We start from the raw sequence: 230686 nt of genomic DNA on the forward strand, positions 1-230686 counted from the left end.
CCAAGGTGCCTTACGACATCGTGCTGGGCATGGAAGAGATCAATGATGATTTCTCTGACACGGACACCGTCCTGGTCATCGGGGCCAACGACACCGTGAACCCGGCAGCGGCGGAAAACCCCGGCAGTCCCCTGGCCGGCATGCCGGTTCTGGAAGTCTGGAAAGCCCGCAACGTAGTGGTGTTCAAGCGCGGTATGGCCACCGGTTACGCTGGCGTTCAAAACCCGCTGTTCTTCAAGGAGAACACCAGCATGCTGTTTGGTGATGCCAAGGCCAGTGTGGATGCCATCCTGAAGGCCATGTAACAAAAACAAACGATGCCGGATGGATTTCCGGCATCGTTTCTTTGGACTTTTCCCCCATTTTCAATAGACTGTCTGCCTTGGCCCACGAGGCCTGCAAATTCGAAAATGGAGTTGTTATCAATGTCAGTTACAACTAAAGGACTGAAATACCTTTCTCTTGTTGCCCTCCTCGCGTCAAAAACGACCCTGGCAGCCGAATGTTTCGCCCCTTCTCCCAACCTGCAAAAGGAAGGAGATGACTATTACGAACTGAAAAAAACCTATCAATGGGATTCTGACGAGAGCAAATTGCTCGAAGATATTTATCGCGCTCTCGAAGGTGACTGGACCGGTCATGTCACTGAGTTTGAATGCTTCGGATCCGACAAAAACCCACGAAAGAAATTGGCAGAAGCGTCCGTTGAAGCCCGGATCACAGAAAGCACAAATCTACTTTTTCGGATGAGCACTGAAAAGGAATACCTTTCCAGTAAAATTGTCAGAAATGAAGTCTATCACGCGTATAACTCCCGCATACTCTATTCCGGAACCGTTAAGCCAAACTATGTGGAAGGCTCCGACAGAATGCATATCGCCAATGCTCGCGGCGGTGCCAGATTGCAGGAAGCCGTGCAAAGCATCAGTCTCTCCGGCGAACAGGTATCGATTACCCGTCTCATTTATATCAACGGCTATCTGGCCAGAGAAGAGATTTACGAATTAACCAAGGACGACTGATTACCCGACGTCAGACTCTTCATCCGTCTTTATTTTAAGACGTTCGAAAATCCGAAGGATCACTTTGTCACTTGATCCCCGCATTGGATCAAGTGACATTCCCCAAGGAAGACCATCCTAGGCCGATAGAGCCTAAATTTATTCCTGCCAAGCTTCCCACGACCGTCGCAGGTCAGAAAAGAATAAAAGACCTTTCAGCCCTGCCTCTTCTATTGCCTCTTTGACTATGGGCTGGCAATAGGAAACTCCATGATTGTCGTATCGGGTTCTGAACACAGCGAAGTCTCTCAAGCGGTCTTCGAAAAATGCCACTTTTTCAATATCCCCATATTCATCTCGCTTACAGGAATTCAGATCTACTCCGTCAACATCTTCCGCGATACAAAGAGTGTTGAACATGTACCCTGTGCCATAATCATGCTTTACGGGCAGGAACTCTCCACAATTGCCGATTATGTCTTTCAACACCTCATAACTTTTCTCATTCATGTACAAGCGCCCAAGATGTTCAGAAACATCAGGAATCAAAAGACCTTTCTTATCACTTCCGAAATGGATGTTTATAGGGGAAGTCCAAACGCCTTTATAGGATACCGGTGAGCGATTAGCGTCAAACCGGGTTTCGCGGTTCTCACCAAAGCACTGCATAATTTGCTTTACATCAAAGCCAATGTATTGATAGTTCTTCACATCAGCATACGTTGAAAATAGTGTCATTCCCCATCCTCTATGTCCTTACAATACCTTTTCTGAGATGACCTTTTTCAAGCCTCAGCCTGACCATTTTCAGCGCGTGGATCAGTTCATCAATGCTTTGAATTTGGTCCATGTTTATAATTTCAGTGAGCCAGCCATAATAGGCATTAGTATGCACACGACTGTGTGGAATTGCATTTCTAAGATGCTCTGGCATTAAACTCCGATATTTTGTGCACCTGGGCAGCCAAACACCATTATATGGGTCATCGATTCTCACTTTAAACCACGCCAGAACGGCTCTGTGGGGGGCGGCAAGAGGATGTCCTCCGGAAACAATCGCGTGAGCATCACACCACTGTGACGGTCTTTTATCACCAGCAGCAGACATTAGGTCTCCAAGACGTTTTGAGTTGTGCGTTTCTCCCACAAAATCATCGTAAGACATATTTAGAGCTGCAGCCCGATAACGGTCTATCTGACTTTGAACCTGGGAAGCGACAACGACCTTGTTTAGATCCTTACGGGTGGGGCTTTCAACTTGGATAAACTGATCAATCGCTAGATCTATGCGATCTTTTTCGTAATATCTGAGTTTTTTTTCTGGTTCGGGCATTGTGACATCCGTTGTATCTGCCTTATACGAGTGCAACATCCTATCAATGGCAGCAGAGCAAAAAAATCGGTCATTAGGACGAATTGAATTTAGGAGGGGCTACCCAGCAGGGCACTATCACATGCTAGCCCCCTCCACTCCCATTTAGACCTGCTAATAGAAATCTCTTACACTTAGGAATACACGCTACGTATAGTGTCTCTCGTCGTCACGACTAAATAAGCCATCTCAATATTTAAATGAATAGAATCACCAACAAACATAAGAGAAATGCCACTGGTGAATGGGCTCAGCATCCAAGGCCTTTTATAAAAAACTTGGCAATGCAAAATTGCGAAAAGAACCTGTTGAAATCGAAGAGAAGAGTTGCCGATGGAGTCGCAAAAAGAATAAAAGATTTCGTCAGCCTCGCTTGTGTCCTTTTTGTTTGGCAAATATTCACAGCCAGTATATCGGCGCAAAAATTAAGCACTACGGTTCATGCAAAGCTTGTGGCGCAGTTAAACAGGGGGCCAATTGCAGTCACTGCAAATCCAAGAATATTTGGCGTATGGACAACAAGTTCAAATGTAAGAACTGTGGTATGCAAGCGGAGATTAACATTTTTTAAACTAGCAGTATCCTGAACTTCTTAGGCAACATCTGATAAGCAGAGCCACTACACAGGGCGTTTCGCCAGTAATGCCCATACTCCTGCTGTCGACAACAACGACCCACCGACAATATTGAAACGGCTATGGGCCCGTGGAGAAGCAAGCAATTGTCTCGCTGAATGCGCAAACAGCGTATACAAGGTTGCATTAATTACTGCCAAAGTGACGAAGGTTGTGGCAAGGATCCAAAGCTGCTGATTTACATTCTCCCCCGGGTTCACAAACTGGGGTAAGAAGGCGGCAAAGAAGATAATCCCTTTCGGGTTTAATGCTGTCACCAGATAGGTATTACTGAAGGCTTTCCAGCGGGACCCTGCAGCTATCGGCGCTTTGGATTCCAAAGAGACAGTGCCTGACCGAAACAGCTTTATCCCCATATAAAGCAGATATAAACCGCCAATCCATTTCACGACCGTAAACCAAAAAGCTGAAGCCGCCAAAATGGCACCGAGACCCAGTAATGAAAACACTAATGCCGTGGAATCGCCCAAAGCCACAGCGGCGATGAGCGGAACATTTGCGCTGCGGCCGTGTGAAACAGAATAGCTGATCAGGGTTAAAATGGTCGGCCCCGGGATTATCAGCAAGGCCATGGATGCAATCGTAAAGGCTAACCATACTTCGATAGACATTATTACTCCTTATTTCTCGTCATTACTCATCACAGTGGCGCTACATTTCATCCCTCGGTAGTGAGTCATAAAGCACGTCTCCATACAAGTACAATTCTCCCGGCTTGATCACTTGGGGAAATTTCTCCTTCCCGCTATACCAATCCTTGTATATTTCTATGGCAAGCTCACTGCAGTAGTACTTCTGCGGATAATTGAATCCGATCGTTCCCAGAAAATCATAACTGTTGCCGACCAGCTTCTCCGCATTCCGCCAGGCTGTGTCTGCATTGGCTTCAGTGCGCCACCGTGGGCGGATGATCAGCAACCTGAAAGACTTGTCGATAAATTCATCCACACTGGATAAATGAATCCCCTGCCCCTCGGCTTCGACAACGGTTAATGCCCGCATGTTTACAACCCCCACATGGCTGATGGGAATGCCCGTCGCGTTTGATACAAGATTGTCTGCCAGGTGGTACCCCCTGACGACAAGCCAATCGCCCGTTTTTGCAATATGCAGCACTTGGTTTTTAATAGCCTCATTCTGCGCCAGGTGGTTTGGATCATCGTTCCTGGTGACAACAGTACGTGCCATACACCCGGAAAGCATGGCGAGAACGCCTATTATCAGGAAAATTCGTTTCATACTGACCACATCTACTCAACATTAAATCGGCCACCGGAGTGGCTGCCATAAAACACCAGCAGGCCGCTGAATCTCTATACTGCCTGACTTTCCGCAAAATTTTGATATTTAACTGATATTTGCTTGTCATTTTCTTGTCGATTACCTGATTAGCATATTCCTGTAGTAACCGGCATGTGATTTTAAAGGTGAATGACTCAGTAATCAGGAGCGCGTTTCATCTTCTGACAAGAAGAACCAAACCAAAAACTCGTTACCCTGACCTGAGTTCATATTTGTGTTGTCTTACGCTTTTATACAGTTTTTCCGGCTTTGCCCAGCTTCCGCAAATCACTGAGGGTGGTGACAAGTGCCAGGCGATATTCCAGGAATCAGAAACCTCGCTGTTCGATTTTACCGGAATGAGCGAAAAGTATTCCCTGGAAGAGTATGAAGGTATGCCAATAGGAAAAGTGTTTATCGAATCATTGCCCGTTTTCAATGAGGATGATCCTGACGAAGATTACTTCATATACCGATTGCTCAATAAGATTCATGTCCTGACCCGAACCGATGTTATTTCCAATCAGCTGCTGTTTAACAGTGGGGACACACTGCAGGTAGATAAACTGGAAGAGTCTGAACGCATTTTGCGCAATAACCCTTATCTGATCGATGCCCGAATCATCCCGTTTCGCAAGTGCGACGAAAAAATAGACCTTCTGGTCATCACCCGGGATATTTGGACCCTGGAGCCTGGTGTTAAATTCAGTCATACAGACGGAAACAGTAGGATGGGCATTGAACTCAGCGACAACAATATTCTGGGTACCGGCAATCGATTTTCCGTCTCCTACAACAAGGATGATGATCGAAGCAGTATCGACTATTTGGTTGGCGCCCACCAAATGTTCGGAAGTCATGTGGATGCCACCGTTCGCTATGGCGATACCAGTGACGGTGAAAGAAAATCGTTTTCGCTGGAAAGACCCTTCTATGCTCTGGATACCCGTTGGGCGGCAGGTGGAGATTTATTTGAATCATCACGGGAAGATTCAATCAAGAGCGGTTCAGAGGAAACCAATAGCTATCGCCATGAGGTTAACACCTATAACCTATATTTCGGGTTATCCGATGGCCTGCAGGGCGATGACGTCAAACGCTGGTACTACGGATTAACCAAAGAAGAGGACCTGTTCTCCCCCATAAGTGCGACTGAGGACGAGATTCCCGAAGATCGTATGCTGCTCTACCCCTGGGTGGCCTATGAGAGGATCGAAAACCTGTTTGCCACCTATCGCAATCTTCACTACATCGAAACCACAGAAGACGTATCGCTGGGCAAACATATATACCTCAAACTGGGGTACGGGGGACAGCTCCTGGACAACGATAGATCACAGGGCCGGTATGAAGGCAACTATTCAGATGCCTATAGCTTTGGGGAACACCATCTGTTTTTTGTGGGTGCCCATATGGACGGTTACTGGGATGAACAATCCGGTGCGCCGGAAAATTCAATCTTTGGGACTAACCTGTCCTATATCCATCTTACAGATGAACGTCATCGCTGGTTCTTCGGCTTTAAAGCCGATATTGGCAGTCACCTTGATGAAGATAAAGAGCTAACCCTGAACAATGGTTTCGGCATGCGTGGTTTTCCCGGCGGCTATGAGAGAGGTAACCGGCGTTTTGTCGCTACTGTCGAACGACGATTCTATTCGGGTACCCACATTTTCAATCTCTTTCGCGTAGGGAACGTCTTTTTCCTGGATGTAGGAAGGGCCTGGCAAACCGGTGAGACCGGTGATTCCCCGATACTGTTCGACGTTGGTGTCGGGATGAGGCTTATCTCAAGTAAAGCCCGAACGGGTAACGTGGTGCATTTAGATTTGGCCGTGCCGCTTAATGAGCGCGCTAATGTGGATTCATTTCAATGGACGCTCAAGGCGTATAACACTTTCTAAAGCAACGGATTCTGGCACAACGAACAGTACCTGACAGGATATCCTAAGGATCAACAACATTCCCATGGCATTGGATAACAGGATTCGAAAGGCATACATACTCATCAAAACATTCCTGAGGTTGGGGAACAAACCTGATCGTCATAAGACGGTGCAGGAAGTTTCAATTTCAATTCTTCTTGAAGAGGTGTTAGAAGAGTTAAGTGAGGACTACCCTGTTTATGAACGCATCGATCTTGAAATTCCACATAGGGTTTGCGTTTTCGCAGACCTGGAACTGACCAAAACATTGATGACCAATCTGGTTCAGAATGCACTGCAGCATTTCAGTGCCAACATCATGATCCGTCTGACGGATCATGAACTGGAACTACTGGAGGAATTACCCGATCACACTAAAGACCATGCCAGAGTGGGTGCCGACGACATCAAAGGACTGCACCACAGCTCGGGCATAGACGGCTGGGATTTCCATACGGCGTCGCTGATTTGCAAGCGATCCGGCTGGAGGTTATCTGCCACCGATGATGCCGAATCGGGCAAAAGTATCAGGCTCAATTTCAACAATTCCTGAAGACGAATCTCGCTAGCCGATGAGAAACTGATCCTCTTCCATCGCCATTAAGCTGTCAGCCCCCGCTTCCATCGAGGTGACCAGCGACCGGGTACGACTGAGTAATTTGTCGAAATAAAATCTGGCCGTATACAGCTTTGATACATAAAAATCTTTTTCCGTTGTTCCCGCATCCAGCTTTTGCTGGGCTTCGACGGCCATTCTCAACCAGAAATAACCGACTGTGATATAACCGGAATACATCAGATAATCCACAGAAGCGGCACCAATTTCATCCGGGTTATTCGCCGCCCTTTGGGCGATATCATCCGAGAGCTGCAACCATTGATCCAAAAGCTGTTCCAGGGTATTTGACCATTCACTGAACTGGGTGGTGTGACGCGTCTGGTGACAGAAATCACGAACGTCCTGGGTAAAGAGTTTGAGCAGTTCACCCTGTGAACCAATGACTTTTCGCGCCAGCAGGTCCAGCGCCTGGATGCCGGTGGTTCCTTCATACATGGTGCAGATCCGCGTATCCCGTGCCAGTTGCTCCATACCCCATTCTTTGATGTAGCCATGACCACCATAAACCTGCATTCCATAACTGGTGGCTTCCTGGGCGGTTTCTGTCAGGAAGGCTTTAACGATTGGGGTGAGTAATGCAAGCTTGGATTCGGCCAATTTCCGGGTGTCTGCATCCTGGCTGTACAAGGTTTTGTCTACCAGTTGCATGCAGTAGATCGCCAGTGCCCGGTTACCTTCCCGGAAAGCCTTTTGTGTCAGCAGCATCCGCCGGACATCCGGATGTACGATGATCGGGTCTGCCGGACCTTGGAGGTTTTGGGGACCACGGGCAGATCTGAACTGCAAACGATCCCTGGCATAACTCAGCGCACCTTGGAAGGTTGCCTCAGTAGCCGCCAATCCTTCCAGCCCGGTGCCGATACGCGCCATGTTCATGAACGTGAACATGCAGTGAAGCCCCTTATTGGGAGTCCCTATCAGATAGCCCTTGGCACCGTCAAAGTTGATAACGCAGGTGGCACTGCCCTTGATTCCCATCTTATGCTCAATCGAACCACAGCTGACCGCGTTACGGTCAAGCAATTCGCCGTCGGTTCCCACATTGAATTTAGGAACGATAAAAAGTGAGATTCCCTTTGTCCCCTGGGGAGCATCAGGAAGCCGGGCCAGTACGATATGCACGATATTTTCAGACATATCGTGTTCGCCTGCGGAAATAAAAATCTTGGTTCCGGTGATGCTGTACATTCCGTTTGCATCAGGTTCCGCCTTAGTCTTGAGCATTCCGAGGTCAGAACCGCAATGGGGTTCGGTCAGGCACATGGTTCCTGTCCAACGCCCCTCAACCAATTGAGGCAAAAACTGTTTTTTCTGCTGCTCAGTCCCATGGGCCTTAAGAGTCTCCATACATCCCTGGCTCAACCCAGGATACATGGCCCAGGAGTGGTTCGCACCGGACACCCATTCCGCCAACACAGAAGCCAGGGAATATGGCAGCCCCTGACCACCAAACTCCTCAGGATGAGCAAGAGACGGCCAGCCGCCTTCCACATACTGCTGGTACGCTTCTTTGAAACCGTCCGGCGTCGTCACTTCTCCTTCCTGCCATTCGCAGCCCTGGTCATCGCCCACCTGGTTCAAAGGCGCCAGTACGTTCTCGGCAAATTTGGCACCTTCAGCAAAGATGGCGCTGATCATATCCGGTGAGGCATCTTGGAACCCCAGCTCGGCATAATGTTCGTCAAAGTTCAGTATTTCCCGCATCAGGAACAGAGCATCACGTTGGGGAGCTTTATAATTCTGCATATTTACGACCTATCTATATTCAAACGTCTGGCAATAGTACCGGTGCCGTTGATCCGCTGTCGGTTTCGGAAACTCTTGGCTTCTGGAACTCTTGGCTTCTGAAACTGTCAGTCTCTGAAACGGTAGCTCTCAGAAATTGGAGCTATCAGAAATTGATAGCTACCGGTAAAAAAACGATCAGAAGACTTCAAACAGTCCCGCAGCGCCCATACCACCACCGATACACATGGTGCACACCACGTATTTCGCTCCACGGCGCTTGCCTTCGATCAAGGCGTGTCCGACCATTCTGGCCCCACTCATACCGTAAGGATGTCCAATGGAAATGGCACCACCGTTGACGTTAAGGAGTTCATTGGGGATACCCAGCTTGTCCCGACAGTAGAGCACCTGCACGGCAAAGGCTTCATTCAACTCCCACAGCCCGATATCGTCCATGGAGAGGCCATGCCGTTTGAGCAGCCTGGGAATGGCAAATACCGGTCCAATGCCCATTTCATCCGGTTCACAGCCAGCCACCGCAATACCCCGATAAGCGCCTAAAGGCGTCAGATTCATCTGTTCCGCCAACTTGCTGTCCATCAGCACCGCAGCTGAAGCACCATCGGAGAGCTGGCTGGCATTGCCGGCAGTAATACAACCACCATCGATCACCGGCTTGAGAGAACTGAGCCCATCGAGGGTTGTGTCAGGTCTGTTACCCTCATCTTTGGATAAAGTGACTTCCTCAGTCGTCTGTTCTTTGGTTTCCTTGTTGGTGACCACTTTGGTGGCGGTAACAGGGATGATTTCATCATCGAATTTACCACTCCACTGAGCATCCGCTGTACGCATCTGGCTTTCATAAGAATAGGCGTCCTGCGCCTCGCGGCTGATGTTATAGCGCTTGGCGACGATTTCTGCGGTCTGCAGCATCGGCATGTAGATATCCTTATGTCGGGCGACCAGCGCCGGATCTATCATCCGATAAGTGTTCATTTTCTCGTTCTGGACAAGGCTGATGGAATCCACACCTCCTGCCACCATAATGGGGACACCATCACTGATAATCTGTTTTGCAGCGGTGGCAATCGCATACATTCCGGAACTGCATTGACGGTCCAGTGTCATACCGGCAGTGGTGACCGGCAGACCTCCTGCCAACGCTGCGAGCCTGCCGATATTCGGACTGGCACTTCCCTGGGTCAGGGCACACCCCATCACCACATCTTCAACGGACTCCGGATCAATATCGGCCCTTGAAACGGCAGCGCGAATAGCATGTCCCGCCAGTGTCGGCGCTTCCAGATTATTGAAAGCCCCACGATATGCCCGGCCGATAGGGGTTCTTGCTGTGGATACAATCACTGCCTCTTTCATAACGCTAAGTCCTCAGTTTCTTTTCATCAGGAGTTAAATGTTTTGCCCTGCTCGGCCAGTTGTTTCAGCACTGGGGCGGGCTTAAACCAAGCTTCACCGTACGCTCCCAATTGGTCGCGGTATCGACAGAGCGTGTCATATATGTGCTTAAGGCCAGTTTCATCGGCGTACTTCATTGGGCCTCCCCGATACGCGGGAAAACCGTATCCATAAACATAAATGACGTCGATATCGCCAGCCTTGGCAGCGATTCCCTCTTCCAGGATCAGCGCGCCCTCATTGATCAATGGATAGATGCAGCGCTCAAGAATTTCCTGATCGGAGATCTCACGTTGCTGAATGCCCAAGCGGCAAGCTTCTGATCTTGCGATCTCCATGACTTCAGGATCCGATATTGGTTTTCGCTGGCCGGCCTCGTATAGATAGGCCCCTCTGCCTGCCTTCAGTCCCACTCTGCCCTGCTCCACCAGACGATCGGCCACAACACAGTAGCTAGGATCGTGTTCGATAAACGGCTTGCGTGACTGGCGGACAAAATAGCCGATATCCAGCCCGGCCATGTCGCCCATCGTGAATGGCCCCATGGGAAGACCAAATTCATAGATCACTTTGTCTATCTGCTCGGGCGAAGCTCCTTCCAGCAATAACCGGTTGGCTTCACGAGAATAGGTTTCGATCATGCGATTGCCGACAAAGCCAAAACAGACACCCACCAGGACAGCGACCTTATTGATGGTTTTCGCCAGTTGCATACTGGTTTTAATCACCTCTGCCGAGGTGTTCTCCGCCTTCACCACTTCCAGCAACTTCATCACGTTGGCCGGACTGAAAAAGTGCAGTCCAATGACATCCTCAGGACGGCTAACCACCGAAGCGATCTCATTGATATCAAGAGTCGAAGTATTGGTGGCCAGTATGGTGCCCGGCTTGCAAACCTTATCGAGACGGGAAAACACTTCCTTTTTGATATCCATCTTTTCGAAGACAGCTTCGATGACCAGGTCCACATCACCCAGATCCTGATAGCTTGTGGTCCCGCTCAACAGCGACATGCGTTTTTCCACATCTTCCTGGCTGAGCTTTCCTTTTGCTGCGCTGGCTTCATAGTTTTTACGAATGATGCCCAAGCCTTTATCAAGCGCTTCCTGTTTCAATTCGAGGATCATTACTGGAATTCCGGCGTTGGCGAAATTCATGGCGATGCCACCGCCCATGGTACCAGCACCAATCACACCGACTTTTGCAATGTTTCTAACCGGCGTGTCGCGATCATAATCCTCCACATGAAAAGCGGCTCTCTCAGCGAAAAAGATATGCTGCTGACCTCTTGCCTGAGGTGTCTGCAGACATTCAAGAAATAGTTCATTCTCCCGCTCCAGGCCTTGCTCAAATGGCAGCTCAACGGCAGCTTCCACTGCCTGAATACACCGTTCCGGAGCATAAAATCCCCGAGTCTGTCGGGCGATTCCGGATCGGTACCGAGCAAACAAATCAGGCGAAAATGCGGAAGCATCTAGAGGAATGTCGGAAGTACGACGGATCGTTTCCCGCTGATTGAGAATCTTGTCTGCCAGTGAGGATACGGCATCATCCAGTAACTCACGGGTATTGGCTAAATGATCAAACAAGCCGGGAAGCTTTTCCGCCTTGACCGGCTTTCCGGTCACGATCATATCCAGCGCCGGAGCAACACCGACGAGCCTGGGCAATCTTTGCGTACCTCCTGCCCCGGGCAGAATACCGAGATGAACCTCCGGCAATCCCACCTTATTGCCTATGAACGTCACTCTGTAGTGGCAGGCCAATGCCAGCTCCAGGCCCCCACCGAAAGCCGGACCATTCAGCGCAGCAATCACCGGTTTTTCCGCGTTCTCAATTAAGGCAAGCACCTTTGGCAAAGGAGGCTCAACGTCTCCAGAGGCGAACTCGCTGATATCCGCCCCTGCAGAGAATAGCCCTTCATCACTGCTAATCACCACTACCTGTACCGAAGGGTCCTGCAAGGCTGTTTGAATACCGTCAATAAGCCCCAGCCTGACACGCTTGGAGAGCGCATTCACGGGTGGATTCTTTATAAGGAGCCGTGCCAGCCCACCCTGCTTTTGGAGAACGACACAATGGTTATCAGCCTGATTCATGATTTCGACACTCATTTCTGGATATGCCTAGATCCTATGAAAAGACATTCAATCATCCAAATTTATTGATTTTATATAAATCTATAAAAATGAATGATTCACCGAAGTCTCAATCCTGAAAAGGGTGGCATGGGTCAGATTTGATGCGAAGACGGCCAGTTCAGTCTTTTTAGACGCGACCACAGCTTCCAGGACTCAGCCGCACTCATTTGAACCGGTCTTTGTTTCCAAGATCTCACTTCTATCCAAGATCTCACTTCTATCCAAGATCTCACTTCATTCCAAGATCACACTTTCCAGATCAGGCCACGCTCTCTAGACCAGCAACATCAGGAATATTGCCACCATCGCTGGTTTTTCCCTGCCATGGATTTCCACTTCACAGCCAAAACTGAACAAAGTACCAGAAGCCTTTTGCTGCCGGTCTTCCACCTTGATTTTATAGCGTATTTCATCCCCGGACCGGACTGGCTCGAGAAAGCGGATTTTGTCTGTGCCGTAATTCAACAGGGTCATGGTTTCTGAATCGATGTCGATCATGTCATAAAACATGGACGGCATTAGCGTAGTGGTGAGAAACCCGTGGGCGATAGTGGTACCGAAGGGGCTTTCCTGACTGGCCCGAATCCGGTCCACATGAATCCACTGATGATCTCCCGTAACATCGGCGAAAGCGTCTATCCGTTCCTGATCCACCCTGAACCAGGGACTGATACCAAGCTCATCACCGACACTCAGCTCCGTGATATTTTTCTTCATTGTTATTCTCCTTTTGATTGGCCTGCGCCATGGCAAACGATTGTCGACACCCGTCACGCTATTATTACGGCGAGTCTCCATTATTACAGTGAATTAAATTGATGAAATTCCATAAGGGAGACTTATAGAGTAGTCTACCGGGGCTGCTGCCATTAATAACAATTTTGATAGCAACCTTCACTACATGGTGGGACTCATGAATCTTAATCGCATTGATCTGAATCTATTCGCCGTCTTCGATGCCATTTATACGGCTGGCAGTCTGACAAAAGCCGCAGAAGTCTTGTGTATTACACAGCCCGCCGTCAGTAACTCCCTCGCCCGCTTGAGAGATCTGCTGAATGACCCATTGTTTGTCCGCACCGGTCATTGCATGACTCCCACTCCCGTCGCACAGAATATTATTGTGCCGGCACGTGAAGCATTGGCACTGTTGAGAAAGAGTATTCAGCAGAGCCAGGAGTTTGATCCTCAAACTGCAGAAAAGACCTTTCATTTTGCGACCAAAGATCTGTTTGAAGCAGGGATATTATCCAGACTTGCCGCTCACCTTGAACAGAAGGCCCCTAATATCTGTTTGAGTAATTTCGAAATGGATAACACTGACGTGGTCGCCGCCATGGCCAGTGGCGGGTTGGACTTCTATGCCGATAGTTCCTCGTTTACTCATCCGCAGCTATGTAAACAGAAAATCGCCCAGGACAGGTTTGTGGTCATTGCCCGACGCAACCATCCTGCCCTGTCACAAGGGATGACCATGGACGCCTTTTGTGAGCTGGGTCATGTATGCATCAGCAGTCGACGGACGGGACCGAGCACTATAGATTCCTATCTCGCAAAATATGGGCGACAGCGCAGGATCGTCATGCGCAGCCGTAATTACCTGATTTCTCCCAGTGTTGTCCTGAAGAGCAATCTTATTTCCTGTGTTCCCTACCATATGGCCAAACACTACGATGTCGCGATTTTTGAAATGCCGTTCGACCTGCCATGTACAGAATACTTTTTGTATTGGCACGTGAGTGCTGATTTGGATCATGCCCATCTGTGGATGCGTGAGCAGATAGCAGAAGTGGTGAAAGTGTTTAAAGCGGACTAAGAAAACGGACAAAGAAAAAGAACAAAGAAAGTAAGCTAAGTACACGGATTGAGGAAGGATAAATCTATATAGAAATGTCTTGAAATAAAAAAGGGTACGCCGAAACTGGCGAACCCTTCTTTTATATAGGTTACGTTGCTTATTTTGGCCCCAAAAGGCGCGTTCTAAAGCTTGAAGCGTCACCCAGCTGTATATCCTTAACCAAGACAGTCCCTTCGGCAGTACCGTCTGTCTTCCACAATTCCGCACCTGTGGTAGGCTCCACTCCAATAAACAACATACTTGGATTGGCTGTAGTGCCAACTACCGGTAAATGATAAGGGTTATATCCAAGCCCATTTATCCGAAAACCTGCATCTTGCGCTTTAGCATCCACATCATTGATGTCTTTAACTTTCCTGGTGCCCTCTTGAGTGCCATTGGTCGTCCATAGCTGCACACCTTCTTCCGTCGCCCAATCCAGATACATATTGGAATTAAATGCAATTCCATCATAGATATCCTGAGTCAGTTCCAGACTGTTAAAGTCTGTTCCGTTTTCTGTGCTCCAGAGATACTCAACACGGCTTGGGTTATCTGTCTCATTATAGGATGCAACAATAAATACGCGGCTATCAGCATCAAATGCAATTTCTATCGATGGATCGTCTAATTCCGGACCAGGCAGTGGCAGATTATGTGCACTCAAATCACCGTTTTTCTCTAGCTTAACGACCTTGATCGTTTCACCATGATCAACTGTCCCAACCACCAGAATGGAGTCCTTGAATTTGACGATCTCTGCGCCACCATTAAAGAGAAAGGAGTCCTCAGCCAGACTGGTTCCATCAGCCGTACCGTCGCTCTTCCATATTAAATAGCCTGGTGCATCACCGCTAATGGCCACGAAATAAACCTTATTGTTAAAGGCCGTTAAACTCTGAACTTGTGATGAACTGCCTCCGGGAAAAATATCCTTTACCAAGTAGGCTTTTTCTCCGTTAAAGGCGTACAATTCACTGCCTGTTTCAGAAGTATAATCGGTATAAAACAATCGATCATTTGTCGCCACAAAATTACTGGGCGACCTTCCTGTGGCAACAATCTTCGTTCCCGCCTCAGTTCCGTCTGTCTTCCAGATATTCCTTCCGGGAGTGCCTTCAATATCAGCAGTAAAATAGAGCTCATTCTTAAATTCAGTAAACTCGGAAAGATCTGCAGACTCAGTCCAGGGGAAAGCATCTGCAACCATTTCAGTTCCTTCCTCGGTCCCATCGGTTTTCCAGATTTCATACCCGTGAATGCCATCATTGGCAACAAAGTAGGTTATGTCGCCTTTTTTGAAGATATTCTGCGGATTCGACCCTTCCGCCTCGTTTAGATCTTTCACCAACCTGGTATTTTCTTCAGTGCCATCGGTTATCCACAATTCAGTACCGTGAACACCGTCGTCTGCAGGAAATATGACGTTTCCTAGCGACTCTGCGGAAGAGCCTGAATTACCGTTATTTGAACCACCACTACATCCAACGATCCCTAACATCATTACTGCCGCTATAGGGGCGAGGCGAAAAGCACTCATGGGTATCTCCATTCTGATTTATACAACTCTGGTAAGCACACTGGCCGCGAATTCTAGAAAAAGGAGAAACTCTCACACAACTACTCAACCGAGTGGTTTTTTGCCTTGCTTAATAAGGTGACTCGGTGTTTACTTACCAGCGTTCAACCGAACCACCGGCCAAACCTGGCTTGGGAAGGACAATTCATATCTGAGTGAACGACACTGGCGGCTTCTGGTTTGCACTCGAACCAGTTCGATTTGTTGTTTATCGGTATGGATGTATTAGGAAGTAATCAATCTAATTTCAGGAATTTATGTCTACACCAAGTTTCCATTCCAGCTCGCTGATCAATCTCTTATTAGAAACCAGTTATTGCAACAGCCGATGGAAGTATTTTGCTGAAGAGCTGGTCAGGCAATTCTCACTGCATATCTGCCATATTTTTATCGTCAACAGAAGGACCATGGGCATAAGATTTCATGTAGATGGTGGCGTACGGATGGACCCTGCTTTGGCAAAGCACTATCTGCAAGAGCATATCGATGATGACCCCATGCTTCTGGCGGCCATGAACAAACCCCGGGGGCTTTTTTATTCTGTGGGTACATTACCCGAGCGCGAAGAAATCCTTCAGAGTAAACAATTCAGGGAGTGGTTTGCTCCGCAAGGTCTGGTTGATTCATCCTCTGCCTGCATCCTGTCTGATGAGGACTGGTTTGGCGTGATTTTCTGCAATCGTCACCAGGACATCGGAGAGTTCACTGTACAGGAGCTGAATCATCTCAATAGCCTGCTCCCCTTTATTGAAAAGGCCGCCAATCTGTCCTTTTCCAATGCTTACCTATCCAAAGATGAGATTCGACTGGCTTCAGTGGTCAACACTTTTAGGATTCCTGTCGCAATACTGACGGAAACCGGCGCAGTTTGTGCGATGAATCAGGGCATGAAAGATCTCATTGAAGATTACAATGAGCTGAGAATTGAACACAATTGCCTGCGTTTGGAAGACAATAGACTGGAGAAAATGCTTTACATCGGCCTGATGCAAACGGCTAAACGCGTGGAAGGCTTCGATATGATGGTGGAGGAAGCCGAGCATATTAAAATCGGTTCCAGAATATTCCTGGGATTCCAGCCCCTTCTGAACAGCTACATCACGAATGAGGAAACATTCAGCGGAGCCATGATCTACGCGATTTCCGCAGATCTGATCCAACAGATCCCCGCACAAAAGCTTGTTGAGTTATTTGACCTGTCTGAAAGAGAAGCCAGCATCAGCCAGAGACTGGCCTCCGGCAAAGCTTTAAAAACCATCGCGGATGAAGAGTGCATCAGCCTTCACACGGTTAAATGGCATCTGAAGAGTATTTTCGCCAAGACGGGCTGTTCAAGCCAGATTGCTCTTGTGAATCTGTTGAACAGCATTCCTTATAATCCCTGATCTTTAGTGATCAGGCTGGTAAAAATGACTGCAGCACCCGCTGCTAGTCATTAAACACCACTGTCCGGTTTCCGTTCAGGAATACTCTCTTTTCGGTGTGGTAACGAACCGCCCGGGCCAGGGTCTGGCTTTCGATATCCTGCCCTTTTGCCACCAGGTCATCCGGGTAGTGATTATGATCCACCGCCTGCACCCCCTGAGTGATAATCGGCCCCTCATCCAGGTTGTCATTAACGTAATGGGCCGTGGCACCCACCAGCTTAACGCCTTTGGCCCAGGCTTGGTGATAAGGCTTGGCGCCTTTGAATCCAGGCAACAGCGAATGGTGAATATTAATGGCGCGGCCATCCAGTTTCTTGGACATGTCCGGCGATAACACCTGCATATAGCGGGCTAACACCACCAGTTCGCAATCGTATTGGTTGACCAGTTTCCAGACTTCCGCTTCCTGCTCTGCCTTGGTTTCAGGAGTGATAGGAAGATGGTAATAAGGAATTCCGTGCCAATCCGCCAGATGCTTCAGATCAGGATGGTTTGAAATGATCACCGGAATATCGATGGCCAGTTCCCCTGTCCGATACCGGTATAAAAGATCGTTCAGACAATGATCGTATTTGGACACCATTACCGCCACACGGGTCTTATGGTCGGGTTCAGTCAGTTCCCAGGACATATCAAAGTTGGGTGTCCGCTCTTCAAACAATTCACGGAACTTCTGTAGAGAGGAGTCACCCGACAATGGCCTGAATTCCACCCTGATGCAGAAACTCTCCGTCGCCTTATCGTCAAAGGAGTTCATGGCAACGATATAGTTTTCCGTTTCCGCCAGGGTGCGGGTAACCACATCAACGGTTCCCAGGCGACTGGGACATTGCGCGGTGAGGATCCAAAGTTTTTCTCTGTTGGGATTTGGCATAACTGCTCTCTACTTTTCTGCAATGCATGAGGGCCGGCAATGGCCAGCCCTTAGCAGGTTGAACACGAAACAGGACTACTCAACAGTAACCTGAAGACCGTATTCCGATGCGGCATCTTCCAACCAGCGCCACGCATAGTCGGCAAAGCTGCGGCGGATCACCAGATCCCAGGTGTCCGCAGATTTGCGACAAATGACCGCCTGAGTCTTGGCAAATGCCGTTGTGACCACTTTACCCACAGGGAAGTGGCTATCGTGGAAATCATACGGAGAGCTCTTTTTCAGCACATTAACGGCATTGCTTCCGGACAACCTGACAACGGTCTGGCCACCACTGACATTGACCACAGAATAGTGCCCATTCAGGTTTTCCCGAAGCGTCTCCTCCACGGCAAACGCTTTAGCAAGAGGACATAGCACCAGCCATTCGTCAGGCGCAATCCAGCTCATGGAAACGTCGTCCCCCTCGACACTTTTCAGTGTCTCAGGCAACTGTACGCCCAACGCCGCCTCAATGCCGCTGCAGAATGCTGCCTCCTCGGCATTGCCACGAATGACCAGGTGCCCGAGCAGATTCAACTCTCCGGCGCTCACCGTTGCGGCACCGGTACCAGCACCTCGGGTTCCGAGTTTCCGATGATACAAAGGGCTTTCCGTGGGTACCGCTTCAGCCGGGCATTGATCCATGACCGCAATCAGTGCGTCCTTGTTTTTGGTAGGTTCCAGCACTTCAGACATTTTGACGCTCTCCTTTAGGATCCAGGAAAATTGGGCTGCAGATTTCTGCTTCGATCACGGAGCCATCCGCTTGGGGATAATAGACGGTCTCACCCATCCGGTTGAGGCCGTTTCTGACCAGGCCCATGGCGATACTATGCCCCAGACAGGCACTGTAATAACTGGAGGTAACGTGTCCCAGCATGGTCATTGGAATGGGCTGGTTGGGATTATCCACCGCCTGTGAACCTTCAGGGATGACCTTGCGAGGATCCTTGGTCTTCAATCCTACCATTTGTTTCCGGTCGACACGGACACAGTCTTCCCGTTTCATCCCCCGCTTACCAACGAAGCTGTAGGGTTTGGTTTCAGCCACACACCAGCTCATGCCCAGATCGTATGGATGCACAGAGCCGTCGGTATCCTGGCCAACGATAATGAAGCCCTTCTCTGCCCGCAACACGTGCATGGTTTCAGTACCGTATGGTGTCAGGTTATATTTCGCACCATGTTCAAACAGCTTCTTCCAGACATGCATGCCGAAATGCGCCGGCACGTTGATCTCGTAGGACAGCTCCCCTGTGAACGAAATCCGGAATACCCGCGCAGGAACACCGGCGACGGTGCCTTGACGCCAATCCATGAACTTGAATGCTTCCTTGTCCAGATCAATATCATCAGTGAGCTCTGCCAGCAGCTTGCGGCTGTTCGGTCCAGCGATACTCATGGTCGCCCAATGGTCGGTCACCGAGGTCATATAGACTTCCAGTTCCGGCCATTCAGTCTGGTGATAAAGCTCCAGCCATTCCAGAACCCGGGCAGCACCACCTGATGTAGTGGTCATCAGGAAGTGGTTCTCTCCCAAACAGGAGGTGACCCCGTCATCGAACACCATACCGTCTTCGCCACACATCAGGCCATAACGACATTTGCCTACCGCCAGCTTGGCCCAGGCGTTGGTATATATGCGGCTGATGAACTCTCTCGCATCTTTACCCTGGATATCGATTTTACCGAGGGTGGAAGCGTCCAGAACGCCCACGCTGTCCCGGGTTGCTTTACATTCCCGGTTCAAGGCATCCTGCATGGTTTCGCCGGGTTTTGGATAATACCAGGGGCGTTTCCATTGCCCGACATCCTCAAACTTGGCACCATTTTCCACATGCCACTCATGCATCGCGGTATAACGCTTTGGATCAAACAGATCCCGGCAGTGCCGTCCTGCGATCGCCCCGAAGGTCACCGGCGTATAGTTGGGCCGGAATACCGTAGTGCCGGTCTGTGGAATAGTTTTATTCAAAGACTTGGCAGTGATCGCCATGCCGTTGATGTTACCCAGTTTGCCCTGATCAGTACCGAAGCCCATTGCGGTATAACGCTTGACGTGCTCGATCGATTCAAAGCCTTCACGGGTAGCCAGTTCGATGCCCGCTGCCGTGACGTCGTTCTGATAGTCCACGAACTGCTTCGGCGCACGGCTGTTAGGCTTGCTGTGAGGAATCGAGTACAAGGCCATAGCCTCACCTTCAGCCAGCTCATCCACCTTCAGCTTGGCGACTGCCAGGCCGTCCGTTGAATGCCCCGCATTGGCAGCAGCTAACAGACCTATGTCTGCACCATCTTTAAGGCAGCCGGACAAGCTGTAGTTACCGCTGATAGCACCCGCGATCAATTGCTTCTGTACGGTTTCACCAGGTACGAAGCCATGGATATCACTACGCCAGACCGGACGACTTCCGGTATGACAGGACAAGTGCACCACCGGACTCCAACCACCAGAAGTGGCAATGGTGTCGCAGGTCAACACCGTCCCCTCACCGGTGACTTTATCCCCGTCTGCACTGATTGGCGCAATCATGGCGCCGTCAACGCGCTTGCCACCTTCGGCCTGAATCACCGCAGAGCCGGTAATAACCTGAATGCCGCGATTCTTAGCTTCGTCAATATAGGGACCGGTTGGATTTTGTCGGGTATCCACAATCGCAATCACCTTACGACCGGTGTCCTGCCAATCGAAAGCAGTGCGATAGGCATGGTCGTTAGTGGTCATCAGCACCAGATTACGCCCTGGAATAACTCCATACTGGCGGATATAGGTCGATACCGAGGAAGCCAGCATGCAGCCTGGAATGTCGTTATTTCCGAACACCAGCGGACGTTCATGGGCTCCAGTGGCCAGCACGACCCATTTGGCGCGTACGCGATGCATCCGCTGCCGGGCCTTGCCTTCCGGTGCCTTGTCTGCGATGTGGTCTGCCAAACGTTGGTGAATGGTCAGGAAGTTATGGTCGTGATAGCCATTTACCGTCGACTTTGGCAGCAGCAGAACATTTTCGTTTTGCTCAAGCTCTTCCACGGCTTGCTTGACCCACTGATGGGCAGGTTCCCCATTAACGGTCTCGCGACAGGACAACAAAGAACCACCGAATTCAGCATTCTCATCCGCCAGAATAACCCGGGCACCTGCACGGGCTGCGGACAAGGCGGCTGACAGACCTGCGGGGCCGGCACCAACCACCAGCACATCAGTATGCTGGTTCATGTGATCATAAATGTCCGGATCTCTCTCTCTCGGAGAGCGGCCAAATCCGGCGGCTTTACGAATGAATTTCTCGTACAGTTCCCAGAAAGATTCGGGAAACATAAAGGTTTTATAGTAAAAACCCGGAGGCAGCATTCGCCCAAAGAACTGACCGATCAATCCCATGACATCGAAGTCGACACTCGGCCACCCGCTGGTCGGCCGACAATGCAAACCAGCGTATAGCTCCTGCTGGGTCGCACGGACGTTGGGAATCTGGGTGGCTTCGGTAGCTCCCAGCTGCATGATCGCATTCGGCTCGTCAGCCCCGGCTGTCATAATGCCCCGGGGACGCCCGTATTTAAAACTGCGCCCGATCACATCCACGCCATTGGCAATAAGCGCTGAGGCCAGAGTATCACCCTCATACCCCTGATATGGCTGATCGTTAAAAAAGAAGGTCAAAGGTTTGTTCCGGTCGATACGCCCACCGGACTTGAGACGGTTTTTCTGTGTTGCCATGTTCGCCTCGCTTAAGCCTGTTTAGCAGCAGTTGGATTCTGATCTTGAGCGACTATCGACGGACGCTCGCCCATTTTGTAGACCTCTTTGATTTCGTAGGTCTGGGTGTCCCGGGTGACATTGAAAAACTTCCGGCAGCCGGTGGCATGTACCCACATTTCGTGATGCAGTCCTCTGGGGTTTTTACGGAAGTACAGATACTCCCCCCACTCCTCATCGGTACAGGCATCCGGGTCAGCCGGTCGCGCAATATGGGCCTGCCCCTTGGCGTGAAATTCCTCTTCTTCCCGATGCTCTTTGCAATACGGACAATAGATGTAAAACATGCTGCTTTCCCCTTAAACGCCAGCGGCTTTATTCTTGGTGCTTGTCATTTGGATTGCCGGGGTCATCAGTGCGCAACACCTGCAGCACCGTGTTCGTCAATCAATGCGCCGTTGTGGAAACGGAACATGGAAAATGGTTTGGCCAATTCATTTGCCGTACCCTTGGCCAGGGTAGCCGCAAATACGTGACCCGATCCCGGTGTTGCCTTGAATCCACCGGTTCCCCATCCGCAGTTGAAAAACAGGTTCTCCACCGGCGTGTCGGAAATGATCGGGCAGGCATCCGGACAGGTATCCACAATACCGCCCCACTGCCGGTTCATGCGTACACGGCTGAAGATTGGGAAGAGTTCAACAATGGCCTGCAAAGTATGTTCGATGGTCGGATATGAGCCCCGCTGGCCGTACCCGTTATAGCCGTCGATACCGGCACCGATGACCAAGTCACCTTTATCAGACTGGGAAATGTAGCCGTGTACGTGGTTTGACATGACCACAGTATCCAGGATCGGCTTGATTGGCTCAGACACCAGAGCTTGCAATGGATGGGACTCGATCGGGAGATCAAAACCTGCCATGTTGGCGAGAACACCGGAGTTACCAGCCACCACACAACCGATACGGTCTGCCATGATCGGGCCATGCTGCTTGGTATTCACACCAACAGCTGCGCCGTCTTCTTTCAGGATATCCACCACTTCACATTGCTGGATCAGGTCCACGCCCATGCTGTCTGCAGCGCGCGCGAATCCCCAGGCTACCGCATCGTGACGGGCCACACCTGCTCTGGGCTGCCAGGAAGCACCCAGGACGGGATAGCGGGTATTGGCTGAACAATCCATGATCGGCACCAGCTCCTGAACCTGCCGGGCATCCAGAACTTCCCCATCGATTCCGTTAAGACGGTTGGCATTCACACGTCTCTGAATATCCCGCATATCCTGCAGAGTGTGCCCAAGGTTCAATACCCCGCGCTGGGAAAACATCACGTTGTAGTTCAGATCCTGGGACAGGCCTTCCCACAACTTCATGGCATGCTCATAAAGATGCGCCGCTTCGTCCCACAAATAGTTGGAACGAACAATCGTGGTATTACGGGCCGTATTACCGCCACCGAGATAGCCTTTCTCGACAACGGCAACATTGGTGATATTGTGAACCTTGGCGAGATAGTAGGCTGTCGCCAGACCATGGCCACCGCCACCTACAATAATGACGTCATACTTCTTCTTCGGTTTGGGATTACGCCAGACCCGCTGCCAGTTTTCATGATAAGTCAGGGCGTGTTTCAGCAGCCCGAAACCTGAATATTTTTGCATTATTTGACCCTCTTATTGGAATCTGACGTCCCCAGATACACTTGAACCATCTTCCTCAGCCAGGTAGGCAAAGCGATAGCCACCATGTCCGAATAACTTGTTGCCCGTTGTGTGCAGATCAACATTCAATAACATTGACTGCCAGCCCCCCGCGGGAGGTTTCCTTATATTTGTCCAGCATGTCCAGACCGGTATCCCGCATGGTTTTGATGACCTTATCCAGGGATACAAAGTGCTCACCATTGCCCCGCATTGCCATGACGGCGGCATTAATTGCCTTTACTGCCGCCATCGCATTGCGCTCGATACAAGGCACCTGTACCAGTCCGCCAATAGGATCGCAAGTCAGCCCGAGATGGTGCTCCATGCCGATTTCCGCAGCATTTTCCACCTGTTCAGGAGAGCCCCCGGTTGCTTCCGCCAGACCGGCAGCCGCCATCGCGCAGGCCGAGCCGACTTCTCCCTGACAGCCTACTTCGGCACCGGATATAGAGGCATTTTCCTTGAATAGAATACCGATCGCAGCCGACGTTAACAGGAAGCGGATAACGCCTTCCTCATCAGAGTTTGGACAAAAATGGGAATAATAGTGCAGCACGGCGGGAATGATACCGGCGGCCCCATTGGTAGGTGCGGTCACCATGCGGCCACCGGCAGCATTTTCTTCATTCACGGCCAGCGCGTATAGATTGACCCAGTCCATGGCTCCCAAAGAAGGCGAGATCATGTCCATACGGGTTTTGTTTTTCAAATCCCGGTGAAGAGCCGCAGCCCGTCTCTTAACCTTGAGTCCACCCGGCAATATACCTTCGTTGCGGATACCGTTCTGGACACATTCTTTCATCACGCCCCAGATCTGCAGTATCCCGGCCCGGATTTCCTCTTCACTACGCCAGACCTTTTCGTTCTCCAGCATAATGTCGGAAATCGACATGTCATTATCACGGCAGAGCTTCAACAGCTCGGCACCGGACTTGAACGGATACGGCAAACGAGTGGTGTCTTCGACGATCCGATCAGCGCCGGCCGCCTTGTCATCCACCACGAATCCACCACCCACTGAATAATAGGTTTTCTCGCTTACCATGCGATCTTCAGCATCATAAGCGCTGAAAATCATGCCGTTCGGATGATAAGGGAGAGTTTCCTTACGATGGTAGATAAGGTCGTCCGACTCGTTGAAACTGATTTCATGGCTCCCCAGCAGATTCATCCTGCAGGAGGTCACAATTTCCTCCATACGAGGGTTCACGATTGTCGGGTCAATCAAGTCCGGGACATGCCCTTCAAGACCCAACACAACCGCAGGCCCGGTACCGTGCCCTTTTCCGGTCGCGCCCAATGAACCAAATAATTGAGAACGAACCCGGCAAACCTGGGGAAGAACACCATTGTCTTGCAAGGCACTCACAAACATTTGAGCCGCTTTCATCGGCCCAACCGTATGGGAGCTGGAAGGGCCGATACCGATCTTCAGCATGTCAAACAGGCTTATCGCCATGGCTCTTCCCTCATTTTACTTCATGAAGTACCGGCCGCTGGAGCGACCGGTAACAATATAGATCAAACTGCTCAACCGTCACTGATGGCTTTCCTAACGGTAAGCCGGGTAGTCAAGGCAGTACCCACGTACTTTCTCTTTAACGGAGGCAATTGTCTCTTCAACATTCCCCGCCTGCATGGCGTCGAGAATGTCGGCAATCCAACCCGCCAGCGCTGAACACTGCGCCTCTTTCATTCCCCGGGTAGTGATGACAGGCGAACCAATTCGCAGACCGGAAGTGACAAAAGGTGTCTGTGGGTCATTGGGAACCGCATTCTTGTTCACAGTGATGCTGGCTCTGCCAAGGGCAGCGTCGGCATCTTTACCGGTCAGCCCCTGTTTCACCAGGCTCAGGAGGAACAAGTGATTTTCGGTGCCACCGGAGACCACATCGTATCCACGCTCGATAAAGACATTGGCCATGGCCTGGGCGTTCTTGACGACCTGCTCCTGATATTCTTTGAATTCAGGCTCCAGCGCCTCTTTGAAGCTCACCGCTTTGGCGGCGATTACATGCATCAAAGGACCACCCTGCCCGCCGGGGAATACCGCCGAGTTCAATTTCTTTTCCAGATCCGGATCGGCTTTCGCCAGAATCAGACCACCACGAGGGCCCCTCAGGGTTTTATGGGTGGTTGTGGTCACAACATGAGCATGAGGGACCGGGTTGGGATAAACCCCCGCCGCAACCAGACCCGCTACGTGAGCCATATCAACGAACAGATAAGCGCCCACGGAATCAGCAATCTCCCGGAACTTTGCCCAATCCACGATTCGTGAATAAGCAGAGAAGCCTGCGACGATCATTTTAGGCTGATGCTCTTTCGCAAGGGCTTCCACCTGCGCGTAATCAATTTCACCGGTGTTTTCATCCAATCCATATTGAACCGCGTTGTAGATCTTGCCGGAGAAATTCACGTGAGAACCGTGAGTGAGGTGGCCGCCATGAGCCAAGCTCATACCCAACACAGTCTCCCCTGGCTTTACCAACGCCATGTACACCGCGGCATTTGCCTGAGATCCGGAATGTGGCTGTACGTTCGCGTAATCCGCTCCAAACAGCTCTTTAGCCCGATCAATGGCCAGCTGCTCGACTTTATCCACATATTCGCAGCCACCGTAGTAGCGCTTTTCTGGATATCCTTCCGCATATTTGTTGGTCAGGCAGGATCCCTGGGCTTCCATCACTCTTGGACTGGTATAGTTTTCCGAGGCAATAAGCTCAATATGATCTTCCTGGCGCGTTTCCTCTTCCTTCATCGCAGCCCACAGGGCTTCGTCGTAGCTGGCTATTTTGTCTTGTTTTGAAAACATATCGGCGATTCCTCAACCACGTGCTGGCCCGGTTCTGTGTGCTGACACCGTATATCCGGTGAAACCCAGGCAATCATTGATTTTCGGAGATAGTAATCTGTGCCCCCCTGCCCTGTGTGCTTACCCACGACACGCATATGATAATTTGCGACAGTCAAAATGACGTTATCGGACTATTCCGCAATCTGCCGGAGCCCTGTCAATTCCGCCGCTGGCGGACTGTGAATTACTGTCCATTTGGCAACCCCTGAACTATTCTTCATTTAGAAATTTTCGATATATACAAGCCTATTCAGACAACTGATGAATCCACCGCCCATTGCCCGTCAAACCTGTTACAGAGCCGTTATCGCTCTGACATTCCTGCTTTTCCTGCTTGAAGCCAGCGCAGAAGACAGAAAGAGGATCAATTATCTTGTCGTGGAAGACCTTGCCACGCCTTTCCAGATAGCTTCGACGGGAGTGCATAAGGGGGGAATCATTAGCGACATTGTGGATGAAGTCTTTAGCGATTCAGACTACGAAATCAAGGCTGTCACTTATCCTGTCAAACGCCTGCACCTTTTTGTACGAGAGAGCAACCCCGGTCTGTGGATCACTTATGACGCGAAAGTGTGGAATTCCATGGCTGACGTGGGACATATGATTGACGCCCCCCTTTTCACGGTCAAACACAGCTTTCTTACCTGCAGCCCTCCGGTAGTACCTTTCACAGATGATGCCGCACTTTATGGAGCTCAAATCGCCATACTGGATAACTTTGACTATCCGGAACTGGAGCAGCTTGCTTCGAATGGGAGACTGACACTGGTGCCGGTGGAGAACTACCAACGAGGGTTTAACCTGGTGACCGCCCATCGGGTATCGGGATTCGTCGAGATGGAAATTCGTCTTAAATATAATCTAAAGAAGTATGACACTCGAGCTGACTGCCTGACATTTCTGGACTTCAGCCCCATTATCGCCCCCTATGATATTTATCTGGTGGTCAGCAATACTGCCTCACCAGACACTATTCAATTTATCAGAGAACGAATTCTTCATATGCGGGAGTCAGGGGAAATTAAAGCGATTCTAGGTCGCTATCAAACAAGTACTGATTAGGCCGGATATTCGATTCTAGCCAAAACTTTCCATCATACTTTCAACCAATTTCTCCCTTTCCCTGGAAAAGAATTCGTCGGACTTTCCTCTTAACGAAGACCATCGTGGATGCTGTCTGGCCGTCTGAATCCAGGTCTTCCACTGGTTTGGCAGTTGGGTGTTAAAGGCATTACCGATACTGATGCCGCTTTGTGAAGCATGCCCGCGATGCTGCAGTGCCTGATACAGTACGGCCTGTCTGAACCACAGAATCTTCAACGTGTTTTCGTCAATGCAAATAAACTGACTGCCGGTGATTTTTGATGCAATCTCATCTTTATAACGCCGCCCTGCGGTCCACATAAAACCCGCTGCGGCTCCCAAAGCTGCTGCGGCACCGAGGGTGAGTCCACCGGTCATGGCGTCAATTCCAACACCGACGGCAGCTCCTTTGGCAGCATTACTACCAGCATCCAGGCCAAATTCCCTTAAATTACCCGGATCAAACAGATCCAACTCCCATCTTCCGTTGGTGATCGGGAGTTCCTCGTTTTTAACATCCCGGTCATCAAAATGAAAAATCCGCAGCAATTCATGTATCCCCCTTTCCTCGGCCTTGCGAACCAGACGGTGAAAAGGTCGTCTTAAAATGCCACTGTCTCCGGGCTCAGATTCATCCACAGACTGCTCCTGTCGGTAGGACGCCACATCCACCATCAATTCAGCAATAATGCGTCGGGCAGCCTTTAACTGCGCCTGCCACTGCTGCTGCCTTGCGTCGATCAGCTGCTGAATCTGATCATGCCGCGAGGCCATCAAAGCCTGCATCTTCTGATACAGCCTCTTTTCATCCTCAAAATTGAAAATCACCGTGTCGAATTCCACCACCGCATGCAATCCCAGATCAGCCAGACTGTGTTGCCAGGAAGCGACCAGGGAGTGTTCATCTTTAATGAAATTTAAAACCGGAATCACCGGTTTTGCGGACATGGCGATCACCTTGAGTTCATCCCTGTACTTACCCAGTACCGGCTCCCGGCTGTCGATCACGTAAAAAATAAGGTCATCCTCAAGAAGCTGGCGAATCACCTTGGCCTCTTGATCAAACTCCGTATCCGGAGGCAGTCCGTCCAGAAAACGCTTAAGCTTCTCCCTTCCTTCGCCACCACTGAGATTGTCAATCGCCGCCAACAGGCCAATGGAGTCTTCCAGTCCGGGAGTATCATAAAGATTGATCACCTTCTTGCCGTTGATCAGCAGACTCCCTCCTTCCACATGGCGGGTGGTTCCCGGACTGATTGCGACTTCTCCAAACCCCTGATCCCTTAGAAGGGTCCGCATCATTGAGGTCTTACCGGCATTGGTATGACCCACAATAGCCACCGATATGATGCCTTTATCCATTTCTTACCGCCCGGGATGTTGCGCTGGATTGCTCTGTGGTTCCGGAATATTCCATCTTGACGATCGCATCAGCTTCAATACCCACTCTCATGGCCAACCGGTACCAATCACTTTGCCGCGAGAGGTTGGGTTGCTGATGGTTCGAGGACACCATGGGTTTGGGCTTCTCCGACGCCTCACTTAATGCGATAAACAGTCGTCCCCTGGTGTGCTTCTTTATTTCAGCAAAGAGTCTTTCCAGACCCCGGTCGGGAGATCTTCGCACAGGAACCACCGCGACCAGATCTTTCGCCCCTGAGGCAGCCAAACGCCGCAACAGCCGCTCCTGGCTCTCGCGATCTTCAATACGCCCCAGGTCGTCTTCCGCCAAAATTCCCGCCGGGGGCCAGGGTTGATCCTGGTTTAACTCAATACCTGCGTACAATGCGCCTTCAGGCAAGCGAATGTCAGTGCGAACTGATTCTGAGTTTGCTGTGGAACCTTTCTTTTTTAGATCCGGGTCTACGATTCCGAACTGGCTCGCAGCCGGCATCAACCTTTCTCTCAGTCCAATATAATAGGGCCTCGTGAGATCCAATCGGAATCGGTTCTGCTGCCAGGAAATCATCAGGTGGCTGACAACAAGCAGCAGTAATCGCGGCAGTATGCCATACACAATCATGGCGCCAATCAGCAAGCTGGCCCAGACCTGCCTGAGAGAATCCCCCCGACCCACATCAAACAGACTTAGCTGACTCGCACTGATCTGTTCTGCAGAAGGAACGCTAAAACCTATCCACGAGGGAATCACGGACAGCCCTTCTGTGACGGAAATAAAGGTCTGGTTCGTCAAAATGGTGGTTTCCCAGACGAAATCAAACTGCCGTGTGGACAGCATGAACAGAATGGTTAACAGACCACCACAAAGATACGCTAACCAGAAGCTATGGGAAGCCCGGCTTAACCACCAACGCCCGATGGCGCCGGAAAATACCACTGAAAATACGGCCTGAGCGGCACTGATTTCCCCCGCCTTACCCGCTTCCCCCGCTTTACCCGGAAAGTATCTGATAACGAGCCGTTGCACCCAAAGTCCCGGTCCACGCATTGAGGTTCCGGATATCGCCGCAACGGTCATTGATACTCCCCAGATAAATAAGGCCAGGAAATCAAAGCCCAATAAAACCGTTACTAACCAATAGAAATTGACCACGCCGGTCTGAGACTGCTGAAACGCCTGCATGGAGGCGAGTCCGCCCAGCAGAAAAAACAGCACCGTCATTCCTACTGTGACAAACTGAATTCTCGACAGTGTTCGCTGGATGACAGATTCCAGCTTATATTCCCGCACCAGTGTGACGCCACGCTGGAGAATTTTTTCCAACAGCGACAGGTCCTGACCAGAGTATCTCTGCTCTATCAACTGACTGCCTTTCAGCGGTTCATCCGTTTCAATGTTTCTGAGAACTTCCGAATATAGTTTTTGCTTAAACGTTGGGTTCATGTATTACGCTACAGCCTGACCTCAGCTAATGAGTGATTGTTTGATCTGTCACGGTACCGACTTGCCATGACCGGGCAGATATTCTCATGATCCTGTCCCCATTGGAAAGTATACCAGTCTCACCTGACGTTAACTTTTACTCAGCTTCTTTCCGTATAGTATTCCGCCCGGAAAACACCGGAAATTGTCTATTTATTTTATACGACTTCTCCTGTCCTACCGACTTCGAGTCAACTTATCCTCTTCTCTGAGCCAGGCTGTCCCCTTTTTGAGCCACGCTGTCCCCATAGCGGTTATGCTGCTAATATTCCGCACTTCTTATTGTCATGGTCTTTCGATATTTCGTCTGATGCTTGGTTGAGCGACAAAATATCGGTACGGCCTGCATTTCTCCCCAAATTTCTATTCCCGGTGAAGAATGAAATTTAAAGGCAGCACAGCATTTAGACACGACCAGGCGGACAAGCTTGGCGTCCTGATCACAAACCTGGGGACTCCCGATGCCCCCACTCCGGCAGCCCTGCGAAAATACCTGGGCGAATTTCTCGCGGATCCAAGAGTAGTCGAAATACCCCGGGTACTTTGGTGGCTGATACTTCATGGAATTATTCTGCGGGTGCGTCCTGCCAAGTCTGCAGAGGCGTACAAGTCGGTCTGGTCTGATTTAGGCTCCCCCCTGCTTGTGCACACCAGAGACCAGGCGGAGGCGCTGCAAAAGCATTTGACTGAAAAAGGTTATGAAGACCTGGTCGTTGATTTTGCGATGAGATACGGCAATCCTTCGGTCTCAACGGTTATCGATTCAATGATTTCCCAGGGCGTCCGTAAGCTTTTGGTACTCCCGCTCTACCCCCAGTATTCTGCCACCACCTCCGCCTCGACTTTTGATGCAATTGCACAGGACTTTGGTAAAAGACGCTGGTTTCCGGATTTCAGGTTCATCACCCATTATCATGATCATGACGCCTTTATCACCGCCGCCAGCAAGAGAATCCAGGAATACTGGGACGCCCACGGGAAAGCGGACAGACTGGTACTGTCATACCATGGCATCCCCAAGAGGAATTTACTTGAGGGCGACCCCTACTTTTGTGAATGCCACAAAACCACTCGATTACTAGTGGAAAAACTGGGGGTCAAACCCGATTTGGTGCTGACGACGTTCCAATCACGCTTCGGCAAGCAGGAATGGTTGAAGCCCTACACGGATGCCACCCTGAAGTCTCTCCCCGGACAAGGTGTAAAATCTGTACAGGTCTTTTGTCCGGGTTTTTCAGCCGACTGCCTGGAAACCATTGAAGAAATCGGGGTGGAAAACAGAGACTATTTTCTGGAAGCCGGCGGGGAACGCTATGAATATATCAGCGCACTAAACTCAAGGGCGGACCATATTGCGGCCTTGGGTGAGATCATTCAGGAAAATCTTCAAGGATGGTCAGTGCAGCCGAACCGGGAAAGAGCGAGGAAAGCGGCAGCTCTGGGGGCCAAAAACTAAAGAGCCGCTCTGGTCCCGGAGTTGGCAAATTCCACTGCCAGTTCTTCAAAATGGGTGAATACTCTGTCTGCATCACTGGCATATGTCGGAGGGTTTTCAGGCGCATAGAACCAGGACCGCATACCGGCATTTCTGGCGGCTTGTATATCAAACAGGAAGTCCCCGACATATACACACTGGGAGGGAGCCAGTCGCCAATTCTTTGCGATATGAAGTAACGCTTCGGGATCAGGTTTGGGAGGAAAGTCTTCGCGGGTCAGGACAATATCGACGTTTATCTCCAACTTGTCCATTGTCAGCTCAACAGCCTCCCGCATGTTCCGGGTGAGAATACCGGTAGGGATCTGCAGCTCATTCAGAAGTTGTAGCAGTTCTCTTGCACCAGGAATCCAAGTTGCTAGCCGGGCCCCTTCAAGTTCAAACCGGTGGACAATATCCAGGCACTGCCGGCGTCGTTCGTGGTCCGGGATGCCGGAGATGTGCTCAAGTACCGGAACCTTCTCCGGAAACCCGAGGTCTTTTCTCAACTGGTCAAAATTGAGCTTTGAGTCAACCAGGGTCCCATCAAGATCAAAAATCACTCCATGTACGGAATCCGTCATAATGGCAGGTTCCAGGCTGACTCAATTTGACAGCATTAAAAGATGTCTAGAAATCTGAACGATTCCATCCGCTGAGGTCGCTTTTACGCCGACCAGAGGACTGCCTTCGATCAGGATTGTCGGGTTCGAACCGGATACTGTTCCGGCGATCTGCTTTCTGTCGACGGTGATAACCCCGTCTTTCCGGACCTGCATAGGACAGATCCTGGGCTTCAAATATTGCGGCCATACCGATACCACCTCTAAATGTTGGCTGAACTGACCGTTTTTCCGGTCAGGATATCGCTGTCCAAGCATTTATTTTCTTGCCGTCCAGTTGGCCAGATTTTTTCTTTCCAATAATGAAAGATTAGCTTTGCTGAAACTGAAAAGCCAGATCTATCTTGAGTGCCGATCAAGATACCATCTGGCGTTGATTCGCTCATTTTTTGACTGAGTTCGACGCTAAATTTGTTCTGTACCCGTCAGTTAACGATTTTTACTGTTGAAATACCTGATTTTCGAGTTCTTTCCAAAGTTCGGAAAGTTGTTCCTGAAGATCTTTGATCTGCTGGTCATCCGACTGGGACTGCTCCAGCATTATTTGTATTGCCGTTGACTGCTCGTAGATTTGATCGATGAGAATAGATGTATCGGTTCGCATGTGTAACCTCGCCCATCAGAAAATTTGAGTGCACAGGGTAATCGCCAATAGCCTTTGACTCAATACCGTTTCGTAAAACATGACTGTCTGATCGCGCACATCCATGCAAACTACGACCAAGGTCTAACCCTGAGGTCAGACCAATACAAATCAAGTCGAGGACATTCTAACCCGACCCGGTGACGATTTGATGAAGTTCAGATGAACCCAGGGCCAGGCTTGATCTGAATCAGGTTTGATCTGAATCCGTTTTGATGTGAACAATATTTTCACTGGCCAGTATCCCCAATACTGTTTCCGCGAGAAATCTGGCCCGCAATAGATTCAATTCCTTTATCAAAGGCTTTTGGTATTGGTCGGGGATACCGGTAACTTCATTGGTAGCGGTATGGATATACACATCCGCCAGGCTTCTTAAAGCTGGCAGATGTGGCTTTATCCTTGGATCGCTCAGGGACAGGTCAAGCTGATGTTTCTCGTTGATTTCGTGAAAGAAATACCGAATAACATCGTCGGCGGAAAGTTCGTCTTTTCGAAAGCTGATGACGACTCCCATGTAAAACTACCTCGCTATATTCCTATTCACTGAACGACTTATCACCTCACTGAACGTCTTGCCACCTAACTGAACGACTTACAGCTCACTGGAAAATCGTATTAAGCAGGTTGGCGAGCCGGATACCGGCCTGCTGGAGCCTGATCTCCGCCTGCAGGTGATGGCTTTTGACATAACCTTTGGAAATTGCCGACAAACGAGGCAATTCCTCATACAGATTCCGGGTAATAGACAAAGACTCGTTGGCCCATTCTATCGGTGTTGCCTGAGACCACAGCGCCTTTTCATCCGGATTGATCTGTTTGGACAATGCCTCACCGGCATTCCGCCAATTCTTGGGCATCCCCACTTCAGGAACCATCACATCCCACACATAATGCAGAGAATATTCCTTACCACCAAAGCTTACCATTGTCTGCGTACCGCCACGATCATCTTCATAGGCAACGTGGAGAGGTTGATGAATATCGCCAACGAAATGTCCCAGAAACATCAGTGCTTTGGGGCGGTTGTTGTGATATCCGTCCACCGCAATTCCCTGAAGAATTTTACTGTAGGCTTCGATTGCCGAGAGCACGCATCCTTCCTTGCGGCATGCTTCAGTATCTGTCACCTCAACAGCGGATCGATCCACATTGATATAGTGATGAGGCAGTGCAAAGTCATATCGAGACTGATCCCTGATTTCATCAGGCCAGGCACAAGCGTCAGCAAACGTTTTTTGTTTGGCTTTCCGCAGTAGAAGCCTGACTTCCTGCTTGGCATGGGAGTCCAGATTTCGCCACGCAATATCACACACAATACGATGGGATTGCTCGCCCCAGGCAAAACTCTGCGAGGCGGACAACAACAGAATGAACGTTAAAATAACCCTTTTCATTACAGCCTTGTTTTTTAATAACTTCCAAAAGATTTGAGTAGATTATCAGACACTTATGCAGAATGGCCACACAAGGCTGATTCGCTTTCCAACACTCGGCAACCATCCGGCACGGCTGCGATTTAGAACCATGGCCGTCACTGATGTCCGGCATTGAAAAGTTGGCAGATAGTAACAAAGTTTTCGATCAAGCTGGAAACGAATTCCCCGGATACGCTTATCGTTCCGACGTACGCGGCAGATGTAAACCTGCCCTCTCATCAACTTCATGCGACTTATTTAAATGAGAGCAATCAACACTTGTAGAACAAGACCGAATGAAGGCATTATCTGAACAGAATAAGAAGAAAATAAAAACCACAAGGATATACTCAATTTATCAATGCCTTATAGAATATTGTTAAAGTTTTTTCTCATTTCGCTACTGGCTTCAGGTCATACGAAAGCAGAGGATGCAGACAAACTATCGGATTGGCTGGATGTCGTCAGAAACTCACCTTATGCGGCAACCAAGGGGTTCTACGAAAATATATCGGATATACGTCGCTGGGTCCTGCTTGGCGAGGGATTCTGTAATCGGATCGATCGGCATATTCTGTTTAATACAAGAGGGCATTTCCTCGGCTACCTCAATAACCGCTCTACATCAGAACAGACACAGCAGGCTTTAAACCAGTTAAGAAAAAAGCTGGTTAATGAAAAGAAAGCCAAGTATTGGGTGGAAGGCACTGATGACAAGGTCGGCTATCCCTTTGCCCTCGCCTGCGAACAGCCTCATGTTGATATGAAAGCAGCCCTGGGCAGAATGCTTGGAGACACTCCGGATCATCTGGTTTGGGGAACCTGGGATGGCATGACGATAGGCTCCCGGGATGCCCCCTTGCCTTTGGTTAAAGTGGTTCAACAGGTCTACGACCAGCGCGATCTGCAAACCGGGCTTGGCTGGTCCGACATCCTCATTTCCCATTTGCTGGGACAGATATTGATTGAGAGTGGAGCAAGAAAGAGAAGCTTTTCTTCTGCCGATGCCGTGGGATTGCTCCAGCTTCGCCCCGAAGTCCTCCAGGATTGCCGAATTCCAGACAAGTTCCAGTTACACCGAATGGCGCAAATTGACTGTGCTCTAAAGCTGTACCGGCAAAACCACCGCAACTTACTCCCGGTTTTTGAGAAACAGTTCAGCCATTTACCCACTGATAAGAAAGATAAGCTCTATGCGATGCTACTGGTTCAAGCTTATCATGGAGGAATCGGCCGTTTAATTTCAGTGTTATCGGATCCTGAATTAGGGGCCGCTGCCAGGTATTATGCCAGTCATCAGGAGCGCTTTCCGGCAGAGGACATCGCCCTGGGCATTATTTTTCACAATTTGGGAAGACATGAATTGGGATTAGCGTCTCTGTATTATCTGATTGATGTGGAGATCGCAACCGAATCCCTCTGCGAAAGCAAGGAATCACGCGACATAGGCATTTGTTGAGCACTCTTGATCAGGTGAATGATTAGGCGAACCGGATATTTGATAAACCGGATACTTTTTTAAATTGTTATCTTCTAATTCAAATATGTCCTAAATCAGATAGATCTGGAAGCTCGCATATGCTGAAACAGCTATTTTCTGACATAGCCATATTCTGAGATCGCTATGGGCTGAATTAGATATTTGCCGACGAAGGAGGTTCCGTGCGTTACGAGAAGTTTGTCAGACCTGGTGTTATCGGCCTCTTGGTGCTGGTATCCGGGAATCTGTACGCTGACGAAACGGCGAACCTTTTGGCATTTGAGCAGGACGCTTTCGGCTATTCCGGAACAATAGAGTCCGAAGACATTCCCGTCGTACTGACACCTGCCCGTCTTAAACAGCCCCGCTCGGAAGTACCGGCCACCGTCACTATCATTACCGACACCATGTTGAAAGACTATGGCATACGAAACCTGCATGACGCCTTTCGTCTGGTTCCCGGTATGACAGTCGGCTCAGTGTCTTCCAGTGTCCCCACCGTAAGTTACCATGGCACTAACGCCAGTGAACAAAGACGGCTGCAGGTGCTGGTGGACGGGCGCTCGGTATATCATCCCAATCTGGCTAACGTGGATTGGCTGAATATTCCTGTCGCACTGGAGGATATCGCCCGGATTGAAATCAGCCGTGGCCCCAATGCCGCGGCTTACGGCGCCAATTCCTTTTTAGCCATTATCAACATTATTACCAAACACCCTTACGACACCCATGGCTCCACTGTTTCCTACTGGGACGGCAGCAACGGCTACAACCGCTACTATGGCGCCTATGGCAACGGGAACGAGAAATTTAACTACCGTCTATCAGTAAACGGGAAAAAGGGTAACGGCTTCGATAAGCGGGCTGACGGCTCACCGTTTCTGGACAGTCACGATCTCGACGGATTTAATTTTTTTGGCAATGTCATGCTTTCTCCATCAGACCACCTCAACTTTCAATTGGGTCTGCTCAATGGGGATCATCAATATCACCCCAACGAAGGCGACGGCCAGGTCACGGTTCCGACCAGCGATGAGCGCGACCGCTATGCCTCAATCAAATGGCAGCGTGAAGTCAGCCAGGACCATTTTTTCCATGTACAGGGTTATATCCAGAAGAATATACGGCGCCAGGACTGGATCAACTGCAACCACCCGATACTTTTCAGCAATAACCTGACTCAGCTCGCCAGCCGGAATCCTCGCTATAACAGCATCATGATAGGAGCCCTGGTCGATGGAGATTCAGACTTCTTCAATACAATACTGACAGCTGTCATGAAAGGTGAAAGTACGGGTCTTGGATCGCTGGAAGATGACATGCTGGCCGCTGCCGCAATACAGGAGGCCATTGATTATGGCGGCGACGCGGAGGTCTGCGGACGAATCAATCTGGATATTGAGGAGACCCGGACCGACCTGGAATTCCAGGATACCTATCGTTTCAACGATGAATTCCGTCTGGTTTCGGGTCTCAGCCTGAGAAAAGACCAGTATACCTCTCAAACCTACTTTGGAGGAAGCGGGGAAAACTATCTTAAACGCCTCTTCTTCAACCTTGAGTACCAACAACCGCTTTCATGGGGGCTAAATATCGGCGCCATGGCAGAAGACGATAACGCCAATGGCGCTTATCTCTCCCCAAGAGCTGCAGCCTATTATCATATTGACGAACACCAGACCCTGAGGGCCGTGATTTCCCATGCCATACGTACCCCTGACACCTATGAACAATACGTTAGCTGGAGTTTCACTGCGACAGAGCTTGATCCTCCACTGAATGGACAAACAACCGCCACCACCTTTACCACACAGTCCCCCGGAGGTTTGGATAACGAAAAAATTGTCTCCCGGGAAATCGGCTACTACGTAAACTATCCACGGCTGGGATGGGAAGCAGACATCAAGATCTATGACGATGACATGTGGGATCTGATCAGTGCTCCCCTGCAATATTTCTCCTTTGAGCCGGAAAACAATCTGCATATCGAGCAGAGAGGCGTCGAGTTGGAAACCAGCATCACCCCAATTCCAAGCGATACGGTTCGACTGACCTACGCATATATGGACCAGGATGCAGAGTACACCGGCACGGCCGACTTTCTGTCGGACTATACATCCTTCACCGTGTCGAGACTCTATGACATTGAATCCCGCCTCTCGGCACAGAATTCAGGCAGCCTCGCCTGGGTACATCGGTTTACCACGAATTTCCGTACCACTCTGTTGTATTATGTGGCGGATCAACTGGCCGAATATGACTATCAGCGTTATGATGCAGTCTTGTCATACGAGCGCACCTTTCGCGGCGTGGAAATGGATCTGACGGTAAAACTTGAACACTATCCCAACTCAGATCCGTTTATGTACAGCAATAATAATCTTGATGACCGCAATCACTTATATGTGGGTGTGGGGATGAAGTTCTGATCCGGCAGGAATCAAGGATGACACTGTTGTTGCCATATCAATCAACCAGATTACTCAGTCAGAGACTGACCCGCCTGCATTTTTGGTGGGTTATTCTTCTCAATATTGCTTTCGCCGGTAACGCACATTCCGCTGTCCACATCTATGTGGTAAGCCCTACGGAAAACCAGGTGGCAGAAGCTTTTGTTAAGCGATTTGATACCTTGCGCCCCGAAGCATGGCAGTTATCCAGGGTGTCCACCCCTCCCCCGGCCGCCGACGACCGGGACAAAAGTATCGCCATATGCCTGGGTGAAAAAATGCTGGCCCAGAATTGCACTAGCGCCCCTGAAAGCCTGGTACTTGCACTTTTTGTATCAAAAGATCGTCTGGACGATTACCAGGCAAAGCTTAAGGCATTCAAGCTAAGCGGCATTTACCTCGACGCGCCACTGCAACGCCAGGCAGAGCTGACCCGGCTCTTGCTTCCAGGAGTCACCCAGGCCGCCATTCTGAGTTCGCAACCCATAACACTGCCCATACAAGAAGCCGCCGGACAAACGTTCACCGTTTATCAGCTAGACACCGATGAAGGTCTTCCGCGCCTCTTAAACCGGGCGCTGGAAAAGAGTGACTATATCCTCGGCATTCCCGATTTCAGTATTTACAACGGCAGGCAGATTCGACAGATTCTTTTGACTGCCTATCGCCACAATAAAGTGTTGATCGGGCCTTCACTGGCTTTTGTCAATGCTGGAGGGCTGGCGACCACCTACTCAACAGCTGAGGATTATGCTCATCAGACTGTAGAGATGATCAACTCGTTTCTGAATGATGGCAAAGTACCGGAGCCGGTCTTTGCCAAATATTTTGCAGTGGCTGTAAACCGGCAGGTTGCCAGGTCTCTGAATTTAATTGTTCCCGACGCAGAAGCGTTGCAAACCAAGTTAGAGTTACTCGAGGCTCAACCATGAGTAAGCGTCCCCGGCAATGGAGTATATACAGGAAATCCCTGTTCCTTGGCCTGATCCCAAGCGGATTGATGTTTGTATGCCTGCTGTTCTTCTTTACCTCAGCCCGTTTGACAGAAACCAAATCGGACCTGATACAGCGCGGCCAACTGATTGCTGACCAACTTGCCATCAGCTCGGAATACAATGTCATTTCTGGAAACTTACGTGCCCTCCGGGACTTAATCGGAAAAGTGGCTGACTCCGAAATTGTTCATCAAATTCGTGTTTTGGATATGCTCGGCGATACCCTCGCCACCGCCAAAGGTTCCGGATTTGACGCCGACCGCGATTCCTTAATCGTCCTTTCCGCAGATATTGTCCAAGCCAAAATTGAATTGCCTGAAGACACGTTTTCCAGCTTCATCGATGACAGCCGTCGGCGCTCGCGCCCCATTACAGTAGGACGAATTGAAGTCAGTCTGAACGAGCAATCGATTATCGACGGCCAGAACAGAATTCTCTTCAGTTCCGCAGCGGTGGCCTCGCTGTTATTTCTTCTGACTTTCCTGGTTGTTAGAAATATGGCCCGCAGCATTGCCGACCCCATCGAAGTCCTCACGCAACAGGTGGAACAGATCAAGGACGGCGACTATGAGACCCGGGTGCCGGAAATCAAAGGACAGGAACTTTCCCAGCTAAGGGACAGCATCAATCGTCTGGCCCTGGAGCTGGACAATGCCCGTACAGAACATCAAAAGCATATCGTGGAGACCGAAAAGGCCCGTATAGAAGCAGAGTCCGCCAGTCGGGCAAAAAGTGAGTTTCTGGCGATCATGAGTCACGAACTCCGAACCCCCATCAATGGTGTTCTGGGTATGCTTCAGCTCCTGAAGGAAACCAGTTTAAGTAATGAGCAAAGCGAATTCGCCAATATTGCTGAGAGGTCCACAGAACAGCTAACGACGGTGATCGACGACATTCTCGATTACTCCAAAATGGAACGGGGACGCCTTTCAATCGACCTGATTGAATTCAACCTTAAAAACCTGATTCATGATACCGTTAACTCACTGCGGCCCAAGCTCGAAGAAAAAGGGCTGCACTACGAAGAAGTCTTTATCGGCCCTCTTCAAGATGCTCTGGTGACCTCAGATCCAGGCAGACTACGTCAGGTGCTTGCCAATATTTTCAACAACGCCATTAAGTTCACCGAACAGGGGCATATACGTCTTCAAGCCACCTGGTCGGAACTGGGGCCCAATAAGCTGATGTTTACCTGCAGCATTGAGGACAGTGGCATCGGCATTGCCCGGGAACAACAAAAGCACATGTTTAATTCGTTCTCCCAGGTCGATCAGAGCCCTTCACGTCGCTATGGGGGAACCGGTCTGGGCCTATCCATTGCCAAGCGCATTCTGGAACTCCTGCAGGGACGAATTGAAGTGGAAAGTGAGCTGGAAAAAGGCAGCCTTTTCACCTTCAGCCTGGAGCTGCATTACCGTCATAGCAGCTTTTCCCCAAATTCCCACGCTTCCGTGAGTCAGCGCAAAATTCGCGGACGGGCACTGGTTGTGGAAGATAATCTGGTCAATCAGAAAGTGGCTGCTGCGATGTTGGAGAAGTTGGGGCTGGAGACAGAGCTGGCCCAGAATGGGGAGGAAGCGCTCAAGCGTTTCAAGTCCAACCGTTACGATCTGATATTCATGGATTGTCAGATGCCCGTGATGGACGGTTTTCAAGCCACCAGAGCAATTCGCAGCTATGAAAGGAGTTCAAGCTTTGTCAGCGCCACCCCGATCATCGCCATAACGGCCAATGCCATGGACGGGGTCACCGAGCAGTGTATGGACGCCGGCATGAATGACTACCTGGCCAAACCGATTAAGAAGGATCAATTGGAAGAATGCATCAAGAACTGGCTGGACAAGCCGAAACCGGAAAACACCCCTGCGTCCTGAGAAACAGTGGCTTTCCGGCCTGAACGCTCATTCTCTGCCCAAGAGCTTCGCTTGCTCTAAAGGGAGACTCTGTCGTTCTGCCTATCTCCCCTTGTCGCTCTTTCTATCCTCTTCAATCGATCCACATGGCAGGCCTTAATCCTTCACTTTAAAGGCTTAATCGCCAACCGGCTCCCGCATAGTGACATATTCTTCGGCACTGGAAGGATGAATCCCGATTGTAGTATCGAAAATCTTCTTGGTTGCCCCTGCCCTGATCGCAATGGCGATTCCCTGAATAATTTCCGCTGCGTCCGGGCCCACCATATGGGCAGCGATAACTTTATCGGTGGCACCATCCACCAATAGTTTCATCATCGTCCTTTCCTGATTGCCACTGACAGTATTCTTCAGAGCCCGAAAAGCAGAACGGTATACTTTTAACTGCGGGAATTGCTGTCTGGCCTCTTCCTCCGTCGGCCCGACAGTGGCAACGCTGGGTTGTGAGAATACGGCGGTGGGAATTCTGACGTAATCAACCCCTACCGGATCGCCTCCAAAGAGCTTGTTGGCAACGTACATACCTTCTGCCAGCGCCACAGGCGTTAACTGCATCCGATTGATAACGTCGCCGACGGCATAGATACCCGGGACGTTAGTCTGGTAATCCTCGTTTACCAATATCTCGCCATCAGCCCCCAAGGCAACACCAGCCAAATCGAGACCCAGATCCTGGGTAAGTGGCTTTCTTCCGGTGGCATACAATACCAGCCCGGTGGACAGCTCTTCTCCGGAATTCAATTTGAGCCGATATTCTTTTTCCGAGAGTTTCTCCATTGATTCAATACTGGTGGACAGATGGACCTTAATCCCTTTGCGATCGAGCTCTTCTGCCAGATGATGGCGTACATCTCCATCAAATCGCTTCAGCAGACTGGACCCACGATAGATCAAGTGGGTAGACACCCCAAGCCCGGCAAGAATGCCGGCGAACTCTACCGCGATATATCCTCCGCCAACCACAACTGCGTGGGTAGGCAGAGAATCCAGGTAAAACATATGATCAGAAATCAGAGCATGCTCACTGCCGGGAAAATCAGGCTTGAATGGATAGCTGCCTGTGGCGATCAGGATATTCTTTGCCCTTAACGTCTCACCATTGACTTCCACCGTATTCGGTGAACTTATCCGCCCACGACCGTTATAGATAGTCACCCCGGCATTCTTCAGCAGATTTTCATAAATACCGTTGAGGCGGGCAATTTCGGCGTTCTTATTCTCCACCAGGGTTGGCCAGTCAAACTGGGTTGACTGCGTGCTCCAACCAAAACGGTGTGCATCATGAAAATCCTCCCCATAGTGAGAGGCGTAGACAAACAGCTTTTTAGGAACGCATCCGACATTCACACAAGTACCGCCGTAAAAGCGCTCTTCAATAATGGCAACCTTGGCGCCTTTCTGTGCTGACATTCGGGCGCAACGAACCCCACCGGATCCTGCTCCGATGACAATTAGATCATACATTCTCAGACTCTCTCTGGTGCCTTGAACAGTCCTGCCAAACAGATTACAGACAGGACTTGAATAGCACTGCTTCGGTGATATTGCCCAGGCGAACCTCACCCACTTTTTTGAATCCCAAAGTCTGGTAGAAACGGATATAACGGGCATTTCCCGTGTCCAACCCGATTCCTGAGGACTTTGGACTTTGTTTGCAGATACCTTCTACAACTTTCATCAGTGATCGTCCGTAACCTCTTCCCTGGTACTTCGGATGTACACCGATAAACGGCAAATGATGGTGTGTATCTTCAGGCAGACAGGCATGGACTTGTTCGTGGTAGTCCATAAACCTTTTGGTGGATGACAATCCGGCGGTCAGCATCATCCGGATTCGCCAGTTGAATTGATCAGCCAGACTGAATCTGGCCTCCGGACTACCAATAAACGCGACGGCGGACAGTGTCTCTCCGTCAACCAGTCCTATTGCTTCCTGGTCGTGGGCAAAGTGTAACTCCAAACCCTCCCTGATCGTCGCACGGACCCGTTGGTCATAACCCGGTCGTGATGCATCAAACAGGTACTGGAAAGTCGGCTCATGGCGGTACGCGTGAAACAAAATGGACTTGGCTTCAGACAACGCGCTACGGTCGAGTTTTACCAGTTGGGTCTCATCTACGATTTCCCCAATCATATTTTGTCTCCTGAATGCTAATATTATTTTTATAATTAAACGGCTTACAATCCCTCTAAGCTCAATGCAGTTTTCTATTGGCTGCTCCAATACTGTCCTTTCAGATGACAATTCCCCCTCACTTGAGAACGGCATCCCAACAGGATTATTTATAGCAGACTCAGAAGCATACGACCTAAGTCTAACTAACGCTGATCTTCTCGATATTAAAACCTTTAGATGGTTAAAGAAAGCCTTGCACTGACTTCACCAGGCTGATCACTCTTATCAATATTCACCTGCTCAGCCTTAACCCCGTACTTGGCCTCAAGATCACTTACCCACAACATCATCTGGTTAAATGACACTTTATCCAGCCAAACGTTCACTTTGTCGTCACCGCGAGGTTCAAATCTCTGCAATTCAATTTTGAACTTCTGGGCCGTCGAGCTGATGGTCGATAACAAAGACTGGCCGCTTAGGTTACCCTTGGACTGAGAGTTCTGGTTTTTGGCAATCGCCCGGGCTCTGGCTTCATTTTCCTTCATCCAGACCAGATCCTTGTAACCCTGCTCTGCGGATGTTTTGGCGTTATTCAGATTCGATTGCACCGGCACCCAGATCATCATATACACCATGAATATCGCCACTGCGACTGAGAGCCATTTCAGAGATGCCTGATCCCTTGACGGCAGGGCGTAATACCAGGTCGATGCTTTTGCCAGGGCTGGAAACTTCCTTAACAACTGCCCCATATCAAGATCCTCCCTTGATCGTTAACTTGCCACGTACATAGCCTTGCTCTCTGATGGCTGAGCCGATACCCACTTCATACCCCTGCTGCACCAAAGCCTGCTTATAACGATCCAGATCATCAAGACTGGGAGCCCTGACTTCAATAGCAAGCTCACCTCTCTGATCACTATATTGGAGGTTGTTGAAAGCCATATTTGCCTTCTGTGGCTGCAGAGACACCTGATAACCAGCCTCGCCCAATAAACTCAGGAATCCGGCACCGGATTGACTGTTGGCCGCATTGGTCAGCTTCCCTTCCAACTGGCGCTTCGGATTGGCTACCGTTCTTTCACCGGGGAACATTCTTTTATATAGCGCCAGGGACTGCTCCCGATATTCACCGGCCTGATTCTTATAGATATATGCCTGGGTTAAATCGAATCCGATCTGGATCACGAACCATGCACAAGCCACCGCAGCCACGGGCCACCAGCGCTTGATCCCCGAAGAAGAGCGTGTGGTATTGGGAGCAAAGTCACCTTGACAGACATTGTCCAGATCCTGATTGACAAAATATGAGGCACATAGCAGCTCAAAGGTGCTCAACTCGTGGGTTTCAATGGTTGGCAGAATATTGTCGATATGCTCCAGCTGAGCCAGTATGACCTGGTAGGTTTCTCTCTCTTTTTGCTCGATCAGAACTTTGAGCGTCAGCTCCTCTTCTGTCGTCTGCCCTCTCAGCTCCAGAAACGGCGGTAAGTTCTGGTGATGCATTCTAAGAACGGTCTGACCTTTTTCGTATACCAGTACATCTGCACCGTCAAACACCACCGTGATGGCCGCCCCCTCAGTGGCGGCCAACTGCGCATCGACATAAATACCGTACAGCGGAAAGCCAATGCCTTTGGCCAGGTCATACCATTCTTGCATTCTGGCGTCACTGATCAGCATCACGGGATATTCTTCCCGGGATAACTTGGTTCCCAAAACCAGGTGCATCGACTCAATGTCTTCAGCGACATTTTCTTCGATAGCGTACGGCAGAGCCTGACGGACATAGCGGCTCTGCTTGGCGGGGATATTCGCCACGCAATAACTGAAGTCGCTCGCGGGCACAATAAAGTGCACCCAGACGTCCTCCAGAGCATGCTGTGAAACGATGTCCTTCAGCTCGTCAGCAGTGGCAGTGCCGGCACCGATTCTCTCGCCGCCGTATGAATACAAAGCCCAATCAAGCCTTTCCGGCTGTTCGTCTACCGGGGGTATCGGGCGAATAAATAGTTTTATTGTCATATGTGTTTTAAGTACTTATAAACCAAACCGCTGAGTTCCATGACAGGCGGCGCTGAAAACAAACTCTGTTTTCTACTCCGGCACGTATACCTGTTTGGTGACCTCTTCCTTTTTTCCAAAATCCCGCCGGAGTACGCTGGTCTTTCCCTCGGAGTCCCGATATATCATGGATACCAGCCGTGTTATCCGGTCATTAAATACTGATTTAACGTGAACTTCAAAGTATTCAGAATTGACCTTAAAGTCCTCTGTAGAAAGCTTTTTCCCCGCCAGGGCTTCCATCGTCAGGAAATCCTCCACTGACTTGAATCCCTTATCCTCTTCTCTCTGACTGATGATGCTTTCAGCCTCATCCTGCGTCAGATCCGGGATATAGGCCCTTAACACCTTTGCCTTGGCAGTGTTGATATTGATTGAAGCGGTGGAATTCGGCAGCACTACCACAAGATCCTTGAGTTCATCAAAAGTCTCCTTGGTCATTCCGTCAATCAGCCACAATTCCGACAAATCGTTAAAGTAGGTATTCGCTGTTCTATAAGGCGGATCCTTTAGCAGGTATGTCTCGTCCTCCGCCCCTTTCAACTGGTATATCTGATCGTCGGTATCGATCCAGTCCACAAACTTCTCAACCGTCAGATCCGGATTAATCTCATCCAGACTTTCCAGAAGCCGCTGAAAGCGTTCAACGGCAGCTTTGCTGACCAGGCTCGTATCATCTTTATTGGTCACAAGACTGTTGATATTGAATCTGCCGGTAAGGTCATCAATCTGCCCCTGTATCCCCACATTCGTGTCTACAGGAATTTGAATGGCATACTGGCCCCAGGGTTCGTCTTCCATATCATATTCATGATCAACCAGAGCCTTGTCCTTCTGATCATTATCCCAGTCCTGCTTCAGAATCACCCGTGCATAGGTCTCAGCGGCGATACTATACTGCCGGCCCTGGTCCTGGCCGAGGATATTGGAGGTTCGGCGTATATCGATGTAATGTTCCGAGAACATCCCTGCCACCAGCAAAGAGACCAGTGCCACCACAAATATCACGATCAACGCTGCCATTCCGGACTGGCGATAAAAACCTGCAATACTGGCTGCTTTTGAAAAAAAGGCGCTATCGTCGGTAATCGACTTGCCTTTCTTTCGCATCTTCAGAGGGCCAGACAACAAAATCACTTGATCTTATCTCCGGGGTCTTTAGAGTCACCGCCGCCAGGATCATCTCTTCCTGAGCCTGAATCATTTCCCTTATCCGAATCCACGACAACAGGCATTGAAGCTCCAGCGATGTAGTATAACCGGCGAATATGACCGAACATTTTATGTGTAAATTCAAATTCAACCGCTTTGGGCAGAGCATGGTAAGGATCTGATTCTGAGTTCACCAACTGGGCCTGCGGTGGCCACTGCTCGCTCCACTCATTGTCGTTATCCAGGAAGCGGAACTTAACGTCTTCCACACTTTCCATCAGTTTCTGGCGCAACGGTTTACTATCCTGAGCCCGGTCAAGTACATCCCAGTAAACCCGGTAGAGATCATCTTCTTCCATCTCGTAACTGACGCGCTGCAGCTGACTCCTGGGTAATACCTCAGTATCCTCGTCCATCAGGGCCAACAGGGACTTGGGATCACGCCAGCCCGTTCTGGTGAACTCCACCAGAGATAGGGCATTCAAATTGCTGAGTGCGTAAAACTCATCGCCATATTCTCCCCGCACACTCCTGGCCACCACCTGACTGATATCGTATTCAATAATTCGCTGACTTTTCTGCAACTGCTCCAGGATCTCGCCCCGGTCCTCGGTGGAGTTTTTGGTCCTTACCCCCTGATTCAAGAGATAGAAGGCACCTGTCCCCAACATGGCGGTAATGGTTATGGCGATGAGGATTTCCAGCAGTGTAAAGCCCCTCATGGAGTGGGCTGGTCCTGAGCCGTATTCTGCTGAAGAAGAACACCCTTTAGTTATCTCTGTACAGTTAGCAATCTCTGTGCAATTAGCCATCTCGGTACAGTTAGCCATCTCTGTGCAATTAGTCATCTCTGTACAATCCTGGCGACTCATGGCGCACCGATAAAGCTGGTCACTGTCGTGACGGGTTTGACATTGATATTGTCAGACATATATACGTTGACACTGACCTCTACCCGACGCATTAACGGGTTGGGCGTATTGATGATGGCTTCCTTGATCTGCCAGTGACGACCGGCATAGTCCAGATCTTCCTTCTTCTCACCGGCCTTGGGAAACTCATTCATGATGAGGATTTCATTGACCCTGTTTTCCGCAATCCAGTTTCCGAAGGTCTTTTCCTCAAGTCGCTCCTGTTGATGAAGCACTTGAGACATGCCGCTCATCAAAGCCGTGGCGCTGATGGCAAAGATAAGCAAAGCCACCAGGACTTCCAGCAGAGTGAATCCACTTTGATCCGCCAGGAGAGCAAATCTCCTTTGGCCAGACAATCGCCTGAATCCTCTTTGATCAGGCATCATCCTGAGGCTCCACTAGAGAAATTCCATTCAGACCGTCCGAGGAGAGCGTGTACTTCAGGTCTTCGCCTTGCTTGATTTTCAGGGTCAAGGTGAAAGGTGTGCTCTCACCACTGGACAAAAACATAATCTGGGGCAGGAATTGTGGTTTGGTTGACTGGCCAGTCTGCTTCAGTTTGAATTCCTTGTTCAACTCACTGAAATCCAGCTCCATCCAGTCAGGAAAGGTTCGAGCCTTGAGGAAGTCCTGTGGCAGCTCTTCCCACTTCAACTCCTCTTCATTCAACGCCTTGAATTCGTAACCTTCTTCATCAATCCGAACACCAATCTCCACATTCTGGAAGACGGCTTCCTCCTGTGTGAGCTGCAGAATAGCGAGAAGTTTTCTGGATTCATTCTCCAACATCCGGTGTTCTTTATTGCCGCCGACGACCAGCGTCGCCATGCTGACCACCATTCCGATAATCAGCATGACCACCAGGATCTCAATGAGGGTAAACCCTCTTTGTGAGAATGAGCTGTTCCTTTTACCTATGGTGGTCATATCTGAATCGGCGGTCATATCTGCATCAAATCTTATTCGACGTTCCAGTTGCCGACATCGGCATCATAGCCTTCGCCGCCATCCTGACCGTCAGCACCTTGGGAATAGACATCAAAAGGTCCATTCACCCCCGGGCTGATATAAACGTAGTCACGATCCCATGGGTCTTTGGGCAGACGCTGGATGTAACCGTCCGAATTCCAGTTCTTCGCTTCAGGAAAACCTGAAGGCTTGGTGACCAGAGCCTGCAGTCCCTGTTCAGTGCTTGGGTAGCTGAAGTTGTCCAGCTTATATAGATCCAGGGCGTTTGACAGCGTGCGGACATCCTGCTTGGCCACCGTCACTTTGGCCTGATCGGTACGGCCCAGTATCTGTGGCGCAATGGCTGCAACCAGCATCCCCAGGATAACCAGAACCACCATGATTTCGATCAAGGTAAAACCTGATGATTTTTCCTTAGTGGATGCCAGGCTTTTCATAAATGACGGGCTTTTTATAGATGACGGGCTCTTCATGAATGGCAAGCTCCCAGACTTCTTCCGCTGTAAATTGTTCATGCATTTCCTCTCGATTCAAATCAGATTATCGTTATATCCTTGCCCCGGCCGCTCGCCTTGATTCAGGCTTTATCCGACCAGGTTGCTCATGCTGAGAATCGGCAACATGATTGCCATCACAATGATCAGCACCACGCCCCCCATCAGCAGGAGCATTAGCGGTTCAAACAGACCGATCAACGTTGCCACTTTACTTTGTAAATCGCTTTCCTGGCTGGCGGCAGTACGTTCCAGCATGTCGGCCAGCTCGCCACTGGCTTCCCCGGAAGCGATCATGTGAATCATCATGGGTGGGAAATAGCCTGTGTGTTCCAAAGACTTGTATAGACTCCCACCTTCTTTTACCTTCTGCGCCGCCTCAGCCACTCTGGCTTTCAAATATTGATTCCCCAATACTTCACCGGCAATTCTCATCGCGTCCACCAGGGGAACGCCACTGTTGTTGAGAATACTCAATGTACTGGCGAATCTTGCGGTATTGATACCTCGGGACATTTTTGCCACAAATGGCAAGTGCAATAACTTGTGGTGCACCTGCATCCGAAACTTATCCTTGGTCATGGCGTAACGGAACCCGATACCTGCCACGACAATCAGTCCCACCATGATCAATCCGTAGCTTGCCACCCAGTCGCTCATCGCCAGAATAACCTGGGTCAGAAATGGCAGTTCCTGACCGTTATTCACAAACACTTTGATGATGTCCGGAACCACGTACCCCAACAGGAAGCCCACAATCGATATGGCCACCACACTGAGGATAATTGGATAAATAGCAGCCAGCTGAATCTTTTGCCGACTTTGCTGTCTTTGTTCGGTGTAATCTGCCAGCCGGGTCAGTACCAGATCCAGATGTCCGGCGTGTTCACCTGCCGCGACAGTGGAGCGATAAAGTTCGGGGAACGCACTGGGGAACTCGCCAAAACTGTCGGCCAGGGTAAAACCCTCAAGAACCTTGGCCCTGACGGCCAGCATCATACTGCGAACCTTGGCCTTTTCGCTTTGAGAGGCCACTGCCCCCAGCGCTTCTTCGATCGGAATACCGGATTGGATCAGCGTGGACAACTGTCGGGTAACCAACGCCAGCTCACTGGCACTAAGGCGCCCTTTCCTGGTGGTACGACCCGCTGACCGGGCTTGTTTTTCTGAGGCAATTTCGACTTCCAGGGGAGTCCAGCCCTTCTCCCGCAACTGCTGTCGCACCTGCCGTGGACTGTCCGCTTCCCATACGCCCTTTACTGCCTTGCCCTTAACATCTAGGGCCTTGTAATCAAATGCTGCCATGGATGAGTTCTGTTAAACCGTATTTGTGTACATCCCTGCGGGTAATACGTTATTCCTTGTGGGTCACACGTACCACTTCCTCCACGGAGGTTACCCCGCTGAGGATCTTCCTCACACCATCGGCATGAATGCTCGGGCCTCGATTGCGTGCATTGGCTTCGAGTTCCATTTCCCCCGCCTGTTTGTGAATAAGGTGGCGGAAGCCTTCATCGACCTCGATAGCCTCATAAATACCGATGCGCCCCCGGTATCCAGTGTGGTTACACTCCTTACACCCGTCCGCATGATAGATCTTCGGAGGGTTAGCCGGGTCCACATCCAGGAAATCACACACTTCCTGATCCGGCTCATAAGCTTCTTTACAGTGCTCACATAGAACCCTGACCAGTCGCTGTGCCACCACACCAATCATACTGGAGGATATCAGGAATGGCTCCACGCCCATATCGATCAAACGGGTTACGGCCCCTACCGCACTGTTGGTGTGCAGAGTCGACAGCACCAAGTGACCGGTCAAACTGGCCTGTACGGCAATTTCGGCCGTTTCCAGGTCCCGGATCTCACCAATCATCACAACATCAGGGTCTTGACGCAGAATGGCCCGCAGTCCTCGGGCGAAGGTCATGTCCACTTTGGTGTTGACCTGGGTCTGGCCGATACCCGGGAGGTTATATTCGATAGGATCCTCAACCGTCAGAATATTACGGCTGCGGTCGTTAATGTCAGACAGTCCGGCATAGAGGCTCGTGGTCTTACCGGACCCGGTCGGGCCGGTGACCAGAATAATGCCGTGAGGTTTATGGATAAGCTTCTTGATCAGCTTCAGGTCTCTGGGGTTCATCCCCAGTTTTTCCAATTTCAGACGCCCAGCCTGCTTATCCAGCAAACGTAATACAATTCGCTCTCCATTGGCTGACGGCATGGTGGACACACGAATATCCACTTCCTTACCCCCAACTCTCAGGGAAATACGCCCGTCCTGAGGAATACGCTTCTCTGCGATATCGAGCCGCGCCATAACCTTGATCCGGGATACCAGGAGCGGAGCGAGAGCACGTTTCGGTTTGACCACTTCTCTCAGTACACCGTCGACCCTGAAACGCACCACCAGGTCACGCTCAAAGGTCTCTATATGTATATCCGAAGCGTTCATTTTTACCGCTTCGGTAAGAATCGCGTTAATCAGACGGATAATCGGGGCATCGTCTTCCTGTTCCAGAAGGTCCTCTGTTTCAGGTACCGAATCAGCCAGGGACGCCAGATCCATATCATCACCCAGACCTTCCACCATCTGCATCGCTTCAGCAGAATCATTCTGGTAGGCCTTGGTTATTTCTTCATCGAACTGACCATCGTCTATCTGCCGGAACTCACATTGTCCTCTGACAAAACGATTAACCTCGGCAAATATCTGAGGCTTCAACGCCCTCTTGTAGTAAACCACCTGATGCTGCTCAGCATCCGGCTGGCTTACAAATACCCCGTGGCGCTTGGCAAAAGAGAAAGGAATCCGATACGCCGCGTGGTCACGCGATCCTTGCATAGGAGGACTTTCTTCCTCTTCCAGGGTTGGGATGCTCTCTTCCGTGTCTATGACCTGAGTACTGTTCATGTTCGGATTTCTTTCAGTCTTGCGTGTTTGAAATTCAATGTTTTAAAACGTTTAAAACTTGAGGCCAAGTCAGGCTATGCAATCTACTTTAAGTTTTCAGAGGATTCCAGCATGTTTGCCACAATACAGATGACCTTAACTTACTGTAATAAACAGTAGTTTACCTGCCTGATCAGGAATATTCCCGCCACCTCTGCTTTTGGCCATATATCCCTATTGTCGCGCAAACCGGCCGATCATGGGTAATCACAGCCCATGAATATCCTGTAATCATCAGCGCTCTCCACCACCGTGAGGCCTGGGACAAGCGTTTGAGAGAGCAAAGATTTTGGCCTTTTATGCACATTCTCTCAAAGGATCTCTTTATTTTTAACAGGAATCGGGCAAAATGAGTCCGCGCCGCTTTAACGCTGTTTACCCAGATTGTTTACCCGAAATATGGAATTATCGTGAACCAGGAAGCATTACAACAGTCACTGCCTCGAATTGCCACCATTCTGATTGTCGTTCTGGCTGCGACATTTATAGGGCTGCGCGCATACGGTTTCTGGCAGGACTACCAATCCATGGATCGGGAAGTGAATGTAAAGCCCTCACAGGTCTCAGCGGCACAGCAAGATCGCCCCATATCTTCTCTGGTGGCATTGAATCTGTTCGGATTCAAGAGTGAAAAACCGGAAGCCAAAGTAGAAGCCACGGAAAACCTTCCGGAAACCAATCTTAAACTGACACTTCGTGGAGTTTCCGCCACAGAAAAAGACTCGATTGGGGGAGCCCTGGTCGAAGGTCCAGATCGGCAGACGGAATTCTTTAAGATTGGGGACAGCATGCCGGGCAATGCGGTACTCCATTCTGTATACGCTAACCGGGTGGTGCTGGACAGAAAGGGCAAACTTGAAAATCTGTTTTTTCCTGAAGAATATGATGCCTCCGCATTTCAGGCCTTTAACTCTTCCTCATCCGAACCCGATGATGGTTACGTTGAACCACCCTTTGAGGAGCCGGAATATCCAGAGCCGCAATATGTGGAACCGGAATACCCCGAACCCCAATACGTTGAACCGGATTATAGCGGCGCACCCCAGGAAGCATTTGACCCCGGCGCAGTACCCGATGACGCAGCGCCCGAGCTGAACGGACTCGACGAGCAACGACGCGAGGAGATCCGCAATCGCCTTCAGCAGCTAAGAGAGCAAATTCGCCAACAAAACAACGGCTAACTTATTGTTATTCATAGGGAACAAGCCCTCTTCACAACGTTTGCTTACATTGCTTAACAAATCTCTGTCCACTCCCCTCAACTAAGCATCCTATACTCCATAAAAAGAACCCTTTTCTTTATCATGGAGAGTTCAGGGGGCCCCGTCGCGAATGCTGTCGTTAAAAAGTTTGCGAGCCAAAACCATTATTGTCATGTTTGCCTGCTGGACCGTCCTAGCCTCTGCGGCATTCGAAATTTCGCTTCAGGTTTTGTCTCGCGTCGAAAAAGAGTTTGGTAGTCCAGCCCGTGACCGCCTTGAACGCTGGCAGCACCTCCTCAACTCACCCAAAACCCTTCCTGAAGATAAGAAGTTGATTCTGGTGAATTCCTTCTTCAATCAGACAGACTTCATATCCGACATGGAGCACTGGGGACGAGAGGACTACTGGGCAACTCCCATGGAATTTCTCATCACCAATGGCGGGGATTGCGAAGATTATTCAATCGCCAAATATTTTGCCCTGAGGGAACTGGGGGTATCTGACGAAAAACTCAGAATCACCTACGTAAAGGCCTTGAGGCTAAACCAGGCTCACATGGTTCTCGCCTATTACCCGGAACCCGATGCGGAACCTCTCATCCTCGACAATCTCATCAAAGACATAAAACCCGGCTCACAACGCGACGACCTCTACCCCATCTACAGCTTTAACGGCGACGGCCTCTGGCTTTCCAAACAACGGGGCCTGGGCAAGAAAGTCGGGCAATCTTCCAAGCTCAGCCAGTGGAATGAGCTGAATGAAAGGCTGTTGAAGCAGTTGCAGGCGAGTCTCTAGAATTCCATTGGGCAGATTTAGCAATGAACCTAAGCCCAAATTGATAAAGAGCCCAGATATGAACTCTGCCCTTAACCTTAACAACTTATTCTATTGAGCCCCTATACTTTCAGCCTACTATTTAGTTGGCTGACCTAATTCATCCAATATAAGTTCAATATCAAGATCGCCCTCAAAAATATTCAATATACTTTTTAGCTCAGCGATTTCCGATATATCCGACTTTTTATCAACATACACCTTCAATTCGCCCTCCACAGCCTGACGCAACTCCTCTAGAGCATTGATTCTAGCTGCTTTGAAGTATGCCAACGCCCTGTCAGGATCATCATTTATATTAAGCTCAAAGAATCCGGCTTCTATATTTGCATACTTATTCTTTGGACTTAGAATCACCGATGTACAAAGGGACTGATATGCATCATCTAATGTTCGAGCAGTGGAATCTTGTGGAAAATCCAGCTTTAATATCAACAATCCTCGGATATACCATAAGTCACAAGACGACACATATCTTTTAACCAGACTCTCGCAAAGAGAGAATGCCTTCTCATAATCCTTCAAACTTAAAAGACGATCTAATTCATCTCTTAGATTTATGTACTCATCCAGTTCCTTCATAGCTACCCATCGAATTCAGATTTACACCTTAACCAATTATGAGACAGCGATTCTCTTTCTGCCTCCCAACCTTCAGGCAAATCATAAAGATCATCAATGGATGGATCACGATTAACTAAATGCCCCATCCCGACCAAATGACCATCATCAAGGTGATCCCCCTGGCCGCATAAGCACTGCCATTCACCATCCTCGTGAACTACCAACAAAACTGGCCTCGTATCCTTAAAGACATGAGGACATACAAAAACACCAAGGTTTGGCTTGAATTTCATTGAATGACTCCGCATCGTGGCTGAGTTAGGGGGTTAACTGGATAGCGTACATTAGGCCTGTAAAGAGCAAAAAGCGTTCATTCAATCAAACATGCTGCCTGGTAAAAGGTGTGGATATTTGGTGCTTATTCAGAGCTCCTTGAATAGTTCTGGATTTTCGGGATACGGCCAATCAGCCCCCCCTAATGAAACTGCCTCCAATTCCAATTCAGTATCGCTAACTATTGTGCACATATATGAGCCCCCATGAGGAAAATCAGGGTGGCTAAAATTAAACTCCCACATATGAATACTGGGCAACTCAGTGAGAGGTGATTTCAGCTTTATAGTGGAGAAGAAACCAACCCTGGTCTCTTCCCAGTCGATACTCACTGCCTCATTAATACGCTCTCGAATAGCTGTACTTATCTCACTCTCGTTACGAAAGACGAGTTTAATTGCCAAAATCTCTTGTTGTCTCAACACGATCAAAACTCCTTTTTAGCAACACCTATGTCAAGCGAACAAGTTTGACTTCGTCGTTGTGAATCAATGCAGCGCAAAATGTTAAACCTTCGTCAAACACACAAACGTCATAGTCCTGCCAGGGCTCTCGATTATTTTAAAAATTTACAAAGCCTTTTGGTTTTGAAAATATCATCACTTCGTAATTTTCCATATCTAGAAAGCACGAAGTACTTTCGGAAAAACATTCCTCACGAAAACTATCGTATTTTTCTTGAGCCTTAATCCGGCAAGAAATTGGCATGGAATCATTTCGATCCAGAAAAAAGTTGCGTAAGATGTACAACCAGCTTTCTTCGTAGCTCAATCCTACGATTATCTGAGAGCAATTCCCCAAGTTTTTGAAAGTCCATGCTTTAGAACTCTAAAAGAATATATCCCTAGTATAGGGAAGGTTTACAATACGTCACCGACAAACAGGAGTTTTATCAATTGTTGACCTACGAAGGAATACGACTCCAGGATAATTCCTATCTTCTAATTTGCACACAGCGAAATTGTGCGGTGGTGTAAGTAATCTTATAGCCATATCACGCCTAGGTTTCTCCTTTAAATGTTTTAGATACTTGTGCGTCAACACCACCACAAAGACCACAACTCTTAATAAATTGCTCAGCTTTATCGAATGCTTTTTGCCTTACCTTTAATTGAGACTTTGTCAATGCAGCGACAGGCTGCGGCTAAGGGGAATAAATAACGTATAAAGAAAAAGCCCGCATGTGCGGGCTTAAATTATCAAAATTTCAAAAACTCTACATCTATTCTGTCCACTTTCATTCGAATGAATTTACCATCCAAATAGCCATAATCAGACATTAAGATTTCATCTTCAAATTGAATCACAGAGTGAATGACTGAACCGTCCAGCCTCCCAGCGACCCAATAGGAGAAGTCATTACCAATCCTTTCTAAAGCTACTTTTTCTTCGTTCAACTCTTCCACGCAATAGTCATCGAAAATTTCCAGCTCAAAGGATACAGGATATTCCTTTCCTTCTTGTATTTGATAAGGACAAACACCGGCAAAACAAGTTAGCTCAACACCATTCAGCTCTAAGGTAACTTCTTCTTCGATGTTGTCATCGATCTTTTTTACTAATGCATACAGTTTAGTCATCATGGCGCCGGATAAATAGTCTTGTCGCTAGCATTGCCGTTAAGCGTTTTCCAGAAATCCTTTCCGCTCTTAGTGTGAAGAGTAGTGATTTGACCCTGGTTGTTAGTCCCCACAAAAGCAAATTTGGACTGTCCTTTCTTATTTGTTCCCATTAGCTGCACGAACCCAGTTCTGGTTTCACCCTTGTAGGCATACTGAACTTTTGTACCGTTCTTCATCACATCTTGAGCGATAGATAAATACTCATCAGCATTCTTAGCACCAAATTCCGCTCCGTGCTTTTCAAAATGTCCGGCCAACTTTGCTTCATCTGCAAACCTTCCTGCGCCCTTTGCAACATCAACAACTTCATCCCCATATCGACCAGCCTTTATCGCAGACGACGCTCCTCCTGGAATAAATGGCGCTGCAGTTGCCAAGCCATCAATGATAATTCCTCCGGCATCAACTGCGGCTGCCCCATAATTTCCGTCTTTTACATTCGAGACAAAGGAAGCTACTCCTATCGCGATATTCAATGCATCCCAAGCTGTTTCGAGAACTCTTCCGTCAGGATCCACATACTTATATGGATTGTTGTTCACATAAGCATACCGATTAAAGCTCATCGGATTGCTTTCCATAAAACCGACCGGGTCCGTTGAGATAAACCGCCTTAACTCAGGGTCATAATACCTCGCCCCGAAATACGTCAGCCCCGTGCTTTCATCATGAGGCTTCCCGGTGTAGGACAGCGGTTCGCTGGTATCCCCCGTCTGCGCCCCGTATGGCATATAGCTCTTGCGCCACAATAGTTTGCCATTTTTATCCGACGCTGCCACCACAGAGCCCAGTCCATCAGTGTGGAAAAAAGTAGTGGTGCGCTGCGCATAGACCTCCCCTGCACTTATCAGAGAGATCAGCAGGACGGCCAGGCATTGAACCACTAGGCTATACACCCCTCCATTCTTAGTTTTTAAGGAAGTTGGATTCATCTTAATGTGTCCCTGGTTTTCCAAATTCTGGTTGGCATGGTGTGATTGTTTCATAACGGACTCCCTTCCCTTAGTGACCTAACAGGTTACGGATTTCACCACTGCTTTGAGTGATGTAGTTCAGGTACACCGGCTGGGTACTGATCAGGGTCGCACCAGCGCTGATGCCTTCTCCCGGGATCAATGCCTGGAGAACCGCCTTGCCGGGGGCATTGCCGCTGGCGTTACAGGCGACAGTACGAGGATTGAGCACACCGTCATACAGCGTCACCTCGGTTCCGGCATTCGGGCAGACGATCTCAATCCGGCGGGAGTCTTCCGGCAAACTGAAATTGTAGGCTAGGAAGACACTGTCGAAGAACATGGTCGCATCGTCCACTGCGGCGCCAGGAACGCTCACTAATGGCTGATAATCATAGGAAGATCCCGCCACCACACTGGTCTGAGCTGCGGAGGTAATCGCCATATCTTCACTTGCTGATTCAACCAGTTGCAACTTGAAGGATTGCTCCACGGTGTCTGCACCAGCAGTTGCCTGCAGAGTGACATAGGTCGTCTGATCCCCAGAAGTGGGTGTCCAATTCACGACGCCTGAGTTTGGATCAACCGACATTGCCACCGGACCGTTGGATAGCGCATAGCTAATAACGTCGCCGTCAGCATCTGTGGCAGAGATCGTATAGCTGTATGGTTGATCCACCACCGCCAGCGTGGGTGCATGAGACGTAATGACAGGCGGCACATTGGCAGGACCAGTAGAAGCCCACTCCACCTGAATAGCATCTGCAATGATGTAATTGTTACCTTCTCCGGATAGCGTCACTGAAGCATTGCTATCCAGGCTGTACGTCCCCAGTAGATTCCAGGATCCGCCACCGGTTTTCTGGCTGACCACTTTGGTTTCTGTACCACCGGTCGTCACGATACTGTAGGTTGCATCTGTCGCACGAGCATTGGTTGAGGTCCACCGAGCATATACATTGTACGTGCCCGATTGTGTCACTCCCAGCCCCCACGTATAGGATGTACCAGCACCGGAGGTGCCCTGAATATAGACGTAATCATCGCCATAAAAGCCGCTGGCATATGAGGAGGTTAACCAACTACCGACTACACTGGTCAGCGCGTCCCCGTTATCGACGATATAGGTATCCGGGCCGGACGACGAGGCTACGACGCTACTAACAACTTCCAGAGTGAAGCTTTGCTGGGTCGTTGTGTCGCCATCACTCACTTCTACTGTGACAGTGTACTGGTTAACATCAGATTCAGTGGGCGCCCACTGAATCAAGCCTGTATCAGGATCAATAGCCATACCTAGCGGAGCATCAATCAACTTATAGGTCAATGCTGCCGGTTCGGCCAGACGTACGGCTGCGATTGGCTTATCTGAGACCAAATGCAACGCCTCACCCTGATGGGTGGCCACTAAGGCATCGTAAAGTTGTCCCGCCTGCAAAGTCACAGGGACCGAGCTACCATCGGACGTGTACAGATTTACCTGTGTATCATCTTCCAGACTACTAATCACAGTACTATCGTGAATCCCCCACAGCTCAAAAGCCACTGGGGTCAGTGCAGTCACATCTTGAGGCTCACTACCCGACGAGTATCCGCCATGAAGAATAAAGACAGGGTTATCTGAACTGAACTTCACGGTTCCTGAGGACTGCGCCAAATCGATGGGGCTCACCGTGTCAGCGGCAACAGTGATGTTTTGAACACCTCCGTCGTAAGTCAGCGTCACATTGGCCGCATTTTCCTGAGCCAGAATGTAATAAATATGGCTTCCCCGGCTTTGCGGATAAAGGAACGTGGTTCCCCGATATGCCTCAGGCAATGGCGCTTCTGTCCAGTTCTGAGCATTACCCAAGGAGAAATACCCGTTGCCTTGGATCTTCAACCCTTGACTGACACCACTACCGGCAATTACCGCCATTTCACCGAGATTTAGTGTCATCGCGGAGGAGCCAGCCTGAATATCATTACCATCGGCCCCGCTATAGACGTTCAGAGGCAGTCCGGATTGCGCTGGATCCACAACATGGAAAGTAAATAATGGTGTAGAACTGGTTAACTTTGGATCAGATCCACCGATATATTCCAAATAATTATTAACCAAGTCATTATCCGGATCACCAGTTCTGTCTCCCGCAAACTCAGGATTCAAGCCATGCGCGGTTTCCCAAGCATCCGGCATTCCGTCAAAGTCACTGTCGAGGTTAGCACTGATTGCATTGACGACAACCGTCACCGAACCTTCTGCATGGCCACCCTGGGAGTCAGTCACACTCGCGGTAATAACATGAGTTCCTGCAGACAGTGTTACAGGTAAAGAAGCGGAGGAACCCAAATTTCCATCAATGCTGGAACTCCAACTGACGAGATCACTCAAACCACCGTCTTCTTGATCGGAAGCCGTGGTTGCCAGGGTAATGCTCTGACCTTCTGTAAAGCTTGCTCCATCTGTGGGCGCATCAATAACAATTTGGGGAACCGCATTTACCGTTACATTGACTTTATCCGACGTTTGGCTGCCATAACTGTCTGACACCTCTGCCGTAAGTTCATGTGCACCCGGCAACAAATTGACCAGCAGATCGTTACCTGAAGGCAGAGCCCCCTGAATACTGGACGTCCACGATATAGCATCAGAAAGCTCTTCTCCTTCAGTATCACTCACTACGGCAGTTAAAGTGACACTTTCACCTTCTTGTATCAATGCTCCACCCGACGGTGACGCAATACTCAAAGTAGGCGGATCGTTAACTGTCACAGTTACGCTTGCCGTCGCCGTGTTACCGTCTGAGTCTGTTACAGAAGCCGTTATGAGATGTATTCCCTGTGACAACGAAACAGAGAGACTATCATCTGCACCAATCGGCCCCGAGAGACTTGAACTCCATTGAATAGCGGAGCTGAGGTCTCCATCAGCCGCATCATTGGCCGTTCCGGAAAGGACAATACTGCTACCAGACTCTATAACTACATTGGAGCCTGGATTGAGCAGTGTAATGGTCGGATTCTCGTTGGGGGCGGCAGTGTAGTCATAGTAATAGCCAAAGTTATTACGAACCTCACCATTGAGTGTCCTGTAATTGACATAGACATTTTTACTACTGCTAATAATAGCGCCGACACCTATACCCTGCCCCGGCACTGGTTCTCTGAACGAAACTGTTCCGGGGAATTGACCATCCCCGTTACATTGTTTCACCTGAGGTGCCCGAGCACCGTCGTATAACGTGACATCTGTGCTGGATTCGGGACATACCACCTCAATTCTCTGTACTGCCTCAGCAAACTGGAAATAGCGGGCTCGGAACACACTATCCAGGAATTGAACTGTATCGAATACAGTACTTTCCGGTCCCGAAAGTATCGGGGTGTATTCATAACTCTCACCAGCCACGACGCTAGTTGTGGCGGGAGAACTAATTGCCCAGAAGTCTCCCCCTGAAGCAAGCACTTTTAGCATGAAGGCCTGGGTGGCATTGTTGGATCCATCGGTCGCCTGAAGCACAACACTGTGATCGCCCTCATCACCCGCGGCAGGAGTCCAGATCACCTCTCCGGTGTTTGGATCTACCGTCATGCTTGAGGGGCCATCAACCTTGGAATAAGAAATGCTATCCCCATCAAGATCCAAAGCGCTTAATGTGTAACGGTAATCTTCGTTCACGACAGCATTAGTCAAAGCTTTCGAGGTAATGCCTAGGGGCACACTATTGCCTTGTGACGGCGAATCCCATTCAATTCTGATCGCATCCGCTATGACATAGTTATTGCCATAACCGGAAAGCGTAACAGCCGCATTGGCATCCAATGAATAGGTACCCAGCAGGTTCCAGCTACCACCATCAGTCTTCTGGCTGACTACTGCAGTTTCAGCACCACTTGTCGTTGCAACACTATAGGTGGCATCAGAGGCACGGGCATTTGTTGATGTCCATCGTGCATATACCTTGTAGTTACCTGGCAATGTTACGGGCAACCCCCATGTATAAGAGGTTCCACTTCCAGAAGGCCCGGACATAAACTGATAATTACTTCCATAGTATCCAGCGGTATAGGTCGACGTTGACCAACTACCAACAGAACTGGTGGTGGCGTCCCCATTATCAACAACAATTGGATCCGGCGTGATTGGTGAAGATGATGCACTAACCACTTCAAGCGTATAGCTCTGAGTGGCTGTCTTCACTCCATCAGTTGCTTCTACTTCTACAGTGTACGAGTTGACATCAGATTCTGAAGGTGCCCAGGTGATCGTCCCGGTTGTCGGATCTATGTTCATACCCGGCGCACCGTCAAGCAGGCTATAAGTCACATCAACCGGCTTGGACTGCCTCAACGCAGAAACCCGCTTGTCAGATATGATATGGAGCGCCTCACCGTCAGCCACCTGTAGGGTTGGTTCATAGATCTGACCGGGCTGAAGAAGTATCGAGTCTGACTGCCCCCCAGAGGTGTACAGGTCCACCTGAGTGTCTTCTTCCAGAACACTAAGCACCGTATTCTCGTGAATACCCCACAACTCAAATCCAGCCGGAGTTAAGGATGTCACATCCTGCGGCTTACCATTTTCGTCTTTACCGGCATGCAACAAATAGAAAGGTTCATCTGCACTAAATTCTACCGCCCGCAGTTGATCCTCTAAGTTGAATTCAACAACCGTATCCAATGGTAGATGCAGGCTTTGAATTTCGAATCCGGCGATTGTAACGGTTACATCAACACCCGAGTCTCCTCCAGCTCCATAAAGGTAGTAGGTGTGAGCTCCACGGGTTTGTGGGTAAATAAATTGAGTTCCCCTTTGCACAAGAGCTACAGGCGCATCTGTCCATGGCATAGTGCTGGAAATTGAAAATCCGCCATCAGATGAGCTTAACCCCATTCCCTGAATAATATTAGCGGAATCTATACTAATTATTTCTCCCTGACCCAAAGGACCAAGCCCAATATTTCCTCCAATATAGACATCGTCATCTCCACCTATAAGCACCATATCTCCTGAAGTTTGCAAAGGGTGAAGAACCGTATAACCGTATCGCGTAGAAATCTCGCTACTACCATAGTTTCCAACCAGGAATTCGAGATAGTTGTTAACACCGTCATTATCAGCATCCAATAGTCGATCCAACGGATCCTTGGGATTCAGCCCATACTGGATTTCTCTGAATGTTGGTATGCCATCGCCATCATCATCTTTGTATGAATCTGAAGAATAAACTTGTACAGATATTGAGCGCTCACTTTCACCTCCCAAGCTATCAGTGACTTTAGCCGTTAACACATGGGTAGTGGGATCCACCTGATCATAGGCGGTCAAATAGACTTTTGGCGAGCTTCCCTGTCCAAGATAGCCATCAATGTCAGAGTACCACTTAACCTGTTCTGCGAGATTATCCCCCTCGGGGTCCGAAACACTCGCAGAGGGATAAAGGCTTCCAGACATTAGCCATTCACCTTCAGTCGGGGAAGCAATCGTGATAGATGGCAAGTCATTCATGATGAGCGTTATTACAGACTGACCAACAATTCCTTCTGAATCACTTACAGATGCGGTAATTCTATGAACCCCATCGCTTAAAGCCGTAGTAATATTAGTACCCGACCCCAGTAAACCATCTATATCCGAACGCCATTCGATAGAAGTAGCCAGATCTCCGTCCTCTTCATCGACCGCAGATCCTGACAACACGATCGTAGACCCTCTTGGCAACATCGAATCGGACTCGGGGGCGTTGATAGACACAATGGGCGAATAGTTTCCACTAAATGGTAATGAGTATGTATGAGAAGCATTACCGCCTTTAAGCGGCCAACCGGTTTTGGCCAAGCCATCACTGCCATCCTGGAAATAGTAAATATGGTCTCCGTTAAAATTACTGTCATTGGAGTAATAAATCATGCCGTCGTTGCCCAATATATATTGGGTCAGACCTGAAATGGATTTAGTCCACAGAACCACACCGTCAGCAGTAAGTGCGTATAGAGAGTGAGATCCTGAACTACCATATTTCTTTAAATAGATCGTTCCATCTTCTGCTAGAGATACGTCACCAAACCCACTGGAGGTACTCCAGATTGGTCCCGGAGTCAAAGCTTCACCGTCTTTGGAAAAACCAAATAAATATGTCGTTACTTCGTCATCTGACGTAGCTTTAACAAAGACATTTCCGTTTGAATCAACAAGAGGATAACTGACGTAGTTAATGTCGGCTTGATTTTCCTTAGTCCACAAGAGTTGCCCTGTTGTTCTATCAATACAATAAAGCGCATCACTTAGTACGTATTCCCTATTGTCACTCCCCAAAGCAATATAACCGGTTAAGTTTGCTTGCCCTGTATCGTACAAGGTAGTGACATGTAAGCCATCAGGGCTGACCTTATTGAACTTGCCGCCGGCAGTGAAGTATAGGTATCCGTATTCATCAATCGCTGTTGAAACACCTATAACGGAATCTGGCTCGCTATATGTCCAAATAGGCTCTTCCTGTTTAGAATCCAAAGCGACAATATTATGACTATCCTTCAGATAAACGGTCCCATTACTGCCAATTCCTACAAGGGTAAACGGATAAATTGGGTTCTCCCACTGTCGAATTGTTTCGCCGGTATTTGGATCCAAAACGTAGACATGCTTTTTCCCGTTAACCGTCTGGCCAATGACTACGAGCCCCCCGTTCAATCCTGGACTAACCGCGATCTCCTCTGCCACATCATCGAAGGGAACGCTCCACTTTTCGTTATTGAAAAGATCCCACGCAGCTATAGATCCGGTGCTTGAAGACCACCTTTTGAAGGAGGTATAAAAGGTGCCGTCACCTCCTACAGCAAATCTATAAAAGTCAATTTGATTGAGGAGAACATTTCCAGCTCTTGTTGGGTAGCTGTCTAAATCAAAGTTGTCAGTGTGAGCAACAATTTCTTGGCGCACGCTGAAACCATCCCCATCAACATCAACCCACAACTCTTCATTACTTTTTGGGTCGTATCCGTTATCGACCTCAAAGCCATCGCCCAAGGTATCTCCATCAGTATCAGCATCTAGAGGATTGGTAGCGAGGTCTGCTTCCTGCTTATCAGAAAGCCCATCGTTATCTGTATCCGTAATGTAAAGCATGGTGCCCTGTTGATATTCAACAGCATTCGACAAACCATCACCATCTTCATCTCCTTCACCATCAAGATCTGCTAAAAGGCTTCGACGAAAGTCCAGACAATCAGGAATTCCATCTAAGTCACTATCGCTACCAGTACTATATGATCCAGCTCGGTGCCTACACTCAAATGCGGACCTGAAGGAGTCATGCCCTGAGGTCTGCCAGCCTTCATCTGCCATCCCTTTGGAAACGGCAGCATAAGCTGATACTTGGCCTAACTTGTCACTAACGATAATTGTGCCGTCTTGTGTAGACAATAATGGGCTATAACTTCCAATTACGGACTGCGTCCAAAGAGTTTGAAGATCTTTATCAAGCGCAACAAGGTGATCATCTATAACGATATAAATCGTATCGTTCTTCGACAAACTCAATGAGGAGGCACCTCTATATGGGAGCCTTATAATATTGCCAACTGCATTACCTTCTACGTCATACTTATAAACGCGACCACTGTCTGAAGCGATATATATATGCCCTTCACTATCTATCACAGGGCCATATACTGCATCTCCGACATAAACATACCAAGTTACATTTTTCCCGATAGGATTTAGCCCATACAGATATCCGTCCTCCGTCGTAACGACGATTGTTCCCTGGTACGTCACAGCCATGCCCGTAATATCTCCACTACCAGGCCTGAACCACACAAACTCGTCAGTAGGTAGTAATGTACGAACTATATTTCCATAGGCTTGAAAAACTTTGCCATCTGCAGCGATGGCTATGGGAATATCTGCATCATTACCAAAATCAACTTCCCTTATAGGCGCATCACTACCGTTATCACTATTAAAAACAAATAATTTTCCATTGCTTAGCATATAGATAGAGTCACCGCTCCCTATTCCAAGCATGGCAGATGTATACTGGCTGTTCCCCATATCCCTTTTCCAATTGAGGGAACTATCAGGTGCATAGGAATATAAATAGTAACCGTCGTATACGATTATCGCACCGCCTTCGGTTATCATTGGCGAGGATTTAATAGCCCCTTCCAATTCGACTTCCCACTTTTTCTTGCCAGAGGGAGAAAGCGCATAAACTCTATTATTATCTGAACCCACATAAATAGTGCCATCTAAGCCATAGGCTGGCCCTGTAATGTTTCCATCCAATGAAACTAGCCACATTTGGCTTCCTTCTTCAGGCATTACATTGACATTAAATGGCTCAGACCTGGTTAATCCTTCCTGGACATTCGAATACCCATCACCATCATCGTCCAGAAAAGCTTCTGCTGCGTTATTAGGGTCATAACCTCGATCAAGTTCTTCCTTATCACTTAGCCCATCAAAATCAGTATCCCAATTGGTTGGGCTGGTTGAACCATTTAATTCGATATTGTCGTCAATGCCATCCATGTCCGAGTCACGACTAAAATAGTCCGTTCCCAACAAATACTCTTGATAATTTGTCAGCGTGTCTTCGTCCAGATCAATATCCGAATCATTATTATTAGGATCTAATCCGTGAGCAAATTCTTCGCAATCGGGAATTTTATCACCGTCTCTATCGCTATTGTTGGTGTAGTATCCGCCCTCAAATCTGCATACGTTATTTGAATTGAATCGATCATGGTTGCTCTGCGGCCAAGGCGTTTCAGCGGCCTTCTTGTTATCAACTATGGCAAACACTCTTCCGGCGTAATTACTAAAGAATACAGTGCCATCCTTGTCGATAACCGGTGCCGACCCACCGGTAAACTCAGAATAATAGTCAAACTTGGTGTTCAGACTCGGGTCCATTGATAGATCAAAGCTTCGTAACGCTCCCCCTTTGTTGGAACCATAAACCACCGAGTCGTTGGCTATGGCAGGAGTGTTTACATAGGTATCAAACATTGAAAGCTTATCGATAAGCTCTCCACTTTCCTTGTTAATGACAGCAAACCCACTACTGTCCGTGGTATCTTCATATGGAGCAAGAACATAGTCAGATCCAATTACAGGATTGATTTTTAATAACGTACTGCTAGGTATACTCGGTACGCCAGCTAAAGCATCCGACACCCATTTTGATTGTCCCTGAGACGAGATCGCAAAGAGTCGATTTTCAGAAATAAAATATAAGGTACCGTCATAATCAACCGATAATCCTGATGCCACTGAATCAGTATTATATGCCCAGTCATGCGATCCATCTTTGCTCAACGCCATTACTACAGAGAAATTCGAGTTATAGGGCTTTTTAGATATATATAGTTGTCCGTCTGCTCCTACGATCGGAGCTGTAAAGTAATCGTACAGCTCACCGATTTGTTTCTTCCATAAGAGATCGCCGGTTGGAGTATTTGCATAGAGAAACCCGTCTCGAGAGGCTGAATACACGGTTCCGTCTGACGCCAGACTCAGCGATAGAATTTTACTTCCTGCCTTATAAGGCCATCCATTAATTAATGAGCCATTTGAATCAAGAGCGTAGATGTACCCGTCATAATCACCAACATAAATTATGCCTTCTGGAGAAACAACTGGGTCGCTTTCAGTGCCAGATGTAGAATTAAATTCGAACTCCCATTTCTCCGTTCCGTCAGGATAAAGTGCATATAATCTATCATCTGAAACAAATATCGTTCCATCGGGACCGATAGTGACCCGCCCTAAATCAAATAGTCCGATTTCACTCGTCCATGCGATTGTCCCGGGCTCAGGCATACTGGCATTATCTGTAGGATCTGTCCCAGACAAACTTTCCTGCCGGTTAGTAAATCCATCATTATCCCAGTCTAATAAAGCGTCATCTGGATTGCTGGGATCAGTCTGCAAGACTATTTCCCATTTATCAGTGACTCCGTCATGATCGGAGTCCACCAGCATTGGATTCAACCTTGGATCAGCTAGCTCATCAGCATCCAATATTCCGTCCCGGTCTGAATCTATACTGGTAGGGTCAGATCCAGCGTCAATTTCTTCCTGGTCAGAGAATCCGTCACCATCGGTATCTCCACTGCCAAATATGGCTGTCCCTAGTGCCAATTCCTCTTTATTCAATATACCGTCGTTATCACTATCGGCATTTCCATCCTGAGGATCCTCGGGAGACAGTCCTACTTGAACTTCAACACAGTCTCGAATTCCATCATTATCGGCGTCCAGCAACGGCTCATCCGCGACATCGTCAGATTTGGCGATTAATGAACTACCTAGCAGTATGTAGTTTGTTGTCTGGCAATCATCAATGGATTGTTCGTACAAAAGATGGCCAGACTTAGTGTAGATATTATACTTGAGCTTATAGGTCCCATGTATTTGATCAACTGCCAGCTGACCATTTCCATCATAGGAGTAATCTTTGACCGTGGAATCTGTTACGACTCGAACAAGTCTTGAGGCATCATCAAAGTCGAAATGCTTCTTATCGTAATCCGCTAAAGGATAGGTGTTTTTATTGACAATCTTATCTGTAATATTCGCTAACGAATCATATTTCAACGTATAGTTCTGCTGAAGCGCACTTCCGTCTGATTTTTGGAGCCTGTCAGATATTAATCGGTTATTTTTGTCATAAATATATAATGTCTTTTGAGGTGCATTCTCAGCATCACGAGTGCTGGAAATATTCCCAATATGGTCATACTCAAAATATATATCACCCCAAGAACCACGAGCATTACGGAGCCTGTTAACCCCGTCATAGCTATCGTTTCTCGCCATCGAGATGCTTTGACCAGGATCTACAGAATTTTCAATAGAGGTTATGTTGCCAGCATCGTCATAGGTATAAGAAAGACCAACAAGATTCCCTGCACTGATGGTTTGTGGGAAAAGCCGCTGGTTCAAAGTCAGCGACCCTGTAACACCATTTGATAATGTGTAGCTTTGAATTTGACCGCTTGGATGAAAGCTAAGATTTGATGCAAATCCACCGACTTTCGTCGGCCTTCCAAATGCATCGGGAGCATAATCAACCGAGAAACTGTCTGGATAGGTTATTTTTTCCAGTGAATCCAGATTGTCAAAATCATAATGAAGGTTAAATGCCTTGGTTAGCAGGCCAGTAACAGTAAGCGTTTCATCTATTAAGTTATCATTGTCATCATAGACATACTCCCAGTCGGTATGCCCTGACGTCATTCTCTCAATGTTACCGTTTTTATTGTAGTGATTTTCAATATCAGCCGTGTAACCAGGGTAGTCAATATAGGTAACCCGGTTAAGACCATCATATGTAAGCCGAGTTGCTTCGTGATCACCTACCCGAATCGACGTATTGTTACCAAGTTCGTCATGCTCATAATAGGTAGTTCCGGTTTCCGGATGAGTCTGCTCGATCAGGAAAAGATGCTCATCGTAGGTATAAGTTCGATTAGGACCAACAACATGAGTTCCAATGTTTTCGCCCTGAAAAACTTTAGTAATCTGTCCAAGAATATTACGCTTCAAACCAGTTGACACAGACTCAGGCTGGTTAATGCTCATCAGCACTTGGTCCATTCCTCCGCCAAGCACTCTAAAAATAGTCTCAGTCTGGTTGTCACGTTCATCTGTCTGGACCACTTTCCCGTCGTAATAGTCAAACTTCACCGCTGTTCCGTCAGCGTTTTGCTGCTTAACTATTCTTCCCAAGGCGTCGTAGACATAATGGGTTCCATCAGATGAGTTTGGATATGATTGAAAGGTTTTGCGGCCTAAAGCATCATATTCGTATGTGGTAACAATAGAGTTACTACTAAGTGTATCGGTCCTAGTCGTACTTTTAAGACGCCCAAAACCATCATAACTGTCTTTCTGACTGTAGTTGCCTCTAGTTAAAGTACGAGTTTTGTTACCAGCTGAGCTATAAGAGACCGCTACACTGCTATTGATAGGATAGCTAATGCTTTTTAAACGATTTAACTCGTCGTACCCATAATTAGTGGTAAATCCCCGGCCATTCGTCTCAGACTTGAGCCGTCCGATATCGTCTACATCCCTTCTGATTTCAATACTCTCAGGATGTACTTCGAGTTTTGAAATACCCCTCTGATAGTCAGAATATTGAGTTAAAAAGTGCCGCGCGTCTTCCGTTGATTTCAAGTCCCCTGAGGCGTGGTACTCAAACTTAGAAACTACGCCGTTTTGATTTTCTTCCCGCAACTGGCCAATACCGTCAAACACCCTATCAACTTGGCTGACAATTGTTTCATCCTGAATCGACCAATTCTCGGGTTCAGCCGCTTCTATTGCATTTGCCTGAGAAACCGTTTCCTGTACGGCTTTATTGAGTATCCACGTATCCGTATCGTGTTCATATGTCGCTCTGGATACCCGATCAAAGTCGTTTAATAGATTCGAGGTCTCTATGATCGTTTGTGGATTACCAAACCTGTCCTGATCAATATAGAGAGTAGCGTGAGCATAGCCCTCTGAACCGACAGCTTTATCATCGCGACTTGAATATTCAGCCTCAACATAAGGCGCGTAGGTCTCAAAAGTCGCATCCCAATTATGGTTTACGCCATGAACATAATTCTCTTCAGATATTTTTCTGTAGCCCCAGGATTTCTTTCTTTTTTCCAATAAAACATTGTCGAGACTATATACAAGCGCTTCTACCTGCAGACCAAAAGAGGCTGGATCCCAGTGCCATACAGACAAGTCGTAAAACACTGTATCCTGACCGTAATGGCGATAAACGTATTTCGCGTCTGGAGCCGTTACCACAGTTTCATCAAGCTTAAGTGGCCTTTGACCACCTACAACACTACCATAGGAATAAGAGGAAGGCTTAAACTCGTAAGTCCACACCCCTTCTTCAGTCCCTTCATTTACAACGGTTTTAGAGCTAATAGATGTCGTTCTGTGGTCACTATCGACATAGAATTGTACATATTGATATGTGTAATGAATCTCTCCGCCGTCCGGATAGGTCACCTGTTTTAAAGAATAACTCCCAAGCCCATCTTCATCTATCTCATCATCTGGGTTTGGATCATCTTGCTTTTCGAAATAATCATAAGCCCAAACCCTTCCATCCGGCCTAACAACCTGCTTTAAATGACGGGAAGCATAATAATTGGGGATATCTTCAAACACATACTCCCAACGCTGGCCCTTAGCGACAATGGCTTTTAGTGTAGGTGCATCAGACTGGACATTGTCATATTCATAGGTAACGATCGGCGAACTATCACCTTCTTCACTACGATATATTTCAGATATATATACTATCCCTAGTGAATTACTTTCATACTTAATGTCAATCCAGTTTCCATGCACATCCTCTATACGAGTGGTAAACCAGCTGGGCTCGTCCTGGAAGAAAGAATATTCTTCCATGTAGTATTTTGTGCCGTTTGGTGCAGTTACCAGCATTCCCTCCATGCCATCGACACACTCTGCCTTCCAGTTACTCCGTGTAACCAGCGTCCCGTCTTTCAACTCACTACTTAATACGAGAAGTTCACGACTTCCGTCCGGATGCTCCAGGGAGGGGTTTTCTATGGTGGAGCCACTGTATAGAGAGCCCTGATTACAGAGATGGTCGCGATTTCGCCATGCAGTAACAATTCGACCGAAGTGCATTGTCCATCCAAGTCCATAGAAATTCCAGGACGGATAGGCATTTGTCTGAAGGCTGTTATAAAAGCGGTTTATTCTGACATCCATTCCTCCGTTACCGGGAAGATAAATGTCAGTATATGAAAGCTGAAGACCTCCAGAAAATGGATCGATGCTTTCATTAAAGCTCTGATTGAGAGTTTCCTTAAACGGATTTAAGCCTGGTTCAGAATAGTAATCACGGATTTCCTCTGATCGCGACCCTAGAGAAATACATAGCAATATTAGAAAGAAGAAAAGGCGATGTTGAACCGGCATGTCCTTGTTTCCCTGTTTCAGTAGAATGACAAGAATCCTTCTTATATCCATCTGCTTAGCGAAAATAGATACAGAAAAATTGACTGGTAATTAAATTTATTTGCGTACTTTGTTTGTACGGTATGGCTCAGAGCTTGCTGCTGGAATAAAAAGCCTTTCTGATAACTGAGGAAGCTCGTTGTACGTCGACAAAGAAGCATCCTTACCGTCGACCACATCCCCGGAAAGCTCTCTATTATTTTTCTGCTGCTGGTTAAAAGAGGCTGTATCTGTAGCTTCTATTACCTCTACACCATTAGCGGAGGTTGCAAGCTCAGGTGAACTTATAACCGGCATTTCATTTGAACTAGCAGAGTTCGATGGCAAGGCATTGCCAGAATCAGCCTCTTGCGGCATGCGTATGAAGTAGATAGTAAGAATAGAAAATCCAATTAAGAAGGTAGCCATACCTAAGCGCTTTACCCTAAAGGCCATCTCATTTCCCTTTATTCCTTTGCCCCTATTGCGGACGGAGTAGCAAAAACGTGACTGATTACACATCAGAATCGCGCGACAAGTTAACACATTTTAATCGTGACTGTGAATCACTTTTTAAACATAAAGTTACCTCTTGTTACACAGACGCCTTCTTTAGCGATCTTCCCATTCGGTAACACAAAAGCTCCAAATTAGGGTCATCAAGGCACACCGATGATTTCATTCTGAATAATCTTTCGGCTATTTCATGTCATAGGATCACATTCGGGTATTACAACCTTGTTGTTGACGTTTACGTCAACGTAATACACACTTAGCCCATTCAATCGAACAATACCCACTAAAAGAAGTTGCCTATGAGCAAGACTTACAGCATTAGCGATCTGGCCAAAGAATTTGATATCACCACCAGGACGATCAGGTTCTATGAGTCTGAGGGACTGATCTCCCCTGAACGCCAGGGACAGACGAGGATCTACTCAGAAAAAGACCGGGTAATGCTCAAGCTCATTTTGCGGGGTAAACGGCTTGGTTTCAGTCTTGCCGAGTCCAGAGCCATTCTGGACCTTTACGACCCCCAGACAGGTAACAAAGACCAGTTGCAGCTCCTACTGAGCAAGATTTATGAGCGCCGCGAAGCTTTGCAGCGGCAGCTTAAGGATATCGAAGTCATGCAGAGGGATTTGAATGAGGCTGAAGCCCGCTGTCTTGAAGCTATGTCAGGCCTAACAGATTAAACCGGTTGACGCCTGACTCCCACGACGGTGATTCAGACGACAGCCCGACCAAATAACCAGGAACAACAATAACGCAGGTGAACTATGAGCTCTCATTATCACTCACTGAACTTTGGATTCGATGAAACAATCTGCATGCTGAGAGACCAGGTGTCTTCTTTCGCTCAAAGCGAAATTGCACCTCTGGCAGCTGAGGTCGACCGGGAAAATGCTTTCCCTAACACTTTATGGAAGCGATTGGGAGAGCTTGGCCTGCTGGGAATTACCGTCTCGGAAGAATATGGCGGCTCTGATATGGGGTATCTGGCTCATGTTCTGGCAATGGAAGAAATCAGTCGCGCTTCAGCCTCGATAGGCCTAAGTTACGGCGCTCACTCCAATCTCTGCGTTAATCAGATTCACCGCAACGGAACCCCGGAACAAAAAGCAAAATATCTACCCAAGCTGGTATCCGGGGAGCATATTGGCGCACTTGCGATGAGCGAACCCAATGCGGGCAGCGATGTTGTCAGCATGAAACTGCGCGCGGAACGTAAAGGTGATCACTATGTGCTTAACGGCGCCAAGATGTGGATTACCAACGGACCGGATGCCAACACTTATGTGATCTATGCAAAGACCGACATTGAAAAAGGACCTCACGGCATCACCGCTTTTATTGTTGAACGGGATTACCCGGGGTTCAGTCGCTCTCCCAAGCTGGACAAACTGGGCATGCGCGGCTCCAACACCTGCGAGCTGGTATTCGACAATTGTGAAGTACCGGTCGAAAACATTCTTGGTGGAGAGAACCAGGGCGTCAAAGTTTTGATGAGCGGACTGGATTATGAACGGGTGGTCCTGTCCGGTGGCCCTACCGGCATCATGCAAGCCTGCATGGATCAAATCGTGCCGTATATCCATGAGCGCGAGCAGTTCGGACAATCCATTGGCCAGTTCCAATTGATTCAAGGCAAAGTGGCGGATATGTACACCACCCTCAACGCCTGCCGCTCTTATTTATACGCGGTTGCCCAGGCGTGTGACCGAGGCGAAACCACCCGTAAAGATGCCGCCGGCGTCATTCTTTATTGTGCAGAAAAAGCGACTCAAATGGCGCTGGATGCGATTCAGATTCTGGGGGGTAACGGCTATATCAACGAGTACCCCACCGGTCGCTTGTTGAGAGACGCGAAGCTATATGAAATCGGGGCCGGCACGTCGGAAATCCGTCGCATGCTGATCGGCCGGGAACTGTTTAACGAGTCACGTTGATAAGGAGGTTCCATGGCGATCATCGAATCCAAGATAGACACTGCAGGCGAAGAATTCCAGAAGCGCCAGGAACACATGGCCGGACTGGTAGACAACCTGCAGACATTGGTTGCAACGATCGAGCTTGGTGGCGGAGAGAAAGCCCGGGAGCGCCATCTTGCCAAAGGCAAGCTTCTTCCCCGGGAAAGAATCGCCAGGTTACTGGATCCCGGCTCTCCTTTCCTGGAGATAGGACAATTGGCCGCCCACGATGTCTATCATGAAGCTGTACCGGCGGCAGGGGCGATTGCCGGCATTGGTCGAATCGAAGGCATTGAATGCATGATCGTCGCAAACGATTCCACCGTTAAGGGCGGCACCTATTACCCGTTAACGGTAAAGAAACATATCCGCGCCCAAACCATCGCAGAGGAAAACCGCCTACCTTGCATCTACCTGGTCGACTCCGGCGGCGCTAACCTGTCTCAGCAGGATGAAGTATTCCCCGGCAAGGAAGATTTCGGCCATATTTTCTACCGTCAGGCGAGAATGTCTGCCCAAGGGATTCCCCAAATTGCCGTGGTTCTCGGCCTTTGCACGGCGGGAGGCGCGTATGTTCCCGCCATGGCAGATGAAAGCATCATGGTAAAGGGGCAAAGCACCATATTTCTGGCAGGGCCGCCACTAGTTAAGGCGGCCACCGGAGAAGTGGTGTCCGCCGAAGAATTGGGCGGCGCCGACGTGCATTGCCGCACTTCCGGTGTTGCAGATCATTATGCCGAAGATGAAGTACATGCCCTGATGCTGGCACGCCAGGCCATCCGACGGGTAAACCACAAGAAACTGGGGAGCCTGGATACCACCCCATCGATCCCACCAAGATATGACGTAAACGAACTGGACGGAGTCGTTCCCTCTGATCTCAAGACCCCATATGACGTTCATGAGGTCATCGCCCGAATTGTGGATGACTCAGACTTTGACGAGTTCAAAGCCCTGTTTGGCTCGACACTCGTGTGTGGATTCGCCCGCATTCACGGCTATCCGGTGGGCATCGTCGCCAATAACGGCATTCTATTCAGCGAGTCCGCCCAGAAAGGCGCTCACTTTATTGAGCTGTGCTGCCAGCGCAAGATTCCATTGGTCTTCCTGCAGAACATCACTGGATTTATGGTTGGGAAGCAGTATGAAGAAGGCGGCATCGCCAAGCATGGCGCGAAGATGGTGACGGCTGTCGCCTGCGCAGAAGTTCCTAAATTTACTGTCGTGATCGGCGGAAGTTTCGGAGCCGGGAACTATGGCATGTGTGGCCGAGCCTATAATCCACGATTTATGTGGATGTGGCCCAACGCCCGCATCGCCGTTATGGGAGGAGAGCAAGCCGCCGGCGTTTTGGCACAGGTCAAAGAAGACGCCATGAAGCGCCAGGGACAGAGCTGGACAGACGCTGAGAAAGAAGCGTTTAAAGCCCCGACGATAGAACAGTTCGAACGCCAGTCACACCCTTATTATGCGAGCGCCAGACTCTGGGACGACGGCATTATCGCGCCGGCTGACACCAGACGGGTTCTCGGACTGGCGATTTCCGCCTCCCTTAACGCTCCAATTAGTGACACCAAATTCGGTGTCTTCAGAATGTAAGCTCTGGACGCAATCACTAAGGATTTTCGATATGAGTAACACCAATTTCGATACTGATGACAGCCTCGTTACCCTTCAGATTGAGCATGGAGTTGCCACACTGGCACTGAACCGTCCTGAGAAATCCAATGCGTTTAACGCCGAGGTGATCGAGCAACTGATACGCTCTTTAGAGGAACTTAAATCCAACAATACCGTGCGGGTTCTTGTGATCGCCGGGCACGGTAAGCACTTCTCGGCAGGCGCTGACCTCCACTGGATGAAAAGCATGGGGGAAGCCAGTTATGAAGAAAACCTGGCCGATGCCAATCGACTCGCTTTCTTGATGGATACCCTTTACAAGTTCCCCAAACCGACCATCGCCCGCGTTCAGGGAGGTGCATTTGGTGGCGCACTTGGATTGATCTGCTGTTGCGATATCGCCATAGGCACCCAGTCCTCAAAATTTTGCCTGAGTGAAGTCAAACTGGGTCTGGTCCCCTCAGTGATCAGCCCTTATGTAAACCGGGTAATCGGTGCCCGCAATATGCGTCGCTATACGCTAACCGCCGAGTTGATAAATGCCGAAGCGGCCAAACAGCTCGGCATTCTCCACGAAGTTGTTTCCGATGACCAACTTCAGGAAACCACCTCCAATCTATGCAAACAGATTCTGAATAACGCCCCTAATGCCCTGACCAGCGCCAAACAGCTGCTCAACATGATCCAGAACCATCCTATCGGGGAGCAAACTCTCGTCTATACCAGTGAACTGATCGCCGAGCTCAGAGTTAGCGAGGAAGGACAGGAAGGACTGAAAGCCTTTCTGGAAAAACGGTCGCCCCAATGGGCCCACGCAGGAGACCAGCCATGAAACGACTATTGGTGGCTAACCGGGGCGAAATTGCTCTGCGGGTAATGAAGACAGCCCGGAAAATGGGAATTACCACCATCGCGGTCTATTCAGATATTGACCGCAATGCCCCTTTTGTACAGTTTGCAGATGAAGCGTACGCACTGCCGGGAACCAGCCCTAAAGACACCTATCTTAATCAGGACCGTCTCTTTGAAATCTGCAAAACCCACTCAATTGACGCAGTTCACCCCGGCTACGGATTTCTCTCCGAAAACGCGGATTTTGCTCAACGCTGCATCGATAACGACATTACGTTCATAGGCCCCCTCGCCTCATCTATTTCTGCGATGGGCGATAAAGCCGCTGCAAAGAAACTGATGGACGAAGCCGGTGTTCCCCTGGTGCCGGGATACCACGGCGAAAACCAGGACAGCGCCTTTCTGCTGGAAGAAGCACAAAAGATCGATTTTCCGCTACTCATCAAAGCAAGCGCCGGTGGCGGCGGCAAAGGTATGCGTGCGGTAGAAGCTGCCTCCGAGTTCGAGGATGCACTACAGGCGGCCAAAAGAGAGGCACTAAATGCCTTTGGGGATGACAAGGTACTCCTGGAAAAACTCATCATCCAGCCTCGCCATGTCGAAGTTCAGGTCTTCTTTGATAGTCAGGGTAACGGCGTCTATCTGTTTGACAGAGACTGCTCAATACAGCGCCGCCATCAGAAAGTGATTGAAGAAGCCCCCGCTCCCAACCTCAGTGCAAACACCCGAAGACTTATGGGAGAAGCTGCGCTGGATTGTGGCCGCAAGATTCAATACCGGGGCGCTGGCACAGTTGAGTTTCTGGTCGATTACCAGGAAAACTTCTATTTCATGGAAATGAATACCCGGCTGCAAGTGGAACACCCTGTCACCGAACTGATTACCGGTCAGGATCTGGTGGAATGGCAGATCCGTATCGCCCGGGGAGAATCACTGCCTCTGGACCAGGAAAGCCTCAGCATCAAAGGGCATGCAGTAGAAGTCAGGCTCTATGCGGAAAGTCCGGAAAACAATTTTCTGCCGAGCATCGGCCACCTTAAACAGGTGACTTTTCCCGAACCGCACTACTTTTTTGAACAACCACACCAATCCTTTGAACAGCCTGCAGAGTCCCGCGCTAGATTTCTCAGGGTGGACAGCGGCATTGAAGCCGGCAACAGTATTACCCAACACTATGACCCCATGATCGCCAAAGTGGTTGCGTGGGGGCCATCACGAGAGGAATCTGTCGCCTATTTAGCTGAAAAGCTTCGGCATACCCTGATCAGCGGAGTGGAAACCAACAATGGTTTTCTGGTTAAAACGCTTGAGCACCCTGACTTTGTAGCCGCCAGATTTTCAACGAATTTTATTGCCGAAAACGAGCCGGACCTCATTCCGGCAATCGAGCCTGACTCCGATCTGATGGGGGTCGTCACCGCACTGCATTGGAATCTCAAATCACAACAGCTTGGTTCCAGTCGCTATGAGACTTTTGATTCGAGCCCCTGGAATACCGCCGACTTGTGGAGCATGAACGGACAGCGAACAGCCACGTTTGAGTTCTGGCTGAATAATGAAAATTTAACGACGAGCATCCACTCCCCCCGTTCCTTCGGACAAAGAAAGGGATCATTTAGCCTTTCCTTCGATCACCAGACAACAGAAATTGACTTCGATATCGTGTCTGAGAATACCCTGACGATCAGAGCGGATGGCAAGCTCCGGGAATACCACTATTTTATCGATACCAATCAAATAGTAGTGTTCGTCGACGGGTACGGTGTCACTCTGGAAACTCCGGATGACAGCACCCTCGTTCAGCACCATGGTGATCACCAGGGAAATGCGCTTTCCGCCCCCATGGGAGGCACCATCGTTAAGGTTCTGTGTGACGAGGGAGCAACCGTCGAGAAAGGCCAGGCCCTTGTGGTCATGGAGGCCATGAAGATGGAACATACGATCAAAGCGCCAGACCAGGGTGTGGTGAACCGATTGTTATGCCGCGAGAAAGAAACAGTTTCCGCTCAGCAACTGCTGATCGAGTTTCTATCGTCACAAGACCTGGATTTACCCCAAAACAACGCACAAACTGGTACAACAGGATGAGTGCTCCACAGGTTAAAATTGTTGAAGTCGGCCCTCGGGACGGTCTACAGAACGAGTCAACACCTCTGACACCTCAGCAGAAAGCCGAGCTTATCAATGACCTAGCCAAATCAGGCATTACGCATATTGAAGCCGGTAGCTTTGTGTCTCCCAAATGGGTGCCGCAAATGGCTGACTCAGAGCAGGTATTTGATCTGATAGAGAGGGTTACCGGGGTGACCTACTCCGCCCTAACTCCAAATCTCAGGGGCTTTGAAGCAGCACTCAAATGCCATGTCGACGAAGTGGCCATATTCACTTCCGCCTCCGAGTCTTTTACCCAAAAGAACATCAATTGCAGTATCGCAGAAAGCATTGAACGCTTTATTCCCGTATTAGAGGCAGCCCGGCAGCATAATATTCCGGTGAGAGGCTATGTGAGCTGTGTACTGGGTTGCCCTTATGAGGGAAATATTTCTCATCAGGCAGTCCTTGAAGTGTCTCAAAAGCTCAGGGAACTCGGTTGTCACGAGATATCGCTGGGAGACACGATTGGTGTCGGTACGTCCCGGCAGACAAAATCACTACTTCAAGCCCTGATACCGGAACTTGGCGCAGAAACCCTGGCCGTACACTTTCACGATACCTACGGACAGGCAATTGCCAACATTGACCAGTCCCTGGATCTCGGCATCCGCATTATTGATGCCTCCGTTGCAGGCTTAGGGGGCTGCCCCTATGCCAAAGGTGCCTCGGGCAACGTCGCCACAGAGGATGTCATCTACATGCTGGAAGGAAATGGCATCCATACCGGTGTAGATATAAATAAGCTGGTGGAAGCAGGCAGCAAAATATCGCGCGTACTCAATCGCCCCAATGGATCAAAGGCCGGTACAGCCTTGTCTCATAAATAGGCTCCATTACGTTAGTACCCAGATCAGCACTATATATGAAGAAGAACACGATTCCTTTGAGATCCATTGACAGGAAAAAGACTTAACTTTACTTTCCAGAATCAGCAAACTAAACGACCCTTTCAGCAACAAACAGAACAACCTCAACAAGGGGCTATCATGTCACAGCCAGAATCGTTCACACCACTCTGGACACCCTCCAAGGAAAGAATCAGTAAAACTCGTCTGACGGACTTTGTCCGCTTTGCCAAAGCCCATTACCCTGACGTACCGGAAGCCTACCAGCCGTTACATCAATGGTCTGTCCAGAACAAAGAGCAATTCTGGTCCCTGATCTGGGACTACTTCGGCGTAAAGGGAAAGAAAGGAAGCTCACCTTACCTCGAAAACGCTGACGCCATGCCCGGCGCCAAATGGTTCCCTTCCGCCTCCTTAAACTTTGCGGAAAACCTGCTGTCCAGAAGCAACGATGAGCCCGCCATTATTTCGTATAAGGAAACTGGAGAGCGCATTGAGATTTCCTGGTCAGAACTCAACCGTAAAGTTGCTCAATTAGCCGCCACATTGAAACGCCTGGGCGTTGAAAAAGGTGACCGAGTGGCCGCCTTCCTCCCCAACTGCGCGGAAAGCGTGATAGGTATGTTGGCAGCCTCCAGTATCGGAGCAATCTGGTCCTCTTGTTCACCGGATTTTGGCCTGCAAGGGGTTCTTGATCGCTTTGGACAGATCAAACCCAAAGTTTTGCTGGCGTGCAATGGCTACTATTACAATGGCAAAGTCATTGATACCCGTTCCCGGGTATCTGAAATCACTCAATCCCTGGAGAACCTTTCCGGCCTGATCTGGTTGAGCTTTGCCAAAAACCTTCAGGTTGCCGGCTCGAGCAATGTATCAGAATTGACCTATCAGGTTATGAATATTGAAGCCGACATCTATTCTGATACGTCTGTACCCGAGCTAAGCTTTACACCCTGCTCTTTTGATGACCCGCTTTACATCATGTATTCATCAGGCACAACCGGCGTTCCAAAATGCATTGTGCACAGCATTGGGGGAACACTCCTGCAGCATTTGAAAGAGCTAGGCCTGCATACGGATCTTCATCAAAGTAATCGCATTTTTTACTTCACCACCTGTGGATGGATGATGTGGAACTGGCTGGTATCAAGTCTGGCTTTTGGCGCCACACTGGTACTCTACGACGGCTCTCCGTTCTTTCCGAAACCAGATCGTTTATGGGATATTGCGGAAGCTGAAAAAATCCGAATTTTCGGTGCCGGAGCAAAGTTCTACAGTGCTTGCGAAAAAGAACACCTGTCTCCAGGGAAGTCCCACGACCTTTCTTCCTTAGACGCCCTTCTCTCGACCGGCTCCCCATTGCCTCACGAGACGTTTGATTATCTATACCGGGAGGTGAAGTCCGATATCTGCCTCAGCAGTATTTCCGGTGGCACAGACATCATTTCCTGTTTTGCCCTGGGCAATCCAGTTCTGCCGGTTTATCGGGGAGAGCTCCAGTGTCTTGGACTCGGCATGGACGTTGCATTTACAGATGAAGAAGGACAACCTCTTATCGGAGAAAGAGGCGAGCTGACCTGTCAATCTCCGTTCCCCTCCATGCCGATAGGTTTCTGGAATGACACGGATGGCAAAAAGTATCACGAGGCCTATTTTGATCGTTTTGCCAATATCTGGGCGCATGGTGATTTTGGAGAGGTTGTAGAGCACCAGGCAACCTCGCAAACGCCACTCCAACACGGCGTGATAATACACGGCCGCTCTGATGCAGTGTTGAACCCTGGCGGCGTCAGAATAGGCACGGCAGAGATTTATCGTCAGGTGGAGAAGCTGGACGAAATACTTGAGTCCATTGTCGTTGGCCAACAATGGCAAGACGACGAAAGAGTTATTTTATTCGTTAAGACAAGACAGGACGTTGAGCTGAACGATGATTTGATCAGCAAGATCAAACAGACTATCAGAGCTAACACCACTCCACGACACGTCCCGGCCAAGATCATTGCCGTGCCGGATATCCCACGCACCATCAGCGGAAAAATTGTCGAGCTGGCCGTCAAGAAAATCATTCATGGAGAAGAAGTAAAGAACAAGGATGCTCTGGCAAATCCAGAGGCACTTCATCACTTTGAAAATATAGCGGAGCTGAAGAGCTGATCTGATACAAAGCAAGCCAATCACCACCTCCACAAGAGGTGGTTTAGGTATGCCAGCAGAGTGCACCAACAAAAAAGGAGAGCAATAGCTCTCCTTTTTCATATGTTATGAAGACAGATTAGATAGCTTTCTCAAGCTCTGGAACTGCTTCGAACAAATCTGCCACCAAACCGTAGTCAGCTACCTGGAAGATAGGCGCTTCCTCGTCTTTGTTGATGGCAACAATGACTTTACTGTCAGACATACCTGCCAAGTGCTGGATTGCACCGGAGATACCAACAGCGATATACAGCTGAGGAGCAACGATTTTACCGGTTTGACCAACCTGCATATCGTTAGGAACGAAACCGGCGTCAACTGCCGCGCGAGAAGCACCAACAGCAGCACCCAACTTATCAGCCACTTTGTACAGCATTTCAAAGTTGTCACCGTTTTGCATACCACGGCCACCAGAAATAACGATACTGGCACTGGTCAACTCTGGACGATCAGATTTGGCCAACTCTTCCTTAACAAAGGAAGATACGCCCGCATCGTGTGCTGCACCTACAGCTTCAACTGAAGCTGAACCGCCTTCTGCTGCAACCGGGTCAAATCCGGTAGGACGAACAGTAATCACTTTGATGCTGTCGCTGGACTTAACAGTAGCAATCGCGTTACCCGCATAGATTGGGCGAACAAATGTATCAGGACCTTCAACTTTGATGATGTCAGATACCTGAGCAACGTCCAACAAAGCGGCAACACGAGGCAAGAAGTCTTTACCAGTAGTGCCTGCGGAGGTCAGGATATGGCTATAGCCTTTACCCAGCTCAGCCACCAGAAGAGAAAGGTTTTCGGCCAGGTGATGTCCGTAGGCAGCGTTATCAGCAACCAATACCTTGCTGACACCGGCAACTTTCGCAGCAGCTTCACCTACTGCCCCGCAACCTTCACCTGCAACCAGAATTTCAATATCGCCACCAATCTGTTGGGCGGCAGCAACAACGTTCAGAGTGGCAGGCTTCAGTACGCTGTTATCGTGATCTGCAATTACCAAAACGCTCATAATTAAATCACCTTCGCTTCGTTTTTCAGCTTTTCAACCAACTCAGCCACGCTACCGACCTTAATACCGGCCTGACGTTGCGCTGGAGCCTCAACCTTGACGGTAGACAGACGTGGTGCAATATCAACACCCAGATCTGCTGGAGTCGTGGTCTCCAAAGGCTTTTTCTTGGCTTTCATGATGTTTGGCAGAGATGCGTAGCGCGGCTCATTCAAACGAAGATCCGTTGTTACAACGGCAGGAAGGTTTAGAGCAACTGTTAACAGACCACCGTCAATTTCACGAGTGACATTGACCTTATCGCCTTCAACAACCACTTCTGAAGCAAAGGTACCCTGTCCGTAACCACACAACGCCGCCAGCATCTGACCGGTCTGATTGTTATCGGTATCGATGGACTGCTTACCAAGAATGATCAGTTGGGGCTGCTCTTTCTCAACCACTGCTTTCAGCAGTTTGGCTGCCGCCAGAGACTGAACCTGCTCTTCAGTTTCGATGTGGATACCACGATCAGCGCCCAGTGCCAGAGCTGTTCTGATCTGCTCCTGGGAAGCCTTGGGTCCGATGGAAACGACTACGACTTCAGTAGCAACACCCTTTTCTTTAAGGCGAACCGCTTCTTCGACAGCGATTTCACAGAATGGGTTCATTGCCATTTTGATGTTGGTTAGATCAACGTCAGTATTGTCTGACTTAACTCGTACCTTAACGTTGTAATCAATTACTCGTTTTACAGCGACCAGAACCTTCATAGATTCCTCGTTTGTGTTGTGATGTGTTCAATTGGAACCAATGCGGCGCAATCCGTAACTGTTTTAAATTCAGATTTAAATTCAGAAATTTAAACACAGTACGCGCCAGCAGGCGTTTTCAAAGCAGCCCAATACTGAACGCTTCTCTCGTGCAGGTCAACCACACAGGTCAGAGAATCGGCAGTAATTGGCGGGAAATTTTTACTCCCCTGATAACTGCATCCGACCTATTAAAGGCGATTTTGGAGAAAAATTCAAACAAACGTTTGTTTGAGGTTGAAAATACGTTATGCTACGTATGTTTTAATCCTCTATACTTCTGAGATTTTAACGACTTGCAGCACAGCGTGGTCGGACCGTATCGAGGGGTGACACAATAAAACCCCAGAGCTCCCGACAACAATAACACCGAAGTATATCAAGGATGTATCACGATAAACCGTATTAGTTTTATCGTTCAGGCGCTCACAATAAGAATGAGAGTGTACAGGGCCGTGCTGCCAGAAACTTTTTAGAATACCCAAAAGCTTTTTAAAGCTGTGAAGCTAAAAGGAGATCAATGGTGGAACGCGAATCGATGGAATTTGACGTTTTGATCGTGGGCGCTGGTCCGGCTGGTTTGTCTGCTGCCTGCAGAATTCTTCAGCTGGCTCAGGAAAACGAGCAAGAACTGACCGTCTGTGTTGTAGAAAAAGGTTCTGAAGTCGGCGCGCACATCCTCGCCGGTACCGTATTCGAACCAACAGCTCTGAATGAACTGTTTCCCAAGTGGAAAGAAGAAGGCGCTCCCCTTAACACTCCTGTTGCCGGCGATGACATCTTTGTTCTTCGCGGCCCTGAATCTGCGATCAAGGTCCCCAACGCCTTTGTCCCCCGCAACATGCATAACGAAGGCAATTACATTATCAGCCTTGGTAACCTTTGCCGCTGGCTTGCTGAAAAAGCCGAGGGCATGGGGGCAGAAATCTACCCCGGCTTTCCTGCCGCTGAAATTCTTTATCACGAAGACGGCAGCGTAAAAGGTATTCTGACTGGCGACATGGGTATTGGACACAACGGCGAACAGAAAGACAGCTATGTGCCCGGCATGGAACTACACGCCAAGTACACTTTGTTCAGCGAAGGCTGCCGTGGGCATCTCGGCAAACAGCTGATCGAAAAGTTTGACCTCAGCGAAGGCAAAGATCCCCAGCATTACGGCATCGGCATCAAAGAACTCTGGGATGTTGATCCGGCCAAACACCAACCAGGCCTCGTTATTCACACCACCGGCTGGCCGCTCACCGAGAGCAAATCGACCGGCGGTTCTTTCCTGTATCACCTGGAGAATAACCAGGTATATGTGGGCCTGATTACAGACCTGGGTTATACCAACCCTCACATGTCTCCTTTCGAGGAATTCCAGAGACTCAAACTGCATCCTGAGATCAAGAAGTATCTCGAAGGCGGCAAAAGAGTCGCGTATGGCGCAAGAGCGATTGCCAAAGGCGGATTCAATTCACTACCCAAAATGACCTTCCCCGGGGGCCTTCTCCTGGGTTGTGATGCAGGCACCCTGAACTCTTCAAAGATCAAGGGTTCACACACGGCAATGAAGTCTGGCATGCTGGGCGCCGAAGCAGTTTTTGAAGCCCTGAAAGCCGGCTCAGAAGGTAAAGAAGACCTCACGGCATTTACCAATAAATTCAAAGCCTCCTGGCTGTATAAAGAGCTCTATGATGAGCGCAATTTTGGCCCCGCCATGCACAAGTTCGGCAACATTATGGGCGGTGCCGTCGCATACTTTGAACAAAACATTCTTCGCGGCAGCCTGCCTATCACATTCCGTGACACCAAAAAGGATCACGAAGTGCTGAAACCTGCCAGCGAATGTCCGAAAATCAGCTACCCCAAACCGGATAATAAGCTGACTTTCGACAGATTAACCTCCGTGTTTCTGTCCAATACCAACCACGAGGAAGATCAGCCCTGCCACCTGAAGCTTAAGGACGCAGACGTGCCGATCAACTACAATCTGCCGAAATACGACGAACCAGCGCAGCGCTATTGCCCTGCGGGAGTTTATGAGGTCGTTGAAGGCGAGGATGGCAACAAACGCTTCCAGATCAACGCTCAAAACTGCGTTCACTGTAAGACCTGCGATATTAAAGACCCTACCCAGAACATCGTGTGGGTAACGCCTGAAGGCGGCGGCGGTCCAAACTACCCCAATATGTAACCGGGGCACATAAATGGAAAAGGCAGCGTTACGCTGCCTTTTTTATTTCTGCTTAAGAGATCGGGGCCGGAACAGAACCCTCTATAGCCAGGAAGGTTTTCTAAAACCAAACAAGCCTTCCGGAATCACCCGGCCAGCGAAAACTATTCAGACCCGTAAAGCTTTCCAAACCCACTAAAATTTTCCAAGAAAGAAAGAGTCATCCTGGCTCACCAGTGTCAGAGTAGTTACGCCGTTACTCTCCTGCTGAGTGGCCAGCTCGACCAACTCATAAAATATGTTACGTCCCACCCGAGCTTCGAGCCCCCTGTCCAGCTGGAGATAGGGAATCGTTTCTCCAGTCTCATCATCAAAACTGACTCTTAAACCATGCTCCCTGGAAAGAACAACGTTTTCGCCAATATTCGTTGTAAAGACGATCGCGTCCCGCCCCTTATCATCCAGATACTCTTCCATGCCGGTCACAACAAATGGAGAATCCTCCACTGTCAGGCGCGCTTTCTCCACAGGCGTTTTCAGGTAGTAATTTCCATCAGGCTCTCGCACGAGGATTGATGCAAACAATTTAACCATCGCCTCTCTGGCAATCGGTCGCCCTTCATAGAACCATTCGCCCTGCCGATTAATGGACATCTCGATATCCACTTCTATTTCCGGATGCCAGTTCTCGACGGGAGGCTTTCTCGTACTGCTGATTTGATCCAACAGACTGGCTAATTCTTCAGGCGTTCTTTTTTGCAACTAACTATCCTCCTACAGACCTCTCTGCCATTCCTGCCGTAACTGCACCAGTTCTGGATGCTCTATAGCCAGATCCAGTTTCTCCAGCATAGACGCTTTGTCTTTACCCAACACGCCTTTCAGCACCAGATAATTTGAAGCATGATCACTGCGAAAAATGGTTTTGGAGAGTTCCGTTTTACTCAGAAACAACCTCACTTCTTTGAAGAGCTCTTTCTGCGTCGGCATATCGAAATCCTCAAAGTCTGACCTTAGCCGCTGCTCGCCAAGCGGAAAGCTCACTACCAGCGTGGAAAGATAATCTGGTTGAGCCTGATTCACCATTTCAGCACTATTTACAGCATGCTGCTGCCAGTATCGACGCCCTCCAAGTCCATTCAGGATCATGACGGAACTTCTCAAGCCTGCCTGCTTGATTTTCAGCAATGCCTCCACCGTGGACTTCTGGGTTTCACCCTTCTGCACTTTATCCAGAACCAGGTCATCTCCTGATTCTGCTCCCACATAGAGAATATCCAGACCAAGTGAGCGTAACTCAGCAAGCTCGGCCACAGATTTTTTACGAATATTCCGCGGAAGACAGTATGAAGAGACCCGCTGCAGATTTGGAAAAAACTCATTCAGCCACTCAAGAATCTGCCGCAGTCGCCGGAATGAAAGAACCATCGCATCACCATCGGCCAGGAACACTCTGCGTACTCCGGGATCCATTGCTGCAGCAGCCTTAATTTCAGCCAGCACAACATCTTCCTGTTTTGGCTTAAACTTCTTTTGCGGTGCGGTATACATTTCGCAGAACGTACAATTGTTCCAGGAGCAACCATTAGTCACCTGAAGGATAAAAGAGCCAGCTTCACTGGGTGGTCGAAACACAGGTTCTATGTAGCTAAATGGTATGGCAGACATTCGATTGAGGTCTTTCGTCTTTTCAGTTAGTTTGATACGGCATTATAGCGGCTCCAAAAGGATTTATAACGTCTGACAGGCTGACTGGAGCCACATTGTGAATGACTTCTCTTATGTCACAGCCGTGTCGACTTGCCAGGAACTACCATGACGACAAATTCCCTCGACACCCTATTCCGCACAGAATTCCCGCTCGAGCAACACCTGATTCACCTAAATCATGCAGCCGTTGGCCCCTGGCCTATGCGTTCGGTATACGCGATCAAGCGCTTTTCTGATGAGAACATGTATCTGGGCTCTCAGAATTACCTGAATTGGCTGAAAACCGAGAATCAGTTACGGCTTAGACTGTCAAAGTTGATCAATGCAGCCTCTGTCTCGGAAATTGCACTAAGCAAGAACACCTCTGAAGCACTATCAATCGTCGCCTACGGTTTGGATTGGTCCCCTGGCGATGAGGTTGTGATCACCAACCAGGAATTCCCTTCCAACAGAATCGTGTGGGAATCACTGCAGGATCGTTTTGGGGTTGTCGTTAAAGTGACAGACTTGAACACCGCGGAAGATCCTGAATCGGCCATATTGAAATGCCTCAGCCAGCGCACGCGCCTAGTCTCTGTGAGCTCCATACAATACGGCACCGGCCTGAAACTTGACCTGACGCTACTCGGGAACGAAATCAAAAGCAGGAATATTTTATTCTGCGTTGACGCGATCCAATCGGTAGGGGCCTGCAAAGTTGACGTCCAAAGGGACAAGATTGATTTTCTCATGGCTGACGGCCACAAGTGGATGCTGGGCCCAGAAGGCTTAGCGCTGTTCTTCGTCAAGAAAGACGCGCTCAACAGCTTGAAACTGAATCAGTTCGGTTGGCACATGGTTAAGGATCGAGGCAATTTTGACCGCCACGATTGGGAACCCGCAGACACCGCGATCAGGTTTGAATGCGGGAGTCCGAATATGCTCGCGACCCACGCCTTGAATGAAAGTGTCGGACTGCTACTCGAAGTAGGAATAGAGGTCGTTGAAGACCTGGTAAAAAACAAGGTTAAAACGCTCGCAGACCACCTTCAGGCAATTCCCGGCATCAGTCTTGTCACTGATCTTGCCAACAGCAGGTATGCCGGCATCCTGACTTTCCGCCACTCCTCACGGGACAGCCGACATCTTTTCGATACCTTAAATAGTCTGGATGTCTTATGTGCAGCCCGAGGTGGAGGCATCAGATTTTCCCCTCACTTCTATACCCCGGACGAAAAGCTTGCTGCAGCCTGTGAAAGACTGGAAACAGCCTTAAGATAAATGTCGAAACAGAGGGTTAAGACTAATAAAGTCGACCAACCATCTGACCGCAACCTTTGCCCCAGATATCAGCAGAATAGGCACGTATCTCGCTGGTATGGAAACCCTGGCCATGGTAAAGGTTGCCATGTTCAAGCAGAGAACCCAACGACGACACTAATGGCATGTGACTGACTAGCACAAAACTTTCGTCCGTATAGGTGTCGAGCTTACCGAAACAGTCATTCGGGTCATCGTCCGGAGTGGCGAATTCCAGGCATATGGAACTCTTTATGCCAGGCAAAGATGTTTCCAGAGCCTTGGCAGTTTGTCTGGCACGCGTGAATGGACTATGCAGCACAACCAGAGAGCCTATCTCCAGTCTCTCCAGTAAATCAGCAAGTTGCTCTGCCACCTGCTTCGTATAGGCCAAACCGTAAGGTGTCAGCTCCCTTTCTGAATCGGAAGCTGCATGCATTTCGGCTTCACCATGCCGCATAATAAAAAAATAACTCATAAACCTTCCTTAATAACCAATACATTCCTTCCTTGAGGCATCCTCAAGCCTCCAGCAGCGTCATGAATAAGAGGTTTGATGGCATCAGGTACGAGGCAAGACAAACTCTACATCACTGTTTTGCTCGCGCAACATTAACTGGGTGATGACCTTATCGACAGCAACATTTTCGTAAATAATTTTATACAAACCTTTCACCAGTGGCATTTCCACCTGCATTTCTGTGGCCTTCATATGCGTAATACGGGTGGTATTCACACCTTCTGCCACTTCACCAAGGTTCTCGACCGTCTCCTCCAGAGATTCTCCTTTCCCTAAAGCATATCCGACCCGGTAATTCCTACTGAGAGGAGAAGTACAGGTCACGATCAGGTCTCCGACACCGGCCAATCCTAAAAATGTCATGGGATTGGCTCCCATCTCCACGGCAAACCGACTCATCTCCGCCAAACTACGGGTAATCAGCATCGCCTTGGTGTTTTCCCCGAGATCCATCGCTGCCGCCATACCTGAGATAATGGCATAGATATTCTTCAGCGCACCTCCCAGCTCGACACCATACATGTCAGTATTGGCATAGACGCGGAAACTGGAGCTGCTGAGCGCCGCCTGCACTTTTGTTCTTAAATCCTCACTGATGCTCGCAATCACGGTTGCCGTCAGACACCCCCTGGCAACCTCTTTGGCCAGATTAGGCCCACTGAGCACACCAACCTCATTACCTGCCAGCTCACCGGTCAAAATTTCACTCATTAGTGAAAAGCTTGATTCTTCAATCCCCTTTGTCGTACTGATCCAGTACTGACCTTCTTTTCTATACTCCTTGGCCTCCTGCACCACCTTGCGGAAGGACTTACTGGGAACAGAAACAAAAACCAGATCCGCATTCCGGACAGCGGCAGAAATATCTACTGTCGCAACCAGGGAGTCATCAAGCGTTGAATCAGGGAGGTACTTGGTGTTGACATGCTGCTGATTAATTTCATCAGCCCTTACCTGGTCCCTCAACCAAAGGGTAGTCTCAAAACCGTTTGCCGCAGAGATATTGGCAATGGCAGTACCAAAACTACCACCGCCCAATATTGAAATTTTCATAGAAATTCGTCTCTTGGATTAAGTTCCCTATTTTTGTCCTACAGCCATGAAACGCTCTACCACCCGGATAAAACGCCTCATACTCATGCTTGTACTCTGTAGAGATGACAAAAAGATAAAAGAAAGGATGGCATGGATTAAGAAGAAGTGTGAGCCTGCTCTTCTTCCAGAGCTTTTACAAGATCTTTAAATGCCTCTCTGTTGTTGGCATTGAGATCCATCAGGACTTTGTGTGCCGCCAGCACTTTTTCACGAACTTCCTGCTCGGAAGCATGCAGTATCGGGATTTCATCCAGATGCTCAATTTCCGTAGCAGCCTTCTCCACGATGATGAACAACTCATCAAACCCCATTGAGTATATCAATCGGGTGATATCAGGATTAGTTGAGATAATCGTTGGCAGCAGCTTGTTGTTTTTACGCGCAAAAATGCCAATCTTGGCCAACAGACCAAGCGTTGTACTGTCAACCACTGACGTTTCCGTCAGATCTATGACAACTGTCAGAAAGTTGGCATCGTCTTTCATCAGATCGATTAAACGATCCAGGGTAGAACAAAGATACAACCGGATTTCTCCGATGAACTTAAGAACGTAGATACCCTGCTGCTCTGCCTGGAGTATTTTATACCCGGACATCAATTACACCGCTGATTCCAGTATGGACACTATGGCTATATCATCAGGCAGCTCGGTCACCCAATCCAACCTGAATGCTTTTTCTAAACTTGCTATAGTGTGACTCGCAGACTGTACGGTTTCAAGAAGACACTCTTCTTTTTCTGCTAGGGATTTGGCATTTATCACTTCCAACAACCCATCTGAGCACACCACCAGCGAAAATCCGGGGGCAAGATGCTCCTTATATAGTGGAAACTTCGGATCATCAAATAGTCCCACAGGTGGCCCCTTACCTTCCAAATAACGGCTATGCCCGTTCACAGACAGTATTGGCATCGGAAAATGAGCACCGACTGAATATGTCAGGGTGCGGGATTCCGTATCAATAATGCCGGCAAACATAGTCAGGTGCTTGCCCATGTCCGTCTCAAGGATCTCTGTATTCACCCGGGCCAGGAACCGGTCCGGATAAAGCACATCATCACTGGAATGACGGCGCAGGTTTCTTTGCAGTCGGTTTGTCAGATTTTTTAACAGCACGGTAACGAAAGCAGATGAGGCCCCATGACCAGAGACATCTGCAAAATAAAACGCTACCTGGGTATCACTGACTGGAAAATAGTCAAAGAAATCGCCGCTTAGATAGAGGGAAGGCTTGATACAGTGATCAAATGTGATGTTGGAAAATTCCAGATTATGCTCCGGCAACATCTTCATCTGAATCTGCCGACCAGCCCGGTGATCCGCCTGCAATTCCTCCAAGCCCGCTTTCAGGCTTTTATTTGCCTGCTCAAGCTCCAGCCTGTACTGCTGATTTTCCCGTGATAGCCTCACCCGCTCCATAAGCCTGGAAATGGAATGATCGATATCAATGGTATCTATCATGGGTTTCGCCACAAACCCGGCAGCGCCTGCTCGTAACGCAGACAAAATATGTCCGGAGCTGACATCCTGACTCATGACGATCAAGGGGGGACGGGGCCTCATGGGGGCAACAAGTCTGGCAACAGTGGAAAGCTCACCCGTAGGAAGATCCCCTATGACGAGATCCGGAGAGAGATCCTCGAGCTTAGGAGTAAATTCAGCCAAGGTGCTAAAAATTTCTACATAGAACCCCTGGGAGTCCAGATGCTCTTTGAGATGTCGAGCTGATTCAGCATCAGCATCAATGATAATGAGAGTTTCCTCAAGGTCGGCCATAGCTATTTTGCCGATATTTCCTGATTGTTATTGTGTCTCAGCCACTATTTTTGTCACTATTACGCTCAAATATAGTCAGGTCGTTTCTTGATCCGAAGGTGTAAAACACCTTACTGATATACCCTGAATTGATGTCTTTGTGGCTTAGACAACCAAATGTTCAAAAACAAAGGATTATATACTTGTTTTTAGCGGACTATCAGTCGACCTGCAACTTACAAATGCAACATAATGACAAAAATTAGAATTATCATACTAACTGGGTAATTCTTATTTTATACGCACTTCTACTATTCAAACGTTAATCATATGGATAACACGATTTACGACTTATTAGGTGTCCGGGACAGATTAATCATGGACCCGGTTCATGGAGGCATCTCCCTTTTCAAACAGGAAGTTGCTGTCCTTGACCACCCTCTTTTTCAGCGCCTTCGATATATTTGCCAAAATGACATCCTCTCTTATGTCTTCCCAGGAGCGACACACTCCCGCTTTCTTCACAGCATCGGTACCATGCACGTTGGGCATCGCATGTATAGAGGGCTCATCGAGTCCTGCCTGAGAAGATTCAGAAAAGAAGAAGGCTCTCTGACGAATGCCCAACTCGCCAGCATCAACTACTTCAATAAATTGATTCGCCTGGCCTGCCTGCTTCACGATTGCGGTCATAGCAGCTTTTCTCACCAGTTTTCACAGGTGCCCACCATCAGGCAGCTGATGGATAAGCCAGGCAGATTCAAAGAGTTATGGAGCGGCATTGATCCTCGTCCACTTTACTCGGAGATCCCGACCGAACTTGAACATGAGCACTTCTCTGTACGCTGTGCCCACGAAATTCTGGGGCCGGATCTGACTAAAACCGCAGATATTGAAGCCAGAGATGTACTGGCACTGATGGAAACCACCTCCGTGGTGCTTAGCGAACGATTTACGGAACATACGATACAACTTTGGGAACTGATTACCGGCTCCTCCTCTGTTCCGGACAATGCCCCCTTCCACTTAAGGAATGTGCTGTCCCTGATCGTATCCGGAGAAATTGATGCAGATCGGGCAGACTACATGCTGCGTGACGGATTCCACTCGTCTGTCACCATCGGCGGGTTTAACCTCGATCACCTGCTGAAGAATCTGCACATCGGATGGGATCCTGAAGCCGACTGGATGGGACTGGCCATTACCTCAAAGGGCTTGGGCTCGCTGGAAGACTTTGTCTATTCCCGCCATCAGATGTACCGAAAGGTCTACGGTCACAAGACATCTATCGGCTTTGACTGGATTCTCCGTCAAGCCATCGAAGAAGTTCTCACTCAGCCGGAAGTATATGAATACATCGACCTCTGTCTGAGCGATATCAATGCTTTTCGCTACCTCACGGATAACTATTTCTGGGAACAGTTCAGGGTACGCGCACAAAGAGACCCTGACAGTTTTTCAGCCATGATGATGGACCGCAGGAGGCTTGAACACCTCCACAGCATGGAAAATGTGGACTCCGAAAAGCTGGCTGAAAAAATCAGCAAAGTGGCCGATTTCAACAATATCTATCCGGATGACATCGTTTGCTGCACATTACGTGCACGTTTTTCCAAAATTCGTAAAGACTTTGACAAAATCAAAGTCCTGAATAAAAGACCGCTCAGCGAACAGTCCCCTCAGATTTACTATTCATTGATCAGCGATGAAAGCGGCTTCTTTCAGAAATTCTCAGATGCCAATATCGTGCATTTCTATCGTAGCCCCCAGGCGAAGCATTTGAACTGACGAGCAGTACCTCACTTAAACGCCTTAAATCTGATTACGCAGCCCCAGCTCATGAGGATGGGGCTTCAGATATGTCTGCCCGGTGGCGTAACCCCGATTCTGCGCCAGCAGATAATGGTTCAAGAGTGTCAACGGTACAATCAATGGCACAGTCCCCTGCCGATACTGATAGAGAAGGCTTTCCCACTCTCTCAGCTGAGCGTCACTCATTGAACTGACAGAGGTTCGAACAAGATCCTGCAGCACATGTGCATGATTCTTTCTCTCAGCTTTTTTCGCCAGCGCCGACATGAACAGCTCTTTGTATCGTTGCATGTCTTCGTGCAGAGTGTTTTGCCGGGTATTTGCCACGATATTTCCGAGCAACGGCAAACTTGAAGGAGAACAAGCTTTCAACAGGCTTTTGTGCCTTGCGTGAAAGGACATTAGAGCGGATATCGACGAGCTATTCTGTACATTGGTTCGCCAGTCATTATGGCAAAACACCCGGGTAACAAAGTTTTCAAGAAGCACCGGGTCGCTCAGTCTCCCGGCCTCCTCGATCGGCAGTGTCGGCAACGCTGCCTGAATATACCCGGCATAAATTCCAGGCCTGGATGCCACAATTTGATTACCTTCTTCGTTGTAGACTTTGACCCTGAACGCTCCACAACTGGGAGACTTCTGCATAAAAATGTAGCCATCTACCTGGGTTAAATCAGGAATCCGCTCCTCGGCAAACTGCCTTAAACGATTGGTCACATCAATTTTCGAATCCCGACTCCCAACGGCAGCTACTCCGCTGTCGGTAGCCACCAGACGAAGCGCCTGCCTGGGAACTCCCAACCCAATACCAACTTCAGGACAGATTGCTTTAAAGTCCATAAACCGCCCCAATTGCTCACGAATATAGAGGGAATTTTTGTGTCCACCATCGAAGCGAACGTTTTCCCCTCTGAGACAGGCGCTTATAGCCACCAAAGGGCGATGATTACGGCAATTTTCGTTCATAATTGATGATCTCCGGGCACGACTAATTTGTTTTTACGTGTTGAGTCGGTCTTCGGTTTATGCTTTTCTTGGCCCTGAAAACATCTCGTTATAGATAAAGCTGAGTCATCCATCCCTATAAAAGGACCAATATGAAGGTTGTATCATTTAACGTAAATGGTATTCGTGCCCGTCTGCATCAGCTCGATGCTCTGATATCACAGCATCAACCGGACATCATCGGGCTTCAGGAAACCAAGGTTGAAGATGCCCTGTTCCCCGAGGACGCCATCAAAGAAATGGGGTACCAGGCCCACTACCACGGCCAGAAAGGTCACTACGGTGTTGCATTATTAAGCAAAATACCCGCAGAAAATGTTGAGAAAGGATTTTCTACCGACACCAAAAAGTCTCAAAAAAGATGGATTACCGGTGACTTTCGCATTGGTGATCGTACGGTAACGGTCTGCAACGGTTACTTTCCTCAAGGCGAAAACCGGAGCCATCCCGAAAAGTTCCCCAATAAACAGAAATTCTACGCGGACACCCTGGAATACCTCCTGGGCAAATCTCCTGAGCAATCTCTCATCATTATGGGGGACGTAAATATATCCCATCAGGATATCGATATTGGTATCGGCGAAGAGAACAGAAAGCGCTGGCTCCGCACCGGAAAGTGCAGCTTTTTGCCTGAAGAGCGAGAATGGCTGGAAAAATTGCTTGAATGGGGTCTGGAAGACACTTACCGCAAGCATTTTCCTGAGGACACCTCCAAGTACAGTTGGTTTGATTATCGCAGCCGTGGATTTGAAGCCGATCCCAAACGCGGATTGCGAATTGATTTAATATTGGCAACCAGGCCACTTAACCAGGCCTGTACAGGTGCCGGAATCCATTATGACATCAGAGGAATGGAAAAGCCTTCTGATCACGCTCCTATATGGGCGGATTTCGCACTATAAATTGAATCTTTCACAGTAGACAGATATGTTAACGGTAGTCGCCTTCCCCGACCCGGAACATATCTGTCTCAAGCTCATCCACTATGGCGGCATTCAGCACAGCATGGCAACTTGCGGAAACCATCAGGCATGAAAACAAAGGAAAGGATTGTTCACGTCAGTCTGGAGCTGTTTAACCGCTATGGCGAACCGAATGTCACCACTCTGCAAATTGCCGATGAACTCGATATAAGCCCCGGCAACCTTTACTACCACTACAAGAACAAAACAGAAATTCTGACTGAGTTATTCAGCCGTTATGAAAGCCAGATCATGGATCTGCTGGATGTGCCGGACATTGAAATCAGCCTGGAGGATCACTGGCTGTTCTTGCACCTGATCTTCGAATGTATTGCCCAATACCAGTTTCTCTACAAAGACCTGGTAAATATCCTTCAGCGCTACGAAAAAATCAGAGGGAAATTCAAAAAAATTCTGCAAAAGAAAATAGAGGCATCGAATCGGATATGCAGCAGCCTGAGACAGCAGGGAATACTATCGGCCACCGATGAAGAGCTGGACTCCCTGTGCCAGAATATCGTGCTTACCACCACCTATTGGTCAAGCTTCGATATCATCCGGAACGGCACCGGAGAGCACGAAATTGACCTTGCGAGAGGGATTTACCAGGTAATGTCTCTGGTTGCTCCCTTCCTGCGAGAAGAAGAGAGGCAGGACCTACTGACCATGAGCAGGGAGTATCTTCATTAGCTGCCTGTCAGCTGCCTGCCGAAGCTATTCTGGCTTCTTGCGTGAGCGTTTCGGTTTTTCCTTTTCAGCCAATGCAGCTTTCAGCTCTTCCACTTCCTTCCGAAGCTGCTGAAACTCACTATAGGTCGGCACCCCCAAACGATGCAGTGCACGCGATACTCGTTGGTCAAACACCGTCTCCAGTTTATCCCAGGTAGTGTTAGCCCTGTCCTTCACTTCTTCTACCCGACCTTCAACAGCCTTGACCTGCTTTTCGAACACACCTCTGGTTTTCTTTTCAAGCTCCTCCCCTTCCTGTACCAGCTTCTCAAAGACTTTTCCGGCATCTTCTTCTGCCTTATTGTATGCACCAAGTCCGGCCAACCAGATTTGGCGGGCGGATTCCTTGATTTTCTGCGATACCTGTTTGGAGTTCTGCTTCTCTTCAGTCATTGAGTTTTCTCAGGTTTTGGAGTTCTCGGGTTATTTTGGCCGCCAATGCTATAAAGCTCAACAGATATTGGTCGAACCGGTCTTTTTGAACCAGAATAATAGTAGATACACAAAAGAATTTCTTTGAACAGGCTGTCTATTCCCCCATATGATTGATGGACCCAAAGAACGTCTCATTGAGCTCCTTACTAAGTGGTTGACCAGGGAAAAATCAACCACGGAAGTTCCTTTAAGTAATTTTGACCGCCTGCGTCATGAGATCCGTACTTGCGATGTGATTCTCGTAGAAGGCAAATCCAGGGTGAGCAATGTCATCAAGCTGGTTACCCAGAGCCGCTGGTCTCACGCTGCGTTATATCTCGGACGCATACATGAAATCGAAAATCCCTTTACCCGCAAGCGGATACAGGCATTCTATGATGGTCAGCCGGACACCCAACTGATCGTTGAGAGTGAGCTGGGCGTTGGTACGATTGTTCGACCTCTTTCCACATACGACCGGGATCACGTACGCATCTGCCGCCCTCGGGAACTGACCTATCAGGACTCCCAGAATGTCATCAGTTTTGCCGTCAGACAGCTTGGTTCAAACTACAACGTTCGACAGATACTCGATCTTTTCAGGTTCCTTCTACCCTGGACTCTCCTACCCAGGCGATGGCGTTCTTCCCTGTTTAAAACCCATCCGGGAAAGCAAACCGAAACCGTTTGTTCCACCATGATTGCCGAAGCGTTTGGTTCCATCCAATACCCGATTCTACCGCTGGTTAAAAAAACCTCGGAAGATGGCATAAAACTGTTCAGGAGAAATCCGAAGCTCTGTACACCCAGTGACTTTGATTACTCTCCTTATTTCGACATTATCAAATACCCATTTGTGGATTTTTCACACAGCAATACGCGCTATCGCCTTCTCCCCTGGAAAGGCAATGCCAAGCTGACATCAGAAGAACACGGTTACTACCTCGACGACGCCCCTTTCCCCCATGATCGCTTTGAATGACATTCATATCGGCCGATTAAATCGAGACACACTTAAATTGAATATGTAAACAGTCTCTTATAAACCATAGATCTTAACGATCCTCTATTAGAATAAAATATGATTAAAAAGTGATCATTTTCATTTGTAATTATGTGTAAAGGGTCAATACTTAAACATGACTGTTTCAGCGCAAGCGGAGCAGTCATGTAGGAAGTCTTTCATGGATACTACTCACACCTCTAACCCGGCACCTCCCCTAGGTCCCGGGTTTTTTTATGCATTCTTTTTATGCTTCTTTAGTCGAATACCGACCCCAATTCACAGGAATGACAACTTTCTGGAGCAACTTGTCCGCTGAGATCTTCCAATTGATTCAACGTCATAAGTATAATCAATGACTGCTGGTCAATTATAACGCTCAATTAAACCGTCGCTATTCCCATATGAAGCGGTAAGGATCGATTCACATGAAAGTGCGCTCCCTTCTGAAGCGAACTCTGGTGCCTAAAGCCCTTGATGAGCAACTCAACGCTATCGAAAAGCCAGTGGGCACCCTGGGCTATGATCCCTGGGGTTTCAATGTCGATACAAACAAGATTGCGGTTGCCCTGTTCAAACCGATTTTTGAAAAATACTTCAGGGTAGAGGTCAATGGCATTGAAAATGTTCCGGCAGAAGGGCCCGTCCTTCTGATAGGAAACCACTCCGGACAGCTCCCTATCGACGGCACACTGATTGCCTACGCACTGGCAACACGCAAACAAAATCCCCGCCTGCCACGCGCGATGATCGAACGTTTTTTCCCGACGGTTCCCTATCTTGGCAACATTCTTAATCAAATGGGGGGAGTGTTGGGAGATCCGGTAAATTGCTCCAAGATGCTCGCACGCAATGAAGCAGTCATTGTGTTTCCAGAAGGCATTCGCGGCTCAGGAAAACTCTATCGGGATCGCTACCAGCTGAAACGCTTTGGCAACGGATTCATGCATCTGTCGATGCAGCATAATGCTCCTGTAGTGCCGGTCGGGGTCGTCGGGTGTGAAGAGACCATCCCAGCAATCGCCAACATAGCCCCGTTGGCTAAAATGCTCGGCATCCCCTATGTCCCTGTCGCGCTGCCTTTGATACTGCCGGCAAAAGTCATCCTCAACTTCGGCGAGCCAATGTCGTTTCCCTCCGAAGAGTGTCAAGAGGAAGAGGTCACCCGCCGCGTCGACAAGGTTAAAGAGCAAATCAGCATATTGATAGACAAGGGTCTGCAGCAGAGAGAAGGTCTTTTTTAATGGCAACTCCCAAGAATAAAAGCAAACCGGAAATCATGATCACTGGAGCTGCCGGAGCTCTTGCACAGCAGGCTATCAAGCGACTTCGCGAGCAATACAAAATTATCGCGGTGGATTTTCGCGAGCAGGTCTACCTCAGCGACGATATTGCCAGCTACCGAATTGATGTTAATAAACGGGGATTTGAAGATATCTTCCGTAAACATGACATTAAAGCCGTGGTTCATCTCGGGCGCATGATCGCCAGTGAAGAAAACCGCATGCGCCGATACAACTCTAATGTGATCGGCACTCACCGGCTCCTGGATCTCTGCCATAAATATCACATCGGCAAGGTTGTCATCCTCTCCACCTACCATGTCTATGGTGCGAATGCTTACAACCCTGCCCTGATAGATGAAAGCGCGCCACTTAAGGCTGCCGAGCTGACCATGGACCTCATAGATTCAGTGGAACTGGAAAACCTGGCCAACATCTATTTATGGCGCTATCCGGATCTCAACATTACGGTTTTACGTCCATGTAACATCGTCGGCCCCGGTGTAAAAAATACCATTTCCACCTTGCTTTCCAGTCAATATACCCCCGTCCTTGCCGGTTTCTCGCCGATGATGCAGTTTATCCACATTGACGATATGGCAGACGCAATTGCTCTGACGGTGGTAAAAACCAAGGGTGGGATCTATAACGTTGCCACTGATGACTGGGTCGCTTACCAGGAAGCCCTGGCAGCCTCCGCCTGCCGGAAGATCCCTATTGTTTCAGTGCCTCCAGTGCTGCCCAAAATGATCAGCAGTGTCCTTCGGCTCCGGAGCTTCCCCTCCTATCTGATTAACTATTTCAAATATCCGGTGATTCTCGACGGAACCCTGTTTAACACGACCTTTGGATTTAACCCCCAGTATTCGCTGAATGAAATATTCCGATACTACCGGTCGATGAAAACCTGACAATTCCTGAAAAACCTGGCCTGCTGATCTGAACGGTTATTTACTCTCGTAATGGCTGTACTAGTCTACCAGCTGTACTAGACTACCAGCTGTACTAGACTAAAAGATAAACAACGGCTACCAACCAGCAAGGGGTGGTTTTGGATGGACTCGTATGATGTATTGGATCGGCTTCTTTGCCACGCCTATATGGCTAAAAAAGAAATCGTACCCGACAAAAACCATCCTATCGGCCGACGTTATACACGCCCCTATAAAATAAAAAAGAAGACCGTCAAAAACATCTGGCTGGTTTCTGGCACCTTTATGCTGCTTAACCCTTCCATTCCGCTGATTATCGGTACAACTTTATTTACAGCGTTTATATCCTTCAGCATACTTGACGAATCACTTTAGTCTAAACTAACAAACGCTTATTTTTTAAAAAGTTGACCTGAGTTACAGCAGTAGTATGGACATCACTTTTGGTGGCATCAGCCACGCGACCGGCGCCCTGGTATATTTACTGATCATGGGGTTGCTGGCCCAAGGGTATTTGCGCCGGTTAACTGACCGGGCTCTTCTGGCCGCCTGTCTTTTGACGTCTGTCTGGCTGGGAGTCATTGCCAGTCAGCAAGCCTTTAACGCTCCCTCTTTTTTCATTCGTTATACCTTTGAAATACTTCGCAATGCAGCGTGGATAGGAGTTCTATTTGTACTTCTCGGCGTTAGATTAAGCCGCAAGTCCAGCTCCGGGAACACTCAGTACTGGCTAGGCCTGATCATCACAGGCATTCTCATCTTCATGCTGATAGCGGGCATGGCCAGAGGAATGTTTGGAGCCATCGTCTTCAGCGGCCAGACGCTGTTGACAGGGCAAATCGTGGTGTCTCTGGGAGGCTTGGTCCTTCTGGAGCAGGTCTGGAGAAACGTCACCGGCTATAAACGCCAGAATACGCGATATCTCTGCCTGGGCATCGGAACCTTATTCGTCTACGACTTTTTCATGTATTCCGACGCCCTGCTCTTCAACCAGATATCCCAGCCATTCTGGGACGCCAGAGGAGCGATCAACACTGTCTGTGCTCCGTTGATTGCGTTGACCATGGTCAACACCCGAAAGCAGCCACTCGATGTCCAGATTTCGCGTCAGTTTGTCTTCCACACCAGCGCCCTTGTATTTGCCGGTCTCTACCTCCTGATCATGGCTGCCGGGGGTTATTACATCAATACTGCCGGCGGGGAATGGTCCGAGGCCCTGCTGATTATATTCTTCTTCTCAGCAACCGTTTTCCTCATCCTGCTTGCCGGATCCGCACGCCTCAGAGCCAGACTGATGGTCTTTATCAGTCAGCATTTCTTCAACTACAAATATGACTACCGTGAGGAGTGGCTGAATGCCACCGGACTGGTCACATCTCTGGAGAGTAATGACGACCTGGAAAAGAAAGTCATACAGCTCCTTGCGGAGCCCGTTGAAAGTCAGGCAGGTGCGCTTTGGCTCAAAAACGAAGATAACAATTTTTCAGCCTCGACGTTCTGGAACATGCCGGAAATCAAGTTTGACCGGATTGATAATAATTCAGAACTGGTTGATTTTATGCGGCAGAGCGACTGGATTATCAATCTTAAGGAATACCAGCTCGACCCTACCCGCTATCACTTGATGGAGATACCCGACTGCCTTTGGACCACCCATAAACCATGGCTACTGGTTCCATTATTTATCGGGGATGCTCTCATAGGTTTTGTGCTTATTTCAGAGCCACTGGCCAAAATTGAACTGAACTGGGAAAACTACGACCTTCTAAAGATCGTCGCACGTCAATGTGCCAGCTATATTGCCCTGCTGCATGCCCAGAACCGGCTATCCGAATCCAAGCAGTTTGAGGCGGTTAACCGCACCTCGGCCTTTATGGTACATGACCTTAAAACCATCATCGCCCAGCTTTCCCTGTTGGTAAATAACGCGGGCAAGCATAAATCCAACCCCGTGTTCGTGGATGATATGATCACCACCACTGAGCACGCTCTCAAGAAAATGAACCACCTGTTGCTGCAGATTCGCAATCCTGTCACCCAGGACGATGTCACCCAGGTAGATGTGATCGATCTGCTGAAAGATATCATTCAACAGGAATCCCGCCGGGAACCGATACCCAGTTTTACCGGCGATGACAGCCAGGTCATTATTTCTGCGGATAGGGAAAAGCTCAGAAGTGTGTTTGTCCACATGATCCAGAATGCTCAGGATGCTACAGACAAATCCGGTGATGTTACCGTTTCGGTCAAAAAGAGTACTGGATGGATTGTTGTCTTTGTTCAGGACACAGGCATCGGCATGAGCGACGAATTCATCAAAGCCGAGCTATTCAAGCCCTTTACAAGTACCAAAGGGCTGACCGGGATGGGCATCGGCGTTTATCAAAGCCGCGAGTACATCCGCAAACTTGGTGGTTCCATTGACGTCACCAGCGAACCCGGAGTTGGCACCTGCTTCACAATCAAGATCCCATTGGTCAACACCAGTTCGGGCTATGGGAATTACAAAGGGGCAGCATATGGAAGTTGAGGTAAGCCCGCAGAAACTGACTCAGAACAGTTAACGATCAGTTTCCAGAATCTACCAATCAAATTTTTGAATTGATTGTAGGCCCTGTTAATATCCGGGTTTACAAAATTTAATGACCATAACAAGGCTAAAGTCATTGTGAATAAACGATTGCTAATCATTGAAGATGATCCTGGTCTGCAAAGCCAGATGCGGTGGTGTTTTGAGGACACAGAAGTATTTGTTGCAGATGACAGGGAATCCGCCATCTCCCAATTAAGAAGAGTGGAACCCCAGGTTGTCACGCTTGACCTCGGACTTCCTCCTGACCCGGGCGGTTCCAGCGAAGGCTTTGCCATCCTTCAGGAAATCCTCACATTGTCACCAATGACAAAAATTATTGTCGTGACGGGCCGTGAAGAGCGCGAAAATGCGGTCAAAGCGATTGGCCTGGGCGCTTGTGACTTTTACCAGAAGCCGTTGGATGCAGACATTCTGTCGTTTGTTGTTAACCGGGCATTCCGGCTATATGAGCTGGAACAGGAAAACCGCGAACTCTCCGAAAGCAAGTCCACCTCCCGGTTAAAAGGGGTTATTGCTTCAAGCCCTCCCATGCTGGAGGTGTGCAGAACCGTTGAGAAAATAGCGCCGGCGGATGTAACCACCTTGATTCTGGGGGAAACCGGAACCGGGAAAGAGGTTCTGGCCCGGGCTGTTCATGATCTCAGCCCTCGCCGTGATCACAACTTTGCCGCCATCAACTGTGCAGCAATCCCCGAGAACCTGCTGGAGAGTGAACTGTTCGGCTACGAAAAAGGCGCTTTTACCGGCGCTACCCAAATGAAAAAGGGCAAAATCGAGTTGGCCAACGGTGGCACGCTGTTCCTGGATGAAATCGGGGACATGCCCATGCCGCTGCAGGCAAAAATGCTCCGCTTCCTGCAGGAACGGGTAATCGAACGGGTGGGCGGTACCAAGGAAATTCCAGTGGATGTGCGGGTGGTCTGTGCAACCCATAGAGATGTCAGGCAGCTGATCACTGAAGGCAGTTTCCGGGAAGACTTATACTATCGCGTCAGCGAAATCACCATAGAGGTCCCACCTTTACGCTCCAGGCAGGGAGATGCTTTAGTCATTGGCCAGGCCCTGCTTAAATCGTTTTCCAAGCAACATGACAAAGGCTCCCTGTCATTTAGCGAGGATGCCGCACAGGCCATCCAGAACTACGAATGGCCCGGCAACGTCAGGGAGATGATCAACAAGGTCAAGCGGGCTACGATCATGTGTGAAGGCAAACGTGTAGTGGCTTCAGATCTTGAGCTTGGTCATGTTGAGGGCGGCGCCAAGGAAGTGTTTAATCTTCGCCAGGTACGCGAGGATGCGGAAAAAGCCGCCATCAAACAGGCTCTGGAATCGTGCGAGTACAATATGTCCAAAGCAGCTCGTCTGCTTGGCGTCACCCGCCCCACCCTATACAGCCTTACTGACAAGTACAATCTTACCACTACTCAATAAGCTGGCCCGGCAGTGATACCAGAGATGCCTTGTCAAAGGTATCACTGCTTTAATTGACTAGTGAATTTAGTACTATTCATCTAGTTGGCTATAGTTAGATATGATGTAACCCGTCTGAAGCCCATATGAACATAGAAGATCTTATCGCCAACGCCGACAACCTGTTCGCCCTACCGGACGTTGTCACCAGACTTCAGGAAGTATTGGAAGACAAGGCGTCCACGTTTGAAGATGTGGCAGACGTTGTCTCACTGGATCCCGTGCTGACCTCCAAACTGCTCAAATTGGCCAACAGTGCCTTTTATGCGTTTGCAGCACAAATCGATACCATTCCCAGGGCGATCAACATCATTGGTGCAGATGCGGTATTCAATCTGGCATTAGCCAACAGCGCCCTAGACGCATTCAATCGACTCCCCAAGGACATCATTGACCTTGATCGCTTTTGGCGTATCAGTGTCGACTGCGCCTTGATAGCGAAGCAGTTGGGCAAATCCGTGTCCAACCAAAGTGTCGAGCGACTTTTTGTCACCGGGCTATTACACAATATCGGCGAACTCATCTGCGTGATTCAACTGCCTGATCAAGCCAGAGAAATTGCCAGCCAGACCGATCCGGATCTTTCCCTGGAATCGCAGAAATCAATGCTGGGCTTCAGTTATCTGGAGCTTTCGAAGGAGTTCATGAAAGGCTGGCAGCTTCCTCCTGAAATATATGAGGTTGTAGGAGGCATCGCGGCCCCTGTCAGCAGCAAATTCCCGATTGAATCAACAATACTATGCCTGGCGAGAAAGATCGCCTACGCTCTGGAAAACCAGCCCCCCACCGATATCGAGTCGCTTATCGAGCCCGACCAACTTGAGTTGCTGGATATAGACATGGACGATATTGCCAATGCCACAGAGTATGCCAATCTGGAGGCAATTAACGTTCTTTCCATCCTAAGCCCACAGACTATGGCGATTTTCTAGATCCTCAAGCCCTTTCGATGAACCATTTTATGAGGCCAACCGCCGGGCACCGAAGACCGGTCTATTGCATCATCTGCTTGATGCTCTAGTCCATCATCTGTTTTAGATAAAGAGCAGGTATCGCATAAGTAATGCCGCTTGGTTTTTCCAAAACGGCCTCCTTACTTTCTTTGACAAACACTTTGTTTATCACGCCCAGTATTTCTCCCGTCTCAGGGTTAAACATCGGACTACCACTGTTTCCCGGATAGGCCGTTGCATCCAATTGATAGACATCAAACGGCGTTCTCAGTCTTTTCAGGAGCTTCGCGTTTAGCCCTCTTGCCGTACTTGCAGGAATCGCGATTGGTGTAATAGAGCTGATGATTCCTCTATGAGTCACCGGATAGAGACCCAGTACTATACCAATCGGAAAACCGATAAAAGCAACATCCTCACCTTCTCTGACTTTGGTCTCTGATACGGTTAATGCTGGAAGAGGTTTCCCCGGCAGCTTCAATATCGCCAGATCATAGATAGGATCACTGTTCAATACGGCAACCTTGCGTACCTCGGGGGTATTACCTGTCCCGATAAACACCACCAGATCAAATTCTGTCTCATTTTCAATTGCTCGGACAACATGATGGTTGGTCACCACCAGGGTACCGTCTCCCACCACAAAGCCGGTGCCCGCAACCTGAGCCCGCGGGCTGGCCAACTCGTTATAACGCCCCACTCCAACAATAGATGGCTTGATTTTCTCTATGGTTGCAGGAAGATCTGCATAGGTTGGGCCGGCCATAAATGTGACAAAAAGCCAGATAAACAGGCGACGGATATTTCCCAGCAAAAAATTCACGTTGTTTTTCGTATTCTTCATTTTAAAATCACATCCCTTGGAACATCGCCAGTATCCCTTTAGTCTGGTATGTTTACCAACTTGTTAAACCTTAACTGTTATGAATTCCCGTTTAGCGATAATGAATTTATCTCCGTAAACCTAAACAGTTTAACAGCATGAACCTTCGCCCCGTTGCCGTAGCTAAGGACCAGCAGACAACATCGGTGATGGAGAGATATCGGCGGTCAGTCTATTGATACATCCGGCTTCTACCGGATGACCCCGAAAAAATCCTAATGCATTGGATTACAGCAGTTAATTTCTTTATAAAACATAGTTACAATCTCAAATACTAGTAACTACAACAACTACAACGATATGCAGAGAGTCATTTAAGGGAGTATTAGATGAAAGCGCCCAGGTTTTTGCTTGTTGGCAAGACTAAATCGTCCAGCAAGTATGCAAAACCATTAAGTACCCTACTTGTCATTTTTGCCCTTGGCTTAAATGGTTGCACCCAAGATAAAACCGACGTCGAATACCTCGAGTCCGCCAAGAAATACGCGGCGGAGGGGGATTACAAGTCATACTCCATAGAGCTCAAAAACGCTCTGCAGCAGAACCCGGAAAATGCCGAAGCCCGTTTTCTTCTTGGCCAGTTCTATGTTGCCAATCAGTTGGGTGCCCCAGCCGAGAAGGAGCTGTCCAGAGCCATAGAGTATGGAGCCCGCAAGGCAGCCGTCAGCAAATATCTGGTTCAGGCATACTTTTTCCAGTATCAATACCAGGAATTGCTGGATGCCACAGCCACGCTGCCAGAAGGTGTTTCCGACGAGGACAAGGCTGAGATCCATTTCTACAGGGCTGCAGCCAACATCAACCTCAATAATGTCGACGAGGCACAGAAGGAATTTGATGTTGCCACCAATGCAGCTCCGGACTCCCTCTATGGCAAACTTGCCCAAGGGTACCTCTATCTGGTCTTTGATAAGCCATCAACCGCAGAAGAAATTGCGACGGAACTGACAAAGTCAACTCCCGACAACGCAGAAGCATTTCTGTTGCTGAGTCGGGCTAAGCTGGCATTGAAGAAACAGAAAGAAGCAGCTGATGCAATGGGTTCCGCGCTTGCATTACAGCCAAACAGATTGCAGCTATATGTGGATGCCGCCAGATTACAAATTGTTGCCAACGAGTACGAGAAAGCCGAGAAAAACATCGATTATGTTTTGAAAAAGGCGCCCAATCACCTGCCCTCCAACATTATCAAGGCAACTCTCAGGCTGCATGCAAGAGATTGGGAATCTGCCCGGATTCATGCAGATAACGCGATCACCATCAGTGAAGTCAACAAACAGGCCAAGCTGCTTTCCGGTATGGCCAACTTCTATCTGAAAAACTGGGAAATGGCCAGGGACCGACTTACTGCGGTTCATGAGTTCGTGCGCCCCGGTCACATAGCCCAGCGCATGTTGAGCTATGCGGAATTTAAGCTTGGTTACTCGCAATCTGCTGAAGAGGTTTTACAAAACCTTGGAGATTTGAAAGAAACTGACACCAAGTTACTGGCAAGCTTCGGTAATGAATTCCTTAAAAAAGGTCAGGTTGATCAGGCGTATTCATTATTTGAAACCGCAGCCGGCCTCAACCCTGAGGACTCAGAATCCTTGACCAGACTGGGCATCCTTAAGCTCCAGCTTAGTGACATGTCTGGTGTATCCGACCTTGAAAAAGCTCTGGAACAGGATAGCAACTCTACCTGGACCCGAGCCGCACTGGCCAAGCACTACATCAAAATGAAGGAGTTCGACAAGGCAATAGAGACCATTGAAGCCCTCGTCGCAGCTAACCCAAATCAGGTTGAACCTTTATTGCTGGCCGCAGAAGTGTACGGGGCTGCTGACCGTATCCAGGATTCCAAGAAGACGCTGGACAAGGCCTACGCACTCAACAAAAAACATATTCCTACACTCATCGGCTATTTCAAGCTGGCATTGGCACAGAACGACCTCAAGGAAGCCAATTCAAGACTTGAGGAGATACTGAAGGTCGATGCTGCAAACGAGTATGCATTGATCAACACCTATCGCCTTGCCAAAAAGGAAGGCGCTGTCGATCGCGCTATGAATGCTATTGATAACGCACTGAAGCAGGAGCCTGATCAGGGCAGTGTGAAAATTATTAAGTCGATGACCCAGGTTGACCAAGACAACCTTGAGGGAGCACTTAAGACACTGGAGTCTATTAAGGAGAACTCTCCACAATACATCCGTGCCCTATCCACAACCGGGAATATCTACCTGCAACTTGGCAAGCCAGAAAAAGCAATTGAAAGGTATCAGACCTGGACCCTGAACAACCCTAAAGACGTCAGGTCCTATCTCGCCACGGCAAAGGCCTACATGTCGAAAGAAAAATACCGGGATGCCATGGCTGCAATTCAGAAAGGTCTGACTGAAGTTCCGGGCCACAAAGATCTTCAACTGGCGGAGATCCAATTGTTGATGCTGCAGGATCAGGCCGAGCAGGCGAACAGCAAAATTGCAAAATTCACAGCAATTTATGGTCAGAACGCCACTTTGGAATCCTATCGCGGAACTTACTTCCTCAAGAAAGGAAATTACAAAGAAGCCATCAAGCATTTCGTCAATCTTCACCAACTGCAGCCATCCAGCCAGACCCTGATCACTCTGGCCGAGCTGTATAAGAGGGATAATCAACTCGATAAAGTTAATGCCCTGCTAACCCAATGGCTCAAGGACAATCCGAAAGACCAGGCCGCCAAGCTGTATCAGGCGAACCTGAGTATCGCCAAGGACAGCCAGGACAATTCTGCTGCAATAGCCCAGTTTGAGTCCATCGTGAAGCAAAACAGCAACAACTATGTTGCCTTGAATAATCTTGCCTGGACACTGGGTCAGGAAGGCCGCCTGAGTGAAGCAGTGGAGTACGCCCAGAAAGCCTACAACCTTCAGCAGGATAATCCTGCTATTGCTGATACCTATGGCTACCTGCTGCTGCAGTCAGGTGATATTGATACAGCAGAACAAGTTCTGTCCAAAGCCCACAGTCAGGCGAAAGAAGAACCCAGCATCGCCTTTCATTACGCCATGGTATTAAGCCAGATCGGCAAAACAGATGAAGCAAAAACTTTGCTTTCAAAACTGGAATCCAAGGATTTTCCAGAGAAGGACGAAGCCACCAAGCTTCTGAAAACTTTATAAAGCAGAGTTAGCACTCTACCTTTATCTTAGTAAGAATCATGTCGATGCTCCTTGAAAAAGGGGCATCGACATTTGGTTTTAGTACGCACGACTGGTTAGGCAATCTTACAGCACACCTGTGTAATAGAGGGAATTATGAGAAGTGATCGAATTGCTGAATTCCTGGTGTCAAAGAAAACCCGACTTGCCATAATCAGCTTCATCTTAATTGCCCTCTCCCTTTGCGGACTCCCTTACCTGTATGTTGAAAGCGACTACAGCGTATTCTTCGACTCAAACAACCCACAACTGGTACAACATCACCTTATCGAGGATGAGTTTACCAACTCAGACACCATCTCCTTCATCATTTCATCCTCACACGAGGATCTATTTAATCAGGAAGACTTGGAAGGAATCATCTACCTCACAGACGAAGCATGGAAGTTACCTTATTCCGGCAGAGTGGATTCAATCACCAATCATCAACATACCGTGGCCGAAGAAGATGATCTGTTTGTCGGAGATTTAGTTGATGAGAACCAACTAGACAATGATCACCTTAAGAAGTACAGGGAAATTGCATTAAAGGAACCTGAACTAACTAACTTCATTATCTCATCTGACGCCAAGGTTAGTGCGGCTAACGTCTCGCTGATTTTACCGGACGACCCGATCGCAAAAGATCAGGCCTCCATTAAAGCCGTAGCAGCCGCCCGGGTTTTGGCGGCCTCTGTCATGAGCAAATACCCGAGCCTGAATATCCAGCTCGCTGGCCAGACAACCGTTGTTGCCACTTTTAACACCCTGTCTGAGCAAGATACCAAATTGCTCTTTCCAGTCATGATTATTCTCATGGGCGCTTTGCTTATTATCCTGCTGAGATCCTTAACCGGCATGCTGGCAACACTTGTCATCATATTAACAAGCGTTGCCTGTACTCTCGGATTAATGGGATGGGTTTCCACGCCTCTAAACCAGGTCACTGCCGCCCTCCCCGTCATCATCATGACAATTGCAATTTGCGACTCAGTCCACCTCATATACAGCTATCAATTTCATTTAGCCATAGGCCAGGACAAACTCACTGCATTAAGCAACACCTACAAATCGAATCTTCAGCCAGTATTTTTAACCAGCGCAACAACGGCTGTCGGCTTTCTCGCCATGAATTTCAGTGAAGCGCCGCCATTCAGGGAACTAGGCAACTGGGGAGCCATTGGAATTATGCTCGCTTTTACCTGGAGCCTGACGCTTCTTCCTGCCCTGCTCTATTGGCTCCCGATCAAAAGCCCCAAACAGGCCAAACAGAATTTTGCAGACCGTTTCAGCTCTTTTCTGATAAGCCATAGAAACCCGATTATCTTAATTGGTCCCATTCTTATAGCCACCCTGATTGCTCAGGTTCCCAATAATGAACTAAACGATAATACCCTGGGATATTTCAAGCAAAGCGTTCCTTTCAGGCAGGCAGCCGATTTTATGCAGGAACACCTGACAGGATTTGATGCCTTCAACTATGCCCTCAGATGCCAGGAATCCAATTGCATTAATGAGCCTGAATTTCTACTCAAAGTGGACCGGTTTAAAGAATGGCTACTTCAGCAGCCAGAAATTGTTCATGTCATCAGCTACACCAATGTCATCAAACGACTGAATAAAAACATGAATGCCGGCAATGAGGAGTTTTATAGGATTCCTGAAAACAGGGAGTTGTCGGCCCAATACCAGCTACTTTATGAGCTGTCACTTCCCTTTGGGCTGGACTTGAACAACATCATTAATTTCGACAAATCGGCACTTAAAGTTACCGCCATTGTTAAAGGCCAAAAAGCCAAACAGCTACTGGAAATAGAATCCCGTATTGATCAGTGGCTCGCCAATAACCTGCCGGAACTAAGAACACCTGGTGGAGGCATATCCATCATGTTTTCCCATCTTGGGCAGAACAATATCAACTCCATGGTATCCGGATCTCTGCTAGGCCTTCTGTTCATTACCATCACACTTATTCTGGCACTTGGCTCTATAAAGTATGGATTAATCAGCATCATTCCGAATGCTTTACCGGCAGCCATGGCCTTTGGAGTATGGGGAATGACTATTGCGGAGGTGAATGTTGCCGTGGCGATTGTATTTTCGTTTACCTTGGGGATTATCGTCGACGACACCGTTCACTTTTTATCCAAGTACATCCGGGCTCGGAGAGAACTGGGACTCGATCCAGAGCAAGCGGTGACATATTCCTTTCATCATGTGGGGAAAGCCATCATTGTTACCACAGTCGTCCTTTCAGTGGGCTTTCTCACACTAGCCTTTTCGGAATTCAATGTTAATTCTTATATGGGCTCGATGGTCGCTATGACAATCGTTTTTGCATTGGTCCTGGACTTCTTCCTTCTGCCGGTCATCTTGCTCACCGTCGACCGCAAGACCTTACCGGCTGGGTAACCTCCATATAGCCAGAGATGTTCCCAGTCTATTCCACTTCCGGTTCAGGCCGGATCTTTTTCTTTGTCAGAATGCGCTTGGCAATAATGAAGGCAATTTTCTGAAGGATGTTCGCATTACCTCCCGGCCTCCAGGTTTTCACCATCTTATTTCGATAGGCGTCAAAGTGTAGCCCATAGGGTGCGGCGATCACCTTGCCACGCCCCAGCAATATCTTAACGGCGTTAGTTGCCGCAATGCCTGCACACAGGTCAACCGCCATCGGAGTCGAGGGGCCTTTCCTTTCATGAAAGTCCGCCCTTGAAGGATCGACAAGATAGTTCTTTTGAAGCACAGCAGGTGACAAGCCAATGAGAAACCGGATGAGCTGATCTTCCTCTGAGAGACCTTCCATTTTGAAATACTCATCAAACGTCATTCCTCCTGGCAAAAAAGCGAGAAAAGCACACCCCATCCCCATGGGGGCAGCCGTAATTGCCGGGATCCCTTTTTCGGCGCACTTTCTGAAAACCAGTTTGCGCGCCTCCAACGCAAAAAAGTCCAGACTGTCTACATACAAGTCCACACCTTCAAGAAATTCATCAACATTAGTGTCGTCGATTCCTTTATCGTAGTGATGGACCTCTAGCTGCGGGTTAATGTCCAGTGCACGTCTCATCATAACTTCTAACTTCGGCTGCCCAATTGTGCTCATTGAAGCTCCAGCCTGACGGTTAAAATTATGCACTTCAAAAACATCAAAATCAGAGAGCTGAAACTTGGTAATACCCAATCGGGTTAAGGTTTCAAGGTGAGCCCCACCCACTCCTCCCATACCCGCTATAGCAATTCTCTTCTCTTTAAGTACATATTGCTCCGTTTCAGACAGCCATCCGATGTTTCTGGATATTGCAGCATCGTAGTTATACATTTTGGTTCAGAGTCCAATCCTGTTTACAATTTTTCGCACTATACTTTTTAATATATAACCCTATTCTAAGGGCTTGAAAATCATATAGTTATGAGTATTGTAGCTCAGCTGGCAAATGGATAGCGGAAAATCACATTATTTTTGAATAACTATTTCGAATATCTAGTCTTTTAACCTATACCTGGAGCTTTCTCCTTTCTAACACTCCTTTACTTATAGCGCTATACTGATGATATGTCATATAGCCGGGGTTGATCTGGAAATTCGTATCGCCTGGGATAAAAGAGCAATAAATATGAGCGTTATTAAGAAACTTGGACAGACCAGAATTGGCGGTAAGCTATTGGGCGGCATGGTAGCCAATCGCGTTAACAAGGAAGCAACCACTATCGCCGAGCATTTCGATAAGTTTCTTTCTCCAGTTATCGCAAAAACAGAAAGCGACAGACAGCGCGTCTTTGAAATTCGCCACCAAGTCTACTGCGAAGAACTAAAGTTTGAACCTCCAAGACCTGACCGGCTCGAACTGGATGATTTCGATTTATATTCCGCTCACTGCCTGATAAGACACAACCCCACAGACAGATTTGCCGGCTGCGTCAGAGTCGTTTGTCCCAGCAACGAAGGCGAGCTTCTCCCGATCCAGAAGTACTGCGCCCATGCTTATCAGGAAAATCCACTAAAACCAGAATCCTTTGCGCGGGGAAAAATTTGTGAGATATCAAGACTCGCGGTTTTAGCAGAATTCAGGCGTCGGAAAAGTGATAAGTATCGTGGTGCTGAAACCGGGGTCATAAACGAGATCACCTATTCAGAACAAGAGCTACGCTGTTTTCCTTTCATCTCCATAGGACTTTATCTGGCTGCTGCAGGTCTGGCTTTGGAAAAGGGAATAGAACACGCTTTTGTGATGATGGAACCACGTCTTGCGAGGAGCATGGCGTTAATCGGCATACAGTTTGAACAGATCGGTCCAGCCATTGAGTATCATGGGCAGCGAGCACCCTACTATATCAACCAGGAAATTTTTCTTACAAGCCTGAAACCCGGCTTCAAAGCCCTCGAAGTCGGTATTCAGCGATCCATTCTTGAACAGCTAAAAGAGCCTGACTAACTCAGGAAGGCTCCCTCAACCATTAACGCCCTTTTTCACAGCACAAAAAAAAGCAGCCTTTCGGCTGCCTTTTTTGTTTTAGGAGCATTCCTAAGATTATGCGCGCTTACGACGTGCACTGAATCCTAAACCTGCTGCTGCAACACCCAGAATAGCCAGTGAAGCAGGCTCTGGTACGAATACCGCGCTCACGTCACCAGTAACTACTTGAGTACCAGTCAATTCGAATGTATCGAAATCACCGTCTACGTTAACTTTGATGTAGAAAGGATCTGGAGCAACGAAGTAGTCAGAACCGTCTGCAGTCAGAGCGAAGTTATCAAACAGCAGATCGAAGAAACCGCCAACACCAGTCAACAGACCAGTACCGTAAACCAAGTCATTAGAAGTGGCCAACAGCAAGTCATCACCGTTGTCTGCCAATGAAATTGGATCCAGAGCAGTAGCGCCCAGAGTACCGTCAGTATCGTTGTTTGGATCCAACCAAATGCTTACGAAACCGTTACCACCAGTGAACTGGTTAATTCCACCGCCGATATCAGCTACAGTACCGTCAGAAGTGAACATAGCGTAGATTTTGTAAGTATCGCCGATTTGAGAATCTGCACCCAGATCCTGAGTACCGTCGCTACCAAACAGCTGACCAAAAGTAGCGAATGCAGAAGTTACGAAATTTCCGCCGCCAGTGAAGGTCAGGTTTTCCTGGTAACCGCCATTCAGTTTGTCGGCAGTCAGAACGGTTCCACCATATGGAGTCTCGTCAACCTGGAAATCCAGAAACCCAGCATTTGCTTGGAAAGAGAATGCCGCGCATAAGGTCGCTACTCCAGCAGCGTTTAACGCACTTTTCTTGAACATCGAATTGCTCCTTAACAATGTGTAGTTATACGCCATTGACAAAGCAGTCTGCGTGCCAATTTTTATTTTTTCTTTATTATCATACACTTAAAAATATTTACCCTTACCAAACTTTAGGTCAATGTAAGATTTACTGACACCCTGTTCCGCTTATGCAGCAGCTCCCCGATAACGATTAGAGCTGTTGTGCGGCAGCTATCTTTGCCTATACTTTTAGCTGCTAGTTAACCTCAATATAAGCAATAAATGGATTATTAACGTGGAAAACACAGGCAAAACCAGAGACGAAATAGCCGAAGCCTACTCTTCTCCACCATGGTGGTATGACATCAGGGGCTTCTTCATACTTACGTTTGCCTATAACAGTACAATCTGGGCACAGCTCCGCTTTTTTGCCCCTAACTTTGGGAACAACCATCTGGAAGTGGCCTGCGGTACGGGCACTTTGCTGGAAATGATTTTGCGTTGGAGAAAATATAAGAAGATGCCAACTTCCAATATAGTCGGCATCGATTACGCCGAGTCAATGCTTGCCGGAGCTATCAAAAGATTCAAGGATAACCCCGACGTCACGCTGAAACACGCAGACGCCGCGGAACTTCCCTATCCTGATAATTTCTTTGACACCGCAAATATTGCCAACTCAATACACTGTTTTCCCAGCATAGAGGGTTCACTGAAGGATATCCTTCGGGTATTGAAGCCAGGAGGGACTCTGGCCTGTAACGTTCTTCTATATCCACGAACTCCCTGGCCTTTCAATAGAATCGCCCAAAGGATTAACGACTGGGGAATCAAAAAAGGCATTTTGTATACGCCATATCATAAAGATGAGCTAAAGGATAAGCTGCTTGAAGCGGGTTACGAGGTAACCTATGAAAATATTTCAGGGAATTGCTACGACGTAGTATGCAGAAAGCCACAGTGACTCACATCCTAAGCCTGTCCGAGCAATTTCTCGTTCAGGCTTAAGCTCATCAATAGCAATTTATTCTATTCGGCAGCCAGCACCCTACAATTTAAACTAAACACTTCCCTCTTCTTAACTTTCATTCATTCGCGGACCAATTGTTTAACAGTGAACCAGAGGTTTCCCAGAAATTCGTATATGACCGTTTCACTTAAAGCCAATGCTGTGGCATCAGGGGTAAATACATGATATGAAAGAGTTTTACCCCGACTGGTTAGATGCCCGACAGGCACAGGGATGACTTGAATTCCTACACTGTCAAAAATATTAACAGCCCTTTTCATATGATCTGCCGAGGTAATCAGCAAATTTGATTTGCCCACACTTACCGGCTTTACGAGATCCGCTTCAGATTCGGTATCCTTACTTCCGGCCAGCACTTCTATACGCTTTCGATCCAGGCCGAGTGACACCAGGAAATCGGCGGAATAATCAGGATGTGAAGCTTCGAATCCCGGCACCTTATGTCCGGAAAGTATGACCTTTGCATCGGGATAAACCCTGGATAATCGGAATGCTTCAACCACCCTGTACAATGAGCATGGCGCAATTCTAGATACTTCCGGAAGCTTTTCATCTTCATTGTTCCAGCATCCCAGCACCATAATATTATCCACGTGGATAGGTGGGTCATTAAATGCCGGGTATTCCAATTCCAGTGGACGGAGCAATGAGCCTGGTATAATTGGAATGGAAAATAACAGCAGAAGAAAAAGTGCACTTCCAAAAAACCTGCCTGACAGCAAGTACCTCTGTTTTACAAAATGAAAGTACAGACCACAAAACAGCAGGAAGACAACAATGGGCACCGGCGAAACAAATGACCCGATCAGCTTTTTAAAAAAGAAGAGAGTATCCATACATTCCATCATGTCAGAATAATTTACAAATATTTTTTATGGTACAATTTACTTCTTCAAAAACATAGGCTTACATTTTGGCTTATTTTTTGCTTTAATAGTTTTATAACTTTTTACCAATAACACACAGTTTTAGTCGTACAATAGCCGCTAAACGTCATTCTAGGGTAAACCGATGGAATCGAATAAGCAGGATAACATTGCTGAGTCTGCGCTAGGCAAATCCTCCAGACGCCAGTTTTTACAACGCGCCTCAGCCGGTGCAGTACTTGCAACCATTCCCACCAAGTCAGTCTGGGCAGGTGGTGGTGGAATTACCCAGTCAATTGTTGCCTCAGGCCATGGCTCTGACTGGGCTGATGGAATAACAATCCAGTTACGTTCTCCAGGCTACTGGAAAAATCACTTTCCTTCGAACGAAAAAAATCTGTCTTTCAAGTCGGTTTTTGGCTGTGAGCCATTGAGCGAAAATAATTTTTCAGGTTTTTGTAAGATCAAGTCGAATGACAATTACTACTTCGACCTGACTTTGTTTGATATCGCCAAAGATGCTGAAGGGGATTCAGGTGCCGTTGTTGATAACTCAAGCACAGATCTCGACGGAAGTCAGAATCCTGACTTTTTGAAAACCAAAGATGGGGATAACTACTTCGATCTGTCCGGCCCTCATAACGTCAACAGGTACATGGTCTGCATGTATATGAATGCGCTTTACCATGGCACCAGAGGGATCTATTACCCAATCACAAATGTTTTTGGGACGGTTGATGCATTTGCCCAGTATTTGTGTGAAAAGGCGTTAATCAGTTCTTATGAACTCGCTTCTTCTTTGGAATATATCATCCAAAACTGCGACGTGGGCACCAATACCTGCAACGTATCCTGATCAATGGAACTAGCACATTGCAAATTGACAAAAGGGGTGGACATCCACCCCTTTTCTGATGGATCAGGTTGTGTGTTTTTTAATACAAATACTGGTGAAACCATCGGCATAGAGCTAAGGTTAGAGCAGATAGAAGAAGCCTTGACTGTATATTTCAGTCAAAATACCTCTGAGAAATTCCATAACCCACTGAAAGGCTTGATTGAAAAGGGCTTCATTAGTACCGAAAACCAGCAGCCCTGTTGATTCCGCCCGGTCGACGATATTTGAAAGATTGACCATGCGGCAGCAAGGAAGTAGCAACCAAGACCATCAGAGAACAAAAGCATTTTTTTCATGGCCCTTCAGAATTTTTGCCTGAACCTTTACCCTTTCTCGTTCAATATTCAAACCAACTTAAAGCTCGTTAGAGACAACCTATACCGTTTATATCCTGGCCAGGTTTCACTAAATAGCACCCAGGTTACGGACTATTCACTCTCACTGAGCAAAGGATCTGGTTTCAGACGGCTGATAAAACCTCAAGCACGCTTTTTCTGCGATCAAAAGGAACCGTTCAAGCCTCTAAGACAAGAACAAGGTTATGCACTTCTTGAGTGGGGTATGAACTGGACCATTGCAGCCAATGAGATGCAATATGTCATTGCCCATTCGGCAGTTCTGGCCAAGGACGACAAGGCTATACTATTTCCGGCTCCACCGGGATCAGGTAAAAGTACACTGACCGCCTACCTCGCATTTAAAGGTTGGCGCCTGCTATCAGATGAAATGGCACTCATTAACCCTGACACCAATATAGTGACGCCATTCGTCCGTCCCATCTGCCTGAAGAACCGCTCTATCGATCTGGCTAAGTCCTGGTTTCCTGAAGGACACTTTTCGTCTGTCGCGCACAATACCCACAAAGGCGATGTCGTTCATTTATCTCCACCAGAGCAAAGTTGGAAAAACAACAAATCTAATGCCCGGATCGTTGCGGTGGTTTTCCCAAACTACAGAGCGGGAAAAGAGCTGGAAATCTACCAGTTGAATAAAACCCAGGGGTTTATGCAGTTTGCAGAAAACGCCTTTAACTTTGGAGTCAACGGCGCAACAGGATTCAGAACCCTGACCAAAGTTATAGAAAATGCAGAGTCTTTTGAGATTTTTTATAGTAATCTCGAGGAAGTCATTGAGTTTCTGGAACAAGATATCATCGATCATGCCTGATATAACGGCGTCTGACATTATCCGTCTATACCTTAAGCCAGAGTTTGCCACCACACTGAGTGCTGACCAGTGGCAGAAAGCTATTCTGATTTTGCGCTACCAACAATTGCTGGCCCGTTATGCCAAACATTTCAGAAAAAAAGGTATATTTGATCAACTACACGAGTATGCCAGGCATCATCTGACAAATGCAGAAATTATCGCCGATAAGCAATATCAGCAGGTTCACTATGAGGCAGCCCTGCTCAAACAACAGATTGGCAATATTGGTTCGCATTTGGTTTTCCTGAAAGGAGCTGGATATTCTCTATCAGGCCTGCCGGTAGGTGTCGGAAGAACTTACAGTGATATCGATATATTGGTGGACAAACAATATATCAGGGAAATTGAGAAAACCATGACACTTCATGGCTGGCTCCCTGAAGAGATGGACGAGTACGACCAGAAATACTATAGGCAATGGGCGCATGAAATCCCGCCCATGAAGCATGCTACCCGGGGAACACTGATTGATATTCACCACAATATCATCCCCATCGTTTCCATGCGTGCACCTGATATCAATATCCTTTTTGACCACACCGTGATGACTTCAGATGGTTATCAGGTGTTGGACAAAGCGGCGATGACGTTACACAGCCTTATCCATCTTTTTTACAACGAAGAGTTTAAATATGGATACCGTGACCTGATGGACATCCATATTCTGATGTCAGGCAACTCAGAAGACTATTGGCAACAACTACTCGACCTGGCGAAAACCTGTGGCTTTGAAAAAGAACTCTACTTTGCATGCCGGTATGCTGAAGGGTTAATGCAAACAGGAGTGCCGGATTTTGTTACAACGCAGCTAGCTCATCATAAGAGCCGCATGCAGTCTGTTCTCGATTTTATGTTCACAAACCTGCTTTCACCCAGTCACCCGTTTGTACGCCGCCCCATTTATCCGCTTGCAGTGTTTATGGGCTTTATTAGAGGACATCGCCTGAAAATGCCTCTCTCGATACTGGTCTATCACAGTATGAATAAGGCTTGGCGTTTAACCGTTGAGTATCTGCTTGGTAACACCTTCTTCGACAAACAGAAAACCCAATAAAAGCGGCAAAGATATAGAGCTTAAGTAAGAGGCTGATTAGATTTAAATGGAAGCACTCTCCAACTTCTTCGAGGACATTAAAAGCAACAGGTCTCTCGTGTTACTGATATCGGCTGTTTCTGTTCTCTGGTACGCAGGGTTTCACGAGGGTGTCGACACTGCTATAACGATCTGGCTGAACAATGATATTTTTAATCACTGCGCATTTGTTCTGCCCTTTGCTGCCTATCTGATATATCGGAAAAAAGAAGAGCTGACGCTCACCAAACCGACTCCTGCTTACCTTATTCTGCTCCCTTTATTGCTGATATCATTTATCTATCTTTTCGGAAAAGCCGGCGATATTAATGTGTTGATGCATCTGGCGGCTTTTTCTTTTATTCCTACCGCCATCATCCTCTGTATAGGGTTTCGGTCGTCCATTACGATCCTCTACCCCCTGATATTCTTCTTTTTTGCGATCCCTATCGGCGAGCAGCTGATTCCGAACCTGCAGGATATTGCAGCCAAGTGGTCGGTAGTTCTTTTAAATCTGTCTTCCGTCCCTGTCTTCAGGAACGGTTTATATATTGATATTCCCCAGGGGCGCTTCCTTGTTGCAGAAGCTTGTTCTGGTATCAGTTTCACCATTGTTTCAGTTGTCATCGGAAGCCTGCTGGCTCATCTGAACTACACAAAGCCCTGGAAAAAAGGCCTCTTCATTCTGATCTCTTTCCTGGTTCCTATTGCAGCGAATGTTTTACGAGTATATGGAATTATCATCATCGCCTATTCCTCGGATATGGAGTATGCCGTCGGTGCAGACCATCTGATCTATGGATGGCTGTTCTTCAGCATCGTTATCTTTCTATTGATACTGATGGGGGAAATTGGGCGGGAACCCCAGTCAGCCTTTACACTTCCTGTTCAGCAAAAGAGAGAGAGCGGCGTAGACTATTCCGCCGCCTGGAATGCCGACACATTTAAAAAGCCGGGGTTACTGATTTCAGGGGTTTTACTGGCCCAGTTAGCATTTGGCTATCTATGGATTGATGCCAAAAGGTCCAGCGACTATAGCCATGTAGAAATTTCAATTCCTGATGCATCTCCAGTAGTTTCGCCAAAATGGCAGCCGGTGTTTGAGGGCGCTACTCAGAAACTTCATACGTCTTTCCCCTATCAGTCTGAGCAGATAGAGTTATATCTGGCCTGGTTCGGTACCGGGAGCGACGGAGAACTTGCCTCATACCTTAACAGAGACTTTGACATAGAGCGCTGGAGCCTTATTCAGCAGCGTACAGTTAACTTTGGTAGTCCCGTTCACGATGCCAGTCTCTTGACGATTACCTCTCCCGATGGAGAGAAAAGAATTGTGCTCAGCTGGTACCTGCTAAGCAATTTCCAGTCATCATCCAAAACCATGACCAAGCTTAGCCAAACAGCCCAGTTTCTGTTAACTGGCCATCAGGAAGGCGCTTATGTGGCGTTTTCAATTAAAGCAAGTGATAACAATCAGACTGAGGCAGAGCAAACGCTCATCAATGCGGCGCAAGAGGTTTTTCCAGCGATCGCCGAAGACCTCCCTTTTACAAGGTAGTAACTGTCAGGTTGAGTAAAGTGATATCTCTCTATGAGTAAGCAGAGTTTTTTCCCGCCAATAGTTAATTGGCTGATAACGGTAATCCAACGTACAGATCCCCCGGGAAAATACTTTCTGTACGAACGCCTAAAAGATCGCCTTGGTCGCCATTTGATCAGGCATAAGATTGGTGGCAGCCCCTTTTTTATCCCCTGGGATCAGTGGTGTTTCTGGCTGAATAGAGGCCCACAAAATTACTATCTCGACGAGATAGAGCCTTTTCTGAAAACAGTCAAGAATGAAAAGGGATCTGTTGCTTTCATTGATCTTGGGGCTGACATCGGAATAGTGTCCGCATTAGTGGCTGAAAGCTGTCCAAACATCAGCCTGATTGTTGCTATTGAACCCAATCCTGCGTCATACCAAATCCTCGAGCTCAATGCTTCTAAACTCAAAGTCGAGACCGTCACGAGCCGGATAGCTATTTCAAACTTTACCGGGGATGCCTTCTTCAACTTTGATGAGAGTGTCGCTTCCGATCACGAAGGACATCTATTGCTCACCGAGGGTGAATTGAACGCATCGACACATAAGACAGAAGTGACGACCTTCGACGAGCTTTTCGATCAAAACTCTTTATCGGGCTATGACTGTGTGGTTGTGAAGCTGGATGTGGAAGGACAAGAACAGGCATTCTTTGAAGGAGCTGAACGCGCTCTTCAATCTGCCACGAAACTAATAGTCCTTGTTGAGCTTCACCCGGATGTTCTCAGAAGAGAAAACATGACGCCAGAGGACATATTTCAAACCGCAGAAAAGGGACGCCAGTTTACCTGGTACGTCCCTCTTGAAGGCAACCGTAGGATTGATCGCAACCGTCCATTCTATGAACAGTTTGCCCTCCATCAATACGATGTCATTGGAATATCCGCATAATTACCAACCTTCTGGTTTTATGGCAAAGGACCTTTCCATTTTCGTGACATTCCCTTGATTGTCTCTGACAGATACAAAGAGTGTACCCTGACTAAGTGAGTAAATTGAGTTCTGTAATGTCATTTCATATACGCCGTCTGATACCTGACGGAATCCCTCAGCCAGCTCAGTCCCCGGAGCTTTGCCATCGACTTCAAAGTCCGCCGTAATGTGCAAAGAGGATACATTCACCCCAGTGTATGCATCCGCCACACCGACGAGAATGCGCGTTAACGGGTAAAAGGAGTTTCCTGGCGCAGGATAAGTAACAGCAAGCGTGGGCCTTGTTTCGTCAAGGAACCAGCCATACCCTTCCCGCTCAGTGCCTTTTGCGGTATCAATGGGACATCCCAGATCAATCCAACGGGCAAAAGTCATTTTTTCATCAATAGTCAATGGTGCGACACCGGAATCTACTGGAGGCATAATTGTTCCTGTATAGTCCAGATCAGCCTGATTGGCGATAACCCCTTCAGGTAAGGTGTCAGGATCTCCTGCCACACTCTCGGTTGGGTGGTCGCTATTGCTCCAGCCATCCATTCGTTCGCCAAATATTTTCCACATCAGCAAACTGCGACGACTTTGGAACTCTCTTACATACCGACTCGCATTGGTTTGCCTCCACAACGGCTGATTACTGACCCTCAGCACTGGTGGAATCCCCCAATTCGCGCTTTGGTCGTCGCACAACCTTGCATAATCCACGGGAACAAAGCTCTCTTCAATGATACTGGTATCATCAAAGGCCAGCTCAGCAGGAGCGCCCCCATAAGCATTCGAATTGTGGCAACCTACACACTTCTCTTGAAGTACAGGGCGGATATTCTGATAAAACTCCACATTCACAAGAGACTCAGGTTCAAATTTAACGGTTGGCTGATCATCACTGTTCTTCGTGATTAGCGGTGTATTTTTAGTCAGATCCCAAACCTGATAGTCCGGCCGACCAGCGTAGGTATTTCTGAAGTCTACCGCAGGCTTACTATGTGCGTGACAGCCGCCACAGTCATTGCGAACTTCGCCGGGACGAACCTGATGCCAAGTTTGAGCCATATTCAGCACGACGCCATTTTTATCTATCGTCTGGAATGTAAATGGTGTGTCTGCCGGAATTTTGGCAAGAAAGCTGGTGTCAGTCGTTCCATTGGAATCCACAACCAGGCTGCCATCGGAATTAAACTTCCTTAGCGGTATTTCACCCAGGATTCTCAATCGCTCGCCGGCATGATTTCGGAAAAAAGCCGCTCTGTTGAAATGGGATTCTGGCCCGTACCCTTTATGGGTGAATGGTTCCATGGCAATAATTCTGACAGCCCAGATATCGTCCTCGGTATATCTGCCGGCATCTGCACCCTGCAGATTCCAGTTGGTGTTCTGATTGTTCTTGCTGGTATTAAAAGCATCCAATCCTCCGAACTGGTAGTCATCCCTCACCTCTCCCCCAGGCATGGTTTCCCGGTTCAGAAAACTGGAGGTCCCAATCAGACCGTAAGGGGTGCCTTCTGGTAGTTCCGGATGAACACTTCCGGTATTTGGCAGCCAGTCGATTTGGGCAGGTTCATCAACGCCATATATATCCCGGTATTTTACAACAGCACGCGGCCAGGCTTCGTTGTATTCCGGATCATTCTTTATCAATACCAATTGTTGCGAATCATATACGGTATCCATGCCCGCGATCATGTAGATCCCTGAATCCACCGCGGGAAAGGGCGACGGTCTGTTCAGTTTATTGACGGGCCCATCAGACCAGACCACGAGAAGGTTATTTCCCGGAGCAGCAGAAGGATGTGTATATTTGCCCTGTCCCGGAGTTGCCGATGTATCAAACGCAGTAGCTGACGGTGTCAGGGCATACATGCCTTTAGGGGTAAAGGGCATGCGAAAGTTGGTCAGATTCCCATTAACCGTGTGCTCAATTTTGGGATTTTCCTCTCTGATGGCACTAAAGAATTTGGGTTCGCCGTATAGATTTTCATCGGAGAACGTCAATAGTGAGCCAAATCCAAAGTTATTCTTGTTGTAGTAGTCTTCTACTACGATTCTTCCGTCACTGACCTGAGTGGTGAAATGGAATACCAAAGCATGACCAAACGCACTCACCACCGGGTCCCAGTGGCGTCCATCCGGATAGATTGACCACAATCCCCACAGCCTCACATCTCTTAGCCCCTGAGACTCATAACTACTAAATACAATCCGGCCATCCTTTAAGGGAGTTGGATGAAGCGCAGACCCCAAGGTCATAGGCGCTATGGCCGTTACATTGCTACCATCCTCATCCATCACATAGAGCTGCATGGTTGGACTGGTGTAGCTCTTGGTAGGCTTAAACCCATTCCTGTTGCTGGTAAATACAATCTTGTTTCCTGCTATAGGAGCCGGGCCGGTATTTAATATCCCATATCCCAGAGAGTTATATATGCTTGCTGGATTAACGGGATTATCTTCATTCCAATTACCAGAGCCGGTATTCGGGGTAAATTCCTGAAAGGTCAGTCTTATGATTTCTCTGGTTTCGAGATTGATCTTGTATATATCAGCCCCTTCCAAAGGAAGATTGTCGCGCTGGGAGTTTAAGCTGGAAGTCCGAACATCCGGAAAGAAGCTGTAGAAAACCCACTTTCCGTCAAAGGAAACATAGGGATCGGTAACAGCACCATTTTCCGTATCCACAAGAATTTCCTCTGAACCATCAGGGTGAAGCAGAACCAGGTCTGAGCCCTGCTCAACTCTCGCAGGGAAGCCCGCTTCAGGCCAGTTGATATGTTCAGAGTCACCATGCCTGGGCTGCTTGACATAAACGATGTCGTAATCGACGGGGGCTGCCAGCGTTTCCAGACTCCAAAAAAATACTGCCAGGGATATTAAGACATTTAACCTAATCATATATAAACACCTCTGGGTGCACGTCCACTGTAACTGCAGCCCCAATCATATGTAGGTCACTTTTTGATCTAAATAAGCCTTTTACACCTTTATAGTAATCAATTGGTGGTGGAATATTTCAGTTCGTTCAAAAAGCTACGCCGCGGTCTCGCAATGTTTCAGGACGAATAATTTTATTGATCTCAACTTCAAGTTTGTTACCCTCAAGGGTTCCCTGTGCGTCGTCTCTATTCTGAATTTTTTTGTTTGTAATATTGTTACGAATGATAACTCCGACTGTCTCAACGAATCGGAATTCTATGGCGTTGGGATAAGAATGAGCCTGGAATATGCGATTGCCTTCAATCAAGGTATTCGGGCTTTCTTCGATAATGATGGATGCATCTGCATAGGGATCATCATTATCGTGATGCAGAAATACGTTGTTTCTGATTATCCCTCCTTCGTTAGGCCGATTGGTCAGCCCGAATCCAACTCCCCGGTCACAATCGATGATGACATTGTTTTCAACCAAAGTGTCTTTCGTACGATTCCAAAAGTGAATCGCGTGCTCTGCTACATGTTTTGACGGACTGGCGATATCACGAAACGTGCTGTTACGAACAATCCAGCCCTGCCCCCCATGAACGTCGATTCCACCAATGTAGAATTGGGGGCCTATGCCGTCTGAATATTCAAACACGCAGTTGTCAACAATACCGTAATCACTGGCAATCCTGGTGTCCCGGTTGTAACTCACCTTTAACAGCTGCTCAAACCCATCACGCAAAACACAATTACGGATACTTGGGAAATCCGCATCCTGTTCTCCTGCGATCTGTATCAGATGATTACCAGCTTGTTCTAACGTGATGCCATCAAGCGAGAAGTATTTTCCGGACACCCTGATGAGGTTATCCACTCGCTTGGTTTTTCGCATTCCATTGCCTCGTATGATGACTTTTGACCTATCGCCGTTAAAGGAGGCGATGGAAATATGACTTCCTGTGATCACCAGGGTTTTACTTATTTTATAGACACCATCCATTAATAACACTGTGGTAAACCCTAGCTTATTCGCTAATTTAATAGTGTTTTGCAGTTCTACGGCGTCTTTAACAATAATGGTGCTGGAAGGTTTTTCTGCAGCCCCCTCTTTAGGAGAGCTGCTGGCGAGGGCTAAAGCTGGTAGATAGAGGGCCAGCGACACTGCCACAATAATGAAGAATTGGACGATCAGTGCCGCTGAATTATGCTGGGTTGCAGCTCCCATATCGAAGACCCCACTTCACTGAATTCTAGTTTCTCATCTTGATGATCTTGGCAGGGTTGCCTGCAACGATGGCATAGTCCGGGATGTCACTAATTACCACGGATCCGGCACCGATGATGCATTTCTTCCCGACATTAGCCATGATCAGGGCTCCGTTGCCAATCCAGCTGTCTTCTCCAATGGTAACTTTGCTGAACTCCCCTCCCTGTTCACGTAGCGGAGTGTCGAGATCAGAAAAGTTATGCTGGCCTTTCCCGCTCATAATATGGACTCCACTGCCCAAAAGGCAATTGGCCTCAATTCGGCTTTTCCCAATATTGCACTGAGGACCGATATAGGTGCCTTCCAATATCTCAGTATCTGTCTGGGAAAATATGGTGCCGAATGAAATAACCACTTCCTTGTCGCAACGGGTCATGGCAACCCGATAAAACCCCACCCTCAGGTAGTTGCCGATCATTCCTGGAAAAAGGCTCATCAGTTGAGAGTACCCACTGAATAACCGATCCTTGGATATTAGCACCGAGCCAATCAGGTAAAGAATGGAAACAGGACTCGCCAGAACAAGAAAAATCGTGAACATCAACTCTTTGACAGCGGATTTCATCCTGCAACCTCCGGCATATCCGCTTTTGTGTCCCTGTCCACGATCTTACCAGTTGCAAGCAACTCCTCAAATGGCTCCAAGATACCCCTCCAGGAATAGACTCGTTGAATAGTCTCCAATGCGTTATCAGCTACCTTCTGATATAAACCGGAATCAGTGAGCAGCTTCTCAAGCGCTGCCATGAAGTCATCAGCCGTGTCTGCCAACAAAATATTTTCGCCTTCCTGATAGCGGATTCCCTCCGCACCCATCGGGGTGGCAATCACGGGAATGCCACATGCAAAAGCCTGCAGCACCTTATTTTGCACTCCCCGTGCAATCCGAAACGGTGCCACAAAGATGGTTGAGCGATCGAAATACGGCAGTATATCGTCCACGAATCCCGTTACCTGTACCCCCGGCTCCTTTTCCAGGCTTTTGACTTTCTCATTTGGATTCATGCCTGCTATGTAAAACTCGGCATCCGGCCATTTATTCAAAATAGCTTTCCAGACATTCTCGACAAACCAGACAACTGCATCGACATTTGGCGAATAATCCATCACCCCGGTAAACAGCAATACAGGCGTGTCCTTTTGCTTCTCTTCCTTAGAAGGCCTGAATTCGTCGGGATCCATGCCGTTCTCAATGGCATAGACATTGTTGGTCGTCGCTCCATATTGCCGGAATAGCTCTGTTTCAGCCTCGGTGACAAACAAGCAGGCATCAAATGATTCGGCGATTTCCTTTTCAAATTGAAAAATAAGTTCAGCCTCCCGCCTGTAAATCCAGCTCATCGGAAAGGAACTACGTTCCGCATATTGCCGCCACTTATCTGAATCCAAATCCATAAAATCCATGATTAAGCGCGGCTTCTTCCCCTTGCGGTCAATAGTCTTCGACCGAAAGACATATTCCGCCATACTGGAAGCGGTACACACTATCGCGTCATAGTCATCAGATTGAATATGCTGATCAATCTCCTGTTGCAACGGCTTGCTGTAAAAGTTAGCCACACTCAGAGCTCTGCCGGTCAAAAGTCCTGTTAGCAAACGTAGGGATTTATATTTCAGCTTTGAGCCAAAAACTTTTACCTTGTATCGGCGTTCCAGCTCCTGAAAATGCTTTATTTCATCTTCATCTTCGTAAGGCGCTACCACTGTAATGCTGTGGCCTTTCTCTACCAGGAACTTGATCTGATGGAATGTCCGGATCTTTTCACCTTTGTTCGGGGGAAAAGGAACACGATGGGAAATAAACAATATCTTCACGATACAGCAGCTCCACGGTTTACTGTACTGGGCTTGCCACCGGTTTTTCGATCCCGGCAGACCGCCAAAAATAACAACAGATAAAACATCCAATTAACCCTGGGCGAATCCAGAGGATCTCCAAACATCCCAAAAGCCAGATAGCTGACCACCATACTGGCAGTTGCCACCCACAACATACTGTGCTCCCCGGAGCTGCGGATACTTCGCTTCATGAGGGTAGCGAACATAAGGAAAAAGAGAAGAATGCCCAATGCTCCAAGCTGGTAATAAATGGACAGGTAAATGTTCTTGATATGCCAAGGCAGGTGTTTGAAGTCATGATAGAAAAACCAATGATCCATCCCCGCTTCAAAATTTCCGTTTTCCAGCAATGCTTTCCCTGAAGGCGCAGAAATACTGACAGACTTCACCTCTAGCAGAGATTCACCTTTCTTAGGCCTTACGATAAAAAGAGTGGGCAACTTACCAATCGCGGGAGGCTTACCGACATTCTTGGCGTTCAGCTTGACGGTATAGCTCTCAAACTCATCGGCCGGATTAATCGACAGGGTTTTGCCGGAACAATTAACATCCCAGCGATCAAAAATAATCAGGTTCCGTTCACAGAAAGCCACTCTGATTTCCATCTCGTCACTCGCCCGCGCCTCGATATCAACCTGATAATCCTGGCCGGCATCGGCTTTGACCCGCTGACCAATGACCTGGTCTCCGCCTGGCCCGATTGTGAGGACCTGACCATCCAAGCCGGACTCATATATCGAAAAACTCCCGACCTCTCTCACCAGATCGGGGTTGTAGACCAGATAATTAGCCGTAAAGCTTCCCAGTCCGTTTCCGAAAATATGATCTGACCAGGACCAGGGAGAAGATGCAATGACACTGGACCAGTGATTCATCCTGGTCTGCCAGTCATTTTCAACAGTTTCCATTCGGGTCTGGATTCTGCTACCTCCCAGAACCAGACACAATGCAAATGCCAACATCAGTGTGAACAGATTCGCGTAGAGGTATAAACGACCATTTTGGACTTTTTGCCGTCCGTACAAAAAGGCTGACAAAGCAATTATGACAGCCGTCCCCACCAAGAGCCGAATGCGGTTTTCTGGAGAATCATCCACCCATTTACTGTCGACAAACGAATCGTAATTAATAAAGGCTGCCATTAGAGCAACCGCAACCAACCCAAGCCAATAGAACTGACCTAGCCGATCCCTGTTTCTTGCCACAGCCAGGCCGCCAAACAGCAATACACCGCCGGCAATGAGAACGTAAAAACCCGTGACTTTGTAAACAAACCACAACCCCAGAGCGAACCCCGTAAATAGAATGAACTCCACCAGCGATACATGGGGGACTGCAGACTTGCCGGCACGGGAGTTCCGGTAAAGAGCCAAAGCGACAAACACAGCAATTGATATGGCTGAGGCAGCATAAGTAGCCCGCGTAAAGCCCATCACGACGCAATAAAAAACAAATCCGAGGCAAAGGACCGACATTAACTTGGGCTTCTGCGTCCGAAACACAAAGATCCCCAATAAATTAAGCGGCAAGAGCAGCAAAAACCAACCGTCCAGGCTCTCCCCACCTGTGTGCATATCCGCCAGAAGTCCGGTCACCCGATAGGTTGTCGATAAATTGAGAAATGAATTCGCAATCTTGTAGGGATCGGTACTTGTTAGAAGCAGTTCAAGCGTGCCCCGCTCCCACAGCACGATCATAAATAGTGCAACACTTGCCAGCCAGGCTCCAACCACCAGGGATTTCATGGTTCTTACAGGGTTGTCCAGAACCTCCTGCCTGAGATAAAGAGACAGCACAAAACCGATTAGAATGCCCTTGGCAACCTGGTAGTAGTAAAGAGAGGAATAATATGGATTTCCCTTCGATGGAAATAACAGCTCTCCATATGGCACCGTGGCCACAGGCACCAAAATCAACAGGATGTAGGCCAACACCAACCATCCTGGAAAGAAGGATTTCCACTCACGAGAGAAACCGCTTCGAATACCGGCTGCCCCCACAGTAACAAGGAAAACCAAATCCAGTTCATTAAAAATAAACCGACCGGTATAAGGAGCCAAATTGATCGTTACACAAAAGACCGGGAGCAGGATCAGCCAGCCATAAGGAACTGCCAGTAATATCGCAGCATAGACAGCTAATGCCCCCAGCAAAATCATTTGGCTGACTGGAAAAAAGGTTCCGAGGTAAAAGCCAGAAACAAGAGCCAATGCCCCAAATGCGATAAAGAAGACCCGAGGAAAACTAATGTGAGAATTGCTCATGCAATTAAAAGAACCTTTTCGTATTGTGTCCTTTGTCCGAAGGAGTCGTCTTGCCCTATCACAAACAATGAACCTGAATCCCTGAAGTTAAGACAATCCAAGCCGGAATGTAATTTCCGGCTTTCTCAGTAACTATTTGTCTCAACGATCAAAATTGCCGGATATTTTACCTAGAAACAGTGTCAAAATTATAGATGAGGCGACTTTTTAGAAGAAAAACCTTAACTTTGAAAAAACATTCACCCAAACGGATTTTTGAATGCCAAAAACTATGGTAGTTTTGCTTTCGTTCATCCACGGGTCCGTTTTCGCACCCCATCAGCAGTGTTGGAAAACCAAATGAAATTAGGCATTGTCATTCCCCTGAAGTCAAAGCAGGTATCCAGAAATTGGCAGGTAACCTGTGAGAGTCTGAAGAAAACAGTGGGATCCCTATTGAATCAGACCAATACGAACTTTGACTTTATTGTTGTGGGTCATGAATGTCCGGACCTTCTCAAGGATATGAGCTGGCAGGGTAAGCCTGTCTTTCATTCCATTACAGAGATTGCGCCTCCTAATTTCGAAGGGGTCACCCAGGACGACTATACCAAAGACAAAAACAGCAAAATTGCCAAAGGCATCATGCTGTTAAAGGAACGCAACGAGGAAGTTGAATACTGGTTTCCTCTTGATGCTGACGACCTTGTAAGCAAGCAGCTGGTGTCGACTATTGATAGCCTTCCAGCCGTAGCGGGAATGATCCTTGACGGCGGCTTTCTGTTCTACAACCGTCAGAACCGGATTCTTCCCTGTAGCCAGCTGTCTCAATACTGTGGCTCCACAGGGATCATTGCAGATCAATATATAAACTGTCCGGACACATTCTCTCAGGAGTCTATTAGGTCCATTCCCTTCTGCCGCTATTCTCATATGGGACTTGATAAGTTTTTTGAGAAAGAAGCCAAAGCGCCTTATAAAGTAATACAGGATAAGCTGGTCGTATATATTCTGTCGCATGGGGACAATATCAGCGATGGGTATAGAGAATCAAAGCTGTCACAGCTGAAGGCTTATCTGAAGCCATACTTAAAAGGCCGTAAACCAGGCAAGGCTTTTATGGAAAGCTATATGTCGTGATACTAGCTTCCGATAATGTAGCGACTGTAATGTCCTAACATACGTTTAAGTGTCAGTATTATTAACACACAGAACAATAACGTCGCTATTGCCACCAAGCTATATATGAATACATTTCCCGACACCAAAGTGCCGTTAAAATAGGAAATCGTCATCTTTCCGCCGGTCAATATATAAGAATGGATAAAAAATATTCCAAAGCTTGTATCTGCAACAATACCGATAAACTTCGATTCAATTCGCTCACCAAGACGAATAAAGAGCCCAAGAAAGAACAATGACATCAAGGTTTTCTGAAGAAAGTTAATGTAGGTCATTGTTCCTTTCATAAAATAAAACTCGTACAAAGCCAATACAATGACGCCAATCCCTGTGATCATTAAAGTGCTGTTGCTACTCAGCTTTGGATTCAGCTCAACTTTGTATCGACTACAAAACATACCTAACAGATAGACCGAAAAGAAATGTGCAAAACTGGCATAGGCATAGCCCCGGCCAACAAAACATGACAACACCACAAAGATCGGCAGCAGGTAATACACCTTTTTATTTTTGTCCAATACCATGAGCAGAGGGGCAACAACATAGAAAAGCGTAATCATTGGCACGAACCAAAGCGGCGCCAGATGCTTACCCGTGATATAGAAATAAAATACCTGCAACCACGTTGGGTTATCGTAAAAACCCTGCCACACCGTTTGACGGTGCATCACAAAAACAAATATCGCAATCGCAGGAATTGAAATGATTAGATAAGGCAAAATAACATTCTTTATTTTGCTGGAGAGATATTTTCTGGTTTGATATTTATACGACAGGTGTTGAAACAAATAACCAGCAATAAAGACGAATAGCGTACTGCCGTTGCTCACCAGAATCCGTAGCGCTCTTTCCAGGTTGCTTCCGTCATCCCACACAAATGCGTCGATAGCATGTCCGGCAACGATAAAAAAGATTGCCAGCGCTCTGAATGAGTGTATATATCCCAGAAACACATCCGCACCTCTCACGAAACTGAAATTAGATCGAAGAGCCAGATACTACACAGCTAGCAGAGGGAAAGGCGCCAAACTTCAATTCCCCTTCCCTGCACTGATGGCGTTGTTTTTTGAGAATAGCAAGGCAATTCTGTAGTGTAAATTATCGCCAGAGGAGGACTGGTGTTTTCTTGAACAACTCGACAAAAACCTCAATAATCATTGCTGGATATCTGGTTCTGATCGGCAGTAGAAAGTTCCATAGAAGAATTAAAAAACCTCACAGAGGCCTTTTCCCGACTATCTGGTGCCCCATGAAAATCGACTACAGTAACGTCGTTAAGCCCGAAACCTATACGTTTGACTTCTGCGTATTAGGGGGAGGAATTGCCGGAATCATCACCACCAACGAACTCGTCAAGAAATGCCCCGATCAGAGTATATGCCTTATTGAAAGCGGCAGTTTTAGCCTTGATAACCCTCATAACAGGGAGCTAAAGGAGGTACTTTTTTCTGATCTGGCGATCAAGAAAAACTCCCGCGAATTCGCCCTGGGAGGAGCAACCAATACCTGGGGAGGGCTAAGCACTCACTTTGAGGAGTTTGAAACCCGGGGACGGGACTACTTGGAAACCCATGATTGGCCAATATCTTACGAAGAACTGAGCCAATATTACCGGTATGCGTCAGAACACTATCAGTTTACCGATACACTCGATGAGTCTACTGAAAAGAGCCGCTATTTCGAAAATTTCAGAAAACGTGTCTTCTTTGCCCAGCTCGAGCCGGTCAACTATGCATCCTACCTGAACAATGCGGTTCACCTGATTTACAACGCACATGTGACTGAACTTCATTCAGAAGGCGAGACAGTGACGAAAGCCGTTATCAGCAATGCCGGCACCCAAATAACCTCATCGGTTCAGGCGAAGACTTTTATAATAGCCCTCGGCGGCATCGAAACTGTCCGGCTGCTTCTCAACTCTCAGGTAAAAGGGGCATTAACATTAGGCACCGAAGGCCAGTTACTAGGCCGATATTTCATGAACCATCCCAAGAGTGAATACGGCCTGCTGAAATTGAACCAGCCAACCCCCATCAATGATTATGTAGGCACCATAGACCAAGGTCGTTACAAGTACATAGGTATCAGCCTTCCCCTTGATATCCAGAGAAGTCAGCGGCTTCTGAATAATTATGTACGCTTTGAACCGATTCTCCCCTGGAGTGACGACAAAGTTGTGTCCGCCGTCATTTCCTTTCTGATGAACAAGCGTACTTTCTTTAAAATTTTTATGGCGCTTTATCAGCAGAAAGAAGTCACTATGCTCGATTTCAGTGAAACAGGAGACACGGATCACCTAGAGAGAGTTGAGCGCCGGAGCAGACTGAAATCAATATCCTTGGCAGTACAGTATCTCTATTACCGGTTAACGAACAAGAAGCCGAAAATCACCACTTACCGAATCCGGAACTACATCGAGATGGAGCCCCGCTACGATAACCATATAACGTTATCGGAAGAGGTGGACCTATTTGGAAACAGGAAGGTTCAGGTGAACTATTCACTCAGCGAGAGAGAAAAGAGAACGATGCTTCTACTGCACGAAAAAATCAGTGAGCATCTCTTGGAGGTAAATATTGGAGACCTTCACAGCAAATTAGAGGATGAAGTTGACTGGCCAATTGCCACAGACGCGTCACATCACATGGGGGGAACGATAATGGGAGACTCGCCAGACAATTCAGTGACGAATAGCGATCTGCGAATCCATAGCATCGAGAATCTCTACATTGCCAGTAGCTCAGTGATGCCAACGGGCGGGAGTCATAATCCAACCTTTACCATCGCCGCTCTGTCCTGTTATTTGGCGGACAGGCTTTCCAGGAAAGTCCTGTCCGCATCCCCTATTCACGACGAGGAAGCCACGGTCGGCACACATTGACTCAACAGCTAATCTAGGCCTGATTGAGGTCGTAGTTCTCGTGAAAATGGACATTGTCAGCGTGGCTCATACTGCTCATATAAACCGCCTTGTTCTTAAAGTAAGATCCGGCAAACAGATGAACCTCTTTCTTCAGAAGATATCCGGCGATGGATACATGCAAACGATCGGTATAAATGACCTCGTATTTATTGATTTCCTCAAAGAAACCTTTAGCGTCAGTCAGGTAATTTCCTTTCTTGCTCAAGTCGAGGTTCGTCTTAGGAATCTCAATTTGCTTCGCACTTTCATCATCTGTTCTTAAGAAATATCCAACGCCTTTCCCGCATGGACCCTTGTAAAAGTCATCACCGATAAAAAAGGCCATATCATGACAGAAATCCGCTTGCGGCATATTCTCTTTACTTTGGAATTCGTCCCGGCGGTAGAAAGTCGTATTGTCGATCGAGTATGGCGTTTCATAGCTGGACGGTAAAACAAGCACTTTGAACCTGTTTTTCAGCTTTCTCACATAGTTTTCTGAATGATTCCAGTGACTACACCAGGCTCCGCCACCGCCATATATAACAGTTCCGCCTCTCAAAAATGGAAGGATCCAGTCTTTCTTGTCAATAGACAGCTCTTTGTATTTCAAGCCGATATGGTCAAAAAACTTGAGCGTTCCGTGTCTGATGAGACCATCCCCCCAGTTACCATAGTTGGCCAGGTAATAGACGGGTTTGCCGTTGGTAATTTCGTTGATTTTTTCTTTGAGTGAAGCAAATTCTTTTTGCATTAATATGTTTCCAGACCGCTTTGAGATTAAGAGATTCGAACCCGTTTTCGACGACTAAAACTAAAAGTAGTTACGCTTCTGCACTCTGCTCATGAACCATTTGAACTCTGAAATAAAGCTGCCAATCAAGTCTTTCAGGATCATAATGAAATCGGGTTTTTGGGTATTTAAAAACTCATTACGAGGAAGATTAAAATCACTGCAGAACTGTTCGTCACAAGGGAGCCCGTTAGCTTTACCGCTTTCACCAGACCAGTTCTCTCCAGTCCCCAGCACCCAGCAGGCAGCCCGGAATTTAAAGCTTTGCGGCGTAATCCCCATGGACTTGAAGTAATTGTAGTGCTTAGCGTGATTTCCCAGTATCTCGTATATGTAATGCTCATCCAGAGTATTGAGCAGATCCTCTTTTGATGAGTTTTCAGTTAATTGAGGGTGTTTGCTGCTCTCACCCTGCTCCAATATAAACTCATAATCGTAGGCAAAAGTGCTTCCGCAATATCGGGTGAGGCCGGCTTTCTTCTTGTACTCTTTCTCTGAATACGAAACGAAATACCCTTTGTCCACATACCAGACTTTCGCCTTTGGACTTTCTTCCAGGGTTTTGACGATGTCTTTATGGATCCAATCATCCGCATCGAATATATAGACATAATCAGGCGAGTATTTTTTAGAATACAACAGCCCTGAATACAGCTTGCAGGCCTTATCTCCTGAATTGGCGGAAAACTGCAGAGATGAAGTATTCTGTCCGACCGCAGGTGGAGGAAAGTCAACGACGTGATATTCGATCCTCGGATCGTCGTACTTGTTTTCCGGCACCTGATTACAGACAACGACCACCTTGAAGTTGTCACTGGTCTGGCCACAGACAGTTCCCAGAGTAACCTTTAGAATCTTCTCTATCTGTCCGTAATCTTTTGCGTTCTCAGGGTGTCGTATAGAGGTTAAGAATACAACCATAAAGGTTCCTTGAATCTTGTCTGTTTGGTTTTAATAGAAAGCTTTCATTCAGCTGGATTTGTTTATACGACGCCTTTTATTTAAATATAAAACGCCTGCTGCGCCCAGAATCAATAAAATGGGCAAAGGCCATTTCATAAAATAGGCAAATTTCTCAAAATAATATTTCTTCGTGATGAAATGTGAAACGCCATTCCAACGTTGATAGTCCTTTCCGTATAACCAGTTAAGAGTGTTAACTTCCTTTTCAGTATATCCCTCGGCGGAATAGAAAGCCCTTACCAGAGCAGGAGAACTGTTTATTTCATCAGTAGAATATGGAAGGGCCACGCCAAAATCCGGATCAAATACCCGCGTTGCACCATCATTGAAACTGGCCTCAATCACGACGTGACCCGGGAAAGTAATGATCTGGTTTGGAATATTCTGCTGATTCAGTATTTGGGACATGACCATTGAAGCATCACCACAGATCCCGATACCCCGCTTCAAGCTGAGATCGTAGTTCGCATAGTGATACTTCTCAAACTCGGGAATGCCTGATACCAATGCCATCACATAAAGGAAATAGTTCTCCCATACCGGGATTCTCTGATTATATTTACGAGGATCTTGTTCCTCATTCCACTGAATATGAGCAAGGGTCTGTGAAATGACAAAGGTCATACGCTCAGCGTACTGTTCTTCCGTCTCCCCTTCCTTTCTTGGAATCGCTTTTTTAGCATCGTCATAGGTCAAAGACACGTCGTTGTGAAAACGCAATTCCGAATCCTGAATGGTAGCAGGACGAATATCCTGAGTAAGACCATAAATATTGATGAGGAGGAGGATCCCTCCCAGGAGAATAGCCGCGAATGCGGTAATCTGGACTACTTTATCACTCTTCATTTCAAGCTATCCGTTCACCGTTAACCGGACGTTCATCGGGTCTATTTTCTTCGGATTCTCCTGGACCTTCCAATGTCTTACACTTTTTCAGAACATACAGGTTATAGGCACAGGCCGAAAACAGTACCAGCCAATAAAGTACCTCAGCCCTTAATCGATTAATAAACGTCATTGCCAGCAAAAAGGCAATACAGGCTGCCTGCAATGCCACTATTTTAAAATACTCATCAACATGATTTCTCTTTCGGAGCTCTTTCTTACACAAATTTAAAGTTCTCCACACCACCACCAACATCATGATGAGCCCAATCAGTCCCGGGTACCCTATTTCTGATAACGCCTCAAACCATGAAGAATGAACGGTTCTGTTGATTTTTCCCCCGGTGTTAAAACCATATGGAATATAAAACTCCGCGTAGTGGTTAAAACCGTGAAATCCAGCTCCGAAAGGATGATCCTTTGCCATTTCCCATGCGGCTTTCCAGAAGATAGTGCGCGTAGCGGCATTTTCATGTTCCTCTGATACCTGGGTATTGGTGATCGTTTTCATTCGTTCGATAAAGGATTCATCCACCAATGTGGCTGCTCCCATCAACCCAAACAGCGTGATAAAAATAGCTGTCGCCTTTTGGAACTTTCTCTGGAATGAGGAAAAGTACATGTGATACATGAAAAACAGCACACTGGCAGCGACACCGAGAAATGCACCACGGCTGTTGATGAGGACCAGCCCGTTGGCTATAAACAGTCCGGCAAATACAAATATGCCCTTCGCCATCTTGCTCTTGTGAATCCAGAAGTAATAGAGGCACAACACAAGACTGGGGGTGATAGCGGCAGCTATACCGTTGGCATCAGGTGAATCCACCGTACCAATGCCCTCCACACGGCCACCGGCGTTCCTGCCAGTCTCAAATGCTACCCAGCCGATGTACCAACTGCCGAAGATATAACCGTATATAATGGCGTTAAGCTTGCCTTCGGAATCAATCAGCTTATAGGCAACGGAAACAATAATGATCAACTTAATGAAGTTAATCATGTATTCAAGATGATACTGTGGGAGTGCCGCGTAAAAGTATGCAAATGAATATAGGAAAACGATGAAGTACATCCATTTGAACTGCGGCACGTCAAAAAGCCGGTTTTCTTTAAAGTCCTTGTATTTGAAAAGGAACAGCACCAGCATCAGGCAGACGACATAAAACGAATAACTCAGATAGGGAACCAGCCCTCCCCACCAACGATTAGGTGGGTTAAAGAAGTACACGGCCTCATAAAGTACAAACGCATAAACAGGATGCCTGAATACTGCAAACAGACTTCCTGCCATATATGTCGAGAAGAAAAGTATAACGTTAAGCATTTTGTTACTTCCTGGCCGTTCGGCGCTCTTACCTCGCTCTCCGCTTCTTAAGCAAAGACTTTCGCCACTGCCACTGCAATTGAATCTCCCCCACTATCCTCTGGTGAAGTTTATAGTAGACCTTCTCCAACGCGGAGGGAGCCACTTTATCCCCTATCAGTTGATAGCCATGCTCCTTCAGAGTCTTGCCAGCCACGTGCTCTATTAGTGCAATTTCACGGGATGAGAGCTTGGCCTGCCACTTTTCCGCCAGCTTTTTATCGGGTGACTTATTGGTATTAGTATTATGAGGGTTCTCCTTGAACATTGCCTTTTTCTTGTCATATTTCAGCATGTCTTCATCAAACGGCAGCGACAAGTGCTCACAAATTCTTCGAAGCTCAACCTCCATATTGGCGACTAAATCCTCAAACCTGAGTACCAGTACATCGTCGGGGTATTTCCGGGCAAATTCCATTTGCTGATGAATTTCATCCTGCCAGCGGATAGCTCCGGTATAGGCATTGGTCCCCAACCCCCATTTATTTTCGATATAGGAGTTAACCACCCCACGCCCATCCCGAATAATCAAAAGAAACTTGCTTCCCGGGATAAAGGCCTGAAGCTCATCAAGATACTCTGAAAACTCTGGGTCCTTTACTCCCCAGACCGTCTTGTTTTCTTTTTCCAGCAGGTCTTCAAGTGAACAGCCGTGCCGTTCCTCAATCTGCCTGTCCATCAAAGATAAAATGGACTCGGCGTTTTTTGTTCCTGTGAAGACTTTCTCCACACTGATTTCGTTCTGAATAAAAAGGTCTTTATGGGTCGAGAGAATGCGAGTCAGCAAGGTAGTCCCGGCCCTTTGTGTGCCCAATATAAATACCGGAAACTTAAGATTTTTCACTTCCATTCATAACTCCTGATCAAGGACTACCTTTGTTTTAAACATATCTATTTTCCATACCGCCTTGCTACCGATATGGCTTATGCCCCAGCTATTTTTTCCGGAGCATCCCTAAAATTCGGCCCAGCATTTCTTGTATTTCAGACGCCAGAGGGTGCTTGATTAATATAAGCGATGTCAGCCAGACAACCCCGGTTGTCACTCCCAGTACTGAGACCGTTATGATGACAGCTGTCGTCTCGAAGTCCATCAGCAGATCCAATACATAAGCCCACCCGACACAAACAGCGGCGACGATGAAGTTTCCAGCATAGCGGGTTAACTGATCTGTCACTTTTATATCGAGCAGTCGATGCAATACAGCTGAGACCACAAGAAAATCGATAAAGCTGACAAACACCATTCCCCATGCAACTCCAGCCAACCCTTTCTGGTACTGGAAATACACGACAATGGCAGTAATCACCAGCATTACCAGGTCTTTCTGGAACATGACTTTTTCATGGCCGGTCGTCACCAGCAATGAGGGGCTGAGTACGTGAATAAAGCGGAAGATAGCCCAGTAACTTAAAATCGAGACCAGATCAGCACTCTGTTCCCATTGGCTTCCAAAAAAGAGTTCGATGACCGGGCCACTGGCATATCCCGCTACCGCGAGCACGGGAATCAGTATTCCCCCAAGCAGTTTGGAAGCATTCAGGTAGGGTTCGGCCAGGCTTTGCCCCATCCGCTTCTTATCGGCAAGATAAGGGGCTACTACCGGCTGAATACCACTATTGATAAACATGGTTAGGAAGCTCAGGAAACCCAGGCCTCTCGAGAAATAGGCAACTTCAGAGTTTGTGCCGAGCTTACCGATAATCAGGTCAGGCACCGAGATAGATATCTTTCGGAACAGATTAGAGAAGGTAACAAATATGCCAAATTTGGCGATGGATCGTATCCCTGAGAATGTCATTCCCAATCCAAAATGTTTTGGGCGGAAAAAGATCACCGCGAGAAATTCAACAATAAATCCGACCGCATTCGAATAGGCAAGGGAAAAATAGCTATATCCCAGCATAATAAAGGCAATCGCGGATGCAAACTGGGCAAACTGGCTTGTGGTTTCGATAATAAACCGCTGTTTGAAATGGAACTCCCTGGCCATCAGCGATTTCGCTATTCCCACGTGAGGAGACAGGAAGAAGCCGATTGATAACACCTGAACCAGGAACGCAATATCTTCCTTGTTATAGAAGCCTTCAATACTCCAGGAACTTAAAACCAGAACAGTTCCAGTGGTCCAGGATATCAGCACACTCAGCCCCAGTGCCCTTTTTACCTTATCCGCATCCAGCGTTTCTTCCCTGATCAGGTATCCACCCACACCAAATGATTTCAGCTCGGCGGCAATCAGGGAGATGGCACTGGCAATAGCAAACACACCAAGCTCATCCGGCGTCAAAAGTCTGGCAATCAGAACAATAGATGCCAGATTGATCGCGTGATTGATGTACTTTGAAAAAGCTGAATAGGCTATCGCTTTATAAACTTTGCTCATTTCTTCTGATATGTCAGGGTTACTACATAATCCAGGGGCAGATGTCAGGTCCCGTAACGGGATCCGGTCTGCGCTGGAGCCATTTATTACCGTCGGTGAAGATTGCTAACCGCCCTGCCGCATTCTGCAGGACCTCCAACCACTGATATTGATTGGCATGCCTTCCCTGCACAGATAATTATGCGTAGACACCACCGTTGTCGGCAGGCAGCTACCGAGCAATTGATGAAAGCGATTTTTGGAGGATTAGCCCTTAAAAAATTTGCGGGTATTATAAGGATTAGTGCGTTGAATTACGTAATATTTATTCCTTAATTTTAAATTTTTTACCGTTTGGGGGAGCTAAAGCCTGATTTTTACCACCAAAAGGCCTAGTACCCCCTCAGGCAGCCGAGTTCTGCGTACGGGTAACGGCTGTTCTCACAATGGCCGAAAAAAATGTCTTCCAATAGGATAAATTGGTTTTTTCGAGAAGCACGGCCCTCCAGAGTGATAAAGCTTCTTCCTTATGCCTTTTCTGGTCTCTTAGAGAAATCGACAGTGACCAGGCCCATTCATGGGCCAGCTTTTCCCGTAGAGCAGCTTTTTCACCTCTTGTGCTGACGTATGGAATCAGGCTTGAATAGCCTCGAATATGGGTTCTGGCACTACGTTCACGTTTCTCAGGATCCCCACCAGCGACCAGAGAAATATGAGAGTCGTGAACATGATAGATCTGTTGAAGCTCTTCCACATAGGCAAATGTAAAACCGGCAAGAACGACCCTCACCGCAAAAAACTGGTCGTAAGCGGTTCTGTAACTGGGATCGAACCTCAGACTGCTATAGATCTTTTTCCGCATCATTGCACATTGCGTGCTTCCAGGAACTCGATGCCGAATAGCAAACTCCCCGGCTCTGGGATCTTTGAATACCTTTAGTCCCCCCTCCCGATTTTCCTTGTTCAAACTCAGAAAAGGATGAGGCTCACCGGACTTCGTCAACATATTTGAAGCTTCGACGATTTCACCAGTTATATGGTCTATTCGTTGTATTTTCCCGAAGACCCAGTCGACATCCGGGTTATTTACCAACAGCCTGGTCAATTGGGAGATATGATAGGGAGTCCACTCGTCGTCGCTGTCCTGGAAGGCGATCAGCTCGCCCCGCGCGTGATCAAGCCCGTTGTTGCGGGCGTCATAATGTCCAGCATTGGCCTGCTTCAGAAGCAGGATAGGTTTTGGAAACTGGTCACGGTGTTGCTCAATCCATTCTACCGTTCCATCAGTACTTCCATCATCGACAATAATAACTTCGTAATTATCATAATCTTGTGAAAAGATGGTATTAAATAACTGAGGTAGAAAATCCAGCCGATTATATACAGGCACAATTACACTGACTAACGGATTGCTGTCGGTCATGCTGCTTATCCCATATAGGGCTATAGACAGTACCAATACAACTTATTTTGGACTTGCTATCAGCCTCCAAGCCTTATTAATTATTTTTATCACTGTTCTTTCCAGATAAGCCGCTTCCTCTGATACAGATTTGCACAGAGTCAGAGCTATAAAAATAAAAATAGCATAACTAGTCACAAATGAGGAACCATATCCTAAAAGTCGAATAATCGAACCGTATTCTGATATTGGCAGGAACCCCGCCAGCTTGGCACTCAACATTGCCAATAAAAAGGAGCCTACAGCCCCGATTATCATTTTGACCGGTGCCAACCGGTATATCCTGCTTAAATACACACCAAGCAACAGAGTTGCCCCACACCCCAGAATTCCTCTGGCCAGGGCAAAATTGGAGATACTCTCATTTCTTAGCGCTAACAGCCCGGACACCACCACGATCAGGCTGAAAAGGTCAAACAGAAACGCTGTTTTCACCTTGTTACAGGCAATCAACAACTGTTCGAGTACCAACAGGAACGGCAAGTAATAGGCAATCAGAGAAAGGTGGCTGACGATCTGATAACTCTCTGTCCATTGCGTCCCCAGAAGAGTGTCGACTATCGGCCGGGGAAACAGCCACATGAAAACCACAATGGGAGTGATGATCATTGCTACCAGCAACAGGGATACCCTGACCTGAAACTCAAGCGATGATCTATCATCAAGGTTCTTTGAATAAGCAGCCAGCAAAGGCTCGATTGCCGGCATCATGAGATTATGACTGGGCAGCATCACGATATTTCTCGACACGTGATACTGTCCCAGCATCGCTTGAGGGTATATCAGAGACACCAGAAAGGTATCTGCCTGGGATCTTGCGTATCCCACAATACCTTTCACCACCATCCAGCGGGAAAACACCCATTGGACACGGAAGTTAAGGACAGACAGTCGCGGCCTTCGATGATCCAGCCAGTATGAACCAATCGTCATCACCAGTGCTGAAATAATATCACCGATGATCATTGCCCAGTAACTTCGGTAGAAATAGGCAATAAGAATAACCGTCACAAATGAAATAATTTTCTGTAGAACAGAAAGTTTGAATACGACGTTATAGTCAAGCTCTTTCTTGAGAACGATCAGTCCTGGATTTTTCAGTGCGTTTATCGGGAGTACACAGGACGCAACAATGATCGCGAGTGTAAGATCCGGGTTGTCGTACCAGGACGCCACAAAAGGTGCGACGATCGATAAAAGGGCAAACAGCGCGGATTTGACTAGAATGTCGAGCGTCCATGCCGTATTCAGGTCAGCATTGGAAACTGCTTTTTTTTGAATGATGTACTGCTCACTTCCCACATTCGACAGGACATCAAAAAAGTAGATAACAATGGAAGTTAGCGCAGCTACCGCGAAGTCCGAAGGGGTAAGCAGCCTTGCCAGAATCAGAAGACTGACAAAACCGACAATTCTCTGGAAGAGTTTGGCTGCCACTGACAATGAGGAGCTTCCCAGCAGACTAGCAGCCATATTTGCCATAATGAGTCAGCTACACCGTCAACATTAATTGCCGGGCTTGTTCGGCCAGTTTCGACCAGTCGAGATTTTGCTCTACGTGCTGACGCCCCGCTGCTCCCATGGACTTTCTCTGCTCAAGATTACTGAGCACCTCAATGATCTGCCTGGCCAACGGAGCCGGACTGGTACAATCGACAATATAACCGGTCTCGCCCACTTTCATGGTTTCTGCGGTTCCACCTGAATCGCCGGCAATGACCGGTTTAGCGCAGGCCTGGGCTTCAACCAGGACCATACCAAACCCTTCAATGTCTCTTCCAACAGTCCGATTAGGCAGAACGAAAACATCACACTGCTGGTAGCATTGCAGCATCTGCTCATCAGATAACTCCGACATCATGGCGACATTGTCTGTCACCCCCAGATCAGCCGCCAGCTTCACCAGAGCAGCCTTTTCCTCTCCTTCGCCGATGATGGCATAGAGAATGTCAGGGAACTGCTGACGTATCTCTGGAAGCGCCTGAATCAACATGTCCTGACCTTTCCGTAACTGCAATCGACCGACCGTGACGACAACAGGCCTCTGCCCCCAGCCCAGGCTATCCCTGACCTCAGCGTCAGGTGCGGCAGGCACAAAATAGCCGGCATCCACTCCGGGATGAACCACATGGGTCTTTTCTCTGCTGGCATGCCAGGTATTCAGGACAATATCAGCCGTGTTTTGACTGTTGCACACCAGTTTTTCTGCGCCGCCCAGTGAGCGATGGACTATCCAGCTCAACTCTCTGCTGGTTGCCGCAGTTTCGACGTCTTCACCATGGATATAGCAGATATAGGGAATTCCCATGGTCTTGCTGATCAGATAAGCTACAAATCCTTCCGGGAGGCAACGTCCACAATGGATGACTTCGATCTTTTCCTGCTTCACCAGTTTCCGTACAGCCCAGTAAACGCTCCAGTAGAACTTCAGGCCAACCAGACTCCTTAAGCCCCAGCTGGTGGAACTTAAAGGTAACCGAAACGTCTTAAGCGGATTTTTCTTATCAAAGGCAGCAGCCTGCTCATTATTTCCGGCAGCCACAACCACACGATCAGACGGAAGGCGGTTATAGACTTCCCAGAACCAACGCCCGCTCCCTCCTTTTACGGGAGGAAATATTTCACTTAACAATAAGGTCTTTTTCATCTTGGGCCCTGCTCAGGAACTCTCGCCTAATAACGTGTTCAGGTTTCTTTCGCATTCCATCTCATGCTCGGCAAACCACTGATCGTCAGCATACTTCTTCCATCTGTCTTTGGGGGGAGCCTGGATGATCTTGCTGAGATCTTCCACTGGAGCATCAGTTAATCCAATCACCTTGAACATAGCCTCAAGCTCCTCTTTAGGGCGCTCATTTATGGCTTCAAAACTGACGCTGTGATCGCAGTATTTTTTCCCGAACAGGTAGGAAAGTTTCCAGAGGTAGTAAAACCGCTGGTACGGGTGTGGAGTATGCCGCTTATCCAGCACTGGATAGTGCCGAGCCAGATCTTCGCACCAGACATCCAGGTAAAAAGCGTCACGGTAGGTTGTCTCAACATCCCGGGAGTTCATGAGGCTTTCATCAGTCAGGAACGAACACCACTGGTCTCTCGGATGACGATAGAGATGGAGAAATTTGGCATTGGGGTAGTGCTTCCGCAACCAGGGTAATCTGAAATCGATCCGGTTAAACTGAAGTACCGGCCTCTTTGGTGCTCTCACTACCAGCTCTTCAATGAAACGGTTCATCTGGGGATCCCAGGCATTTTCCATCATCAACAACCTGGAGCGGATCCAGTCCTCGTTATAGAAGGGATCCAGGTCGTCCATGCCATCAAATTCAGTCCAGTAGTCGTTAACCCCCCGATGCGTGTTATCGACCCTTTCCCCCCTCACCTCGCGGTTGAACCAGCGCCTTTCATTAAAGGGCTCATAGTACGAAGTGCAGGATCCGGTCTGACGAAAAATGTTCCACAGGAGCGTGGAGCCACTTCTGAACCGGCTGGAAATAAACACGATATCGTCCCGCTCAGATACTGCCTTGTCATCTTGAGAGTGGGAAAAATAAGGTTGCCCCAGGTTGGGCAAATCCGGGAGACGCTGGGTAGTATCCTGGATTTTGTCCTCAAGCATCTGCTGTACAGAGGGCTGGGACAGAAATTTCTGATATATCCTGACCGATAGGTCTTTTACTTGAGTCTTGATTGACATAATGAAGCTACTTGTTCCCGAGCGCCTGTAAATAGAGTTTCTGATAGGCGGATACCATACTTTCCACCGAAAACAGCCGGTCGAATCGATCCCGGGCTTTGCACCCCATCGACTGTTTGTCCTGAATATTCCGACATAGATTGACAATCGCGTCAGCAAAGGCCTCAGCGTTGTCATTAGGCGTCACCAGCCCGGTTACCTTATGCTCGACAATTTCAGGGTTGCCACCCGCGTCCGTCACTACACAGGGTTTCCCCAACGACATCGCTTCCAGCAATGTCATCGAAGTGCCTTCGCTCAACGAAGACAACAGATAAATATCCATTAAAGCCAGGTACTTCTGTGGTTTGGGGTCGTATCCGGTAAAGATGACGTCTGACTCCAGCCCTAACTCCCGGGTCATCTCCGCCAGGCGATCCCTTTCATCACCGTCTCCAACAATCACCAATTTTGCCGGAATCCCGGAGTCGAGAACCCTCCTGAAGGCTTTCAACATCATGGGATGGTTCTTGATGGGATCCAGTCGCGCCACAGTTCCCAGGCACACCGTGTCGGCACTGATCTTCAATTCATCACGCAGCCTGTTCACCTGTTCAGGATCCGCCTGTAAAGCTTTGATACCGTTGTAAACAACCTGGATATCCGGTTCCGGCAGATTTTCAAATACCGCCAAAGCGGTTTTGGTGGCGGCTGAAATGGCAGTGGTAGCAAACGTGATTCGATGCAGCCAGGGATTGACCAGCTTGCGTTTCCAACTGCTACTGTCCGGATAGAAACGCCCGTGTTCAGTAAATACGACCCGGGCCCTGGTGAAAGCTGCAGCAAGCACACCGTAAACATAGGGTGTGTACTGATGGCAATGCACAATATCGATATCATGATCTTTAATATGCTTTCTGATTTCCCCGATCAGGTTGATATCAAAACCGGGTTGGCGAGACACCGCCTTGATCGATATCCCTCTCTCCAGCAAATCATTTGCAAACGGCCCCAAGGGAGACTCAATGCAGAAGATGGACATTTCCACCACCGAGGTATCTGCATTCTCAACAAGGCTTTTAATGACCTGCTCCGTGCCTCCGATTCTCATATCGTAGGTCACATGCAAAACTTTGATAGCAGCACTTTTGTTCAATTCATCCACCACTAGGCTGCATTAAGTGAAACATGTGATTTGGATTGGGACACCTTGAACCGCTCCCTAAGATTCATAAAGGGCAGCTCAATGGCCCGGTGAAGCACTTCAGAAATCACCATGGTGATTGCCAATGCGACAATCATATAGATAACAAAAGGAGCTTCCGGCATAAATTTATGGCATGCCGCCAGTGCTTCCGGATGCAACAGGTACATGGAGTAGGACCGGGTCGAGACAATATTGACTCCGGTAACCACTGCCTTCACAGCCGGTGCCGGTTTGGGAGACGCTGCCCACAATACCCAGGAACCAAATATCAGAGACAGGAAAAACGGCGATGGAGTACTCGCATCGACAGAGGGAACATACTTAAGGACAAACACCCCGATAAACACCGCGATAGTTATCGGCAGAACTACCCTGTTGAACCGCACCAGTTTTTCCCACAAGGCCGTTTTATTGGCATAGATATGAGCCAACATCACTCCCATGATGCAGCAGTCCCAACGAACATGAGTCTCATTACGGTGGCCGAACATCTCCAGCTCCCTAAAAATCGAGGGTACAACCAGCAACACAAGAAGGAGAATCAACTTGGCGTTGGGAGACAGTCGCTTACTGAAGAGAAGTAATGGTGCAATGGCCAGATAAAACTGTTCCTCAACACATAACGACCAGCTGATACTGAAAAAATGCAGGGGGTAGTCATAGTTCTGGATGAACACGAAATACTTGTAGGGAAACTCAAAGTTCTCTTTGGTGATGCTCAGTTGAATCACCGTGAACACCAGCACAACATAGTATGCCGGCAAAGTTCTCATCCAGCGTCTTATCCAGAAACGGGAAACGTTTATATGCTGGGTTCTATTCAGCTCCTTGAATAACTGGGACCCAAGCAGCCAGCCAGACAATACGAAAAACAGATCAACCCCAACACCGCCGGTCTGCAGAGGCCGTAAGAAATCGGGGGACCCATAACTGTTCACTCCATGAGCCAGAATAACCAGCAATATGGCAGCAGCTCTCAATATATCCAGTTTAAAGATTCTGTTCTCTATCAACTTAAGCCCCCTGATACTTCCGGCCTTGGAGTTGCATATACTGATACCACCACATCTGGAACATCAGCATACTCCAGAGAATGGCCGAGTGATCGGCTTTTTCCTCTTGGTGCTGACTCCACAGACTCTTCACCTCATCCATATTGAAGAAGTTCTGAATACCCTCGCCTTTGCTGAACAGATAATCAGACGCCAATTCTTTCAGCTCTGTACGCAGCCAGATAGCCAGAGGAACAGAAAACCCCATCTTTTTGCGGTATAGAATATCGTCGGGAAGTAACTGCTTAAACGTTTCCTTGAGGATGTACTTTTTCTCCCCGTCCCTGAATTTCAGAGACGACGACAAAGTTGCGGAGAACTCCAGGACCTCTTTATCCAGAATGGGCGCCCGCACTTCAAGGGAGTTTGCCATGCTCATACGGTCAACCTTCACCAGAATCCCTCCTGGAAGATAGGTCTTCATGTCTGTGTATAGTATTCTCGCCAGATGATCCCTGCCGTCGGCACGATGGTAGGCGTCAGTCGTGATCCTGGAGGGATGGTAATCGCCGAGCTGGCTTCTGGTATCGGTGTTGACCAGCCTGTTCCATTGCCGATCATCTATCTGCGCATTCGACAGATAAAACCCCATTTCAGGTTCCAGACTAAGACTGGTCAGCAATGTTTTCCCTTTCCGGCAAAGTGTATTGTTTGACTTCGCCAGCAGGTTCGCCAAAGGCGGGAAAATTTTCTTGCGAATAAACCGGGGGAACTTATTTCTCAAACGGTTTTCGATATCGTCTATAGAGTACTTCTCATAGCCGGCAAACACTTCATCACCGCCATCACCGGCTACAGCGACAGTCACCTGCTGACGGGCCAGTTCAGAAACAAAATAGGTTGGTACCAGAGAGGGATCTGCAAAGGGCTCATCAAAAAATGCGACGATCTTTTCCAGGTTGTCCTTAACGTTCTGATGAACAGTAAATTCATGGTGTTCGGTTTTATACTTGTCGGCAACAATTTTTGCGAACTCGGTTTCGTTGAATTTCTTTTCATCGAATCCGATGGAACAGGTTTTAACCGGCTTGTCACTATTGTTTGCCATCAGAGCGACGACTCCGCTGGAGTCGATTCCACCGCTCAGAAAAGCTCCCAGAGGCACATCGGCAATCATCCGGCGTTTAGTGCAGGCAGTCAGCAGATCCAACAGGTCTTTCTTGATTTCGGCTTCAGGCTTTGAGGATTCGGTTGCAAAGGAAACATCCCAATACTGTTTTTTCTCCAGCTTCGGATTATCCAGCTTCTCTCCATCTGACTTGGGGCTTTCCAATTTAAGCCTGGGGTTTTCCAATTTAAGCTTGGGGCGTTCCAATTTAAGATAGTGGCCGGGTTCCAGCTTATGGATATCCTTAAAAATCGTTTTGGGATCGGGCACATATTGGTAAGCAAAAAAATCGTAAACCGCATCGACCCGTATGTCTGTGGGTATGGTGGGTATCGTGAGCAGAGACTTCATCTCAGAAGCAAAATACAGGTCTGTACCATCGTAGTAGTAATACAATGGCTTCTTTCCGATCCTGTCCCTGGCGAGAAACAGACTTTTTTCCTGCCGATCCCAAATAGCGAAAGCAAACATACCATTGAGATGATCCAGGCACTTTTCCCCTTCCTTCTCGTACAGTGCCAGTATGACCTCTGTGTCGGTCTTGTTCTGGAAAGGATATCCTTCCTTGACCAACGCTTCCCGCAGTTCCAGGAAGTTGTATATTTCACCGTTGAACACTATGAGATAGCGTTCATTGGCAGACTTCATCGGCTGATTACCGGCCTCCGACAGATCAACGATGCTCAGTCGGCGGTGACAGAGCCCCACCCCTTCCTCAGCGTGGATACCATAGGCATCCGGCCCCCGATGCTGAATCACGTCGCCCATGGCTTTGAGCATCGATTCATCAGGTACCGACATGTCAAATTTGGTAAAGCCTGCTATACCGCACATTATTCAAATGGCCCTTTCTTCGTCCTGTTCTATCTTTCCCGGCATGTTTCTATCATTCGAAGACTGAAAATTGCCATTCGATGACTGATAGCAGTTTAGGAGGTCCGCAGCCGGATCCCGCGCCCTCCATCTAAAAGGTTACAAGCTGATATAGCGCCTCAGTCTGGGTCCCAGCATAACGCTTAGTGATAGAGGCAGTTTTCTCCAAAACGCTTCAATTACAGGGCGAATCTTGCTGGCCCCTTGATTACTTTGCTCCACTTCCGGCTTAATGCCGTTGCGGTCATATTGACGCCACTCAAGCGCAAAAGGCCTGGCCCCCCACTGGGATTTGAACTTGTAGGTTCCTTCCCCGTAGGTAGAGCGCCCAAAGTCAAATACCGTGCAGCCGCGTCGACAGGTTTCTTCCAGCAGAGACCAGTACAGCATCATGTTAGGCGCCAGCCGGTTATATTCCGCAACGGTGGAAGCCCAGGGAATTGCCGCTTTTGTTCCACAATAGAGAACAATACCTCCGCCCACAGGGATCTCGTCTTTCCTGACGATGGAGATCACCATATTATCCCCGTAGTTTCTGCTTAGGGCTTCAAACCAGGCCTTTCCGTGTACGGGAGACCCCAGGTCTCTCATATTTCGGGTGAATACCTGATAGAACTCCTCAACCAACCGTGAATTGTTCCCGATTTCATGGGTCAGTCCATTCTTTTCGGCTTTTCTGATCTGGCTGCGCAGTTTTGATTTGAATCCTTTCCATAACTCTTCTGGAGTCTCTGGCAGATCCAGGACCATACTGACCTTACCGGCATCCTGCCCTTTTTCCACCCCTTCTTCCTCCCCTGAACTGCCTTCAGGTGAAAGACTATTTTTTGTGGAGTACCGGACTTCAATTCCTTTGACGCCATTGGTAGCAAATTCACTCTGGAGGTGGCGAACCAATTCGGTTTCAGTGGCGTCAGAATCCCCCAGTCCCATACCGATATCACAAAATGGCAGCGAACAAAGGCTCGCCCCCTTAAATGGAATATTCATCTTAATCGTGGGCATCACACCGACGATTTTTCCGGAACCATTCTCAGAACCTTTCTCCCTGGCCACAAGATACTTGGTATCGTGACCATATGCCTGTTTGACCGATTTACCCCAGGCACTGAGGTGATAAGGGCTGGCGTCCGGATGGGACATTACATACTCATCCCAAAGAGACTCTTCTCCGGAGCTTAGCTCTTTTATTTCCATCATTTTGCTGACTGTCACTTTACTGTCCGTCCTGCGCCATATATCGATTTGCCGACTCGGTAATGGTGCAGAAATTAACCTCTACCCTACTCGTCAAATACTTCACAATATTCGTAATTCTGATCGCGATATCATTAAACGCGTCTTTACTGTCCATAAATCCTGTAGCACCGGATAGCAGGCTTGAGCTGTGCAGGTACATGTGAAATACGCGTTGTCCCCGAACAAGCGACTTATCGATCAATGATTTCATATCTTCCGTGCTGGAAAGCTCAGGGCATAAATAGATTTTTTTGAAAATCCCCATGTGCCAGGCTAACCCAATGGGGTGAAACCATCGGTATGGGGCAGAAGAAAGCTTTTCATGCAGCCGATTGAACAACTCGAAGTTAGCCCGGTTAAAGCCGACTGTGACCGGCATTTCAAGAATTCGCTGTTGCTGACCGTCTACCTTCAGAGAGTCTTCAAAACTCGGCCAATAAGGATTCAGGCTGGCTCCCTGACAGGTAAAAAACTCATTGGAATAGAATGGGTAAACACTGGAGTCTACGGTATAGCCATAGTCCGCCAGGAGTTTCAAAATCGGGCCGTCTATTCCCCATCGTCCGGTTCTGAAAGCCGTCGGTCTTACGGTAAAAGCCCTCTGCAACGCATCCGTCAACTCTGAAAGTTTTTTCTCAACCAGGCGAATATCGAGATTGACCACATGAGAGTTTTTTTCATTTATCTCTTCATCAATGGGAGGGTTGCACCATGGATGCAGATGGGCACCGATCTCACACTGCCCTTGTTCCAGGTAAGGTCTGATTAATGCCACAGAGTCAGCGTTATCCGCTACGGCATGGTCAACAAAATAGGTTGTCTTAACGCCCAGCGAATTACACATCTCCTGGAGTTCCGGAATCAGCCTGATATTATCCAGGCGAAAATCCCGGGTTGGAAAGGTACCAGACCAGTCCCATTCCTCCTCGGTATCAATGGATAGGATAAAATCCACTTTATCTTTATTATTCAACACATTATCCCATCTTCTTAATTACCCGCTCAAACAATTGGCGGTATTCTTCAGCCATCCGTTGTGCGGAATAATGTTGATAGACATAGTCCTTCGCATTTTCAGCCAGTGTTTTGGCAAGAGGTTCATCAAATAACATCCGCTCCCACTGAGCTTCAAGTTTGTCCTTGTCACCAAGAGGAGCCAGGAGCCCAGTATTTTCGTGGAACACAAGCTGATCAATACCAGGGATATCATAAGCGGAGACCGGTACTCCCATCGCAGCGGCTTCCATAAGACATCTTGGAATACCTTCCAGTGTTGATGTCATGGCAAACATGTCAAAGCTTCTGAGATATGCCATCCGATCATCGCGAAATCCGAGGAATTCAATTCGATCACCATGCTTCAAAGTTTTGGCCTTCTGCTCCAATGCTTCCCGCTCATCCCCATCACCGAGGAAAGACAGCGTCACGTTATCATGCTTGGACGCAAAGCTTTCAAACACCTCAAGCATATCCCAAAGGTTTTTGCGACTGATCAGTTGCCCGATAAATCCTATCCTTTTTGTTCCCGGAGTTGCCAGAGTCCTGTCATTTTGCAGCTCAGCCTCCGCTTCGGAAAGATCCACGCCATTCTGGATATAGGTGATCTTGCTATCGGGCACGCCAATTTTCTTAACGTCTTCCATTAATGCCGGAGAAAGCGGTGCAACCACGTCCGCATACTTCATCGACTGACAACCGAGCCATATAAATAGCCTGAGTTTGAGGTCCGACGCATTCTCGAAACCGTGTGGCGTGACGATGCAGGGAATGCCCGCCTTTCTGGCGGCCAGAACCCCCAGAATGTCTGATTTGTAGCCATGGGTATGAATAACGTGGATATCACGCGACTTGATCAGGTCTGCAAGTCTGTTGACCACTTTATAATCAAATCGATGTGCCATCGGCAGCTCAAAAGCATCCATTCCCAAATTTCTGTATTGCCGGACCAATTCAAGATCCTTGGAATTGTCTTCCAATGTGACCGCCAGATCGCATCTGACAGAATCTCGCGGCAAATGCTTGGCCAGAGCCAGTATCCACCGCTCTGCGCCATAAAAACCTGTGGGACAAATAAACTGCAATACATTCATTAATGACATTAACCTTTAATTCTTTGAAGCCTAGCTGCCGGCACTGATGGATTTGAACAGGCCGACCAGTGTCCCAATGATTCGCGCGGGAAAATAGACCAGATAAAACTTAATAATTTCAACAAACTCAATTTCTCGATTGGCGACACCGTATAGACGCAGGCTATACGCAAGCACTGGAAGTATGGCAAACAGAAGACAAAGCAGTGAAAGCGATAATTGACCGACAAACCCGGCAACGAGAAAGGCCAATGCGAAGAACAATATCCACATGGGCACCAGAAAACTTGGAACTTCAGACAAAGGGATCTTGCGCCCGCGAATTGAATGCAGATTTGACTGTCCTCGCCAGATCTCCTTGTCGAACATGGACCTCAAGGCTTTGTCTTCACCCAGATGGACGTAATCTGCAGCCGAAGAATAGTACATGGAACCTAATTCGCTGACTCGGTAGGTAAAATAGTAATCCTCACAGGTGGTCAGATGCTCGGGAAATCCACCAACTTTCTCAACCGTTTCCCGGCGCATGAAAAGATTTCGCCCTGGAAGAAAGCTCAAATCGCAATCTGTTTCCGCATTGCTCAGTGCAGTTCTGATTCTTTCCAGTACCGGTGCATTGTCACTGTTTCTCTGCATCGCACTCACCAAGACCCTGCCTGGCTCCTGCTTCAAAAGATCCAGCATGACGATCAGCCAGTTGGGTGAGAGCGCCACATCTGCATCCAAAAATGCAATATAGTCTCCCTTTGCCTGCTTAAATCCAAAGTTGCGCAAATGGGATATGGTCAGGGATTCCGGTTGCTGATATATCCTGATCGTGTTACCGGGAGTCTCTTCCGTCTTGATGTCCAGATGATCATTCTGGGTAATAACAAGGACTTCCAGTTCCACATCCGGATGCTGCAGATTCAGCACAGAAGAGACGGTTTGCTCAAGCATTTCCGTTCTTCCTTTATGAGGAATAATGAATGACACAATCATGGAACTTTCTTCTTTACCCATAGTTTTTAACAGCTTGATACCTGGCAGGCCAACATTAACGATTCACCCAACCCGCCACTTTTTCAGAGCGCTTGGACAACCAGTCCAATTCCCTTTTTAGCGACAACTGAACCAACCGCCTCATTAACTCACCACCAGCAGCCAACCATTGAACTGCCGCACCCGCGGCGATCGGAACAGGATACGGACGTATCGGCGTAGTCGTCACTTCAGGCTTAATTCCCAAAATTTCCTGCCAGTTATCCCCTTCATCGATCACACTAAGCAGCCCGCTGAAACCGTGATTCTGCATCAGGATCGCCAAAATGCGCGTATAGTAGTTGGTTTCCTCTGCTTTTAGGCAGTCAACCACGTAGTTTTCAAAAAATTTTGCTTTCTTCTGCATTTGCCGACGCTTTTCCCTATCGGGACAGAACATAGCAGCATAAGTTAGCAGATAGGCTTTTCTGACATCCTGCGCCACCCAGGTATGATTCGGAAACTCCAGTATTTCCGGCTTCTCCAGGTATGGATATTCATTCTCAACCATCCATCCGGCGAAATGGATCAGCGAATCCCTGGCATAATAAAAGTCATCGTCGAGCTGGTCAGCATCCTGTTTTACCAACAAAAACTTCACAACAGCTTGAAAGAATATGGTGTAAAACCATGTTTCTTCTACATTATGCAGATTTCGGAGAGAAATATCCTCAGCCGGATTGACTGTATTTCTAATCACTTGCGCAGATCGCTGCAAAAAACGACTGTCCAGAGTCAGCTGATAGCTGTCCAGCAATGCGACCAGATAATTTCCCGTCCCTCTATCCAGTGGATATTTCCGGGTCAAGGGATTCTTAAGACCTGGGTTCCGCGCATTCTTGAGTGCAAGAAGGTATTCAAGCACCCCCCTATTACCCTCGTAGACATGAGTAATCCATTCTGTCAGCTGTAAAACTGCCTTACGGGAAGCCTCAGACCCGGTAAGAAAATGGTGATACATCAACCCTGTGGTATAACAATGCTGCCCCCCCGGACCACCACCACCGGCGTGATCCTGGTATACCCCTTTCTGCTGTCTGGCTGAATAGGTTCTGTGAGTTGACGTTTGAGCGTCTACATAGTGATCGGTGTGCCAAAACAGCCCACCGTTGTACTCGAATTTATCATCTTCCGTGTCATAGACATCGATATCTGAGACATGCCTGGCAAGATCATCAGCCAGCTGCAACCAGTCTTCCTTGCCTGTGGCGAGGTATTGTCGCAGCATTCCATAGATCGGGTCGTACTGGTTATTGTAGTGAGAGACAAATAGATCACTCCCCTTGTACTCGGCGGTTTCGTGATCCGCATAAAGATCACCAAAATTGCGCCACCCATACTCATCAATACGCTCACGTTTATGAAAGAAGGAGTGTTGCGGATGGCTGATTCCGATATCAATCAGAGCATCCAGCCCCTCCAATTCCTTGATTTCATTCAATCCAGGAACCACCCCGCACGTTGTGATCCATTTCGGATCCACCGCAATCGTGATCTCTTGATATAACCAGTCGAACTGGTCTGAAGAGGCAGAGGCTGAAAAATAGAACTGGTGACTTTTCTTTTCGCCGCCCTGCAATTCATAGGGTTCCGAAGACCCCGCGGGGAAGACGCCAAACATCACTTCCCCTTTGGAAACGGAAATCGATTTCGGGAAGTTCTGCCAAAACTGGTGCGGCTTGAAGAACAGACCTTTTCCACCTGCCTCTCTCCCCTCAATGAAAACAGCCGGCGATGACCTTAACCCAGAGGTGATTTCTGCTTCGGCCTGCAAATTGACCGTGTAACCTCTTTGATTGACGGCTACCTTGTTATCCGCATTGACATGAACCGGGCTATCCCATTGTTCTCCCCCGCTTCCTCCCTGATATATGGAGAGCCTATCTGACGCCTGCTGCCAGGGAGCCTGAGCATCCAAACGATAGCTGGCAGTCTCGCCAGGGTATTCAATACCAAAATCGCAACTGGAAAACAGAAATGAGCCGGGATCACCCAGATCCCACAACCCGTTCAAGTGTTTGGCGGCGTTAGGGTTGTGGAGAGTTAGACGTCCTTTCACCAACGGCGAAAAAGGCAGAAATGTGAAAGCAATCGTTGCAGCAATATCTCTCCTGAGCCCTTCAGCTTTAAAATGGCCTGAGACCTCAACCAGGATATGCCTACCTGGACCCTGCCCTTCCAACACTCGAAATTCAGCAGGAGCGAACGGGATGATTACGCCTTTTTGCGACCTGACAACCGGAGCTGTCATTCGAATATTCCCAGCACCACTTTCTATATCAAGAGCAAACTGTTCTCCCGACCGGCTAAACGAATACTTTGCCCCGAAGTGGGATACGACAATTGTGTCATCGGTCCGAGCAATCACATCACAGGCTTGAAACCGGTCTTCACGCGAAGTCTCGACCTCATTGGCAGGGCTCTCCATCTCTGTCGACACCGACAGAGTTTTGGATTCATTGGCCGCGATATCGACCAGGGTTTCGATATGGAGCCATTTTATGCTGTTGTCGGGCCAACGCGCTGTTACTTCAGCACTAAAAGGCAGATTGAGGTCAGCATCCTTGATCGTCAGACCATCAATGGACACCATCAATCCTTTAGGTACAGGACATCCAAATGCTACAAGACGCCCCTTTTGCGAACCTGCGTCTCTGTTTTCAATATGAACTGGAATTGAAACCATCAGTGTTTATTCAAACCACGCTTAACCTGTGTACGAACTTTCTTCAACAGCTTGTACGCTGAAGTCTTGATCGTCTTTTTCTTTATGGATAACAGAGCCATATCATACTCTGAATCACTTAACGAACGCTTATAGCGGGCATCGCCTGCCATAAAGTCATATACCGCCATATTCCTGGCTGAATACCACGAAATCGCCAAAACATGCGCCAACAGCCCCGGTTTATATTGATTATCAGAAGGTTCGTAATTGATTCCGGATAGATAAAAATATACCCGCCCCCGATAAACAAAATTATATAAATAGGCCAGCACTGTCTCCCCTGCCGATACTTTCAATAGATCAATCACACCCTCATCAAACGAGTTATTGATTAAATCTTTATGAAAATTGATAAATTTGGAATTATGGAATCCGCTGTCTGACCACTTCTCTTTATGCAAATGCCCTGCTGCAGCAAAATAATCCAAAGCCTCCTCTCGGGATCCGGCTGACGTAACAGTTAATTCTCCATGCGAACTATAAGCCTTGTACGAGCGGCGTATCTGACTTCTTGTATTGCTTGAAAAAGCTTTCAGCAATGTATTGAAATCACTAAATTCAGGCCGAAGATTAAGTAAAAAGCCTTTAGTCCTAAATTCGTATTCACTTACAGTATCGACGCCGGTCAGGGAATCCAGAACAGTATTAAGCGACATTCCAATGCGAAACTCGGCAATATCCGAATAACCGAGTACATGATGAATCAATGACTCTCTGACTTCAGCCCGAATATCAGGGGCTGCCAACACATCGTTATACTCGATCCAGATCTGGTCATAACCAGAGTTACCGGTCCTGTTCAGGTTCGCCTGCTTCCAGGCAAAGGCATTTTTATTGAACTGTGAGAAGTGTACACACCCCATCCCGACCAGGCTGTTTCCATCATAAACCATCAATAGTCTGGGATCAGTTGCACTGGTTCTAAGCCAGGCACCTATCCAATGCCAGCTAGTGAAGAAATACTCTCCAGAATGTGACTCAAGACCCCGCCAGAGTTCTTCAATCTCCTGAAGACTCTGACGATCAACACGTTTTTCTTCGACAAGAAGCATAGAAGTCGTTTCCAGGCCGATGGACTTTTCCAGGGCCAAAATTATTCCTGATGGGGTGACAATATACGACTAGGCTACGATTCCGAAAGCCTTGTCCATCCTTCCCCACTGGAAGTCGGCCAACAAACGCTTGAACCTCTTTTCGTGCCGGGACAAATTAAGGTAATGACGGAATGCAGTCTTTGCCGAAATGCCTTGCTGCCGGGGTTGGTCCGGATCAATCTCCCAAGGGTGCATATAGAAGATGGCCGGACTTTTCTCATCCTGCACAAATTTATTGAACAGAAAGCGGCTGACGAAATATGGGTACAGACGGAAATAGCCTCCTCCGGACATAGGCATGGTCCGTGAACCAAGCTTCAAAGTCGTCATTGGAATTTCAGTCAGTCCATTTTCCAGCTTATAAGGAAAACGAGGCCAATGAGGCACACCATAAAGATCATGTTTGACAGGATAGGTACTCGAACTGTATTTGAATCCCATTTCCGCCAGCTCATCAAATACCCAGCGGTTGGAGTCATTAATTGAGAAGCTGGGGGCACGGTAACCGATAACCTCCTGGCCAGACATGTCTTCCAGCATCTTCTTTGAGCGCTCCACATCCTGCCGAAACTCCTCTCGACTCTGCTCCGTTGCCCTCATGTGGCCGTATCCGTGACTGGCCAGCTCATGGCCATTTTCGACAATATCCCTGATCAGGGAAGGATTTCGCTCAGCAACCCATCCCAGGGTAAAAAATGTCGCTTTATAGCCATAGTCATCAAACAGCTTTAACAGGCGTCGGGTATTTTTTTCCACGCGATGAGGCAGAGCGTCCCATTTTTCACGATCGATGATATTTTCGAAGGCCGAAACCTGAAAATAGTCTTCAACATCCACCGTCATGGCATGTGTAATATTATTTACTTCCGATTTCATATATCCTTCTGCCCTGCTTTATTTAGCGGCTTGCATTAGTTGATCAGCATGTAGTTTGTTTTCTGAAAACAAACTTTACGAAACATAAAAACGAGATTCGGCCTGTAAGCTGATCTGTATATTGATTAGACAACTCAACCATTTGGCATAGCCATTTTGGAATGATCGTCTAATGTATTAACTATTACAGACAGTTATCAGGCCGGAAATAATGTCTCATCTAGATCATTTTACCGAATGATCTTGTTGTCGTAACGATTATAATCAAAGAGTCTAATTCTGCTGAAGTGATTACAACAGGCAATCCGGACAATTTTGGTTGATCCAACTGCATTTAAAGTCTCATAGCTATTATGTTGCACTAAAATTAAAATTCGGTTGCGACCAAGAGATGAATTTTGCAATTGTTAACACAAACTTTGAAAAATCAATAGCCTGAGCATCGTATCAAGAGGCTTAGCATCTTATACTTAGGGCAACTATGGAACAAGGGACGCCGAGATGAAAATCAGTATATTAAAAAAAGCGGTAAAACTAAGCATTCTGCCATTGGCAACTGCCATTGCAGCCTGTAGTGTGGCGCCACCTCTCCCTATGGCAACACTCAAACCCTCAGAGACTGTCAACCCACAACAATACAAATACCTTATCGGCCCGAATGACGAACTGAACGTCTTCGTATGGGGAAATCCGGAAATCAGTGGCTCATTTACCGTACGTCCGGACGGTATGATCACAACTTCTCTGGTGGAAGACATTCCGGTATCCGGAAAGACTCCCACTCAGGTTGCCCGGGAGTTTGAAAAGGTACTGGCAACCTATATCAGAGATCCCATCGTATCCGTCAGCGTTACCGAATTTAAGGGTCCATTCAGCGAGCAGATCCGCGTCATAGGCGAGGCAGCTAACCCCAAGGCTCTCCCCTATGTTGAAGATATGACATTACTCGACGTCATGATCCAGGTGAACGGCCTGACTGAATTTGCCGACGGGAATCGTGCAACTCTGGCGCGTATTGAGAAGGGCAAATATAAGGAATACGGCTTGAAGATAGATGATCTTATTAAAGATGGCCGCGTTTCTGCCAATATCGATCTGTTGCCAGGCGATATCATTGTCATCCCGGAAGCTTGGTTTTAGCAGCTGGCTTTATTTGTAGTAGATCCAGATATCATAAATTTAGAGGTGTAGTTTTATGCAGGAGTTGGTTGAACAACTAATCAACTATCTGAAAGGAATCTGGCTGAATAAGCTTTATATTATTCTCGCGGCTTGGATTATTTGCCCTATTGGGTGGTATTTAATCTGGAAGCTACCGAATCAATACGAGGCAACAGCACAGGTCTATGTTGATACACAATCACTCCTGAGACCCCTTCTGCGTGGCCTGGCAATACAGCCAAATGCGGATTCTCAGATTCGTCTGATGGTAAAAACCCTGATGACCAGACCGAACCTGGAGAAAATTGCACGGATGTCAGACCTGGACATTCAGTCAAAAGACCAGGCCGGTTTCGACGATATCATCCGGGATCTCCAGGACAATCTGCGAATAGGCTCCTCTGCCAGGGAAAATTTCTTCAGGCTCTCCTACACCTCTGAAAATCCGGAAATTGCACGTAACGTGATTCAGTCAGCCCTGGATGTTTTCGTTGAAAATACCCTGGGCGAAAGCCGCAATGAAGCAGATACTGCTGAGCAGTTTCTTGACCGGCAAATAGCAGAATACGAGAAAAGACTGCTTGAAGATGAACGCAAGCTGACAGAGTTCAAGCAGGCTAACGCGGCCATAATCGGCACCAACGTAGGCAACTTCTACGGCGTTCAACAGACCAATAAATCCAGGCTTGAGGAGGCTCAACTGCAGCTGAGAGAAGTTGAATCGAGACTTGCCTCTGCCAAAGCACAGCTGAGCGGCGAAAAAGCCAACCTGGATACCGGCAAAGACGCCGATAACTCCTCCATCCAAACCGAGTTTGATGCGCGAATCGAGCAGCTTCAGCTTCAGTTGGATGACCTTTCTTTGAAGTACACCGACAAGCATCCCAACATTATTGAAATGAAACGGCGATTGCAGGATCTCGAAGAAAATCGTGATAAAGCGATCGAAGAGTATAAAAAGGAAAATTCACTCGCCAACGGTCCAGTCGGAACCAACCCTGTTTACCAGCAGCTGAAACTGACGGTTACTCAACTGGAAAATGAACAGGTTTCCCTCAAGGTCAGAGTCGATGAATACACGGCCAAAGTAAAAGAAATCGAAGAAAAAATTCACCTCGTTCCGGAAATTGAGTCCCAGGTGATTGCGCTTAACCGCGGCTACGAAATCACCCGTTCCAAATACAATGAACTTCTATCCAGAAGAGAACAGGCAAGACTTTCCCAGAACGCAGACCTGGCTGCCGACGACATTCAGTTCAAGGTGGTGGATCCCCCAAGGGTTCCAAAAGAACCTACAGGACCTAACCGTCTTCTGTTCATGACAGCCGTACTGGTATTGAGTATTGGTGCTGGAATCGCAGGCTCTTTCCTGCTCAGCCAGGTGCGCCCTGTAGTATTGTCAGGAACCCAGCTGACCCATCTGACCGGCTATCCCGTATTTGGAACCATATCCCTGGCCAATTCCCAGGGTGGAGCAGCATCCAAAGACAAATTGTATAATCTGGTGTTTATTGGCGCCTTGGGAATCATTCTTGTCGCCTATGCACTGCTCGTCTTTATCAACCTGAAGTTTGGCTAACCGTTTTTAGTGGAGTAAATGTAAATGAGCACTATCGATAAAGCGATGGCTAAACTCAAGGGACAGGGGGCCGAAGAGCAGGCACCGTCGGCAAACCTGCAGAATGAACCAGCACCAGAGACCAAGAAAGCGCCCGAAGCCAAGAAGACATCTGATGCAGAAGCACAGGTAGCAAGCTCCAGTGAACCGGCCGAAACAACTTACAGCGCCAAGCTTCTACAGGAAGAAATGCCTGCTCAGGAAGAGGCTCCTGCAGAAGCCGCCGGAAAAGCGGAACAACCAAAGACAAAATCAGAGGTAAAAGCTACAACCGCAGCGTCGCCCAAGGCGAGCCAGCCGTCCGCCGCAAGTCAGGTGAAAGCTACTGAAAGTCGTCTGTCTCAGGAGGATTCAAAGTCCTCAAGGTATTCAGAGATCGATGTGGATGTGCTGACAAAAAAAGGATTTATTACCCAGCAAAGCACTAACAGACATCTTAAGGAGCAATTCCGTGCGGTTAAGCGAAAGCTTCTGAACAACGCATTCGGGGCGATCTCCAAGACACTGCATCATGCAAACCTTATCATTGTTTCCAGCTGTAATGCCCATGAAGGCAAGACTTTCAGTGCCATTAACCTGGCACTCAGCATTGCCCTGGAGCAGGATAAGACCGTGCTGCTGGTGGATACCGATGTACTACGTCCGAATGTCATCAGAGAGTTAGGCGTTACACCAGATTCCGGATTGACAGAGTTTTTGTCCGGTAAGATTCCAGATGTCTCCGATATTATCCACAATACCAACATTGATAATTTCAAGTTCATTCCCGCCGGTAGTCCACATGAACTATCGACAGAACTGTTAGCCTCCGAGAAAATGGCCAAGCTTATGGAAGAACTGGCATCCAGATATTCGGACCGGGTGGTCATATTTGACGCCCCTCCACTTCTGGGCGTCAACGAAACCCATATCATGGCTAACCTGGTTGGTCAGGCAGTCATTGTGGTGGAAGAAAACAAGACCAGACTGACCGATGTGCAAGTCGCAGTGGAACAGCTGGAGAAAAAACTGGCTATCGGCTTCCTGGTCAATAAATCTAAAGGGGAAGCAAAAGATCAATATGGTTACGGCTATGGGTACTACAGGAAGGACTAATATTTCTGTAGCCTGAAATAAAAACTACTCAACATCCCAAATTAAAGACTACGGAAAGAATTATGTTCTTGGAAAGACGTACCCTCTCTCCAATTTTGTTGGTTTTGTCAGTAGCCCCGTCCGCGTGGGCTACTCCCAAGATCACCCCCTCGATCAGTGTCACAGAGCAATATACCGACAACGTCGGACTGACAACTAATAACGAGGAAGACAGCTTTATCCACCAGGTCAGCCCGGGAATTTCCATAGAGGACTCAGGCGCTAAAACTACTTACTCTGCAGACTATAAATATAAGCGTTCTTCCTATACCAACTCTGCGTTCGATGACCGAAGCGAGAACAATCTTAACGCCTCGATTAATCGTTATGAATTGAACAGAACGCTTAATATGTTTGCCAATGCCAGAATTCAGAATGTTGAAACTGAGGTTGGGCAACCCACTTTCGGGGATGGAGAAACTGGCCGCGAACGAACGGAAACCCGGACCACCTCCACTGGGTTCAACTACTCCAGCGGTTTACGGCAATATTATGACATCGACTCCGGCGCTCTTTACAGACATAGCGAAAACGACAACAACCACGACAATATTGACAGCATCTCCGGCAATCTGAGAATACAGAATGGCAAGCGTTTCAATCATGCATTCTGGGACTTTGGCGGCAACTACTCCGAAGACGATAAAGAGAACCGCAAGACGATCAGCGACGGTATGGTTGGGGTTAATTTGACCCAAACTTTAGGAGTGTTTGTCCAAGGCAATCATGAGGAAAATGATCTTGCCAGCGGTTCACTATTTATCACTGATTATTGGGGAGCCGGCGTCCGTTTAAACCGAGCCAATTCCTCTCTCTCTGTTGCATACAACACCTATGAGAAAGGTGGCCAGGGGGACCAGCGTCACTTCGTTAGTGTAAATGCCAGCTGGAATCCAACCCGAAGAACGAGTGTCAGCGCTGGCTACAGCGAAAGGTTTTTTGGAGAGACTTATAGTCTGGATTTACAACATGAAACCAGACGATTCAAACAGGTTTTGAAATACAGTGATAGCGTTACAGATTTCACTGATGCAGATTCCGTTTATGGTAATGCTTACTTTGACTGCCCTTTGAGTGCTCAATCAATTAACGAATGTCAATTAGTACAGGATCCCAGCACTCCAGTAGCCTCTGGAACACAGCGAGTCCAATACGGAAACATCGAGTTTATATTTCTCAATGAAAAACAGAGACTTAATAGAAACCTATCTTATACAGGCGTTTACAAGAGCGGCAAATCAACAATTACAGGCAACGTAATCTGGAATCGTTCCAAAACCTTGGATAGCCTGTTCGCATCTCGTGAATACACCACCCAATTAAGCGGCGCGTTGTCTTGGAATTGGAAATTCGGTAGCCGAACTGACATGACATTGAGCTCTACTGTTCGGGAAGTTGAAGACCAGGAAACCATAGGCACAACGACAAAAACTACAGACTACACGCAAAAGGTATCGATACATCGCACCTTCACCCAGGATTTAAGCGGCACATTAAGCTACGCCTATTCAGACCGACGGGGAGAAGACTCTTCCGATGATGTCAGGGAAAGTCGCATTTCGGCCTCGGTCGTTGCCAGTTTTTAGTCAGGAATTAACGCTTTTAGATTAAATCTACACAGTTTCAGGTTAACCCTATGTACGAAGAACATTTTGGATTTACAGCCAAACCATTTCAGCTGACTCCTGACCCCAAGTTTTTCTATGCCAGCTCCTGCCATAAGAAAGCGCTCTACTATCTGCTTTATGGCCTGCAGCAGGGAGAAGGTTTTATTGTCATTACCGGCCCGATTGGTACAGGTAAGTCGATGCTGGCAGGGAACATTCTGAATTCACTTGATGCCCAGATTGTAGCCACTCAGGTCAGCACATCGAATCTTAATCCCTATGAACTCCTTGAGCACATTGCCAATTCATTCGGACTTAATTCCGGCGGCGATAACAAAGCGCAGATTATCAAGGATATCGAAACCTACTTATATGGTCTGAGCAAAGAAGGGCGGCGGGCACTGCTGATCATCGATGAGGCTCAGAACCTGTCCCATGAATCTCTCGAAGAGCTCAGACTGCTTTCGAACTACCAGGTGAACAATAAACCTTTATTGCAAACCTTCCTTCTGGGGCAAGAGGAACTGCGCTCAAAGCTGCAACACCCCAGCCTGGTCCAGTTTCAACAGAGAATCATTGCCTCTTTCCATCTACGTTCGCTGGATGAAAATGAGACCAAGCAATATGTTTTGCATCGGCTGACACAAGTAGGCTGGACAGATAAACCCGCCTTTACCGAACAAGCTCTGAATAAAATGAGCGAATTCACACGTGGCATTCCCCGGCGCATCAATATCTTTATGGATCGAACCCTCCTCATGGCCTATTTGGAGGAAAAGGATCTTGTTGATACCAAGGTGGTCGAAGCCATTGCAAATGAACTGAAAGAAGAGTTTCAGCAAGAAGGCAAAGACAATAAGAATGTCAGCCCTGCCCTGGCTGACAGTGGCGGCGTCAGCGAAGTTTATGTACAGGAACTGGTTCAGGATCTGAACGATATTCTTGAACTGGTCCTTGAACAGAAGATTGCCTATACAAAGCTTATTGATACGCTGATCAGCAAGAGACGAACGCTCAGAGAGAAACTGAAACAACAGTAGTATGCTTAAGTAAAAAGCCACCTCCAGTGGAAGTGGCTTAAAAGAGCTATAAAAAAGGCCTTCATTTCTGAAGGCCTTTTTCTTTTAGTGTGCACCTTTCTTGAAAAGTACCACTTCAACGGTCTGGAGAAGGATCAGGAAGTCCAGCATGAGGCTGTTGTTCTTGATGTAATAGAGGTCATAACGCAGCTTTTCCTTGCTGTCCTCTTCGCTGTCAGCGTAATCGAAACATAGCTGCGCCCATCCGGTAATCCCGGGCTTAACACGATGGCGCTCATTGTAATAAGGGATATTGTTAGCAAGCTTTTCGACAAATACAGGTCTTTCCGGACGAGGGCCAACGAAAGCCATCTCACCTTTCAGAACATTAAACAATTGAGGCAATTCATCGATTCGATATTTTCGAATCACGGCACCGACTCGGGTTACCCTGTCGTCATTCTTGGATGCCCAAATAGCCTGACCACCTTTTTCCGCGTCAACACGCATACTCCGGAATTTGATAACTTCAAACGGCTCGCCATTGATACCTACACGCACTTGCTTGTAGAAAACAGGCGCTTTCAAGCCTTCTTCGAACTTGATACACGCGACGGTGATCAGAATGAATGGCCAGGTCACCAAAAGAAGTATCAGTGAGGCAACCACATCGAAAGATCTCTTCAATATGCTTCCCAGCGCTGAAGTCTTAAATCCATCTGAAAAGATAAACCAGCCCGGAGAAATGACATTCAGTGGGACTTTTCGGGTTTCCCTTTCGGTAAATATTGACTCCTGAACAACCTCGATACCTTCCAGCTTGCAGGCCATCAATTCTTCCAACGGGAGTTTCTTTCTCCGGTCGTCGACGGCGATGACGATCTCATCAATACCATGGGCCAGAACGTAATCCATTATTCCGAGAGGTGTTTTGATCACTTTATGCTCATCGACAACAACTTCGTCCCCTTCAAACGGATAAAAACCTACCAGGTGAACGCCTTTCCAGTCTTCCGGTTTACGAAAATCTTCTAAAAGCCCTTGAGCCCGCTTGCCGGTACCAAGAACCAATACATTTCTCTTAAAAATATTCTCGTCAACAAAGGTGTAAAACAACACCCGTATCAGGACAGTGAACAGCACTGCGTACAAAGTCGCCAGAACCAGAACACTCCGCCAGATCACACCGAAAATGTCACTCGAGATGTAGTAGAAAATTGGAAAGACAAGCGAGCCGATGACAAACGCGACCAGAGTGCGCAATGCCATACCAGTACGACCTTCAGAAAGTCTTGCCTGGTACACCCCCATGGCATTCATACTGATGAGAATGACGATCCCATAGGCAAGCGCAGAGTAAAATAGGTCTGTGTGTTCAAAGCTATAGTTAATGTCACCAATCAAGAGTCTGGTTGGGACCGCTGCATAAATCGCTAACATGCAGGCACATAATTCCAGGAACCCCAGAATAAGAAATGGAAAATGCACATAGTGCTTCAAAATACGTATATGAGCCACGTCAGCAATTACCTCGACAATCCTTAATTTTTCGAGCAAACATCAAAAAATATATAGTGCTATAGTGAAATTTTAACGAAACAAATTCACTTTTAATCGGTGGGGGGCGGCATTTTAACAATTGTTGACAGTAATATATAGATCAACGAGTTAGACCTTTATGCATAGTCCTTTCAGCCGCCACCTGCTAGTTGTAGAAAAGCGCTTTTTCGCCCTATCCCCCTTCATATTTTTCATTCATTCGAAGTTAGGCTAAACAGCTGTTACGATTTAGAGACAAAAATGGTAAGTTTTCAGGTCGTTACCTATGTTTACCAGCAGCAATGTTTATTACTCTGATCTTGAGATCTAATCAATTATGCACCCTTTGAAGAATTGCAGAATTTGCTTAATAGGCCTTGGTTATGTTGGCCTGCCACTTGCGGTTGAGTTTGGAAAAACCTACCCCACTCTGGGATTCGATATCGATAACGAGAGGATTCTTGAACTCAGGCAGGGCCAGGACAGAACACTGGAAGTGGACAAAAATGAATTAAAAGGCTCACAGCACCTGACATTTACTTCAGATCTCAGCGAAATCAGGGACGCTAACGTATATATCGTCACCGTACCCACACCAATCAACGAGTTTAAAACTCCAGATCTCGGGCCTCTGATTGCCGCCAGCAAGACCGTAGCATCCGTTATCAGCCCCGGTGACACCGTTATTTTCGAATCAACCGTATACCCGGGCGCTACCGAAGAGGTATGTGTTCCGATCATTGAGGAAATTAGCGGACTGGCCTACAACAAAGACTTTTATGCCGGTTATAGCCCGGAACGCATCAATCCGGGGGACAAAGAACATCGGGTAACCAATATCCTGAAAGTTACCTCAGGCTCAACCCCCGAAGCTGCAGACTTTGTTGACGCACTGTATCAATCAATCATAACTGCCGGCACCCACAAAACCTCCTCCATCAAAGTGGCGGAAGCCGCCAAAGTAATAGAAAACACACAGAGAGATGTCAACATTGCATTAATCAACGAACTATCTCTGCTATTTGGCAAGCTCGGCATAGACACCCTTGAAGTGCTTGAGGCAGCCGGAACCAAATGGAACTTCCTCCCTTTTCGTCCAGGTCTTGTGGGAGGACACTGTATCGGCGTAGATCCCTATTACCTGACACATAAAGCCCAGTCCATCGGACACCACCCCGAAGTCATTCTTTCCGGTAGACGAATTAACGACGCCATGGGCGAAATCGTTGCCAAGAACGTCATTAAAATGATGACCCAAAGAAAGATACATGTTACGGATTCCAATGTACTAATCATGGGACTCACCTTTAAGGAAAACTGCCCGGACATTCGTAACACCCGGGTGACCGATGTCATTCGAATATTCAAATCCTACGGAGCGAACATCGATGTATTTGATCCCTGGGCAAGTCCGGCAGAAACAAAGCAGGAATATGGCATTGAGTTGACCCCCTCTCCGAAAGAGGGTCATTATGATGCAATCGTTCTAACGGTGGGCCACAGTCAGTTCAATGATTTGGGCGCAGAAGGCATCCGCAAATTCGGCAAGGAAAACCACATATTATTTGATGTGAAATACATCCTGCCCAAAGAAGCCGTTGACGGACGCCTGTAGAAAGACTTCCCTTCTTTCTCTTACAGATTGAGCCTCAACCCAATTGAGCTACAAGATACGATAAAAAAGGCTGCTAATTAGCAGCCTTTTTGGTTAGGAAGAAACAACATCTCCCGGTACGCGAACCCATCCCTCCATCAACACCCTGGCGCTTCGGCTCATGGTTGCTTTGGTAACCTTCCAGTCGCCTTCAGCATTGTCAGCCTCGGCCCCCACTCTGAGGGTCCCTGAAGGATGCCCAAACTGAACAGAATGACGAGTTCCGCCACCTGCCGCCAGATTTACCAGTGTGCCGGGTATAGCTGCTGCCGTACCGATAGCCACCGCCGCGGTTCCCATCATGGCGTGATGGAGTTTCCCCATGGACAGAGCTCGCACCAACAGATCGATGTCAGACGCAAGCACCTTCTTTCCACTAGACGAAACATAGTCTTTAGGGCCGGCAACAAAAGCCACTTTGGGGGTATGCTGGCGGGTTGCCGCTTCTGACGTATCGTTTATCAATCCCATGCGGACAGCACCATGAGCCCTGATACTCTCGAACTTAGCTAACACCCCTGGGTTACCGTTAATAGCTTCCTGAAGCTCAGTTCCTGAAAACCCTATGTCTTCTGCATTAACAAATATGGTGGGAATTCCTGCATTGATCATCGTCGCCTTAATCGGGCCCATCCCCGGTACCTCAAGGTCATCGACCAGATTTCCCGTGGGAAACATTGCACCGTCCCCGTCTGCCGGATCAACAAACTCCATTTTCACTTCAGCTGCCGGAAAGGTCACACCATCAAGTTCAAAATCACCTGTTTCCTGTACAGCCCCGTTTGTCATTGGAATATGGGCGATGATGGTTTTTCCAATATTCACCTGCCATATGCGTACGGTTGCCACGCCGTTTTCCGGCACCCTGGCAGGATCAACCAATCCACCGGTAATCGCGAAAGCACCCACAGCCGCGGAAAGATTTCCGCAGTTTCCGCTCCAGTCCACAAACGGCTTATCTATGGAAACCTGGCCAAACAGGTAATCCACATCATGGTCAGGCTGGTCACTCGAGGACAGAATCACTGTCTTGCTGGTACTCGATGTCGCGCCCCCCATTCCGTCAATTTGCTTGGCGTATGGATCCGGACTACCGATTACACGCAACAGCAAATCATCCCGTGTTTTTCCCGGCACCTGGGCCGGCTCAGGCAAATCCTGCAAGCGGAAGAATACGCCCTTGCTGGTACCGCCCCGCATGTAAGTGGCGGGAATCCTTATTTGAGGAACATGAGCCATTTCCGTAACTCCATCAGGTCAAATTAATACAGGGAGAGCTTCTCTCCCTGGCTGATTAAATGAAGACAACGATTAGATGACCGCTTCTGCCTCAAGAAAGTCTTTGGCAAACCTTTGCAGTACACCACCCGCTTCATATATGGACACCTCTTCCTGGGTATCCAGACGACAAGTCACCGGTACCTCTTCGGTTCCACCATTTAGGCGATGAATCACCAGTGTCAGGGTCGTCCCGGGCATGAATTCGCCTTTGACGTCATAGGTTTCTGTTCCATCTATCCCCAATGTCTTTCGAGTTGTTCCCGGTTGAAACTCAAGCGGTAAAACCCCCATTCCAATCAAATTGGTTCGATGGATGCGTTCAAAGCCCTCCGCCACAATGGCCTCAACCCCTGCCAGCCGAACACCTTTAGCTGCCCAGTCCCTGGAAGAGCCCTGTCCATAGTCGGCGCCGGCGATAATAATCAGAGGCTGTTTACGGTCCATATAGGTTTCGATAGCCTCCCACATCCGGGTAACCTTTCCTTCAGGCTCAATACGGGCCAAAGACCCCTGCTTGATCTCGCTGTTCTCCAACACCATTTCATTCAACAGTTTCGGATTCGCGAAAGTCGCCCTTTGAGCAGTGAGATGGTCCCCACGGTGAGTGGCATAGGAATTGAAATCTTCTTCGGGCAATCCCATTTTTGCCAGGTATTCACCAGCCGCACTGGAAGCAAGAATGGCATTTGAGGGCGACAAGTGATCTGTCGTGATGTTATCCCCCAACACCGCTAAAGGCCTCATTTCTTTGAGCGTACGCTCACCTGCCAACGCTCCTTCCCAATAGGGAGGACGACGAATATAGGTGCTCTGCGGCCGCCATTCATACAGTGGATTTGTCTGTCCCCTTGCTTCTTCTGTTAGATCAAACATGGGGATGTACACTTGACGGAATTGTTCGGGCTTAACCGATGCTTTGACAATGGCATCTATTTCTTCGTCACTTGGCCAAATATCTTTCAGTGTAATGGGTCTTCCTTCGCTGTCGGTACCCAGGGCGTCTTTCTCGATATCAAACCGAATGGTCCCCGCAATAGCGTAGGCAACCACCAGAGGGGGAGAAGCCAGAAATGCCTGCTTGGCATAGGGATGAATACGTCCGTCAAAATTACGATTGCCGGACAGCACAGCAGTTGTGTAAAGGTCGCGTTCAATGACCTCTTTCTGAATCACTGGATCCAGTGCCCCGCTCATGCCGTTACAGGTGGTGCAGGCAAACCCCACGATACCGAACCCCAGTTTTTCAAGTTCCGGCAGGAGATTGGCCTCTTCCAGATATAGCTGGACCGCTTTGGAACCCGGAGCCAAAGAGGTTTTAACCCAGGGTTTGCGCACCAGACCAAGCTCATTAGCCTTACGGGCCAGGAGTCCTGCTGCCACCACATTGCGAGGATTGCTGGTATTGGTACAACTGGTGATTGCGGCAATAATCACTGCACCATCCGGCATCAATCCCTCTTCAGTTTCCACCTTGCCAGCGATTCCACGGGACGCCAATTCGTTCGTGGGAACCCGACGGTGCGGATTGGAAGGTCCGGCGATATTTCTAACAACGCTGGATAAATCAAAGGTCAAAACCCGTTCATATTCAGCATTCTCCAGAGTATCCGCCCAGAGGCCAGCCTCTTTGGCGTAGGTCTCCACCAGCTTGACCTGCTCATCGTCCCGACCAGTCAACTTGAGATAATCAATGGTTTGCCGATCGATATAGAACATGGCGGCAGAAGCACCATATTCCGGAGTCATGTTGGAAATGGTTGCCCGGTCACCAAGCGTCAATCGGGCAGCCCCTTCACCAAAGAACTCAATATAGGAAGAAACCACTCTCTCCTGACGCAGAAATTCGGTTAGCGCCAGCACAATATCTGTTGCCGTAATGCCCGGATTCGGCTTGCCAGTCAAATTGACACCAACAATGTCCGGCAGCCGCATGTAAGAAGCCCGCCCCAACATGACGCTTTCAGCTTCCAATCCTCCGACACCGATGGCAATGACACCAAGCGCATCGACGTGAGGCGTATGGCTATCCGTTCCCACCAAGGTGTCAGGAAAGGCAATGCCATCCCGGGAATGGACCACCGGGGACATACGTTCAAGGTTGATCTGGTGCATGATGCCATTGCCCGGAGGAATCACATCCACATTCTTGAACGCTGTTTTGGTCCAGTTGATGAAATGAAATCGATCATCATTACGACGGTCTTCAATGGCCCTGTTTTTGTCGAAGGCATCTTTTTCAAACCCTGCATGCTCAACGGCCAGAGAGTGATCCACAATCAACTGTGTCGGCACCACGGGGTTGACCTTGGCGGGGTCTCCGCCTTTTTCTGCGATAGCATCCCTGAGACCGGCCAGATCCACCAAGGCGGTCTGACCAAGAATGTCATGGCACACGACTCGCGCCGGATACCAGGGAAAGTCCAGATCGCGCTTACGGTCAATAATCTGCCTGAGCGATTCTGTCAGAGTCGCCGGATCGCAACGGCGCACCAGATTCTCCGCAAGAACTCGCGAGGTATAAGGCAATTTGTCATAAGCACCTGCCTGAATTGCTTCAACAGCCTCACGGACATCAAAGTAATCAAGTGAAGTGCCCGGTAAGGGTTTCCGATATTCTGTATTCATACTGTGACCAACCCATCAATCATTTCATCGGAATCGGGACTGAAACCCACAGGTTCCGTACGTCCCTTCATCATCCCGTTATTTGTGTTCACTGTTCTCGGACTTGAATAGAAAAATGGCCGCCAACGGCGACCATCCGGCTATCCTCGAGCTTCAATCGGCACCCACTCTGCTGATTCAGGTCCGGTATATTCGGCACTGGGTCTGATAATGCGATTGTTGGCTCGCTGCTCTTTCACGTGAGCGGCCCAACCGGTCAGGCGTGACATGACGAATATCGGAGTAAACAACTTGGTGGGGATTCCCATGAAGTGATACGCAGAAGCATGGAAGAAGTCAGCATTACAGAACAGTTTCTTCTCCCGCCACATCACTTCTTCACATCTTACTGATACCGGGTACAAACGATCATCCCCAACATCTTCAGCCAGCTTTTCCGACCACTTCTTGATAACGGCATTGCGTGGATCTGACTCTCTGTAGATAGCATGACCGAAGCCCATGATTTTCTCCTTGCGCGCCAGCATATCCATCAAGCCGGCTTCCGCTTCGTCAGCGTTGGAGAACCTTTCAATCAGCTCCATGGCCGCTTCATTGGCACCACCATGCAAAGGGCCTCGCAGCGAACCGATTGCACCGGTAACGCAGGAATGAATATCAGACAACGTGGAAGCGCAGACCCTGGCCGTAAAGGTTGACGCATTGAACTCATGCTCGGCATACAGAATCAGCGAAACATTCATGACGCGCTCATGAAGTTCGTTAGGCTTTTCGCCACGCAACATGGAAAGAAAGTGCGCCCCGATCGAGTCATCATCGGTTTCCGTCTCGATGCGAACACCATCATGAGTGAACCGGTACCAGTAGCAGATAATGGAGGGGAATACGGCAAGCATGCGATCAATGCGGTCATCCTGCTCAGAAAAATCGTTCTCTGTCTCAAGATTACCCAGCATGGAACAGCCGGTGCGCATGACATCCATTGGGTGAGCATCCCTGGGAATCCTCTCCAGCACTTCTTTCAGCGCTTGAGGCAGCCCTCTCTGCGATTTCAACTTAGCCTTAAATGCATCCAACTCTGATTGGGTTGGCAAATGACCTCTCAGTAATAGATGTGCCACCTCTTCGAAGCTGGCTTTCTCCGCCAGCTCTTCAATGCCATATCCCCGATAGGTTAAACCATGCCCAGTCATCCCAACCGTACACAAAGACGTCTGCCCTGCCACTTGTCCACGCAGACCCGCACCACTCAATGCCTTTTCAGCCATATTGTCTCTCCTTAATCTTTCTTAAATTCAGAATTTGTCAGGTTTATTGTTTTTCTTGGGCAAACAAAGCATCCAGTCGCTGCTCATAATCGTGATAGTTGAGGAAGTCATACAAGTCCATTCTCGTCTGCATGAGATCCACCACGTCCTTTTGATCTCCTTTGGCGAGTATTGATTCATAAACCATCAATGCCGCTTTGTTCATAGCCCTGAATGCAGACAACGGATAAAGCACCATATCCGCCCCCGCCTGTGCAAGTTCCTCTTTGTTATATAACGGGGTTTTTCCAAACTCTGTAATATTGGCAAGAATGGGGACATCGAGTGCCTCTCTGAATGCGCGATAGTGTTCCAGCTCGGTTACGGCTTCCGCAAATATCCCATCAGCACCGGCTTCCACACAGGCTTGGGCGCGTTCGATAGCAGCCTCCAGACCTTCCTGAGCAAAAGCATCCGTCCTTGCCATAATGAAAAAGTTCTCATCAGTTCTGGCATCGGTAGCGGCTTTGACCCTGTCGACCATTTCAGACTTGCTGACGATCTCTTTATTTGGACGATGGCCACATCGCTTCTGGGCAACCTGATCCTCAATATGAACCGCAGCCGCTCCCGCCCGAATCATTTCTTTGATAGTCCGGGCAATATTGAAAGCTCCCCCCCACCCGGTATCGATATCGACCAGCAGAGGCACCTCGGTAGCTGCCGTAATTCGTCTGACATCCTCAAGAACGTCATTCAGTGAGGTCATCCCAAGATCCGGAAGACCATATGAGGCATTCGCCACACCGCCACCCGATAAATAGATTGCCTGATGGCCAACTCGTTCAGCCATCATCGCTGCGTATGCGTTGATAGCTCCAACAATCTGTAAGGGTTTGTTGGCTTCCAGGGCTTTTCTGAATCGTAAACCTGCGGACATAATCGGCCTCTCATTGCTGTCTTCTGTTCGAATTTGGCTACTGCCGTGTGCTACTTCTGTTTTTGTTACTTAGAAACTGGTGTCATTGCCTGAATCTAATATTTAAAAAAAATGATGGCTAAATAGTTCAGCCAAAGCTGTGTATTGACTAGAGCTTCAACTGCCCTTCCCGATACCGCTTTTCAATATTCTGTCGCGCAGCGGAGATATGACGGCGCATGAGAAGTTCGGCCAATTCTCCGTCCCGATCTTCCAACGCTTCAATAATTCTCCAATGTTCTTTAAATGCTTTTTCCGGGCGACCACTAAAGGTGCTGAGACGATATCGATACAGGCGCAACAGGTGATATAACTCGCCTGTCAGGACCTGGCTCAATTTCTGGTTTTTGCTACCGGATATAATTCGAAAGTGGAAATCAAAATCGCCTTCCCGCTGGTAATAGGCGATCCCCTGTTGCTCTTCGATTTGACGCGCATGGCTTTCCAGCAGACGTTTTAGATCGTCAATCTCGTCCTGATGCATTCGCCTGGCGGCTTGCCTTGCCGCCATGCCTTCCAAAGCCTCCCGAACTTCGTAAAGATCAATCAATTCTTCCACTGACAGAGAGACAACTTTGGCTCCTGAGTGGGCTTTACGTACGATAAGTCCACGTCCCTCCAATCGATGTATGGCTTCTCGAAGCGGGCCTCGACCATAGCCAAACCGTTGCATCAACTCGGCTTCACTGATTTTTTGGCCGGCGGGTATATCCCCTTTAACGATGGCTGTCTGCAACAACTCGAAAGCAATGTCCGCTTGTGTGCGAAGGTCAGGAGATCTCATTTTGTTTACAATTACCCCGTCAGTGGACGTATCGACTGAAATGAATCCTAGAAACAGGAAGGATTGTAAACATTTTTGTTTACAATTTTAAATAGGATTTTTGAATAAACAGGGATTTTTTAGGAACAACAACCATATCGGCCGGGAAATTGGTTACAAAGAAGAGAGTATAAACCTGGATGGAGGCAAGCCAGCCATCGAATTGTTTACAATATGAAGGGTTCGATTTCGAGCTCCACGCCAAACTTATCAGCAACACTCTGCTGGATCTTTGACGCAAGCCCTTTGATTGCTGCGGCCGGACGATATCCCGGATTTATGATAACAAGTGCCTGCCTGTCGAACACCCCAACGCCGTCATCAACAAATCCCTTCCAGCCACACTCTTGAATCAGCCAGCCAGCGGCAAGCTTCCATTGATTTACTCCGCTCGGGAAAGCCACCACTGAGGGGTACTCATCTAAAATCCTTTGATATAGCTGATCATCGACCGTTGGGTTTTTGAAAAAGCTACCACTATTTGGAACAACGTCCGGATCAGGAAGTTTCCGCCGCCTAATCTCTTCGACTAACGCTCCAACCTCCAGATAACTGGAGGGCTCTCCAGCAGACTCCCAGAATTTTTTAAGTTCTGCATAATCAAGTTTTAGCGGAGCCTTCGGTGACAAACGGAAGGTCACCTCCACAATAATCCATTTCCCGGGATCTCTTTTGAAAATACTGTCACGGTATCTAAATCCGCATTCATCTCGATCAAAGATTTTGAGTTCACCCGTATTACGATTGATAGCCGACACCTCAGAAATGACATCTTTAACTTCGACGCCATACGCTCCGATATTCTGAATCGGTGCAGCTCCAACGGTTCCAGGGATCAGACTGAGATTTTCCAGTCCACCCAGGCCCTGCTGAAGCGTCCACCTTACAAAATGATGCCAGTTCTCCCCTGCCTGAGCCTTCACCCAGACCACTTCAGCATCTTCCACAGACGCCTCACTGCCGAAATTCTCCAGAACCTCAATCCCCAGGATTCCCATTTTAACGACCAATCCTGGTACATGTTCGGAGAAAACCACATTGCTGCCACCTCCCAATACCGTTATAGGCAATGCTCGCTGGCGTGCTTCTTCAAGCGTGGACTTCAATTCAGGAAGACTATAAACAACCACAAACGACTGAGCCGTTGATCGGCAGCCCATGGTATGCAGGGAAGACAGATCTTGATTGACAATAAATTCCATTGGGGACTCAGAAAAATTAATAAAGTCTTATATCTATTTCGGCAGCTTTTGCTGAATTTGGCGAAGCAGGCCACTGCCCGCGTCTTCGATGAGATCCAGTACTAGTTCAAATCCATTTTGACCGCCATAGTAAGGGTCAGGAACCTCGAGAAAATCTGAATCATTCGCATATGAGAGAAACAGCTTAACCTTATGGCGCTCAGAATCGGGGCAAATTTTGCTCAGTTCAGCCAGATTGTCCTTATCCATGGGAAGAATCAGGTCGAATCTGGAAAAATCTTCAACCTTTACCTGACGAGCTCTCTGCCTGTCCAGACGATATCCACGCTTTGCGGCAGCTTCCTGCGCCCTCGAATCGGGTTGCTTCCCCACATGCCAGGGCCCGGTACCGGCAGAATCCACTGCGACCCGATCAGATAGCCCTTCTTTTTCCAGCAATACCTCAAAAACTCCCTGGGCTGTGGGAGATCGACAAATATTCCCCATACAAACAAATAAGACTTTCATGCTTATCTTCCCCAATGGCTTTTATTATTCATCACTCTGAAAAAATCAGACCGCCTTTCAACCGCAGTCAGGCGTTCAGTGTTTAGCTAGAATCGCCCTGACTCGCTCAAGATCTTCAGGAGTATCCACTCCGGCCGGAGGCGTTTTCTTTACCACATCCACATGAATCGAGACACCATGCCACAAAGCTCTTAACTGCTCTAACGCTTCTATGGTTTCGATTGGAGAGGTCCCCCAGTTCACATAAGACCGGAGAAATCCCACTCGGTAAGCATAGATGCCAATGTGCCTGTAGCAGTCCATCGATGGCGCCAGCCCTTCAGTATTCTCGGCAAAGAAATCCCTTGCCCAGGGAATGGGGGCCCGTGAGAAGTACATGGCCATCCCAGCTTCATTTTTTACCACTTTGACCACATTGGGGTTGAACAATGCTCCCCGGTCATGAATTTTTTCACACAGGGTGGCAATGCCTGCTTCCGTCTGATGAGCCAGATTCTCCGCCACCAGATTTATCAATTCCGCCGGCAACAACGGCTCATCGCCCTGCACATTGACGATAATGTGATCATCATCGAGCCCCAGAATTCTGGCACATTCCGCCAGCCTGTCGGTTCCTGAGGGATGATTGGACGATGTCATGATACATTGTCCGCCGAACTGTTTTACCGCCTCTTCAATTTTCCCGTCGTCTGTTGCTACATATATTTCAGACGCATTACTTTCCTGGGCACGATGATAAACATGCTGAACCATGGGTTTCCCGGCGATGTCCAGTAAAGGTTTTCCGGGCAGCCTGGTTGATGCGTAACGCGCGGGAATAATGACGGTAAAATCGGTCATCAGGACAGTCTCTCATCAGTCGTCAAAGTCCGTGCCTCTTTCTCAAGCATCACAGGAATACCATCTCTGATGGGAAAGGCGACGCCATCATTTTTACAGATCAGCTCCTGCTTCTCCCTATCGTATTTAAGGTCGCCCTTACATATCGGGCACGCAAGAATTGATAACAGTTTCTTGTCCATTAAAGACTCTTCCTATTAATTAGGCCGAAAAATATTTTGTACCGGTTACCCAAACGAGGATTATCGTTGCCTCTTGCCAGGTGACCATCGCTTTTCGATCACCTGCTGGATGAGATTTCCTGAAGGCGCTGGCCGACTTGTCCGAAAAAGGCCTTTGACAGCCCGCCTTCCACCTCAAGATACCACAGTTCTTTGACTTTGAAAGCGCCACATTTAACCGCGTCTTTTTCTGTCATGACGACCGGAAACCCATCTTCGAAAACCAGGTCATCCGCCTGATATACATGGTGATCAGGAAACGCATGGCGCACCACTTTCATCCCGAGAGCTTCCAGCGTGGAAAAAAAACGCTCCGGATTCCCAATACCGGCAACGGCATGCACGGTGCGACCAGCAAACAACTCAGTTGCCTGCACTTCGTCTCCGTTTACAGCCACCAGCCGGGTCGGTTTCAGTGTCATCTCATAATCAACAGGCAATCCCGCCTTGCCGTTCGCAATGACAAAATCCACGTTTTTTAAACGTTCCGCAGATTCTCTCATGGGGCCGGAGGGGAGACACCAGCGATTCCCAAGCCCTCTCGCGCCATCGATCACTACAATCTCCATATCCCGCGGAAGCTTCAGGTGCTGCAACCCATCATCACTGATGACGACATTACAATGAAATTTATCCAGAAGGCATCCCAAAGCAGCCGTGCGGTTGGGATCGACGACCACAGGTACTCCAGCTCTTCTGCGGATCAATAAAGGCTCATCTCCACTGACAGCCGGCGAATCTTCAGGCTCGACGACGTGAGGGTAGACACTCGCATTGCCTCCATATCCCCGACTGATCACACCGGGTCGATAACCAATGGATTCCAGATAACCGACCAGCGCCATGACCAAGGGCGTCTTGCCGGTACCGCCGACGGTAACATTACCGACCACGATGACCGGGACATCAGAAACCGCCTTATCCCCTCGAATGAGCCTGTAATATCCTTTTCTGAATAATACGACCGACATGTAGACAAACGTAAGCGGCAGGAAAAGTAACCACCAGAGATTCTTTCCATACCAGACTCGTTCGATAAAGCGGGTCATGCCTCAGCTTCGCTGAATTGTAATTGATGTAATGCCGCGTACGCTCCCTGTTGCGAAATCAGCTCATCATGGGTTCCGGTTTCAACAATTCTACCCTGCTCCATGACAACAATCAGATCTGCACTTTCGATAGTGGACAAACGATGGGCAATCACCAGCGTTGTACGGTCTTTCATGACATTCTCAAGCGCCGCCTGGATATGGCGTTCAGCATGCGTATCCAATGCAGAAGTTGCTTCGTCCAGGATCAGGATAGGAGAATCTTTCAACAATGCCCTGGCAATCGCCAACCTTTGTCGCTGCCCGCCGGAAAGGTTGACTCCGTTGTCTCCCAACACCGTATCGAAGCCGCGATCCAGACTCCCTATGAATTCAATCGCGTGGGCGGCCTCCGCCGCTTTTTCAATATTGGCCAACGGAGCGCCTTTCAACGTTCCATAGGCAATATTATTCGCGACAGAATCATTGAACAGTGTCACCTGCTGGGTCACCAGGGATATCTGTTCCCGCAGACTTGCCAGCTTGAACTCCTTGAGTGAGATCCCATCCAAGGTGATATCACCATCCTGATAATCATAAAAACGGGGAATCAAACTGGCCAGCGTGGACTTTCCGCTTCCTGAGCGGCCCACCAAGGCCACTGTCTTCCCTGCCGGGATATGCAGACTGATGTTGTCCAACACCTTTTTCTCAGCGCCAGGGTAGGAAAAAGAGAGATTTGAAATACGGATATCGCCTTCACATTTGTCCAGCGTAACGGCTCCAAGATCTCTCTCAACATCTTCATCAATCTGGGCAAACACATCTTGTGATGCTGCAATCCCCCTCTGCACAATCGCATTGACTTCAGTCAGCTGTCTGACTGGCTTGGCGCATGTAGTGGCTGCTGTTATGAAGGCAATAAATTCACCGGAGCTCATGTTCTGCAGCACCTGTGGCGACAGAGCCAGCCATACCAGCACCGCGATCGCGATGGAAATAAGCATCTGGATGATCGGCGTCGATATTGCCTGGGTAAAAGAAAGCTTGAGATTCTGCGCAATATTATTTGCACTGGCACCGGTAAACCGCTCCTCCTCATGGCTTTCGCCTCCGAAGGTTCGCATAACGCGGTAACCATTGAAGGTCTCGGATGCCACATGGGTCACATCGCCCATGGAGGTCTGAATTTTGTTACTGATATTCCGAAACTTTTTGGTGATAAAGCTGACCAGCACCCCTATCACCGGTCCAACCGCCAGGAACACCAATGTCAGTCGCCAGTTCGAATAGAGCATGAACCCCAGCAGCCCAATCACTGTAAATCCTTCGCGCAGAATCACCGTAATAGCGTTGGTCGCGGCACCCGTAACCTGCTCGACGTTGTAGGTAATCTTGGACACCAGATGCCCTGTTGAATTGGCATCAAAAAAGCTACAGGGGAGCCTGATAATTCGCGAAAACAACTGTGTTCGCATACTGTGCACAATTTCACGGGAGACAAACGCCATGAAATAGGTGCTGAAAAATGAACCGATTCCTCTTATGGAAAAAACCGCGATGATCAGTAGGGGAACCAGGATTCTGTTTCGATCAGAAGGGTTTTCAATGGCTTCCACCACAAATTTCATGGCAGGCGCCATCGCGGCACTGGCAAGGGCGTAGGTGAGGTTCCCGACGATCGAAATCAGAAACGCCCACCAGGCCGGCTTCAGGTAACCCAACAGGCGCTTGTACACCTGCCAGCCGGCATATTGGTTATTCGTTTTACTCACGGCAACGTGTCTCTATTAGTCCGGTTTAAGGCTTTCGCAAGAATGAAAAGCACTACATAAATGAATAAGGCAGCTTAGTTGCTGCCATCTTCCGAACGTTCCGTTGTAATACTAAGCTTTTTGTATCCCAGTTGACCGGCTATATCCATCGCTCGAACCACAAACTCGTGGGGAGTCTTGGCATCCGCGGTCACGATAAAGGGTAGCTTATTATTGCCGTCGGACAGTTTCTCCACTGCCCGCTTTAATGTGCCTATCTGACTGTTGATCAGAACCCGGCCATTTACCGTGTATTGGCCGTCCCGGTTAATCACCACTTCCACCATATCGACTTCAGCTTCAACAGGCGTGCCTGAAGCCTTTGGAAGCTCGACTTCCAGATGGCTTTCTTTGGTAAATGTGGTCGATACCATGAAGAAAATCAGCAACAGAAAGACCACATCAATAAGAGGTGTCACATTGACTGACAACTCTTCTTTATTCTGACGTCGGAATTTCACTTGGTCTTGGCCCCTTCGATATCGACATCACGGTCTCCGTGAACGACTTCCACCAGTTTCAGAGCCTGCTGTTCCATTTCAACAACGATCTCATCGACCTTACGCTGGAAGAAGCGGTGACAAACCAGCGCTGGAATGGCAATCGTCAAACCTGCCGCGGTGGTAATCAGCGCTTTGGAGATCCCTCCTGCCAAAACCTGAGTATTGCCGGTACCAGCAACCTGAATCTCAGCAAACACATCGATCATACCGATAACCGTACCCAGCAGACCCAACAATGGAGTCACGGCGGCAACGGTACCCAAAGCCGTCAGGAAGCGTTCAAGTTCGTGAACCACATGACTGGCTTCTTCCTCGATACTCTCCTTCATTATTTCACGTCCGTGCTTGGCATTAAGCAAGCCGGCGGCAAGTACACGACCTAAAGGGGATTCCTGTTGCAGTTCCTTAAGTCTTCTGCCGTTAAGTTCTTTTTTCTTCAGACGGGCCATCAAGTCATTCACAATTGACTGCGGGGCAATCTTCCCGGGCCTCAACGTCCAGAATCTTTCTATGATGATCGCCAGTGCCAGAATGGAACACAGCAGAATGGGGATCATGATCAGACCGCCCGCTTTCAACAATTCGTACACTCAATTGCCTCCTACAAAAAATCGCCATACTTTAGCATAGCCTGCCGGATACAGTCACTTCAGAAACACTGTGAAAAGCCTCACATTATTGATTGGTAACAAAGGAATATCGCTCAAAATCCGATCGCGCGGTGGTCACCACCCAATTAATTTTGCCATTCTTCTCTTCGTCCGCAACGATCCTGTCTTCCGCAACGATCCTGATCGCCCCATGCTCCGCAGTATTCATCAGCGGAATTCCCCGGTTCTTAAACCATTGCCGAAACAACCTGTGTGGATGGCCAAATGCATTAAGATGCCCGGTACTGACAATCGCTATTTGCGGTCTGACGGCAGATAGAAACTCCGGCACAAAGGCATTTCCACTACCATGATGAGGCAGTACCAATACATTGGCCTGCAGCTTCTCCCTGGAGTATTCCAATATTCGGCGCTGAACATCGGCTTCAATATCGCCGGTCAATAATATCGAGAAATCGCTATAGGACACTTTCACAACACAGGAATGATTATTGGCAGATCCTCTGACAGCTTCCATATCCATCCCGGATTTGCCCTTACCCCGACCCCGAACCGGCCATAACAATTCCACGCGCATGCCCTGCTCTTCCTCCTTGGGATTTAAGGTATTTAGGGTATTCAAAGAATTTAAGGCATTTGTCGAACACAGCCTGCTTCCTGGCACCCGACCGGGTTCCCCGGATAAGAGGTTATCTGTCGATACGACTTCCAGAAGCGACGACAATCCTCCAGCATGATCCGTATCGCCATGGCTGATGATAATTGGATCGAGATCACGAACGCCGTACCGCTTCAAAGCGGGAGCCAGGATAGATCTGCCGGCATCCCAATATTCATAGCGGGGGCCTGCGTCATAAAGCATGGTCGTATCTTTGTAGCCGGCCATTACCGACAATCCCTGACCCACATCGAATACTTCAACCGTAAATGACGGCAATCCTCCCTCGTAACCTCTGAGTCCCGCCAAAATGATGACAGGGACACCCCAGGCAGCCATAGGTAACCGGAAGTGCAACAGGATGGCGCCGCCTACAGCCAGCAGTGCAGAAGCGGATATGTAACCGGGATCGAAAACCAGGACAGGAAATTCCGCTGCCCATCCGGACACCCACCAAAAAATATCAAACAGTCCTGACACAAGTGAAAACACCGGATCGCTCAGCACAGTCGATAGCATCCCCAGAATCAAAGCAAGCACTGTTAACGGCAAAATCAGAAGACAAATCAACGGAACCGCAATCAGGTTTGCCAGAATCCCTCCGGTGGAAATCTGACCAAAGCCAATCACCAGGATTCCTGACATCCCAAGGAAAAAACCGATTTGGCCGCGCCAGAGTGTCCCTATCTTTGATCGACCTATTTGCAGACGGCGCCCAAACATCAGCAATAATATGCCGACCCCAAAGAACGACAGCCAGAAACCTGCTTCAAATATGGCAAAGGGACTGACCAAACTACATATAAGGAGCACACCGATCATCCAGGAAGACATCAGTCCCGATGCGCGAAGATGCATCACCAGGATGCCGATGATCGTCGTGCAGGAAGCCCGTAATACAGGCACACCAAAATCAACGACTGCAACAAAAGCCAGAAGGAACATCAGCGCACTCAACGATCCAACGACCAGTTGCACTTTTCGCCTGCATCGCCTCACCAGTATCCTGGCCAACAAAAATCCGAAAGTGGCGATCATTCCAATGTGCAATCCGGAAATCACCATAAGATGGGTAAGACCGGATCGATTCAATTGCTCCTTCTGCAAAGCGGATAGATGCCCACGATCGCCCAGAATCAGCGCCCTGAGACTCGAATTGCTTGGAGACTCTGCCAACAATTCAGAAATTCGTTCTCTGACTTTTCCGGTAACATCAAGCGCTGTTGATTTGGAAAGCTTCTCTACACTCACGACTTGGCGAATACTTCCATAAGCCATCCAGGGAGAAGCCCATGCCTTTTGCCAGGCGAATGGTCGACTGAAGTTTTGCAGGGGATGCTTGGATTTAATTCTAATATTCAGTACGTAGCGGATTCCCGGCTCAAGGGTATAGACACAGTAATAGCAAGCCAGCAGAAGTTTATGACGCCCGACCGGGGCCTTCCATGAGCGCCCAGCGGACATTACCTCAATATGACTGGCACACAGCAGGTATTTGCTGACAAAAGCTGTCTTTCCGTTTCCGTATTCATGGGCAGAGTCTTCATTGGCAGAAGTATTTCCATCGCCACAGATTTCGCCAATGACAACAGCCTCCTTGCCATCGACCCAAACAGGCAATTCATGGGATTTTTGATAAATCAGAAGTGCAGCAGCTCCTGCCCCGAAAAGCATCAGAACGATCATACCCAGTCTACGGGCAATCAACATTCTGGCTTTTAAACAGGAGGTCCTGACAATTAAGACCCTGGCAATTAACCCAATAGCCGTAATTAAGCCAATAGCAGCAATTAAGCCAATACCAAATATCGGCGCGGCATATGTGTGGTGAGTTTTTACTGCGGATTCTATGGCATGCTGCCATGGCCCAAATACCAATACAGCGTACCAACCCGAGAGAAACGCAATCATCCGTGATCGCATAACGGTTTCCTTATTACGAACTTCAATCTAATATATTCCGGCGTCCATTCCGGTAGCGCAGGTTAATTATCAGTCATTACCTAAACCCGGCTATTTAGCTGCATAATCATCACTAAATGCTGTATATTTCTCTGCCGCCGGGCGGCAGAAATAATCAGGTACCGGGAACCTTGGCTGTTGCGGCATTACTTTTTAGATACAGAAACACTTAAGGCACAAATACACCTGACATCAACCTGCAATAAATATGCGGGCATATAATATTATTTAAACGGGCTGACAGGGCCTATTTAGAGAAGTTGTAACATCAATGCCGAAAAATTTCATAAAAAAGATGCTCCCAACCCCCGAGAAAATTCGCGCGAATAAAGCATTGGGGTTCCTGGGAGATGTACTGCATGAACCGAATCTTTGGCATATAAATCGACATGCTGTGTCCAAAGCGTTTCTGGTGGGGATTTTCTGCAGCTTTATTCCCATGCCATTCCAAATGGTATTAGCCGCTTTTGTCGCTGTCTGGGTGAATTGCAACCTTCCACTCTCGGTGGCCCTTGTATGGATCAGCAACCCGGTGACCATGCCTCCGATCTTTTATTTTAATTACCTTGTCGGAGCTTATATTCTCGGCACACCCACCATGCATTTTGACTTTGAACTAAGCCTTGCCTGGTTCACCGAAAAGCTATATGAAATCGGCTTGCCACTTTATTTTGGCTCACTTGTGTGTGGCGTTTTCTTTGCCGTGCTGTCTTATGCCATCGTTGAGTTTTTATGGAGACGAAAAATCCGCCGTGAATGGCATGTACGCCAACAAAAACGAGCCAGTCGCAGCTAATAGCCTGATTATTTACTTGTATCATCTTAATTGCTTGTATCACTTATTTGCCGAGAGATCAGTATGCTACTTATCCTTCACCCCGACACTGACAAACATTCTGAAGAATATCGCCTTACCATTGAACACCTGGAATGCCTGGCGGATGTCAGCTACCGGGTTCATGACATCCAGGGTAAGCAGCAGAAACTGACTGAAATTTACCTACTGGGGGACACAAAGAAACTGAGCTCGGACGAAATCAGCGCGCTGCCGGCAGTTGAACGGGTGATCAGGATCTCCGAAGAATATCGAATCCTGGGCAGACACCATGATGAGAAGCGCACAACAGGCTTCGAATACAACGGCGTTACTTTTGATCAGGACAGCTTTCATCTATTTGCCGGACTCTGCGCCGTTGACAACCCCAAGAATGTCGAAGAGATGATGCGGGCTCTCAAAGCACATGGCCAGCAATGCACCAGAATGGGCGCTTACAAGCCGCGAACCAGCCCCTACACATTCCAAGGACACGGAAAAAACTGCCTTCCCTACGTCTTCGAACTGGCTGGCAAATATGACATCAAGGTGATTGCCATGGAAATCACCCACGAGAGCCATATTGAAGAAATCCATGAGGCTCTGGAGCAAACAGGAAACCCCACAGGTGTCATGCTTCAGATCGGCACCAGAAATACTCAGAACTTCGAACTGTTAAAAGCGATTGGCAGACAGAAGCAATTTCCATCATTACTGAAACGCGGCTTCGGCATTACGCTGAACGAGTCATTAAATGCCGCGGAGTATCTGGCAAGCGAAGGCAATGCCAATGTTGTTTTCTGCCTGCGGGGTATGAAAACTGAAGCCGGCAATCCACACCGAAATCTGGTGGATTTCGCCCATGTGCCGGTAGTGAAGCGTCTGACCCGTATGCCGGTCTGTGTTGACCCCTCCCATTCAGTGGGCAATCATGACCGGGATCCCAGCGGCATACTTGATGTTATTCATGCCGCCGCGCAAGGCGTCATCTCTGGCGCCAACATGGTACTAATAGATTTCCACCCTCATCCGTCAGAAGCCTTTGTCGACGGACCACAGGCATTAACCATCCCGGATCTCCCCAGATTCCTGGATGACATGGAGTTGTGCCGGGAAACCTATCTAAAAAGACAAAAGATTTATCAGACAGATCTGTGATCGATCTGAACAAAAAACCAAACACAGAATATTCATATCAGGAATAAGGGAATTATGATCATTGTTGGTCATCGTGGAGCAAAAGCCGAAGCTCCGGAAAACACTGTCATCTCTTTTGCCAAAGCCTATGAAGCCGGCATCCGCTATTTTGAACTCGACGTCCAACTCAGTTTGGACGGCCAGCTGATTGTCATTCACGACAAGACAGTTGATAGAACCACCGGACAAACAGGTAAAATCGCAGACCTGAATGCGGACGAGTTAAGAGCTATGGACGCAGGCAAGCACATCCCCCCCTGGCACGAATCTGCACCAATACCCCTGCTTTCGGAAATACTCGATGCTATTCCAGAGTTCAGATCAATTCAGTTTGAGGTCAAATCCGACACAAGAGCCCGGCTGAACACGCTCTGTAATCGTCTGGTCGAGCTTATTCAAAAGCGCCAGTTATTTGGCCGCTGTATCGTCACCAGTTCGAACACCTGGGTTCTGCAACAGATCAAACGCCTGAACAGCAGCATAGAAACAGGCTATGTGGGCCAGAGACGCTTCCCCAGCCCCGTACAGACCGCCGTTAAACATGGCTGCAGCCTGCTGGCCATTTATCACAAACTGGTCGACAGCTCCGTCATGGAGGAATGTAAAAAAGCCGGACTGGAAGTTTCCACCTGGACTGTTAACACCATTCCTGAAATTCTTCAGCTACAAAAACTGGGAGTCCATAGCGTCATTACGGATTATCCCCAGCATGTCCTGAAGCATTTTCAGCAGCAGGAAAATCTTCCCTTTCACTTCCAGTGACAACCGTCCCGCAACAGCGAACAAACAAAAAAGCCCGGCATCGCCGGGCTTTTTTATGGCAAACACTGACTAGAATATCCTGTTCAAACCATTCAATGCTGCCACACGGTAGGCTTCTGCCATCGTCGGATAGTTGAAAGTCGTATTCACGAAATATTCAATCGTGTTCAAATCACCGGGCTGACTCATGATGGCCTGGCCGATATGAACGATCTCTGAGGCCTGGTCACCAAAGCAGTGTATTCCCAGCAACTCTTTGGTTTCCCGGTGGAACAGGATCTTCAGCATACCGACGGTATCGCCGGTAATTTGCGCGCGAGCCAGATCTTTGAAGAATGCCTGACCAACCTCATAGGGGATCTGGGCATCGGTCAATTCCTCTTCGGTTTTACCAACGGAACTGATTTCCGGAATCGTATATATGCCGGTAGGAACATCATTAACAAAACGGATGTAGTCGTCCTTCAAGATTTCCGCTGAGGCAGACCTCCCCTGGTCATATGCAGCACTGGCAAGACTTGGCCACCCAATCACATCGCCTACGGCATAGATATTCGGCACGTCTGTTTTGTAGTGCTCATCAACCGTCAGCTGCCCCCTGGTATTAGGCTCCAATCCAACGTTTTCAAGACCCAACCGATCTGTATTACCGGTTCGCCCGTTGCACCACAGAAAGGCGTCAGCCCGAATTCGCTTACCACTTTCCAGAGTCAATACAACCGAACGCTCATCGGCCACAACGGAAGAGTATTTTTCCTTGTGACGGACCAATACTCCGTTATCTCTCAAGTGATAGCTCAAGGCATCGGAAATTTCGCCATCCAGAAATGAAAGCAGTCGTTCGCCAGGATTTATAAGATCGACTTTAACCCCCAGCCCTACAAATATGGAGGCATATTCACAACCGATGACACCTGCACCATAGATGATCATCGATCTGGGGGTGTGACTGAGCTTAAGAACGCTGTCACTGTTATAAATGCGTTGATGAGTAAAATCGATATCTTCCGGCAGATAGGGCCTGGAGCCCGTGGCAATAATAATCTGCTGCGCACACAGGACTTCCTTCCCGTTACGGCCTCCCTGGACCTCCACCCGGTTATGATCCAGAAAATAGGCTTTGCCTCGATAAAGATCCACACGGTTTCTGGCATAGAATCGAGTCCGAAGCTTGACCTGTTTCGCGATAACCCTTTCTGCACTCTGCAACACCCGGGGAAATGAAAACCAGCGGGGCTCGCCGATATCCCGGAACATGGTGTTGGTATTAAATTGGATAATCTGCCTAACGGAGTGTCTTAGAGCTTTTGAAGGAATTGTCCCCATGTGGGTACAGTTTCCGCCCACCTGGAGCTTATCTTCGACCACAGCAACGCGCTTGCCATGTTTTGCGGCGTTCATCGCCGCCCCTTCCCCCGCAGGCCCTGCGCCGATGACTACGACGTCATACTGGTGATCTGCCATCTTCAACCGGTCTCCCCTGGTAAATATTTATTCGTTATTTGACTGGCACCGGCAGCGTCTATTTGAAAAGTGACCAGCTAAAAGATGCTTCGGGCCTTCATAGCCCAAAACCAGTCAGCAGCCACCGGTACTAAAAACATCATCAGGGCGGATGAAGAGCTTTCACACTCGCCATCCGCCCTCACCTGTATGGGCCTAGTGATTGGAACCCATAGCGTCATAGCCCAGGTCTTTACCCTGGGCCTTCTTTTTGGCCTTTTCCACCTCAGTTTCACAAACCGACTTATCACCTTTGCAGATATCACAGGCGACATCCATCCCTAGAGCGCTCATTCCTCCACAGGATCCAGATATCGGTTTGCGTCCCATGATGACGCCGATTGCCATCGCAGCAACCAGAACCAGCATGACCCCAAGGACAATTAGAAACATTTGCATGACCTTACTCCTTTGGCATCCCCGTAAGTTTCTTGAAACCGGGTGTCGCCAATTCTTTAAATCCACTGCCGTCCTTTACCAGGAACAGTACTGCCATATTCTGTTTGACAGCAACCTCAAAGCCTTGTTCCTCACCAAGCACCATCATCGCTGTGGCCCAGGCATCTGCATATCCAACGCTGGGGTCCAGAACCGTCACTGACGCCAGACTGTGCTTTATCGGCCTCCCTGTCCGCGGATCGATCGTATGGGAATATCGGATACCGCCCTCTTCGTAGAAATTACGATAATCTCCGGACGTGGCCATCCCCATATCTTCCAATTCTAACACGTCCTGCACGCGACGCTCCCCAACCACAGGAGACTCAACGGCAATCCGCCATTTGCTTCCGTCCGGCTTCACTCCCTTGGTCCTGACCTCGCCACCCACTTCGACCATATAGCCTTTAATGCCAAGTGACTCCAGATAGAGTGCCACACGATCTACCGCATAGCCTTTTGCTACGGCCGAGAGATCCACATATACGGGCGTATTCTTCCTGATCTTCTGGCTTGCGGTATCGAGCTCCAGAACATCAAATCCAACCTCTGACAACGCTTTGGCTATGTCTTGATCCGATGGGACCTGAGTCGGCTTGTATTGGGGACCGAATCCCCACATATTGACCAACTTGCCTACGGTAACATCAAAAGCTCCGCCAGACTTCTGACTCACCTCATGGGCGATATCAAAAACCTCTGTGGTCGGCTTGGAAAGCGCAAACCAGACATCCGGTTCAGATTGGTTGAATCGACTGAGTTCGGATTCAGGCTTATAGGTGGACATCAGTAAATCCACCTCCTGCAGCTTACTCAAGATGCCACTGCTTACCTCTTCGGTATCAGCATCTAGCCCTTCGTCGCTCCATTTTACGTGGTACCAGGTACCCATGATCTGGCCCTGCGACGCCTGCAGCTCAGGACCTAAAAAAGAACAACCCGCGGCAACCAGAACGCTTAGTAGAAGCGTTAAAACTGCAGCGGGCCTGAGAGAAAAACAGTGCAGAATGAACTGCACTGTTTTTTGATTTTTAAGATCAGCCACCAAAGTCATCAAGCAGAATATTCTCGTCTTCAACACCAAGATCTTTCAGCATTTTGATAACCGCAGCGTTCATCATTGGGGGTCCACACATGTAGAACTCACAGTCTTCAGGAGCCGGGTGGTCCCTCAGGTAGTTCTCGTAAAGCACATTGTGGATGAACCCGGTATAACCTTCCCAGTTGTCCTCAGGCATTGGATCAGACAACGCCACATGCCAGACAAAGTTATCGTTGGTTTCTGCCAGGCCGTCAAAGTCCTCAACGTAGAACATTTCCCGGCGGCTTCTCGCACCGTACCAGAACGACATCTTACGATCAGTTCCGATCCGCTTGAGCTGGTCAAAGATATGAGCACGCATAGGAGCCATACCTGCACCACCACCGACGAATACCATTTCGGCATTTGTCTCTTTGGCAAAAAACTCACCAAATGGACCGTATACAGTGACCTTATCTCCCGGCTTGAGAGAAAACACCCAGGAAGACATTTGTCCTGGCGGGAAGTTGGTTCCTGGAGGCGGAGTCGCGATACGGATGTTGAACTTCAACACGCCGCGCTCTTCCGGATAGTTGGCCATGGAGTATGCACGAATAACAGGCTCCTTAACCACAGAACGGAAGCGCCACAGATTATGCTTGTCCCAGTCCTCACGGAACTTCTCTTCAATTTCAAATTGATCGAAGCTGACATCGTATGGAGGTGTTTCCAGCTGCACATATCCACCGGCACGGAAGTCAACAACCTCACCATCCGGCAGCTTAAGTACCAGCTCTTTGATAAATGTGGCCACGTTGTGGTTGGACACCACCTCGCATTCCCATTTTTTAACACCAAAGACTTCTTCAGGTACTTCGATTTTCATGTCCTGCTTAACAGCTACCTGACAGGACAAACGCCAGCCTTCGCGCTCCTCGCGACGGGTAAAGTGCGCTTTTTCAGTAGGCAGCATACTACCGCCACCTTCCAGCACCTTACATTTACACTGAGCACAGCTTCCGCCGCCGCCACAGGCTGAAGACAGGAATACACCTTCGCCGGCCAGTGTCTGCAGCAGCTTGCCACCTGCTGGGGTTTTAATTGTATGCTCAGGATCTTCATTGACCTCAATCGTGACATCACCTGAGCTCACCAAGCGCGCTCTGGCCGCAAGAATCACCGCGACGAGCGACAGCACGATGACGGTAAACATCACCACGCCGAGTATGATTTCAGTATTCATTCGTTTCTACCTTCTTCGTGAACTGCTCGTTGTTATAGCGAAATGCCAGAGAAGGACATAAAGCCCAAGGACATCAGTCCCACAGTGATAAATGTGATACCCAGGCCACGCAGACCTTCTGGCACATCACTGTACTTCAGCTTTTCACGAATACCGGCCAACGCAATGATCGCCAGCGCCCAGCCCAGACCCGCACCGAAACCGTATACAACGCTCTCACCAAAGGTGTAGTCCCTTTCCACCATGAACAGTGACGCTCCCATGATGGCGCAGTTCACTGTAATCAGAGGCAGGAAGACACCCAAGGCGTTGTATAGTGCCGGGAAATATTTATCCAGGACCATTTCGAGTATCTGCACTATCGCAGCGATAACGCCAATATAGGTCAACAAACCAAGGAAGCTGAGATCAACATTTGGATATCCAGCCCAAGCCAGAGCTCCCTCACGCAGCAGAGAGTTATAAATCAGGTTATTAACAGGAACCGTCACTGCCAGAACAACCACGACAGCGATCCCCAGACCAATAGCCGCTTCCATCTTCTTGGACAGAGCTAAAAAGGTACACATACCCAGGAAGAAGGCCAGCGCCATGTTTTCAACGAAGACAGCCTTAACCAGAAGGCTGATATAATGCTCTAACATGATTAAAAGGCCTCCTTGACTTTATGTGCAGACAACTTGAATTCCGCACTTTCAACCTGGTCTTTCTTCCAGCTTCTCAGTCCCCAGATAATCAATCCGATGATAAAGAAAGCACTCGGGGGTAACAGCAGCAGGCCGTTTGGCTGGTACCAGCCACCGTTAGCCACGGTAGGAAAGATCACGACACCGAACAGCTTGCCTGCTCCAAACAGCTCACGAATGGTGGCAACGGTAATCAACATGGTTGAATAACCCGCACCATTTCCGATGCCGTCGAGGAAGCTCAAAACCGGTCCGTTTTGCATGGCAAACGCTTCTGCGCGCCCCATAACGATACAGTTGGTAATGATCAGACCGACAAACACCGACAGCTGCTTGCTCACTTCATAGGCGTATGCACGAAGAATCTGATCCACCACGATTACCAGAGAGGCAATAATGGTCATCTGCACAATAATCCGGATACTGCTCGGAATCTGACTACGAATCAAAGCGATCGAAAAACTGGAAAATGCTGTTACCAGCGATACAGCCAATCCCATAACAATTGACAGCTGCAAACTGGTTGTCACCGCCAGCGCGGAACAAATACCAAGAATTTGAAGCGCTATGGGGTTGTTGGATAATATCGGCTCAAGAAGAACCTTCTTTGGCGTCACATCAGACATTTCCTGCCTCCCCAGATCTCACTCGATCCAAATAAGTTTTAAAACCTTCCTCACCTAACCAGTATTGCAGCAGGTTCTGCACACCACGACTGGTCAGACTGGCTCCTGAAAGAGCGTCAACGGAATATTTGGCGTCCGCGGCTTCAGGATTGACACCACCCTTAACCAATCTGACAACTGCCTCACCGTTTTCGTTATAAACTTCTTTGCCTGGCCACTGAGCTTTCCAATTAGGATTGTCCACTTCGCCACCCAGCCCTGGAGTTTCGCCGTGCTCATAGAAACCAAGCCCAACAACGGTATCAGCGTCGCCTTTCAAGGCCAGGAATCCATACAGGGTTGACCACAGACCGTAGCCACGCACCGGAAGGATCACCCTGGAGATTTCATCGCCTTCTGTAACTATGTACACCTTGGCGTATTTCTCGCGGCGCTTGATGCTTGCCTGATCTTCGGCGGAAGTCAGAACTCGGGAAGTATCCGGATTCTGAGCCACTTTCTTCTGGTCAAATGCTTCCATGGAAGCAAAACCTGCTGCTGACGGCTCAACGTACTCGCCAGTATCCAGGTCGACCAGTTTAGGCGTGATTTGAGCGAATTTTTCCTCAATTTCCTGCTTGGTAGGCGCAGCACTCAACATGCCTGCGGCACGGAGAATGTTTTCCTTGAGGTTAAGCGTCTTGTTCTGAACCTGTACAGGCTTCAGGATCACGACGGAAGCTGAAACGATGACCGAGCAGACTACACAGAGAGCCAGTGCAACGGTAACAATTTTTTGAATGGAATCATTAGACTTAGACACGCGCCAGCCTCCTCTTCACATTTGCCTGCACCACAATGTGATCGATAAATGGAGCAAACAGGTTGGCAAACAAGATTGCAAGCATAATGCCCTCTGGGAATGCCGGGTTAACAACCCGAATCAGAACAGTCATCACACCTACCAGTGCACCAAACGCCCACTTTCCAGCATCCGTCATGGACGCAGATACCGGATCAGTGGCCATGAACATCATACCGAAAGCAAAACCACCCATAACGAAATGGTAATGCGCCGGAACACTGAACATGTAGTTTGTGTCAGACCCGATCATATTGAAAAGAGTTGCCGTCGCAGCCATACCTACGATAACACCGGCCACAATACGCCAGGAGGCGATTCGCATAATCAGCAGTACAGCACCACCAATCAACACAGCCAGAGTTGAGGTTTCACCTACACTACCTTGCTGGAAGCCCAGGAACATGTCCATCCAGGAAATACTTTCCTTGATCGCGTCCATTCCTCCTGCAGCGGCTACACTCAATGGAGTTGCACCACTGAAACCGTCCACAGCCGTCCATACCGCATCACCGGAAATCTGAGCTGGATAGGCAAAGTAGAGGAAGGCACGACCAGTCAATGCAGGGTTCAGGAAGTTTTTGCCGGTTCCGCCAAATACTTCTTTACCAATCACCACACCGAACGAAATACCCAGTGCCACCTGCCACAAAGGAATGGTGGGAGGACAAATCAGAGCAAAAAGGATAGAAGTAACAAAGAAGCCTTCATTCACTTCATGACGACGAATGGTGGCAAACAGGACTTCCCAGAATCCACCTACCACAAAGGTCACGAAATAAATGGGAAGGAAGTAGGCCGCCCCGTATATAAAGTTATCCCAAATACTGCCGGGATCGTTACCAGCCAGCGCGGCAATAATGGCATTTCTCCAGCCATCATCCATTGCCAGGCCGTTCTGCATCAGGAATGTATTCGCCTGAAGACCGACGTTGTACATTCCGAAGAACATGGCAGGAAACACACAAAACCATACGGTGATCATGATCCGCTTAAGATCCACTCCGTCACGCACATGGGTATTGGCTGTTGCTACCTTGCCAGGTGTGTAAAAGATGGTATCCACGGCTTCGTACAGCGCATACCATTTTTCGTATTTACCGCCCTTCTCAAAGTTCGGTTCGATTTTATCCAAAAACGCTCTTAAGCCCATGTCTTACCCCTCTTTCTCAATTAGAGTGAGGTTACTGCGCAGAATTGGACCAAATTCATATTTGCCCGGGCACACAAAGGTACACAGGGCCAGGTCTTCTTCATCCAACTCCAGACAACCTAACTTTTGCGCCACTTCTGTATCGCCCACGATCAGTGAACGAAGCAGTTGAGTCGGCAGAATATCCAACGGCATTACCCGTTCGTAGGAACCAACAGGCACCATAGCCCTCTCACTACCGTTAGTCGTGGTAGTAAAATTGAAGAGCTTACCGGGATTGAGTTTGGACAGGTAAATATTGAGCAGAGAGAACTTTGAGGAACCAGGAGAAAGCCAGCCTAAAAACTCTCGCTTATCACCTTCTTCCAGACAGGAAACCTGCGCGGCATAGCGCCCCAGGAATGACACATTGCCTTTGGCATTGCGACCACCAAGGACAGAGCCAGACACGATTCGGACGTCGTCCATGGACAACTCGCCGTCGGTCAACTGGGTTAAGCTGGCCCCTACGCGAGTCTTCACCAAACGCGGTTTGCTGACAGCAGGACCGGCCAGAGCCACAATCCGCTCCATAGACTTACGCCCAGTAGTGAACAAACGACCAATCGCGATGACATCCTGGCATCCGACGGTCCAAACGAACTTAGATGCGTTGACAGGATCCAGGTAATGGATATGAGTACCCGACAACCCAGCAGGATGAGGTCCATCGAACTCTTCCTTGGCCACTTCGGCAGGCAGATCAAGAGATACGCCTGGCTTGGTGGTAACGAATACCTTACCGCGGGTAAGTTTGGAAATAACGGTCAGACCGTTTTTGAAATCCTCTTTGGCTGTTTCAATAACAACCGCAGGATCTCCGGCAAGCGGATGGCTGTCCATCGCATTGACAAAGATCGAATGAGGCTCGGCATCAATTGCCGGTACTTTGCTGTATGGTCTGGTTCTGAAAGCCGTCCATTCACCGGACTCAACCAGATTCTCAACGACCTGTTCACGGGTCAGTTGAGACAGGCTGTTGCTGTCATATTGAGCAAACTCAATATGCTCATCCCCTTCGATATCTATCACAACGGATTGAAAGACACGTCTTTCACCACGATTGATAGCAGCGACGGTACCGCTTGCCGGCGCAGTATAGCGCACACCTTCGGTTTTTTTATCAGTATAAAGAAGCTGGCCGCACTTAACGCGATCGCCCACCTGGACTTCCATGGTGGGTTTCATGCCGTTGTAGTCAAATCCGATTAATGCCACCTGAGATACAGGTTTGCCGTCATCAATGACTTGTGCAGGCGCTCCGGCTATAGGTAGATCCAAGCCTTTTTTGATCTTGATCATTAGCCCCGCCTAATCATCAGAGTAAATTTTCTGGCCACCGCTGGTGCGAGATTTCTAAGAACGCAGACGCGAACATTTTGAAGAAAGGATGGAAGTTCCTTGAATAACAAGGAGTGCACGGGTTAGCCAACCAAAAAACGCAGTAATTATAGAGACCGAAGTGCCTTTTTTCTACACCGCAGAGAGGGCGATTAGTCTTTTATTTTTAATATTGGCTAATACTAAAGTCTAAGAGAGGGGCAAAATGGCGGCACCAGACAAGGTACCGCCACATTCAGAAAAGATGAATTAATTCATGGTCTTTGGATAAACGGTGTGGGTCACCCCAGCCATCTGATTAACTACTCGAATGACCTGAGCACTGTACCCTGCCTCGTTATCGTACCAGACATACAGCACCACACGATTACCATTAACGATGGTGGCCTGCGCATCAACAATACCTGCATGCCTTGAACCAACAAAGTCTGTGGACACCACTTCAGGGGAATTGGTGAAGTCGATCTGCTTGTGGAGGTCGGAATTTAATGAGATATCTCTCAGGTAACCGTTAATTCCGTCCACAGTAGTCGCCTTATCCAGGTTCAGGTTCAGAATCGCCATGGAAACGTTTGGCGTCGGCACCCGAATCGCATTCCCGGTCAATTTACCCGACAACTCAGGAAGAGCTTTTGCTACCGCCTTGGCTGCACCGGTTTCAGTAATAACCATGTTCAACGGCGCACTGCGACCACGACGACTACCTTTATGGTAGTTATCAATCAGATTCTGGTCATTGGTGTAAGAGTGAACAGTCTCCACATGCCCATCAATGATACCAAACTCATCATTCACCGCCTTCAGTACAGGCGTGATGGCATTCGTCGTACAGGAAGCTGCAGACAGAATCCTATCGTCGTCGGAAATCAAGTTATTGTTAATACCAAAGACGATGTTCTTGATCTCACCCTTACCTGGCGCCGTCAACAGAACCCTGCTGACACCCTTGCACTGCAAGTGACGGGAAAGACCCGCTTCATCACGCCAGACACCGGTGTTGTCGATAACGATCGCATTATCGATACCGTATTGGGTGTAATCCACGTCTTCCGGCGCATCAGAATAAATCACCTTGATATAATTGCCGTTGGCAATAATCGCGGGATTTTCTTCATCAACGGTAATAGTGCCCTGGAACGAACCATGGACAGAATCACGACGCAACAAGCTGGCTCTCTTTTCCAGATCGTTATCAGCCTTCCCTTTGCGCACAACAATGGCACGCAGGCGGAGGTTGGCGCCACCGCCAGCCTTTTCAATCAGGATGCGGGCCAACAGGCGTCCGATACGTCCGAAACCGTATAGAACCACATCTTTGGTTTCAGAGCCGGCACCATTTTCTTCACTATGCTTGCCGATAAGGTCAGCCAGCTCAGCGCGCAGAAACTCTTCCAGTGACTGGGAACCACCACTCTTTTCGAATTTGATGGCCAATTTACCGATATCGATATGCGCATGCCCCAAATCGAGTTCGTTGAGCATTTTCAATATTGGATAGGTGTTATTGACTGAAAGCTCGTGATCGGCAACCTGGCGGACAAAACGGTGCGCTTTCAGGATTCCGATAACGGAGCGGTTAATAATTGGGCGGCCATAGATCGATGTAATGACGTTGTTATTGCGATACAAACGCCCTATGAGAGGGATCATAGATTCGGCAACAGTTTCGCGGTCCTTCCATTCGCCGAAACAGGCTTCCAACTTCTCTTGACTCACAGTAATGCACCTCTTTTCTGCGCAAAATTTGGGCGCACATTATCTCTTTTCACCCCCCATGAGGCAACGCATGCCGAATATTTTTGACGTCAAATAACGTTTCAAATCAATAGGTTCGTTACAATACAAAACTTTCGTGGAATAACCGGCTCCGAACCGCTCCAAAAACACTCATATGGAGTTTTTTTACTAACCAACCCTAACGAAATTTAAGTGGATTCATCGGTCAATCTATCGAAATATGCCTTATATATCGCGAAGGAGTTCAAAGAAAAGCGGCCTAGCCATGACCTTTCGCCGTCATTTCATGGCGCTGTGTTAGAAAATTTTCTTCTAAATCCTTAGAATGCGCGCTTCAGTCAGATACGTATTTTGGGCAGATATGACCTATCAACTTCCGGACTCTTCCTCTCAGACAGTGTTCTGGGGCGATCCAACAGGACAAATGGACGCACTGGTTATTGCAGAACACCTGCAGGCCGGCAAAAAGCCTCTGGTGGCAATTACTGTGGATATGCCCACAGCGGAGCATCTGGAAAATGCTGTACGCTTTTTCCTGTCCGGAAAGGATATCCCCATACTGACGCTACCCGATTGGGAAACACTGCCCTACGATTCGTTTTCTCCACACCAGGACATCATCTCAACCAGAATCAAGTGCCTGTTCGAGCTGCCAAAGGTCCACCACGGCTTGCTCATCCTCCCTCTATCAACAGCGCTTGTCCGGCTACCGCCCAAACCTTATATTCTGGGAAGTACCCTGGTCATCGAAAACGGTCAGACCCTGGACCTGACAAACTATCGCAGAAACCTTGAAGCGGCTGGTTATCGCTGCGTGGATACGGTCTTCGAGCACGGCGAATTCGCCATCCGCGGCTCTATTCTCGACATTTTCCCGACTGGGCACCACACCCCCTACCGGATAGATCTGTTTGATGACGAAGTCGACAGCATCCGCGAGTTTGATATCGAGAGCCAACGCTCCTCCGAAAAGGTGGAGCAGATTAACCTGTTACCCGCTCACGAATTCCCTCTCACCAAGGAATCGATTACGAGATTCAGAAATCAGTTTTACGAGCTGTTCCCCAACACATCCCGCAATTGCCCGATCCTGCAGGATGTCATGAACAGCATTGCCTCACCCGGTCTTGAATACTACCTGGGACTGTTCTTCGACCAGACTGCCACCATCTTTGATTATTTGGCAGATGACGCGACTTTAATCCTCTACGGCGGTCTTCATGAACGTAGCGAACATTTTTGGGATGAACTCAACAATCGATACGAAGACCTGCGGCATGATATTGAAAGACCCATCCTGCCTCCGGGGGAGATTTACCAAAGAACTGACGAATTCTTCGGCCATTTAAAGCAGTTTCCCCGCGCCGAATTTACCGGAAAACAACCTGATCCCAAGGCTTCCCAATCGGCTTCAAAACAGTCTGCGACAGATTTCGCAAGCCTTCCGGATATTTCCATCCAGCCAAAACTGGCGGACCCGTTTGTTAACCTGAAAGCACTGGCCAAGGATATCCCCCATGTTGTCATCTGCGCAGAGACCGCAGGAAGACAGCAGGTATTACTGGATACCTTCAAACAGGCCGGCATTAAGTTGCAGGAACGGAATAACTGGAAGGGATGCCTGGAAACCGACAGCACATGGTCGATCACCATTGCCGAATTAACCAAGGGCTTCATCCATACAGAGCAACAGTTCGCCATTATTGCCGAACCGGATCTTTACCAGGATCGGGTTCCCCAACGACGTCGACGTAAACGAACAACTGAGTCCGGCGATAATATCGTCCAGAACCTGACTGAATTGCGGGTCGGCTCTCCTGTTGTGCATATCGATCACGGTATCGGCCGCTACAAAGGCCTGGAAACCCTTGAGGTTGACGGTCAGAAGCAGGAATTCCTGCTGCTTGAATACGCCAACGACGCAAAACTGTATGTCCCCGTCTCTTCTCTTCACCTGATTTCGCGCTACACCGGAGTCAACGAGGAGCTGGTACCGATCTCCAAACTCGGAACTGATCGCTGGTCAGCGGCCAAGAAGAGTGCGGCTGAGAAAATCAAAGACACCGCAGCAGAGCTGCTGGAAGTCTACGCGCGCAGGGAAGCCAATCCGGGATTTGCCTGCTCCAGACCGGATGAGAGCTACAGCGCTTTTGCAGCCGCATTTCCTTTTGAGGAAACACCGGATCAGCTCAATGCCATTGATGCCGTCATGAAAGACATGATCAAGCCCAGCCCGATGGATCGCCTGGTGTGCGGCGATGTCGGCTTTGGCAAGACTGAGGTCGCTATGCGGGCAGCGTTTTTGGCGGCCAACAGCGGCAGGCAGGTTGCCGTCCTGGTCCCAACAACGCTTCTGGCTCAGCAACACTTCCAAACCTTCCAGGATCGGTTTGCCGATACCGCCATACAAATTGAGCTCATTTCACGATTCCGTTCAGGTTCGGACGTGGACAAGATCAAGGAGAAGCTCAGGGATGGCAAAGTCGACATTGTTGTCGGCACCCATAAACTTCTGCAGAAAGACATCAAATTCCAGGATCTGGGATTACTGGTTATCGATGAAGAGCATCGTTTCGGGGTGCAGCAAAAAGAGAAAATCAAGGCACTGCGGGCCAATATCGACATCCTCGCAATGACCGCCACCCCTATTCCGAGAACCTTGAACCTGTCACTCCAAGGAGTTCGGGATTTGTCCATTATCAGCACACCGCCGGAGCGCCGCCTTTCTGTAAAGACCTTTATACGGGAGCGTTCCGACAGCCTGATCAAGGAAGCCGTACTCAGGGAAATTCTCCGTGGAGGTCAGGTATTCTTCCTGCATAACGAGGTCAGCAGCATAGAGAAAGAAGCCAGAGAACTTGAAGCTCTGGTACCCGATGCCAGAGTCGGCGTCGCCCACGGCCAGATGCGGGAGCGCGAACTGGAGCGGGTCATGTCTGATTTCTACCACAAGCGCTTCAATGTCCTGATATGCAGCACCATTATCGAGACCGGTATCGACATCCCCTCCGCCAACACCATTCTGATCGACCGGGCAGACAAATTCGGCATTGCCCAGTTGCACCAGCTGAGAGGTCGGGTTGGAAGATCGCATCACCAGGCATATGCCTATCTGCTGACACCACCGCCAAGAACCTTAAGTTCAGATGCATTGAAACGATTGGAAGCCATCGGAAACGCCCAGGATCTTGGCGCAGGCTTCACGCTTGCCACCCATGACCTGGAGATTCGGGGAGCCGGAGAATTGCTGGGCGAGGAACAAAGCGGCCATATCCAGAATATTGGTTACTCCCTCTATTCACAGCTATTGGAAGCCGCAGTCAAAGCAATGCAAAATGGCGAAGAGCTTGATTTAAGCCAACCAATACCACACGGTTGCGACATCAATTTCAGAATTCCAGCCCTGATCCCAGACGAATACCTGCCGGATGTCCACGGCAGACTCATTCTCTATAAGCGCATTGCCAACACGGATCATTCCGAAGCATTACGCGATCTGCAGGTTGAAATGATCGATCGCTTCGGACTTCTTCCCGACCCCGTCAAGAACCTCTTCCGTCAGCAATCTATCAAGCTGAAGGCAGATAAAATCGGGATTACCAAAATAGATGTCGGCATCCGGGGAGGCTCTATCGAGTTCGGGCATAAAACACAGGTAGAACCCATGACACTGGTACTACTAATCCAAAAAGAGCCGGCACGCTACAAACTTGATGGCGGCAATAAGCTGAAAATCCAACAGTCTCTGGAATCCGCCGAGGAAAGATTGCAATTCATTGAAAACTTACTGCAAACTTTCTCGACTTCATCAGCGCGCGCCCAATGAAATTCAACAAGATGCGTAACTTGATTTACAAGGCCAATGATTTAATGAAACCAACCAATATTTTCGCAGCGCTTACCCTGACCGCCCTATTTCTTCACGGCGCCGTCTCACGTGCAGACACCACCGATGAAACCAAGCGATTTCAGGTAGACGTGATCATTTTCAAGAATCTGTCACCGGAGACCGAAGAAACCTTCGATCACCCACCCGTCATGCAGGATGATACTGCCCCCCTATCTCTTGTCAGCTTTAATCCTCTGACCGAAAACCAAACACAACTGCTTCCAGAAAGCGCCTACATTCTTAAAGAGGAAGAAAGAAAGCTCGCTCGCAGCAGAAACTTCTCAGTTATATCCCACTACAGCTGGATGATCAGCTTAAGGGAGAGCCAGAGCCTGACCTATCAGATACCCAGCCAGATTGACGCTGACAACGAAACAGAGCTGCAAGGCCAGATCAATATCGCTTTGAGAAGATACCTTCACGCCACCCCCAACATCACCATTACGCGCTGGGCAACTCCTGAACCCACTTTTTTGGATAACCTGTTTGGCGAACTACAGACTCCAACGACCATGGGCGATATGGACGGACTCAATGCCGGCAACAGCGCACAGGCTGCGTCCTCACCCGCATACTCGCCCATTGCTCCAGAGCTACCCACCAATCCATTAAAGGCAAAGGGACTGGAACCCAGAGAGTATTACAACATACACCAGCCCCGAAGAATGCGTAGCGGTGAGGTCCACTACTTTGACCATCCGATGTTCGGACTCCTGATCAAGATGATCCCGGTCGCCATGGAAGACGCCACAACGTCCGCCGAGCCACTCCCGGATACCGACACAACACCGGAAGCTACCACCGCACAGTAGCTGGCTTCGCTCCTATTGCTGGCACCGCAGACATGAGTTTGCATCGCACATACTTGAGTTGACACCGCACAGACAGACAAAAAAAAGAGCAGGTTACACCTGCTCTTTTTTATTCAGCCGTCAGCGGCATTAAATGCGAGTTTACGCGACGATCAAACTGCGAACGATCCGTTTAACCATTCCCATGCCATTCTCAATGGCCTCGTTGATCTCATCCATCGTGATGACCTGATCACTAACTCCCGCAGCTGGATTTACTACCAGAGCTATACAGGCATAAGCCAGATCGATTTCCCGTGCCAAGGCCGCTTCGGGCATTCCCGTCATCCCCACAATATGGCAGCCATCCTGGCTCATGCGACGAATTTCAGCCACCGTTTCAAGCCTTGGCCCCTGAGTACACCCGTAGACTCCCTTGCCGGAGAAATTTTGCGTCAAGGCCGACGTGTGACGGATGAGCTCTTCCCGCAACTTTTCATCATAGGGGTAACTGAAATCAATATGGGTGACATGCTCCAGATCATCTTCAAAATAGGTTCCCGCACGGCCATGGGAATAATCAATCAACTGATCCGGGATATTGATATGGGTCGGGCCCATCGCAGGATCAATACCGCCAACAGCATTCACCGCTATGATCGATGTTGCCCCCAGATCACGCAGCGCCCAAAGATTGGCACGATAATTAACCCTATGAGGAGGAAAACGATGGGGCTGGCCGTGCCTGGCAAGGAACAGCACCACTTTACCTTCGAGCCGGGCTTCAACAATTGGAGCAGAGGGCTCTCCCCAGGGAGTGACCATCTGATGCCGGTTAATCACCTCCAGACCATCAAGCTCCGCCAGACCCGTTCCACCAATTACCGCATACATGATTCCACCTCACCCTTAATCGATTGATTGACTTTCCATTTCCAACTGCTGAGCCAACTTGATCTGGTCCGGCAAATGAATAGTCTGCGTCGGAAAGGCCACATCTCCCCCTTCCGCTTTAATAATCTCCATGATTTTTATCAGTACATCCTGTTTGACCTTGTGATACTCAATCCAATTTGTAGTCTTGGTGAAGGTATAAACAAAGAAATCCAGAGACGAGGCAGCAAACGCATTAAAGTTAACAATCATCGTCTGGGTCTGATCTATATCGTCATGAGCCCTGAGCATCGCCTCAACTTTCGAGACAATCGCCGGAACACTGGCAAAGTCATCATAACGAACACCGATCGTTTCGTAGATCCGGCGGTGAGACATGCGGGAAGGGTTTTCAACCGCAATGGTTGTAAATGTCGCGTTGGGAACGTAAAGAGGACGCTTATCAAAGGTTCGTATACATGTCTGGCGCCAACCAATATGCTCAACCGTGCCTTCAATTTGTTTATCCGGCGATCGTATCCAGTCCCCAACAGAAAAAGGCCGATCCAGATACACCATAAGGCCGCCAAAGAAGTTGGCCAGGAGATCCTTGGCGGCAAAGCCGACCGCAATACCGCCTATCCCTCCAAAAGCCAGCACACCGGAAATGCTGTAACCAAATGTCTGCATCACCACCAGTGTTGCTGTAATCACAATCGAAGCACGCAGTAGCTTGCTCAGCGCCATCACCGTGGTTTTATCCATCGGTTCTTTCATCCGGTTCGGTGACACGAGAATTTCCTCAGCTCCCCGGATAAATCTCAGAACAAACCAGGTCAACAGAGCGACCACCCCGACCCGACGGATCAGATCAACAGCTTCAAATATGACCGCTCCGGTTTCCTTCTGGGCAATTTCTGCCGCCCAGGACAGACCGATAAGCCACACCATGGCACCCAGAGGCTTCTTGCTGGCCTCCAAAAGAGTGTCGTCCCATAGATTTTTAGTCTTGGTGAGTTGGCCGCCAAATCGGGTCAGCATTTTGATCAATATGTAGTTGAGCACCAGACTGATGAACACCACGATAAAGACTTTCACGACCCAGTGAAGGTTGCCGTCAGACACACCGAGCCAGGAAATGAATTCATTCCAGGACACTTGTCACTCCATCTTCAAACAATACATAAGTTAATGATGATTTGCGGATATTCCGCACTACCCCAATATTAACGCCCTAACCTTTTCGGCCAGCGGCTTAAGAGCCGTCAGGTCCACCGGACGGGCTTTCAGCAACCCCCTTCTTCGGCATAGCTCTTCTGAGAGGAGCTTTTCAACTCCCTGACCTCTTAGTGTTTCAAGCGCTTCGTCAATTGCTTCAGAGTTGTTGCAGGTCATAATCAGATCACAGCCCGCCTTTATGGATGCTTCAACCCGGCTGGACACCGATACATCTTCAGAGGCACCAGTCATCCCAAGGTCATCACTGATGACACATCCTTCAAACCCGAGCCGACCCCTTAACAGGGTCTCGATTATCACTTTGGACTGAACCGCAGGGAGACTGTCAAATGCCTGATATACCACATGGGCAGGCATTACCGCCTCAACACCTTGACCAATCAAAGCTTTAAAGGGTTCCAGATCCTGCTCAAGCTCTTCGGCTGACCGCCGGTCCACCGCCGTTTCCACATGAGTATCTTCATTGACATAACCATGACCCGGAAAATGCTTTGCCACGCCAGCCATACCGGCGCTTTTCATTCCCGCGTAGAAACACCCTGCCAGTCTTGACACCTCCAGCGGGGTGGTTCCATAGGCCCGGCGACCAATGACCGTGTTACGACCATAATCAATATCTGCCACCGGAGCAAAGCTGAAATCAAACCCAATTTCCCTCAGCTCGTATGCCATTAGAAAACCAACGTCGTGCACCAACTGCTGCTTATCCAATCCCTTGGCTTCAGCGATGGACGCAATATCCCCCGCTGCAGGTAACCGGGTAAATCCCTCGCGAAAACGCTGAACTCTGCCACCTTCCTGATCCACGCAAAGTAAAAGATCTTCGCGCACATCCCTGATCGCCTTTACGACGTCAGATAACTGTCCCCGGCCCTCATAATTACGGGCAAAAAATATCACCCCGCCCACCAGAGGGTCGGAAAGTCTTTTCATATCTTCTTGAGATAACCGGGTCCCTTCAATATCTATCAGAAGAGGTCCACAGGATAGGTTATTCGGCATTGTAAGGCAGGCTCTCCCTAGCAGGATTCTTGGCTCTATTCATGACTCTGATTCTATTTGTGACACAGGTTCTACCCATGACCTCGGACGTACACCCTAAGGCTCAATAAGCACTGGAGTATAGGGTCTCACCAAGTCAAAGAGCTGAATAATATCCTGATTCCTCATACGGATACAGCCATGGCTACCAGGTATTCCCATTGGCTCCGAGTCGGGCGTGCCATGAATATAGATATAGCGTCGCATGGTATCGACATTTCCCAGACGATTGGTCCCAGGCTCACATCCACTCAGCCACAGTATGCGAGAAAGAATCCAATCACGATCCGGAAACTGCTCAGCGAGTGCGGGGGTATAGACTTCACCGGTAAAACGCCGACCGACCAGCACAGCGCCTTCCGGCAAGGCCTCTCCCACCTTGGCTCTGATAATATGGCGCCCGAGTGGAGTCTGCCCGCTCCCTTCACGCTGCCCAACACCGTTTAACGCTGTAGAGACGCTATAAAGCATCGGCTGGGCCGAATCGTTTTGATAAAAGGTCAGTGTCTGGCGAGATATATTGATTTGAATGAGAGAAGTCATACCGGGAAACTATCAACGTTTGGCAGCGAAATCGAGCTAATTATCGAAAACCTGCCAAGCATAGTTCCTCTGAAGTGGCATTCCAACAAAAGGAAGGGGCATTCCAACAAAAGCCCCTCCGACAATCAATGAAGGAGCCATGAAGCAAAATAACATGCATTATGCCTGCACTCAGGCGCTATGCATGCCCTCCACAGATTCAATACCGCCTTTTTGATCCCGGCCAGCCTGACTCGGCGCATTAATACCGGCAGCAAGGAATGGGATCAATTGGGCAACAATTTCCTCTACAGAGGCTCTGACACCTTTTTCACCTTCCAGAATGCTTCCCAGCGCTTCTGAGGAGGACATGGTGAAGGCCACCGCACCCTGCATAAACTGCATCCGCCAAAAGCGCTCTACCGGTGTCAGATGTGGCGTTGCCTGACGCAGAAGATTCAGGAACAACTTGAATTCAGTTCGATACTGCTCTTCCAGATATTTCCGCAAATGGCCTTGAGACTGGGTGTATGCCAACCCAAGCAGACGCATGAAAATTGAAAGGCTTTTCTCGTTGCGACGGGGCACAGAGACGATTGACCCCGTAATGATCTGCAACAATTCTTCAAGGCTGACAGCCTCTTTTCCCTTGGCGACTTCGTTTAAGCGCTCACGCAGAATGCGTGTAAAAGGATTGATGAAGCGATCAAACACCGCCTGGATCAAAGCATTTTTGGACCCGAAGTGATAATTGACAGCTGCCAGGTTTACCTTTGCTTTGCTGGTAATCTGACGCAGGGAGGTTTCTGAAAATCCTCGCTCAGCAAACAGCTGTTCTGCGGCATCTAATATTCGATCGACGGTTTCTGATTGAGCCATTGTTATAGTAGGTAATACATTCCAAACAAGTGTTTGAAACATACGTTTGATGCTCAAAAATGTCAAGTAAAATGCTGTAAAGGATTTGTACAGCTGACAAATGCCGGAATCTGGAACGAATCCGGTTCAGGCAACTAAAAAGGCTGCGACCAATACTTCAGCCGCAGCCTTCTCGCAATTGAAACACTTTTACGTGAAAAGTTCTTTCCTAATCTCGCCTGATTACTGCCTAATCTGCCCCATTGGCACCAATTTTATGAATTGCCAGGTCAGCGCCCTCAAACTCTTCCTCAGCACTTAACCGTAATCCGGCCACCGCCCTGACCACACCGTAGACGATAAAGCCGCCAATAAGCGCAATCGCAACACCGGTGACAGAGCCTACCAACTGGGACATGAAGGTGACTCCGCCAACACCGCCAAACGACGTCAGGCCAAATATGCCTGCCGCAATACCGCCCCACAATCCACAAATACCGTGTAACGGCCACACACCCAACACATCGTCGAGCTTCGGCATTTTTTTCTGCAGCATTTCAAACAGGTAGACGAAAAGTGCACCGGCAATGGCACCGGTAATCAGAGCTCCCACAGGATGCATGAGATCGGAACCTGCACATACCGCCACCAGACCAGCCAGCGGGCCGTTGTGAATAAAGCCGGGATCCTTCCGTCCCACCAACATCGAGCTGACAATTCCGCCCACCATCGCCATCAGGCTATTGACCGCAACCAGCCCACTGACCGACTCCAGCGTCTGAGCGGACATCACATTGAAGCCAAACCAGCCGACCGTCAGTATCCAGGCACCCAACGCCAAAAACGGGATATTGGAAGGCGCAAAGGCCACCAACCTGCCATTACGGTAACGCCCGTTCCGGGTTCCCAGCAGGTATATCGCCGCAAAGGCAATCCAACCGCCAACAGCATGCACCACCACAGAGCCGGCAAAATCATGGAATTCCGCTCCAAAGCTCTGACTAAGGAATTCCTGGAACCCATAATTTCCATTCCAGATCATCCCTTCAAACAACGGATAGACCAGAGCCACACAAAGAGACGCGGCAATCAGCATGGGATAGAACTTTGCCCTCTCAGCAACGCCACCGGAGATAATCGCCGGGATCGCCGCAGCAAACGTCAGCAGAAAGAAGAATTTCACCAGATCATAGCCATTCTTTCCGCCTAACTCCTGGGCTCCGACCATGAAATCGATTCCGTAAGCCACTTTATAACCGACAAAAAAGTAAGCCAGAGTGGATACACCAAAGTCCGTCATGATCTTAACCAGCGCATTCACCTGGTTTTTATGCCTGACCGTACCGACTTCCAGAAAAGCAAATCCCGCATGCATGGCAAGCACCATGATAGCCCCCAGCAGGATAAACAACGTATCAGCTCCCTGCATCAGGGATTGAACAGCATTGTTAATGTCTTCCACAGATCTCTCCTATTAACGCTCTTTTATAGTGCATCATGCTTTTTATGCACCATTTATGTGCCTTGATCAGCAATCAATTCCCTCTCAGGGAAATTATCTATATTGCTGTTTTTATTAGTTTTTATTTCTTATCGCCCGAAGTGTCAGATAATGTGGACAATGAGAAGCGCTATTCAGATGCAAAAAATGCTCCAACAGTGCACCATAATAAAGCGTAACAAGATGTTAAATATAAAGAAGGGGAATTTTGGGGGTTAACTCAGAAGATGTTGCACCATGTTAGTGCGCAAAATAATAATTAACAGCTTTCTTTCATTCTTTATCTTCAATCAAAGCATTATATTGTGATGCCAGATTGGCATCGATGACTGAAAAAATAACCTCTTTCACGTGCGAAGCATTCAGTAGACTTTGTTTTGAAGAATTGACGGCGATGGGTATGGCCTTGTCTACCGGATATCCAAATATCCCGCAGCTAATGGCTGGAAAAGCAATGGAGGTGCAATGATATTGATCAGCCAGGGCAATGGATTCGCGGTAGCAGGAGGCTAATAACGCCTCTTCGTTCATATGCCCGCCATGCCAAACAGGACCAACGGCATGAATGACGTATCGGGCCGGAAGGTTGTACCCTTCCGTAATCACCGCGCCACCGGTATCACAACCATTAAGCCTGGAGCAGGCGTTTGCCAGTTCAGGGCCGGCCGCACGATGTATGGCCCCACAAACTCCACCGCCTGGCAACAATTGATTGTTTGCCGCATTGACAATCGCATCTACCGCCAGAGTGGTAATATCGCCCACCAGAACCCTGATCATGATCAGCTCCTTATTCTACTCCTTATATCGTCTGCTCCTTATCTCCTTATCTCCTTATAGATAAGAGGACTATTTCAACCCAAGACTATCATCTGTATTACGACACATCTGAAAACTCCGACTGCAACCGGGAGGAAATTTTCATGTAATCGTTTTTGACCACTTTGAACGCCTGCTGGGCTTCCAACATGTACATCAGGTACAAGCGTATAGCCGCCGCAGAGCGCATGGCTTTTATGAGTGCGCTCTGCTGGCTCAGTAAAACGATTCTTTTATATCTCTTGTCGGCCAGCGCACGGCGATATGGAATCATCATCTGGCATTGATATGCCAACCCCCGACTCCCTTCCAGCATCCTGATGTGACTTATTGCCCGAAACTCCATGGCCTTTTTAGTTGCCACAATCTCTCCATGGTTGGGAACTTTGACAAACAGACGACGCACAGGAGGAACGGAAAACGATAGCAAGGCAACCAGAACACCGAAGGACACACCTGCCAACCATGCGGGCAGGAATCCGAACCAACCGATCAGAAACATTCCCGCCGACAGCAGAATCGCCAAAAGCCAGAGATCCCTCCTTCTTTTCGCCCCTAATACTTCCACAACGTCCGGATACTGCTTCATGGCAAGCAAATCGTAGTTCAAGACCTCCAGCGGCTCACACTCCCGAATAATCTGAACCAGCCTTGCCTGCTGCTCCTTGAGCTTCAACAACTCTTCCTTTCTTTGCTCAGCAGTTTGCTTGGGAGCGGCTTCTTTTCCACCTGCGGGACTATTTCTTTTAGCCGCATCGGCTGCCTTGTTTGTACGCCCTCTGGTGTTATCCAACTGTTTTCCGGTTGCATTGGCCGGAACGGTCTGGCGTGCTTTCGCCGGTACTTTGCTTTCAGTCGTCTTGTTTTCAGTCGCCTTATTTTCAGCCGTCTCCGCCCTCTTTCTCTCTGCAGGCTTCCTGCCCTTGTCCGGCGGAGCGATACTGGTGGCCGGCAAATTTCGGCTGCGGTGCTCCTCAATAGCCTTTTTAATAGGATCAAGCTCCCCTCTTGCAAGGGCTCTCAACTCTCCAGGCTCCAGGTCCAAATCTGTTGGGTTATGTATCTTCATTATCTTCCGGCAATATCACATCACAGCTGTCTACGTGCTTACGACTGGTTTCACTTTCCGTTAGTCAAACACCTTTCATCTCTCTTCCATCCGCGAACCTAACACCTTCGTGCCGGTTGCCCTGTGAAATGAAATGTCAGGAAATGGAACCAAAACAACATAGCACCAATAACAGTCAATTTTTTGACTTCATTATGTATATTATGGTGTATAGGCAATACTCAGGCCATTTTGATTTTCGCTTCCATTCCTTTTCTGGTCATGGCCCTCGCATCTATTACCGCACCGAGTGAGGACCAATGACTTAAATTATCCCTAACATATCATTAACCTAAGGGATTACAGCCTCTATAATCCAAGACACACCAGCATTAGCATCATTCAGGATCGATCCACTATGTTTACCGGCATCGTACAAGGCAAAGCACAACTTATTGATTCAGATAAAAAAGAAGGCTTATATACTTACACCTTCAAATTTCCCGACGACCAGTCGAATACCAGAATCGGCTCCAGTGTTGCGATCAACGGTACATGTCTCACTGTAGTAAAAGTCGACCAATATCAGCTGACCTTTGACCTGATGCAGGAAACCCTTCGACTGACCAGTCTAGGTCAGCTAAAACCGGGAGACGTGGTTAACTATGAGCATGCCGCCAGAATCGGTGATGAGATTGGCGGCCATTTGATGTCCGGGCATGTCCACTGCACTGCCCCTCTTGTGGCGATGCATACTTCAGAAAATAACCTGGCATTAATATTTGAAGTACCCTCCGAATGGAGTCGTTATATTTTCCCCAAGGGTTTTATAGGTGTTAATGGTGCCAGTCTGACTGTGGGAGATTGCAACGCTCAACAGTTTACGGTAAACCTGATTCCCGAAACCCTTAGAGTGACAACCTTCGGCGACCTGCAGGAAGGTCATCTGGTGAATATTGAAATTGATCCGCAGACCCAATCGATAGTTGATACAATTGAGCGAGTACTACCGACCTTGATCCGTCAGCAGGCTGCAACTGAATAAGTGGCTCACAAGCGAAATTCCGGATCCCAAGCGTCGGTTAAATGTCGAAATCATAAGAAAGCGTCCTTCTCATGCTGATTTTACCTGCCGAACACAAATTGAACTGGCAAAGGCCTCCCGTCATTACACTGGCGTTGATCATTATCAATGTCTTTGTGTTTTTCCGTCTGGATGCAACAGACACCCGACTGTATAACGACGCCTATGATCACTATGTCAATGATCGTCTTTACGTGATGGAAGCCCAGGAGTATGCCGACTACCTGCAGCGGCAGGTGAACCTGGGATTGGACGATCGCTTCGACCTCGCAGCGGAAGTTCAGCAGGCAGTCACAGACAACAACACTGAAGAACTGATTCCCCTGATGCTCACAGATCGGGGATTTGTTTCCTATCTGACCGATAAAGGGCCGGAATTTCTGGAACCCGAGGTCTACAATGACTGGCTCCCCAAACGCCAATATATTCAACTGAACTTTCTGGACAAACTGAGCTACTGGCAAATGGGGCTGATCCCCGCAGATATAGAACTGGGGGACCTGTTATCCTACCAGTTCCTGCATGGAGACATCGGACATCTGGCCGGCAACATGGTGATCCTGTTTCTGCTCGGCTTTGCAATCGAGCGTATCCTGGGAAAAGCCCTTTACATCCTGGCCTATTTATTTACCGGAGCCTGTGGCGGTTTACTCTTTGCCGCCGTTGAAGGCAACAGCCTTCAACCGCTGATCGGCGCATCTGCGGCCATTTCCGGCTTAATGGGCATGTACGTCAGCTACTATCGATTACGCAAGATCCGCTTCTTTTACTTCGTCTTTTTCTACTTTAATTACTTTAAAGCACCTGCACTGCTGTTACTGCCATTGTGGCTGGGTCTGGAGATTTATCATTTCTTCTATGACTCCCTCTCTCATGTAGCCTATATGGCTCATGCAGGAGGACTGATTGCCGGTGCGGCTATCATGATCCCCTGGGCGAAGTGGTATCAGCCCGACTCAGAAGATTCGCATTCCCATGACGAAGCTGACCTGGAATTTCGCACCCAGCTTTCGAAAGGGTTTAAGGCCATCAATAAAGTGGATTTTGATGAAGCCCGGAGCATTTTTCTTCGCCTTCACGAACATAACCCTCATCACAGCGACATCATTCGACAGCTGTTTCATTTATATAAAATTCACCCAAAGGATCCCGATAGCCAGCGCTTCACCCAGCTGGCACTGGAAGACGCCCTGACATTCAATCGAATTGATGAGGCTATTGCCATTTTTGAAGAGTACAACCGTTATGCTTCAGGGTGCCCGCTGTCAGACACCAGCTATTACTTCCGCCTTTTAAACGGATGTCTGAGCACCAATCGCATGAGTGAAGCTGAGAAGTTACTGGATACCATAGGAAAGTCCGTTAAGGACAAAGGATTGATATCAGAAGGTTTCCGATCCGCAATTCAGGCTTTCAACGCTCGCGAAATGCCGATGAAAGCCAAAAAGTATGAAAAGGTCCTGGAAAACCTGCTCACCACTTCCGGTCCTGATACTGTCTGACGGCATCAGGTTTGGATTCTATCCGAATGAAACCTTGGGATCAGGTAATCGCCCATCCTTTTTAAGGTGCTCCAGCAGCTCCGGCACCTGGGCAGCCAGGTCATCCTGAGAAAAATTCTTTGCCAGATACATCAGGTATTGCTTGGCTTTGGGCCCGTTATGCAGCCCATTTGCGAGTGCGCGAGCCGATAGCATAATCACTTCAGCCTGATGTGGCGCATCTTTAAAACGCTGACCATAACCTTGCAGTACGCGCAGCAGCAATCGATAGTCCCCAGCGTGATACAGGGATTGAGCAATATGATAGGCGGCTTCGGGATCACGCACTTCGAACTTCTCTCTTTTGCTGTACAGCCCCCGCAACATTTGCCTGATCTCCCGGATACGGCCGGTTTCAACAAGCAGTTTCAACACCGGCAGGGACTTTTTATCCAGAACATCCCACCTTCCAGTCAGCATCAGCAACTTAAAGAGCCTGTCCAGGGTCACCTTGTCATAGGGTTTGCGACTGAACAGGTTCGTCAGTGACTCTATCGCCAGATCGTATCTACCATCCTTGAGCGCAATATCAATCTCTATCAGAGACTGCTTTTCATTCTTCTGGGCCAGATCAGGTTTATGAACTTCATGCTGAGAGGAATGAATTGCGCCACCAAGCCGAGGCTGGTACTGATATAGCACATATCCCATCATGCAGAAGATCACCAGCATGAAATAACTCGAGGTAAATCCTGTAATGGTGTAAGCCAGTGAAGGGTTAAAACGCGTGACCACGAACTCCTGCACAGCCCCAAGCCCCAGCATCAGCAGTATCAGATATCCGCACATGACAAAATATGGCCACCCAATCGCCCCGACAACACCAAGTATCCGGGATGGATCCAAAGCCTGGGTAATCTCATGCTCTGTCGCCAGCAGCATGATACTGGCAGGCAGGCCTATCAGGATAAGTATCAGAAGCAGCATCGCAATGCCTGATCCCAGCCACATATTGGCAGCAAACACCAACCCGCCAAAAATAATAAAGATCAGAGTCTGCTGAATCACCAGCATCAACCCGCCCCCCATAAACGCCTCTTTGAGTGTCGGCGGCTTCAGATCTCCACGGGCGGATTGTTCGATCACCAGATACATATACTTGGTCTGCGCACAGACCAGCACAATGAGTATGATCAGCGCCAGAAACCCCTGGTTGAAAATGGCAGGCAATAAGGTACAGATAGCAATCAGGACGATAGGATCGCGGGAAATCGGATAAGCAAAGAAATCACTCAGGCACTGCCAGAACGGGGGCACCTTGGCTGTTGATCCGCTATGTCCCAGATTCTGATGGCATACAGGACACTGGGCATTATAGCTGCCGGGAGGCATGGCAACACAATGCTCACAAAAGTGGACCTGGCAGTTTTTACAATACCACTCAGAAGGCTCTAACGGATGATATTGACAATAGCTTTCCATTTACTCCGCCCCAGAGGTTCTATCACACAAACACTTTCTTTTTATTCATCAACAACCAATTCTCCAGCATCAACTGCGGATTAAGATTGCGTTGTTCGACCACACTTTTACGGGCCTCAATCAAAGCCTGATACAAATGCCACGCAGCCTCATTCGACATGCGGGCAGTAACTTTTTTCAGGCGTGAGTCCGATAGTTGCGCATATGCTTCGGAAGCGTCAGCTCCATCGGTCGTCATCACCATGACATCCCTCATCCACACGGCCAACCAATGCAAAACCCACTCCACATCCTGTTTGGCCCACTGAGCCGCCAGTGAAAAGGCATCCTCTCGGCCTTCAAGGTAATCCAGCCATGACGTTAATATCTGAGACTGCAAGTCGGTCGCATTTTCATTATGCCAGTGTAATCCGGTTAACGGCTGACCGCCCGCTGACTTCAACAGTTCTGCCGCCTTTACCATATCCTGCTGACTCTGTTCAGCCAACCACCGAACAGCCACTTCCTGCTCGGGCATCGGCAATTTAATGATCTGGCAGCGACTCCGTATGGTAGGCAACAGCAAGCTCGCCTGACTGGTTACCAGAAGAATAACCACACCGGCCGGCGGCTCTTCCAGAGTTTTCAACATGGCGTTGGCAGAATAGACGTTCATCGCCTCTGCCGGATTAACGACAGCAACCAAACGATGGCTAACCTGCGGACGACTATGCACAAAATCAGACAGAGCCCTGACCTGATCTATCTTGATCGACTTGCTGCCTTCCTCAGGCACAATCGTCATCAAATCCGGATGGCTGCCGGCTTCCAGCAGACGACAACTCTTACAATGTCCACAGGGTTGAGGATTGGGAGTGTCACAGACCAGCAGATTGGCGAGCCTCTGTGCCAGAGGATATTTACCGATTCCTGCCGGGCCAGTCAGCAAAATCGCATTGGGGAAGTTTCCCCGACCATTCTGATTGACCCAAGCGGACCACTGTCCCTCGAACCAAGGCAATGAAACTGGTGAAGCAATACCCTTATCCATCAAAACTACGAGAGTACCCTGTTGGTTATAAATAGATCGTCAAATGACCAAATCAATCATCAAATAGCCGCTACAGGCGATTAATCTGGCGCTTTATCTGCCTTAACAACTGCTGACCGGCAGCACGGTCACTCACCCCGGCAAACAGCAGCCTTTCAAATCCAAGCACAATAGAGCGAATGGTTGGTCTGTCAGCCTCCAGGTTTCCTGGTGCTTCCAAAATTTGCCTGGGCGTCATCCCCGGATGAATACTACTATTCTTTACAGCCAATTTCCTGACAAATCTATGATATTGCCGCTGCACCGGCTGCTTTCTGTTTTTCGCCCACTCCGGCCATAAGCTATACAGTCCCAGGCCACCAAAAAGAACCGCAGCAGTGACGGCAAGCAACATGGCAATATACTTGATATCACCATTTCCCAAGAAGCGGCTCAGCAAGGACTTTTGAGACTCCTGATCATAGTTCACAACCCGGCTGATCCACATATAGTTCAAGTATTCAGCCTGATCCCGTATCCAGGAAACGATATTGACATCACTGAACCTGGATAATGACAGCGGTGAGTTTTGCAGGAAGGTTCCCTCCTCTGCCACAGCTTCTCTGATTCCTGATTCAACCCTGGCAGGTGACACCGCAGCAGTAGGATCTACCCGAACCCAACCTTCTCCCCTCAGCCATACTTCCAACCAGGCATGGGCATCATACTGATGTACCACCAGGAAGCCGCCCTGAGTATTCCACTCCCCGCCCTGATAACCCACTACCATCCTTGTAGGAATGCCCATCGCCCGAAACAGTATGCCAATAGAACTGGCATAGTGTTCACAGAATCCGCGTCTGGATCCGAATAGGAACGCATCCGCCCGGTCAGAGGACGGCAGCAAAGGAGGATTCAAAGTGTAGAAGAAGTTATTTTCATTCAGAAATTCCAGAACATAATTGATCTGCCCCCGAGGAGAGTCATGGCTTTGTACAATTTGCCCGGCCCAGGTGATCGTTTGGGGATTTTCAAGTTGGGGAAGCTTTGTGTACCTGTCGATTTCAGCCGGAGTAAGCTGCTCACCAGATTGCACCTCCCTCTTCATGCGATACCAAGTGGCAGACTTGACCTCTTTTGTAAAGCGAACCAAGCCTTGTGTCGTCGAGTACGCATCTCCGGCAACCAGTTGGGAGCCGTCCAGTGAAAACCCCCAACTACGATTATGGGGATCAAGCAAGACTTCATAGTCAAACGCTTCATCCCGACTCAGGTTTCTGGGCTTCCCGCTCCAGCGTTCCGTGTTTTCCTGGAAAAATGAACGTGACCAGCGGCCGGAGAAATAGCGGTCAAGAATCAGCCCTTTCCAATAGAGATCCTTTGGCAACGGGATATTGTCGCGAAACGTGACCCGAAATGCCCGTTCTCCTGACTGGGCCAGATTGGCCACATCTCCGGGGGACACCGTGTCGTCAAGACCGGTAAATGCGGAAGAGCTGTTCAGAGGCATGCTCCACAAAGGACCGAATCTGGGGAATACGACATAGAGAATTGCCAGAACCGGAACGGCCAGCAACATCAGACGATATACACTCCCCAGACTGCTGACCAGGGATTTCATTTTCATTTGCGTGCTCACCGCCGTGAGCGACACCAATCCCACCCCCATAAAAGTAAAGACAAAGGCGGTTCGAAACAGTGACTGGCTAAACAGTAACCCCAATGCGAGGAGGAATAACGTCATAAAGCTGAAAATATAGGCATCCCGATGACTCTTCAGCTCCACCAGCTTAAGACAGTAGGCAAGCACGAAGAAGCCGACGGCATTTTCGACCGTAAACTGTCTTCGACTGGTCCAGGCAAAAAGCAAAACGGTCAACACCATTAACGAGGCTTTGATCCATTTATTCAATTCAGGAATCCAGCCTTTGAAGGCAGCCATCCGAAACGCAACGACAGCCGCCGCAAATAATATCAACCACCCCGGCAACACCTCCCAGTGCCCGAGAGTGGCAGGTATCAGTGCAATGATCAGCCAGATCAGCGCTTGCCGCTCTACTCTCGGAGGATGGTTAAAATGTCTACTTAGTCTGCGACCGCCCATCATTCATCATCCCTCGGGATACAGCGCTAATGCCGAGAGGCATTGATTCTTATGCAGCTCCGATAAATCAGGAGCGATGACCTTACCCGGCAGGCGCACACCATATAGCTGCCTCTTGGCATTCATTGCCAGCACCTGATGACACATCATGGCCAGCCTGATTTCTGTGTCGCCGACAGAATAAGCACTGAAATCAATCCATTCCGGATCAGTCAGCGGCTGAGCGAATTCCTTGGAATAGAATTCACCACTCTGGGCGTATTTCTTCCAAGCCACCCGGTTAAGAGACTCTCCCGGAACATAGCTGCGCAATCCTTCAAAGTCCTCCTGACCAGGAATCATCGCCTTTTTTCCGCTCTGTTGATCACCCTCTGCCTGCCCCCAGACCATCTGGGACTCCAGGGGTTTTGGATATACGATGATTTCAGCCTTTAAATCCTGCCAGGACCATGCACGAATCAGCCCCATGGGAAATACAGAGGTAATCAACATTCGTCCCGGCCGGTATCGACCACGCTCCGGACAGGGCAGCTCGATGATAAAGCGCACTGACTGCCCCTTTTCAATGTCAACAGTATTGAAGCTTTCCGGAACCCAACCGATTTCGATACTGCTATGATTTTTTTCCCGGGCAGCAACGACAAACTCAAGCCCTCCAAGATCCCCTGCAAAGCAGGGTTCCGAGTGGTGAAACTTGATATACAGCCCCGAGATATTTCGATAGGCCGAGACAATATTGAGCAGCAGAATGGAAAAAAGGAAAAATCCGACAGCCAGTATCATCGAGTTCTGATAGTTGATACCCGTCAGAATCAACAAACCGATCAACCCCAGAAATAAGACGCCCCAGCGAGTGGGCAAAATAAAGATTTCCCGATGACTCAGTTCCACCTGATTCACAGGAGGAATTCGTCGCTCCACCCAGAATGACACCCGTTTTTCGAATTGTTGAATAACGCTCACCATCAATACCCAGACAATAAATCAAGACTCTAAGGAACCCCTGAAAAGCTACCTACGTTGCCACAGCGGCGCTTATGGTTCCCTAAATTTATTATGTTTTCCCGTATTTTGCCGACTCTTTTACAAAACTTAATCAAAATACGCATATAATAGTGGCTATATCATTAACCTGATCCGTAATATTGTTAGCCGGTAGTATACCTGCTCAATACCGTCATCTGAGAGTTCAGCTGTATCCTGAATACGGTAGGTTAAAAACATTTACTGGTGGGAATTATGTCAAATAACCGTACCGGACGTTTTATCCAGAAAACTCTCATCGGCAGCCTGGCTTGCCTTGGTTTCAACGCCTTCGCAGAAGTTAAGTCCTTAACCAGCGGCGAGCTGACCGATACCTACATAAAAGACTCAACCATTATCGTCACACCGGCGGTAAAAGCCCCTGCCAAAAAGACGACCCGCACTTATACCATTGCACCGGGAGAACCGGTAAAAACTGAGTCCGAGGAACAGGCAGATCTTGAAACCAGCCTGGCAAACGAGTGGCAGGAATATGTTGATGCGGCAGAATTTTCCAAGCAACGCACCCGGGAACAGGAACTGGCTCTGGCCAATATCACCACACCGGACCTGATTCCTCTCACGGAGAGGACACTACCTTACAACATGACGCTGCCGGAAGGTGCTTTCACCTTTGAGCAGGTACTGGGCCAGACCGATACCCAACCGATTACCCTCCCTTACGGAGATGAATTGAATATCCAGTCTAACGGACAGGAACTGACAATTTCCGTTGGAAACCTGCCCGGTGTCGACCCGATTCTGCTCCAGCAGAGCTTGCAGGGAGGACTGGTTAATTTGAAGCCGAGAGATAACGGTGGTTTTGACCTCACCCTGACAATCCCCCAGCAATAATCACTTCATATAAACCAACAATAACCACTTCATATAAAAAAGCAGTCTCGCATACGTAAAAAAGGCGCTTTAAAGCGCCTTTTTTATTAGCTTCTCTGGAGTCGCGGAATCAGAAGTATTTTACCGGAGTCAAAGAAAATTCACCGGACTGACCAGGAATCGTAAACGTGTTGTTTTCCAGCGGAGCGTTCAGGATCAGGATCCCCTGATTCGAAATAAACAACTGGTCATGCACATTGACCGTATCGTCATCCAGTGTGATGTCCAGCGGTGAAAACTGGGTTCCTCTTCCAACATTCGGCTGGAATGAAAACATCATGGCACCGCGGTCGATTGTTCCGTCATCATTGGTATCGACCCCACCCATTCTCATGGGGAAAATGGAGAATAGCGAATCAACAACTCCCCCGGTTTGAGGCATGCCGAACATCTGCCCCTGGAAAGTGAGCTGCTGGGTGGAAACATTTCCGTCGGTAGAAGAGCCGCCGGGCAAAATAACTTCCTGCGCTCCACCATCGGGGGGGGTGTACACGATAGCATCGTAGGTAACCTGCCCACTCATCTCTATGACAGGTGCAGCTTGTCCATAAAACTCCCCCAAAGCCTCATCTTCGAGCGGCTTTAGCTCTGCAAGACATGCATTTGCCATCAATACAGCGGAAGTCAGTACGATTCCCTTAAGAACTTTCATGTCACTTCATCCTCTGGCTGCGTGCTACCAGCGCAGTCAAAACTGAATAATGATTCGTTTGTAACCTGATATCACTCTACGTTACAAAACTTTTCCAATCAGTGAGTCTCTTCACAAATTGTTGATATCATTTATTTTTATCATGTTTCGAACACAAGAAAAGGCGCCCTTGGGCGCCTTAACTTTGTAGATATCGCTAGGAAATATTTTCCAAATCGATATTACAGGCCGTTACCACGGATAACCAGTTGCAGGTTATCGATGTTCATGCCGATGATTTCGATTCCGCCGTAGCTGGAAACTTGTTGAGCTGCAACAGTACCAGACTGACCAACGTTAGCCAGATCGTACTCTTCTACGAATACGCCCATGTCGCCAACTTTGAAGTTGATGTTGGAGTTAGCGAAGCTGATACCGATACCGCCGTCGCCTTCTGCAACCGCACCACCGTTAGCGATAACGTTAGCCAGGTCAGCAGTTGCGTCGATAGTCATATCAACCGCACCAGCGATAGCGATGTCCTTAGCGATGAAACCACCAAGTGCAGGAACTGGGTTACCAGCGTTTACGTTAACGCCCAGGTTAGAGTCCTGATCCCAGCCACCTTCGATGTCAACGATCCATTTGAAAGCGTCGATGGTGATACCAGCACCACTCCAGTCAACTCCGTAGAAGTCACCAGTAGAAGCGTCAACACCAGAAACTGAACCGAAGCCAGCTTCGATTACCAGACCGCTCTGACCAGAAACGTCAGCCAGTACAGAATCGTCAACAGCTTTCAATTCAGCTTGAGCAGCCAGAGGAGCAGCAGCGATAGCAGAAACCAACAGTAATTTTTTCAGGCCTTTCATTTAATTTCTCCTAAAAGATATTTTTTTTATTGATGTGAAACTCTTACTTGAGCTTCTTTACAAACTTCCTGCCCTACACTTTTAATTTTAAGATTGTCTGACATTCCGTTTTGTAATCTTGCGATTGTTACTTTAGTTTTCCCTCTGTAAGTTTTCCGTGACAATCCTCACACTTTCTGCATCATTCTGAAGCACCGAAAAATTCCATTTTTTCTTCACTTACACAGGCACTAACTCTACAATCCCCGGTTATACAGAACTTCAGGAAGTTACTGCCTTAAACCATGAATGCAGTGTATTGGTGTAAAGAAGTGGAATCCGTGACTATGTTCACAACCCGTAACGACATGTTACATTTTGTTAACGACACCTCATTTTCCAGTTGAAACAATACGCTTACCAGCACACAACCGTTACTCACAAGCCCCTCCAACACCAGACAGATGCCAATAATCAGACTTCCCTATTCCGACGCCGACACAGTGATAGAAAAGCTTTCCAGGCTGAAAGGCTTTGTTTGGTTAAGGACTCATATCAGTCAATTTGGGATTGTGGACATTGCGGCGGTAGAGCCGGAGTGGATCAGTGAGATTCCACTAAACCGGACAGCATCAGAGTCTTCTTCCGATCTCCGGAACATTATTTCCAAAGTTCAGCATCAGGATACGTCCCCGGTTCACAGCCATGAACTTAGCGACATATTTAACGGCGGACTAATCGGCTATTGCAGTTATGAAACCGGCCGAGACCTGATTCTAACCTCACCGGATAAGCGGCCGGGAAGCGGCGAACAGTTGCTCCCTAAATTCTACGCCGGCTACTTTACCAACTATGTTGTCATCGACCACCAGGGGCAACGACTCATCGGCGATCTCTCCAACGACATCCTGAAAGCCTTCGAAGCCCACTCAGAGGACGAGCCGTGTTCGCATGACGAGGCTCTATCAATTAGCGAAACAAGTCATCCGGACTTCACCTTCTCCGACTTTCAGGGGACATGGAACCATCAGGATTATGCCGAAGCTTTTCAAAAGCTGATTACCTATATATATAGTGGCGACACCTATCAGGTAAATCTCACCCAGAGGTTTCACGCCAACTACAGCGGCGATCTATGGAAAGCCTTCAAGCAGGTCCATAAGCAAACGGATGCCCCGCACTCCGCTTATATTTCTATGCCTTCGGGCAATGTGCTGAGCTTTTCTCCCGAGAGTTTCCTTAGCATCTATCAGGGCGTGTTGAGCACCAAACCTATCAAAGGCACCCGACCAAGGGCCTCGGATCCAGTACGTGACGAGGAGATTTCCCGGGAGTTACTGAATAGCCCCAAGGATCGTGCAGAAAACGTCATGATCGTGGACCTGCTGAGAAATGATCTTGGCAAAGTGGCCAAAACTGGCTCTGTAACGGTGGACAAGCTATGCGAACTGGAAACCTTCAGTAATGTCCACCACCTGGTCAGTACCATTTCAGCCGAACTGAAACCCGAGATTCATCCTCTGGAAGCCCTATTTGATTGCTCTCCAGGAGGATCGATCACCGGTGCCCCGAAGAAAAGGGCCATGGAAATCATCGAAGAGCTGGAACCATTTCCCCGTAGCGTTTACTGCGGCAGTGTGTTTTTTCTGAGCCGAAATGGTCGGCTGGAAAGCAACATTGCGATCCGTACCATGGTTTGTCGGGAGGGAGATGCTTATCTATGGGGTGGCGGTGGCATTGTCGCTGACTCGGTGTGCGAATCCGAGTATGAAGAATCACGGGTGAAAATTCGCCACATTGCCAAAGCCCTTGGCGTAGAACTCCATCCCAAGGGCTTTGATGATCAATAAGAGCTTTTGATCAATAAGGGTTTTGGGGATCGATAAGAGCTTGGCGATCTATAAAAGCTCTGCCCCCAACAGCAATTATTCGCTGACCAGACGACTCGCTTTAATAAATTCAGCCTTCAGGTCATCGTAACTGTGTACTGCGGGGAATTGCGGAAACTCAGCAATCACGTTGTCAGGGGCATGGAACAGAATGCCGGCATCGGCTTCTGCAAGCATGGTGGTGTCGTTATAGGAATCCCCTGCCGCGATAACGTAGTATTTGAGGTTATGAAATGCTTTGACCGATTCTCTTTTCGGATCTGGCTGGCGCAGAACATAATCCACAACCTTCCCATTCTCATCGGTTTCCAGGCGATGACAGAACAACGTGGGCATACCCAACTTTTCCATCAACGGCATCGCAAATTCATAGAAGGTATCCGACAGGATGACCAACTGGAAGCGGTCTCTCAACCAATCCAGGAATTCACGCGCCCCTGGCAGCGGGTCAAGTGTCGCAATCACAGCCTGGATATCGGGCAGACCATAGCCATGCTGTTCCAGAATACCAAGTCGCTGCTTCATCAGAACATCGTAATCAGGAATATCCCTGGTCGTCGCCCGAAGCTCCGGTATGCCCGTCTTTTCAGCAAATGCAATCCAGATTTCAGGTATTAATACGCCTTCAAGGTCTAAACAGGCCAGCTCCACGGATAACTCCCCTTTTCATTTTTTGATGATGGTTGATTCATTTGTGATACGCACAACGTGCCGAAGCAATCATAAAGGATGCGCCGGGATTTGCCTATTTTGTCAGAAGAGCCTGACTCTCATATCAGAAGAGCCCCGCCTTCAAGACAGAAGAATAACCAGTTGTAATAAGGAAACCTAATTTTTAATTATTTGTTTATAAAGGATGGATATTTTGCCGCTAGGAAATTGTCTGGTAGCCTTTAGCTCCAGTCTGGGAATATCAAAAATCAAATACCCCAGAATCTATGTGGTTTTCTGAACCGGGATCGGAATTAATGGCTGTGAATGTCGATATTGATCAACTAAACAATGAGTTAGCAAACTCCTCTCCCAAGGATATTATCCGCAAGGCGTTGTCCCTGTTCGATAATATCGCTATTTCTTTTAGCGGCGCTGAAGATGTGGTGCTGATTGAAATGGCAACCAAGATCAACAAAAAGGTCAGTGTGTTTACTCTGGATACCGGGAGACTACACCCGGAAACCTACCTGTTTATCGAAAAGGTCCGCGATCATTACGACCTGAATCTGGAAGTGCTATCCCCAGACGCCACAGCCCTTGAAAAGCTGACCCGTGAAAAAGGTCTATTCAGCTTCTTCAGGGATGGTCACAGCGAGTGCTGCGGAATTCGCAAGGTTGAACCGCTTAAACGCAAACTGGCCACAGTGGACGCCTGGATTACCGGTCAACGCAAGGACCAGAGTCCAGGAACCAGAAATGACGTACCGGTAGTGCAACTGGATACTACTTTCGGCTCTGAAGAAAAACCGTTAGTGAAGTTCAATCCTCTGGCTAACTGGAAGTCTGAAGATGTGTGGAATTACATTCGCATGTTCGATGTTCCCTACAATGAGCTTCACAGCAAGGGCTTTATCAGCATTGGCTGCCAGCCATGTACGCGCCCGGTTCTGCCAAACCAGCACGAGCGCGAAGGCCGTTGGTGGTGGGAAGAAGAAACACATAAGGAATGCGGCCTGCACGCAGGTAACCTGATTAAAACTGAGCAGGCGGACTAAAATACTCTTCGCTGTTACCCTCCATCTTTCAGTTTACTTCTATAAAAAAGCCCGGCGATGCCGGGCTTTTTTATTTCAGTTTCGTTGCTGATTTGGATGTCTATCTTAGCACCCAAGTAGCATATTTATCCTAATACGTTGGCAATGTAATGTCCTTGAACAGCTCATCCACTTCCGCCTTGGTATGCTTGGTGACGACTTCATCGACCAACTCCCGGGTTAGATGGGGGGCAAATCGATGGATAAATTCATACATGTAGCCGCGCAGAAATGTGCCGCGGCGGAAACCGATCTTGGTCGTACTCGGCCGGAACATGCGGCTGGCATCCAACGCGACCAGATCTGAATCGGCCTGAGGGTCATAGGCCATTCTCGCGATAATACCAACGCCCAACCCTAACCGAACATAAGTTTTGATGACATCTGCGTCGGCCGCGGTAAACACCACTTTCGGGGTGAGTCCTTTTTCATTAAAGGCTTCGTCCAACTTGGACCGACCAGTAAAGCCGAATACATAGGTGACCAATGGAAAGGCCGCCAGATCCTCAATCTCCAGCTTTCTTTTCTCGGCCAGCGGATGATTCTTGGGCACAACGACACATCGATTCCAGCGATAGCAGGGCATCATCACCAGATCCGAGAAATGCTCCAGGGCTTCTGTCGCAATCGCAAAGTCCACCGTTCCGTCAGCCGCCAATTCGGCGATCTGCATGGGTGTCCCCTGATGCATGTGTAAAGAGACTTCGGGATATTCCTGAATAAAGCTGCGGATAATCGAAGGTAACGCGTAGCGGGCTTGAGTATGGGTGGTGGCGACACTCAGTTCGCCCTTTTTCTGGTTACTGAATTCCTGGGCAATCTGCTTGATTCCCTCGACCTTCTTTAATATTTCACCTGCCACCTTGATGATGGTTTCCCCGGCCGGCGTCACCCTCGTCAGGTGCTTACCACTTCGGGAAAATATTTCGACACCGAGTTCATCTTCCAGCAAGCGAATCTGCTTACTAATGCCGGGCTGTGATGTGTACAGACTTTGTGCGGTTGCGGATACGTTCAGTTCATGATGAGCAACTTCCCAGATATAACGAAGTTGTTGAAGTTTCATCCCCTTCTCCTTGCTTCACCCGGCCGTTATAATCAATAAGGATAAAAATATACCCAAATATTCTTTTTAGAAATAGAAAAATACCGTTAGATTGTCGAACTAGAGTCGGCTTATTCCCTATTGATTAGTTTAGTCCAAGTTTTATGGAAATTCTTTTATATATTGCCGCAGGTGCCAGCGTAGGATTTTTGGTGGGATTAACCGGTGTAGGCGGCGGTTCTCTCATGACTCCCTTGCTGATCCTGTTTGGATTCCCTCCCCATATCGCCATCGGGACTGATCTTCTGTATGCCGCCATTACCAAGGCCAGTGGCGTTGTTGCCCACGCCCGCCACCATACCATCAACTGGAATGTATTGGGCTTATTGGCAGCCGGCAGCATACCGGCATCCATTGTAACGACACTTATACTGTCGCACTTTTTCACCGAACCTGAGAAGTATAGCCAAGTACTGACCACCAGCCTGGGATTCATGCTGATCGTGACTTCAGCCGTCCTGCTCTTCAAGAACAAGCTGGTGTCAAAGCGTAAAGATCCAAATGAATCTCTGGCGCATAGAAATCGCGCAAGCCTGACAGTACTGATAGGTCTGGTCCTCGGGACATTTGTCACCTTGTCGTCTGTGGGAGCCGGAGCCATTGGTACCGCGGTTCTGATGATTCTTTACCCCTCCCTCGCCGCAGTAAGAGTGGTTGGAACGGACCTGGCTCATGCGGTTCCACTGACACTGATCGCCGGCCTCGGCCACATGCAACTGGGTAACGTCGATTACTTTTTGTTGGGAAGTCTGCTCATCGGCTCCCTTCCGGCGATACACCTGGGCACCAAGCTCAGCAAGCATTTGCCCGCCAATATTCTGCGCCCAACCCTGGCCAGCATGCTGCTGCTCATCGGGGTTAAATACGCTTTCTTTTAATCCGTAACCGGATAAGGTTGACTTCCTCTCGCTTTATCTAAAAACTTGCAAAAGCACTTTCTAGATTAAGCGTCCAAATGATTGTTTTAGAGACAAAATTCTTTCCACTACAGCTCGATGAAAACATTGTCATCCGGGATCGCCTGATCGAATTGATGGGGCAAGCCGGACAATTTCGCTGTGTCGGAGTGGTCGCACCGGCAGGTTTCGGCAAATCAACCCTGGTCAAACAATGGCTGGATCGGAATAACACCCGAACCTGCTGGCTGACACTTGACCGCTCAGACAATCGCCCCGGAACTTTCTGGCGTTACATTCTTGAGTGCTTCAAGCGCGGAGGACTGGAAGTCAGCGGACTGTTCCCGCTGCTTCAAAATATTGAGTCCAATATCCAGGCCCTGGTTTCAGGCTTAATTAACCGGGTTGGCACTCAACCGGAACAACATTTTTCCTTGGTCCTGGATGACTTCCATCTCATCCAGGATAGAAGCATTATTAATAGCATCACCTTCATGGTGGATTTTGCGCCCGGTAATTTGACGCTCGTGCTGACATCCAGAAACGAGCCCTCTTTTCCCTATGCACGCTGGAAAGTGAAACGTTTTGCGAGAGTGCTGTATTCTGCCGATCTGGTCTTCAACAGCGAGGAAACCCGGGATCTTCTGGCGAAAAATCTGGGACTTTCCGTAGAATCCACACAGCTTGAACAAATTATTCATACCACCGGGGGATGGGCAGCCGCATTGCAACTGCTGGCTCACGGCTCTTTGCCCAAAATGACAGAGACGCTCGACGAGGTCGATCTTTCCAGGGCACTAAGTTCCAATCGAAGAGACATAGAAGACTATATTGCAGAGGAGGTTCTGGATGACCTTCCGGAAGATCTGAGAGACTTTATTCTTAAACTGGCGCCGGCCAACCGCTTTGATGTCGAAATAGCCAATGCGGTAAGAGACGCTTCAGACAGCCACGAGCATATTGCCAAGTTGGAATCCCGAAACCTGTTTCTCATCGCTTTGGACGATCATGGTCACTGGTTCCGTTTCCACGAATTATTACGGGATGGAACCCTGCATTACCTGAAAACCCGTTTTCCCGATTTATTGAGGGAATACAGCCAGCGAATTATCGATTTTCATCTTGGCGGCAAACACTACATTGAAGCCATTGAACTGATTATCGAGCTCAGCGCCTGGGAGCGATTGACCTCCACACTTGAAGATATCGGCAATAACCTGATTCGTCAGGGCTATCACCTCAATATTTTGCAGGCTCTCCAGCAAATACCCGAGGAGATGGTGCAGAAGTCGCCAAAACTACAGGTGGTTAAACTCTGGTGTCTGTTCTACAACAACCAGTTTTCCGAGATTCCTCCTCTATTGAAGACGGTCAATAAACTGATAGGCAAAACGGATCTTCCTGCCTCACTCAGGCTCGAGCTGGATCTGCTGGACGCCTATATGGCCCGCTTCTCTAAAGATGTCGAGCGGGCTCGCTCCATCACTGAGAGAGTCCTGAGTCAATTGGAGGATTCATCTGCGCCGGTCAAATCACTGGCTTACTTTGGCCTGGGGAATGATTACTTTGCCCTGGGTGCCTATGATGAAGCGGAAAAGGCGTTACGTGAGGCCATTACCCTGGGCAAGCTTGAGCAGCGATTTTCCACCGTTAAATCCAGTCTGGGACTGCTGCTTTGGATCTACCAGATCCGTGGCGAATTTATCCGGGCTCTCGATCTTTACCGGCAGGTGGATGTGTGGATAAAGAGTTTCCACAAGGATGATCCCGAACCCAAAACTATTTCCTGCTGGCTGAACAGCTCCCTGATCCTCATATATACGGAACAGGATCAGCTCGAACACGCTTCCGGTTTTCTCTACCCCATGTTCAGCCTTATCCAGGGAGCGGAACCACTACAGAAGATGCTGGTGTACTTTGTTCAGGGAGAATACCAGCGACTCACCAGCCAATATGAGGATGCCATCAAGTCACTGGATCAGGCCCAGGCGGTGCTGGAACAAAATATAGAGGAAATTCAGCCGTTTGCTCCTCCTATACTGGCCACCAAAGCAGAAACGCTGTGGTTGATGGGAGCCACCAGCCGTGCCCGTATGCTCGTGTCAGAAATCGAGGAAACAGCGACAAAAGACAACAATCCCTATCGGCTACAAAAGCTGTTTGAGGTCAAGGCTCTTACAGAGATTGGCAGAAATCCCGAACAGGTTCTGGAATCATCAGACCGCCTTGAAAAACTGGGGAAACGCTGCAGGTCATCAAAGGCCCTGGCGCTTGCTCATTTGTTCCGGGCGCAAGCACTGGCCACCCAGGGAAAAATGGAAGAGACTCGTCCCGAGTTGGTTAAAGCCTTGAGTATTGGAGAGCAGAATGACTATATTCAGATGTATCGCCTGTCCCTGAATTCCTGGCCGTTTGATATCAGCTCACTGCAACAGGACGGGATTAACCAGAGTTTTCTTGAGAAAGTCATTGGCCAGTCCGGCAAGCAACCCTCCGATAGCCAGGAAGGTGAAACGGAGAGCCGACAGCAGCACGCCGATAGTACGCCCCCCGATCCCCAACCTGCTTCCACTGCTGATACGGAAGCACTCCCGGAATTGCAGGAACCGCTTAGTCGAAGAGAGTTGGAAGTGCTTGAGTTAATCAACCAGGGACTACCCAATAAAAAAATCGCCAGTAAGCTGTCATTGGCACCGGCCACCATCAAAGCGCATATCAGAAATATCTATGGGAAGATTGATGCCACCAGCCGTACGGATGCCCTGGCTAAAGCAAGACAGCTGGGCTTAATTCGGTAGAGCCAGTTGAGGTTTCAGCCCTACCAGACACAGGGGCGTAATCAATTAATCCCTCAAATTACGCCCTTTGGACGATGATTTTACGCCCCCCTCCCCCTAAACTGGCAACATCCTATGAATTCGATCGGCCTTTCATATCGAGTTCTCCGAATAGGTTTAGTGGAGTTTTTGTCTTCCTTTAAAACCCTGCTTGCATTACGGCGATACAATCAGTTCGGCATTGTATACGCCGTTTTTTTTGCCTTTCAGAAACTGATTCCCACTGCTGAAAGATCCGGCAATCGCCTGATCTAGTTGGATATCGCCCCTAAATCCGCCATTTTCAGATAGTCCTGACGATAGGGCGGCAAAGCATTCATGATGGTCTTACCGTAGGATTTGTACCACAAGCGACGGTCAAGAATAGATATTTCTCCGGAATCCTTTTCGCTACGCAGCAATCGGCCACATGCCTGCATCAGGCGGGTAATCGCGTCCGGCAGCACCACTTGACTGAAAGGGTTGCCACCCCGGGTTCTCAGCCATTCCGCGTAGGTTGCTTCCACAGGATCGTCTGGAACGGCAAACGGCAATTTGGCGATGATAACGTGAGTGAGATATTTCCCCGGTAAATCGAGACCTTCCGCGAAGCTGGCCAGCCCGAATAGGAGGCTCCCCTTCCCCTCATCAACCCTTTCCCGATGAGTTTCCAATAACTGGCCCTTGTTACTTGCTCCCTGCACCAGAATAAAGCTATCCGGATAGTGACTCTCCAGCATACGAGCGACATGTATCATATGCTTT

At 48.4% G+C, this 230686-nt stretch carries 187 protein-coding genes (1 of these 187 cut by a window edge); 63 read left to right on the forward strand and 124 right to left on the reverse strand.

Annotation, left to right across the window (positions count from 1 at the left end):
- Together BTA51_RS09830 and BTA51_RS09835 are read left to right on the forward strand one after the other, a co-directional pair.
- Positions 1-305, forward strand: a 305-nt coding sequence (locus tag BTA51_RS09830) for an NAD(P)(+) transhydrogenase (Re/Si-specific) subunit beta (protein WP_210404801.1), incomplete at its 5' end; no start/stop codon positions are given.
- Between the two features lie 120 nt (positions 306-425).
- Entirely contained in the window at positions 426-1022 is a 597-nt protein-coding gene (locus BTA51_RS09835) for a hypothetical protein (RefSeq protein ID WP_094707283.1), read from the forward strand.
- A 138-nt stretch (positions 1023-1160) separates the two neighbouring features.
- Here BTA51_RS09835 and BTA51_RS09840 read toward each other — a convergent pair whose 3' ends face one another.
- The 4 genes from BTA51_RS09840 to BTA51_RS09860 all read right to left on the reverse strand — a co-directional run bounded on the left by BTA51_RS09840 (position 1161) and on the right by BTA51_RS09860 (position 4247).
- Positions 1161-1739 carry a hypothetical protein gene (locus BTA51_RS09840; protein WP_094707284.1) on the reverse strand — a complete coding sequence of 193 codons (579 nt, stop codon included), beginning with the start codon at positions 1737-1739 and terminating at the stop codon, positions 1161-1163.
- A gap of 10 nt (positions 1740-1749) precedes the next feature.
- On the reverse strand, positions 1750-2334 hold the full coding sequence (locus BTA51_RS09845; protein WP_168188120.1) for an AHH domain-containing protein: 585 nt from the start codon (positions 2332-2334) through the stop codon (positions 1750-1752).
- Between the two features lie 658 nt (positions 2335-2992).
- On the reverse strand, positions 2993-3619 hold the full coding sequence (locus BTA51_RS09855; protein ID WP_094707287.1) for a LysE family translocator: 627 nt from the start codon (positions 3617-3619) through the stop codon (positions 2993-2995).
- Positions 3620-3659: 40 nt separating this feature from the next.
- Entirely contained in the window at positions 3660-4247 is a 588-nt protein-coding gene (locus BTA51_RS09860) for a YiiX/YebB-like N1pC/P60 family cysteine hydrolase (RefSeq protein ID WP_094707288.1), read from the reverse strand.
- A gap of 275 nt (positions 4248-4522) precedes the next feature.
- On the opposite strand from BTA51_RS09860, the gene BTA51_RS09865 reads away from it, so the two are divergent.
- Both BTA51_RS09865 and BTA51_RS09870 read left to right on the forward strand, forming a co-directional pair.
- On the forward strand, positions 4523-6193 hold the full coding sequence (locus BTA51_RS09865) for a hypothetical protein (protein ID WP_094707289.1): 1671 nt from the start codon (positions 4523-4525) through the stop codon (positions 6191-6193).
- 64 nt (positions 6194-6257) lie between these two features.
- Positions 6258-6767 carry a hypothetical protein gene (locus BTA51_RS09870; RefSeq protein WP_094707290.1) on the forward strand — a complete coding sequence of 170 codons (510 nt, stop codon included), beginning with the start codon at positions 6258-6260 and terminating at the stop codon, positions 6765-6767.
- A 12-nt stretch (positions 6768-6779) separates the two neighbouring features.
- Here BTA51_RS09870 and BTA51_RS09875 read toward each other — a convergent pair whose 3' ends face one another.
- The 4 genes from BTA51_RS09875 to BTA51_RS09890 all read right to left on the reverse strand — a co-directional run bounded on the left by BTA51_RS09875 (position 6780) and on the right by BTA51_RS09890 (position 12835).
- Positions 6780-8579 carry an acyl-CoA dehydrogenase C-terminal domain-containing protein gene (locus BTA51_RS09875; RefSeq protein WP_094707291.1) on the reverse strand — a complete coding sequence of 600 codons (1800 nt, stop codon included), beginning with the start codon at positions 8577-8579 and terminating at the stop codon, positions 6780-6782.
- A 177-nt stretch (positions 8580-8756) separates the two neighbouring features.
- Positions 8757-9938, reverse strand: coding sequence for an acetyl-CoA C-acyltransferase (locus BTA51_RS09880; protein ID WP_094707292.1), 1182 nt, complete (start codon positions 9936-9938; stop codon positions 8757-8759).
- A 26-nt stretch (positions 9939-9964) separates the two neighbouring features.
- Positions 9965-12091 carry a 3-hydroxyacyl-CoA dehydrogenase NAD-binding domain-containing protein gene (locus BTA51_RS09885; RefSeq protein ID WP_246840986.1) on the reverse strand — a complete coding sequence of 709 codons (2127 nt, stop codon included), beginning with the start codon at positions 12089-12091 and terminating at the stop codon, positions 9965-9967.
- A gap of 300 nt (positions 12092-12391) precedes the next feature.
- Entirely contained in the window at positions 12392-12835 is a 444-nt protein-coding gene (locus BTA51_RS09890; RefSeq protein WP_094707293.1) for a MaoC family dehydratase, read from the reverse strand.
- 196 nt (positions 12836-13031) lie between these two features.
- Between BTA51_RS09890 and BTA51_RS09895 the strand changes: the two genes are divergently transcribed.
- Complete coding sequence (locus BTA51_RS09895) at positions 13032-13934, forward strand: LysR family transcriptional regulator (RefSeq protein WP_094707294.1); 903 nt, start codon at positions 13032-13034, stop codon at positions 13932-13934.
- Between the two features lie 139 nt (positions 13935-14073).
- On the opposite strand, the gene BTA51_RS09900 is transcribed toward BTA51_RS09895, so the two are convergent.
- Positions 14074-15495 (reverse strand): hypothetical protein, encoded by a 1422-nt coding sequence (locus BTA51_RS09900; protein WP_168188121.1) that lies wholly within the window; start codon positions 15493-15495, stop codon positions 14074-14076.
- Between the two features lie 296 nt (positions 15496-15791).
- Here BTA51_RS09900 and BTA51_RS09905 point away from each other — a divergent pair, with 296 nt between their 5' ends.
- Positions 15792-16919 carry a helix-turn-helix transcriptional regulator gene (locus tag BTA51_RS09905; RefSeq protein ID WP_094707296.1) on the forward strand — a complete coding sequence of 376 codons (1128 nt, stop codon included), beginning with the start codon at positions 15792-15794 and terminating at the stop codon, positions 16917-16919.
- Between the two features lie 43 nt (positions 16920-16962).
- On the opposite strand, the gene purU is transcribed toward BTA51_RS09905, so the two are convergent.
- From purU to glyA, 7 genes are all read right to left on the reverse strand, one after another.
- Positions 16963-17835, reverse strand: coding sequence for a formyltetrahydrofolate deformylase (purU, locus tag BTA51_RS09910; RefSeq protein ID WP_094707297.1), 873 nt, complete (start codon positions 17833-17835; stop codon positions 16963-16965).
- Between the two features lie 75 nt (positions 17836-17910).
- Positions 17911-18573 (reverse strand): sarcosine oxidase subunit gamma, encoded by a 663-nt coding sequence (locus BTA51_RS09915; protein WP_094707298.1) that lies wholly within the window; start codon positions 18571-18573, stop codon positions 17911-17913.
- The gene (locus BTA51_RS09920; RefSeq protein ID WP_094707299.1) at positions 18566-21595 is read right to left on the reverse strand and encodes a sarcosine oxidase subunit alpha; all 3030 of its coding nucleotides are present in this window, start codon (positions 21593-21595) and stop codon (positions 18566-18568) included. The genes BTA51_RS09915 and BTA51_RS09920 overlap by 8 nt, the downstream gene beginning before the upstream one ends.
- Positions 21596-21606: 11 nt before the next feature.
- Positions 21607-21921: a sarcosine oxidase subunit delta gene (locus tag BTA51_RS09925; RefSeq protein WP_094707300.1), complete on the reverse strand. Its 315-nt coding sequence runs from the start codon at positions 21919-21921 to the stop codon at positions 21607-21609.
- A 65-nt stretch (positions 21922-21986) separates the two neighbouring features.
- Positions 21987-23240 (reverse strand): sarcosine oxidase subunit beta family protein, encoded by a 1254-nt coding sequence (locus BTA51_RS09930; RefSeq protein WP_094707301.1) that lies wholly within the window; start codon positions 23238-23240, stop codon positions 21987-21989.
- A gap of 118 nt (positions 23241-23358) precedes the next feature.
- Positions 23359-24741, reverse strand: a complete 1383-nt coding sequence (locus BTA51_RS09935; RefSeq protein ID WP_094707302.1) for an L-serine ammonia-lyase — start codon at positions 24739-24741, stop codon at positions 23359-23361.
- Positions 24742-24834: 93 nt separating this feature from the next.
- Positions 24835-26097: a serine hydroxymethyltransferase gene (gene glyA / locus BTA51_RS09940; RefSeq protein WP_094707303.1), complete on the reverse strand. Its 1263-nt coding sequence runs from the start codon at positions 26095-26097 to the stop codon at positions 24835-24837.
- 303 nt (positions 26098-26400) lie between these two features.
- On the opposite strand from glyA, the gene BTA51_RS09945 reads away from it, so the two are divergent.
- Entirely contained in the window at positions 26401-27201 is an 801-nt protein-coding gene (locus BTA51_RS09945; protein WP_094707304.1) for a hypothetical protein, read from the forward strand.
- A 15-nt stretch (positions 27202-27216) separates the two neighbouring features.
- On the opposite strand, the gene BTA51_RS09950 is transcribed toward BTA51_RS09945, so the two are convergent.
- The gene (locus BTA51_RS09950) at positions 27217-28584 is read right to left on the reverse strand and encodes a GTPase/DUF3482 domain-containing protein (RefSeq protein ID WP_094707305.1); all 1368 of its coding nucleotides are present in this window, start codon (positions 28582-28584) and stop codon (positions 27217-27219) included.
- Complete coding sequence (locus tag BTA51_RS09955) at positions 28577-30067, reverse strand: DUF2868 domain-containing protein (protein ID WP_094707306.1); 1491 nt, start codon at positions 30065-30067, stop codon at positions 28577-28579. The genes BTA51_RS09950 and BTA51_RS09955 overlap by 8 nt, the downstream gene beginning before the upstream one ends.
- A gap of 418 nt (positions 30068-30485) precedes the next feature.
- On the opposite strand from BTA51_RS09955, the gene hemH reads away from it, so the two are divergent.
- A complete protein-coding gene (gene hemH / locus BTA51_RS09960; protein WP_094707307.1) occupies positions 30486-31562 on the forward strand; it encodes a ferrochelatase in 1077 nt (358 codons plus the stop codon).
- On the opposite strand, the gene BTA51_RS09965 is transcribed toward hemH, so the two are convergent.
- The 5 genes from BTA51_RS09965 to BTA51_RS09985 form a co-directional block, all read right to left on the reverse strand.
- On the reverse strand, positions 31559-32164 hold the full coding sequence (locus BTA51_RS09965) for an HAD family hydrolase (RefSeq protein WP_094707308.1): 606 nt from the start codon (positions 32162-32164) through the stop codon (positions 31559-31561). The two genes, hemH and BTA51_RS09965, sit on opposite strands and share 4 nt — an antisense overlap.
- Before the next feature lie 46 nt (positions 32165-32210).
- A complete protein-coding gene (locus BTA51_RS09970; protein WP_094707309.1) occupies positions 32211-32393 on the reverse strand; it encodes a hypothetical protein in 183 nt (60 codons plus the stop codon).
- 249 nt (positions 32394-32642) lie between these two features.
- A complete protein-coding gene (locus tag BTA51_RS30145; RefSeq protein ID WP_168188122.1) occupies positions 32643-32807 on the reverse strand; it encodes a hypothetical protein in 165 nt (54 codons plus the stop codon).
- Between the two features lie 229 nt (positions 32808-33036).
- A complete protein-coding gene (locus BTA51_RS09980; RefSeq protein WP_094707311.1) occupies positions 33037-33363 on the reverse strand; it encodes a hypothetical protein in 327 nt (108 codons plus the stop codon).
- A gap of 85 nt (positions 33364-33448) precedes the next feature.
- Entirely contained in the window at positions 33449-34243 is a 795-nt protein-coding gene (locus tag BTA51_RS09985) for a S1/P1 nuclease (RefSeq protein ID WP_094707312.1), read from the reverse strand.
- 382 nt (positions 34244-34625) lie between these two features.
- Between BTA51_RS09985 and BTA51_RS09990 the strand changes: the two genes are divergently transcribed.
- The 4 genes from BTA51_RS09990 (at position 34626) to BTA51_RS10005 (ending at position 41063) form a co-directional block, all read left to right on the forward strand.
- Positions 34626-35723 carry a hypothetical protein gene (locus BTA51_RS09990; protein WP_094707313.1) on the forward strand — a complete coding sequence of 366 codons (1098 nt, stop codon included), beginning with the start codon at positions 34626-34628 and terminating at the stop codon, positions 35721-35723.
- Between the two features lie 203 nt (positions 35724-35926).
- Positions 35927-38173 (forward strand): TonB-dependent siderophore receptor, encoded by a 2247-nt coding sequence (locus BTA51_RS09995; RefSeq protein ID WP_094707314.1) that lies wholly within the window; start codon positions 35927-35929, stop codon positions 38171-38173.
- A 17-nt stretch (positions 38174-38190) separates the two neighbouring features.
- The gene (locus tag BTA51_RS10000; RefSeq protein WP_094707315.1) at positions 38191-39126 is read left to right on the forward strand and encodes a hypothetical protein; all 936 of its coding nucleotides are present in this window, start codon (positions 38191-38193) and stop codon (positions 39124-39126) included.
- The gene (locus BTA51_RS10005; RefSeq protein ID WP_094707316.1) at positions 39123-41063 is read left to right on the forward strand and encodes a response regulator; all 1941 of its coding nucleotides are present in this window, start codon (positions 39123-39125) and stop codon (positions 41061-41063) included. The genes BTA51_RS10000 and BTA51_RS10005 overlap by 4 nt, the downstream gene beginning before the upstream one ends.
- A 156-nt stretch (positions 41064-41219) precedes the next feature.
- Here the strand turns inward: BTA51_RS10005 and gorA are convergent, their stop codons facing one another.
- From gorA to gspE, 11 genes are all read right to left on the reverse strand, one after another.
- Positions 41220-42566, reverse strand: a complete 1347-nt coding sequence (gene gorA / locus BTA51_RS10010; protein ID WP_094707317.1) for a glutathione-disulfide reductase — start codon at positions 42564-42566, stop codon at positions 41220-41222.
- Positions 42567-42609: 43 nt separating this feature from the next.
- On the reverse strand, positions 42610-43236 hold the full coding sequence (locus BTA51_RS10015; protein WP_094707318.1) for an N-acetyltransferase: 627 nt from the start codon (positions 43234-43236) through the stop codon (positions 42610-42612).
- A 215-nt stretch (positions 43237-43451) separates the two neighbouring features.
- Positions 43452-43970, reverse strand: coding sequence for a type II secretion system protein GspM (gspM, locus tag BTA51_RS10020; RefSeq protein WP_094707319.1), 519 nt, complete (start codon positions 43968-43970; stop codon positions 43452-43454).
- A gap of 1 nt (position 43971) precedes the next feature.
- Positions 43972-45243, reverse strand: a complete 1272-nt coding sequence (gspL, locus tag BTA51_RS10025) for a type II secretion system protein GspL (RefSeq protein ID WP_094707320.1) — start codon at positions 45241-45243, stop codon at positions 43972-43974.
- A 72-nt stretch (positions 45244-45315) separates the two neighbouring features.
- Entirely contained in the window at positions 45316-46419 is a 1104-nt protein-coding gene (gspK, locus tag BTA51_RS10030) for a type II secretion system minor pseudopilin GspK (RefSeq protein ID WP_246840987.1), read from the reverse strand.
- On the reverse strand, positions 46416-47156 hold the full coding sequence (gspJ, locus tag BTA51_RS10035; protein ID WP_246840988.1) for a type II secretion system minor pseudopilin GspJ: 741 nt from the start codon (positions 47154-47156) through the stop codon (positions 46416-46418). The genes gspK and gspJ overlap by 4 nt, the downstream gene beginning before the upstream one ends.
- 146 nt (positions 47157-47302) lie before the next feature.
- Entirely contained in the window at positions 47303-47734 is a 432-nt protein-coding gene (gene gspI / locus BTA51_RS10040) for a type II secretion system minor pseudopilin GspI (protein WP_094707322.1), read from the reverse strand.
- The gene (gene gspH / locus BTA51_RS10045; RefSeq protein ID WP_246840989.1) at positions 47724-48293 is read right to left on the reverse strand and encodes a type II secretion system minor pseudopilin GspH; all 570 of its coding nucleotides are present in this window, start codon (positions 48291-48293) and stop codon (positions 47724-47726) included. The genes gspI and gspH overlap by 11 nt, the downstream gene beginning before the upstream one ends.
- 14 nt (positions 48294-48307) lie before the next feature.
- Complete coding sequence (gene gspG, locus BTA51_RS10050; RefSeq protein WP_371333181.1) at positions 48308-48790, reverse strand: type II secretion system major pseudopilin GspG; 483 nt, start codon at positions 48788-48790, stop codon at positions 48308-48310.
- A gap of 111 nt (positions 48791-48901) precedes the next feature.
- Entirely contained in the window at positions 48902-50116 is a 1215-nt protein-coding gene (gspF, locus tag BTA51_RS10055) for a type II secretion system inner membrane protein GspF (protein WP_094707324.1), read from the reverse strand.
- A gap of 49 nt (positions 50117-50165) precedes the next feature.
- Complete coding sequence (gspE, locus tag BTA51_RS10060; RefSeq protein ID WP_305794063.1) at positions 50166-51728, reverse strand: type II secretion system ATPase GspE; 1563 nt, start codon at positions 51726-51728, stop codon at positions 50166-50168.
- Positions 51729-52177: 449 nt separating this feature from the next.
- Here gspE and BTA51_RS10065 point away from each other — a divergent pair, with 449 nt between their 5' ends.
- A complete protein-coding gene (locus BTA51_RS10065) occupies positions 52178-52948 on the forward strand; it encodes a type II secretion system protein N (protein WP_094707325.1) in 771 nt (256 codons plus the stop codon).
- 151 nt (positions 52949-53099) lie between these two features.
- The gene (locus BTA51_RS10070) at positions 53100-53765 is read left to right on the forward strand and encodes a transglutaminase-like cysteine peptidase (protein WP_094707326.1); all 666 of its coding nucleotides are present in this window, start codon (positions 53100-53102) and stop codon (positions 53763-53765) included.
- Between the two features lie 117 nt (positions 53766-53882).
- On the opposite strand, the gene BTA51_RS10075 is transcribed toward BTA51_RS10070, so the two are convergent.
- The 7 genes from BTA51_RS10075 to BTA51_RS10105 all read right to left on the reverse strand — a co-directional run bounded on the left by BTA51_RS10075 (position 53883) and on the right by BTA51_RS10105 (position 71701).
- Complete coding sequence (locus BTA51_RS10075) at positions 53883-54386, reverse strand: hypothetical protein (protein WP_094707327.1); 504 nt, start codon at positions 54384-54386, stop codon at positions 53883-53885.
- A gap of 2 nt (positions 54387-54388) precedes the next feature.
- Complete coding sequence (locus BTA51_RS10080; RefSeq protein WP_210404802.1) at positions 54389-54661, reverse strand: hypothetical protein; 273 nt, start codon at positions 54659-54661, stop codon at positions 54389-54391.
- Between the two features lie 129 nt (positions 54662-54790).
- Positions 54791-55126 (reverse strand): hypothetical protein, encoded by a 336-nt coding sequence (locus BTA51_RS10085; protein WP_094707329.1) that lies wholly within the window; start codon positions 55124-55126, stop codon positions 54791-54793.
- Positions 55127-55900: 774 nt separating this feature from the next.
- Positions 55901-56284, reverse strand: coding sequence for a hypothetical protein (locus BTA51_RS10090; RefSeq protein ID WP_210404803.1), 384 nt, complete (start codon positions 56282-56284; stop codon positions 55901-55903).
- Entirely contained in the window at positions 56281-57309 is a 1029-nt protein-coding gene (locus tag BTA51_RS10095; RefSeq protein ID WP_094707330.1) for an RHS repeat domain-containing protein, read from the reverse strand. The genes BTA51_RS10090 and BTA51_RS10095 overlap by 4 nt, the downstream gene beginning before the upstream one ends.
- Positions 57310-57325: 16 nt before the next feature.
- Positions 57326-71227: a PQQ-binding-like beta-propeller repeat protein gene (locus tag BTA51_RS10100; protein ID WP_168188123.1), complete on the reverse strand. Its 13902-nt coding sequence runs from the start codon at positions 71225-71227 to the stop codon at positions 57326-57328.
- A 96-nt stretch (positions 71228-71323) separates the two neighbouring features.
- On the reverse strand, positions 71324-71701 hold the full coding sequence (locus tag BTA51_RS10105) for a hypothetical protein (RefSeq protein WP_094707332.1): 378 nt from the start codon (positions 71699-71701) through the stop codon (positions 71324-71326).
- A 359-nt stretch (positions 71702-72060) separates the two neighbouring features.
- On the opposite strand from BTA51_RS10105, the gene BTA51_RS10110 reads away from it, so the two are divergent.
- From BTA51_RS10110 to BTA51_RS10140, 7 genes are all read left to right on the forward strand, one after another.
- Positions 72061-72441 (forward strand): MerR family DNA-binding transcriptional regulator, encoded by a 381-nt coding sequence (locus BTA51_RS10110; RefSeq protein WP_094707333.1) that lies wholly within the window; start codon positions 72061-72063, stop codon positions 72439-72441.
- Positions 72442-72525: 84 nt separating this feature from the next.
- Complete coding sequence (locus tag BTA51_RS10115; protein WP_094707334.1) at positions 72526-73695, forward strand: isovaleryl-CoA dehydrogenase; 1170 nt, start codon at positions 72526-72528, stop codon at positions 73693-73695.
- A 12-nt stretch (positions 73696-73707) separates the two neighbouring features.
- Positions 73708-75315, forward strand: coding sequence for a carboxyl transferase domain-containing protein (locus tag BTA51_RS10120; protein WP_094707335.1), 1608 nt, complete (start codon positions 73708-73710; stop codon positions 75313-75315).
- A gap of 31 nt (positions 75316-75346) precedes the next feature.
- The gene (locus BTA51_RS10125) at positions 75347-76168 is read left to right on the forward strand and encodes an enoyl-CoA hydratase-related protein (protein WP_094707336.1); all 822 of its coding nucleotides are present in this window, start codon (positions 75347-75349) and stop codon (positions 76166-76168) included.
- Positions 76165-78276 carry a biotin carboxylase N-terminal domain-containing protein gene (locus tag BTA51_RS10130; protein WP_168188124.1) on the forward strand — a complete coding sequence of 704 codons (2112 nt, stop codon included), beginning with the start codon at positions 76165-76167 and terminating at the stop codon, positions 78274-78276. Before BTA51_RS10125 ends, BTA51_RS10130 begins: the two co-directional genes overlap by 4 nt.
- Entirely contained in the window at positions 78273-79169 is an 897-nt protein-coding gene (locus BTA51_RS10135) for a hydroxymethylglutaryl-CoA lyase (RefSeq protein WP_094707338.1), read from the forward strand. The genes BTA51_RS10130 and BTA51_RS10135 overlap by 4 nt, the downstream gene beginning before the upstream one ends.
- Positions 79170-79328: 159 nt before the next feature.
- On the forward strand, positions 79329-81344 hold the full coding sequence (locus BTA51_RS10140; RefSeq protein WP_094707339.1) for an acetoacetate--CoA ligase: 2016 nt from the start codon (positions 79329-79331) through the stop codon (positions 81342-81344).
- Between the two features lie 118 nt (positions 81345-81462).
- Here the strand turns inward: BTA51_RS10140 and BTA51_RS10145 are convergent, their stop codons facing one another.
- On the reverse strand, positions 81463-82392 hold the full coding sequence (locus BTA51_RS10145) for an electron transfer flavoprotein subunit alpha/FixB family protein (protein ID WP_094707340.1): 930 nt from the start codon (positions 82390-82392) through the stop codon (positions 81463-81465).
- Positions 82393-82394: 2 nt separating this feature from the next.
- Positions 82395-83144: an electron transfer flavoprotein subunit beta/FixA family protein gene (locus tag BTA51_RS10150; protein ID WP_094707341.1), complete on the reverse strand. Its 750-nt coding sequence runs from the start codon at positions 83142-83144 to the stop codon at positions 82395-82397.
- A gap of 559 nt (positions 83145-83703) precedes the next feature.
- Here BTA51_RS10150 and BTA51_RS10155 point away from each other — a divergent pair.
- Positions 83704-85362 carry an electron transfer flavoprotein-ubiquinone oxidoreductase gene (locus tag BTA51_RS10155; RefSeq protein WP_094707342.1) on the forward strand — a complete coding sequence of 553 codons (1659 nt, stop codon included), beginning with the start codon at positions 83704-83706 and terminating at the stop codon, positions 85360-85362.
- Between the two features lie 174 nt (positions 85363-85536).
- Here BTA51_RS10155 and BTA51_RS10160 read toward each other — a convergent pair whose 3' ends face one another.
- Positions 85537-86103: a DUF1285 domain-containing protein gene (locus BTA51_RS10160; RefSeq protein WP_094707343.1), complete on the reverse strand. Its 567-nt coding sequence runs from the start codon at positions 86101-86103 to the stop codon at positions 85537-85539.
- Between the two features lie 12 nt (positions 86104-86115).
- Positions 86116-87009, reverse strand: coding sequence for a radical SAM protein (locus BTA51_RS10165; RefSeq protein ID WP_094707344.1), 894 nt, complete (start codon positions 87007-87009; stop codon positions 86116-86118).
- A gap of 147 nt (positions 87010-87156) precedes the next feature.
- Between BTA51_RS10165 and BTA51_RS10170 the strand changes: the two genes are divergently transcribed.
- Complete coding sequence (locus BTA51_RS10170; RefSeq protein ID WP_094707345.1) at positions 87157-88311, forward strand: aminotransferase class V-fold PLP-dependent enzyme; 1155 nt, start codon at positions 87157-87159, stop codon at positions 88309-88311.
- A 22-nt stretch (positions 88312-88333) separates the two neighbouring features.
- On the opposite strand, the gene sixA is transcribed toward BTA51_RS10170, so the two are convergent.
- The 5 genes from sixA to BTA51_RS30890 form a co-directional block, all read right to left on the reverse strand.
- Positions 88334-88807: a phosphohistidine phosphatase SixA gene (gene sixA, locus BTA51_RS10175; RefSeq protein WP_094707346.1), complete on the reverse strand. Its 474-nt coding sequence runs from the start codon at positions 88805-88807 to the stop codon at positions 88334-88336.
- Between the two features lie 84 nt (positions 88808-88891).
- Positions 88892-89902 carry an NAD(P)H-dependent glycerol-3-phosphate dehydrogenase gene (locus BTA51_RS10180; protein ID WP_094707347.1) on the reverse strand — a complete coding sequence of 337 codons (1011 nt, stop codon included), beginning with the start codon at positions 89900-89902 and terminating at the stop codon, positions 88892-88894.
- A 137-nt stretch (positions 89903-90039) separates the two neighbouring features.
- Positions 90040-90540 (reverse strand): STAS domain-containing protein, encoded by a 501-nt coding sequence (locus BTA51_RS10185; RefSeq protein ID WP_094707348.1) that lies wholly within the window; start codon positions 90538-90540, stop codon positions 90040-90042.
- Positions 90541-90543: 3 nt separating this feature from the next.
- On the reverse strand, positions 90544-91722 hold the full coding sequence (locus BTA51_RS10190; protein WP_094707349.1) for a PP2C family protein-serine/threonine phosphatase: 1179 nt from the start codon (positions 91720-91722) through the stop codon (positions 90544-90546).
- A gap of 351 nt (positions 91723-92073) precedes the next feature.
- On the reverse strand, positions 92074-92394 hold the full coding sequence (locus BTA51_RS30890; protein WP_371333182.1) for a hypothetical protein: 321 nt from the start codon (positions 92392-92394) through the stop codon (positions 92074-92076).
- 48 nt (positions 92395-92442) lie between these two features.
- Between BTA51_RS30890 and BTA51_RS10195 the strand changes: the two genes are divergently transcribed.
- Entirely contained in the window at positions 92443-93489 is a 1047-nt protein-coding gene (locus BTA51_RS10195; protein ID WP_371333183.1) for a phosphohydrolase, read from the forward strand.
- Positions 93490-93513: 24 nt separating this feature from the next.
- Here BTA51_RS10195 and BTA51_RS10200 read toward each other — a convergent pair whose 3' ends face one another.
- Positions 93514-94479 (reverse strand): DUF523 and DUF1722 domain-containing protein, encoded by a 966-nt coding sequence (locus BTA51_RS10200; RefSeq protein WP_094707351.1) that lies wholly within the window; start codon positions 94477-94479, stop codon positions 93514-93516.
- Between the two features lie 131 nt (positions 94480-94610).
- Between BTA51_RS10200 and xthA the strand changes: the two genes are divergently transcribed.
- A complete protein-coding gene (gene xthA / locus BTA51_RS10205) occupies positions 94611-95420 on the forward strand; it encodes an exodeoxyribonuclease III (RefSeq protein ID WP_094707352.1) in 810 nt (269 codons plus the stop codon).
- Positions 95421-95549: 129 nt separating this feature from the next.
- Positions 95550-96170, forward strand: a complete 621-nt coding sequence (locus BTA51_RS10210; RefSeq protein WP_094707353.1) for a TetR/AcrR family transcriptional regulator — start codon at positions 95550-95552, stop codon at positions 96168-96170.
- Positions 96171-96194: 24 nt separating this feature from the next.
- Here BTA51_RS10210 and BTA51_RS10215 read toward each other — a convergent pair whose 3' ends face one another.
- Positions 96195-96602: a phasin family protein gene (locus BTA51_RS10215; RefSeq protein WP_094707354.1), complete on the reverse strand. Its 408-nt coding sequence runs from the start codon at positions 96600-96602 to the stop codon at positions 96195-96197.
- Positions 96603-96750: 148 nt separating this feature from the next.
- Here BTA51_RS10215 and BTA51_RS10220 point away from each other — a divergent pair, with 148 nt between their 5' ends.
- The 7 genes from BTA51_RS10220 (at position 96751) to BTA51_RS10250 (ending at position 104836) form a co-directional block, all read left to right on the forward strand.
- Positions 96751-97605: a YiiX/YebB-like N1pC/P60 family cysteine hydrolase gene (locus BTA51_RS10220; RefSeq protein ID WP_094707355.1), complete on the forward strand. Its 855-nt coding sequence runs from the start codon at positions 96751-96753 to the stop codon at positions 97603-97605.
- 449 nt (positions 97606-98054) lie between these two features.
- Entirely contained in the window at positions 98055-98870 is an 816-nt protein-coding gene (locus BTA51_RS10225; protein WP_094707356.1) for a lysophospholipid acyltransferase family protein, read from the forward strand.
- Positions 98870-99820 carry an SDR family oxidoreductase gene (locus tag BTA51_RS10230; RefSeq protein WP_094707357.1) on the forward strand — a complete coding sequence of 317 codons (951 nt, stop codon included), beginning with the start codon at positions 98870-98872 and terminating at the stop codon, positions 99818-99820. Before BTA51_RS10225 ends, BTA51_RS10230 begins: the two co-directional genes overlap by 1 nt.
- A gap of 144 nt (positions 99821-99964) precedes the next feature.
- The gene (locus tag BTA51_RS10235; RefSeq protein ID WP_094707358.1) at positions 99965-100216 is read left to right on the forward strand and encodes a hypothetical protein; all 252 of its coding nucleotides are present in this window, start codon (positions 99965-99967) and stop codon (positions 100214-100216) included.
- Positions 100217-100271: 55 nt separating this feature from the next.
- Positions 100272-102371, forward strand: a complete 2100-nt coding sequence (gene prsK / locus BTA51_RS10240) for an XrtA/PEP-CTERM system histidine kinase PrsK (protein WP_094707359.1) — start codon at positions 100272-100274, stop codon at positions 102369-102371.
- 138 nt (positions 102372-102509) lie between these two features.
- Positions 102510-103865, forward strand: coding sequence for a PEP-CTERM-box response regulator transcription factor (prsR, locus tag BTA51_RS10245; RefSeq protein WP_094707360.1), 1356 nt, complete (start codon positions 102510-102512; stop codon positions 103863-103865).
- Positions 103866-103990: 125 nt separating this feature from the next.
- Positions 103991-104836 carry an HDOD domain-containing protein gene (locus BTA51_RS10250; RefSeq protein WP_094707361.1) on the forward strand — a complete coding sequence of 282 codons (846 nt, stop codon included), beginning with the start codon at positions 103991-103993 and terminating at the stop codon, positions 104834-104836.
- 85 nt (positions 104837-104921) lie between these two features.
- Here the strand turns inward: BTA51_RS10250 and BTA51_RS10255 are convergent, their stop codons facing one another.
- Entirely contained in the window at positions 104922-105698 is a 777-nt protein-coding gene (locus BTA51_RS10255; RefSeq protein WP_094707362.1) for a serine protease, read from the reverse strand.
- 368 nt (positions 105699-106066) lie between these two features.
- Between BTA51_RS10255 and prsT the strand changes: the two genes are divergently transcribed.
- Together prsT and BTA51_RS10265 are read left to right on the forward strand one after the other, a co-directional pair.
- On the forward strand, positions 106067-108883 hold the full coding sequence (gene prsT, locus BTA51_RS10260; RefSeq protein ID WP_094707363.1) for an XrtA/PEP-CTERM system TPR-repeat protein PrsT: 2817 nt from the start codon (positions 106067-106069) through the stop codon (positions 108881-108883).
- A gap of 135 nt (positions 108884-109018) precedes the next feature.
- Positions 109019-111313: an RND family transporter gene (locus BTA51_RS10265; RefSeq protein ID WP_094707364.1), complete on the forward strand. Its 2295-nt coding sequence runs from the start codon at positions 109019-109021 to the stop codon at positions 111311-111313.
- Between the two features lie 28 nt (positions 111314-111341).
- Here BTA51_RS10265 and BTA51_RS10270 read toward each other — a convergent pair whose 3' ends face one another.
- Positions 111342-112223: a ThiF family adenylyltransferase gene (locus tag BTA51_RS10270; protein WP_094707365.1), complete on the reverse strand. Its 882-nt coding sequence runs from the start codon at positions 112221-112223 to the stop codon at positions 111342-111344.
- Between the two features lie 295 nt (positions 112224-112518).
- Here BTA51_RS10270 and BTA51_RS10275 point away from each other — a divergent pair, with 295 nt between their 5' ends.
- Entirely contained in the window at positions 112519-113337 is an 819-nt protein-coding gene (locus tag BTA51_RS10275) for a PEP-CTERM/exosortase system-associated acyltransferase (RefSeq protein WP_094707535.1), read from the forward strand.
- Between the two features lie 96 nt (positions 113338-113433).
- Here BTA51_RS10275 and pepA read toward each other — a convergent pair whose 3' ends face one another.
- Positions 113434-114195, reverse strand: a complete 762-nt coding sequence (gene pepA / locus BTA51_RS10280) for a flocculation-associated PEP-CTERM protein PepA (protein ID WP_094707366.1) — start codon at positions 114193-114195, stop codon at positions 113434-113436.
- Between the two features lie 259 nt (positions 114196-114454).
- Between pepA and BTA51_RS10285 the strand changes: the two genes are divergently transcribed.
- Positions 114455-115123, forward strand: coding sequence for a class I SAM-dependent methyltransferase (locus BTA51_RS10285; RefSeq protein WP_094707367.1), 669 nt, complete (start codon positions 114455-114457; stop codon positions 115121-115123).
- A 125-nt stretch (positions 115124-115248) separates the two neighbouring features.
- On the opposite strand, the gene BTA51_RS10290 is transcribed toward BTA51_RS10285, so the two are convergent.
- Positions 115249-116025, reverse strand: coding sequence for an ElyC/SanA/YdcF family protein (locus BTA51_RS10290; protein ID WP_168188125.1), 777 nt, complete (start codon positions 116023-116025; stop codon positions 115249-115251).
- A 175-nt stretch (positions 116026-116200) separates the two neighbouring features.
- On the opposite strand from BTA51_RS10290, the gene BTA51_RS10295 reads away from it, so the two are divergent.
- The 6 genes from BTA51_RS10295 (at position 116201) to BTA51_RS10315 (ending at position 121710) form a co-directional block, all read left to right on the forward strand.
- Positions 116201-116911: a hypothetical protein gene (locus BTA51_RS10295; protein WP_094707369.1), complete on the forward strand. Its 711-nt coding sequence runs from the start codon at positions 116201-116203 to the stop codon at positions 116909-116911.
- Between the two features lie 3 nt (positions 116912-116914).
- Complete coding sequence (locus tag BTA51_RS29900) at positions 116915-117157, forward strand: hypothetical protein (protein WP_141215572.1); 243 nt, start codon at positions 116915-116917, stop codon at positions 117155-117157.
- A gap of 90 nt (positions 117158-117247) precedes the next feature.
- On the forward strand, positions 117248-118120 hold the full coding sequence (locus BTA51_RS10300; protein ID WP_094707370.1) for an HprK-related kinase A: 873 nt from the start codon (positions 117248-117250) through the stop codon (positions 118118-118120).
- Entirely contained in the window at positions 118113-119216 is a 1104-nt protein-coding gene (locus tag BTA51_RS10305) for a nucleotidyltransferase family protein (protein WP_210404804.1), read from the forward strand. Before BTA51_RS10300 ends, BTA51_RS10305 begins: the two co-directional genes overlap by 8 nt.
- 46 nt (positions 119217-119262) lie before the next feature.
- Positions 119263-120792 (forward strand): exosortase A, encoded by a 1530-nt coding sequence (xrtA, locus tag BTA51_RS10310; RefSeq protein ID WP_094707371.1) that lies wholly within the window; start codon positions 119263-119265, stop codon positions 120790-120792.
- 33 nt (positions 120793-120825) lie between these two features.
- Positions 120826-121710 carry an FkbM family methyltransferase gene (locus BTA51_RS10315; RefSeq protein WP_094707372.1) on the forward strand — a complete coding sequence of 295 codons (885 nt, stop codon included), beginning with the start codon at positions 120826-120828 and terminating at the stop codon, positions 121708-121710.
- Here BTA51_RS10315 and BTA51_RS10320 read toward each other — a convergent pair whose 3' ends face one another.
- The 5 genes from BTA51_RS10320 to BTA51_RS10340 all read right to left on the reverse strand — a co-directional run bounded on the left by BTA51_RS10320 (position 121711) and on the right by BTA51_RS10340 (position 130035).
- Complete coding sequence (locus tag BTA51_RS10320) at positions 121711-124638, reverse strand: hypothetical protein (protein WP_094707373.1); 2928 nt, start codon at positions 124636-124638, stop codon at positions 121711-121713.
- Positions 124639-124765: 127 nt separating this feature from the next.
- Positions 124766-125890, reverse strand: a complete 1125-nt coding sequence (locus tag BTA51_RS10325; RefSeq protein WP_210404805.1) for a right-handed parallel beta-helix repeat-containing protein — start codon at positions 125888-125890, stop codon at positions 124766-124768.
- A 25-nt stretch (positions 125891-125915) separates the two neighbouring features.
- Entirely contained in the window at positions 125916-126497 is a 582-nt protein-coding gene (locus BTA51_RS10330) for a DapH/DapD/GlmU-related protein (protein WP_094707374.1), read from the reverse strand.
- Positions 126494-127747 (reverse strand): TIGR03087 family PEP-CTERM/XrtA system glycosyltransferase, encoded by a 1254-nt coding sequence (locus tag BTA51_RS10335; RefSeq protein WP_094707375.1) that lies wholly within the window; start codon positions 127745-127747, stop codon positions 126494-126496. The genes BTA51_RS10330 and BTA51_RS10335 overlap by 4 nt, the downstream gene beginning before the upstream one ends.
- Complete coding sequence (locus BTA51_RS10340) at positions 127744-130035, reverse strand: hypothetical protein (RefSeq protein ID WP_094707376.1); 2292 nt, start codon at positions 130033-130035, stop codon at positions 127744-127746. The genes BTA51_RS10335 and BTA51_RS10340 overlap by 4 nt, the downstream gene beginning before the upstream one ends.
- 339 nt (positions 130036-130374) lie before the next feature.
- Between BTA51_RS10340 and BTA51_RS10345 the strand changes: the two genes are divergently transcribed.
- Complete coding sequence (locus BTA51_RS10345) at positions 130375-131154, forward strand: glycosyltransferase family A protein (protein WP_094707377.1); 780 nt, start codon at positions 130375-130377, stop codon at positions 131152-131154.
- Positions 131155-131156: 2 nt separating this feature from the next.
- Here BTA51_RS10345 and BTA51_RS10350 read toward each other — a convergent pair whose 3' ends face one another.
- Positions 131157-132149 (reverse strand): acyltransferase, encoded by a 993-nt coding sequence (locus BTA51_RS10350; protein WP_168188126.1) that lies wholly within the window; start codon positions 132147-132149, stop codon positions 131157-131159.
- A 296-nt stretch (positions 132150-132445) separates the two neighbouring features.
- On the opposite strand from BTA51_RS10350, the gene BTA51_RS10355 reads away from it, so the two are divergent.
- Positions 132446-134077: a GMC family oxidoreductase gene (locus BTA51_RS10355; RefSeq protein WP_094707379.1), complete on the forward strand. Its 1632-nt coding sequence runs from the start codon at positions 132446-132448 to the stop codon at positions 134075-134077.
- 13 nt (positions 134078-134090) lie between these two features.
- On the opposite strand, the gene BTA51_RS10360 is transcribed toward BTA51_RS10355, so the two are convergent.
- From BTA51_RS10360 to BTA51_RS10455, 20 genes are all read right to left on the reverse strand, one after another.
- Positions 134091-134852: a polysaccharide pyruvyl transferase family protein gene (locus BTA51_RS10360; RefSeq protein ID WP_094707380.1), complete on the reverse strand. Its 762-nt coding sequence runs from the start codon at positions 134850-134852 to the stop codon at positions 134091-134093.
- 60 nt (positions 134853-134912) lie between these two features.
- The gene (locus tag BTA51_RS10365) at positions 134913-135812 is read right to left on the reverse strand and encodes a glycosyltransferase family A protein (RefSeq protein WP_094707381.1); all 900 of its coding nucleotides are present in this window, start codon (positions 135810-135812) and stop codon (positions 134913-134915) included.
- A gap of 48 nt (positions 135813-135860) precedes the next feature.
- A complete protein-coding gene (locus tag BTA51_RS10370; RefSeq protein ID WP_094707382.1) occupies positions 135861-136700 on the reverse strand; it encodes a hypothetical protein in 840 nt (279 codons plus the stop codon).
- Position 136701: 1 nt separating this feature from the next.
- On the reverse strand, positions 136702-138066 hold the full coding sequence (locus BTA51_RS10375; RefSeq protein ID WP_094707383.1) for an O-antigen ligase family protein: 1365 nt from the start codon (positions 138064-138066) through the stop codon (positions 136702-136704).
- Positions 138067-138094: 28 nt separating this feature from the next.
- Positions 138095-138955: a sulfotransferase gene (locus tag BTA51_RS10380; RefSeq protein WP_094707384.1), complete on the reverse strand. Its 861-nt coding sequence runs from the start codon at positions 138953-138955 to the stop codon at positions 138095-138097.
- 85 nt (positions 138956-139040) lie between these two features.
- Positions 139041-140492 carry an oligosaccharide flippase family protein gene (locus tag BTA51_RS10385; RefSeq protein WP_094707385.1) on the reverse strand — a complete coding sequence of 484 codons (1452 nt, stop codon included), beginning with the start codon at positions 140490-140492 and terminating at the stop codon, positions 139041-139043.
- Positions 140493-140874: 382 nt separating this feature from the next.
- Complete coding sequence (locus BTA51_RS10390) at positions 140875-141894, reverse strand: glycosyltransferase family 2 protein (RefSeq protein ID WP_094707386.1); 1020 nt, start codon at positions 141892-141894, stop codon at positions 140875-140877.
- Between the two features lie 42 nt (positions 141895-141936).
- Complete coding sequence (locus BTA51_RS10395) at positions 141937-143415, reverse strand: oligosaccharide flippase family protein (protein WP_094707387.1); 1479 nt, start codon at positions 143413-143415, stop codon at positions 141937-141939.
- 10 nt (positions 143416-143425) lie between these two features.
- Complete coding sequence (locus BTA51_RS10400) at positions 143426-144580, reverse strand: glycosyltransferase family 4 protein (protein WP_094707388.1); 1155 nt, start codon at positions 144578-144580, stop codon at positions 143426-143428.
- 12 nt (positions 144581-144592) lie between these two features.
- Positions 144593-145627, reverse strand: a complete 1035-nt coding sequence (locus BTA51_RS10405) for a sulfotransferase (protein ID WP_210404806.1) — start codon at positions 145625-145627, stop codon at positions 144593-144595.
- A 7-nt stretch (positions 145628-145634) separates the two neighbouring features.
- The gene (locus BTA51_RS10410; RefSeq protein ID WP_246840992.1) at positions 145635-146762 is read right to left on the reverse strand and encodes a glycosyltransferase; all 1128 of its coding nucleotides are present in this window, start codon (positions 146760-146762) and stop codon (positions 145635-145637) included.
- 11 nt (positions 146763-146773) lie between these two features.
- Complete coding sequence (locus BTA51_RS10415; RefSeq protein ID WP_168188127.1) at positions 146774-147826, reverse strand: acyltransferase; 1053 nt, start codon at positions 147824-147826, stop codon at positions 146774-146776.
- 1 nt (position 147827) lies between these two features.
- Positions 147828-149807 carry an asparagine synthase (glutamine-hydrolyzing) gene (gene asnB / locus BTA51_RS10420; protein WP_094707390.1) on the reverse strand — a complete coding sequence of 660 codons (1980 nt, stop codon included), beginning with the start codon at positions 149805-149807 and terminating at the stop codon, positions 147828-147830.
- A 138-nt stretch (positions 149808-149945) separates the two neighbouring features.
- Positions 149946-151061: a FemAB family XrtA/PEP-CTERM system-associated protein gene (locus BTA51_RS10425; protein WP_210404807.1), complete on the reverse strand. Its 1116-nt coding sequence runs from the start codon at positions 151059-151061 to the stop codon at positions 149946-149948.
- 1 nt (position 151062) lies between these two features.
- A complete protein-coding gene (locus tag BTA51_RS10430) occupies positions 151063-152058 on the reverse strand; it encodes a polysaccharide deacetylase family protein (protein WP_094707540.1) in 996 nt (331 codons plus the stop codon).
- A gap of 4 nt (positions 152059-152062) precedes the next feature.
- Positions 152063-153184: a glycosyltransferase family 4 protein gene (locus BTA51_RS10435; protein ID WP_246840993.1), complete on the reverse strand. Its 1122-nt coding sequence runs from the start codon at positions 153182-153184 to the stop codon at positions 152063-152065.
- Positions 153185-153205: 21 nt separating this feature from the next.
- Positions 153206-154156 (reverse strand): glycosyltransferase family 2 protein, encoded by a 951-nt coding sequence (locus BTA51_RS10440; RefSeq protein ID WP_094707541.1) that lies wholly within the window; start codon positions 154154-154156, stop codon positions 153206-153208.
- Positions 154157-154211: 55 nt separating this feature from the next.
- On the reverse strand, positions 154212-156881 hold the full coding sequence (locus BTA51_RS10445) for a hypothetical protein (protein ID WP_094707392.1): 2670 nt from the start codon (positions 156879-156881) through the stop codon (positions 154212-154214).
- Positions 156881-158014: a GNAT family N-acetyltransferase gene (locus BTA51_RS10450; RefSeq protein ID WP_094707393.1), complete on the reverse strand. Its 1134-nt coding sequence runs from the start codon at positions 158012-158014 to the stop codon at positions 156881-156883. The genes BTA51_RS10445 and BTA51_RS10450 overlap by 1 nt, the downstream gene beginning before the upstream one ends.
- A gap of 30 nt (positions 158015-158044) precedes the next feature.
- Positions 158045-158893 carry an XrtA system polysaccharide deacetylase gene (locus tag BTA51_RS10455; RefSeq protein WP_094707394.1) on the reverse strand — a complete coding sequence of 283 codons (849 nt, stop codon included), beginning with the start codon at positions 158891-158893 and terminating at the stop codon, positions 158045-158047.
- A gap of 501 nt (positions 158894-159394) precedes the next feature.
- Between BTA51_RS10455 and BTA51_RS10460 the strand changes: the two genes are divergently transcribed.
- From BTA51_RS10460 to BTA51_RS10480, 5 genes are all read left to right on the forward strand, one after another.
- Positions 159395-160033 carry an XrtA/PEP-CTERM system exopolysaccharide export protein gene (locus tag BTA51_RS10460; protein ID WP_094707395.1) on the forward strand — a complete coding sequence of 213 codons (639 nt, stop codon included), beginning with the start codon at positions 159395-159397 and terminating at the stop codon, positions 160031-160033.
- A 55-nt stretch (positions 160034-160088) separates the two neighbouring features.
- Positions 160089-161633 carry an XrtA system polysaccharide chain length determinant gene (locus BTA51_RS10465; protein WP_094707396.1) on the forward strand — a complete coding sequence of 515 codons (1545 nt, stop codon included), beginning with the start codon at positions 160089-160091 and terminating at the stop codon, positions 161631-161633.
- A gap of 24 nt (positions 161634-161657) precedes the next feature.
- Positions 161658-162767: an XrtA-associated tyrosine autokinase gene (locus tag BTA51_RS10470; protein WP_210404808.1), complete on the forward strand. Its 1110-nt coding sequence runs from the start codon at positions 161658-161660 to the stop codon at positions 162765-162767.
- A gap of 62 nt (positions 162768-162829) precedes the next feature.
- Positions 162830-164392, forward strand: a complete 1563-nt coding sequence (locus BTA51_RS10475; RefSeq protein WP_094707397.1) for a TIGR03016 family PEP-CTERM system-associated outer membrane protein — start codon at positions 162830-162832, stop codon at positions 164390-164392.
- A gap of 50 nt (positions 164393-164442) precedes the next feature.
- Entirely contained in the window at positions 164443-165453 is a 1011-nt protein-coding gene (locus BTA51_RS10480; protein WP_094707398.1) for an XrtA/PEP-CTERM system-associated ATPase, read from the forward strand.
- An 84-nt stretch (positions 165454-165537) separates the two neighbouring features.
- On the opposite strand, the gene BTA51_RS10485 is transcribed toward BTA51_RS10480, so the two are convergent.
- Positions 165538-166950, reverse strand: coding sequence for a TIGR03013 family XrtA/PEP-CTERM system glycosyltransferase (locus BTA51_RS10485; RefSeq protein ID WP_168188128.1), 1413 nt, complete (start codon positions 166948-166950; stop codon positions 165538-165540).
- A gap of 358 nt (positions 166951-167308) precedes the next feature.
- Between BTA51_RS10485 and tviB the strand changes: the two genes are divergently transcribed.
- Positions 167309-168586, forward strand: a complete 1278-nt coding sequence (gene tviB / locus BTA51_RS10490) for a Vi polysaccharide biosynthesis UDP-N-acetylglucosamine C-6 dehydrogenase TviB (protein WP_094707399.1) — start codon at positions 167309-167311, stop codon at positions 168584-168586.
- A gap of 93 nt (positions 168587-168679) precedes the next feature.
- Here tviB and prpF read toward each other — a convergent pair whose 3' ends face one another.
- From prpF to BTA51_RS10560, 14 genes are all read right to left on the reverse strand, one after another.
- The gene (gene prpF, locus BTA51_RS10495) at positions 168680-169864 is read right to left on the reverse strand and encodes a 2-methylaconitate cis-trans isomerase PrpF (protein ID WP_094707400.1); all 1185 of its coding nucleotides are present in this window, start codon (positions 169862-169864) and stop codon (positions 168680-168682) included.
- A 72-nt stretch (positions 169865-169936) separates the two neighbouring features.
- Positions 169937-172531, reverse strand: coding sequence for a Fe/S-dependent 2-methylisocitrate dehydratase AcnD (acnD, locus tag BTA51_RS10500; protein ID WP_094707401.1), 2595 nt, complete (start codon positions 172529-172531; stop codon positions 169937-169939).
- Between the two features lie 140 nt (positions 172532-172671).
- Positions 172672-173799 carry a 2-methylcitrate synthase gene (prpC, locus tag BTA51_RS10505; RefSeq protein ID WP_094707402.1) on the reverse strand — a complete coding sequence of 376 codons (1128 nt, stop codon included), beginning with the start codon at positions 173797-173799 and terminating at the stop codon, positions 172672-172674.
- 43 nt (positions 173800-173842) lie between these two features.
- The gene (gene prpB, locus BTA51_RS10510; protein ID WP_094707403.1) at positions 173843-174718 is read right to left on the reverse strand and encodes a methylisocitrate lyase; all 876 of its coding nucleotides are present in this window, start codon (positions 174716-174718) and stop codon (positions 173843-173845) included.
- Positions 174719-174866: 148 nt separating this feature from the next.
- On the reverse strand, positions 174867-175541 hold the full coding sequence (locus tag BTA51_RS10515; RefSeq protein ID WP_094707404.1) for a GntR family transcriptional regulator: 675 nt from the start codon (positions 175539-175541) through the stop codon (positions 174867-174869).
- Between the two features lie 206 nt (positions 175542-175747).
- Positions 175748-176782: a UDP-N-acetylmuramate dehydrogenase gene (gene murB, locus BTA51_RS10520; RefSeq protein ID WP_094707405.1), complete on the reverse strand. Its 1035-nt coding sequence runs from the start codon at positions 176780-176782 to the stop codon at positions 175748-175750.
- A gap of 33 nt (positions 176783-176815) precedes the next feature.
- Positions 176816-177289, reverse strand: coding sequence for a low molecular weight protein-tyrosine-phosphatase (locus BTA51_RS10525; RefSeq protein WP_094707406.1), 474 nt, complete (start codon positions 177287-177289; stop codon positions 176816-176818).
- A 75-nt stretch (positions 177290-177364) separates the two neighbouring features.
- The gene (kdsB, locus tag BTA51_RS10530; protein ID WP_094707407.1) at positions 177365-178129 is read right to left on the reverse strand and encodes a 3-deoxy-manno-octulosonate cytidylyltransferase; all 765 of its coding nucleotides are present in this window, start codon (positions 178127-178129) and stop codon (positions 177365-177367) included.
- Complete coding sequence (locus BTA51_RS10535; protein WP_094707408.1) at positions 178129-178311, reverse strand: Trm112 family protein; 183 nt, start codon at positions 178309-178311, stop codon at positions 178129-178131. Before BTA51_RS10535 ends, kdsB begins: the two co-directional genes overlap by 1 nt.
- Positions 178312-178409: 98 nt before the next feature.
- Positions 178410-179399: a tetraacyldisaccharide 4'-kinase gene (gene lpxK, locus BTA51_RS10540; protein WP_094707409.1), complete on the reverse strand. Its 990-nt coding sequence runs from the start codon at positions 179397-179399 to the stop codon at positions 178410-178412.
- Positions 179396-181153, reverse strand: coding sequence for a lipid A export permease/ATP-binding protein MsbA (gene msbA / locus BTA51_RS10545; RefSeq protein WP_094707410.1), 1758 nt, complete (start codon positions 181151-181153; stop codon positions 179396-179398). The genes lpxK and msbA overlap by 4 nt, the downstream gene beginning before the upstream one ends.
- Positions 181154-181227: 74 nt before the next feature.
- Positions 181228-181653: a biopolymer transporter ExbD gene (locus BTA51_RS10550; protein ID WP_094707411.1), complete on the reverse strand. Its 426-nt coding sequence runs from the start codon at positions 181651-181653 to the stop codon at positions 181228-181230.
- Positions 181650-182285, reverse strand: coding sequence for a MotA/TolQ/ExbB proton channel family protein (locus tag BTA51_RS10555; RefSeq protein ID WP_094707412.1), 636 nt, complete (start codon positions 182283-182285; stop codon positions 181650-181652). The genes BTA51_RS10550 and BTA51_RS10555 overlap by 4 nt, the downstream gene beginning before the upstream one ends.
- Positions 182286-182370: 85 nt before the next feature.
- Positions 182371-184887 (reverse strand): DNA internalization-related competence protein ComEC/Rec2, encoded by a 2517-nt coding sequence (locus BTA51_RS10560; RefSeq protein WP_094707413.1) that lies wholly within the window; start codon positions 184885-184887, stop codon positions 182371-182373.
- A gap of 334 nt (positions 184888-185221) precedes the next feature.
- On the opposite strand from BTA51_RS10560, the gene BTA51_RS10565 reads away from it, so the two are divergent.
- The 3 genes from BTA51_RS10565 (at position 185222) to BTA51_RS10575 (ending at position 187699) form a co-directional block, all read left to right on the forward strand.
- A complete protein-coding gene (locus BTA51_RS10565; protein ID WP_256385717.1) occupies positions 185222-185722 on the forward strand; it encodes a DUF2062 domain-containing protein in 501 nt (166 codons plus the stop codon).
- Positions 185723-185785: 63 nt separating this feature from the next.
- Positions 185786-186898, forward strand: a complete 1113-nt coding sequence (locus BTA51_RS10570) for a 3-deoxy-7-phosphoheptulonate synthase (RefSeq protein ID WP_094707415.1) — start codon at positions 185786-185788, stop codon at positions 186896-186898.
- Between the two features lie 54 nt (positions 186899-186952).
- Entirely contained in the window at positions 186953-187699 is a 747-nt protein-coding gene (locus BTA51_RS10575) for a glycerophosphodiester phosphodiesterase family protein (RefSeq protein WP_094707416.1), read from the forward strand.
- 69 nt (positions 187700-187768) lie between these two features.
- On the opposite strand, the gene sthA is transcribed toward BTA51_RS10575, so the two are convergent.
- From sthA to BTA51_RS10625, 10 genes are all read right to left on the reverse strand, one after another.
- Positions 187769-189163, reverse strand: a complete 1395-nt coding sequence (sthA, locus tag BTA51_RS10580) for a Si-specific NAD(P)(+) transhydrogenase (RefSeq protein WP_094707417.1) — start codon at positions 189161-189163, stop codon at positions 187769-187771.
- 195 nt (positions 189164-189358) lie between these two features.
- The gene (gene nqrM / locus BTA51_RS10585; protein ID WP_094707418.1) at positions 189359-189601 is read right to left on the reverse strand and encodes a (Na+)-NQR maturation NqrM; all 243 of its coding nucleotides are present in this window, start codon (positions 189599-189601) and stop codon (positions 189359-189361) included.
- 4 nt (positions 189602-189605) lie between these two features.
- Complete coding sequence (locus BTA51_RS10590) at positions 189606-190532, reverse strand: FAD:protein FMN transferase (RefSeq protein WP_246840995.1); 927 nt, start codon at positions 190530-190532, stop codon at positions 189606-189608.
- Between the two features lie 145 nt (positions 190533-190677).
- A complete protein-coding gene (gene nqrF / locus BTA51_RS10595) occupies positions 190678-191904 on the reverse strand; it encodes an NADH:ubiquinone reductase (Na(+)-transporting) subunit F (protein ID WP_094707420.1) in 1227 nt (408 codons plus the stop codon).
- Between the two features lie 32 nt (positions 191905-191936).
- Entirely contained in the window at positions 191937-192548 is a 612-nt protein-coding gene (gene nqrE, locus BTA51_RS10600) for an NADH:ubiquinone reductase (Na(+)-transporting) subunit E (RefSeq protein ID WP_094707421.1), read from the reverse strand.
- 2 nt (positions 192549-192550) lie between these two features.
- On the reverse strand, positions 192551-193216 hold the full coding sequence (locus BTA51_RS10605) for an NADH:ubiquinone reductase (Na(+)-transporting) subunit D (RefSeq protein WP_094707422.1): 666 nt from the start codon (positions 193214-193216) through the stop codon (positions 192551-192553).
- Positions 193209-194018, reverse strand: a complete 810-nt coding sequence (locus BTA51_RS10610; RefSeq protein ID WP_094707423.1) for a Na(+)-translocating NADH-quinone reductase subunit C — start codon at positions 194016-194018, stop codon at positions 193209-193211. Before BTA51_RS10610 ends, BTA51_RS10605 begins: the two co-directional genes overlap by 8 nt.
- The gene (locus BTA51_RS10615; RefSeq protein WP_094707424.1) at positions 194011-195210 is read right to left on the reverse strand and encodes an NADH:ubiquinone reductase (Na(+)-transporting) subunit B; all 1200 of its coding nucleotides are present in this window, start codon (positions 195208-195210) and stop codon (positions 194011-194013) included. The genes BTA51_RS10610 and BTA51_RS10615 overlap by 8 nt, the downstream gene beginning before the upstream one ends.
- 3 nt (positions 195211-195213) lie before the next feature.
- Positions 195214-196551, reverse strand: a complete 1338-nt coding sequence (locus BTA51_RS10620; RefSeq protein WP_094707425.1) for a Na(+)-translocating NADH-quinone reductase subunit A — start codon at positions 196549-196551, stop codon at positions 195214-195216.
- Positions 196552-196839: 288 nt separating this feature from the next.
- Positions 196840-198306, reverse strand: coding sequence for a glyceraldehyde-3-phosphate dehydrogenase (locus BTA51_RS10625; protein WP_094707426.1), 1467 nt, complete (start codon positions 198304-198306; stop codon positions 196840-196842).
- A gap of 382 nt (positions 198307-198688) precedes the next feature.
- On the opposite strand from BTA51_RS10625, the gene mfd reads away from it, so the two are divergent.
- Both mfd and BTA51_RS10635 read left to right on the forward strand, forming a co-directional pair.
- Positions 198689-202153, forward strand: a complete 3465-nt coding sequence (mfd, locus tag BTA51_RS10630) for a transcription-repair coupling factor (RefSeq protein WP_094707544.1) — start codon at positions 198689-198691, stop codon at positions 202151-202153.
- An 11-nt stretch (positions 202154-202164) separates the two neighbouring features.
- The gene (locus BTA51_RS10635; RefSeq protein ID WP_168188129.1) at positions 202165-203028 is read left to right on the forward strand and encodes a CsiV family protein; all 864 of its coding nucleotides are present in this window, start codon (positions 202165-202167) and stop codon (positions 203026-203028) included.
- Between the two features lie 141 nt (positions 203029-203169).
- Here the strand turns inward: BTA51_RS10635 and BTA51_RS10640 are convergent, their stop codons facing one another.
- The 8 genes from BTA51_RS10640 to BTA51_RS10675 all read right to left on the reverse strand — a co-directional run bounded on the left by BTA51_RS10640 (position 203170) and on the right by BTA51_RS10675 (position 210929).
- Entirely contained in the window at positions 203170-203901 is a 732-nt protein-coding gene (locus BTA51_RS10640; protein WP_094707428.1) for an S-methyl-5'-thioinosine phosphorylase, read from the reverse strand.
- A gap of 15 nt (positions 203902-203916) precedes the next feature.
- Entirely contained in the window at positions 203917-205038 is a 1122-nt protein-coding gene (locus BTA51_RS10645; protein WP_094707429.1) for a mechanosensitive ion channel family protein, read from the reverse strand.
- A 57-nt stretch (positions 205039-205095) separates the two neighbouring features.
- Entirely contained in the window at positions 205096-206121 is a 1026-nt protein-coding gene (nagZ, locus tag BTA51_RS10650) for a beta-N-acetylhexosaminidase (protein WP_094707430.1), read from the reverse strand.
- 96 nt (positions 206122-206217) lie between these two features.
- Complete coding sequence (locus tag BTA51_RS10655; protein ID WP_094707431.1) at positions 206218-206703, reverse strand: L,D-transpeptidase; 486 nt, start codon at positions 206701-206703, stop codon at positions 206218-206220.
- Between the two features lie 171 nt (positions 206704-206874).
- On the reverse strand, positions 206875-207561 hold the full coding sequence (locus tag BTA51_RS10660) for a TetR/AcrR family transcriptional regulator (protein WP_094707432.1): 687 nt from the start codon (positions 207559-207561) through the stop codon (positions 206875-206877).
- Positions 207562-207790: 229 nt separating this feature from the next.
- Positions 207791-209002, reverse strand: a complete 1212-nt coding sequence (locus BTA51_RS10665) for an ammonium transporter (protein WP_210404809.1) — start codon at positions 209000-209002, stop codon at positions 207791-207793.
- Positions 209003-209314: 312 nt separating this feature from the next.
- Positions 209315-209821 (reverse strand): O-acetyl-ADP-ribose deacetylase, encoded by a 507-nt coding sequence (locus BTA51_RS10670; protein ID WP_094707433.1) that lies wholly within the window; start codon positions 209819-209821, stop codon positions 209315-209317.
- 97 nt (positions 209822-209918) lie between these two features.
- Entirely contained in the window at positions 209919-210929 is a 1011-nt protein-coding gene (locus BTA51_RS10675; protein ID WP_094707434.1) for a hypothetical protein, read from the reverse strand.
- A gap of 397 nt (positions 210930-211326) precedes the next feature.
- On the opposite strand from BTA51_RS10675, the gene BTA51_RS10680 reads away from it, so the two are divergent.
- Together BTA51_RS10680 and BTA51_RS10685 are read left to right on the forward strand one after the other, a co-directional pair.
- Entirely contained in the window at positions 211327-211953 is a 627-nt protein-coding gene (locus BTA51_RS10680) for a riboflavin synthase subunit alpha (RefSeq protein ID WP_094707435.1), read from the forward strand.
- A gap of 71 nt (positions 211954-212024) precedes the next feature.
- Positions 212025-213494: a rhomboid family intramembrane serine protease gene (locus tag BTA51_RS10685; RefSeq protein ID WP_094707436.1), complete on the forward strand. Its 1470-nt coding sequence runs from the start codon at positions 212025-212027 to the stop codon at positions 213492-213494.
- 18 nt (positions 213495-213512) lie between these two features.
- On the opposite strand, the gene BTA51_RS10690 is transcribed toward BTA51_RS10685, so the two are convergent.
- The 4 genes from BTA51_RS10690 to BTA51_RS10705 all read right to left on the reverse strand — a co-directional run bounded on the left by BTA51_RS10690 (position 213513) and on the right by BTA51_RS10705 (position 219034).
- Entirely contained in the window at positions 213513-214955 is a 1443-nt protein-coding gene (locus tag BTA51_RS10690) for a B-box zinc finger protein (protein WP_246840996.1), read from the reverse strand.
- 22 nt (positions 214956-214977) lie between these two features.
- A complete protein-coding gene (locus tag BTA51_RS10695) occupies positions 214978-215985 on the reverse strand; it encodes a DNA polymerase III subunit delta' (RefSeq protein WP_094707437.1) in 1008 nt (335 codons plus the stop codon).
- A 70-nt stretch (positions 215986-216055) separates the two neighbouring features.
- Complete coding sequence (locus BTA51_RS10700) at positions 216056-218071, reverse strand: DUF3488 and transglutaminase-like domain-containing protein (protein WP_094707438.1); 2016 nt, start codon at positions 218069-218071, stop codon at positions 216056-216058.
- A gap of 3 nt (positions 218072-218074) precedes the next feature.
- Positions 218075-219034, reverse strand: a complete 960-nt coding sequence (locus BTA51_RS10705; protein ID WP_094707439.1) for a DUF58 domain-containing protein — start codon at positions 219032-219034, stop codon at positions 218075-218077.
- 273 nt (positions 219035-219307) lie between these two features.
- On the opposite strand from BTA51_RS10705, the gene BTA51_RS10710 reads away from it, so the two are divergent.
- Positions 219308-219946, forward strand: a complete 639-nt coding sequence (locus tag BTA51_RS10710; RefSeq protein ID WP_094707440.1) for a hypothetical protein — start codon at positions 219308-219310, stop codon at positions 219944-219946.
- A 109-nt stretch (positions 219947-220055) separates the two neighbouring features.
- On the opposite strand, the gene BTA51_RS10715 is transcribed toward BTA51_RS10710, so the two are convergent.
- Both BTA51_RS10715 and BTA51_RS10720 read right to left on the reverse strand, forming a co-directional pair.
- Positions 220056-220637 carry a DUF6160 family protein gene (locus BTA51_RS10715; protein WP_094707441.1) on the reverse strand — a complete coding sequence of 194 codons (582 nt, stop codon included), beginning with the start codon at positions 220635-220637 and terminating at the stop codon, positions 220056-220058.
- 221 nt (positions 220638-220858) lie between these two features.
- Complete coding sequence (locus BTA51_RS10720) at positions 220859-221488, reverse strand: DUF6160 family protein (RefSeq protein ID WP_094707442.1); 630 nt, start codon at positions 221486-221488, stop codon at positions 220859-220861.
- 443 nt (positions 221489-221931) lie between these two features.
- Between BTA51_RS10720 and pabB the strand changes: the two genes are divergently transcribed.
- Entirely contained in the window at positions 221932-223317 is a 1386-nt protein-coding gene (gene pabB, locus BTA51_RS10725) for an aminodeoxychorismate synthase component I (protein ID WP_094707443.1), read from the forward strand.
- A gap of 75 nt (positions 223318-223392) precedes the next feature.
- Here pabB and thrH read toward each other — a convergent pair whose 3' ends face one another.
- Entirely contained in the window at positions 223393-224007 is a 615-nt protein-coding gene (gene thrH, locus BTA51_RS10730; RefSeq protein WP_094707444.1) for a bifunctional phosphoserine phosphatase/homoserine phosphotransferase ThrH, read from the reverse strand.
- 317 nt (positions 224008-224324) lie between these two features.
- On the opposite strand from thrH, the gene BTA51_RS10735 reads away from it, so the two are divergent.
- On the forward strand, positions 224325-225065 hold the full coding sequence (locus BTA51_RS10735; protein ID WP_094707445.1) for a phosphoadenylyl-sulfate reductase: 741 nt from the start codon (positions 224325-224327) through the stop codon (positions 225063-225065).
- 130 nt (positions 225066-225195) lie between these two features.
- Here the strand turns inward: BTA51_RS10735 and cysB are convergent, their stop codons facing one another.
- Complete coding sequence (gene cysB, locus BTA51_RS10740; protein WP_094707446.1) at positions 225196-226170, reverse strand: HTH-type transcriptional regulator CysB; 975 nt, start codon at positions 226168-226170, stop codon at positions 225196-225198.
- Positions 226171-226313: 143 nt separating this feature from the next.
- On the opposite strand from cysB, the gene BTA51_RS10745 reads away from it, so the two are divergent.
- Positions 226314-227087 carry a sulfite exporter TauE/SafE family protein gene (locus tag BTA51_RS10745; RefSeq protein ID WP_094707447.1) on the forward strand — a complete coding sequence of 258 codons (774 nt, stop codon included), beginning with the start codon at positions 226314-226316 and terminating at the stop codon, positions 227085-227087.
- A 77-nt stretch (positions 227088-227164) separates the two neighbouring features.
- Positions 227165-229903 carry a LuxR C-terminal-related transcriptional regulator gene (locus BTA51_RS10750; RefSeq protein ID WP_094707448.1) on the forward strand — a complete coding sequence of 913 codons (2739 nt, stop codon included), beginning with the start codon at positions 227165-227167 and terminating at the stop codon, positions 229901-229903.
- A 290-nt stretch (positions 229904-230193) separates the two neighbouring features.
- Here the strand turns inward: BTA51_RS10750 and dinG are convergent, their stop codons facing one another.
- A protein-coding gene (dinG, locus tag BTA51_RS10760; RefSeq protein ID WP_094707450.1) for an ATP-dependent DNA helicase DinG crosses the window boundary here: on the reverse strand, positions 230194-230686 show its final stretch. The gene runs 1685 nt beyond the window's last position; the window shows 493 of its 2178 coding nt (coding positions 1686-2178); its start codon lies beyond the right edge, outside the window — the gene reads right to left on this strand; the stop codon is at positions 230194-230196.

Origin of the sequence: Hahella sp. CCB-MM4 (genome assembly GCF_002260525.1) — a bacterium.
GTDB lineage: Bacteria > Pseudomonadota > Gammaproteobacteria > Pseudomonadales > Oleiphilaceae > Hahella.

Coding starts and splice junctions, on each gene's coding strand:
- BTA51_RS09835 (WP_094707283.1), top strand. CDS start 426: ATGTCAGTTACAACTAAAGGACTGAAATACCTTTCTCTTGTTGCCCTC.
- BTA51_RS09840 (WP_094707284.1), bottom strand. CDS start 1,739: ATGACACTATTTTCAACGTATGCTGATGTGAAGAACTATCAATACATT.
- BTA51_RS09845 (WP_168188120.1), bottom strand. CDS start 2,334: ATGCCCGAACCAGAAAAAAAACTCAGATATTACGAAAAAGATCGCATA.
- BTA51_RS09855 (WP_094707287.1), bottom strand. CDS start 3,619: ATGTCTATCGAAGTATGGTTAGCCTTTACGATTGCATCCATGGCCTTG.
- BTA51_RS09860 (WP_094707288.1), bottom strand. CDS start 4,247: ATGAAACGAATTTTCCTGATAATAGGCGTTCTCGCCATGCTTTCCGGG.
- BTA51_RS09870 (WP_094707290.1), top strand. CDS start 6,258: ATGGCATTGGATAACAGGATTCGAAAGGCATACATACTCATCAAAACA.
- BTA51_RS09875 (WP_094707291.1), bottom strand. CDS start 8,579: ATGCAGAATTATAAAGCTCCCCAACGTGATGCTCTGTTCCTGATGCGG.
- BTA51_RS09880 (WP_094707292.1), bottom strand. CDS start 9,938: ATGAAAGAGGCAGTGATTGTATCCACAGCAAGAACCCCTATCGGCCGG.
- BTA51_RS09885 (WP_246840986.1), bottom strand. CDS start 12,091: ATGAGTGTCGAAATCATGAATCAGGCTGATAACCATTGTGTCGTTCTC.
- BTA51_RS09890 (WP_094707293.1), bottom strand. CDS start 12,835: ATGAAGAAAAATATCACGGAGCTGAGTGTCGGTGATGAGCTTGGTATC.
- BTA51_RS09895 (WP_094707294.1), top strand. CDS start 13,032: ATGAATCTTAATCGCATTGATCTGAATCTATTCGCCGTCTTCGATGCC.
- BTA51_RS09900 (WP_168188121.1), bottom strand. CDS start 15,495: ATGAGTGCTTTTCGCCTCGCCCCTATAGCGGCAGTAATGATGTTAGGG.
- BTA51_RS09905 (WP_094707296.1), top strand. CDS start 15,792: ATGTCTACACCAAGTTTCCATTCCAGCTCGCTGATCAATCTCTTATTA.
- purU (WP_094707297.1), bottom strand. CDS start 17,835: ATGCCAAATCCCAACAGAGAAAAACTTTGGATCCTCACCGCGCAATGT.
- BTA51_RS09915 (WP_094707298.1), bottom strand. CDS start 18,573: ATGTCTGAAGTGCTGGAACCTACCAAAAACAAGGACGCACTGATTGCG.
- BTA51_RS09920 (WP_094707299.1), bottom strand. CDS start 21,595: ATGGCAACACAGAAAAACCGTCTCAAGTCCGGTGGGCGTATCGACCGG.
- BTA51_RS09925 (WP_094707300.1), bottom strand. CDS start 21,921: ATGTTTTACATCTATTGTCCGTATTGCAAAGAGCATCGGGAAGAAGAG.
- BTA51_RS09930 (WP_094707301.1), bottom strand. CDS start 23,240: ATGCAAAAATATTCAGGTTTCGGGCTGCTGAAACACGCCCTGACTTAT.
- BTA51_RS09935 (WP_094707302.1), bottom strand. CDS start 24,741: ATGGCGATAAGCCTGTTTGACATGCTGAAGATCGGTATCGGCCCTTCC.
- glyA (WP_094707303.1), bottom strand. CDS start 26,097: ATGTTTTCAAAACAAGACAAAATAGCCAGCTACGACGAAGCCCTGTGG.
- BTA51_RS09945 (WP_094707304.1), top strand. CDS start 26,401: ATGAATCCACCGCCCATTGCCCGTCAAACCTGTTACAGAGCCGTTATC.
- BTA51_RS09950 (WP_094707305.1), bottom strand. CDS start 28,584: ATGGATAAAGGCATCATATCGGTGGCTATTGTGGGTCATACCAATGCC.
- BTA51_RS09955 (WP_094707306.1), bottom strand. CDS start 30,067: ATGAACCCAACGTTTAAGCAAAAACTATATTCGGAAGTTCTCAGAAAC.
- hemH (WP_094707307.1), top strand. CDS start 30,486: ATGAAATTTAAAGGCAGCACAGCATTTAGACACGACCAGGCGGACAAG.
- BTA51_RS09965 (WP_094707308.1), bottom strand. CDS start 32,164: ATGACGGATTCCGTACATGGAGTGATTTTTGATCTTGATGGGACCCTG.
- BTA51_RS09970 (WP_094707309.1), bottom strand. CDS start 32,393: ATGGCCGCAATATTTGAAGCCCAGGATCTGTCCTATGCAGGTCCGGAA.
- BTA51_RS30145 (WP_168188122.1), bottom strand. CDS start 32,807: ATGCGAACCGATACATCTATTCTCATCGATCAAATCTACGAGCAGTCA.
- BTA51_RS09980 (WP_094707311.1), bottom strand. CDS start 33,363: ATGGGAGTCGTCATCAGCTTTCGAAAAGACGAACTTTCCGCCGACGAT.
- BTA51_RS09985 (WP_094707312.1), bottom strand. CDS start 34,243: ATGAAAAGGGTTATTTTAACGTTCATTCTGTTGTTGTCCGCCTCGCAG.
- BTA51_RS09990 (WP_094707313.1), top strand. CDS start 34,626: ATGCCTTATAGAATATTGTTAAAGTTTTTTCTCATTTCGCTACTGGCT.
- BTA51_RS10000 (WP_094707315.1), top strand. CDS start 38,191: ATGACACTGTTGTTGCCATATCAATCAACCAGATTACTCAGTCAGAGA.
- BTA51_RS10005 (WP_094707316.1), top strand. CDS start 39,123: ATGAGTAAGCGTCCCCGGCAATGGAGTATATACAGGAAATCCCTGTTC.
- gorA (WP_094707317.1), bottom strand. CDS start 42,566: ATGTATGATCTAATTGTCATCGGAGCAGGATCCGGTGGGGTTCGTTGC.
- BTA51_RS10015 (WP_094707318.1), bottom strand. CDS start 43,236: ATGATTGGGGAAATCGTAGATGAGACCCAACTGGTAAAACTCGACCGT.
- gspM (WP_094707319.1), bottom strand. CDS start 43,970: ATGGGGCAGTTGTTAAGGAAGTTTCCAGCCCTGGCAAAAGCATCGACC.
- gspL (WP_094707320.1), bottom strand. CDS start 45,243: ATGACAATAAAACTATTTATTCGCCCGATACCCCCGGTAGACGAACAG.
- gspJ (WP_246840988.1), bottom strand. CDS start 47,156: ATGAGGGGCTTTACACTGCTGGAAATCCTCATCGCCATAACCATTACC.
- gspI (WP_094707322.1), bottom strand. CDS start 47,734: ATGATGCCTGATCAAAGAGGATTCAGGCGATTGTCTGGCCAAAGGAGA.
- gspH (WP_246840989.1), bottom strand. CDS start 48,293: ATGACCGCCGATTCAGATATGACCACCATAGGTAAAAGGAACAGCTCA.
- gspG (WP_371333181.1), bottom strand. CDS start 48,790: ATGAAGAGCCCGTCATCTATAAAAAGCCCGTCATTTATGAAAAGCCTG.
- gspF (WP_094707324.1), bottom strand. CDS start 50,116: ATGGCAGCATTTGATTACAAGGCCCTAGATGTTAAGGGCAAGGCAGTA.
- gspE (WP_305794063.1), bottom strand. CDS start 51,728: ATGAACAGTACTCAGGTCATAGACACGGAAGAGAGCATCCCAACCCTG.
- BTA51_RS10070 (WP_094707326.1), top strand. CDS start 53,100: ATGCTGTCGTTAAAAAGTTTGCGAGCCAAAACCATTATTGTCATGTTT.
- BTA51_RS10075 (WP_094707327.1), bottom strand. CDS start 54,386: ATGAAGGAACTGGATGAGTACATAAATCTAAGAGATGAATTAGATCGT.
- BTA51_RS10080 (WP_210404802.1), bottom strand. CDS start 54,661: ATGAAATTCAAGCCAAACCTTGGTGTTTTTGTATGTCCTCATGTCTTT.
- BTA51_RS10090 (WP_210404803.1), bottom strand. CDS start 56,284: ATGATGACTAAACTGTATGCATTAGTAAAAAAGATCGATGACAACATC.
- BTA51_RS10095 (WP_094707330.1), bottom strand. CDS start 57,309: ATGAAACAATCACACCATGCCAACCAGAATTTGGAAAACCAGGGACAC.
- BTA51_RS10100 (WP_168188123.1), bottom strand. CDS start 71,227: ATGCCGGTTCAACATCGCCTTTTCTTCTTTCTAATATTGCTATGTATT.
- BTA51_RS10105 (WP_094707332.1), bottom strand. CDS start 71,701: ATGGCCTTTAGGGTAAAGCGCTTAGGTATGGCTACCTTCTTAATTGGA.
- BTA51_RS10110 (WP_094707333.1), top strand. CDS start 72,061: ATGAGCAAGACTTACAGCATTAGCGATCTGGCCAAAGAATTTGATATC.
- BTA51_RS10115 (WP_094707334.1), top strand. CDS start 72,526: ATGAGCTCTCATTATCACTCACTGAACTTTGGATTCGATGAAACAATC.
- BTA51_RS10120 (WP_094707335.1), top strand. CDS start 73,708: ATGGCGATCATCGAATCCAAGATAGACACTGCAGGCGAAGAATTCCAG.
- BTA51_RS10125 (WP_094707336.1), top strand. CDS start 75,347: ATGAGTAACACCAATTTCGATACTGATGACAGCCTCGTTACCCTTCAG.
- BTA51_RS10130 (WP_168188124.1), top strand. CDS start 76,165: ATGAAACGACTATTGGTGGCTAACCGGGGCGAAATTGCTCTGCGGGTA.
- BTA51_RS10135 (WP_094707338.1), top strand. CDS start 78,273: ATGAGTGCTCCACAGGTTAAAATTGTTGAAGTCGGCCCTCGGGACGGT.
- BTA51_RS10140 (WP_094707339.1), top strand. CDS start 79,329: ATGTCACAGCCAGAATCGTTCACACCACTCTGGACACCCTCCAAGGAA.
- BTA51_RS10145 (WP_094707340.1), bottom strand. CDS start 82,392: ATGAGCGTTTTGGTAATTGCAGATCACGATAACAGCGTACTGAAGCCT.
- BTA51_RS10150 (WP_094707341.1), bottom strand. CDS start 83,144: ATGAAGGTTCTGGTCGCTGTAAAACGAGTAATTGATTACAACGTTAAG.
- BTA51_RS10155 (WP_094707342.1), top strand. CDS start 83,704: ATGGTGGAACGCGAATCGATGGAATTTGACGTTTTGATCGTGGGCGCT.
- BTA51_RS10165 (WP_094707344.1), bottom strand. CDS start 87,009: ATGTCTGCCATACCATTTAGCTACATAGAACCTGTGTTTCGACCACCC.
- BTA51_RS10170 (WP_094707345.1), top strand. CDS start 87,157: ATGACGACAAATTCCCTCGACACCCTATTCCGCACAGAATTCCCGCTC.
- sixA (WP_094707346.1), bottom strand. CDS start 88,807: ATGAGTTATTTTTTTATTATGCGGCATGGTGAAGCCGAAATGCATGCA.
- BTA51_RS10180 (WP_094707347.1), bottom strand. CDS start 89,902: ATGAAAATTTCAATATTGGGCGGTGGTAGTTTTGGTACTGCCATTGCC.
- BTA51_RS10185 (WP_094707348.1), bottom strand. CDS start 90,540: ATGTCCGGGTATAAAATACTCCAGGCAGAGCAGCAGGGTATCTACGTT.
- BTA51_RS10190 (WP_094707349.1), bottom strand. CDS start 91,722: ATGGCCGACCTTGAGGAAACTCTCATTATCATTGATGCTGATGCTGAA.
- BTA51_RS30890 (WP_371333182.1), bottom strand. CDS start 92,394: ATGACCGCAATCGTGAAGCAGGCAGGCCAGGCGAATCAATTTATTGAA.
- BTA51_RS10195 (WP_371333183.1), top strand. CDS start 92,443: ATGGATAAGCCAGGCAGATTCAAAGAGTTATGGAGCGGCATTGATCCT.
- BTA51_RS10200 (WP_094707351.1), bottom strand. CDS start 94,479: ATGAACGAAAATTGCCGTAATCATCGCCCTTTGGTGGCTATAAGCGCC.
- xthA (WP_094707352.1), top strand. CDS start 94,611: ATGAAGGTTGTATCATTTAACGTAAATGGTATTCGTGCCCGTCTGCAT.
- BTA51_RS10210 (WP_094707353.1), top strand. CDS start 95,550: ATGAAAACAAAGGAAAGGATTGTTCACGTCAGTCTGGAGCTGTTTAAC.
- BTA51_RS10215 (WP_094707354.1), bottom strand. CDS start 96,602: ATGACTGAAGAGAAGCAGAACTCCAAACAGGTATCGCAGAAAATCAAG.
- BTA51_RS10220 (WP_094707355.1), top strand. CDS start 96,751: ATGATTGATGGACCCAAAGAACGTCTCATTGAGCTCCTTACTAAGTGG.
- BTA51_RS10225 (WP_094707356.1), top strand. CDS start 98,055: ATGAAAGTGCGCTCCCTTCTGAAGCGAACTCTGGTGCCTAAAGCCCTT.
- BTA51_RS10230 (WP_094707357.1), top strand. CDS start 98,870: ATGGCAACTCCCAAGAATAAAAGCAAACCGGAAATCATGATCACTGGA.
- BTA51_RS10235 (WP_094707358.1), top strand. CDS start 99,965: ATGGACTCGTATGATGTATTGGATCGGCTTCTTTGCCACGCCTATATG.
- prsK (WP_094707359.1), top strand. CDS start 100,272: ATGGACATCACTTTTGGTGGCATCAGCCACGCGACCGGCGCCCTGGTA.
- BTA51_RS10250 (WP_094707361.1), top strand. CDS start 103,991: ATGAACATAGAAGATCTTATCGCCAACGCCGACAACCTGTTCGCCCTA.
- BTA51_RS10255 (WP_094707362.1), bottom strand. CDS start 105,698: ATGAAGAATACGAAAAACAACGTGAATTTTTTGCTGGGAAATATCCGT.
- prsT (WP_094707363.1), top strand. CDS start 106,067: ATGAAAGCGCCCAGGTTTTTGCTTGTTGGCAAGACTAAATCGTCCAGC.
- BTA51_RS10265 (WP_094707364.1), top strand. CDS start 109,019: ATGAGAAGTGATCGAATTGCTGAATTCCTGGTGTCAAAGAAAACCCGA.
- BTA51_RS10270 (WP_094707365.1), bottom strand. CDS start 112,223: ATGTATAACTACGATGCTGCAATATCCAGAAACATCGGATGGCTGTCT.
- BTA51_RS10275 (WP_094707535.1), top strand. CDS start 112,519: ATGAGCGTTATTAAGAAACTTGGACAGACCAGAATTGGCGGTAAGCTA.
- pepA (WP_094707366.1), bottom strand. CDS start 114,195: ATGTTCAAGAAAAGTGCGTTAAACGCTGCTGGAGTAGCGACCTTATGC.
- BTA51_RS10290 (WP_168188125.1), bottom strand. CDS start 116,025: ATGGATACTCTCTTCTTTTTTAAAAAGCTGATCGGGTCATTTGTTTCG.
- BTA51_RS10295 (WP_094707369.1), top strand. CDS start 116,201: ATGGAATCGAATAAGCAGGATAACATTGCTGAGTCTGCGCTAGGCAAA.
- BTA51_RS29900 (WP_141215572.1), top strand. CDS start 116,915: ATGGAACTAGCACATTGCAAATTGACAAAAGGGGTGGACATCCACCCC.
- BTA51_RS10300 (WP_094707370.1), top strand. CDS start 117,248: ATGGCCCTTCAGAATTTTTGCCTGAACCTTTACCCTTTCTCGTTCAAT.
- BTA51_RS10305 (WP_210404804.1), top strand. CDS start 118,113: ATGCCTGATATAACGGCGTCTGACATTATCCGTCTATACCTTAAGCCA.
- xrtA (WP_094707371.1), top strand. CDS start 119,263: ATGGAAGCACTCTCCAACTTCTTCGAGGACATTAAAAGCAACAGGTCT.
- BTA51_RS10315 (WP_094707372.1), top strand. CDS start 120,826: ATGAGTAAGCAGAGTTTTTTCCCGCCAATAGTTAATTGGCTGATAACG.
- BTA51_RS10320 (WP_094707373.1), bottom strand. CDS start 124,638: ATGATTAGGTTAAATGTCTTAATATCCCTGGCAGTATTTTTTTGGAGT.
- BTA51_RS10325 (WP_210404805.1), bottom strand. CDS start 125,890: ATGGGAGCTGCAACCCAGCATAATTCAGCGGCACTGATCGTCCAATTC.
- BTA51_RS10330 (WP_094707374.1), bottom strand. CDS start 126,497: ATGAAATCCGCTGTCAAAGAGTTGATGTTCACGATTTTTCTTGTTCTG.
- BTA51_RS10340 (WP_094707376.1), bottom strand. CDS start 130,035: ATGAGCAATTCTCACATTAGTTTTCCTCGGGTCTTCTTTATCGCATTT.
- BTA51_RS10345 (WP_094707377.1), top strand. CDS start 130,375: ATGAAATTAGGCATTGTCATTCCCCTGAAGTCAAAGCAGGTATCCAGA.
- BTA51_RS10355 (WP_094707379.1), top strand. CDS start 132,446: ATGAAAATCGACTACAGTAACGTCGTTAAGCCCGAAACCTATACGTTT.
- BTA51_RS10360 (WP_094707380.1), bottom strand. CDS start 134,852: ATGCAAAAAGAATTTGCTTCACTCAAAGAAAAAATCAACGAAATTACC.
- BTA51_RS10365 (WP_094707381.1), bottom strand. CDS start 135,812: ATGGTTGTATTCTTAACCTCTATACGACACCCTGAGAACGCAAAAGAT.
- BTA51_RS10370 (WP_094707382.1), bottom strand. CDS start 136,700: ATGAAGAGTGATAAAGTAGTCCAGATTACCGCATTCGCGGCTATTCTC.
- BTA51_RS10375 (WP_094707383.1), bottom strand. CDS start 138,066: ATGCTTAACGTTATACTTTTCTTCTCGACATATATGGCAGGAAGTCTG.
- BTA51_RS10380 (WP_094707384.1), bottom strand. CDS start 138,955: ATGGAAGTGAAAAATCTTAAGTTTCCGGTATTTATATTGGGCACACAA.
- BTA51_RS10385 (WP_094707385.1), bottom strand. CDS start 140,492: ATGAGCAAAGTTTATAAAGCGATAGCCTATTCAGCTTTTTCAAAGTAC.
- BTA51_RS10390 (WP_094707386.1), bottom strand. CDS start 141,894: ATGACCGACAGCAATCCGTTAGTCAGTGTAATTGTGCCTGTATATAAT.
- BTA51_RS10395 (WP_094707387.1), bottom strand. CDS start 143,415: ATGGCAAATATGGCTGCTAGTCTGCTGGGAAGCTCCTCATTGTCAGTG.
- BTA51_RS10400 (WP_094707388.1), bottom strand. CDS start 144,580: ATGAAAAAGACCTTATTGTTAAGTGAAATATTTCCTCCCGTAAAAGGA.
- BTA51_RS10405 (WP_210404806.1), bottom strand. CDS start 145,627: ATGTCAATCAAGACTCAAGTAAAAGACCTATCGGTCAGGATATATCAG.
- asnB (WP_094707390.1), bottom strand. CDS start 149,807: ATGTGCGGTATAGCAGGCTTTACCAAATTTGACATGTCGGTACCTGAT.
- BTA51_RS10435 (WP_246840993.1), bottom strand. CDS start 153,184: ATGTCATTAATGAATGTATTGCAGTTTATTTGTCCCACAGGTTTTTAT.
- BTA51_RS10440 (WP_094707541.1), bottom strand. CDS start 154,156: ATGATTGTGTCATTCATTATTCCTCATAAAGGAAGAACGGAAATGCTT.
- BTA51_RS10445 (WP_094707392.1), bottom strand. CDS start 156,881: ATGGTTTCAATTCCAGTTCATATTGAAAACAGAGACGCAGGTTCGCAA.
- BTA51_RS10455 (WP_094707394.1), bottom strand. CDS start 158,893: ATGAAATCGGAAGTAAATAATATTACACATGCCATGACGGTGGATGTT.
- BTA51_RS10460 (WP_094707395.1), top strand. CDS start 159,395: ATGAAAATCAGTATATTAAAAAAAGCGGTAAAACTAAGCATTCTGCCA.
- BTA51_RS10465 (WP_094707396.1), top strand. CDS start 160,089: ATGCAGGAGTTGGTTGAACAACTAATCAACTATCTGAAAGGAATCTGG.
- BTA51_RS10470 (WP_210404808.1), top strand. CDS start 161,658: ATGAGCACTATCGATAAAGCGATGGCTAAACTCAAGGGACAGGGGGCC.
- BTA51_RS10475 (WP_094707397.1), top strand. CDS start 162,830: ATGTTCTTGGAAAGACGTACCCTCTCTCCAATTTTGTTGGTTTTGTCA.
- BTA51_RS10480 (WP_094707398.1), top strand. CDS start 164,443: ATGTACGAAGAACATTTTGGATTTACAGCCAAACCATTTCAGCTGACT.
- tviB (WP_094707399.1), top strand. CDS start 167,309: ATGCACCCTTTGAAGAATTGCAGAATTTGCTTAATAGGCCTTGGTTAT.
- prpF (WP_094707400.1), bottom strand. CDS start 169,864: ATGGCTCATGTTCCTCAAATAAGGATTCCCGCCACTTACATGCGGGGC.
- acnD (WP_094707401.1), bottom strand. CDS start 172,531: ATGAATACAGAATATCGGAAACCCTTACCGGGCACTTCACTTGATTAC.
- prpC (WP_094707402.1), bottom strand. CDS start 173,799: ATGGCTGAAAAGGCATTGAGTGGTGCGGGTCTGCGTGGACAAGTGGCA.
- prpB (WP_094707403.1), bottom strand. CDS start 174,718: ATGTCCGCAGGTTTACGATTCAGAAAAGCCCTGGAAGCCAACAAACCC.
- BTA51_RS10515 (WP_094707404.1), bottom strand. CDS start 175,541: ATGAGATCTCCTGACCTTCGCACACAAGCGGACATTGCTTTCGAGTTG.
- murB (WP_094707405.1), bottom strand. CDS start 176,782: ATGGAATTTATTGTCAATCAAGATCTGTCTTCCCTGCATACCATGGGC.
- BTA51_RS10525 (WP_094707406.1), bottom strand. CDS start 177,289: ATGAAAGTCTTATTTGTTTGTATGGGGAATATTTGTCGATCTCCCACA.
- kdsB (WP_094707407.1), bottom strand. CDS start 178,129: ATGACCGATTTTACCGTCATTATTCCCGCGCGTTACGCATCAACCAGG.
- BTA51_RS10535 (WP_094707408.1), bottom strand. CDS start 178,311: ATGGACAAGAAACTGTTATCAATTCTTGCGTGCCCGATATGTAAGGGC.
- lpxK (WP_094707409.1), bottom strand. CDS start 179,399: ATGACCCGCTTTATCGAACGAGTCTGGTATGGAAAGAATCTCTGGTGG.
- BTA51_RS10560 (WP_094707413.1), bottom strand. CDS start 184,887: ATGCGATCACGGATGATTGCGTTTCTCTCGGGTTGGTACGCTGTATTG.
- BTA51_RS10565 (WP_256385717.1), top strand. CDS start 185,222: ATGCTCCCAACCCCCGAGAAAATTCGCGCGAATAAAGCATTGGGGTTC.
- BTA51_RS10570 (WP_094707415.1), top strand. CDS start 185,786: ATGCTACTTATCCTTCACCCCGACACTGACAAACATTCTGAAGAATAT.
- BTA51_RS10575 (WP_094707416.1), top strand. CDS start 186,953: ATGATCATTGTTGGTCATCGTGGAGCAAAAGCCGAAGCTCCGGAAAAC.
- sthA (WP_094707417.1), bottom strand. CDS start 189,163: ATGGCAGATCACCAGTATGACGTCGTAGTCATCGGCGCAGGGCCTGCG.
- nqrM (WP_094707418.1), bottom strand. CDS start 189,601: ATGCAAATGTTTCTAATTGTCCTTGGGGTCATGCTGGTTCTGGTTGCT.
- BTA51_RS10590 (WP_246840995.1), bottom strand. CDS start 190,532: ATGGGTACCTGGTACCACGTAAAATGGAGCGACGAAGGGCTAGATGCT.
- nqrF (WP_094707420.1), bottom strand. CDS start 191,904: ATGAATACTGAAATCATACTCGGCGTGGTGATGTTTACCGTCATCGTG.
- nqrE (WP_094707421.1), bottom strand. CDS start 192,548: ATGTTAGAGCATTATATCAGCCTTCTGGTTAAGGCTGTCTTCGTTGAA.
- BTA51_RS10605 (WP_094707422.1), bottom strand. CDS start 193,216: ATGTCTGATGTGACGCCAAAGAAGGTTCTTCTTGAGCCGATATTATCC.
- BTA51_RS10615 (WP_094707424.1), bottom strand. CDS start 195,210: ATGGGCTTAAGAGCGTTTTTGGATAAAATCGAACCGAACTTTGAGAAG.
- BTA51_RS10620 (WP_094707425.1), bottom strand. CDS start 196,551: ATGATCAAGATCAAAAAAGGCTTGGATCTACCTATAGCCGGAGCGCCT.
- mfd (WP_094707544.1), top strand. CDS start 198,689: ATGACCTATCAACTTCCGGACTCTTCCTCTCAGACAGTGTTCTGGGGC.
- BTA51_RS10635 (WP_168188129.1), top strand. CDS start 202,165: ATGCGTAACTTGATTTACAAGGCCAATGATTTAATGAAACCAACCAAT.
- BTA51_RS10640 (WP_094707428.1), bottom strand. CDS start 203,901: ATGTATGCGGTAATTGGTGGAACGGGTCTGGCGGAGCTTGATGGTCTG.
- nagZ (WP_094707430.1), bottom strand. CDS start 206,121: ATGCCGAATAACCTATCCTGTGGACCTCTTCTGATAGATATTGAAGGG.
- BTA51_RS10655 (WP_094707431.1), bottom strand. CDS start 206,703: ATGACTTCTCTCATTCAAATCAATATATCTCGCCAGACACTGACCTTT.
- BTA51_RS10660 (WP_094707432.1), bottom strand. CDS start 207,561: ATGGCTCAATCAGAAACCGTCGATCGAATATTAGATGCCGCAGAACAG.
- BTA51_RS10670 (WP_094707433.1), bottom strand. CDS start 209,821: ATGATCAGGGTTCTGGTGGGCGATATTACCACTCTGGCGGTAGATGCG.
- BTA51_RS10675 (WP_094707434.1), bottom strand. CDS start 210,929: ATGAAGATACATAACCCAACAGATTTGGACCTGGAGCCTGGAGAGTTG.
- BTA51_RS10680 (WP_094707435.1), top strand. CDS start 211,327: ATGTTTACCGGCATCGTACAAGGCAAAGCACAACTTATTGATTCAGAT.
- BTA51_RS10685 (WP_094707436.1), top strand. CDS start 212,025: ATGCTGATTTTACCTGCCGAACACAAATTGAACTGGCAAAGGCCTCCC.
- BTA51_RS10690 (WP_246840996.1), bottom strand. CDS start 214,955: ATGGAAAGCTATTGTCAATATCATCCGTTAGAGCCTTCTGAGTGGTAT.
- BTA51_RS10695 (WP_094707437.1), bottom strand. CDS start 215,985: ATGGATAAGGGTATTGCTTCACCAGTTTCATTGCCTTGGTTCGAGGGA.
- BTA51_RS10700 (WP_094707438.1), bottom strand. CDS start 218,071: ATGATGGGCGGTCGCAGACTAAGTAGACATTTTAACCATCCTCCGAGA.
- BTA51_RS10705 (WP_094707439.1), bottom strand. CDS start 219,034: ATGGTGAGCGTTATTCAACAATTCGAAAAACGGGTGTCATTCTGGGTG.
- BTA51_RS10710 (WP_094707440.1), top strand. CDS start 219,308: ATGTCAAATAACCGTACCGGACGTTTTATCCAGAAAACTCTCATCGGC.
- BTA51_RS10715 (WP_094707441.1), bottom strand. CDS start 220,637: ATGAAAGTTCTTAAGGGAATCGTACTGACTTCCGCTGTATTGATGGCA.
- BTA51_RS10720 (WP_094707442.1), bottom strand. CDS start 221,488: ATGAAAGGCCTGAAAAAATTACTGTTGGTTTCTGCTATCGCTGCTGCT.
- pabB (WP_094707443.1), top strand. CDS start 221,932: ATGCCAATAATCAGACTTCCCTATTCCGACGCCGACACAGTGATAGAA.
- BTA51_RS10735 (WP_094707445.1), top strand. CDS start 224,325: ATGGCTGTGAATGTCGATATTGATCAACTAAACAATGAGTTAGCAAAC.
- cysB (WP_094707446.1), bottom strand. CDS start 226,170: ATGAAACTTCAACAACTTCGTTATATCTGGGAAGTTGCTCATCATGAA.
- BTA51_RS10745 (WP_094707447.1), top strand. CDS start 226,314: ATGGAAATTCTTTTATATATTGCCGCAGGTGCCAGCGTAGGATTTTTG.
- BTA51_RS10750 (WP_094707448.1), top strand. CDS start 227,165: ATGATTGTTTTAGAGACAAAATTCTTTCCACTACAGCTCGATGAAAAC.